The following is a 224661-nucleotide window of genomic DNA, read 5'->3' on the forward strand; positions in this document are numbered from 1 at the left end:
CGCTGCTCGGCCGCTTCGGGCTACGCCCTGCGCGTCCGAGCAGCGCGATCCATCGTGCCTGGGTGGGTCAGATTTACTTCGGCGACAACCCGGCAAAGTGGGTCAGATTTACTTCGGCGTTGACAACCATACGTCGAGGCGGCGGCGACCACCGACCGCAACCGCTGCGAAGAGGCCGTTGCGCCGCCGGAATTCGTCATGGGCACGGCAGATGTGTCCACGCTAAGCTTGAACTCAGGCAGTGCCCAAGCCGGCTATCGTTCGCGGGCGCGGTCAAGAGCAGCGGAGGAACTCTATGGCGTTCAGTGACTATCTAAATGGCCCGTCCTACAAACGTGACGCCGAAGATCTGAAGTGCCAACGAGAGGAACTGAAGCGTCAGCTGAACGAACTTCAGGACCGCTATGGGCAGATGCAGGCGCTGGCAAAGAAGTATGGAGCCATGGAGGTCCAGGATGTCAGGCGTCTGGTCGAGCAGGAACAGGCAGGCCTGGAGGCCGTACGCGAGCAGGTCAAAGCCACCACACAAGAGCTTGCTAGCCTGCGAAACCAGTTGGCCGAGCTGCGCAACCAGGTACTCGTGGTCGAGGAGACGTTGCTGCTGGAGAGCTTCGCCCTCTACGAGCCAAAGTTCAAGCTTACAGCGAGCCACGAGTACAAGACTCGCCTCGACACCTGCAGGGAGCGCCAGAAGGCCATGGTCAAAGGTGGCACGGCGGCGACCGGAAACCTGGCGTGGGAGGTCAATGGCAGCAAGGCGGAAGGCCGCAAGCTGGTCAACGACATGATGAAGCTTGTCCTGCGCTCGTTCAACAACGAGTGCGACGTCTGCGTGGACAACGTCAAGTTTGACAACATCGAGCTCGGGGAAAAGCGCATCCGTAAGTCGTTTGAGGCGTGCAACAAGCTCGGACGGGTCATGACTGTGCGCTTGGCCGACGAATACCTTGACCTCAAACTCGATGAGCTCCGTCTGGCGCACGAGTACCAAGTAAAGAAGCAAGAGGAGAAGGAAGAGGCCAAGCGTGTTCGGGAGGAACTCCGGGAACAGGCGAAGTTGGAACAAGAAATTCGGGCGGCGCGAGAGAAGATTGCCAAGGAGCGGAAGCACTTCACTACGGCCTTGCGCGACCTGAACGTCCGGCTCGAGAGGGCAACAAGCGAGGAGGAGCGTGCAGCCCTGCTGCTCAAGATCGCCGAGGTCGAGACTGGCAAGGCCGAACTCGACAACGAGGAGAAGCTCATTGACTACCGTGAGCAGAATGCCAAGGCCGGGTACGTCTACGTCATCTCCAACATCGGGGCGTTCGGCGAGGGTGTCTACAAGATTGGTATGACCCGGCGCTTGGACCCCATGGAACGCATTGACGAGCTGGGCGATGCTTCGGTGCCGTTCTGGTTCGACGTGCACGCGCTGGTCTTCTCGGAGAATGCACCTGCACTCGAGGCCAAGCTGCACGAGCGCTTTGCGTCCGGGCGACTGAACAAGGTCAACGGCCGCAAGGAGTTTTTCCGGGCCGACATCGCGGAGATTGAAGAGGTCATCCGCGCGAACTACGACGCGGTCGTTGAGGTGACCCACGAGGCCGCAGCGGAGCAGTACCGCGAGAGCCTCCGCATGGCCATGCCCAAGCCCGAGATTCAGCAGGCTGAGCGCTCAGCCGCGCACACTTAGCGTCCCTTACCGCTCGAGGCCGTCACTCGTCACGGCTGCTGCAATGTGCCTTGTAGCTTTGCCTCTCCTGGTGGTGCTGGGGCCAGCCGGGCGCGGTGAGCATGGGGCGTTGCGCGAGGGAGGCACGGTACGGGCGTTGCCGCAGCCCGCCAGACCCACTCGATTTGCTTGCCACCCCCCCGACCGTCGGCAGTCTCGACCTGGACATCGGACCGATCGCGGGCGATGTGCAATGTCGGCGCATTGACACCGCAGTCGGTGAGTGTCGCCGAGGCAGTGAAGAGCTCGTGGCCGAGACCATAGGGAAGAACCTTGATGAAACTTCGACCCTGCTCAACAAGGTGCGCGACCAGCTGACCATCGAAGCTGTCCGCCACGGGCAACCACTGCCAGGTCACCGGCATCAGGCACAGCTCACTGATGGCAGGTGCACCTGCGGCGTTGAGCCCAAACGTCGCAGCCATCATCATGTGGACTTCGTCATCAGTCGCCCACAGCTCGAGCTGGGCGCTGAAGCGACGCCCCAGTTGCCGGTACAGCGCGTCGTCGAGCATGAACGCCTGGTCGGGCAGGTGCTTGACGATGGCCTTGTAGCCGTACCGTGCGCGCGAGATCTCCTTCACCTCGCCAATCAGCAGCATCAGCCTCTGCGGTCGGCCCGGCATGGGCAGCGCACGCTGCCACTGCGCCAGGCGACGCGCGTTGATGGCGTCGCGGCCTTCGACGTTGAACGGCTCGGGCACGTAGACCTGCGGCGCCAGCGCATGCCCGCTCACGACCATCTGTTGTGCGGCCTGCAGAAGGTGCCGCCGCACGATGGCCCAGTTGCGCTTGCCGGCGAAGCCCGGGTGCCAGCGCGTCAGTTCCGCCTGGTCCCACAGATAGTGCAGCAGCCCGCGCAGCGACAGCCTGGGGCCGCGCGTGCGAGCGCTGTCACCGCCTTCGCCGGTGGCCGGGGCAGCTGACCGACCGGCCAATTGCGTCAGCGCGAAGTCCAGCTTCAGGGTGGTGCAGCCGGTGGCGGGATCCTCGCTGATGGCACTGCCCAGCAATGGGGCCAGTCCAGAGCCGTCGTCCGGCGGCGCGTAGTGGGGGCAGGCGGGCGCATGTTGGTGGCCGGTGCCGGGCATGCGCTTGACGATGTGGCCGGTTCCCAGGCGAGCCACGTACGTGGGGGCGCCGTGGGCCTGGCACAGGCAGCGAGGGCGATGGCCGTTCGCCTGGCATTCGGCGATCGCCTGGCCGAATCCCGGCGCATCCGCGTGAAGTTGTCGCCCGTCGACCTCGTAGGCCAGTGGCACGAGCGCCTGGTCCGACATCCTGTCGTCCGGGTCCGCCCGCTATCGTGCGAGCGCTGGTGCCGGACGCTCGCGCGAACGCAACGGTTCCAGGCTGGGCGTGACGGCGGGTCGCCGTGACGGCGCTGCCGGGTCGTAGACCTTGACCTTGGGCACCTGGCCAGTACGGATGCGCTGCGCGAGCTGTTCCGTGGCAGCGGCCAGGACCGCCTGCCGCTGCTTTTCGGGCACGCGGCGCGCCAACAGCACCGCCTCGATGGCGGCCAGCACGGCCTTGCGCCCGCCGCTGCCGCGGCCGGTGGGCTTGTCTGTGGTGGCGGTGGCCGCCGCAGCGGCCTCGCGCGCCGGTTCGATGCGGTTGACCTGGCGTGCGTCGCGCTCCCGCTGCAGCAGCGCCTGGTCGGCAACCGTGGGTTCGTAGCCAAGGAGGCGCACGCCGCGCACCGAGGCTTCCAGCCACACCAGGCGGCGAAAGTCCTCGTGGCCGGACACGCGCAGCGCGGTCCATCGCCGGGCTTCGGCCACGTCCACCATGGACCGGGCCACTGACGGGCTGTTGGTGTCGGTGGCCAGCCGGAACGACGACTCGGTGAACGCGATGCGCGTGCTGTCGCCGCGGAAGCGGTACTCGGTCTGGCCGACGGTGACGTCGGCCACGGTCACTGGCGCGTGCCGGATCAGGTAGCGGTCACGCAGTGCGTCCTCGAGCCGGGCCAGGTGCGTGGCCTGCTCGACGCTGATTGCGCTGGTCTTGCGGGGCCTGGTGGCTGCCGACTTGACGAGTGTCGATGCCGCAGTTGCTTCCGGCGCCCCGGTGCTTGCCGGGCCAGGCAGCTCCATGCCAACTGCGTCTCGGGCGGCTCGTCGAGCAGGCGCGGTGCCTGGTGGCTTGGTGGGCTCGACAGTGCCGCCCTGCGTGCGGACGGCTTCCCCTGCGCTACGTCTGCTGCTGCTGCGATCGTCGTCCATGGTGTCCTCCGGGTTCGTTCAGTCCGCCAGCTGCCGGGTAGGCTGGGCGGATACTGGCGCTGCCCGATAGATCTCTACCTCCACCCGCCGGTTGAGTGCGCGGCCACCCGCCGTGGTGTTGTCGGCCGTGTGGTCGCCGCTCGGCTGGTGCGTGGTGCGGATGCGCCGTGGGTCCACGCCGGCGCCCACCAGCAGGTCGCGCACGGCGGCGGCGCGCTCGCGGGCGATGCGGCTCTCGCCAGGCGTGTCGGCCGTGCCATCGGTGCGGCCGCGCAGCACGACCAGCGGTGCCTGCCGTGCGTCAGGCAGCAAGGCCGAGGCTTGTTCGCGCGTCAGCGAGACCTGAGTGCTGCCGTAGGCGAACTGCAGCGTGTGCATTGTGTTGGCAGCGGCTTGCGGGCGGTCGGCCTCGGCGGCCAGTGCCGCGGCCTGCCGTGCCAGGTCTGCCTGCTGCAGGGCCAGGATCTGCTGTCCGCGCCGTTCGGCGGTCTGGCGCCACTCGGCGGTTTCGTCACGCTGGCTTTGCAGCTGCGCCTGGCATTGATGCAGTGCCAGGGTGTCGGCGTGGTTGGCCGGGCGCCGCAGGCTCTCGTCCACCTGGGGCGGCCTGGGCGGCGGGCTGCTGCAGGAGGCCAGCCACAGCAGCCAGGGCAACGTGGCCGCGGCGGTGTGGGGCAGGTAGGGGCGCGTGCGCATAGCATGTCCTCCAGGGTCGTCAGGCCATGGCCGGCTCTGCGCTGAGCACGCCGTCGCCGTCCGGCACGGGTTCCAGGGCGCCGCCGGGCGCGGGGCCGTCGTCGAAGAAGCGCAGCAGTGCGTCGGCCAGGGCGGCGGGGCTGCCGGTCAGGTCGGCCGGCAAGGCGGAGAGGTCGTGCGCCAAGGCATCCATCCCCAGCGCGCGGTCATCCGGCAGGTCTTCCACCGAGCGCCAGCGCTGGTCGACGCGGGCGCGGTGCAACGCCAGGTCCATGGCCGGCACGGCCGGCGCGGGCAGCAGACGGGGCTGGAACGCGGGGTCGTCGTGGTAGCGGATCTTTTCGCCCAGGATGGGCTTGCAGTTCTCGGCGATCACCACCAGCCGGTCGCGCCCCAGTTCCTTGAACTCCTGTGGCAGCAGCAGGGCGCGGCGCTGGTCGCTTTCGTTGTGGCTGACAGTGCTTTGGCCGTGCACGCTGAACGACCGGCTGCGCCCACGCGACGCGGCGCGTTGCGTGAAGTGCCCCAGCATCGCGCTGTATTCGTCGGCGTCGCGCTGCTCGCGCGGCGCAAAGAGGATCTGCAGGCCGTGGTTGGTGGCAAAGCTGCGCGCTTCCTTCTCGCCGTACACGGCGTCCAGCTGCGACATGGCCTGCACCACCGTCAGCAGCCGCAGGTTGTAGCCGGCCAGGAAGGCGGCGGCGTGGGTGATGGCGCTCACGCGGCCCAGGGCCGCGAACTCGTCCTGCACCAGCAGGCACTGGTGCTTCAGGCCGGCGTCCTGCTGCGGCAGGTGCCGCGTGTTCAGGTTCACCAGCTGTGAGAAGAACAGCGCCAGCAGCGGCCGCGCGCTGGCCAGCCGGTGCGGTGGCACGCGTACGTAGACCGACATGCGGCGGCGGCGCACGTCGTCCAGGCGGAAGTCGTCGGCGCTGGTGGCGGCGTCCACCACCGTGTCGGCAAAGATCGTCAACGGCGCGTGGAAGGTGGCCACCACGCTGGCCAGGGTGTTCTCGGAGTTGGACAGCAGGCGCTGCAGGGCGTCGGTGCACTCGTTGGACAGGGGCTGGCCCGCATCGCGCCGCTGCTGAAGCGTGCCGGCCAGGTGGTCCTTCAACGCCTGGCCCTGGCCGGACGACTGGCGCAGCATCTCGCCGATGGTGCGTGGCAGGGCCGGCGTCTCCAGCAGCAGCAGGCCCAGGCCCAGGAACAGGTTGCGTGCCTGGTCGTTGAAGAAGGCCTCCGACGCGGTGCCGCCGCCGTCGTTGGGGAACAGCACCTGGCCGATGGCCAGCAGGTCGCCCACGCGGTGCAGGGTGTCTGGGCGCACCGACGACAGCGGGTTCCAGCGGTGGCTGCGGCCCTCGTCGTCGAACGGCGAGAAGGCATACACCGCCTGGCCGTGCGCGGCCCGGTAGCCGGCGGTGATGGCGTGGTTCTCACCCTTGATGTCGAGCACCACCACCGAGTCCGGCCAGTTGAGCAGGTTGGGGATGACCACGCCCACGCCCTTGCCGCTGCGCGTGGGTGCCGACAGCAGCACCGACAGCTGCCCTGGTTGGGCCAACCAGCGGCCTTGGAAGCGGCCCACCAAAATGGCCGGCCCTGGTGCGCCGCCCAGCAGACCGGCACGTTGCACCTCGGCGGTGTTGGCAAACCGGGCATCGCCATGCAGTGGCCGGCGCGGCCGGGCGGCGATGACCAGCGCCGCGGGCAGCACCACCAGCAAGCCACCGCCGGCCAGCCCCGAGGCCGCGAGCAGCCGTTTGCGCTGCAGCGGGTGCGTGCCGTAGCGCTGCCAGTAGTGCAGCACGCTGGTCAGTTCCACATGGCGCGGGCTGGCCTTGTTGATCACCAGGAACAGCACGCCGGCCAGGTACAGGGCCGCGGCGCCCAGTGCGGTGGCGCAGAAGACCAGGAACGCGAAGGCGGCCGCGCGCCGGCCCAGTGGCCAGGCGCGCCAGGAGGTGCCGCCAACGGCCATGCTCACGCGGCCTCCGCGGTCTGCTCGTCCCAGCGGCCCAGGCGCAGCTGCCGGGGTTCGTACTGCAGTTCGCTGACGAAGCGGCCACGCTCGTCGCGGTCGAACTGCACCACCACGTCGACCACCACCCCCAGCAGCCACTTGATCTCGCCCAGCCGCAGGCCACCGCCGGCGCCGCTCTCGCGGATCATCAACGCCATCTGCTCGAAGGCGAGCGCACAGGTGCCTGCGTGCACGCTGGTGATGCTGCCCGGGTGGCCCGACGCGGCCAGGCGCACGAAGGAGAAGCACTCCTCGCCGCGCACCTCGGCCAGGAAGATGCGGTCGGGCTTCATGCGCAGGCAGGCTTCCAGCAGCGTGCGCGCGCTCACGGCGGCCTTGCCCTGGCCGTCCTTGCTGTAGAACAGGTGCACCACGTTCGGGTGGTTGGGCAGCGTGAGCTCGGCCGTGTCCTGAATCGTGATCAGCCGCTCGTGGCGCGGCACCTCCTCGATCAGGCCCTTCATGAAGGTGGTCTTGCCGGAGCCGGTCTTGCCGCTGACGACGATGGTCTGCTGGTGACGCACGGCCAGGCGCAGGAACTCGGCGTAGCGGTGCGCGTCCTTCAGGGCCACCAGCTGGTGCTCGAACGGGAGCAGCGGCGCGGTGGCGGTGTGGCCGACGGTGGCCGTGCGCGCGAACAGGCCATCGCGCTCGAAGTCCGCCAGCCGCTTGATGGCGTGCGACGGCTTGCGCACGGTGATGGAGACCGTTCCGCGCTGTGCCGCGGGCGGCACGACCACCTGCACGCGCTCGCCACCCGGCAGCGTGGCCGAAAGCAGTGGCTGTTCGGCGGAGATGGCCTGGTCGGTGTAGGTGGCCAGGGCCGTGGCCAGCGACAGGCAGCGTGGCAGGGTCAAGGCGGGTGCGGCGTGGGCCTGCCAGCCGGCCAGGGTCTCGGTCAGGATCTCGCCGGGCCGGTTCACGCAGACCTCGATGACAGCCGGGTCGGCGAGTGCCGCCTGCAGCGGCTGCAGCAGCGCGAGCACCGAGGTGGCCTCGCCGCGCCAGGTGCAGACCGGCTCGCTCATGGTGCCGTGGCCTCCAGCGCGTACACGGGTGAGAAGTCCAGGTCGCGGGCGACCAGCACGCCGACGATGGCGCCCTGGTTCTGGTAGATCAGCGGCGGGATGTTGATCGTGCTCTCCAGCACCTTCTCGGCCAGGCGGCTGGTGTTGGCGGTGGTGGACGGCAGGATCACGGTGTCGCCGTCGCTCGAGGCCGATTGCTGCTGGATCACCAGCTTCACCGAGTCGTCGATCACCGACAGCAGCATCGCGGCGCCGATGCGTTCGCCCCAGCGCCGGTCCACATGGCCGTCGATGCCGGCTTCGCCCAGCGGGCCGGTGCCGGGCGAGTCGAGCGCCACGGTCACGCCCTCGGGCGTCCGTAGCCGTGTCCACAGCACGGGGATGCGCACCATGCCGGGCCGCACACTGCCGATACGGTACTCACCGTCCAGATGGCTGCCGCGCTCGGCCAGCAGCACGCGGCCGTCGTCGCCGTAGAGGTTGCGCTGCGTCTGGCAGCTCACCAGGCCCGACGCGGCGCTGATGATCCGGGTCTTGAGCACGCAGGTGAAGGCCGTGCCCTTGGGCAGCAGCAGGCTGCGGCGGTGCAGCTGGGCGGCCTGGGCGCGCGGTGTGCTGCTGGCCGAAAGTTGGCCACCGAACAGTACGGTTGGCAGCGCGGGGCCGGCGTGAGGGTCTGCGGGGTTGGGCTCCGGATCGGGTGATGCCGCACGCGGGGCAAGCAGCTTGTCGAGCGTGCCTTGCAGCTGCTGCTGATAGCGCTGCAGGTTCTGGCGCGTGCCTTCCAGCATGTCCGGGCTGGTTGGCGCACTGGTGCGGTCCGCTGGCACCGTGCCCCCGGCCAGCGGCACTATCGGCGGCGCGTCGACGGGGGACACGGCCTTGGATCGGCGCTTGGCAGCATTGCCGCGCTCGCCATCCATGTGAACGTCGATGGGCGCAGGCAGCGCCGCGTCGTCCGGCAACGGTTCGATGGCCGGCACGCGATAGGCGGGCGCCGAAGCGGTGGTGGCGTGCGCAGCGCTCAGGTCGAGCCGGCGCGGTTCCGTCCCGGACGATGTGGGCCGCTGGGCCTGGCGCGGCGTGTTCTCTTCGCTCGCGTCGGGGCGCAGGGACTTTTGCAGCGACAGCACGGCCACTGTCGCCAGCGAGCCGGCGGCCATCACGACGGCCAGGATGCCTTTCCAAGCGATGCCGTGACGGCGCGGCTGCGTCAGATCCGGCAGGCCGGTCTCGCCGTCCAGGGCCAGGGGCGCTTCGCCAAGGGTGTGCGGTTCGTTCATGGCGTGTCCTCCTCGCGGCGCTGCCGGAGCACGCGCGCCAGGCCGGCGGCCGTGGTGCCGGCCTCCGGCGGCCTGCCGTCGGCGTCGAAGGCGTCGTTCCAAACCGCCACGGCCGCCGGACCGGCGCGCAGCATCAGGCGGCGGCTGACCCGGTCCACCACCAGCAGGTCACCCTGCATGCGGCTGTTCACCAGCGTCTCGCTGCCATCGTCGAGCACGTGGAAGACCGCGGGCACCTCGCGGTTGGCCGCGAAGCGCAGGTAGGTGAATCGACCGTCGTCGAACACCAGGGACGGCACGATGTCGGTGCCGTGTTCGCCTTCGGCCAGGCTGTAGGCGCTGTTCACCACGTCCGGTGCCGTCGGCATGTACGCTCGCATGGCACGCACCGGGTCCGGCTGGATGGTGGCCGCGGGCAATGGCGTCGCATTGGGACGGTCCGCGGGCGGGGCTTCCGACTCGACCCACAGGCTCAGGCGGTAGACCGGAACGGCGCGCTCACCAGCCGGCAACGGCAGCAGCCGGAAAGTATGCACGCGCCGGTCGGTCACCACCGTGAGGTTGGTGGGCTCCCGCGTCGTCGACAGCGGTTTCACGAAGAGCCGGCGGTCGTCGCGCTGAACGGTCACGCACCAGGCGGCGGTGCCACGCTCACAACCCGCGCCCTGGCCCGTGGCCACCTGCTGCACACGCTCGTCGGCCGGCAGTTCGATCAGGGTGACGACGCCAGCTCGTACGCGCACGTCGATGACGGCGGCGTCGCGGAACGGAAGGAAGACGATCCGGTCATCGGCAGGGACGCCGGCTGTGCCTACCATGGCGTGGACCCCGACCAGGGCTGCGAGCAGACACGGGATGCCGCGCATGTCATGGCCTCCCCGCGGTGGCGACCGCGTCGCCGCCGATCTCTGGGTCGCTGCGGTAGGCCACCACGACGAAGCCGAAGGGGTTCTCGAGCCGGTCCTTCTCGCGTGTGAGCACGCGGGGCTGGTAGTCGTAGACCACGCTGGCCACGTGCCGGCTGCTCTGGTCCGGCAGGCTGCGATCGGGCCGGGAGATGCGCTTGTCGTAGGTGACGATCGCCTCGCCGCGGTTGCCCTGCCGGCCGCCCGGCGCCAGGCGTACGCTCACGATCTCGATGCGCCACTCCTCGTGGCTGGCTAGGCGCTTGTGCAGGCCCGCATCGCCATCGAACAGGCGCTGGTAAGGCGCAAAGACGGCCGGCACGGCCATGCGCGCCACCTGGTCGTAGTCGCGCTGCAGCCACCACCAGCTGTAGCCCTCGCGTGCGCGCACGAACTGCGCCAGGTGGTGCTTGTCCAGCGCATCGTGCATCGGCACCGTCTCTTCCGACAAGCGCTGCTGGATGGTGGTCTCGCCGGTCTGGCGGTCCACCACGATAGGAATGCCCACCACCTGCCGCAGCGGGCCCTGCACGGCCACGGCTGCCAACCCCAACAGGGCCAGCACGACGGCGCCAGCGGCCACGTGCCAGGCCCGCCGCTCGGAGCGCGCGAGCATTTCGGCGCGGTCGAGTTCCCAGTCGGTGTTGCGTTGGAAGAGGTTGGCGGTATCCATGGCGGCCTCCACCTCAGTCCAGATGATCGGAGATGCGGCCGGTGCGGCGCAGCATCTCCTGCTGGCGTTCGCGATCCCTTGCCCGGGCGATGCGCTCCTCGGCGTCGGCCATCGCCTGCAGCATCTGGATCTGCGAGGCCTCGTGCATCAGCAGTGCACGCTCGGCGCCGATGCGGGCCTGGATCTCGAGGATGGCCTTCTGGTCCGTGGTGGTGTCGATGCGCTCCATCAGCCCGTCGATCTGCGCCAGGCGCCCGGCCGCGGCGGCCATGGCGTCCTGCAGCAGGCCTTTGTGCTGGTAGGGCTGGGCCAGCTCGGCCTGACAGCGCGCGCGTGCGGCGCCGGCGGGCCGGTCGGCGCAGTTGTAGACCATGGCTACATCGCGCAAGGCCTTGGCCGTGGCCGACAGGCTGCCGTAGCCGGCGGCATCCACGGCGTTGAGTACGGTGAACGCTTCGGCTGGCACGTAGTTGCGCAGCAGCGGGCTGTTCAGGATCCGCCCCAGGCTTCGCGTGCCGCTGAGGCCGTCGATCTGCTGCTGCAGCTGGGAGATCTGGCGCACCTGGTTGTCGATATGACTGATGGCGTGCACCACCTGCTGGATCGTCTGCGCCAGATTGGCCGCGTCGATGACCGGGATGCCCTGGGCCTGGGTGCCCAGGCTGACGAGCAGACAGGGCAGGGCGAGCCAGCGTGACAACATGGTGGATCCTCCTGATCAGCGCCGCCCGCGCAGGGCAGCAAGCCGGTAGGCCGCCGGGCGTGCGGCCGCCGCGCCGACGGCCGCGACCGCGGCAGGTACGGTCGGGCGAACCACACCGCCGCCGCCCGGACCAGCCAGTGCGCCGGATGCCGCACGTTGCGTGCTGACCGCGCGCAGCCCGGCCAGCATCAGCACGTTGTGGATCATCTGCATGCCCTGTTGCACGGCCGCACCGCCGGTGAGCGCCGAGGCCAGCGTGGGCGCCTGGAAGCAGATGATGGCCATCACCAGCATCAGCACGCAGTAGCGCAGGGACTCCGACAGTGCGTTCAGCGCACCACCCAGGAAGCCGCCCGCGGCCTGGATGGCCAGGAACATCTCGCGGCCGACGTAGGTGCTCAGGCCCAGCGCGAAGAAGGCAAACCAGGTCAGCACCACGGCGTTCAGCAGCATCGACAGCCAGCTGTCGAAGAAGCGCTGCGTGGGCCGCCAGGCCAGGCAGAGCAGGAAGATCGGGCCGACGCCGATGACGAAGCTCAGGAACACCGTGGCCAGCACCACCACGAAGACGGCGATGCACAGGAAGGCGACGGAGCCGATCGAAAACGCGGTGGCCGCCAGCATCAGGTCCAGCCGCGTGATGCCGGCCTCGGCCATCAGGTCGGCCACCTGCTGGCCCGCGTTGTCGTTGAACTCGTCGAGCAGGGCGAAGGGGCTGTCGATGGTGTCGTCTGGCACACCGTCAGGCAGGAAGGTGGCGGCCACGCCGCTGGCCAGGGCATTGGCGCTGTCGGCCACGGTGGCGACATACAGGCCCGACTGCAGGGCCACGGCCAGCACGAGGCCGATCTTGGTGGTGTTCCACAGGAAGTTGGGCACTGTGTCGCGTACCTCGCCGCGCAGCACTGCCCAGCCGTAGAGCAGGACCCACAGGCTCATCGCAGCCAATGCCACCGGCGCGAGCGCCTCGGCCAGCGCCGTGACGACGCCCAGCACGTAGTCGTCGAGCACGCTGTGCAGCTGGGTGCCAAGCCAGGTGAACATGGCTACTGCACCGCGTCGGTCGGCAGGTTGGCGGGCGGCCGTGCAGCCATGTCGACACAGCGGCTGCCCAGAACCGGGAACTGGCACTGCAGCCACCTGCCCTGGTGTTGCGCCACCCAGACGCGCCGCAGGCGCTCGGTGCCGTAGGTGGAGGCGCGGCAGGTGCCGGGGCGCGCCCAGGGCTCGGTGCATTCACGCAGGCCGTCGGCACCCTCGACCATGCGCCAGGCGCCGGCATGGCATCGCGCGTCGGCGCGGCACAGCGGTGGGCTGCGTTTCGGGAGGGGCGGTGTGGATACCTTCCGCACGCCATCGACGAAGCGAACCGCCTCGTTGCCCTGGACCACCTGGGCCGGGCCCGTGACCGGGAGCGTATAGAGGGCCAGGGCGACGTACAGCAACTTCATGGACGGACTCCGGATGGGCGGCGGGCACGGGCGGCGCGCTGCAGGCGGGGCAGCCAGGCGGCCGGGTCGTCCCCGACCTCGGTGCGAATGGCATCGAGCAGCGCCACGTTGTCTGTGGTGCCCGACAGCACGGGCAGGTACTCGTCCAGACCGTGCAGGTCGAGTTCGCAGATGGCGCTCGTGGCACCCTGCTTGACGAGCATGGGGTGGCCGCCGCGGGCGCCGAGCGTGCGGACGATCTCGAACTCGGCGGAGCTGAGCCCGAAGCCTTCGACGTACTCGTCGCGCAGGGCGGCTGCGTTGGGCAGGAAGACCTGCGTCACGCTCTGCTCGACCATCGTGCGGCCGATGGCGTGGCGCAGCACGTCCGACGGGCTCTGGGTGTCGAATATGCCCAGGCCGTCGTGCTTGCGGATGGTCTTCTGCCGGACCTTGGCGAACTCGGCAAAGGCTGGGTGGTCCAGCACCTTCCAGAACTCCGAGATCGTGTAGATCAGCCGCCGGCCGTCGATCAGCTCGCCCATGCGCTGCAGCAGGAACAGCATCACCGGTGTGCGCACCTCGGGCAGGTCCAGGAAGGCGGTGGTGTCGAAGCCGATCACGGGGCAGGCGTCGAGGGCGCCGAGCCAGTCGTCGCACTCGTCGAACACCCAGCCCAGCGCACCGCCGGCGCACCAGCGCCCCAGCCGGTCGTGCAGGCTGTTGCTGCCGGTGACGGGCAGGTTCTGCCGGATCGCCGACATCCGGCGCAGGGCCGTCGGCAGGGCGGCGACGGTCTGTACTGCCGCCGCGATGGCGCGTTCGTCGGCGGGCAGCAGCGGCAGCGCCGGCGTATCGAGGCAGGTGCGCACCAGCGTGATCCAGAACTGGATGCGCGCGGGGGTGGCGTCCTGCTGCAGTGGGTTGCAGCCCGTGGGCACGCCGGCCTCGAGTGCGAAGTAGCGGCCACCGAGTGCGCGCACCAGGATCTCGCTGCCACGGTCCAGGTCGAACAGCACCAGCCGTGGCGCCGGTGTCCACTTGCGCGTCATCGCCAGCAGGAAACTCACCAGCGTGGTCTTGCCGCTGCCCGTGGAGCCGACGATGAGCGTGTTGCCGGGCAGCTTCTGGCCAAGGCTGTCCTCGTCCGGCGGGCTGGCGTGCAGGTTCAAGTAGAAGGGCTGACCGCCGGGCGTGCGCAGCAGTGCCAGGGCCTGGCCCCAGGGGTTGCCGTCGCGCTTGCCCTGCGCAAAGCCATGCGGTGCCGCCAGGGCCGCAAAGGCGCGGGACGTGAGGCGGGCGCGGCGTGGCCGCCAAGCCCAGTTGCCCGGCATCTGCGCGAACCACGCAGCATCGGCCACCAGGTCCACCGGGCGCAGCTGCAAGCCGCTGGACTCGCCGACCGCGCCCGCCGCCTGCGCGGCGCGGCGACCAGCGTCAGGAGCGCTGCTGCCGAAGACCATCAGGCTGTGGTGGTATTCGCCCATGCAGAACTGGCCATCGCCCAGGTCGTTGAGCGCCTGGTCCATGGCGTCGATCTGGCCCACCACCACGTCATCACTGGCGATCAGCTGGTTGCGCTGCAGGGTCAGCGCATTCATGGCCTCGCGGCGCGGCAGGATGGAGAAGCTCTGAGTCTCGATGAACTCGCTGTCCTCATAGAGGAGCGCGTCCAGCACGCCGGGCTCGACGGCGTCGGTGTACTCCTGCAGGTCGACGAAGGCCGCGAAGCGGCGCTCGTCGCCATGCCGGATCTCGAGCTTGTCGGCACCGAAGTTGAGGCGAACAGCGGGCAACTGGCGGAAGAGCGCGCCCGATCGGGCGGGCATGGGTTGCCACACGCCGTTGACCAGGAATCCCAGAAACTCCGCCACTTCGCTGCAGGGCAGGCCATTGCGCTGCACCAGTCCCAGAGCCTTCGGTCCCAACGGCTGAAGCTGCCGCTCGAGCATCGCGGCCTGTTCGGCCATGATCCGCCGGGCTTCGTCGACCGATGCGCCGATCTCGTCGCGCGTACGTTGTCGCTGGCGCAGCGCCGTGCCGCCGCTGGCGGTGGAGTGGCGATACAGCAGCGTGAGGTAGAGCGCGGTGCTCATCTGGCCGGCACGGTGATGCTTCTCGCCGTGGGCCTGCGACAGGTCGCGGGCGAAGCCAGGGGCCGGTGGGTCGTCGAGCCGATCCTGCACCCGCCGGCGGATGCGGTGCGTCCAGATGGCAAACACGCCGCCGGCCAGGTTGCGCAGCAGGTTGCACAGGGCTTCGTGCCGGTCCGCCACCAACGCCTCGTCGGCGCATTCGAACGGCAGGCCCTGCAGCCGCCAGCAGCGAAGCAGATCTCCGCCTCGCGTCATCACCTCGTGTTCTCCCAGCAGAGACGAATACGGCACGAAGCGCTCCAGCGGGTTCTCATGCAGTGCCCGCTGCCAATGACGTGGGCGCGGTGCCAGCCGTGTGGGGCTCAGGATCGCGTTCATGGTGCCCGCCGATATGGGTAGGCGGCATAGCTGCGTGCGCGCCAGAAGCCGTGGTTCCGGTCGCGCAGGCGAAGGCGCAACGTCAGTACCCACTGATGAAGCCGCTGGTCATCCCGGCGCGTGATGTGGCGCAGGGCCAGCAGCACGGGCAGGACACCGGCCATGACCCCGGGCAGCACCCACCAGGAGACCAGCGTGCCGACCCACAGCACCACCAAGGCAGTACCGCCGAGCAGCGCTACCAGTGCTGTCAATGGCACCCCGGCTTTCATCGCCGGCCGCGTGGCACCTTTGTAGATGACTTCGGCTTGCATCCGGCCACCTCAGGTGGGCGTGACGATGTAGCTGGCGAACGCCGCGGCGCCACCGATGAGCGTGCCGCCGATCAGGACGTTGGCCACGTCCACCAGGCGGGCACCCTGGAAGATCATCTTGAAGCCGGCCCAGATGATCGCGATCGTGACCACGGCGATGGACACCGTGATCAGGATCTCCTGGATGTTCAGCACGGTGGTCTCGATCTGGTCGAAACCCTGTGCCAGGGCCAGGCGGCTGCCGGCCGATGCCACGAGGAGGATCAGAGGGTTGATGAGTCGCTTCATGGTTGCTGCTCCGAGGGGGTGGACAAGGTCGCGGGACGCTTCGCGGTGGCCAGCACGCGGACCACGTAGCCGTGCACGAAACCGGTTCGGAAGTTGCCGCTGTAGTAGCAGGACAGCCCTTGCCGCAGACCCCGCTGCGTTGTGGAACCGTCAGGTGCACGCGACAGGCACTCCAGCAACACCGTCTGCATGGCACCGAGGTTGCGGCAAGGCTCGAACGCGGACGCGACGTCGAGCGACAGGCGTTCGAAGTTGTCGCGACTGATCTGCGCCAGTCCGGCGCTGAAGTGGATCCCCGCGTCGGTCAGGTGTCTCGCCGTGGTCACCGCCTCGGCCAGGCTGGCCGGCTGGCGGTCGAGCCGGCCGCCGACGACGCCGACAGCCCAGGGGTTCGCGCTGCTCTCCGCCCGGACCAGTGCGAGGGCCGTTGCTGGGTGCACCAGCGGTGCGCACACCGAGATCAGGTTCAAAAGGGTGATCGTGTCCATGGCGCTACGCCCCACAGCCTTGGCAATCGTCGGGCGGCGGCGGTGGCGCCGGCGGCTGCGCGGCCAGCCACGCGGCGTAGTCATCATCGAAGCGCGTGTCCCAGCTGCCTAGCGTGGCCTTGGCGGCTGCGGTGAACTCGGTCACCGTGCCGCCGCGCAGGCTCCACCAGGTGCGGGCCCAAAGCTGGCCGTCGATCTGGACCGACACGGCGCCGTCATAGGCGCAGAGGTAGGTTGGGGCGCTCTCGCCCTCGATCACCGTGACGTACTGGGGCGGACAGAAGCCCGGCGCAGACGCCCAGTGGTTGCCAGCGCCGTTGGCGCCACCGGCCATCGCGCAACTTGGGAACGGGCGTCCACGCGCGAGGTCACGGAAGAGCTGCTTGACCGGTGATACGCACTGCGGGATCGCAGACCAGCTTGGGGCGGCCAGGCAGAGCAGAACCAGGCACCCGTCAAGCGCATGGGCCGGAGACACGACCAGCAGCGCAAGGAGAGTGATTGCCGCCGCGACAGTTCGGCGTGGCTTCCTCGATGCAGTGTTTGCATCGACTCGGCGGTTTCCGGTTGGGATCATCGAACCTCCCTTCGGTGCCCTGCGCGCCGGCGCCGCTTGGCCTACGCGTTGAACACCCTGGGCCTGAATCTAGGCGTGCCGCCTGCTGCGAACCGCGCTGATTTACTGCGGTGATTCAGCAGCAGTCGGTTGGCGCAGTTCCGTCGTGGCCCCCTGGCCTTCGTGTGAGGCCGGAGACGCGCCAGTGCCAGCCTGATGCACCACGAAGTCCGCGACGGCCTGCCAGCCCGCCCGAAGCTGATCGTCGCTGCGACCGATGTAGTGGTTCAGCGTGACGTCGCCCGCGACGGAGTGATTGAGCATCCGCTTGAGCACACTGGCCGGAACCAGTGGTTCGGCAATGGAGGCAAAGGTAGACCGCAAGCCATGCGGCAGCACATGCACCTTCGCCTGGGTATTGATCGATTGCAGGGTCTTGCGCAGGTCGCAGACTGGAAACAGCGGGTCGTCTGCCTTCAGGCCCACCATGCGGCGCTTGACGATGGCGAACGCTTGGCGTGACAGCAGCAGGCGGTGGTCGGTCCGGTTCTTCGTGTCCAGCAGCGTGATCGATGCGCTGCCCATGTCGACATCGGCGACGCGGATGGGTGGATAGCCGTGCTTCTTGCTGCCATGGATCTCCACGCCACGACAGCCGGTGAGCAACTGGAACATCAGCGCATCGGCTGCGACCTTCGAATGTGCGTTCGAGGCGGCACGCCACCAGGCCGCCAAGCGGTCCGGAGGGATCGGTGCCGGCCTACCTCGGGCAGGCGGCAGGACGATGCGGTCTCTGCCCGGCGTGTCCACGCCCAGCGGGTTGCCCGGCACCTGCGCGCCGTGCCACCTGAGGACGGCGCGCAGGACCTGCATCGCGTAGGCCGCCTGGCGTGGCGACGTGGCCGATGCCTGGTCGTAGAGGCTTCGGATCTCCTGGGCCGTGATCGAAGCGAGTGGCTTGTCCGCCAGGCCGTGGAGCAGCCCAGGCGCGATCTTCCGGTTCTTGGCGGAGACGGATGGCCCGGCGACCATGGCCAGGTACTCGGCACGGGTGCGCGCCTTGAGGGCAAGACCGTCCTTGGCGCGGCGCTTGCGGGAAACGTATTCACGTAGTGCCTCGGCAAGCGTGGTGCACGCCAATTCTGGTGTCGGGCTGGACACGCTTCCTGCCTTGGCAACGGCCGCGGCAGCTTCCTGTTCTGCCCGCCAGTCGATGCCTTCGTAGGCCAGGGCGCGGATGCGCGCCGCCTCGGCACGTGCCTCGGCCAGGCGCATCTGGTGCGGCGCGTCACCGTACGTCCTCGGGAGCCTCACCTGCCGCTCGACGCCACTGCCCTTGACGGAATAGCGCACGAGCAGGGTCCGCTGGCCGTCGGGCGCGATGCGCATCTGCAGACCACGCTCAATGGTGACCTTGTACGGCTTGTCCCTGGGTTTGCAGGCGTCCAGCGCCTTGACCGTCAGCACAGGCATGCGACCTCCGTGTCCGATCCGTGTCCGAATCGGCGTGAGATCGCAGGGTGCGGCGGTGGACAACCTGGGACAATCCGGCCAGTCCAGCCATTGCTGGCCCCGGCGGGGATGGCGTCCTGGGACGTCCCAGTCATGCCCGCGTAGTCCCGCTGGGCCCGACTCTTAATCCGTTGGTCGTAGGTTCGAATCCTACAGGGCCCACCAAATTCGACAGGGACCTGGCGCGCAAGTGCTAGGTCCCTGTTCGATGGGCGTCGCATTCTGGTGCCAACACTCAGGCGGCGCTGACGTGCGGTTCGCTCAGGCCATGCCGAAGGAAATCCGCCGTGGCGCGCCCGAGCGGGCGGTCCCGTCGCATCACCACGGACAGTGGCCTGCGCGCACGCGACAGCGTGGTGCGCAGGGCCACCAGCGTGCCTGCCCCCAGTTCGGCGGCGACCGCGTGGCGCGACATGCAGGCCAGCCCGGTGCCGGTGGCCGCCAGCCGCTTGATGGCCTCCGTGCTGCCCAGTTCGAACGCCACGCGCAGCGTGCCCAGGCGAGGCAGCAACCAGGCGTCGGCTGCCTGCCGCGTGCCGGAGTCTGGCTCGCGCAGGATCCAGTCCGCCGCCGCCAGCTGGCGCAGTGTGGCCGTACGAGCCGCCAGGGCGTGCGTCGGTGCGGCCACGATCACGAGCTCGTCCTCCAGCCATCGGCGCAGCAGCAGGTCGGGATGGGTCTGCGGGCCTTCGACGAAACCCAGGTCCACATCACGGTCCACCACGGCGCGGATCACCTTGGCCGTGTTGCCCACCGTCATCTGTACCGGGCTGTCGGGGTGGGCGGCCCGCCACCGCGCGATGTGGGCCGGCAGGAGGTACTCGCCGATCGTCAGGCTCGCGGCCAGGCGCAGCGGCGGCGCCAGGCCGCCGTCGAGCAGGCCTTGCAGGTCGGCCGCGTGCTCCAGCAACGAGAGCGCTCCAGGCAGGAGCGCACGGCCGGCGTCGTTGAGCGCCAGGCGGCGCCCGATGCGGTCGAACAGCGGTGCGCCCAGCACCGCTTCGAGTTCTGCCAGTGCCGCGCTTGCGGCTGACTGCGAGCGCGCCACGCGCTGCGCCCCGCCCCGCGTGCTGCCGGCACGCGCGGTGGCCACGAAGACCTCCAACTGGCGCAACGTCAACCGCAGACGTTGCGCGCCGTCGTCTCGCTCTTGACCTGATTTTTCGTTCACGGTGAACGAGATTATCCGCTTCTGTGGATCACTGACCGGGCGTAGGATGGGGCGAGCCCGGCGCTCGACCGCGGCCGACCCAGGAGACCAGGCCGTGACCACGACCGCCCGCCCGCTGCACGACCCCTTGGCTCCGCCGCTGCCCGGCGCCACCACCGAGGTCAAGACCACCACCTGCTACATGTGTGCCTGCCGCTGCGGCATCCGCGTGCACCTGCGCGACGCCGGTGATGGCAACGGCCCGCAGGTGCGCTACATCGAGGGCAACCCGGAGCACCCGCTGAACAAGGGCATCCTGTGTGCCAAGGGCTCGTCGGGCATCATGAAGCAGTACTCGCCGGCGCGGCTGACGCATCCGCTGCGCCGCAAGCCGGGCACCGAACGCGGCGCCGGCCAGTACGAGCCCATCAGCTGGGACGAGACCTTCGAGCTGCTCGCCCAGCGCCTGGGCCACCTGCGCGCCACCGACCCCAAGAAGTTCGCGCTGTTCACCGGGCGCGACCAGATGCAGGCGCTCACTGGCCTCTTCGCGCGCCAGTTCGGCACGCCCAACTACGCGGCGCACGGCGGCTTCTGCTCGGTGAACATGGCCGCGGGCATGATCTACACCATCGGCGGCAGCTTCTGGGAGTTCGGCGGGCCGGACCTGGACCGCGCCAAGCTGTTCGTGATGATCGGCACCGCCGAGGACCACCACAGCAACCCGATGAAGGCGTCGCTGTCGAAGTTCAAGCGCGACGGCGGGCGCTTCATCGCCATCAACCCCATCCGCACCGGCTACGCCGCCATCGCCGACGAGTGGATCCCCATCCGCCCGGGCACCGACGGCGCGCTGTTCATGGCCATCATCCACGAACTGATCGCGCAGGGCCTGTACGACCGGCCCTTCGTCAGCCGCTACACCAACGGTGGGCAACTGGTGAACCAGGACGAGGCCAGCGACGAGTTCGGCCTGATGCTGCGCAACCCCGACGGCGAGATCCACAACCCGCTGCGGCCCCACAACTTCTTCTGGTGGGACCGTCACACCGATGCGCCCGTGGCCGACCACGCCGACGGCACCGACCCGCGGCTGTTCGGCAGCTTCACGATGCCCGACGGCCCGCTGAAGGGCACGCCCGTGAAACCCGCCTTCCAGTTGCTGGAAGAGCGCGTGCGCGACTGCACGCCGGAATGGGCCGAAGGCATCACCGGCATCCCGGCCGCGCGCATCCGCGCGCTGGCGCACGAGATGGGCATCACGGCGCGCGACCAGAAGGTCGAACTGCCCATCCCCTGGACCGACTGGTGGGGCCAGGAACACAAGAGCGTCACCGGCAACCCGGTGGCCTTCCACGCCATGCGCGGGCTGGCGGCGCACAGCAACGGCTTCCAGACCATCCGCGCGCTGGCCATCGTGATGAGCCTGCTGGGCACCATCGACCGCCCCGGCGGCTTCCGCCACAAGGCGCCGTACCCGCGTGCGGTGCCACCCAACGCCCGGCCGCCCAAGGGCCCGCAGTCGGTCAAGCCGAACACGCCGCTGGATGCGCCGCCGCTGGGCTGGCCGGAGACCCCGGAGGACCTGTTCGTCGACGACGCCGGCGAGGCGGTGCGCATCGACAAGGGCTTCTCGTGGGAGTACCCGCTGTCGGCCCACGGGCTGATGCACAACGTGATCACCAACGCCTGGCGCGGGGATCCGTACCCCATCGACACGCTGATGCTGTTCATGGCCAACATGGCCTGGAACTCCAGCATGAACACGTCGGAAGTGCGCAAGATGCTGGCCGACAAGGGGCCGGACGGCGGGTACAAGATCCCCTTCGTGGTCGTCTGCGATACCTTCCAGTCGGAGACCACGGGCTTCGCCGACCTGATCCTGCCGGACACCACCTACCTCGAGCGGCACGACGTGATGTCGATGCTCGACCGGCCGATCAGCGAGTTCGACGGCCCCTGTGATTCGGTGCGCGTGCCGGTGCTGCCGCCGCTGGGCCAGTGCAAGCCCTTCCAGGAGGTGCTGGTGGAGCTGGCCTCGCGGCTGAAGCTGCCGGCCTTCACCACCGCCGAGGGCGGCCGCAAGTACGCCGACTACCCGGACTTCATCGTGCGCTACGAGACGGCGCCGGGGTCGGGCATCGGCTTCCTGACCGGCTGGCGCGGCGAGGACGGTTCGAAGTCGCTGCGCGGCGAACCCAACCCGAAGCAGTGGGAGATGTACGCGGCCAACAACTGCGTGCACCACCACACGATGCCGCCGGAGATCCGCTACATGCGGAACTGGAACAAGGGCTACATGCAGTGGGCGCAGGCCAACGGCCTGCGGCGCGACAACGATCCCATCACCATCCACCTGTACTCCGAGTTCGTGCAGCGCTTCCGGCTGGCGGCGCAGGGCAAGGGCGAAGGACGCAAGCCGCCCGAGCGCCTACGGGAGCGCATCGCGCAGTACTTCGACCCGCTGCCCTTCTGGTACCCGGCGCTGGAGGTGCAGTCCAGCGACCGCGCCGCCTTCCCGCTGGCCGCCGTCACGCAGCGGCCGATGGCGATGTACCACGCCTGGGACTCGCAGAATGCCTGGCTGCGCCAGATCCACGCGCACAACTTCCTCGTCGTCAACACGAAGACGGCGTTGGCCGCCGGCATCGCCGACGGCGCGTGGATGTGGGTGGAGTCGCAGTGGGGCAAGGTGCGCTGCCTGTGCCGCCACAGCGAGGCCGTCGAGCCGGGCACGGTGTGGACCTGGAACGCCATCGGCAAGGCCAAGGGCGCCTGGGCGCTCAGCGGCGACGCCAACGAATCGGAAAAGGGCTTCCTGCTCAACCACCTGATCAGCGAGGAACTGCCGCCGGGTGCCGATGGCCGGCGCATGTCGAACTCCGATCCCATCACCGGCCAGGCCGGCTGGTACGACGTCCGCGTGCGCATCCGCCCGGCCGCGGCCGACGAGCCGGCGCACAGCTTCCCGCAGTTCGACGCCATGCCGGCGCTGCCCGGCACATCACCACCACCGCGCTGGCGGGCCTGGTTTGCCGGTGCGCCGAAGCAGGGGGATGCGTCATGACGCAACTCGCCCTGGTCATCGACCTCAACGTCTGTGTCGGCTGCCACGCCTGCGTCACCAGCTGCAAGCAGTGGAACACCTCCGGCAGCGCCGGCCCGCTGGTCGACGAGAACCCCTACGGCGCCGACCCCACCGGCACCTTCTTCAACCGGGTGATGAGCTTCGAGGTGGGCGAGTACCCGGCCACGCAGACGGTGCACTTCCCCAAGAGCTGCCTGCATTGCGAAGAGCCGCCCTGCGTGCCCGTGTGCCCCACTGGCGCCAGCTACAAGCGGCCCGAGGACGGCATCGTGCTGGTGGACCACGACAAGTGCATCGGCTGCAACTACTGCAGCTGGGCGTGCCCGTACGGCGTGCGCGAGCTCGACGAGCAGCGCAAGGTGATGACCAAGTGCACGCTGTGCGTGGACCGCATCCACGACGCCGCGCTACCGCCCGCCGAGCGTCGGCCGGCCTGCGTGATTTCGTGCCCCACCAGTGCGCGCCTGTTCGGTGACGTGCACGATCCCGACAGCGAGGTCTCGGTGGCCATCCGCGAGCGCGGCGGCTACCCGCTGATGCCGGAGGCCGGCACCAAGCCGGCCAACCACTACCTGCCGCGCCGCCTGCACGGCGACACCACGCGGCCCGAGCAGCTGCGCCGCGAACAGAACCCGCTGCACGTGGACGGGCGGCAGCCGGCCTACGACGGCGCGCCGCTGGACGCCGACTGGGAGCATTGAGATGAAACGACCCCCACGCTCACTTCGTTCGCTGCCCCCCAAGGGGGCTGTCAACACCTTCGGACCGGCCGGGCGGTGCTGACATGAGACCCGCCTGGTCCATGATCTTCTTCACCACCCTGGCCGGCGCGGCGCAGGGCCTGATGCTGGGGCTGGTGGCGCTCGACGCTGCGGTGGCCTTGGGCCTGCTGCCGGCACCCAAGGGGCCGTTGTTCGTCACCGGCGCAGTCGTGGTGCTCGTGCTGGGCGCTGCCGGGCTCGTCGCGGCCACGTTCCACCTCGGCCGCCCCAAGCGTGCGTGGCGTGCGGCGTCGCAGTGGCGCACGTCCTGGCTGTCGCGCGAGGTCATCGTGCTGCCGGCCTTCCTGGCCACGACGCTGGCCTGGGGCGTGGCGCAGTGGCAGGGCGGGACCACTTTCTGGCTCGGCCTGCTGGCCGCACTGCTGGCGCTGGCGCTGTACCTGTGCACCGGCATGATCTACGCGGCCGTCGGCGTCATCCGCGAATGGGCCAGCCCGCTGACGCCGTTGAACTTCACCTTGCTCGGCCTGGCCTCGGGGCTGACGCTGGGCGCTGCGTTGGTCGCTTTCCACGCGCCGGCGCTGCTGCCTTGGGCCGCTGGAGCCGCCGCCGTGGCCACGGTGCTCGGCGCCATCACGCGCGGCGCCAGCACTTGGCGCAACGCGACGCTGGCACCGCGCAGCACGGTGCAGTCGGCCTTGGGCATCCGCCACCCGCGCATCGTGCAAAGCTCGCAGGGCACGCTGGGCGGTTCCTTCGGCACGCGCGAGTTCTCCCATGGCGCGGCACCGGATCTGCTGCCCCGGCTCCGCTGGGGTGTGGCGGTGGCCGCCTTCGTGCTGCCGGTCATCGTGCTGGCCACCCAGGGCGGCCGCCTGCCCGGCGTCCTGCTGGCCGCGCTGGCGTTGCTGCAGTGGGCCGGGCTGCTGGGTGAGCGCTGGCTGTTCTTTGCCGAAGGCCGCCACCCGCAAAACCTCTACTACCAGCGCATGGGCTGAGGCTGGACACGAAACAGTCCCTGCGGACTGTTTCGTGCCTGCCGAAGCGGTCGAGCTCTGCGAGACGGTGGGAGGCCCGGACGTGGAACAGTCCCTGCGGACTGTTCCACGCCTGACGAAGCGGTCGAGCTCTGCGAGACCGTGGGAGATCTGGACACGAAACAGTCCCTGCGGACTGTTTCGTGCCTGCCGAAGCGGTCGAGCGCTGCGAGACCGTGGCCGGATCCGTGCCCACACCGGACTGCATCGCACCAGCTGTCAACGCCGATTGACGCCGTACCTGTCGCGGTGCGCATAATGGCCCGGACGGGTTCGCCCGCACGGAGCATGGGCATGGCGATCAGTTTTCCCTTCTCGGCCATCGTCGGGCAGGACGAGATGACGAGGGCGATCCTCGTCGCGGCGGTGGACCCGGGGCTGGGCGGTGTGCTCGTCTTCGGCGACCGCGGCACCGGCAAGTCCACCGCCGTGCGCGCGCTGGCCGCGCTGCTGCCGCCAATGACCGCCGTGCAGGGCTGCCGCTACGCCTGCGCACCCGAATCGAGCGGTGGCGCCTGTCCCGACTGCGCCACGCTGAAGGCCCCGGGCGCCCGCGTGCGCACGCACCGCGTGCCGGTGCCGGTGGTCGACCTGCCGCTGGGCGCCACCGAGGACCGCGTCGTCGGCGCACTCGACCTGGAACGCGCGCTGGCGCAGGGCGAGCGGGCCTTCGAGCCCGGCCTGCTGGCGCGCGCCAACCGCGGCTTCCTCTACATCGACGAGGTCAACCTGCTCGAGGACCACCTGGTGGACCTGCTGATCGACGTCGCCGCCTCCGGCGAGAACGTCGTCGAGCGCGAGGGTCTGTCGGTGCGCCACCCGGCGCGCTTCGTGCTGGTGGGCAGCGGCAACCCGGAGGAGGGTGAACTGCGGCCGCAGCTGCTGGACCGCTTCGGCCTGTCGGTGGAGGTCAAGACGCCCACCGACCTGGCGCTGCGGGTGGAAGTGGTCAAGCGTCGCGACGCCTTCGAGCGCGACCCGGCCGGCTTCGTCGAGCGCTGGCGCAAGGACGACGAGCGCCTGCGCCGGCGCATCGTGGCCGCACGCCGTCGCGTGGCCGACGTGCAGGTGCCCGACGGGGTGCTCGAGCGCTCGGCCCGCCTGTGCATGGCCCTGGGCACCGACGGCCTGCGCGGTGAACTCACGCTGATGCGCGCGGCGCGCGCGCTGGCGGCGCTGGACGGTGACGACACCGTGGACGACCGGCACCTGCGGCAGGTGGCGGCGCCGGCGCTGCGCCACCGCCTGCGCCGCAACCCGCTGGACGATGCCGGCTCCAGCGTGCGCGTGCAGCGTGCGGTGGACGAACTCTTCGCTGCGCCCGCATGAATCCTGAGCAGGCCGCGCTGCTGCTGGCGGTGGACCCGCTGGGGCTGGGTGGCGCCCGTCTGCGCGGGGCGCCCGGGCCGGCACGCGAGGCCTGGCTCTCCACCCTGCGCGCCCTGTTGCCCGATCACGCCCCCTGGCGGCGGCTGCCGCTGCATGCCGACGATCACCGCCTCTACGGCGGCCTGGACCTTGCCGCCACGCTGCAGCACGGGCGGCCCGTGCTGCAGCCCGGCCTGCTGGCACAGGCCGATGGCGGCTGTCTGCTGGTGCCCTCGGCCGAACGGCTGGCGCCGGGTCGCGTGGCCGCGCTGGCCTCGGTGCTGGACCGCCACATCGTGCCGCTGGCGCGCGATGGCCTGGTGGCGGACCTGCCGGCGCGGCTGGCCCTGATCGCCTTCGACGAGGCGGCGGCCGACGACCCGCCGCTGGCCGACGCCCTGGTCGATCGCCTGGCCTTCAGCCTCACGCTGGACGATGCTGAGCAGGGTGCCGGCGACGACCTGCCCACCCTGGCTGCGAGGGTGGTCGCGGCGCGCCGGCGTCTGCCGGCCGTGGGGCACGACGAGGCCCTGCCCGAAGCGCTGGTGGCGGCCGCCGACGCCCTGGGCATCGTGTCGCTGCGGGCCGCCAGCCTGGCCCTGCGCGCCGCGCGGGCGCTGGCCGCCCTGGCCGGGCGCGACCGTGTGACGGCCGACGATGCGGCGGCCGCGGCGGCGCTGGTGCTGGCGCCACGCGCGACGCGGCTGCCGGCTGCCGCCGATGAGGACGGTGTGGTGGACGACGCCGGTGACGACGTCGATCAGACGCCGCCACCGGCGGTGTCGCCGCCCGCCGAAGCCGAGGTCGCATCGGACCCGAGCCCGGCGCCGCCCCTGGACGACGGCAGCCCGCCGGTCGAGCGCCTGCTCGAAGCGGCCCTGGCCGCGCTGCCGCCGGGCCTGCTGGCGCTGCTGGCGGCCGGCGACACCACGCGCCGGGCTGGTGGTGCCGGCCGCGCCGGTGCGCAGCACGACGGCGCCGGCCGTGGCCGGCCCTGCGGCGCCCGCCGCGGCGACCCGCGCGGCGGCGCCCGCCTGCACCTGGTGGCCACGCTGCGGGCCGCGGCGCCGTGGCAGCCGCTGCGCCGGCGCGAGGCCGAGGCCCGCAGCGTACCGGCTGGGTCGGCGGCCTTGCCGCGCGTGCACATCCGCCGCGACGACTTCCACACCGTGCGCCGCCGCCCGCGCCGGCAGACGACCACGGTCTTCGTCGTCGACGCCTCGGGCTCGGCGGCGCTGCACCGGCTGGCCGAGGCCAAGGGTGCGGTGGAACTGCTGCTGGCCGAGTGCTACGTGCGCCGCGACCGCGTGGCCCTGGTCAGCTTCCGCGGCCGACCCGAAGGCCCGGGTGCGGAGGTGCTGCTGCCACCCACCCGATCGCTCGCGCGGGCGCGCCGCTGCCTGGCCGGGCTGGCTGGCGGGGGCGGCACGCCGCTGGCCGCGGGGCTGGACCTGGCGCGCCAGGTGGTGGACGAGGAGATGCGCCGCGGCGCCACGCCGGTGGTCGTGGTGCTGTCCGACGGCCGCGCCAACCTGTCGCGCGACGGCTCACCGGGCCGCGAGGCCGCGGGCGCCGACGCGCTGGCCGCAGCCCGCCCCTGGCGCGAGGCCGGTGCCGGCGTGCTGTGGCTGGACACCGCACCGCAGCCGCAGCCGGCGGCCCAGCGCGTGGCCCAGGCCATGGGGGCGCGCTACCTGCCGCTGCCGCACGCGGATGCGCGGCAGGTGTCCCAGGTGGTGCAGGCCACGGCAGCGCGATGAGGGCGCGGCGCCTTCAACCGTCGCCGGCGAGCAGGGGCCCTGCGATGGCCAGCACCCGGTCGGGGTCCTCCTCGTGGGCCAGGTGGCCGAGGTCGCCGACTTCGTGCAGGTGCACGTGGGCGTGGCGGCGGGCCAGGCGCTGGGCCTGGGTCGGCGGCACGGCCGCGTCACGCTGGCCCACCAGCAGGTGCAGCGGCCGGTCCAGTCCCGCCAGGTCCCGCGCCAGGCCGGCCAGGTCCCAGTCGGCCATCATCGCCAGCACGCCGGCCATGTGGGTCGGGCGGCGTAGCAGTTGCGCATACAGCGCGATGCCGTCGTCGTCGAGCACCGAACCGCACGAGGCCACCAGCCGGCGCACGCCCTCGATGTCGCGCGCGCGCCAGGCACCAAGCTGCGCGATGCCCGGGCTGGCGGCCAGCAGCCGTGCCGCGGCGGGGTACACGCGGCCGGCCAGCCCGTCGAAGGGCAGCAGGGCGGCATTCAGCCCCACCAGGCGCGCACGCGGCAGGCTGCCGTCCAGCGCCATGCGCAGCATCAGCGCCGCGCCGGCGGAGTGGCCGAGCACGGCGTCGGGCTGCAGCGCCAGCGCATTCAGCCACGCGGCGGTGGCGGCCGCCATGCCGGGCAGCGTGCGCTGCCTGCGCGGCAGCATGCCGCTGAAGGCGTGGCCGGGCAGGTCGGGCGCCACCACCTGCCAGCCGAGGGCAGCGAGCATCGGCGCCAGGGCGCGCCAGCTGTGCGTGCTGGCGGCCGTGCCGTGCAGCAGCAACAGCGTGCGCCGCGCGCCGGGGCCGGCGTTGTCGTCACCCCAGGCCTGCCAGTGCCAGCGCAGGCCACCGGCGTCGGTGGCTCGGCTGTGCTCGGCATGGGGCCAGTCGGGCGCGGGCAGGGCCGGCAGGGTCATGGGGCATTGTCGTGCAGCGGTCCGGGGCCGGCTGTGCGACCCGTGAGGGCGTGACCACGATGGGTTCGGAACGTGCCCCCAGCCTGTCGCTGCGCCTGCGCGAGGCCACGCGCCAACTGCATGGCGAGGTCGAGCGCAGTGCACTGATGCAGCAGTTGCTGCGTGGTCGACTGGCGCGCGCGGACTACTGCCGCCTGTTGAGCAGCCTGCACACGATCTATGCGGCGCTGGAATCCGGGTTGGCCGAACGTGCCCTGCACCCGGGCCTGGCTGACCTGCCGCTGGCTGGCCTGGCGCGCTGCGCGGCCCTGTCGATCGACCTCGAGCATCTGCATGGCGGCCGTTGGGCGCAGGACCTGCCGGCGGCACCGGCGGCGCGTGCCTATGCCCTGCGGCTGCAGACGCTGGCCGCGACCGACCCCAGCCTGCTGGCGGCACACGCCTATGTGCGCTACCTGGGCGATCTCAATGGCGGCCAGGCGCTGGCGCGCATCGTGGCGCGGGCCTACCAGCTCGCCCCGGGCCAGGCCGTGGCCTTCTACGACTTTGGCCCGCCCGCCACGGTGGCCAGCGCCATCACGGGCTTGCGCGCCGGGCTCGACCGCTGCGCGCCCGACGAGGCTGCCGCGCAGTCACTGGTGGCCGAGGCCGTGAGCGGCTTCGAGCGCCACGGCCAGCTGTTTGCGGAGCTGCTGCAGGCGCCGGCATGAGGCCTGCATCCGGCGGCGCAGCGACGTTCAGACGTCGTCGTCGTCGCGCGGTGTCGTGAAGCCGCGGATGCGGCCGTAGAGCAGCGTGGCCCGCTGCGTGGAGCGTTCCAGCTGCTCCAGCATCGGGGCCACGGGCCCGGCGGTGCTGTGGTCGGCGAAGTCCATCGCCGCCAGGCTGGCGTGGGTGAGGATGGAGGTCAGCAGCGGATCGGTGCTGCGTGCCATGCCGGCCAGGCCGGTGGCAGGATCCGCCTGCATGGCATGCAGGTTGGCTGCCGCGCTCATCGCGTTCTGCAGCGACGCCTCCAGGTGCCGGCGGGCCTCCGCCGCGCGCTTGGTGTCGCGCAGGTCGACGAGCGTGAACACCAGGCCCAGCGGCTGGCCATGTCGACCCGGCACGCCTTCGGCCCGCACCGCCACCGGCAGCGCGCCGCCGTCCGATCGTGCCAGGGCCAGTTCGCCGCGCCAATGCGGCTGGCCGCGGCCCAGCAGGGCGAGCACCTCGCGCATCGGGGCCGGCGGGTCGAACAGGCTGTCGACACCACCGCCTGGCGGCAACTCGGTCTCCGCGCGGCCGACCAGGGCCAGCAGCGCTGCGTTGGCGAAGATCAGGCCGCCGTCGGCACGGGTGATCAGCACCGGCTCGCCGGCGTTGCGCACCGCGTTGCGGATGCCCGCGAGCTGGTGCTCGGCCACCAGCAGGCGCACCGCGTGCACCTGCACGATGATGTCCACCAGCGCCTGGCCGAAGGCGCGGCCGAGCGCGAGATCGGCCGGCGTCCAGGGTACCGCGGTGCCGCGCACGAGTTCCGACCAGGCGGCGAACGAGCGCCGCGGCGACAGGTGCATCGGGTCGTCGCCGACCATGGGCTTGTTCGGGTCGCCAGCCCAGGTGACGGTGTGCAGCTGTTCCTTGCGGAACCACATCAGCCACTCCGACGCCGTGGCCGACAGGCGCACCGCGAGCACGCCGCTGGCCATGGGCGTCAGGCTGGCCAGCGCCGGGTTGGCCTTGCCGACGGCGGCATGGGCGAACACGCGGTCCTGCGCCTGCGTGTCCACCCAGGCCTGCAGCGCGCGCAACTCCGGCGTGGACGGCACCTCGCCGGCCGTCAGCACCTCGCCTTCGGCGAACAGCGCGCCACCGGTGGCCTCCAGCGGCTGCAGCAGGTGACGGGGGTGGCGGAACAGCGCGAGCCGCCAGTCGCCTTCGGTGGACGTGGCTTCCACGAGACGCTGTTCGAGCCGGCGCACGAGCACGGCCACCTGGGCGTGCGCGTAGTTCTCGATGGCGGCGATGCGCGTGGACACGACCTCGCCGATGAGGTCGCAGGCCGCACGCAGTGCGTGGCGCACGTTGCGCGGCGCGTAGTGGTGGGCGGCGATCAGACCCCAGAGCTGGCCGTCGCGCACCAGCGAGACCACCAGCGTGGCGGTGACGCCCATGTTCTGCAGGTACTGCAGGTGCAGCGGCGACATGCTGCGCAGGTAGCTCATCGACAGGTCCAGCGCGTCGCCCACGAGCCGGCCGGCGGCATCGCGCAGCAGCGACGGCGTGTAGTGCACGTCCACCAGCACGCGCACGCGGTTGCGCATGTACAGCGCGCGGGCGCGCTGCGGGATGTCGGAGGCCGGGTAGTGGTGCCCGAGCAGAGACTCCAGCCGCGGGTCGCGCGCCTCGGCGATGATCTCGCCGTGCCCGTCGGCGTCGAACTTGTAGACCATCACGCGGTCGTGGCCAATGAGGTCGCGCACCGCCCTCACCGTGGCGTCGGCGAGCACGCCCAGGCTGGCGGCCTGCCCCAGCCGTTCGACGGCGCCGCCGACCATCTGCATCAGGGCGTCGCGGTCATGCTCGACCGTCAACGCGCCGCGCGCCGGCACCGGCTCGAGTTCGAGCACCAGCCGCCCATCGTCCACCGCATGGAGGGCGCCTTCCCAGTGCTGCCGCGCGTCGGTGGCGCCCTGCAGCGGGACCGGTTCACCGGCTTCCAGGTCGGCACGTGCCTGCACCACGGCCTCGGCCAGCTGCGGGGCCCACGTCGGCAGGGCGCGGCCGAACAGGTGCTCCGGGTGCAGGCCCAGCAGCGCAGCGGCGTTGTCGGAGGCCGCGGTGACCCGCAGGTCGTCGGGTGACAGCACCAGCAGCAGGCCGTGCGGCTGCACCGAGCCCGCCAGATGGATGAGCTCCTGCTCGCAGTTGGTCAGGTCTGCCTGACCGAAGGCGGGGCTGTCGGGCGTCACGGCCGGTCGTGGCTGGGCATGGTGCGGGCGTGCGGCAGTTCGCGCGCGACGCGCCGCTTCAGTTCAATGCACCCGGCGGCAAACTGCCGCCATGGCCGGCGATCGACAGGCGGTGGTGGCGCATGCGCAGCCACAGGCTCTCGGCGCTGATGCCCAGCAGCTGTGCCGCCTGCATCGCGTTGCCCTGGGCACGGTTCATGGCCGCTTCCAGCAGGTGGCGCTCGGCCAGGTCGGTAGCTTCCTGCAGCAGTTCCGGCAGCGGCACGATGCCCACCTGCACCGCGAGCCGGTCCAGCGCGCCGGCGAGTTCGCCGATCTGCGGCGGCAGCGCGGCCAGCCGGCCGTCGATGCGGCGCAGGGTCAGCCCGATGCACTCCTGATCGCCCTCGGCCAGCAGGGCCGCCGACAGTTCCACATCCAGTTGGCGTCCGACGTGCACGCCGGCCACGGCCGGGCGCAGTTCGGCGATGCCACGGCTGCGCGCCTCGGCCAGCGCCGCCGCCACGCGGCCATCGGTGTCGCCCAGCAACGTCACCAGCGTCTGACCGACCGGGGTGGCGATGTCCGACGGCAGGCCGCCACTGTCGCGGCACAGCTGGGCGAACGCCGGGTTGTTCATCAGTACGCGGCCGGCCGAATCGGCGATGACGATGGCGTCGGGCGAACGCTCGACGAACTCGGTGAGCCGGTGGTCGGCCCCGCCGTCACCGAACGGGGACTCGGCGCTGCGCAGGCGCACCAGCAGCAGCATGGCGTCGTCGGCCCGGAACGGCGTGGCCGAGAGGTCGATCGCCACCGGTGCCGAGGCCGCGCCTCCGGTCGGTGAGACGAGGGCGCGAAGTTCGCCGGGCCGGCCGGTGGTGCGCGCGGCCACCAGGAGTTCGTCCACCGTCGCGCGCAGCGGCGCGGCGATGCCGTCGCTCACCAGGCGGCCGGTCATGTCGGCCGGCTGCGCGTCGAAGAGGGCGGCGGCGGCTCGGTTGGCCTCGACAATGCGCAGGTTGGCGGCATCCACCACCATCACGCCGTCGTGCGCCACCTGGAACAGCATGCGGTAGCGGCTCTCGGCCTGGCGCTGGCGCCAGTAATCCCGCTCCATCGACTGCTGGGCGTCGATGAACTGCTGCTGGATGGCCGACACCGCGCGCAGGTCGCGGCCGACGGCCAGCACCGGGCCGTTGCGCCCCAATCGCACGGCGGCGTAGGCCACCGGCACGTCCGCACCCCCGGACACGGGGTGGTTGACCTCGCGCCGTCGGCTGACACCGGCGGCCTGCACTTCCTGCAGCAGGGCCTCGATCTTCTGGCGCGTCTCGCCGGTGACGGTGTCGACCCAGGGCCGGCCCACCCAGTCTCCGGGCTGCGAGGTGATGGGCTCGGCGCCCAGGGCCACGTTGGTGATCACGCCGCCCGGGTCGATGACCAGGGCCACGTCGCTGGCCACCGAGACGAAGGTGGCCGCCAGTTGGGGCGCCAGCGCCGACAGGGCGCCGAGATCCACTGGATCCGGGGCCTGTTCAGTCATGGGGTGCACTCCACCCGCGCGCCAGGAACACGTCGTCACTCCGTCGGGTCGAGTCGGCGACCCTGGGCCGAGGTGTCGCGGCGTGTCGACACCTACCGGTGACGGTACCACGGAACCCAGAGGGTCCCGGGTGCGGCTGCCGCAGCCGCGGGTTCATTCTGCGCCCGTTCGCCGCGTGTCAACAAGACTTTCTTCGAGCGGTGTCAATCCGGACGAGCAGGTCGTCCGATCAACGCGCTGGTGCACATGTCAATTGACGATGTCGATGACAGTGTCTATTCTGCCTGACACAACGACCGTACAAGACGTCTGACAACCGTGCCCGCGAACCGGCCCCGACCGTCGAGCGCCGCGGCAACCGAGGAATTGCATGGACCCGACGGACCCGATCGAACGCATCCACGCAGCGCTGGAGGCCGCCGTGGCCGGGGTGGAGGGGGGCGGGTGCCCACCGCGCCTGGTCGCGGCCGTGCGCCACGCGGTGTTTCCCGGCGGCGCCCGGATCCGGCCCCAGTTGTGCCTGGCGGTGGCCGCCGCCCATGGTGACGACGACCCGGCCCTGACCGACGCGGCGGCGGTGGCGCTCGAGCTGCTGCACTGCGCGTCCCTGGTGCACGACGATCTGCCGTGTTTCGACGCGGCGGCCACGCGGCGCGGTCGGCCGTCGGTCCACCGCGCGCACGGCGAACGGCTGGCCGTGCTGGCCGGGGATGCGCTGATCGTGCTGGCCTTCCAGGCCCTGGCGCAGGCCCCTGCGCGCCATCCGGCGAGGCTGGCGCCGTTGCTGAGCACGATCGCCGGCGGCGTGGGCATGCCGCGCGGCATCGCCGCCGGCCAGGCCTGGGAGTGCGAGAGCCAGGTGCCGCTGCGCGAGTACCAGGCGGCCAAGACCGGCTCGCTGTTTGCTGCCGCCACGATGGCCGGCGCGATGGCCGCCGGCGGTGACGCCGGCGCCTGGCGTGAGCTCGGCGAGCGTCTGGGCGAGGCCTACCAGGTGGCCGACGACATCCGCGACGTGGCCGCCGACCCGGAGTGGCTGGGCAAGCCCATCGGGCGCGACCTGGCGCTGGGCCGCCCGAGCGTGGCGCGCGAGCGCGGGTTGGTGGGCGCATTGGGGCACTTCCAGCAGCTCGTCGAAACGGCCGCGGACGCCGTGCCGCCCTGCCGCGGTGCCTCGCGCCTGCGCGCGCTGGTGCACAGCGAAGCGGCCCGGCTGGTGCCGCCGGCGTGGAGCGCACGCGTGTGCCAGGGCCTGCCGGCGGCGGCATGAGCTTGAAGACGCCGCCGTGATGGCCAGCCCCCGAGCCAGGTTCGATCGTCGGGTGATGTCGCGCGCTGTGGGCATCGGGACTCCCCATGGCGCTTGAGGGCGGCCCGGCGATCGTCGACACGCTGTCCGCGTCGCCCACGCGCCGGCCGGACCGCGGCGCCAGTGCGTCCGGCTGGCTCCAGGTCTGGCGCGAGCGTTGGCGAGACTGGCGCAACCGGATGGTGGCCGATCCCGCGTTCCAGCGCCGGGCGGCCGCCTTCGGCCCGACCCGGCGTTTCGTGCGCCGGGACGCGGCAGCGCTGTTCGACCTGATGGCGGGCTTCGTCTATTCGCAGGTGCTGCTGTCCTGCGTGCGGTTGCGCCTGTTCGAACGCCTGGCAGACGGGCCATGCCCGGTGCCGCGGCTGGTGCAGGCAACAGGGCTGGACGAGGATGCACTTCGCCGCCTGCTGGCCGCGGCCGTGGCGGTGCAGTTGCTGGACTGGCGCCAGGGCGACCGCGTCGCCCTGGGGCGGCTGGGGGCGCCGTTGCCGGCGCAGCCGGGGCTGCTGGCGATGGTTGAGCACCATGCCACGCTCTACGCCGACCTCGCCGACCCATTGGCCCTGCTGCGCCGCGACCGACCAGCAGCGATGGCGGCCTACTGGCCCTACGCCGACCATGGCGCCGCCACCGCGCAGTTGGCCGCGACCGACGTGGCGGCCTATTCCGAACTGATGACGGCATCCCAGGCCCTGGTCACGCAGGAGGTGCTGGCCGCCTACGACCTTCGGGCCCATCGGGTGCTGCTGGACGTCGGAGGGGGCGAAGGCGCTTTCCTGGTGGCCGCGGCGCAGACGGCGCCGCAGCTGTCGGTGCGGCTCTTCGACCTGCCAGCCGTGGCGCAGCGAGCCCAGGCGCGTTTCGACGCCGCCGGACTCCAGGGCCGCAGCCGCACCCACGGTGGCGACTTCTTCAACGACCCGTTGCCCACCGGGGCCGACGTGGTGTCGCTGGTCCGCGTGGCCTTCGACCACCCGGACCACCGGGTGCTGCAGCTGCTGCGCAACGTGCGCCGGGCACTGCCGCCGGGCGGGTGCCTGCTGCTGGCCGAGCCGATGGCCGGCGAGCGCGGCGCCGAAGCGATGGGGGACGCCTACTTCGGCCTCTACCTGCTGGCCATGGGGCGAGGGCGCCCGCGCACGGCCGATGAACTGTCGGCCTTGATGCGCGAGGCCGGGTTCACCGATGTGCGACGCGTGCGCACCCGGATGCCGCTGCAGACCGGCCTGCTCGTGGCGCGATGACGCGCCCGGCGCGGCGCGCCGAGCCGGACGGGCACGATGTAAGCATCACTTGACAGTCAGATACGTCAGCGTATCCTGACAAACAGATGCCCCAAACCGATGCAGCCATGACCACCTCTCCCGGCAGCGTTCGCACCGCCCGTGCGGTCGTCCTCGAGCGGCCGGAGTCGCTCAGCGTCCGGGAGTTGGCGCTCGATCCGGTCGGCGAGCACGACCTGGTGATCGACATCGACTACAGCGGCATCAGCACCGGCACCGAGAAGCTGCTGTGGAACGGCCGCATGCCGGTGTTCCCGGGCATGGGCTACCCGCTGGTGCCGGGCTACGAATCGGTCGGGCGCGTGGTGGACGCCGGCGGTGGGGCGCAGCACCTGATCGGGCAGCGCGTCTTCGTGCCCGGTGCACGCTGCTATGGCGACGTGCGCGGTCTGTTCGGCGGTGCGTCGTCGCGCCTGGTGTCGGCCGAGTCACGCGTGGTCACGGTGGACGACGCCCTGGGCGAACGCGCCGTGCTGCTGGCCCTGGCCGCCACCGCCTACCACGCGGTGGCCGGCGGCGGTGAGCGCGCCGACATCGTGCCGCCGGACCTCATCGTCGGCCACGGCGTGCTGGGCCGCTTGCTGGCACGCATGACCGTGGTGGCGGGCTTCGCGCCGCCCACCGTGTGGGAGACCAACCCCGCGCGCCAGGGTGGCGCCACCGGCTACGCGGTGACCACGCCCGACGACGACCCGCGCCGCGACTACCGCGCCATCTTCGACTGCAGCGGCGACAGCGCCATCCTCGACACGCTGGTGGCGCGCCTGGCGCCCGGTGGCGAGGTCGTGCTGGCCGGCTTCTACACCGAGCCGCTGCACTTCAATTTCGCGCCCGCCTTCATGCGCGAGGCGCGCATCCGCTGCGCCGCGGAATGGAAGCGCCCGGACCTGCTGGCCGTGCGCGAACTGGCCGAGAACGGCCGCCTGTCGCTCGATGGCCTGGTGACCCACCACGCCTCACCCGGCGACGCCGACGCCGCCTACCGCACCGCGTTCGGCGATGCCGACTGCCTGAAGATGGTGCTCGACTGGAGAACGCTGCAGTGACACAAGCCACACCGGTCATCTTCATGCACCAGCGGCTGCGCGCCGAGGCCGCGGTCGAACCCGAGCCGCCGGTCACGTCGCCCGCGGCCAAGACCACGCAGATCATCGCCATCTACGGCAAGGGCGGCATCGGCAAGAGCTTCACGCTGGCCAACCTGAGCTACATGATGGCGCAGCAGGGCAAGAAGGTGCTGCTCATCGGCTGCGACCCGAAGAGCGACACCACCAGCCTGCTCTTCGGCGGCAAGGCCACGCCCACCATCATCGAGACCAGCAGCCGCAAGAAGCTGGCTGGCGAGCCGGTGGCCATCGGCGACGTGTGCTTCAAGCGCGACGGCGTCTACGCGATGGAACTCGGTGGCCCCGAGGTCGGCCGCGGCTGCGGCGGCCGCGGGATCATCCACGGCTTCGAGACGCTGGAGAAGCTGGGCTTCCACGACTGGGGCTTCGACTACGTGCTGCTCGACTTCCTGGGCGACGTGGTCTGCGGCGGCTTCGGCCTGCCGATCGCCCGCGACATGTGCCAGAAGGTCATCGTCGTCGCCAGCAACGACCTGCAGAGCCTCTACGTGGCCAACAACGTCTGCAGTGCGGTGGAGTACTTCCGCAAGCTCGGCGGCAACGTCGGCGTGGCCGGCATGGTCATCAACAAGGACGACGGCACCGGTGAGGCGCAGGCCTTCGCGGGCAGGGCGGGCATCCCGGTGCTGGCTGCCATCCCGGCGCACGAGGACATCCGCCGCAAGAGCGCCAGCTACGAGATCATCGGCAAGCCCGATGGTGAATGGGGCCCGCTGTTCGCCGAACTGGCGCAGAACGTCGCCGAGGCGCCGCCGGTGCGGCCCAAGCCGCAGACGCAGGACGAACTGCTCGGCCTGTTCAGCGCCGAGGTCACCGGCCGCGACTTCAAGATGGAGCCGGCCACGGTGTTCGACATGGTGGGCCGGCACGAGGCCATCCGCCCGTCGCTCGAAGTCGTCTACGACGACGCCTGAGGCACGGCCATCGCATGAGTTGCCACGCCGCATCCGAACAGGCCACCGCCCGCGCACAGGGCGGCGACGAGACGCTTCAGGCCACGCTGCAGCGCTACGGCACCGACTACCCCACCGGCCCGCACGACCAGCCGCAGAGCATGTGCCCGGCCTTCGGTTCGCTGCGCGTGGGCCTGCGCATGCGGCGAACGGCCACCATCCTCAGCGGCTCGGCCTGCTGCGTCTACGGCCTGACCTTCACCAGCCACTTCTACGGGGCCCGCCGCAGCGTGGGTTACGTGCCCTTCAACAGCGAGACGCTGGTCACCGGCAAGCTGTTCGAGGACATCCGCGACGCCGTGCACGCCCAGGCCGACCCGGCCGCGCTGGACGCCATCGTCGTCATCAACCTGTGCGTGCCCACCGCCAGCGGCGTGCCGCTGCGCCTGCTGCCGAAGTCCATCGACGGCGTGCGCATCATCGGCATCGACGTGCCCGGCTTCGGTGTGCCCACGCATGCCGAGGCCAAGGACGTGCTGACCGGGGCCATGCTGGCCTATGCGCGTGCCGAGGCCGAGGCCGGCCCGGTGACCGCACCGCGCGACGGCCGCAGCGAGCGGCCCACGGTGGCGCTGCTGGGCGAGATGTTCCCCGCCGACCCGGTGGGCATCGGCATGATGCTCGAGTCCATGGGCCTGGCTGCCGGGCCGGTGGTGCCCACGCGCGAGTGGCGCGAGTTGTATGCGGCGCTGGACAGCGTGGCCGCCGCCGCCATCCACCCCTTCTACACCGCCAGCGTGCGCGAGTTCCAGGCTGCCGGCCGGCCGGTGCTGGCCTCGGCCCCCGTGGGGCTGGAAGGCACCGAGGCCTGGCTGCAGGCCGTGGGCGAGGCCTGCGGCGTGCCGGCGGCACGCATCGGCGCGGCCAAGGACCAGTGGCTGCCGGCCATCCGCGGTGCGCTGGCGCGCATGCCGGTCAAGGGCCGCATCACCGTCAGCGGCTACGAGGGCTCCGAACTGCTGGTGGCGCGGCTGCTGATCGAAAGCGGGGCCGACGTGCCCTACGTGGGCACCGCCTGCCCGCGCACCCCCTGGTCGGCGCCCGACCTCGAATGGCTGCAGGCGCGCGGTGTGCAGGTGCAGTTCCGCGCCTCGCTGGAACAGGACCTGGCCGCGGTGAAGGCGCTGCAGCCGGATCTGGCCATCGGCACCACGCCGGTGGTGCAGGCCGCCAAGCAGATGCGCATCTCGGCGCTGTACTTCACCAACCTGATCTCCGCGCGGCCGCTGATGGGGCCGGCGGGTGCCGGGTCGCTGGCGCAGGTGGTCAATGCCGCCATGGCCAACAAGGCCCGCTTCGACGCCATGGCCGACTTCTTCGGCGACACCGGCCAGGGCGACCGTGCCGGTGTCTGGGCCGAGATGCCGATGGAGCGCCCCGAGTTCCGCGCCGAGACGCGGCGGCAGGTGATCAAGCTGCACAAGCGGCTTCAGGCGGAGCGCATGGTATGAGCGCCGCACGCCCGTTCCGAAGGCGCTCGAGCCCCCTTGGGGGGCCGGCCCGCAGGGCCTGGGGGGTTGCATGAGCTTCGTCCTCGACCACGACCGTGCCGGCGGCTACTGGGGCGCCGTCTACGTGTTCACCGCCATCAAGGGCCTGCAGGTCGTGATCGATGGCCCGGTGGGCTGCGAGAACCTGCCGGTGACCAGCGTGCTGCACTACACCGACGCGCTGCCGCCGCACGAGCTGCCCATCGTCGTCACCGGCCTGGCCGAGGAGCAGCTGGGCCGCGACGGCACCGAGGGCGCGATGAAGCGCGCACACGCGGCCCTGGACCCGGACCTGCCCAGCGTCGTCGTCACCGGCTCCATCGCCGAGATGATCGGCGGTGGCGTCACGCCCGAGGGCACGACGATCCAGCGCTTCCTGCCGCGCACCATCGACGAGGACCAGTGGCAGTGCGCCAACCGCGCCATGCTGTGGCTGTGGCAGGAACACGGCCTGCGCCACGTGCCGCCGCGCCCGACGCCGGCCGAGCGTGCGCCGGGCGTCAAGCCGCGCGTGAACCTCATCGGCCCGAGCTACGGCGTGTTCAACAGCCCGAGTGACGTGGCCGAGATCCGGCGCCTGGTCGAAGGCCTCGGCGCCGAGGTGAACATGGTGTTCCCGCTCGGCAGCCACCTGGCCGACGTGCAGAAACTGGCCGACGCGGACGCCAACATCTGCCTGTACCGCGAGTTCGGCAGCGCGCTGTGCGAGGCGCTGGAGCGGCCCTGGCTGCAGGCCCCCATCGGCCTGCACAGCACCACCAAGTTCCTGCGCAGCCTGGGCGAACTGCTGGGGCTCGACGCGGAGCCCTTCATCGAGCGCGAGAAGCACACCACCATCAAGCCGCTGTGGGACCTCTGGCGCTCGGTGACGCAGGACTTCTTCGCCACCGCCAGCTTTGCCGTCGTCGCCGGCGAGACCTACGCGCGCGGCCTGCGCCACTTCCTGGAAGACGAACTCGGCCTGCCCTGCCAGTTCGCCGTGTCGCGCCAGCCCGGCGCCAAGACCGACAACGCCGCGGTGCGCCGCATGGTGCGCGAGAAGCCGCCGCTGGTGATGTTCGGCAGCATCAACGAGCGCATGTACCTGGCCGAGGCGGGCAGCCGTGGGCCGATGCGCCCGGCCTTCATCCCGGCCAGTTTTCCCGGCGCCATCATCCGCCGCCACACCGGCACGCCCTTCATGGGCTACGCCGGCGCCACCTACGTGGTGCAGGAGCTGTGCAACGGCCTGTTCGACGCGCTGTTCCACATCCTGCCGCTGGGCACCGAGATGGATGCCGTGGCGCCGACGCCGGCCCGCCGCATCGCGGAACTGCCCTGGGACGCCGACGCGCGCGCCCGGCTCGACGCCGTCGTCGAGTCGCAGCCGGTGCTGGTGCGCATTTCGGCGGCCAAGCGGCTGCGCGACCAGGCCGAGGCGCAGGCGCGCACGGCCGGTGAGTCGCGCGTGACCGCTGCCCGTGTCGACGCCGCCTGCGACCTGACGGTCGCGGAGGTGCCGGCGTGAGCGGGCCGCACATGACGTCGTGGCGTGCCGCCACGGCTGCCCCCGCCGCGCGGGCTTCGCGCGCGGCTGGCCGCAAGGCCAAGCTGAAGGAGTTGTCCTATGGCTGAAAGAAAGGGCTCGATCTCGGGCCTCTCGGATGACGAGGCCCAGGAGTTCCACAAGTTCTACATCCAGGGCTTCGTGGGCTTCACGGCCATCGCCGTCGTGGCCCACATCCTGGTCTGGGCCTGGCGCCCATGGCTGTGAGCACCTGACCTGCTGAATCGACCACACCGAGGAGGGCTGACCATGGCCTCGACCCGAGCCGCACCGGTGCACGCGCCCAAGGGCGTGCGTGCCGACCTGCCGATCTACCTGCTGAGCTTCGTCGTGTTCCTGCTGATCGCCTTCGCCGGCGCGTTGCTGGGGCAACCGTGGCGCAGCTGGCTGCCCGGCGCCGAAGGCGTGAAGTCCCTGTTCGGCGGCGTCAATGCAGCGGTCTACACGTTCATGTCCAACATTCAATAGGAGCTGGGAACCATGTGGAGAATCTGGCGTTTGTTCGATCCCCTGCGCACGATGGTGGCGCAGGCGGTGTTCCTGTTCGGCATTGCGGTGATGATCCATCTCATCCTGCTGAGCACGAACAAGTTCAACTGGCTCGATGGCCCGAAGAAGGCCACCGTGGCATCGGCCCAGTCGCCGACGCCCACGGCGGTCGCTTCGCTGACCACGGGCAAGTAGCGCCTCACCGCGCCCTGGGCGGCAGTGGGTGTTCCGGGCTTCGGCCTGGCACCCCTGCAGCCGCCCCGGCCAGCGCCTGGAGGCCCTGCCTCCGCGCGCCGGCCCCCGACAAGAAATGGCCTGAGGCCGCAGGAGCATTGCCATGGCGATGTTGAGTTTCGAACGCAAGTACCGCGTGCGCGGCGGGACCCTGATCGGCGGGGACCTGTTCGACTTCTGGATGGGGCCGTTCTACGTCGGCTTCTTCGGCATCACGACGGCGTTCTTCGCCTTCGTCGGCATCGCACTGATCCTGTGGGGCGCGGCCAACGGGCCGACCTGGAACCTCTGGCAGATCAGCATCGCGCCGCCCGACCTGTCGTACGGCCTGGGCCTGGCACCGCTGCTCGAAGGCGGGCTGTGGCAGCTGATCACGGTCTGCGCCCTCGGGGCCTTCGTGTCCTGGGCGCTGCGCGAGGTGGAGATCTGCCGCAAGCTGGGCATGGGCTATCACGTGCCGGTGGCCTTCGGCTTCGCGATCTTCGCCTACTTCACGCTGGTGGTGATCCGCCCGGTGCTGATGGGCGCCTGGGGCCACGGCTTCCCGTACGGCATCTACAGCCACCTGGACTGGGTCAGCAACGTCGGCTACCAGTACCTGCACTTCCACTACAACCCGGCGCACATGCTGGCGATCAGCTTCTTCTTCACGACGGCGCTGGCGCTGTCGATGCACGGGGGCCTGATCCTGTCGATGACCAACCCGGCCAAGGGCGAGACGGTCAAGACGCCGGACCACGAGAACACCTTCTTCCGTGACGCCGTCGGCTACTCGATCGGCTCGCTGGGCATCCACCGCCTGGGCCTGTACCTGGCGCTGGCGGCCGTCTTCTTCAGCGCCGTGTGCATCGTCATCAGCGGCCCGTTCTGGACCCGCGGCTGGCCCGAGTGGTGGAGCTGGTGGCTGAACATGCCCATCTGGTCGCAGTGGCCCCTGGGTCGCTGACCGTCGGTGCAGCAGGAGACCGAGATGTTCAAAGACTTCGACTACCAGAACCTCTTCACCGCGGTGCAGCCGCACGGCCCTTCGCACATGGGCGTGCCGCTGCCGCCGAAGAACTCGCCGCGCAGCGGCAAGCCCGTGCACTGGCACCTGGCCGGGTGGCTGGGGGATGCGCAGATCGGGCCCATCTACCTCGGGCCGCTGGGCATCGCGTCGCTGTTCTTCGGCATCCTGTCGTTCAACATCATCGGCTTCAACATGCTGGCGCAGGTGAACTGGAACCCGGTGGAGTTCATCCGCCAGCTGTTCTGGCTGTCGCTGGACCCGCCGGGGCCGCAGTATGGGCTGTCGCTGCCACCGCTGAACGATGGTGGCTGGTGGCTGATGGCCGGCGGCTTCCTGACCACGTCCATCCTTCTGTGGTGGGCCCGCATGTACACCCGGGCCCGCGCCCTGGGGCTGGGCACGCACGTGGCCTGGGCCTTCGCGGCGGCGATCTGGCTGTTCCTGGTGCTGGGCTTCATCCGCCCGGTGCTGATGGGCAGCTGGGCCGAGGCCGTGCCCTTCGGCATCTTCCCCCACCTGGACTGGACGGCGGCCTTCTCGCTGCGCTACGGCAACCTCTTCTACAACCCGTTCCACGCGCTGTCGATCGCCTTCCTGTATGGCTCGGCCCTGCTGTTCGCGATGCACGGCGCCACCATCCTGGCCACCACCCGCTACGGCGCCGAGCGCGAGATCGAGCAGACGGTGGACCGCGGCACCGGCATGGAACGCGGCGCGCTGTTCTGGCGCTGGACGATGGGCTTCAACGCCACCGCCGAATCGATCCATCGCTGGGCCTGGTGGTTCGCGGTGCTGTGCCCGCTGACCGGCGGCATCGGCATCCTGCTGTCGGGCACGGTGGTCGACAACTGGTACCTGTGGTCGGTGCAGCACGGTGTGGTGCCGCCGCAGCCGCAGGTCTTCCCGGGGGTGATGGACCCGGCGCTGACGCAAGGGGTCAAGCCATGAGACGCGTGTTCACCGCCTTCGCAGCGCTGCTCGGTGCTGCCGTGCTGGCCGGTTGCGAGCGCCCACCGCCGGTGAGCGTGCAGCATGGCTACCGCGGCACCGGCATGGTCCAGGTCTACAACCCGCGCGCGCTGGAACAGCAGGTGCCGCTGAACCAGCCGCCGGCGGCCACACCTGCGCTGCCGGCGGCCGGGCCGGCCGCGAAGACGATCTACCAGAACGTCCAGGTGCTGGGCGACGTGGACATCGGCAACTTCACGCGGCTGATGACGTCGATGACGCAGTGGATCGCGCCCAACGAGGGCTGCGCCTACTGCCACAACCTGGAGAACCTGGCCGACGACGGCAAGTACACCAAGGTGGTGGCGCGCGCCATGCTGCGCATGACGCAGCAGATCAACGCCGACTGGAAGCCGCACGTCGCCGAGACCGGCGTGACCTGCTGGACGTGCCACCGCGGCCAGCACGTCCCGCAGCAGGTGTGGTTCACCACGCCGCCGCAGGACAAGCGTGCCGACTTCATCGGCAACCGCAACGGGCAGAACCTGGCCGATGCCGACGTGGGGCTGTCGTCGCTGCCGGGCGACCCGTTCGCGATGTACCTCTCGGCCCAGCCGAAGAAGATCGCCGTCGGTGCGCCGACGGCTCTGCCCACCGGCCACGTGGCGTCGATCCAGGCGACCGAGGACACCTATGCACTGATGATGCATATGTCCGGCGCCCTGGGTGTCAACTGCACCTACTGCCACAGCACGCGCAACTTCGCGGTCTGGAGCGAAAGCACCACGCAGCGCGTCACTGCGTGGCACGGCCTGCGCATGGTGGCCGACCTCAACGTGAACCACCTGGTGCCGCTGACCGACGTGTTCCCGGCCGAGCGCAAGGGCCCGCTGGGCGACGTGGCCAAGCTGTCGTGCGCCACCTGCCACCAGGGCGCCTACAAGCCGGTCTATGGCGCGCCGATGGCCAAGGACTTCCCCGAGCTCCAGCGCGTGGCGCCGCCAGCCGAGGCGGCGTCTGCGGCGATGAACACCGCCGAGCCGCTGCGGTTGTCGCAACGCTGAACTGGCGCGGCGCCACCACGAGGACCAGGGCGAACGGGGATGGGCAGCGTGCACGATCCCCGCGGACACCCGGGCGCCACCGCCGATGACGCTGCGGCGCCACAGGTGCTGCTGGCCCAGCCGCGCGGCTTCTGCGCCGGCGTGGTGCGGGCGGTCGAGATCGTCGAGCGTGCGCTCGAACTGCACGGCGCGCCGGTCTACGTGTTCCACGAGATCGTGCACAACGGCCACGTGGTGGCCGACCTCCGCGCGCGCGGTGCCGTCTTCGTCGACACGCTGGGCGAGGTGCCTTCAGGGGCGGTGACCGTGTTCAGCGCCCACGGCGTGGCGCTGGCCGTGGAGCGCGACGCCATGGCGCGCGGCCTGCGCGTAATCGACGCCACCTGCCCACTCGTGGGCAAGGTGCACCTGCAGGCGCAGCGCTACGTGCGGCAGGGGCACGCGCTGGTGGTCATCGGCCACGCCGGGCACGAGGAGGTGGTCGGCACGATGGGGCGGGTGGACGCGGAGGTCCACCTCGTCAGCCGCCCCGAGGACGTGGCGGCGCTGCGCTTCGTGTCCGGCCCCCCGGTGGCCTACGTGACCCAGACCACGCTGAGCGTGGACGACACGCGGGACATCATCCAGGCGCTGAAGGCGCGCTTCCCGCAGATCGTTGGGCCGGACCTGGACGACATCTGTTACGCCACCCAGAACCGCCAGAACGCCGTGCGCGCGCTGGCACGCCAGGTGGACCTGCTGCTGATCGTCGGGTCGGCCAACAGTTCGAACGCGCAGCGCCTGCGCGAAGTGGCCGAGCAGCAGGGGGTGGCGGCGTATCTCGTGCCCGACGAAACCGGTGTCGACCCGTCCTGGCTGGACGGCGTGCAGCAGGTCGGCGTGAGCGCCGGAGCGTCCACGCCGGAGGTGCTGGTGCAACGCGTGGCCCGGCGTTTGAGCGCCCTGGGCGCCGGCGATGTGCGCCAGCTGCCCGGCGTCGAGGAATCGGTGGCCTTTCGCCTGCCGCTGGCCGTGCTGCGGCCGGCGGCCTGAACGCCGTGGTGCCGAACTTGACCGCCCCGCTGCACGCACCGACCCCTGGGGCATCGGATCGACTGCACGCGCGGCACTGCCTGTCCGAGGGCGACCGCGAGATGGCGTCAGGCCGCAGTGTGCAGGCGGTGGGCACGGACAGCCGGCCGGCGAAGGCCGTGGGCGACGTCGCCGTGCTGGTGCTCGTGCGCTGGCGCGCCGATGCCGGCGCCTGGGGGCTGGCGCGGCTGCCGCTGCAGGGCTGGCCGTTGCGTGCCGTGCCCGGCCTGGTCATGGCCAAGGTGCTGGGCAGCGGGCGCGATGGCGGCTTCGGGCTCATGCCGGGCCTGCTGCACCAGGGCCTGTTCCTGGTCTTCGACGGCGAGGCTGCGGCCATGGACTTCGTGGACGGTTCGCCGCTGATGACGGCGTACCGTGCGCACGCTGCCGAGTGTGCCACCGCGGTGCTGCGCGCGGCCTCCAGCCGCGGCAGCTGGTCCGGTGCGGCCATGACGGTCAGCACCGATCTCCCGGTTCACGGCCCGGTGGCCGCGCTCACGCGGGCGTCCATCCGCCCCGCGCGTGCGGGGGCCTTCTGGCGCCACACGCCGGCGGCACAGTCGGCGCTGGCCGGGGCCGAAGGCTGTCACCTCGCGGCCGGCCTGGGTGAGGCGCCGGTGCTGCGCCAGGCCACGTTCAGCCTCTGGTCGAGCGTGGCGGCGATGAACGCCTATGCCCGACAGGGTGCCCACGGGCAGGCGGCACGCGCCTCGATGGGCGGGGGATGGTTCAGCGAATCGATGTTCGTGCGCTTCGCGCCGCTGGCCCTGGCCGGGCATTGGAAGGGGTGTGACCTTGGCGCGCTCTGAACCCCGCGTGGTGGTCGTGGGCGCCGGCATCGGCGGTCTGGTCAGTGCGCTGCTGCTGGCGCACCAGGGCGTGGCGGTGACGCTGGTCGAGTCGGCCTCTGGCCCCGGGGGCAAGATGCACCGGCTGCGCGTCGATGGTGCCGACGTCGACGCCGGGCCCACGGTGCTGACGATGCGCTGGGTCTTCGAGGAGATCCTCGCCGCGGTCGGGGCCACCCTGGCCGACCTGCCCGCGCTGACCCGCCTGGACGTGCTGGCGCGCCATGCGTGGCGCGGGCATGCGCAGACGCTGGACCTGTACGCCGACGCGGCACGCTCGGTGGAGGCGGTGGGCGACTTCGCCGGCGCGGCCGAGGCGCGCCGCTTCGAGGCCTTCTGCCGCGAGGTGCGGACGGTCTACCGCACGCTGGAGACGCCGTACCTGCGTTCGGCGCGGCCCGACTTCTTCGGCATGGTGCGCAGCCTCGGGCCGTCGGGCCTGGGCACCTTGTCCGGCCTGGGCCCGTTCGCCACGCTGTGGCAGACGCTGGGCCGGCACTTCCGCGACCCCCGTCTGCGCCAGCTGTTCGCCCGCTACGCCACCTACTGCGGTGCCTCGCCCTGGCAGGCGCCGGCCACGCTGGAACTGGTGGCACAGGTCGAGATGGATGGCGTGTGGACGGTGGACGGCGGCATGCATGCGCTGGCGCGTCGCATGGCCGACCTGGCGGCCGCCCGTGGCGCGGTGCTGCGCTGGCACAGCCCCGTGCAGCGCATCCTGCTCGACGGTGGCCGCGCCTGCGGCGTGCAACTGGCCAGCGGCGAGACCCTGGCCGCCGATGCCGTGCTGTTCAACGGCGACCCGCAGGCCCTGGTGCAGGGGCTGCTGGGCGATGCCGTGCGCCGCGCCGTGCCGGCGGTGCCGGCCGCACAGCGTTCACTGTCGGCCGTGACCTGGGCGGTGCATGCGCCGACCAGCGGCTTCGAGCTCGCACACCACAACGTCTTCTTCGACGACGACTACGCCAGCGAGTTCGACGACATCTTCCGCCATCGGCGCCTGCCTCGGCAGGGCACCGTCTATGTCTGCGCCCAGGACCGCGGCCAAGGCGCCGGGCCGGACCGTGGCGCCGCCGAGCGGCTGCTGTGCCTGGTCAATGCCCCGGCCGATGGCGACCACCGATCCTTCGACGACGTGGAGGTCGATCCATGCGAATTCCGCAGCCTCGGGCTGATGCGGGCCTGTGGCCTGCGCATCGGCGCGACCCATCGCCAGGTGCGGCGCACGACGCCGCAGGACTTCGCGCGCCGCTTTCCGGCCACGGGCGGGGCGCTGTATGGCCAGGCCACGCACGGGTGGATGACGCTGTTCCGTCGCCCGGGCGCAGCCTCCGCGGTGCCGGGGCTGTTCCTGGCGGGCGGTGGGGTGCACCCGGGGCCGGGGGTGCCGATGGCCGCCTTGTCGGGGCAACGGGCGGCGTCGGCGCTGATGGCGCACCTCGCTTCGACGCGCCGGTGGCACCCGGTGGCTACCTCTGGTGGTACGTCGACGCCGTCAGCGACGACGGTCGCCACGCCCTGACCGTGATCGCCTTCGTCGGCAGTGTCTTCTCACCCTACTACCGCCGTGCCTTCCACCGCGACCCGATGACCGACCCGCTGCAGCACTGCGCCATCAACGTCGCCCTCTACGGCGATGCGCGGCGCTGGACGATGACCGAGCGTGCCGCCCGCCACGTGCAGCGCAGCGCGACGGCGTTCGTCGTCGGGCCCAGCCGTGTGCGCTGGGACGGTGGCGCGCTGTGCCTGGACATTGACGAGGTCGGCATGCCCTGGCCGCGCCGGGTGCGCGGCCGCGTGCGCATCTGGCCGCATGGCCTGGCGCGCTGGCGCACGACGCTGGACACCGGCGGTGCGCACCGCTGGGGCCCGATCGCCCCCTGCGCCCGCGCCGAGGTCGAACTCGACGCGCCGGCCCTGCGCTGGCAGGGCGAGGCCTACGTGGACAGCAACGACGGCGACGAGCCCATCGAACGCCCCTTTGCCGACTGGGACTGGTCGCGCGCCACGCTGGCCGACGGCAGCACAGCCGTGATCTACGACGTGCGCGAACGCGGCGGCGCCGGGCGCGTGATCGCGCAGCGCTTCGCCACCCACGGCCAGACCGAGGCCTTCGCGGCGCCGCCCCGCCAGCGCCTGCCGCGCACCGGCTGGCGTGTGGCACGCCAGATCCGCAGCGACGCACCGGCTCGCGTGCACCGCACGCTGGAGGACACGCCGTTCTATGCCCGCTCGCTGCTGGACTGCGGCGTGCTGGGCCAGCGCGTGCAGGCCGTGCACGAATCGCTCAGCCTGCCGCGGCTGCAGTCGCCGATGGTGCAGTGGATGTTGCCCTGGCGCATGCCCCGGCGGCGCTGAGGACCTCACATGTCGTTCTGGGTGTCAATAACAATAGACACATCAAGGTGTATCACTAGAATGACATTGCCCCCGTGCGGGCTTTCGCACGACAACCCAGAGCCCAAGAAAAGGAGCTTGCAACCATGTCCGATTCCGACAAGGTTTGGCCAACCGGTTTGACCGAGGCCGAGTCCGAGGAGGTCCATCGCCACATCATCCAGGGGACTCAGATCTTCGGGATGATCGCGGCGCTGGCGCACCTGCTCGCCTACATCTATTCGCCCTGGCTGAAGTGAAGGAGGGCACACCATGATCTACGGAAAAATCTGGTGCGTCGTGAAGCCGTCGGTGGGCATCCCTCTGATGCTCGGCGCCGTGGCGGTGAGTTCGTTCGCGGTGCACTACGCGCTGCTGACCCACACCACCTGGCTGCCCAAGTACTACGAAGGTGGTGCCAAGCAGACGGCGCAGGCCGAGTCGACGACGAAGCTGGCGCTCGCGCCAGCCGAAGCGCCGAAGTAGCCCACAGCGCTGGCCGCCGTCCCCAGGACGGCGGGCCATGCCGGTGCCGCGCGCTGCGCGGTGGCCGGCATGGCCCGCTGCCGCTCGACGCATGACATCCCTCAGTCGCCACCTGCTGACCAACTGGGTCCGTCTCGGCCCCCGGTTCCTGCCGTTCGCCGACGCGGCCTCGCCGGGCCTGCCGTTGTCGCGCCTGCTGCGTTTGTCGCTGTTCCAGGTCTCGGTGGGCATGGCCCTGGTGCTGATGCTGGGCACGCTCAACCGGGTGATGATCGTCGAGCTCGGCGTGCCGGCGTCGCTGGTGGCGGTGGTCATCGCGCTGCCGGTGATCTACGCGCCGATGCGTGCGCTGATCGGCTTCAAGTCCGACCATCACCGCTCCGCGCTGGGTTGGCGTCGTGTGCCCTACATGTGGATGGGCACGATGATCCAGTTCGGCGGCCTGGCGATCATGCCGTTTGCGTTGCTGGTGCTCTCCGGCGGTGGCGATGCCGGCCGCTGGCCGGCGTGGATCGGCCAGGCCTCGGCGGCGCTGGCCTTCCTGCTCGTGGGCGCAGGCCTGCACACCACGCAGACCGCCGGCCTGGCCCTGGCCAACGACCAGGCCGCGCCGGACAAGCAACCGCGCGTGGTCGGTCTGATGTACGTGATGCTGCTGCTGGGCACCATGGGCAGCGCGCTGCTGTTCGGCTGGCTGCTGAGGGATTTCAGCCCCGGCCGCCTGGTGCAGGTGATCCAGGGCGCCGCGGTGGCCACGCTGGTGCTCAACGCCGTGGCCCTGTGGCAGCAGGAGACGCGCGACCCGCAGCGCGTGGCACGCTGGCGCGAGCGCCCGGCCCGTGAGCCCGACTTCCGCGAGGCCTGGCGTGCCTTCGTGGCCCACGACGGCTCGGCGCGGCGGCTGGCCGCCATCGGTCTGGGCACGCTGGCCTTCGGCATGCAGGACGTCCTGATCGAGCCCTACGGCGGTCAGGTCCTGCAGATGGGCGTGGGCCAGACCACCTGGCTCACCGCCACGCTGGCCGCCGGCGGCCTGTGCGGCTTCGGCCTCGCGTCGCGGGTGCTGGGCCGGGGCGGCGAGCCCGTTCGCCTGGCCCTGCAGGCGGCGCTGCTGGGCGTGCCGGCGTTTGCCGCCATCACCGTGGCCGCACCTGCGCAGTGGCTGGCGCTGTTCGTCGCCGGTGTGGCCGCCATCGGCTTCGCGGCCGGGCTGTTCGGCCATGCGACGCTGACGCTCACCATGAACCGCGCCCCGAAGGACCAAGTCGGCCTGGCGCTGGGCGCCTGGGGGGCGGTGCAAGCCACCGCCGCCGGCGTGGGCGTGGCCCTGGGCGGTATATTGCGCGACGCCTTTGGCGCGCTGGCCGCGCAGGGCAGCCTGGGCCCCGCCCTGGCCGTGCCGGCCACGGGCTTTGCCGCCGTGTACCTGATGGAGATCGTGCTGCTGGGGGCCACCGCAGTGGTGCTGTGGCCCTTGCTGACATCACCGCCGGCGCCGCCGGCCCCCTGAACGCACCGCCTGGAGACGTCGATGAAGCTCTATCACCTGCTGCTGTTGGTCTGGATCCTGTGGGTCACGCTGTGGACGCTCAAGGAAGTCCAGGCCGCCGACCGGCGGCGCAAGGCCAAGAAGAAGTGAGTCTCGCTGGCGCGGCACCATGCCGCGCCGGTGGACGAGTCAACGCCGGCGCCAGCGGGCCAGCCAGCCGCCCAGGCTGGCGACCGCCACGGCCGCCATCACGCCCATGTTGAGCGCCGCCAGCGTGCCCAGCCAGGGGCCGGCCACCGGGCCGGCGATGCGGGCGCCGAAGCCATAACCCTGCCACGCGCCCGCGGCGAACACCGCGGCCAGCGCCAGCCACCGCAAGGTGGGGGCGAGCTTCGGCAGCGCCACAGGCGAACTGGGTTCAGCGCGCACGGTCATCGTTCACGTCCTCGGTCGTTGGGGGTGTCTGCGCGGGGGAGCCGCCTTGCCCGCTCGTGCGGGCTGCGGCGGCCGCGTCGGCCTCGCGCTGGCGCTGGGTCTCCCGCCGGTCGCGTTCCACCGAGCGCAGCTGCCACCAGGCGAACACCAGCACACTGCCGAACACGAGCACCAGCTCGATCAGGATCAACGGGGCATGCTCGCTGCCCATGGTCGTCCTGTGGCGCGCGGCGGCTCAGTACGGCCCGTGCGGCGGCACGAGCTGGCGCTGTGCGAGGGCCGGCCGGGCCAGGGGGCGTTGCAGGGCCTGGCGCTGTGCCAGCTGGCGCTCGAACAGCTGCAGCACCCAGCCCACCCGCTGCGGGAAGTTTCGGGCAGGGATGAACGCCGGGTGCGGGCCGGCGGCGACGGCGTCGACCAGGTAGCGCGTGGCCGGCAGCGGCGGCAGGCTGGCCGCGTCGTGGGCCGGTGCGCGCACCGCCGCGCTGCTGGCCTGCGCCACCAGGGCCAGCTTGCGCCGGCCTGGCACCACGGTGCGCCGGCTCACGGCGTCCAGCCCCTCGCGCGCCAGCTGGTGGCCGATCTCGGCATAGGCCAGGCGTGCGGCCAGGATGGCGGCGCGGCAGTCGCGCGGCAGCGCGGCGATGCCGTGTTCCGCCCGCGCGTAGAGCGCCTCGGCGGCCTGCAGCAGCCGCTGCACGACCGTGGCCAGCGCCGCGTCGTGGCGTGGCTGGGCCAGCCAGGCGTCGGGGTCGATGCCGGCCTCGCGCAGCCAGGCCAGCGGCAGGTAGATGCGGCCGCGGCGGGCATCCTCGCCCACGTCGCGCGCGATGTTGGTCAGCTGCATGGCCACGCCCAGGTCGCAGGCCCGGGCCACGGCGTGGGCATCGCGGGTGTCCATCACCAGGGCCATCATCGCGCCCACGGTGCCGGCCACCCGGGCGGCGTAGGCCTGCAGGTCGTCCAGCGTCTCGTAGCGGCGGCCTTCGAGGTCCCACACGAAACCCTCGAGCAGCGCGTCCAGCAGCGTACGCGGGATGGCGAACCGGTGCACCACGCCGGCCAGGGCCAGGTCGGCCTCGATGGCGCGCGGGCGGCCGGCGTAGAGCGCGTCCAGCCGTTCGTTGAGCTGCGCCAGCGCCTGCAGGGGATTGGCGCCGTCGTCCACGGCGTCGTCGGCCAGCCGGCAGTAGGCGTACAGCGCACAGGCGGGGGCGCGCACGCGCGCCGGCAGCAGCAGCGAGGCGGCGAAGAAGGTGCGCGAGCCACCGCGCATCAGCGCACGGCAGGCGGCGGGGTCGTAGACCGGGGGCGCATGGCGGGTGTCGGGGTCAGGATGCACGGCGGGTCTCCTTCACGGACGGCAGCACGCTCTCCAGCGCCTTGGCCGACATCAGCACACCCGGCACGCCGGCACCCGGGTGCGTGCCCGCGCCCACGAGGTACAGGCCGGGCAGGTCCTCGCTGCGGTTGTGCGGGCGGAACCAGGCGCTCTGCAGCAGCAGCGGCTCCATGCCGAAGGCCGCACCCTTGAACGACAGCAGGCGGTCGTGGAAGTCCTGCGGCGTGGTGATGCGGGAGCTGACGATCTCGGCGCCCAGGCCCGGCAGCACGGTCTCCTCCAGCCGGCGCTGGATGGCCTGCCGGTAGGGCTCGGCCTGGGTGGCCCAGTCGGTGCCGCTGTCCAGGTGGGGCACCGGCGAGAGCACGTAGAAGGCGTCGTGCCCGGGTGGCGCCACCGAGGGATCGGTGGCGCTGGGGCGGTGCAGGTAGAGGCTGAAGTCCTCGGCCAGGTGGTGGCGGCGGAAGATGTCGTCCAGCAGGCCCTTGTAGCGCGGGCCGAGCAGCATCATGTGGTGCGGCACGTCGTCGAAGCGGCGCCGGGTGCCGAAGTACCAGACGAACAGGCTCATCGAGTAGCGGGCCTTGTCCACGCGCTGGTCGGTCCAGTGGCGGCGATGGGTCGGGGCGACCAGGTGCCGGTAGGTCCAGGCGGTGTCGGCATTGCTGACCACGATCTCGGCGTGCCGCCGTTCGCCGCTGGCCAGGCGCACGCCGCTGGCGCGGCCCCCATCGACCGTGATCTCCTGCACCTCGGCGTTGCAGCGCACTGGCACGCCCCGCGAGGCCAGCAGGTTGACCAGGCCGCGCACCAGCGCGCCGGTGCCGCCCATGGCCCAGTGCACGCCGTAGCGGCGCTCCAGCGTGTTGATCAGGCTGTAGATGCAGGTCACGGCAAAGGGGTTGCCGCCGATGAGCAGCGGGTGGAAGCTCAGCGCGATGCGCAGCCGCGGGTCGCGCAGGTGGCCGGCCACCATCTGGTGGATGCTGCGCCAGCCGCGCATGCGGAACAGCTGCGGCGAGGCGCGCAGCAGGTCGCCCAGCGTGTCGTAGGCAATGCTGCCCAGCTTCTCGAAGCCCAGCCGATAGCAGAGGTCCGACTCCTTCACGAAGGCGTCGTAGCCTGGCAGGTCGCCGGGGCTCAGGCGGGCGATCTCGGCGCGCATGCGCGCGGGGTCGCCGCTGTAGTCGAGGTGGCTGCCGTCGTCGAAGCGGATGCGGTAGAACGGCTCCATCGGCCGCAGCTCGACGTCGTCGGCCAGGCGGCGGCCGGCCATCGCCCACAGCTCCTCGAGCATGAAGGGCGCGGTGATGATGGTGGGGCCGGCATCGAACGTGAAGCCGTCCTGCCGCCAGACGCCGGCGCGGCCGCCGGGCTGGTCGAGTTTCTCCAGCACCTCCACGCGCCAGCCCAGGCAGCTCAGGCGCAGGGCGGCGGCCAGGCCGCCGAAACCGCTGCCGATGACGATGGCGCGTGGCGCGTCGTCGGGCACCGGCTGCGGGGGCAGGGCGGTGCCGGTGCTCAGGTCGATCGGCATGGGGTCGCGGCGCATGGTGGCCTTTCAGGTGGCCGGCAGGTCCGTGGCGCTGGCGCGCCGACCGCGCATGGCCCAGGCCCACAGTGCCTGGGCCTGGATGGGCAGCACCATCAACCCGTGCTCCAGGATCGCCAGGGCCAGCAGTGTCGCCACCAGCAGGCCGCCGGTGGCCTGGGCACTGCCGGGGCCGCCTTCCAGCGCGTTCAGCACCACCAGCACCGCCACCACGGTGGCGACCGTCACCGACCAGGGGAACAGCACGTTCATCGGCCGTGCGCGGAAGTAGCTGGCCAGGTAGGCCAGGTGCGCCGGCAGGAATTCGACGCTGAGGTTGCGCACGCCCAGGAAGACGTTGAGCTTGGCGCTCAGCCGCATCACCCACAGCACGCCGAAGGTGGCGATGCCGACCTGGTTGGGCGCGCCCCAGGTCAGCGCCGCGATCACGACGCCCGACGCCAGGATGGCGAGTTCGTGCCACAGCACGGCCAGCGTGGCCTGGCGGAAGCGGGGCCAGCCCTGAAGGCCGGCGTCGGCCGCACGCTGGCGCGGGCCGGTGACCCAGCCGGTGAGGAAGCTCAGCTCGTGCCAGCCCCAGACCAGCAGCGCACTGGTGAAGGCACAGAAGGCGCCGGTGGCCGTGGCCTGGCCGGCGGTGTGCGACAGGCCGGCGAAGGCTGCCAGCGCGAGGCCTGTGGACAGCGCGTGGCTCCAGCGGAAGCTGGTGCGCGGCAGGCCATCCAGCAGCAGCACCAGCCCGGTGGAGAACCACCACACGAACACCGCGAACAGCACCGGTGCCGTGTAGCCGAACAGCGGATCGGTCATCGGCCGGTGCCTGGTTGGCGGTTCATGCGGTGGTGGCTCACCAGGCTGGTGCCACACGCACCTGCGTCGGCAGCGCATGGCGCTTCACCGGCATCAGGTACAGCCGCGCGAAGGTGGCCGCACCGGCCACCGCCAGCCCGGCCTGCTGCAGGCGGCCGACGAGGCCGCCGCGGGCCTTGGCCGCCTCCATGCGCTCGGACAGGCGGAACAGGCGGTCCAGGCCGGCGCGGAAGGCGGGGTGGTCGGTGTCCAGCGAGATCGGAAAGACCTGCCTGGAGATCTCGGTGGTGATGTCGAAGACCTGGTAGTCGTAGCTCGTCGGGTCCAGGCCCATGGCCTGCTTGAGCATCGGCCGCGTGTGGTCGCGCACGTACATCGTGGCGTAGACCGCCAGCAGGAAGAAGCGGATCCACAGCAGGTTGCCGCCGCGCAGCAGGTGCGGGTGCGCACGCATGATCAGCGCGAACGACTCCCCATGGCGGAATTCGTCGTTGCACCAGCGCTCGAACCAGCGAAAGATCGGGTGGAAGCGCAGTTCCGGGTGACGCTCGAGCTGGCGGAAGATGGTGATGTAGCGCGCGTAGCCGATCTTCTCGCTCAGGTAGGTGGCGTAGAAGATGTATTTGGGCTTGAAGTAGGTGTACTTCTTGGTGCGCTTGAGGTCGCCCAGGTCCAGGCCGAGCCCGAAGTCCCTGAGCGACTGGTTGATGAAGCCGGCATGGCGCGACTCGTCGCGCGCCATGAAGCGCATCAGCGCCTTCACGTCGGGGTTCTGCACGTGCTTGGCGATCTCGTTGTAGAGCACGCAGCCGGAGAACTCCGAGGTCACCGAGCTGACCAGGAAGTCCAGGAACTCCTGCTTGAGTTCCGGCGTCCAGCGCGCCATCTGGGTGCGAGCCTCCTCGCCGAAGGCGGCGTCGCGCTGGAAGTGGTCGTGGTTGTTGTCGCCCTCGTACTCCGACATCATCGCGTCCCACTCGGCGCGGATGGCGCTCACGTCGATGCGGTCCATCGCGGCGAAGTCGGTGGTGTAGAAGCGCGGCGTCAGCAGCGTTTCCTGCTTGGCCTTGGCCGCGGCGGCGGCACTGCTGTCGATGGCGTGGGTGGCTTGGACGGCGGACATGGGGGTCTCCTTGAGGTCGCGCCCGGCGTCAGAGGCCGAGCAGGCGCGCAAAGGCGCCGGCGTTCGTCGGCCCGAAGGCCAGCAGGTCGAGGGTCAGGCCGGTGGCCGGGTCGCGCAGCGTCAGCCGGCCGTCGGCGCCGACGGCGAGCTCGAAGGCCGCGCTGCTGGTGGCGACACCGCGGATGCGCCGCTCGCGCGTCATCGCGCGCAGCACGCCACGCACGAAGCCCTGTTCGCCGTGCAGCGTGTCGAGCAGCGTGCCGGTGGCGGCGTCGTGGATGGCGATGCCGTGGTCGGCGGTGTCGCTGAAGTGCAGGGTGCGCCATTGCAGGGCTGCGGCCTCGCGCTGGGTGGCGGCCGGCTCGGCGGCTGGGGCCGGCGATGTCCAGCGCACGACGGCCGTCCCGGCCACCGACAGCACGGCCACTGCCGCCAGCGCGAGCAGTGGCGTACGGGACATCGGGGTGGTCAGCGTGGCCATCGTCGGCTCCGGTTCAACGAGATGCCAGCGCCGGCTGCGCGCCCTGCGGCACGGTCGTGGCGGGCGCGGCGGCGGCCACACCGAGGCCGCCGTGGTGCTGTGCCCAGGCGCGCGTCAGGCGTGCAGCCACCTGCTCGCCCTGCGGCAGGCAGCGCAGCATGGGTTCGGCGCGGCCCAGGCGCCAGGGCCGTGCGTGCGGCCACAGCGTCAGCCAGGCGATGCCGGGGCCGGTGGACTCCAGGCGCAGCGCGACGTCGGCCGTGCCGCGCGGGCCGGGCCGCAGGTCGGCCGCCACGATGCGCTTCAGCGGCAGGTTGAAGGTGATGGTCAGCACGATGCCGATGCGCATCACCACCCGGCGGTCGGTCAGCGTGTATAGCGTCGCCCGGGCCGACAGCCAGGCCAGGCCGCTGACCAGGCCCAGGCCCAGCGCCGACAGGGCGATGGCAGGCGCCATCGCGCGCAGCGTGTCCGCCGCGCTGTGGCCGCCTTCGGTCCAGACCACGGCCTGCATGGCCAGCAGGGCGGTGAAGTACAGCGTCAGCTTGCGCACGTGGAAGGCGCGCACGGCCAGGGCACGCCAGTCGGGTGCGCCCTGCCAGAGCAGGGTCTCGTCGCGCGGGAGCGGCTCCGGCAGCCCGGGCTGGGGCTCGAAGTCGTGCTCGGGCACGTGGGCGGATCCGTGGGACATGGCGGGGCTCTCGCGTGCGAATCAGGGGTCAGAAGAACGGCTCGGCGCGGTCCGGGTCGGCATACAGCGTGCCGGCGCCGTAGTAGGCGGCGATGCGGTCCTCCTCTCGCAGCGTCACCTGGTCGGGGTGCCGTGTGGCAGGCACGCCGGCGAACTGCGCGCCCATCAGCGCCTTGACGTGCACGCCAGTGCGCACGACGCGGGCGAAGTTCATCGGCAGCAGCACGCGCCGCGTGCCGTCGGCGGTGGCGACCTCCACCTCCAGGAAGCGGAAGATCATCTCCATGCGGTCCAGCCAGGCGTCGGTGCAGGTGCCGGCCACGACCCCGTCGGCGCCGATCACCGGCAGACCGCGCGGGTCCACGCTGCCGTGGGCGACGCCGAAGTCCTCGCCCCAGTCGCGCAGCGGGCGGATCTTGGGCTGACCCTCGAGGTCGGGGTCGGGCACGTCGGCGCGCAGCGCCCAGGCGCCCGGGCCCACGCCGGCCGTCAGCGGGTCGCCCACCGGCACCAGCGGCGCGGCGGCGTAGCCATGGGCGGCCTCGGCCGAAATCTCGGGTTGCGGGTCCATCGCGCGCGGTACGGTCACCGTGCTGCCGTCGGGCAGCGTGTAGGTCTTGGGCCGCGGCACCGGCCAGCCGGTGATGGTGGTGTCGCGTTCATGGTCCACCTGCATCGGGTAGCCCTCGCGGTGGTTTTCGCGCACGAGGTAGTAGATGAGGCCCGCAAAGAAGATCCAGAACAGGTACAGCACGAGCTGCGCGACGTCCACGGACTGGGTGATGGCTCCGGTTCCCATAGGTCTCTCTCCAGGCGAATCCGATCAGCCCGGCAGGTCGGCCAGGCCGATCTGCGGGGTGGCGGGGGGGCGGCGGCGGCCGAAGGGCCGCACCAGCGGTCCGATGGCCACCAGCGCGGCGAACAACAGCAGGATCTCGAGGTGGTAGACGACGCCGTAGCCGGTGATCGGGCTGGCCAGGACCGGGCCGAAGGCGCCGTCCAGGGCAACGGACGAGACCACGTCTCGCAGGGCGCCGCCGACCGCGACGGCTAGGCCGGCTGCGGTGGCCTGCACCGCGCCCCAGGCGCCGAGCGCCAAGCCGGCCTGGCCCGGGCGTTCCAGCGCCATGGCCGCGGTGAGCGTGCCGACGGCGAACAGCCCGCTGCCGAAGCCGACCAGCACGGTGCCGGCGCGGAACAATGCGGGCAGGCCCATTGGCGCGGACAGGATCACCAGCGCGAAGGCCGGCAGCCCGATCAGCGCGCCGGTGGCGGCCACGCGGCCGGCGTCGCTGCCGCGGCCCAGCCAGCGCGCGGCCAGCGCGAAGGCGACGAGCGCACCGCCGGCCATCATCGCGGTGAGCGAACTGGTGGCGCCCACGCCCATGTGCAGGATCTCGCCGCCATAGGGCTCCAGCACCACGTCCTGCATGCTGAAGGCCGCGGTGCCCAGGCCCACGGCCCACAGGAAGCGGCGGGCGCCCGGCTGGGCGATGAAGGCCCGCCAGCGCGGCGCGAAGGCCGGGGCGGGTTCGCTGGCCCGGCGCCGACGTGTCGGGTCGCGTGCCTCCTGCCGCCAGACGGCCACCACGTTCAGGGCCAGCGTGCACACGGCCGCACCCTGCACGACCTGGATCAGCCGCGTCGGCGAGAAGTCGGCCAGCAGCAGCCCTGCCAGCGTGCCGCCTCCGGCCAGGCCGACGAGCAGCATCACGTACATCAGCGCCACCACGCGCGCCCGGGTGGACTCGGGGGCCAGATCGGTGGCCAGGGCCAGGCCGGCGGTCTGCGTGATCTGCGCGCCGGCGCCCACCAGCAGAAAGGCCAGCGCCGCGGCGACGGGGCCGAGACCCGGGATCCCCGCCTCGCCGCGGCCGGTGAGCAGCAGCAGCGCAAAGGGCATGATGGCCAGGCCGCCGAACTGCAGCCCGGTGCCGATGAACAGGTAGGGCACGCGCCGCCAGCCGATGGCCGAGGCGTGGGTGTCGGAGCGGTGGCCGATCAGCGCCCGCAGCGGCGCGGCGACGATGGGCAAGGCCACCATCAGTGCCACCAGGCTGGCGGCCAGGCCCAGCTCGACGATCATCACCCGGTTGAGCGTGCCCACCAGCAGCGCCAGCGCCATGCCCACCGAGACCTGGAACAGCGACAGCCGCAGCAGCCGCGGCAGCGGCAGCTCGGCGCTGGCCGCGTCGGCGAACGGCAGCCATTGCGCCGGCAGCTTCTTGGCCAGGCGGGCGGCGAAGGGCAGGCGGCGCGGGGTGTTCATGGCGGTCAGGCGGCCGTGCCCGCCGGGCGCAGTTCCAGCGCCTGCGACGTGTAGAAGCCGCTGGCCACGCGCTGCGTGCGCACCGGGTGCCACAGCGGCGTGTGCGTGGCCAGCATGGTGCGCAGCCGGGTCTCGGCCATGGGCTGCAGTGCCGGCGAACGGTCGCCGCGCGGGAACATGCGGCCCACCGCGTGCATGGCCGCCAGCGCCGGCGTGCGCGGTGCGAAGGTGAACAGCAGGCTGCCGCGCGTGCGTGCCGTCAGCGCCTGCAGCACGCGCACGGCGTCGGGCAGTTCGTAGTGGATCAGCGAGTCCATCGCCACCACGTGGTCGAAGTGGCCCAGGCCCGGGTCCAGCAGGTCGCCGGCGCGGAACTCGATGCGGCCTTCGCCCAGGTCGTGCGGCAGGCGCTCGCGGGCCAGGTCCACCAGCGTGGGCGACAGGTCCACCGCCAGCACGTCGGCGCCACGCCGCGCGGCCTCCACGGCCAATGCGCCGGTGCCGCAACCGGCGTCCAGCAGGCGCAGACCGCGCAGGTCGGCCGGCAGCCAGGACAGCAGCGTGGTGCGCATGCGGTCGCGCCCGGCGCGCACGGTGGCGCGGATGCGGCCCACCGGGGCGTCGGACGTCAGCCGCGCCCAGGCCTGCGCCGCGGTGCGGTCAAAGTAGTGCGCGATCTCGCCGCGGCGCTGGTCGTAGCCGCCGACGGGGCTGCGGGTGCGCATGTCCATCAGTCGAATCCCAGCAGGTCGAAGAGGTCGCGGTCCTTCATCGGCACCGCGGCATAGGGGTCGCCGCCGGCCCACAGCGAGGCGGCCAGGCGCAGGTACTCCTCCTGCACGGCACGCACCTCGGGCGAGTCGTCCATCTCGAACAGCGTGGCCTTCTTCAGGCGGCTGCGGCGGATGGCGTCCAGGTCCGGGAAGCGCGCCATGGTCTTCAGCCCGACCATGTGGTTGAACTTGTCGATCTGGTCGGTGCCGGCCGAGCGGTTGGCGATGACGCCGCCCAGGCGGACCTTGTAGTTCTTCGCCTTGGCGCCGATGGCCTGCACGATGCGGTTCATCGCGAAGATGGAGTCGAAGTCGTTGGCGGTGACGATCAGCGCGCGGTCGGCGTGCTGCAGCGGCGCGGCGAAACCGCCGCAGACCACGTCGCCCAGCACGTCGAAGATCACCACGTCGGTGTCGTCGAGCAGGTGATGTTCCTTCAGCAGCTTGACGGTCTGGCCGACCACGTAGCCGCCGCAGCCGGTGCCCGCCGGCGGGCCGCCGGCTTCGACGCACATCACGCCGTTGTAGCCTTCCCAGACGAAGTCCTCGGGTCGCAGCTCTTCGGCGTGGAAGTCCACGCCCTCGAGCACGTCGATGACCGTGGGCATCAGCTTCTTGGTCAGCGTGAAGGTGGAGTCGTGCTTGGGGTCGCAGCCGATCTGCAGCACGCGCTTGCCCAGCTTGCTGAAGGCCACGCTGAGGTTGGAGCTGGTGGTGCTCTTGCCGATGCCGCCCTTGCCGTAGACGGCGAAGACCTTGGCGGTGCCGATGCGCAGGTTGGGGTCGAGCTGCACCTGCACGCTGCCCTCGCCGTCGCCGCAGCCGGTGCCGGCGCGCTTGAGGGCCAGGCCATCGGCCCGCCTGAGTTCGGTGAGCGGGACTGAAGCGACGTTCATGCGGCCATCCTTGGGGTGTAGACGCCTTCGAGGCGGTCCTCAAGCTCGTCGCCGGCGCGTTGCAGCGCGTCCAGCATGTCGGCATCGGGGGTCCAGTACTGCCGGGCGCTGGCCTCGAGCAGACGCTGCGCGACCTTGGCCGACGCGTGCGGGTTGAGCTGGGCGAGGCGATCGCGCATCGCCGGGTCCAGCATGAAGGTCTGGGTGAGCTGCTGGTAGACCCAGGGCGCGACCTGGCCCGTGGTGGCCGACCAGCCCATGGTGTTGGTGATCGCGCTCTCGATCTGGCGCACGCCCTCGTAGCCGTGGGCCAGCATGCCTTCGTACCACTTGGGGTTGAGCATGCGCGTGCGCGTTTCCAGCGCCACCTGCTCGTCGAGCGTGCGCACCGTGCCTTCGCCGTGGGTCTGGTCGCCGATGTAGACCGGTGCCACGGCGTCGCCGGAGCCGGCCGCGCCCGCGGTGCCTGCCGTACGCTTGGCACGCGCGATGGCGCGGCTGATGCCGCCCAGCGTGTCGAAGTAGGTGTCGATGGTGGTCACGCCCAGCTCCACCGACTCCAGGTTCTGGTAGGCCAGCGCCACGCCGGCGAGCACGCTGTCCAGCAGCGCCGGCTGCTTGCTGGGCCGGCCGTCGCGGCCATAGGCGAAGCCCTTGCGCCGGGTGTAGGTCTCGGCGAGCTCGTCCTCGCCGTCCCAGCGGCTGTTGTCGATGAGCATGTTGACGTTGGCGCCGTAGGCGCCCTCGGCATTGCCGAACACGCGCAGCGCCGCGGTTTCCAGTGCGCCGCCGTGCGCCGCCTGGTGGGCCAGCGCGTGCTTGCGCACGAAGTTCATCTCCGGTGGCTCGTCGGCCGACGCGGCCAGCCAGGCGGCTTCGGCCAGCAGCTTGATCTGCAGCGGCAGCAGGTCGCGGAAGATGCCCGAGAGCGTGATCACCACGTCCACGCGCGGCCGGCCCAGGCTGGCCAGCGGCAGCAGTTCTGCACCGGCCAGGCGGCCGTAGCCGTCGAAGCGGGGCTTTGCCCCCAGCAGGGCCAGCGCCTGGCCGATGGGCGCGCCCTCGGTCTTGAGCGTGTCGGTGCCCCAGAGCACCAGGGCCACGGTCTCCGGGAAGGCGTGGCCGTCGGCCCGGTGGCGCGCCAGCAGGCGCTCGGCCTGGCGGGCGCCGTCCTGCACCGCGAAGGCGCTGGGCAGGCGGAAGGGGTCGAAGCCGTGCAGGTTGCGCCCGGTGGGCAGCACGTCGGGGTTGTGCAGCAGGTCGCCGCCCGGGGCCGGGCGCAGCCAGCGGCCGTCCAGCGCATGCAGGATGGCGGCGATCTCGTGGTCGTCGGCCAGCTGTGCGCCGGCGGTGCCCAGTTCCGCGAGCCGGGCCAGCAGTGCGTCGTCGGCCGGCAGGCCGGCGGCCGCCATCGCCTGCTTCGGGCTGCGGCCCTCCACCAGCGCCTGCAACGCGGCATCGGGAAGCGCCTTGCCGCCGTCGGCCGAGGCCGCGTTCATGGCGCGAAGGAAGTCCAGCCGCTCGGTCGGCGTCAGTGGCCGGCCCACCACGTGCAGGCCATGCGGGATCAGCGTGGTCTCGGTCTCCAGCACGGCGCGCCAGAGGCAGTCCACCTGGTTGGCCAGGCCGCCGGCCGGCAGTTCGGTCCAGGCCGGCTCGGCCGCGGTGAATTCCAGCTGCGCGGCCTGCGCTTGCAGCAGTGGTGTCAGCGCCTCGCGTTCGGCGTGGGCCTCGGGCGGCAGCGCGCGCCAGCGCTCGATGCTGGCCTTCAGGTCCACCAGGCCCTTGTACAGGCCGGCCCGGCCCACCGGCGGCGTCAGGTAGCTGATCAGCGTGGCCGCGGCGCGGCGCTTGGCGATCGTGCCTTCCGACGGGTTGTTCGACGCGTAGAGATAGAAGTTGGGCAGGTCGCCGATCAGGCGGTCGGGCCAGCAGGTGCCCGACAGCCCGGCCTGCTTGCCGGGCATGAACTCCAGCGCACCGTGGGTGCCGAAGTGCAGCACGGCGTCGGCGGCGAAGTCCTCGCGCAGCCAGCGGTAGAAGGCCGTGAAGGCATGCGTGGGCGAGAAGCCGCGCTCGAAGAGCAGCCGCATCGGGTCGCCTTCGTAGCCCATCCCCGGCTGGATGCCGACGAAGACGTTGCCGAAGCGTTCGCCCAGCACGTGGATCGAACTGCCGTCGCTCTGGATGCGGCCCGGCGCCGGCCCCCACTGGGCCTCGATCTCGGCCAGGTGCGGTTCGCGCCGCACGTGGTCGTCGGTGGCGATGCGGGCGTGCACGTTGGCCGCTGCACCCAGGCGCTCGGCATTGCCCTGCACGATGCGTTCGCGCAACGCGTCGGGCGTGGCGGGCACGTCCACCGTGTAGCCCTCGTGGCGCAGCGCCAGCAGCAGGTTGTGCAGGCTCTCGAACACCGACAGGAAGGCGGCGGTGCCGGTGTTGCCGGCATTGGGCGGGAAGTTGAAGAGCACGCAGGCCACGCGCCGCTGTGCGCGCTCGCTGCGGCGCAGCGCCACCAGCCGCGCCACCCGGGCGGCCAGCACTTCGGCGCGCTCGGGGCAGCTGTGCATGTCGTGGGCATCGGCCGCGGCCTCGAAGTGGCAGTGGCGGGCGCAGCCGTGGCAGGCGGCGCCGGCGGCGTCGCTGCGGCCACCGTAGACCATCGGCCCGGTGGAGCCGTCGAGTTCCGGGATGGCGACCATCATCGTCGCCTCCACCGGCATCAGGCCGCGCTCGGAGCCGCCCCACTGCTCCAGGGTCTGGAACTCCACCGGCATCACCGACAGGTAGGGCACGTCCAGCGCCGCCAGCGTGGCCTCGGCGGCGCGGGCGTCGTTGTAGGCGGGGCCGCCGACCAGCGAGAAGCCGGTCAGCGACACCACGGCGTCCACCGTCGGCCGGCCCTGGCGTAGGAAGAAGGCCTCCACCGCGGGTCGGGCGTCGAGCCCGGTGGCGAAGGCGGGCAGCACGCGCAGGCCGCTCGCCTCGAGCGCCGCGATGACGCCGTCGTAGTGCGCGGTGTTGCCGGCCAGCAGGTAGCTGCGCATCAGCAGCAGGCCCACGGTGCCGGCGGGCTGCTTCGGGCCCGGCAGTGCGGCGGCGTCCTCGGTCAGCCGGTTGGGCAGGCGTGGGTGGTAGACGCCGACCTCGGGGTAGGCGCGCGGCGCGTCGGGCCGAGCCCGTGCACGCAGCGGCTCACGCGGCCCGGCGGCGTAGCGCTGCACCAGCAGGTGCACGAGGCTGGCCACGTTGTCCTGCGAGCCGGCCAGCCAGTACTGCAGCACGAGAAAGTAGATGCGCAGGTCCTGCGCCGTGCCGGGGATGAAGCGCAGGATCTGCGGCAGCCGGCGCAGCAGCGCCATCTGCTGCGCGCCAGCACTGGGCTTGGCCGCGCCTTCGGTCTCGCCCTTGCCGGACATGCGCTGGCGCAACTTCTTCAGCAGCGCCGTCATGCCGGTGGCCTGGCCGTCCATGCTGAAGCGGCCCATGCGGGTGAGCTTCATGACCTCGCCGGCCGACATGGCGCAGACCATCGCGTCGCAGTGGTCGCGGCGCGCCCGCAGCGCGTCGATCACCGGCAGGAAGTGGTCCTCCATGAACAGCATCGTCGCGATGACGATGTCTGCAGCGGCGATGTCGGCGTGGCAGCGGGCCAGCGCCGCAGGCTTGTCGTTCCACTCCGCCGCGGCGTGCACGGTGAAAACGAGGCCGGGCAGGTCGGCGGCCAGCGTGCGCGCAGCGCGTTCGGCGGCGCTGGCGAGGTGGCTGTCCATCGTCACCAGCGTCACCCGCATCGGGATGCCGGCGGCGCGGGTGGACTCACGCGCTGAAATGAGCCTTGGCATCGTAGAGGGTCTCGACGGTGATCAGCGCCACGCCGCGGTCGCGGGCGAAGCGTTCGGTGTTGCGCCGGGCCTTGCCGCGCACGAAGAAGGGAATGCGGTGCAGCTCGCGTTCCGCGTCGGCGGCCCACTGAGGGTCGACGGCGGCTGCGCCCGCGGTGGCGGGCACGACGATGGGGGCGGCGGCCGGGGCATTCACCTCGGGCGCGGCAGCAGGTACGGGCTCAGCCGCGACCGGCGTGCCGCTGCGGCCCAGGTGCGACGGCGTGGCCTGGCTGTGGAACTCGAAGTCGTCGCGGAACATGTGGAGCAGGTGCTCCTCCAGGCCCATCATCAGCGGCTGCACCCAGGTGTCGAACATCACCGCGCTGCCTTCCACACCCATCTGCGGCGCGTAGCGGGCGGGGAAGTCCTGCACGTGCACCGGGGCGGAGATCACCGCGCAGGGCAGGCCCAGGCGCTTGGCCACGTGGCGTTCCATCTGTGTGCCCAGCACCAGTTCGGGCTGCAGTTCGGCGATGCGCGCTTCGACTTCGAGGTAGTCGTCGGTGATCAACGGCTCGAGGCCGAATTCGGCGGCCGCGGCACGCACGTCGCGTGCGAATTCGCGGCTGTAGCTGCCCAGGCCGACGACGGTGAAGCCCAGCTCGTGCGCCGCCACGCGGGCCGCGGCCACCGCATGCGTGGCGTCGCCGAAGACGAAGACGCGCTTGCCGGTGAGGTAGTTGGAGTCGACCGAGCGTGCGTACCAGTCGGCGCGCCAGTCCAGCGCCTCGCGCGCGGCAAAGGCGTCCAGGCCTGCCAGCGCCGCCACTTCGTCGACGAAGGCGAGCGTGGCGCGACGGCCAATGGGCACGGTGCGCGTGCGCGGCATGCGGTGCGTGCGCTCCAGCCAGGCGGCGGCGGTGTCGGCGATCTCGGGGTAGAGCACGACGTTGAAGTCGGCCTCGGTCAAGCGTTGCAGGTCGGCCGGGGTGGCGCCCATCGGCGCGGCCACGTGAACGTCCACGCCCAGCCTGTCGAGAAGGGCACGCACCTCGCGCAAGTCGTCGCGGTGGCGGAAGCCGAGTGCGGTGGCGCCCAGCAGGTTGCAGCGGGCACGGCGGCCGCCGCGCTCGGACCGCGGCGCCGGCGCCGGGGCCATGGCCCGCACCAGGCGATAGAAGGTCTCGGCGGCGCCCCAGTTCTCCTTGCGCTGGTAGCTCGGCAGCTCCAGCGGGATCACCGGAATGTCCAGTCCGAGGGCCTCGGCCAGACCGCCGGGATCGTCCTGGATCAGTTCTGCGGTGCAGGATGCGCCGACCAGCAGCGCCTGCGGCTGGAAGCGTGCCACGGCGTCGCGCGCGGCGGTCTGGAAGAGCGCGGCGGTGTCGCCGCCCAGGTCGCGCGCCTGGAAGGTGCTGTAGGTGACGGGCGGCCGCCGGTCGCGGCGCTCGATCATCGTGAACAGCAGGTCGGCGTAGGTGTCGCCCTGGGGCGCGTGCAGCACGTAGTGCACGCCCTGCATCGCGGTGACCACGCGCATTGCGCCGACGTGCGGCGGGCCTTCGTAGGTCCAGAGCGTGAGCTGCATGGTCTTGGCCTAGGCGGCCAGCCGCTGGCGGCGATCCAGCGGGCGGGCGAAGAGGGCGGCGAGGTCGGCCGCCTGCTCGTAGCCGTGCACCGGGGAGAAGACGAGTTCGATCGACCACTTGGTGGCCAGGCCCTCGGCCTCCAGCGGGTTGGCCAGGCCCAGGCCGCAGACCGTGAGGTCCGGCTGCGCGGCGAGGCAGCGGTCGAGCTGGCGGTCGACGTCCTGGCCTTCGCTGAGGGCGGTGCCACGCGGCAGCAGGGCCAGTTCCTCGGCCAGGTGCGTGCGGTGCAGGTAGGGGGTGCCGACTTCGACCAGCTGCATGCCCAGCTCGCGGCTGAGGAAGCGTGCGAGCGGGATCTCGAGCTGGGAATCGGGGAAGAAAAAGATGCGGCGCCCCTCGAGCAACCGACGCTGCCGTGCCAGCGCCGTGGTGGCACGTTCGCGCGCCGTGGCTGTGACGCGTTCGACCGTGTCGTGGCCGATGCCGAACGCGCCGGCCGCGGCGCGCAGCCAGGCCGTGGTGCCTTCGACGCCGAACGGGAAGGGCGCCGCGATCCGTTGCGCCCCGCGGGCCTCCAGGGCCCTGGCCGTGTCGCCCAGGAAGGGCTGGGCCAGCAGGTAGCGTGTGCCTGCACCAACGGCCGGCATGGCGCCGGAACGGCGGGCCGGCAGGAAGCGCGGCGCCTCGATGCCGATGGCTTGCAGCAGACGGGTGAACTGGTCCTCGACGATGTCCGGCAGGGCGCCGACGACGAGCAGCGAAGGCGCCTCGTCTGCCGGTGCGGCGGGCAACTGCGGGACCAGGGCGGCCAGGCAGGCGTCCTCGCCCTGGGTGAAGGTGGTCTCGATCCCGCTGCCGCTGTAATTCAGCACGCGCACGGCCGGGTGATGGCGGGCGTTGAGCCGCTCGGCGGCACGCGACAGGTCGAGCTTGATGACCTCCGACGGACAGGAGCCGACGAGGAACAGCATGCGGATCTCGGGCCGCCGCGCCAGCAGGCGTTCGACCACCGCGTCGAGTTCCGCGTTGGCGTCCGCCAGCCCGGCAAGGTCACGCTCGTCGATGATGGCCGTGCCGAAGCGCGGCTCGGCGAAGATCATCACGCCGGCGGCCGACTGCAGCAGGTGGGCGCAGGTGCGTGAGCCGACGACGAGGAAGAAGGCGTCCTGGATCTTGCGATGCAGCCAGACGATGCCGGTGAGGCCGCAGAAGACCTCGCGCTGGCCGCGTTCGCGCAGCACCCCGTCGGCCACGGCGATGGGGATGTCCTGGCGGGCGTTCATGCCATCACCTCTGCGCCCGGCGCCCGCGCGGGCGCCTGCAGCCGCGCCATTCGGAGTTTCAGCACGAACTGTGCGGCGTTGACCAGGTAGGCGGCATAGGCCGCCAAGGCCAGCCACAACAGGGCCACGGTGCCCAGGGTTCCGGTGGCCAGGGCCACCAGGTAGGCCGTGTGCAGGGCCAGCACGAGCATGCTGAAGACGTCTTCCCAGAAGAACGGGCGGGCGAACAGCCAGACGCCGAAGACACGCTTCTCCCAGGCGGCGCCGGTGACCATGATCGTGTAGAGCAGCGCCGTCTTCAGCACCACCGAGACCGTGGCGGCGGCCTCGCCGCGCCCGGTGGTGAGGCAGTGCAGCACGAGGCCGAGACTGACCAGGAACACCAGGAACTGGATCGGTGCCAGCACGCCCTGGACCAGCGTCCAGCGTGTGGCATCCCGGCGCGCACGTTCGGCCGGCGTGTACAGCTGAAGGGGCGGGCGGGGTGAAGGCTTCGTGGGCACTTGGCGGATCCAGGAGTGAGGCCAATCTATGCCGGGGCCGCCAGAGTGTCAATACAGGTTGACGTTATTTGAAGTTGACGCTTAGGTGTTTTCATACCTCCCGGCGTGTTCGGTCGCCGCGTGTCCAGAAACGCTTTGACAGTGCCCAGCGCCCAGCGTAAAAGGTTGACACGTCCAACGGACGACATGATTGACACGACGGCAATGGTGTGCACTGGGCCTGTCCGGATCCCCCGGGCGGCCAGCGGAAGTCCGATGCACTGTGGTCGCTGTGCCGCGCACAGAGGAGACGCGCATGAGGGCATGGACTCCGGGCCGGCGGGCAACCGCAGACCAATGGCGAAGTCGAGCCGAGGAGCCTTGCCAGCCCTTCGCCGCCCCCACATCCGAAGCAGCCCGTGCACAGGCGTTGCTGCGCACCGTGGAGGCCGAGATCATCCCGCGGCTGATGCTGCTGCATCGCGGGCAGCGGCAGGACGCGGAGCACGCGCTGCAGGCGGCGGCGTCTGCCGCACCGCTGGACGATGCCGATGTTGAGCGCCTCGCCGCGGCCCTGCTGGCCGGTTCTGAACAGGCCTGGAGCTGTCTGCAGGCCGTGCAGCAGCGCGGCGTGACGCCCGTGCCTCTGTGCCTGGACCTGCTCTCGCCGGCTGCCCGGCGGCTCGGGGAATGGTGGTCCGACGACCGCTGCGACTTCACCCAGGTCACGATCGGCCTGGGGCGGCTGCAGGCGCTGCTGCACCGGATCACCGCCGGGCTGCAGACCGTGCCCGCTTCCGTGGCGCGGCCGCTGAGCGCGGTCTTCGCGCCGGCCCCGGGTGAACAGCACACGCTGGGCCTGTCGATGGTGCGCGACTTCTTTCGCGCGGCCGGCTGGCAGGTGCACGGCGAGCCGATCGACCAGCCCCATGCGCTGCTGACGCTGTTGCGCCGCACGCGCTTCGACCTCGTCGGCTTCACGCTGGGGGCCGAACGGCATGTGGACGCCCTGGCCACCCTGATCGGTGACGCGCGGTCGGCCTCGATCAATCGCGACCTGCGCGTGATGGTCGGCGGCCCGCTGCTGCTGGCGCAGCCCGATCTGTGCGAACGGCTGGGCGCCGATGCGACGGCCACGGACGCGAGTCGGGCTATCCTTGCGGCCCACGATCTGGTGGTCAAACAGGGCTGAAGCAAGGTGGCAACCAAGCGATTGCAGGGAGGCGTGCGCAGGACCAACGGCGTCGCGGGGCAGTCGCTCCGCGCTTCGTTTCTGGCCGGTGCCGGGTCGATCGAGGCCCTGCAGAGCAAGGACGTGGCCCCCCTGATCGCGGCGGCGTCGGACATCGCCCTCGTGCTCGACGCGCACGGCGTGATCGAGGACCTGTCCACCAGTGTGAACGACCTGCCGGTGCACGACGTGGAAGGCTGGGTCGGCCGTGCCTGGGCCGACGTCGTGACACCCGAAAGCCGCCCAAAGGTGCAGTCGCTGTTGCTGGACGCCGGGCGTGCCGACGGCCACCGCTGGCGGCACGTCAACCATCCCGGCGAGGCCGGCCACGACTTCCCCGTGATGTACGCGGCGGTGCCGATGGGCCACGACGGCCGCGTGCTGGCCGTGGGCCGAGACGTCCGACATCTGGGTGAACTTCAGCAGAAGCTGGTCGATGCGCAGCAGGCCCTGGAGCGCGACTACTGGCGGCTGCGCCATGCCGAGACGCGGTACCAGCTGATGTTCGACACCGCCTCCGAGGCGGTCCTGATCGTCGACGGCGTCGGCGGCAGGGTGCTGGAAGCCAACGCCGCCGCGCGGCAGACCCTCGGTGTGCCGGTCAAGCGGCTGGTGGGCCAGCCGCTCGGTGCCGGCTTGCCGGACCGCACCCAGCGCGACCTGACGGCGCTTCTGGGTCGGGTGCGCGCCAGCGGTCGCAGCGAGGAGGTGGCCCTGCGGCTGGGCACCGCCGCGCGGCGGTCCGATCTGCTGGCCAGCGCCAGCCTCTTCATGGAGGACGACGCGCCGCTGTACCTGCTGCGCCTGCGCCAGGTCCAGGGCGACCGGTCCGACCTGGCCGCCTCGCACCGGGCCCTGGTGCAGGTCATCGACCGCGCGCCGGACGGCGTTGTCGTCACCGATGTCGACGGTCGTGTGCTGACCGCCAACGCGGCCTTCGTCGCCTTGACGCAGCTGACCGCCGAGGACCAGCTGGTCGGCGAATCGATCGACCGCTGGCTGGGCCGCCCGGGGGTCGACCTCCAGGTCATGCTGGCCACGTTGCGCCAGCAGGGCGTGCTGCGCTTGTTCGGCACCGTCGTGCATGGCGAGCATGGTGTCGACGCCGACGTCGAGGTCTCGGCAGCGGCCGTGCCCGATGGCGACCCTCCTTGCCTGGGCTTTGCCGTGCGGCACGTCGGTCGCCGGCTGGGGCCGGCGCTTCAGGCGGGCAAGGCGACGCCACGGTCGGTGGAGCAGCTGACACAGCTCGTCGGCCGCATGCCGCTGAAGGACCTGGTGCGCGAGTCCACCGACCTCATCGAGCAGCTCTGCATCGAGGCGGCGCTGCAGCTCACGCAGGGCAACCGTGCGTCGGCGGCGGAGATGCTCGGGCTGTCGCGCCAGAGCCTGTACGTCAAGCTGCACCGCTACGGCATGACCGAGCCGGCGGCGACCGACGGACGCTGAGCGCGTGGTCGCCGCCGATGTCATCGGCAGCTGACGATCCTGGTGTAAATACAGCTTGACACCTGCGGGTGTCAATCAAAGAATGCCTGCATGCAGGTGTCAGGCCGTTCCCCGCGTGTGGAACCCTTGCTGCGCGGTGTCGGCGGCAATGGCCGGCCGTCGTTGTCCGCCGTGGCGGAACTGCTCAAGCCGGTCACCTGGTTCCCGCCGATGTGGGCCTTCGCCTGCGGCGTGGTCGCCTCCGGCGTGCCGCTGTCGGGCCACTGGGGCCTGCTGCTGCTGGGCATCCTGCTGGCCGGGCCGATGGTGTGCGCCACCAGCCAGGCCATCAACGACTGGTTCGACCGCCACGTCGACGCCATCAACGAACCGCATCGCCCGATCCCGTCGGGGCGCATGCCGGGCCGCTGGGGGCTGGCCATCGCGTGGCTGTGGACCGGGCTCTCGCTGGCGGTGGCCACCGCGCTGGGGCCCTGGGGCTTCGGCGCGGCGGTGCTGGGCCTGCTGCTGGCCTGGGCCTACAGCGCGCCGCCGCTGCGCCTGAAGCGCAACGGCTGGTGGGGCAACGCGGCCTGCGGCCTGTCGTACGAAGGCCTGGCTTGGCTGACCGGCGCGGCGGTGATGGCCGGCGGCGTGATGCCCGACCTGCGGTCCATCGCGCTGGCACTGCTCTACAGCCTCGGTGCACACGGGATCATGACGCTCAACGACTTCAAGGCCATCGAGGGCGACCGCCGCATGGGCATCGGCTCGCTGCCGGTGCGGCTGGGGGTGCAGGGTGCGGCGCGCATGGCCGCGGCCACGATGCTGCTGCCGCAGGCGGTGGTCATAGGCCTGCTGCTGCGCTGGCAGACACCCTGGCACGCCGCCGGCGTGGGCGCCCTGCTGGTCGGGCAGATGCTGATGATGCGGCGCTTCCTGGCCGACCCGCGCGCCCAGGCGCTCTGGTACAGCGGCTTCGGCGTGCCGCTGTTTGTCAGCGGCATGATGGTCAGCGCCTTCGCGCTGCGTGGCCTGGCCGCCGGAGGTGCAGGATGAGCGTGCAGGGGTTCGGCTGGGCGCAGGTGGTGCGCCTGGGCTTGGTGCAGGCGGCGCTGGGCGCCATCGTGGTGTTGACCACCTCCACGCTCAACCGCGTGATGGTGGTGGAACTGGCGCTGCCTGCATTGCTGCCGGGCCTGCTGGTGGGGCTGCACTACGCGGTGCAGGTCACGCGGCCGCGCATGGGCCATGGCAGTGATGTCGGCGGGCGCCGCAGCCCGTGGATCCTCGGTGGCATGCTCGTGCTGGCCCTCGGAGCCGTGCTGGCGGCGGCGGCCACGGCCTGGATGGCCACGCAGGCCGCCGCCGGCATCGCGCTGGCGGTGGTGGGTTTCCTGCTCATCGGTCTGGGCGTCAGCGCGGCGGGCACCTCGCTGCTGGCGCTGCTGGCCAAGCGCGTGGCGCCGCAGCGCCGCGCTGGCGCGGCCACCGTGGTGTGGCTGATGATGATCGTCGGCTTTGCCGTCACCGCCGGCGTGGCCGGGCAACTGCTGGACCCGTATTCGCCGGCACGGCTGGTGGCCGTGACCAGCGGCGTGGCACTGGCGGCCTGCCTCGTGACGGCGCTGGCGCTGTGGCGGCTGGAGGACGGCACGCCGCTGCCGCCGCCGACGACCCAGGACACCGCCACGTTGCAGCCTGGCTTCCGCGCCGTGCTGGCCGAGGTCTGGGCCGATCCGGCGGCGCGCCGCTTCGCCGTCTTCGTGTTCCTGTCGATGCTGGCCTACAGCGCGCAGGACCTGATCCTCGAGCCCTTTGCCGGCGCGGTGCTGGGCTACACGCCGGGCGAGTCGACGTCTTTGTCGGGCCTGCAGCACGGCGGTGTACTGATGGGCATGCTGATGGCGGCGATGGCCGGCCGCGAGTGGCGCGGTCTGTCGCTCGGCAGCCTGCGCGCGTGGACGGTGGGCGGCTGCGTGGCCTCGGCGCTGGCGATGGGTGGCCTGGTGGCCGCGGGCCTCTTTGGCACCGCCTGGCCCTTCCGCGCCAACGTCTTCCTGCTTGGCGTGGCCAATGGCGCCTTCTCCATTGCCGCCATCGGCGCCATGATGCAACTGGCTGGCGCCGACGGGCGCGGCCGCGAGGGCGTGCGCATGGGCCTGTGGGGCGCGGCGCAGGGCGTGGCCTTCGGGCTGGGCGGCCTGCTGGGCACCGCGGCCAGCGATCTGGCGCAGTGGCTGCTGCACGACGCCGCCACCGCCTACGCCGGCGTCTTCGCCTTCGAGATGGCCATGTTCCTGTTTGCTGCCGGCATCGCCGCGCGCGGTCACCGTCCGCCGGTGGGCGGCCCATCCCCGCGCGGCCTGCCGTTAGGCACGCCGCAACAACCGGAGCCGATGCCATGAATCACGTACCCACTGCCGAATCGGTCTGGGACCTCGTCGTCGTCGGTGGCGGCCCGGCGGGCGCCACCGCAGCGCACGACGCGGCTCGCCAGGGCCTGAGCGTGCTGCTGCTGGACCGCGACGGCCGCATCAAGCCCTGTGGCGGCGCCATCCCACCGCGGCTGATCCGCGACTTCGACATCCCGGAATCGCTGCTGGTGGCGCATGCGCGCTGCGCCCGCATGATCTCCCCAGCGGACCAGAAGGTGGACATCCCGATCGAGAACGGCTTCGTCGGCCTGGTGGACCGCGAGGTCTTCGACGAGTGGCTGCGCGTGCGCGCGGCCGATGCGGGCGCGGTGCGCCGACGCGGCCTGTTCCGACAGATCGACAGCCCCGAGAACGGCCCCTGCACGCTGCAGGCCGAGGACCCGGAAAGCGGCGCGCCCTTCACGCTGCGCGCGCGCAGCGTCATTGGCGCCGATGGCGCCCGCTCGGCGGTGGCGCAGCAGACGGTGCGCGGGGCCGACCGCGGCAAGTTCGTCTTCGCCTACCACGAGATCATCCAGACCCCTGCGCCCGATAGCGCCGGCGCCGACGTCGATCCGTCGCGCTGCGACGTCTACTACCGTGGCAGCCTCTCGCCCGACTTCTACGGCTGGGTGTTCCCGCACGGGCCGACGATGAGCGTGGGCACTGGCAGCGCCGACAAGGGCTTTTCGCTGCGCTCGGCCGTCGGCCGCCTGCGCGATGCCGCCGGCCTGGCCGACGCGCGCACGATCCGGCGCGAAGGCGCGCCCATCCCGCTCAAGCCGCTGCCGCGATGGGACGATGGCCGGCACGTCGTGCTGGCCGGTGACGCCGCCGGCGTCGTGGCGCCGGCCTCCGGCGAAGGCATCTACTACGCCATGCTCGGCGGCCGGCTGGCGGCCGAGGCGGCGGTGGCCTACGTGCGCAGCGGCGATGCGCGCGCCCTCAAGCAGGCGCGCAAGCGCTTCATGCGCGAGCATGGCCGCGTGTTCTGGGTGCTGGGCGTGATGCAGTGGTTCTGGTACCGCAGCGACCGTCTGCGCGAACGCTTCGTCAGCATCTGCCGCGACAAGGATGTGCAGCAGCTCACCTTCGACGCCTACATGAACAAGCGCCTGGTGCGGCGCAAGCCGATGGCCCACCTGCGCATCTTCGCCAAGGACGTGGCGCACCTGCTGGGGCTGGCGCGCGTCTGATCGGCCGGGCCGGACGCGCGGCGCTCAGCTGCGCCGCGGGCGGATCATCGTCTGCGCGTAGCCGAAGCGTTCGCCGAGCGCCTGCAGCAGGTGCATCAGCCGCGCCTGCAGCTTGGCGAAGCCGTCGTGCTTCTCCAGCGTCTGCGTGTCCATGTACAGACGCTGGTTGATCTCCAGCTGCAGGCTGTGGCGGCCGGCCGGCGGGTCGCTGTAGGCGGCCACCAGTTCCACGCCCTTGAACGGGTGGTTCAGCGCCACCTCGTAACCCTCCCCTCGCAGGAACTCGGCGACGAAATTCGTGAACGCCGGTTCGCAGGTGCTGCCGTCGCGGTCGCCGAGCACGAAGTCCGGCCGCGGCTTGCCATCGACGCCATCGAACTCGACCGAGGTCATCGGTCCCATCGAATGGCAGTTCAGGTGGTAGACCACGCCGAAACGCGTGTGCGCGTTGGCCAGCAGTTCCCACAGCGTGTCGTGGTAGGGCCGGTGGTAACGCTCGATGCGCGCGAGCACTTCCTTGACGCTGAGTGCGCGGTCGTAGATCGGCCGGCCGTCCTTCAGCGTGCGCCAGACCAGGGCCTTGCCCAGCGCGGCCTTGCCGCTGTCCACCGTGGGGTGCGGCCAGGGCTCGGCCATCAGCCGCGGGTCGATGTCGGCCACGTGGCGGTTGACGTCGATGTAGGTGCGCGCGAACTGCGCCGCCAGCAGCGGGATGCCCATCTTCGACGCCGGCAGGAAGAGCTCGTCGACGAAGCAGTCCTCGCCGTCGCGCAGCGCGCGCGGCTCGACGGCCGGGCGGAAGTCGGCGGGCACCCGGAAACCGCTGTGCGGTGAATCGAGCACGATCGGGAAGGCCGGCGCCTCGGGCGGGCGCGGGCCGTGCAGGGCAAGCACGTGGGGGTCCAAGGCGGTGCTCCGGTGGTCGGCAGTCTCCAGTGCATTATCGTGGCCGCACCTCCGCCTCGGACCCCCCGATGACCCTGCCGGCCCACGCCCCCTCGTACTACGCGCACAGTGCCAACCCAGCGCCGGCGCGCCTGCCGTTGCAGGGCAGCACGCAGGCCGATGTCTGCATCGTCGGTGCCGGCTACACGGGCCTGTCCACCGGCCTGGCACTGGCCGAGGCGGGGTTGAGCGTGGTGGTGCTGGAGGCCGCGCAGGTGGGCTGGGGGGCGTCCGGCCGCAACGGCGGGCAGATCGTGCACAGCTTTTCGCGTGACCTCGACGTCATCGAGGCGGCCTACGGCCGGGAGACCGCCGAACCGCTGGGGCGCATGATGTTCGAGGGCGCGGCCATCATCCGCGAGCGGGTGGCGAAGTACGGCATCGCCTGCGACCTGAAGGACGGCGGCGCCTACACGGCGATCGGCGGCCACAAGATCCGGCAACTCGCCGAGCACCAGGCACTGTGGCAACGCTGGGGCCATCCGGGCCTGCAGCTCTACGACACCCAGGCCGACGTGCGCCGCTTCGTCGCCACCGACCGCTACAGCGCGCTGCTGTTCGACCCCACCGGCGGCCACATCCACCCGCTGAACCTGGCGCTGGGCGAAGCGGCTGCGCTGGAGTCGCTGGGCGGGCGCATCCACGAAGGCTCGGCCGTCGTGCGCATCGAGCGCGGCGACCCGGCCGTGGTGCACACGGCACAGGGCCAGGTGAAGGCGCGCTGGGTGGTGCTGGCAGGCAACGCCTACCTGGGCGGGCTGGAGCCGGCGCTGGCCGCCAAGAGCATGCCCTGCGGCACGCAGGTGGTCGCCACCGAACCGCTCGGCGCGCGGGCGGCCGAGCTGATCCCGTCGGACTGCTGCGTGGAGGACAACAACTTCCTGCTCGACTACTTCCGCCTGTCGGCCGACGGCCGGCTGCTCTACGGCGGGGGCGTGATCTACGGCGCGCGCGATCCGGCGCGCGTGGAGGCCCTGGTGCGGCCCAAGCTGCTGAAGACCTTTCCGCAGCTGGCCGACGTGAGCATCGACTTCGGCTGGACGGGCAACTTCCTGCTCACGCTCTCGCGCCTGCCGCAGGTGGGGCGGCTGGCCGACAACCTCTACTACGCCCAGGGCTGTTCGGGTCACGGCGTGACCTACACGCACCTGATCGGGCGCGTGCTGGGCGAGGCCATCCGCGGCCAGGCGGAGCGTTTCGACGCCTTCGCGCGGCTGCCGCACCACCCGTTTCCGGGCGGCCGGCTGCTGCGCGTGCCGCTGACGGCACTGGGCGCGCTCTGGTACGACCTGCGCGACCGGCTCGGCGTCTGACGACGCGTTCGACGGCGTGACGCGTCGGCTTGCCCCTGCCGGGAATGGGCGGCTGGCCGCGCGCGTATGCTGAAAACCATGACGCGCTCACTCTCGATGTTGCCGGTGCTGCTGACCGCCCTGCTGTCGGCCTGCGCCGGCCCCGGGCTGACGCCGCTGCAAGGCGGGATCAGCGAAGCCGACCTCACCCAACGCTGGGGCGCGCCCACCGGGCGCTACGCGCTGGACGCGGGCACGCGGCTGGAGTACGCCCTCGGCCCGGCCGGCCGCGAGACCTGGATGGTGGACCTCGACGCCCAGGGCCGGGTGGCCGTGTGGCGCCAGGTGCTGGACTGGCGGAATCTGGAGCGCGTGCAGGGCAGCCTGCCGGGCATGACCACCGACGAACTGCTGCGCACCCTGGGCCGCGCCAGCCACGTACGAAGTGGCGGACGGCAGGGCGGGCAAGTGTGGTCCTGGCGCCATGACTCGCCGTTCTGCCTGTGGTTCCAGGCCTCGATCGGCGACGATGGGCGGGTGAATGATGCGTCCTTCGCACCCGACCCGGAGTGCGACGCGAAGGACGACTACGATCAGTGAATGACCCGCGTCACCCTCTACGGCATCCCCAACTGCGACACCGTCAAGCGTGCCCGCGCCTGGCTGGCGGACCACGGCATCGACGCCGCCTTCCATGACTTCAAGAAGGCCGGCGTGCCGGCCGATCCGCTCGACGCCTGGCTCGACACCCTGGGCTGGGAGGCGCTGCTCAACCGCAAGGGCACCACGTGGCGCAGGCTCGACGACGCCACGCGGGACGCGGTGGTGGACCGTGCCTCGGCGCGCGCGCTGATGCTGGCCCAGCCCAGCGTGATCAAGCGGCCGGTCGTGGCCTGGGGGTCGGTGACGACGGTGGGCTTCGATCCGGCGTCGTGGCCGCCGGCGGCGACGCTTCGGCGCTGAGTTCCTCGTCCGCCCTGACCACCTCCACCCGGTTGCGGCCACGCGCCTTGGCCAGGTAGAGCGCGCGGTCGGCACGGCGCAGCAGGGCGCTGATGTCGTCACCCGCTTGGCCCAGCGTCAGGCCCACGCTGGTGGTGACGTGGCCTTCAGGCACCACGGCGCCCAGGTCCAGCGCGGCCACCGCAGCGCGGATGCGCTCGGCCACGGCGCAGGCGCCGGCTTCGTCCACGCCGGGCAGCACGAGCACGAACTCCTCGCCGCCCAGGCGGCCGGCGGCGGCCGGGGGCGCACCTTCGGCGCGCAGCACCTCGGCGGCGGCCCGCAGCACCGCGTCGCCCGCCGGGTGGCCGTGGCTGTCGTTGATGCGCTTGAAGTGGTCGAGGTCGATGATCAGCAGCGCGCTGCGGGTGCCGCGGGCGAGCATCGCGTCCAGCCGCGCCAGCACGTCGCGCCGGTTCGGCAGGCCGGTCAGCTCGTCGGTGTGGGCCAGCCGCTGCATGGCCCGGCCCACGCGCCGCAGCCGCCAGGCCAGCCCGGCCAGCAGCGCGGCCGCGATGACGCCGACGACGATGGCGCCGTTGCGCAGCTGCCCGGCCAGGCGCTCCTGCGCCAGCGCATGCGCCGTGGCGTCCTGTTCGCGCTGCAGCAGGCGCAGGTGCTGTGCCTCGCTGCTGCGGTCCACCTGCAGCTTCAGCGCGGCGAACCGCTCGTCCACCTGGCGCTGCAGCAGGCCGTCCGACAGGCGCTTGAAGGCCTCCAGCTGCGCATAGGCCTCGCGCCACTGGCCCTGTGCCGCGTGCAGCGCCGCCAGCGCATCGTGCGCCTGGGCCCGCTCGCGCGCCGACTCGGCCTGTTCGAAGATGCGCAGGGCCTCCAGCAGAGCCTGCCTGGCGTCGGCCGTCCGTCCCAGGCTGCGCAGCGCCACGCCGCGCTGCAGCAGGATCTGACCGCGCAGCCTTTCGTCGGCCACGCCGCGCTGCAGGGTTTCGGCCGCGTCCAGGTGTTGCAAGGCCGACGCGGGGTTGCCGCGCGCGTTGGCCAGCGCCGCCAGGCCGCGCAGGCCATAGGCCTCACCACGCGCGTAGCGCAGTTCGCGCGCCAGCGCCAGGGTCTGGTGGAAGGCCTCGTCGGCCGCCGGCCAGTCGGCCAGCTGCTCGTTCACGCGCCCCAGGTTGTGCCAGGTCACCACCAGCTCGCGCTTGAGGCCGGTGCGCTGCTGTTCCTGCAGCGTCATGCGGTAGTAGCGGCGCGCCTGCTCGGCGTCGCCCATGCGGTTGTAGACGGTGGCGATGCTGTTCTGCGTGGTCGTGCGCATCTCCACCTTCCCAAGGCGGTCGAACAGCGTGGCGGCGCGGTCGAGGTCGGTCAGTCCGCCGGAGAACTCCCCGCGCACCCCTCGCAGGTAGCCCCGCTGGTACAGCGCCTCGGCCAGTGCGGCGTCGTCCTGCGCCCGCTCGGCGGCGGCCACCGCCAGTTCGAACAGCCTCAGCGCGGCAGCACCCTGGCCGGCCAGGTTTTCCAGTTCACCTTCGCAGTTGTAGGCCCGAGCGGAGAGGGCTCGCTGGCGCACCTGCGGCAGCAGCGCCCGCGCCTGGGCCAGCCGGTCCCGCGCTGCGGCGCTGTCGCGTTCCGACAGGTGTTCGCACAGCAGCAGCAGGGCGCGAACGCGCAGGTCCGCATCGCCCTGGTCGCCCAGGCTCGCCAGCGCCTGCTGCGCCAGCCGGGCCGACAGCGCCGGGTCCATCCGCACCTGCGTCTCGGCGCGATCGAGCGTGGCCGCCGCGTCGTTGGCCGATGCGGGCAGCCATGGCCACGCCACGCCCAGGCCGAGCCCGGCCAGGCGCAGCACGACGATGCTCAGGGCCGCGAACCGGCGCGCCCCGCGGGTGATGGAGGATCGATGCATTCGATCTCGAGTTCGAACTCGGCATGCGCCACCACCTGGCCGTTGAGGCGCAGATCCAGGGCGTGCCGGCCCCGATGGTAGCGCCGTGTCGTCACCACCTTCAGCGGGTGCCGGCGCTCGAGCACGCGGGTCTCTCCCGGAGCCAGGGTCAGCGTCCAGCCCTTGAAGACCTTGGGCCGACGTGACCCGTCGGCCTTCACGTGGTGCACGGCGTAGTCCACCACCAGGGCCTGTGGCCGCTTTGCGGTGGACGCCAAGGTCAGGCTGAACGGCAGGTGTTCACCCAGCCGGCAGTGCGTGGCGCCCAGGCGCAGCGCGGCCCGGCCCTTGAACGCATGGCCTAGGCCCCAGGCGGCCAGCATGCCGGGGTGTCCTGCCTTGACCAGGCTGCGGCTGGCGTGGCGCAGCAGCGCCAGCCGCGCCGCCGATGCGCCTGGCCGGTGCCGCGTCACCCAGTCGACCACCACGTCCGGGTGGTCCTTGGCAATGTCGTTGAGGTGGTTGGCCACGCTGCGGCGCACGTACTCGCTGGGGTCGTCCTGCAGCGCGGCCAGCAGCGGCAGCGTCGGCGCGGGGTCCTCCACCAGCGCCTGCAGACGAATGCCCCAGGGCAGGCGCGGGCGGCTGCCTTCGCTGACCAGGCGGCGCACGTGGGCGCTGGGGTCGCTGGTCCAGCGCTGCAGGGTGGCGAACACGGTGTCGGGCGCCTGCACGATGAAGGGCCGGATCGCGAACTCGGCGCTGAAGCGCTGCGTGACGGCGTGCAGCGCCTGCAGCGCCCTGGGCACGTCGTGCCCGCCGCGGCGGGCCACGAACTCGCCCACCGGCCACAGCGCCCAGCCTTCCAGGCCGTCGCGGCAGGGGTCGTCGCTGCCCAGGCGGTCGCCCGGCCAGGGCGGAGCCAAGGCGGCCTCCAGCACGCCGCAGGCGCGGTCGAAGTCGGCCGGCAGCGTGGTTTCCAGCGCGCTGGCGATCTGCATCGCACGCGCCTTCATCTCCAGGTCTTCCAGACCGGCGATGGCGAGGGCCGTGAAACCCGGCGCGTCGAAACGACGGTGCGCCCGCTGCAGGTGCTGCGCCATGCGCATCACCAGGGCCGGGTTGAGCAGGTTCTTGAACGGTTCCACGGCGCTCACCCCAGGCGGACCGGGAGCCGCGAGAAGCCGCGGAAGCGCAGCCGCCGGTCGCGCACCGGCTCGCCATCCGGCGCCAGCCGCGGGAAGCGCTGGAACAGCCGGCCGAGTGCGATGCGTGCCTCCATGCGCGCCACGTTCATGCCCGAGCAGGCGTGCGCACCCTGGCCGAAGGCGAGGTGGTGGTTGGGGCTGCGGGTGATGTCCAGCCGGTCCGGGTCGGCGAACACGGCCGGGTCGCGGTTGGCCGCGCCGATGGCCAGGTGCACGAAGGTACCCGCTGGCAGCGTGGTGCCCGACGGCAGCGGCACGGCCTCCGTGGTCAGCCGGTTGTTGATCTGGATCGGGCTTTCCAGCCGCAACAGTTCCTCCACCGCCGGGTTGATCAGCGCCGGCTCGGCCAGCAGACGTGCGAGCTGGTCGCGGTGCGTCATCAGCAGCAAGGCGCCGTTGCCGATCAGGTTGGTCGTCGTCTCGTGGCCGGCGTTGAGCAGGAAGATGCAGTTGTGCATCAGCTCGGCTTCGTCGAGTGCACCCTCGGCGTCGCCGAGCATCAGCCGGGTGAGCACGTCCACCTCCGGGTCCCCGGGTTGGGCGCGGCGTTCGGCCACCAGCATGCGCAGGTAGTCCAGGAACTCGGTGACCGCCGCATTGCCCGCGGCCTGCACGGCGGCCGACGGCGCCGGCTCCAGCGCCGACAGGATGGCCAGTGACCAGCCACGCAGCGGGCCGCGGTCGCCGCGCGGAATGGCCAGCAGGTTGCCGATCACCTCCACCGGGATCTGCGCGGCGAAGTGCGCGATCAGGTCGGGCGCGGGCTCGCCGGCCAGCACGTCGAGCAGGTCGTCCACCAGCGCCTTCACGCCGGCCTCCATGCGCGCTATGGCGCGCTGGTTCAGCGCCCCCATCAGGATGCGCCGCACCCGCGTGTGGCGCGGCGGATCGTTGAACACCAGGCTGGTGGTGTGGTGCGCGTACAGCGGCGCGCCGGTGCCGAACACCGGTGCGAAGGCCTGCTGCTTGTCGCTGCTGACGGCGGCGCTGCGATAGACCGCCAGCACGTCGTCGTAGGCCGTCAGGTAGACGCTGCGCTCGTCCAGCCGGTGCACCGGGGCGTGGCGTCGCAGGGCGGCCCAGAACGGCGCCGGGTGGTCGATGAACCCAGGCGGCGGGTTGGCCAGGCTGAAGTCGCGGGCCAGTGCCGCGCCCCTGTCGTCGGTGTCGTGCATGCGGCAGTCTAGGCGCGGCCGGGCGCCTATCATCTCCGCATGTTCACCGGCATCGTCCAGGGCGTGGCCAACGCCGCCCGCATCACCGCGCAGCCGGGTCTGCGCCAGATCGTGCTGCAGTGCCCGGCGGGCTTCACCGCTGGCCTGCAGGTGGGCGCCAGCGTGGCGGTGGACGGCTGCTGCCTGACCGTGACCCAGGTGGCGGGCGATGCGGCGCACTTCGACGTCATGCAGCAGACGCTGTCGCTGACCACGCTGGGCGCGCTGCAGGAAGGCGGCCGCGTCAACGTCGAGCGCAGCTTCGTCACCGGCGCCGAGGTGGGCGGCCACATCTTGTCGGGCCACGTGGACACCACGGCCACGCTGGCGGCGCTGCGCACGCCGGAGAACAACCGCGTGCTGCGCTTCGCGGTGCCGGCGCCGTGGATGCGCTACGTCTTCCCCAAGGGATTCATCGCCGTCAACGGTGCCAGCCTGACGGTGGCCGAGTGCGCCCGCGAGGCCGACGGCAGCGGCTGGTTCGAGGTCTGGCTGATCCCCGAGACGCTGCGCATGACGACCTTCGGCGACAAGGCCGTCGGCGATGCCGTGCACCTGGAGATCGACCGCCAGACGCAGGTGATCGTGGACACGGTGGAGCGGGTGCTGGCGGAGCGGTTGGGGCACGGCCAGGCAGCCTGAACGGTCTTGCCCGGGCCGTTGCGGCGCGACGACGGGCACGCACAGGCCCGCAACACCGCGCCGGTGCTGCTTGGTGGCGTGAACAGGACGCTCGAACCCGGCCCGCTCCAGGCTGCCCGGCCCGCCGCCGGCACGATGCTTCAAACCAGGTGGGCCGCCGCGATCAGTTCACGCGTGTAGCTCGCCTGTGGCGTCTCGAACAGGGCCAGCGTCTCGCCGGACTCCACCACCGCGCCGTCCTTCATGACCATCACCCGGTGTGCCATCGCGCGGATGACGGCCAGGTCGTGGCTGATGAAGAGATAGCTCAGCCCATGGCGTTGCTGGAGGTCGGACAACAGGGCCAGGACCTGCTGCTGCACCGACACGTCCAGTGCCGACGTGGGTTCGTCCAGCACCAGGAGTTCCGGCTGCAGGACGACGGCACGCGCGATCGCGATGCGCTGTCGCTGACCGCCGGAGAACTCGTGCGGGTAGCGGTTCAGCACGCCGGTGACGCCATGGCGTTCGCCGAGGCCGACTTCGTCGAGCATCGCCAGCACACGTTCGCGCCGCTCGTCGGCGGACCAGTCGGGACGGTGCAGGGCCAGACCTTCGCCGACGATCTGACCGACGGTCATGCGCGGCGACAGCGACGCGAAGGGGTCCTGCAGCACGACCTGCATGCGCCGGCGCATGCGGCGCAGCGTGGCCCGGTCGGCGGTATCGATGCGTTGGCCGCCGAGCTCGATCTGGCCGGAGGCAATGGGCTGCAGCGCCAGCAGGGCCATGCCCAGGGTGGTCTTGCCGGAGCCGGACTCGCCGACAATGCCCAATGTCTCGCCACGCCGCAGCTGCAGCGTCGTGTCGCGCACCGCATGGAAGTCCCGGTGCCGGAACCAGCCGATGGGGATCCTGAAACGGACCGCGGTGCGATCCATGCGCAGCAGCACCGGCGCGTCGGCCGGCAGCGGCAGCACGTTTCGCTGCGGCTTCGCGGCCAGCAGCCGGCGCGTGTACGCATGCCGTGGTTGGGCGAAGACCTCTGCCGTGAGTCCGGTTTCCACCAGGACGCCGCGCTCCATCACGCCCACCCGGTGCGTGAAACGGCGCACCAGGTTCAGGTCGTGGGTGATGAACAGCAGCGCCATGCCCATGTCGCGTTGCAGTTCGTCCAGCAGGTCCAGGATCTGTGCCTGAATGGTCACGTCCAGAGCCGTGGTCGGCTCGTCGCAGATCAGCAGGCGCGGCTTGCAGGCCAGCGCCATCGCGATCATGGCGCGCTGGCGCTGCCCGCCTGAGAGCTCGTGCGGGTAGGCGTTCACCCGGCGCTCGGGCTCCGGGATGCCGGTGCGCCGCAGCAGCTCGACGGCGCGTTCGTGGGCTGCCGCCGGCGACAGCCCCTCGTGCAGGCGCACGACCTCGCTGATCTGGTTGCCGACCCGGTACAGCGGGTTCAGCGCGGTCATCGGCTCCTGGAAGATCATGCCGATGTCGCTGCCGCGCAGGGCCTGCATCTTCGGCTCGGGCCGCAGCATCAGGTCCTCGCCGTCGAAGACGATGCGGCCCGTGGTGGTGGCGGCGTCCACGAGACGCAGGACGGACAGGGCGGTTACCGACTTGCCTGAGCCGGACTCGCCCACCAGCGCGAACTTCTCGCCCGGCGCGATCTGGAAAGACACGTCGCGCACCACCTCGCTGTCGCCGAAGCGCACGCACAGGTGTTCGATCGACAGCAGGGGGCGGTCGGGCACGTCGCTCATGACTTGCGGGTGTCGAATGCGTCACGCAGCGCGTCGCCGACGAAGGTCAGCAGCAGCATCGTCACGGTCAGCAGCAGGAAGGTCGGCACGATGATCCACCAGGCGTCCAGCGCCGACTTGCCTTGCTGCAGCAGTTCGCCCAGCGACGGCACTTCCGCCGGCACGCCCAGGCCGAGGAAGTCCAGCGAGGTCAGCGCCAGGATGGCCGCGCTCATGCGGAACGGGATGAAGGTGATCACCGGCGTCATCGAATTGGGCAGCACGTGGCGCCAGATGATCTGCCACGGGCCCAGGCCCAGCGCGCGTGCGGCCTTCACGTACTCGAGGCCACGGTTGCGCAGGAACTCGGCGCGCACGTAGTCAGACAGCCCCATCCAGCCCCACAGGCTCAGCAGGATCAGCAGCAGCGCGATCGATGGCTGGAAGATCGATGCGAAGATGATCAGCAGCAGCAGTTCGGGAATCGCCCCCCAGACCTCGATCAGCCGCTGCAGCGTCAGGTCGATGCGGCCGCCGAAGTAGCCCATGATCGAACCCATCACGATGCCCAGCAGGGTGCCGGCCAGCGTCAGTGCGATCGCGAACCAGATGCTCACACGAAAGCCGTAGATCAGCCGGGCCAGCATGTCGCGGCCCTGGTTGTCCGTGCCCAGCCAGTTCTTTGCGTTCGGTGCGGCCGGTGGCGGGTCCTTCGCGAAGTAGTCGATGCTGTCGGCCGAATGCGGGATCGGCGCGGCGATGGAGAAGTTGCCCGGCCTGGCCAACAGGTCGACCACGAACGGGTCCTTCCAGTCGGTGGGGGTCTGGAAGTCGCCGCCGATGGCCGTCTCGGGCGGGTTGTCGAACACCGGGAACCAGGTCTGGCCGTCGATGCGGGCGACGAAGGGCTTGTCGTTGGCAAACAGCTCCGCGGCGGTGGCCAGCACCAGCAGCAGCCCGAACAGCCACAGCGAGATGTAGCCCAGCCGGTGGCGCCTGAAGCGCGCCCAGGCCCGCCGGCCCGGCGATTGCGGCGTGAAGCCGCGCACGGCCGGCGAAGGCGCGGCGGGTGCCATGGTCGGGCCGCCAGCGTCAACGGCGGCGGTGGACGACTCCGCGCTCATCGCCCCGCGCTCCCGAACTGCACCCGCGGGTCGACCACCACGTACAGCAGGTCGGCCACCAGCTTGACGACCAGGCCCATCAGCGTGAACAGGTAGAGCGAGCCCAGCACCACCGGGTAGTCCCGCCGCAGCACCGATTCGTAGGCCAACAGGCCCAGGCCATCGAGAGAGAACAGCGTCTCGATCAGCACCGAGCCGGCGAAGAACGCGCCGATGAAGGCTGCCGGGAAGCCGGTGACCAGCGGGATCAGCGCGTTGCGGAAGATGTGCTTGTAGAGCACCTTTCGTGCGCTCAGGCCCTTGGCGCGCGCCACCAGCACGTACTGCTTGCGCATCTCCTCGACGAAGGTGTTCTTGGTCAACATCGTCAGCACCGCGAAGCTGCCGATGACCAGGCACGTCAGCGGCAGCGTCAGGTGCCAGAAGTAGTCGGCAATGCGCGCCGGCCAGCTCAGCTCCGACCAGTTGTCCGACACCAGGCCGCGCAGCGGGAACCAGTCGAGAAACGTGCCGCCGGCGAACACGACGATCAGGAGCACGCCCAGCACGAAACCCGGCACCGCGTAGCCCACCAGCACCAGCAGCGTGGTCACGGTATCGAAGCGCGTGCCTTCGCGAACCGCCTTCGAAATGCCCAGCGGGATCGAGATCAGGTAGGAGATGAAGAAGGTCCACAACCCCAGGCTGATCGACACCGGCAGCTTCTCCCTGAGCAGCGTCCACACGTCCTTGTTCTGCAGGAAGCTGCGGCCGAAGTCGAAGCGCAGGAAGTTGCCGACCATCTCGACGTAACGCACGTGCGCGGGCTTGTCGAAGCCATAGAGCCGCTTCAGTTCTGCAATCTGTTCGGCCTCCACCTCGCGGCTGGCGCGGTAGCCGCCGCCCCCACCATCGGCATTGGCACCCGCCGAGGCCTCGGCCATCAGCGTCTCGACGGGGCCGCCGGGCACGAACTGGATGACGACGAAGGTCATCGTCAGCGCGCCCAACAAGGTGGGCACCATCAACAGGATGCGTTTGACGATGTAGGCGAACATGAGTGTTCAGACCTTGGCGGCTGGTGCTGAGCCTCGCAGGTGCCGGGCGTCGGAGGCCAGGTCCCACCAGCACCACAGCGGCCAGGGGTTGCTGTGCGAATCCGGGATGCTGTCGATCTGGAAGTAGCGCGCCTGCGTGGCCGGGATGCCGAACCGGTTCCAGTACGAGGTTCGCTCGGTCGGGCTGTAAAGCTGAGGGATCTGCCAGTGGTTCCACATGATCACGCGGTCCAGCGCGCGCGAGGCCGCGGTCAGCTCGTCCATCGTCCTGGCACGCGCGATGCGGTCGATCAGGTCGTCGACCGCGCGGCTCCTGACGCCGCGGAAGTTGTAGCTGCCGGACGCGTCGGCACCGCTGGAGTGGTGGATCTGGTGCAGGTCGGCTGCGTTGGGCAGCGTGAAGTTGCCCTCGACGATGACGATCAGGTCGTAGTCGCGCGTCTCCAGCAGGCGCCGACGGTAGATCGCGAAGTCGACCTGGCGCTCCGTGTACTTCACGCCCAGCTTGCGCAGGTTCACGCTGAACGGCGATGAGCCCGATGGCTTGGACGGCAGCAGGTACTCCAGCGTCAGTTCCTCGCCCTGGGCATTGCGCCGGAATCCGTCGGCCCCCACCACCCAGCCGGCGTCGGTGAGCAGTTGCGCGGCGATCTTCAGGTTCTCGCGCAGCTTCGGCGGCGGGTCGTTCACCGGCGCGCGGAAGGCGGGGCCGAAGACGGCGGCCGGCAGTTCGCTGCGGAAGGGCTCGAGCAGGGCCAGTTCGGCTGGTGAGGGCAGGCCCTCCGCGGCGAACGGCGAGTTGTTGAACTGGTTGTTGCAGCGCACGAAGGCGCGCCGCTTGTCCATGGCCTCATAGTCCCAGGCGCGCATCAGCGCCTCGCGCACGCGGATGTCCTGGAGCTTGCGGCGCCGCAGGTTGAAGTTCATCGACTGCTGCATGCTGCCGTGGTCGGTGGGCCAGACGCGCTTGACGATGCGGCCGTCGCGCCACTTGGCACCCGCATGCAGTCGCTCGAAGGCCGATGACGACATCTCGCGCAGGATGTGGAAGTCGCCGGCCTTGAAAGCCTCGCGCCGCACCGCGGTGTCGTTGTACAGGTTGTAGGCGATGCGGTCGAAGTTGAAGAAGCCGCGCCGCACCGGCAGGTCGCGTGCCCAGTAGTCCGGGTTGCGGCGGAACTCGATGCGGCTGGGCATCTCGACCTTGTCGACCAGGTAGGGGCCGCTGACGATCGGGGCCTCGTCGACGATGTCCTTCAGCGGCTTGCCCTCGCCCCACTTGCGCGAGAACACCCAGGTCATGCCGACGTTGAACACGGCGTCCAGGGTGCGCTCCTTCAGGTGGAAGCGCACCGTGCGGGCATCCAGTGCCTCGACCCCACTCAGCACGGCCAACGGCGAGGCATACGTGGGCTGGACCTGCGGGCCCTGCTGGCGCTTCACGCTGTCGACCACGTCGGCAGCGAGCACCGGGTCACCGTTGGAGAAACGGGCCTCGGGCCGCAGCCGCAGCGTGAAGGTCGACAGGTCGGGTGAGACCATCATCGACTCGGCCAGCAGCCCGTACAGGCAGGCCGGCTCGTCCATCGAGAACTCGCACAGGGTCTCGACCATGAACATGGCCACGCCGATGGGCGCATTGCCCTTGAGCGTGAACATGTTCAGCTTGTCGAAGCTGGAGCGGCGGTCGCCGTTGGACAGCCGCAGCGTGCCGCCCTTGGGCGCAGCCGGGTCGACGTAGCCGCGGTGCGGATAGTCGGCAGGGTAGCGGGGCTCACCGAAGGCGCACAGTGCATGCACCCAGCGCCCGGTGACGATGGGCGCCTGCGTCACCCCATCGTCAGAACTGGTGTCCCCGGCGGACCACGCGTGGCCAAACGGCCAGATCGCCAGCGCTGGCAACGACGCGGCCCGCAGCGCGTCGCGGCGCCTCAGGCCATTCGGCAGAGTCTGGGGGCGGGGCACGTCGGGCAAGTCCGGTTCCAGGTGGTTGGGCAGCGAGCGCGGAGTGTCGCCCGGAATCGGCCACGAAAACGCGCGCCTCAGTGAAACCTCTGGTGCCAGCACCGCAGCCGGCCGCGGGCGCCCGGACTCAGCTTCACACCGTGGTCCCGTCGGCAGCCAGGTCACGAGCGTTGCCGCTGCCGGGCATCGACCGCACCCGCACCCGGTGGTTCGCCACGTTGTCCCCGTCGATCCGCGTGCGTTTGGTGCCGCGCACCTCGTCGACCTTGCGGTCGAGTTCGCTGCCGCCGAGCGTCAGCACTTCGACTGCCGTCTCGCGCTCGAAGGCGTGTGACTTGTCGGTGTTGCGGTAGTGCCGGTAGATGGCCCAGTAGAAGCCTGCGGCGCTGGCCGGCCCCAGGGCCAGCAGGAAGAGGATGCCGTCGTTGTTGTCCATGCCTGGCCTCCCGCCGATCAGCCCGCGTTCGCGATGAACCACAGCGCCAGCGCTTCCACCACCGTGCCGATGCTCAGCGCCGCCAGCAGCAGCTTCCACTGCTGCACCGGCACGCTGCCCATGGTCTCGCCAGTGCGGCCGTTGACGGCGATGTAGTGCAGCAGGCCGCCGCCCTTTCCGGGTTCCTGGTAGGCGTACAGCCACACCGGCAGGTACATCGCCACCCAGCGTGTGCCCTGCAGGTTCAGCCGCTCCTGCTCCCAGCGCACGCCGCGGTTGTAGCGCGCCACCGACGGCTCCATCTGCGCGCGCGCGATGGACAGCATCTGGTCCTGCAGCCGCGGCATCAGGTGCGCCACGTCGCGGTCGCGCTTCTCCGACGTGTAGCCCACCAGGTACGAGGCATTCCACTTCACCGCGTTCTTCGTGTCGAAGGGCAGGATGGTGTTGATGACGTTGTGCGTGTTGCGGCGCGTGTCCAGGTTGCCGCGCTCGGCGCTGGATTCCAGCGTCAGGTCGTCCACCGTGAAATCCACGTGGCGCTGCACGCGCCAGACGTCGGCGTCGTAGAAGGTCTGGTTGCTCTTGCCCACCTTGCGCGTGTAGCGCCGGGTCTGGATCTCGCCGGCACCGGCGGCGTCGGCGCTGCCGCGCGCATCCACCACCATGTAGGGCAGGTAGACGCCCACCACGTTCTCCGGCGTGAACTCGTCCTTGAAGGCCTTCAGCGCGAACAGGCGCCGCTTGTTGACGAACTGGCGGATGCGCGCCACCGCGTCGTCCTTCGTGATGTGGAACGGCAGCACTGCGTCGGGCACGGCGCCGTTGTCGATCTGCTCGTTGACGCCCAGCACGTGGCGGCACCAGTGGCAGCGTGCGGTCATGGCGGTGGCGGTGTTGATCACCACCTCGGCGCCGCAGCCGGCACACTTGTAGCTGCGCAGGGCCTCGGCGTCGGCGTCGATGTCGCGCGCGCCCGAGGCCATCTGCGTGCCGCGCAGTTCGGCAATGCCCTCGCCCAGCCCGAAGGCCTCCTCCACCCGCGTGGCGGCCCACTCGTGGCGACAGTAAAGGCACACCAGCCGGTCGCTGCCGGTGCGGTGGCGTACTTCGGTCGAGCCGCACTTGGGGCAGCGGTTGACGCCGTCGCGCAGTTCTTTCGACGCGGTGTCGATCACGGCCGGGTCGGGCGCGAGCAGTTCGTCGCGCACCGGCTCGGGCAGGCGCCCCAGGTCCTCCGCGCTCAGCGGCGGCTGGCCCGGGGCCGGCGGCATGTCCTGCGGCGAGCCCGGCCCGGTCGGGCGGGGCGGCGAGTCGTGCGCCATGCTGCGGGTGGGCGCTACAGCCCCAGCGCCTTGGCCTTGACCGCGTCGTAGTCGGCCTGGGTGATCAGGCCGGCGTCCAGCATCTGCTTGGCGCGTGTCAGGCGGGCGATGGGGTCGTCGGCCGCGGGCGTGGCGGCGGCCGCGGGTGCCACCGCGGGTGCCGGCGCCACTGGCTGCTGCAGCCCGGCCAGGCCACCCATGCTGCCCGCCGCGATGCCCATGCCCATGATGCCGCCCGGGCCGGCGTTCTCGCCGGCAGCCTGCATGCCCGCGGCCACCGAGGCCTGCAGGTTCGAATTGCCGCGCGCGCCGGCCAGCGCGTCGGCGCGCTGCACGGTCTTGAGCAGTTCGCGCGTGTTGGCGTCGTACTCGATGGAGACGATGGCGGTCTTGACGATGACCAGGCCGCGGTCGCTCTGCCAGCGGTAGGCGCGCTCCACGGCGTCCGACAGGCTCTGGGCGAAGCCGATCGAATCCTGTTGGATGCGTGTGATGCGGTTGCCCTTGCCCGGGTCGTTGGTGTAGAGGCTGAAGGCCGGGGCCAGCGAACTCACGACCTCGTTGAACAGCTGGCTGGCCGCGGCGTTGTCCATGTCCGTGAAGTCGAACACCTGGCCGGGCTGCAGGTAGCTGGCGGGCACGAAGCTCTTGACGAAGCGGATCGGGTCGACGATCTGCAGCGTGTAGCTGCCGCGGGTCAGGGCGCCCACCTGCGCGTTGAGGTAGCCGTCGTCCCAGTAGATCTCCGACTGCGTGCCGAAACGGTTGTCCGGCAGTTCCTTCATCGACACGAAGAACGCGGCCTGCTGCGCGCCGGGCTGGCCGCCGAACTTGAAGCGCTCCCAGCTCTGGCGGATCAGCGCGTCGAACAGCCCGCCGCCGCTGAAGATGGACTGCGACTGCAGGTCGTCCGACCGCCATTCGTAGGCGCCGGCCTCGGCCACGAAGGCGGTGATGGCGCCGTCCTGCATCAGCAGCAGGCCATAACCTTCGGGCACGACGATGCGCGAGCCGTTGGTGATGATGTTCGACGACCCCTTGGTGTTGGACCCGCGCCCGGCATTCGTGCCCTGCGGCACCGCGGCGAACAGCGCGGCCGTGGGCGGCAGGCCGCCGGGCACGGTGAAGAAGTCCAGCCACTGGTCGGCCAGCATGCCGCCGATGGCGCCTTTGGCTGCCTGGATGAGGCCCATGGTGCGTGTCCTTTCGCTGCGGTGGCGCGGGTGCGCGCCGGGTCACATGAGGTGGGCGGAGGATAGCCCAGCGGGTGAGGCGGTCGGGTGCGGGCTGCGGGGGGGCTATGCGGCGCCGCCGTGCCGCCCGGCGCCGGCGGCAAACCGCGCCGCGCCGCCCAGGCCTTCGGCGAACACCACCGCCTGCCCGCCGCGGCCCTCTCGGCGCAGTGCCTCGTCCAGCGGCCAGTCCCACTGCGCCAGCGCCGACGCGCGGTCGGCGTTCATGCAGCGCTGCGGAAAGGCCGCGATCTGCGCCGCCAGGTCCAGCGCCGCGGCCAGCGCCTGGCCGTCGGGCACCACGCGGTTGGCCAGGCCCATGGCCAGTGCCTCGTCGGCCGGCACCGCGCGACCGGTGAGGATCAGGTCCAGCGCCCGGCCCTGGCCGACGATGCGCGGCAGGCGCACCGTGCCGCCGTCGATCAGCGGCACGCCCCAGCGGCGGCAGAAGACGCCGAACACCGCGCCCTGCGCCGCCACGCGCAGGTCGGCCATCAGCGCCAGCTCCAGCCCGCCGGCCACGGCGTAGCCCTCCACGGCGGCGATCACCGGTTTGCTGAAGACCATGCGCGTCGGCCCCATCGGACCATGGCCGTCCGGGTCCAGCGCGTTGCGCGTGGCCGGGTCGCCCAGGGCCTTCAGGTCGGCGCCGCCGCAGAAGTGCCCGCCGGCGCCAGTGAGCACGGCCACGCGGGCGTCGCCGTCGGCCTCGAAGGCCTCGAACGCGGCGCGCAGCGCGGCGGCGGTGGGGCCGTCCACCGCGTTGCGCCGCTCCGGGCGGTCGAGCGTGATCACACGGACGTGATCCTTCGTCAGGGTCTGGACAGTCATGCGCGTATCATGCCCCTCGCTCCAGGTGCCTGCGGCCATGGCTGGCCAAAGGTTGAACGGGAAGCAGGTGACGGCCCGCGGTTCGAACCCGTGGGAGCACTCCTGCGCTGCCCCCGCACCGGTGAGCAGGCGCAAGGCCGCCAGCACGCCACTGGGTTGTTCGCAACCTGGGAAGGCGGCGGCCCCCGGGGGGGATGCCTCCCCGGCCTGCGAGCCCGGATACCGGCCTGCGGAGCGCAGGGCTTCGTCGCACCCCGGTGCGGCGGTGCTGTTCGCCACCCATGCCGCTGCGGGGACGCTGTCGGCCGGAGTCATCGTGAAGCTTCCTGTTCGCCTTTCGCTGGCGGCCGCGGCCTGCGGCAGCCTGATCTCGTCGTTCCCCCTGCATGCCCAGACGACCCCGCCGGTGGTGGTGGTCACGGCCGCGCGCGTGCCGCAGGCCGAGGACCAGTCGCCGCTGGAGCTGCGCGTGATCCCGCGCGAGCGCATCGCCGCCGCCGGTGCCGACGGCCTGGCACAGCTGCTGCAGCGCGAAGCCGGCCTGGAACTGGCCGCCAACGGTGGCCCCGGCCAGCCGGTGGGCTTGTTCCTGCGCGGCAGCAACGCCAACCACGTGGTGCTGCTGATCGACGGTGTGCGCGTCCATTCCGCCACCACCGGCACCAACGCCTTCGAGCACCTGGCGCCGGACCAGATCGAGCGCATCGAGGTGCTGCTCGGCCCGGCCAGCGGGCTCTACGGGGCCGACGCCATCGGCGGCGTGGTGCAGGTCTTCACGCGCCAGGCCGACGGGCTGGCGGTGGATCTGGGCGTGGGCAGCGAGGCCACGCGCCGCGCCGCCGTGCGCTGGGGCCGGGCCAGCGGCGCCACACGGATGTCGCTGGGCGCCTCGTGGCACGCCACCGATGCCGGCTCTGCCACCAACCCCGACAACCCCTTCTCCTACAACGCCGACCGCGACCCCTACCGCAATACCAGCGGCTTCGCGGTGCTGGAGCACGACCGCGCGCCCGGCCACACCCTGGCCGCGCGACTGACGCTGGCCGACACCCGTGCGCACTTCGACGCCGGCCCGGGCGTGGACGACCTCAACCGCCAGCGCCTGGCCACCCTCGCGCTGGAAAGCCGCGACCAGCTGGCCCCTGGCTGGACGAGCACGCTGCGGCTGGCGCGCGGGCAGGACAGCCTGCGCACCGACGGCAGCTTCCCCGGCAGTTTCCGCACCGAACAGGACCAGGCCAGCTGGCAGCACGCCGTCGCGCTGGCCGGCGGCGACGCCGTGGCCGGCGTGGAATGGCGGCGCGAGCAGGTGGACAGCGACACCGCCTTCACGCAGACCACGCGCCGCGTGGCCAGCCTGTTCGCCGGCTGGAGCGGGGACCTGGCCACCGGCCACCGCCTGCAGCTGGCGCTGCGCCATGACGACGATTCGCAGTTCGGCGGCCACGGTACCGGCAACCTGGGCTGGGCCTGGACGCTGGCGCCCGGTTGGCGCCTCACCGCCGCGGCCGGCACGGCCTTCAAGGCGCCGAGCTTCAACGACCTGTACTACCCGCTGCAGTTCGGCTACCAGGGCAACCCGGGCCTGGCGCCGGAGCGCTCGCGCAGCGGCGAGCTCGGCCTGCACCACCAGGCCGGCGCGTGGCGGCTGGACGCCACCGCCTTCGACAGCCGCATCCGCGACCTCATCGCCATCAACGACAGCTTCACCTCGGTGGACAACGTGGGCCGCGCGCGCATCCGCGGGCTGACGCTGCGCACGCGCTGGGCTGCCGGGCCCTGGGCCGCGCGTGCGGAGGCCACCTGGCAGACGCCGGAGAACGCCGACACCGGCGGCCGCCTGGTGCGCCGGGCCGGGCGCTTCGGCAGCGCCGGGCTGGAGTGGCGGGGTGGGGCCTGGCAGGCGGGCATCGAGGCGGTCGCCGTGGGCGCCCGCTTCAACGACGCGGCCAACACCGACACCCTGGCCGGCTACGGTCTGCTGAACCTGCAGGCACGCTGGGCGGTGGCGCCGCAATGGGCGCTCACGGCGCGCATCGACAACCTGGCCGACCGCGCCTATACCCTGGTGCGCGGCTACGACGCGCCAGGACGCAAGGCCGTGCTGGCGCTGCACTGGCAGATGGACTGACCGAGGGTCGGGCATGGGCCGCGCACTGCGCATCTGGACCGGACTGCTCGCCTTCGCGGCGGCGGCCTGGGCCGTGGCGCTGGCCAGCGGCTCGGTGGTCATCGACCCGCTGGCCCTGCCGGGCCTGCTGTTCACCCCCGACGCCTCGCCCGAGGCGGAAGTACTGCATGCGCTGCGCCTGCCGCGTACCGGCGCAGCCTTTGCCACCGGCGGCCTTCTAGCGCTGGCCGGTGCGCTGATGCAGGTGCTGCTGCGCAACCCGCTGGCCGACCCCTACGTGCTGGGCATCTCCGGCGGCGCCGCGGCGGGTGCACTGGCGGTGATGTGGCTCGGCCTGGGCCTGGGTGTGGGCGCCTGGGCGGTGCAGGCAGGCGCCTTTGGTGGTGCGCTGCTGACCATCGTGCTCGTGTTCGCGATCGCCCACCGCGACTTGGCGCGGCTGGCCGCGCCAGGCGCGCACGACACCGCGCCGCGCCTGCTGCTCACCGGCGTGATGCTGGCCGCCGGCTGGACGGCGGTGGTGACGCTGATGCTGTCGCTGGCGCCGGAGGCGCAGTTGCGCGGCATGCTGTTCTGGCTGGCGGGCGACCTGTCCGGTGCCGGGTCGCCGGGGTGGCCGCTGGCGGCGCTGGCGGTGCTGCTGGCGCTGGCCTGGCCGTTGGCCCGCCAGCTCAACGTGCTGTTGCGCGGGCCGCTGGCGGCGGCGTCGCTGGGGGTGAGGGTGATCGGGCTGCGGCGGTGGCTGTACCTGCTGGCCTCGGCCGCCGCGGCGGTGGCCGTCACCACCGCCGGCAGCGTGGGCTTCATCGGCCTGGTGGTGCCGCATGCGCTGCGCCTGCTGTTCGGCAACGACCAGCGTGTGCTGCTGCCGGGCTGTGTGCTCGCCGGTGGCAGCCTGCTGCTGCTGGCCGACACGCTGGCGCGCACGGTGGTGGCGCCCACGCAGCTGCCGGTGGGTGTGATCACCGCGCTGCTGGGCGTGCCCAGCTTCCTGGTGCTGCTGCTGCGGCACGGAGGGCGGCCATGATCGAGGTCGAACGGCTCGGTCTGATCGCTGGCGCGCGCACGCTGGTCGACACGCTGGACCTCACGTTGCTTCGCGGCCAGCTCTGGGCCGTCGTCGGCCCCAACGGCAGCGGCAAGACCACGCTGCTGCACACGCTGGCCGGGCTGCGCGCGCCCGACGCCGGCGCGCTGCGCCTGGGCGGGCGGCCCTACGCTGGCTGGCCACCCGGCGAGGCCGCCTGCCTGCGCGGCCTGCTGCCGCAGGCCCAGGTCGACAGCTTCGCCGCCAGCGTGCTGGACCTTGTGCTCATCGGCCGACACCCGCACCTGGCACGCTGGGCCTGGGAGGGCGAGGACGACCGCCGCATCGCCCGTGCCGCACTGGCGGCGGCGGACCTCGCCGGCTTCGACGACCGGGACGTGCTGACACTCTCCGGCGGCGAACGCCAGCGCGTGGCCATCGCCGCCCTGCTGGCGCAGGACCCGCTGGCGTTGCTGATGGACGAACCGCTGGCCCACCTGGACCTGCACCACCAGCTGCTGCTGCTGCGCCACCTGCAGGCGCTGGTCCAGGCGCAGGGGCGGCTGGTGGTGCTGTCGGTGCACGACCTGAACCTGGCGGCGCGTTTCGCGACCCATGCGCTGGTGCTCGGCCCGCGCGGCCACCACGCGGGGGCGGTGGCCGAGGTGATGACCGAACCCGTGCTGTCGGCCGCCTTCGGCCATGCGCTGCAGCGGGTGAACCTGGGGGGGCAATGGCTGTTCGTGCCGGCCTGACGCTGTGCGTCGCCGTCCTGCTGGCGCTGGCCACGGCGGCGCGCGCAGAGATCCGCCTTGTCGACGACGAAGGTGCCGCGCTGGTGCTGCCGGCGCCGGCGCAGCGCATCGTCAGCATCGCACCGCACCTGACCGAGCTGCTGTTCGCCGCCGGCGCCGGCAGCCGCGTGGTGGCGGTGTCGGACTGGAGCGACTACCCCGAGGCGGCACAACGCCTGCCGCGCATCGGCGACGCGGTGCGGCTGGATCTGGAGCGCATCGTCGCGCTGAAGCCCGACCTCGTGGTGGTCTGGGCCAACGGCAGCGCGCCGCAGCAGCTGGCGCGTCTGCGTGCCGCCGGTCTGCCGGTGTTCAGCAGCGCCGGGCGCGACCTAGCGCACATCGCGACGACGCTGCGCGCCTTTGGCCGCCTGGCCGGTACCGAGGCGGCGGCCGAGGCGCGCGCGGCCGCTTTCGAAGGTGAACTTGCGGCGCTGCGCACCACCTACGCCCAGCGCCCGCCGCTGCGTGTGGTCTACCAGATCTGGGCCGAGCCGCTGATGACCGTCAACGGCGCCCACCCCATCAGCGAGGCACTGGCCCTGTGCGGCGCGCGCAACGTCTTCGCCGACCTGCCGCAGCTGGTGCCGCAGGTGGCGGCCGAGGCGGTGCTGGCCGCACAGCCCGACGCCATCATCACCGGCCGCCTGGCCGCCGGCAAGCCCGATGGCCTGGACCGCTGGCGCCGCCTGCGCAGCCTGCAGGACACGGCGCTGCTGACGGTGAACCCCGACACCCTGCACCGCGCCACCGACCGCATGGCCGACGGCGTGCGCGAGCTCTGCGTCAGCCTGGAGGCGGTGCGAACGCGGCGTGCCGCTGGCGCACCGCGCTGAGGTCCAGGTCGGGCCAGCGCGCGGCCACCAGTGCCGTCACCTCCGCCTCCAGTGTGTGCAGGGCGGCAAATCCGATGTCCGGCGGCGTCATCAACGCGGCTTCGAGCCGGGCCGTGAAGGCCGGTGGCTTGCAGGCCATGCCGTCGACGAAGCGGCCCATGCGCTTGAACTGGAAGGTCGTGAAGTAGCAGCCGTTCAGGCCCGCCAGCGCCCCGAGCAGGCGGTGGGCGACCTGCACCTGCAGTTCGCGGCTCCAGACCAGGGCGTCGCGGTGCACGATCTGCGCGATGGCCCGCCAAGGGGTGAGCTGGCCCAGCCAGTGGGCGGCCATCGCGCGGCCCAGGGCCTCGGGAAAGTCGCGCACGCGCACTTGTGCCGCCGCAAGTGCGGCATGGCCCGCCAGCGGCTCGGCCTTGGCCACGCCTTCGCAGAGTTTGTGCAGCGGCGTGTCGGGGTCGTGCCGGAGCAGCACCTGGTCCAGTTCGGCCTCGAAGTTGGCGCGGCTGCCGTAGGCGATCTGCGTCTCGATGCCTTCGAGCCGGAAGGCCACCACGGCGCCGCTGCCGTCGAAGGCGCCGACCTGCCAGTGCCAGGGTTCGCCGCCGGCGCCGGCGCACGCGCGGCGCAGCGCTTCTTCCGGCGGCAGGGTCTCGAAGAGCAGGCTCATGTCGACGTCTGAGCGCGCGTCGGCCGCGTCCTCCACCGTGGAGCCCGAGACCAGGCCCAGCCAGGGCGACAGCGGCGCGTGGGCCTCGGCCACGCGGCGGGCCAGGCGGCGGCGGAGGTCGGAAGGGTCGTTCATCCCGCCAGTCTGAAGGCCGGACCCGCAGCCCGTGGGCCACATACGATGAAGCGCACTCTACGACGACGAACGACGGTGGCGGGCCGCCCAGCGCCAATGCGCGGGCGTGCACACGGACCTGTGCGGAGGGCGTGCCGGTGCCGTCAGTCCTCGTCCGCCCACCGGCGCAGCGGCCGCTGGAAGAACAGGTTGTTCGGCAGTTGCAGGCGGGTCAACGTCCCGTCCGGCCCGGTCTCCACCAGGGTGGTGTAGACGAGGTTGATGTCGTGCACTCGGCCCTTGAAGCCCGGCTTGTCGCCGGTCTCCAGCAGTTCCACCACATCGCCGGGGCGGAAGGCCCGGGTGATGAAGATCAGCAGCGTGCAGAACAGGTTGGACAGCACGCTCCAGGCGGCGAAGAAGGCCACTGCACCCACGGTGGCAAAGCCGGTGAAGGCCGTCCACAGCACGTGGCTGGACACCCCCATGCGTTCCAGCGACCACAGCAGCGCACCGAGATAGACCACCAGCGCGATCACGCGCCGTGCCACCACCACCAGCATGGCCGGCAGGGCGTACGCGCGGGCCAGCCTGGCCAGCAGGCCACGCACCAGGCGCATCAGCAGCCAGGCGGCCAGGAGGATGGCGATCACCTGCGTGCCGACCACCAGGGTCTCGACGCCGTCGCCAGCCCAGGCGGGCAGGCGGGCCACGATCAGGTCCAGGTACTTGTCCATGGGGCCGGATGATGCCGCGGCCGGCGCGTCGGCGCAGGCCGTCACGGTGATGCAGGGCGGCGAGAAGGTCTTGCTCAGTCCGCCAGCAGCTGCCGCAGCACGAACGGCAGGATGCCGCCGTGGCGCAGGTAGTCGGCCTCCACCGGCGTGTCCACGCGCAGCGTCACGGTCCGCTCGCGCCGGCTGCCGTCGGCGGTGGTGACCACCAGCGTGGCGTCGGACTGCGGCGTCAGCGCCGGGTCGACCAGGATGGCGATGGTCTCCTCGCCGGTCAGGCCCAGCGCCTGCCAGCTGTCGCCGGCCTTGAACTGCAGCGGCAGCACGCCCATGCCCACCAGGTTGCTGCGGTGGATGCGCTCGAAGCTTCGGGCCACCACGGCCTTGATGCCCAGCAGCATCGTGCCCTTGGCCGCCCAGTCGCGGCTGGAGCCGGTGCCGTACTCCTCGCCGGCGAAGACCACGGTGGGTACACCGGCGGCCTGGTAGCGCATCGCGGCGTCGAAGATCGTGGTCGTGCTGCCCTGGTCCGGCCCGTCGAGCATCCAGCGGGTGAAGCCGCCTTCCACCGGCTGGCCGTCCGGCCCGGGCGGCAGCATCAGGTTCTTCACGCGCACGTTGGCGAAGGTGCCGCGCATCATCACGTCGTGGTTGCCGCGGCGCGCGCCATAGCTGTTGAAGTCCGGCGGCTGCACGCCCCTGGACACCAGGTACTGCCCGGCCGGCGTGGCCGACTTGAAGCTGCCCGCGGGGCTGATGTGGTCGGTGGTGATGCTGTCGCCGAACAGCGCCATGATGCGCGCGCCGTGCACGCTGGGCACCACCGGCGGCGGCGTCAGCGCAAAGCCGTCGAAGAACGGTGGCTCGGCGATGTAGGTGCTGTCGGGCCAGGTGTAGACCTCGCCGGTGACGCCCTTGATCTTCTGCCACAGCGCGCCCGGCTCGGTGGCCACGCGGGCGTAGTTGCTGCGGAAGGCCTTGGGGTCCATGGCCTGCTTCATCAGCGCGTGGACCTCGTCGCTCGTCGGCCAGATGTCGCCCAGGTACACCGGCTTGCCGCGCTTGCCCGTGCCCACCGGCTCGGTCATCAGGTCCGTCGTCATGCGCCCTGCGATGGCGTAGGCCACCACCAGCGGCGGGCTGGCGAGGAAGTTGGCGCGCAGGTTGGGGTGGATGCGCGCCTCGAAGTTGCGGTTGCCCGACAGCACCGCCGCACCCACCACGTCGTGCGCGGTGATCGCGGCGTTGTACTCGGGCGCGATGTCGCCGGCATTGCCGATGCAGGTGGTGCAGCCGTAGGCCGCGACGTTGAAGCCCAGCTTTTCCAGGTAGGGCAGCAGGCCGCTGCGCTGCAGGTACTCGGTGACGATGCGCGAGCCCGGCGCCAGCGAGGTCTTCACCTGCGGCGCCACCTTCAGCCCGGCTTCCACGGCCTTCTTCGCCAGCAGGCCGGCGGCCAGCATCACGCCCGGGTTGCTGGTGTTGGTGCAGCTGGTGATGGCGGCGATCATCACGTCGCCATGCTGCACCGGGGACGCCGGCACCTGCGCGCGTTCGCCGAAGTTCGTGGCGAAGGCGGACTTGACGTCCCCGATCTCGATGCGGTCCTGCGGCCGCTTCGGCCCGGCCAGGCTGGGCGCCACGCTGCCCAGGTCCAGGCGGATCACGCGCGTGTAGTCCACGTCGGCCGCGTCCGGCACGCCGAACAGGCCCTGGGCGCGGAAGTAGGCCTCGAAGGCTTCCACCTCCGGGGTGCTGCGGCCGGTGCCGCGGAAGTAGTCCACCGTTTTGTCGTCGACGGGGAAGAAGCCCATCGTGGCGCCGTACTCAGGCGCCATGTTGGCGATGGTGGCGCGGTCGGGCACGGCCAGCGAGCGCGTGCCCTCGCCGCAGAACTCCACGAAGGCGCCCACCACCTTCTCGCGGCGCAGGATCTCGGTGACGGTGAGCACCAGGTCGGTGGCGGTGACGCCTTCACGCAGGCGGCCTGTGAGTTCGAACCCCACCACGTCGGGCGTCAGGAAGTACACCGGCTGGCCCAGCATCGCGGCCTCGGCCTCGATGCCGCCCACGCCCCAGCCCACCACGCCGATGCCGTTGATCATCGTCGTGTGGCTGTCGGTGCCCACCAGGGTGTCCGGGTAGGCCACGCCGTCCTTCGTGCGGTGCACGCCGCGCGCCAGGTACTCCAGGTTCACCTGGTGCACGATGCCGAAGCCCGGCGGCACGACCTTGAAGGTGTCGAAGGCCTGCATGCCCCACTTCATGAACTGGTAGCGCTCGCGGTTGCGCTGGAACTCCAGCTTCATGTTCAGGTCCAGCGCGCGCTTGCTGGCGAAGTGGTCGATCATCACGCTGTGGTCCACCACCAGGTCCACAGGCACCAGCGGTTCGATGCGCCGGGGCGCCTTGCCCAGCCGCTGCGCCGCGCTGCGCATGGCGGCCAGGTCGGCCAACAGCGGCACGCCGGTGAAGTCCTGCAGCACCACGCGAGAGACCACGAACGGGATCTCCTCGGTGCGCGGCGCGTTGGCTTGCCAGTTGGCCACCTGCTCGACGTGGGCGGCGGTGATGCGCTGCCCGTCGCAGTGGCGCAGCACGCTCTCCAGCACGATGCGCATCGCGTGCGGCAGCCGCCTGATGTTGGGGTGCCGGCGCGCCAGCGCGGGCAGCGACCAGGCCTTCAGCGTGCGGCCGGAGGCGGTGGAGAACGGCTTCAGGGTCTTGAGGTAGGGGTGCATGGCGGGTTCCTTTGGCGGTGAGAATGACACATGCCCGAGACCCTGCTCAAGACCCTGCACCTGTTGTCGTTGTTCGTCTGGATCGGCGGCATGGTGTTTGCCCACTTCTTCCTGCGCCCGTCGCTGGCGGTGCTGGAGCCGCCGCAGCGGCTGGCGCTGATGACGGCGGTGCTGGGCCGCTTCTTCCGTGCCGTGACCGTGGCCGCGCCGCTGGCCTGGCTCAGCGGCGCGCTGCTGATCGGCCGGGCGGCGCAGGCGGTGGCCGCCAGCGGGGGCAGCCTGCAGCTGCCGCTGTACTGGCACCTGATGGCCGGCGGCGGCACACTGATGCTGGCGGTGTACGCATGGATCCGGCTGGTGCCGTACCGGGCGCTGGTGGCCGCGGTGGGTCAGGGCAACGGGCCTGCCGGCGCCGCTGCGCTGGCCCGTGTGCGCACAGCGGTGGCGTTCAACCTGGGGCTGGGCACGGCGATCCTGCTGACCGCGCTGATGCGCTGGCCCGCGTAGCTCCACTGCGATGGACCAGCGCCTGGCGATCCTGGTGAATCCTGCCCGGCGTGCCGCACAGCGAAGCCGAGGACGTGAGAGGGTGAGAGGCCATCCCGCATGCCCCCTCATCCCCGCCAAGCGGACCGACTCGTCGTTGAAAATGCTCACCATAGCGCGAGCCATGGCTGTGCTTTGCGCCTGGATTCGGACCACCTGGCGCGTCTGCTCGGGCACGCCGGATGGCCTTTCACCCTCTGAGTCGTATACCCCATACGGTCCTTCGGGACGTCGCTGGTGGCAGAGGGTAGGCTGGTGCGCGGTGAGTCACTGGCTGATCGCCGGAGGATTCCGATGACCTACAGCCCGGACGGGCGCCGTGGCGCGTCCTCGCCATGCAACGGGCCAGGGTCGTGGCCGCACTTCGCCGGCCGGTGCGCGCGAGCCTGCGCCAGGCTTCACAGGCGCTCAGTGCGTGCTCTGGCCCTGGACGGCGAACAACCAGCCCTCGGCCATGGCCGCGGCCACCACTGCCATGCCGCCGAAGCGCTCGACCAGGTCCGCCGCACTGGCCAGGTCGCCGGTGTCCAGGTGCTCGGCCAGGCTTAGCCAGTCGGCCCACGGACCACCACGAGACTCGAGTGCGAGGCGGGCCTGCGGGTGCAGCGGCATCGCTGTGAGCACGTCGGCCATCGGGGCGCGGAGCAGCGCTGGCAACATGGATGCCAGCCCCAGTGTGAACAGGGCCCCAGGGACGGGTTCGCCCCGCTGCTGGGCCAGGCGCTCGAAGAGCCTGGCACGTGCGAGGGTCATCGACTGCAGTGCCTGCATGGCGAGTGACGGCGGCGCCGTCAGCACCAGCAACTGACTGACCGACCCGTAGAGGGCGTTGCGCCCGAGCAGCGCCACGGCCTGTTCGATGGACCCCAAGGTCTGCGTCGACGCCATCGCTGCCGCGTTGATGCGTGCCAGCAGTCGTGTGCTGAGTGCGACATCCGACTTGACGGTGGCCACGACCTCCGCCGTGTCTGCATCGGCGGCCAGCCTTGCCAGCAGCTGCAGCAAGGGCCGGGCCTGTGGCGGCAGCGCGCCGCCGGGTTGCGGTGTCCTGTCACCTTCGAGCCGGCCGGCCGCGTAGGCGATGCCGGCCGCGAGCACGGCTTCCATGGCCCCCAGGTCCGGCACGTCGAGCGCGACCAGTGGCACCTTCGGATGGCGCGTGCGCGCCAGGCGCAGTGCCTTCAGGAGTTCGACCGGGTCGTGGGCCTCAGGCAGCACCAGGAAGTCCGGGCGGGTGCCGGCCAGGGCGGGGGGCGGGCTGTCGTCACGCCATCCAATGGCTACACCCCGGGCCTTCCAGGCAGCCCGCAGCGCAGCGGGGTCGGCGTCTGCCGGCAGGTCGCCGACCAGCGCGAACAGCATGCGTGGAGCCAGTGCGTCCAGCGGCGCCGTGGCCAACCTCGCCGCAGGCAGCTCGCACAGTGCGACGCGGCCGTCCTGGGTGCTCAGGCGCATGGCGGCCAGCAGGCCGGAAATGGGTGCAAGGCGGGCACGGGCGCTGGCCTGGGTGCGTGCAGGCCGGGTGGGCAGGCGGAACTCGAACCCGGCGATGCGGCCGTTCGCCGACACCAGCGGTCGCTGCGCACCCGTGAGCCCGGTCGCGTCGCCAGCCGGCGCCGCCGCAGCCCTTGTGGACGGGGGTGCCGTCGCAGGCACCCGGCGCGTGGCCGGAGCATCACCGGGCGCCGCCGACCCCCGGCCGAACAGTCGCGACCACAGGCCCGTCATGTTGCGTCGACCCTCATCGCTGCCGCTTCCAGGCCTCGTAGCGCGTGCGGTGGGCCTCGTTGGGCGGGTACAGGCCCGGCAGCTCGGCGCCGGCCTGCACCTCCTGCATGATCCAGGCCTCCAGTCGCTCCTGCTCCACGGCCTCGTCCACCACGGTCTCCAGCAACGCCGCCGGGATCAGCACGGCGCCGTCGTCGTCGGCCACCACCACGTCGTTGGGGAAGACGGCCACGCCACCGCAGCCCACCGGCTCCTGCCAGCCGACGAAGGTCAGACCGGCCACCGACGGTGGCGCGGCCGTGCCCTGGCACCACACCGGCAGGCGCGAGGCCAGCACGCCGGGGATGTCGCGCACCACGCCGTCGGTGACGAGGCCGGCGACCTCGCGCCGCGCCATGCGTGCGCACAGGATGTCGCCGAAGATGCCGGCATCGGTGACGCCCATGGCGCCGACCACGGCGATCACGCCCGGTGGCATGGCCTCGATGGCCGCGCGGGTGGAGATGGGGCTGCCCCAGGACGCCGGCGTGGCCAGGTCCTCGCGCGCCGGCACGAAGCGCAGCGTGAACGCGCGCCCGATCCGCCGGCCCTGGCCGGGCGCCAGCGGCCGCGTGCCGCGCATCCACACGTTGCGCAGGCCCTTCTTCAGCAGCACGGTGGTGAGCGTGGCGGTGCAGACGTGCTGCAGCGCGCCGACGATGGTGGGCGACAGGGGTTGCACGTCGACAGTGTTCATGCGCAGACCTTTCATCCGAACCAGAGTCGCCACAGGGCCACCAGCACGTGGCCCCAGATCAGGATGTTCGTGCCCAGCATGGCGAACACGCCGGTGAGGTTCCACAGCAGTTTCGCCCGCCGCGCGCAGGCTTCCTCGCCGGTGGCGGCGTAGAGCACGATGTAGAGCACCGACGGCGCGAAGCTGCCGACCACCAGCACGCCCATGACCCAGTAGAAGACGACCATGGGGCCTGATTCTGGCAGGGCCGCAAACCGCTGCGCCGGCGCGGCTGTCCCACGGCCTCGCAGAGCTCGGCCGCTTCGCCAGGCGCAGACCAGTCCGCAGGGACTGTTCTGCGTCCGGGCTCAGCCGAAGCTGTCGGACATCAGGGCGCGGAACCAGGTGTCCATGTCCTCGAAGTTCCCGCGCGACCAGCCGTTCGACGCGGCCGACGACGCCGGCACCGCCGCCATCGCCCGGGTGGCGGCGTCGTACTGGAACACCGCGGTCAGCCACGAGGCCTGGGTCATCGTGATGGTGGAGAAGCAGGCCGAGTTGGTCACCGGCGCCGGGTCGGGCGCCGTGCCGCCGAAGGCACGCAGCAAGGCATCGGCGCAGACCTTGGCCTCCTGGTTGCCGATGTGGCCGGCCTTGGGCTGCGTGGTGGCGCTGCTGTCGCCGATCACGTGCACGGCCGGTGCCGCGGTGCTGGCGTAGCTGAGCACGTCCACCGGCGCGAAACGCCCGCCATTCGCGGTGGCCAGGCCGGCGTCGGTGACGATGCGGCCGGCGCGCTGGCGCGGAATCAGGTTGACCACATCGGCCGTCACCTGCCCCTGGTTCGTGTGCAGCGTCATGCCGGCCGCATCCACGCTGTCGATGCTGACGCCGGGCCGGTACTCCAGCACGTCCGCGTGCAGGCCGTAGAAGGCGGCGGAGAAGTTGTCCTGCTCGACGATGATGTCCGGGTTGGCGTCCAGCACCAGCAGCCGCGCGCCGGGCTTGTTGGCGCGCAGCCAGTCGGCCAGCAAGCAGGCGCGTTCGTAGGGGCCGGGCGGGCAGCGGTACGGCGTGGGTGGAATCGTCAGCACCACCGTGCCGCTGGCCGGAAGCGCGGCCAGATGCTGCGCCAGCAGCGTGGTCTGCGGCCCGGCCTGCCAGGCGTGCGGCATGCGGTTGTCGTCGTAGCCCGGGGGCGGCTCGAAGGCGATGCCCGGGGCCAGCACCACGCGGTCGGCCTGCAGCGTGCCGCCGCCGGCCAGCGTGACGCTGGGCGCGGCCGCGTCCACCGCCACCACCTCGTCGACCACCAGGTTCACGCCCAGCGCGGCCAGCGCACTGCGCGAGTAGGTCAGGCTCGACAGGCTGCGCTGGCCGGTGAGCACCAGGCTGCTCATGATGTTGGAGACGTAGGTCGGCGCACGGTCCACCAGGGTCACGTCGACGCGGCGGCGGCCCCACAGCTTGAGGTAGCGGGCCAGCGTGTTGCCGGCCATGCCGCCGCCGACGACGACCACGCGGCCGTTGGCGGTGGCGGTGGCGGCGCGGCCCACGCCCAGGCTGGCGGCCAGCAGCGCGCCACCGGTGGCGCGCAGGAGTTGTCTGCGATGCATGGTCGTCCTCCTTCAGCGCTGGCGCGCCAGGTAGCGCGCAATGGCCATCAGCTGCGCGTCGGTGTAGCCGCGCGCGTGCGCAGCCATCAGGCCGTCGCCTTCCTCGCCCGACTGGAACTCCTTCAGGTCCTTGTAGAGCTCGCGCGCGGACTTGCCGGCGATGTCGTCGAAGCCCGGGCCGCGGCCGTTGGTGCCGTGGCACTGGTAGCAGTTGGACGCCAGCAGCCGGCCGGCGGGGGGCTTGGCCGCCAGAGCCGTGGCCGGCAGCATGGCCGCGGCCACGCACAGCGCGGCCAGGGCAGTGGGTGGGGAGGTTCTGCAGATCGACATGGCGTTCTCCTGGCGGGACGACCCGGCGGGTCGGCGACAGCGCCACACTTGGGCGGAGATCTGAAGCTCGGCTGAAGACGGCGCGTGCGACGGTGGCCAGCCTTGCGTTGGCGCAAGGTCTGGTGGTGCCGGCGTACCATCGACCCGCCACCGATCGACTACCCATGGCCACCCCCTTCCTCAACATCAACGACGTGCCCCAGGCCATCCAGCTGGCACTGGGCCCGGCCTTCCTGCTCACCGGCATTGCCGGCATGCTCAACGTGATGGCCGGGCGGCTGGCCCGCATCATCGACCGCGGCCGCCGACTCACCGAATCCGGCGCCGTGAGCCCCGAGCTGCTGGCAGCGCTGCAGGTGGAGATCCAGGGGCTGGACCGCCGGCGCTACCTGGCCAGCGCCGCCATCACCGGCTGCACGCTGGCGGCGCTGCTGGTGTGCATGGTGATCGCGGCGCTGTTCCTCGAGACCTTCCTCGACGCACCGCTGCACGGGCTGGTGGGTCTGTTGTTCACCAGCGCCACGGTGGCGCTGGTGGTGGGCCTGGCCTACTTCCTGCGCGAGGTGCACCTGGCGACGACGATCCGCATCGTCGGCGCGCGCCCGGAAGGCTGACGGTCAGGGTCCGTCGTCGCCCAACGCTTCCATCGCCCGCGTCTCCCAGTTCAGCACCGCGCGCCGCAGCGTCATGCGCGGGGCCAGATCGGGGTCGTGTCGGCGGATGGCGTCGGCCGCGAAGCGGGCCAGGAAGCGGCACTTCAGCACCGCACGGGCGCGGTCGACGCCGATCTGCTCGTACGGCACCGAGGTGAGCAGCAGGAAGCCGTCGTCGGGGATGCGGCCGGCCTCCATGTTGGCGCGCACGATGCCCGCGGCCTGCAGGATGGGGCCTTCGAGGTTGGGGCTGTACGGGCCGACGATGAGCGCCAGGTTGGGCGTGTGCAGCCAGTCGAAGCCGCGGCCCACGCAGAGCATCCATTCGCGGTGCTCGATGTCCAGCGCGCGGGCGCCGGCGGCGCGCTGCTGCCGCGTCTCGGCGATGTGCGCCAGGTTGCCGCGCAGCAGCGGCAGCAGGTCGCCGCGCATGGCCGCGGGCATGCCGGGCAGCAGGGCGGCCAGGCGCTGCGGCAGGCCGGCAGCGTCGTCTGGCGTCAGTTCGGCCAGCGCCAGCGAGGCGCCGTCCTCGCCGTGCAGCACCAGCGCGTCCTCGTCGGTCTCGAAGCCGCAGACCAGCGGGAAGATGGTCGGCACGTTGCCGCCGCCGAACAGTGCACGCACCTGCTCGCGGATCTGGAAGGTGTGGGCGCGCGCGTCGTCGGTGCGGTAGTGGAAGCCGGCGCAGCCGCGTGCCGGGTCACCCTTCGAGAAGTGGTAGGTGATCATCACCAGCCCGGCGCGGCCGGCGGCGACCACCTTGTCCACGTGCGCCACGAGCGTCTCGCCCAGGTGCGGCCAGCCGAGGTCGAAGATGCCGCCCAGGTTGCGGAAGGGCTGGATGATGCCCGGCGGCGTCTGCGTGGCCACGGGGATGTTGATGCGCCCGTCCATGCACTTGAGCACCATGATCGCCGTGGGGTGCTGCGCCAGGTGGCGCTGGCGGGCCAGCCAGGCGCCTGGGCTGGCGAAGGTTTCGGCGTGGCGGCGGGCGAGGTCGAAGACCCAGTCGATGCGCTCGCCGATCGGCGCCAGCGCGATGTGGTCGGGGATCGTGCGTTGCGGCATGCGGCGCGAGCATGCCGGCCCGCGCCGCTGCCTTCAAGCGGGGATCAGCCGATGTCCACCGGCACGAAGATCTGCTGCCCGTCGCGCGAGACCAGCAACGCCACGTGCTTCGGATGCTTCGCGAGCACCTCGCGCACCTGTTCCACGCCCTTGACCGGTTGGCCGTTGATGGCCAGCAGCACGTCGCCCGGCTGGATGCCGGCGAGTTGCGCCGGGCCGCCCACGCCCTCGACCACCAGGCCGTGGTCCACACCGGCCTCGCGCCGTTCCTGGCGGTCCAGCGGGCGCACCTGCAGGCCCAGGCGTTCGCCGTCGGCGGCGGCGGTCTGCGTCGCCCGGTCGACGTCGGCACGGCCCAGGCGCACCGTGACGTCGTGGGCGGCCTTGTCGCGCCACACGGTCAGCGCGACCTGGTCGCCCGGCTTGGCCAGGCCGATGCGCGAGGACAGGTCACCGGCCACGCGCACCGGCTGGCCGTCGATGGCGGTGATCACGTCGCCCGCCTTCAGCTCGGCCTTCGCCGCCGCCGTGTCGGGGGCCACGCGGGAGACCAGCGCGCCGTCGGGCGCCTTCAGGCCGAAGGACTCGGCCAGCGGGGCCGACAGGTCCTGAAGCATCACGCCCAGGCGGGCGTGCTCGACCTTGCCGGTGGACACGATCTGGTCGCGCACCTTCAGCGCCACGTCGATCGGGATCGCGAAGGCGAGGCCGGCGAAGCCGCCGCTCGGCGAGTAGATCTGCGCGTTGATGCCCACGACGCGGCCGGCGGCGTCGAACAGCGGGCCGCCGGAGTTGCCCGGGTTCACCGCCGCGTCGGTCTGAAGGAAGGGCACGAAGCTGTCGCCAGGCAGCGAACGGCCCTTGGCGCTGACGATGCCCTGGGTGGCCGTCTGCTCGAAGCCGTAGGGCGCGCCGATGGCGAGCACGCGGTCGCCCACCTGCACGTCCTGCGCCTCGCCCAGGGCCACCACCGGCAGGCCGGCGGCGTCGATCTTCAGCACCGCGATGTCGGTGGCCGGGTCGCTGCCCAGCACCTTGGCGTCGAACTCGCGCCGGTCCTGCAGCTTGACGGTGACGCGCTGCGCGTCGCGCACCACGTGGGCGTTGGTCAGCACCAGGCCGTCGGCGCTGACGATGAAGCCCGAGCCCTGGCCGCGGAACGGCTGTTCGGACCGGGGCCCCATGTCGGGCATGCGCCAGCCGGGGATGCCCTGGAAGAAGCGGAAGAACGGGTCGTCGGGGCGCATGGCCGGGCCGTCGCGCATCGACGCGTCGCGCAGGCCGCTCACCGTGATGCCCACCACCGCCGGCCCGGCGCGCTGCACGATGGCGCGCCAGTCGGGCGCGGCGGTGCCGGCGACGGCGGGCAGGGCGGACGCGGTGTGGGACGGGGTGGCCGTGGCCACCGCCACCGTGGACGTGGTGGCCGAGCCTCGGCCCATCCAGCTGGGCAGGGACCAGGCCTGCGCCGCGCTGGCGCCCAGGCCGGCGATGACGAGGGCGGCCGCGGCAGCGATACCGTTGCGTTGGAGGGTGTTCATGCGGGACTCCTTGCGTGTGACGTGGCCGGATCGGCCATGGCGCCACTCTGGGCCGCGCACATGAGCGCTGCGTGAGGCGAAGATGAAGCGGAAATTAGGCGGCCGAGGCGGCGACTGGCGGGCGCGGCGGCGTCAGCGGCAGCCGCAGTTCGGCGCGCAGCCCGCTGCCTGGTGCGTCGTCCAGCCGCACCTGCCCGCCATGGTGCAGCGCCACCGCGCGCACGATGGCCAGGCCCAGCCCGCTGCCGTCGGCGCCGCCGGGCTGCAGGCGGTGGAAGCGCTCGAACACGGCGTTACGCTGGTCGGCCGGCAGGCCCGGGCCGTGGTCGTCCACGCGCAGCACGGCCACGTCGCCGTCGACCGTGGCGCCGAGCGTCACCTGCGGGGCAGTGCCGGGCGTGGCGCCGTACTTCAGCGCGTTCTCCAGCAGGTTGCGCACGGCGCTGCGCAGGCCCTCGGCATCGCCGGTCATCGGCAGCGTGGGCGGCAGGTGCAGCGTCAGCATGGCCCCGGTGGCGCGCACGCGGGGGGCGGCATCGTCGGCGGCGCCGCGGGCCACCGCGGCCAGGTCCAGCGGCGCCATCGCGCCGGCCGCGCCGGGTTCGCTGCGCGCCAGCGCCAGCAGCTGCTGCACCAGGCGCGTGGCACGGTCCACGCCGGCGCCCAGGCGCTGCAGCGCCTGTTCGCGCTCGGCCGGGTCGTCCACCGCGGCGCGCAGCACGTCCACCTGCAGCTTCAGCGCCGTCAGCGGCGTGCGCAGTTCATGGGCGGCGTCGGCCACGAAGGCCTGCTGGGCGGCAAAGGCCTCGCCCAGCCGCGCCAGCAGGGCGTTGAAGGCCTGCACCATCGGCCGCAGTTCGGCCGGCAGGCCGGCTTCGGGCAGCGGCGCCAGCGCGTCGGCCCGGCGCGCCCCGGCGGCTTGCACCACCGCGTTCAGCGGCGCCAGCGACACGCCCAGCAGCCACCACAGCGCCGCCGCCACCAGCGGCGTGGCCGCGGCCACCGGCCACACGCTGCGCCAGGCGGCGGCCTCGGCCAGGCGGCGGCGCACCGCCAGCGGCTGCGCCACCTGGATCACGCGCAGCGGCGTGGCCGCGCCGTAGGCTCGCCAGGGTGCGCCGGCCACCTGCACGTCGGCATGGCCCAGCACGGTGCGCGGCGGCAGGGTCACGCGCGGCCCGCTGCTGTAGACGGCCACCCCATCGAGCGACCAGATCTGCACCACCACCTCCAGCGCCGGGTCGGCCAGCGCCGCCTGCGCGTCCGGGTCGATGCGGCCCTGGTCGCGCAGGCTCAGCGCCATCTGGCGCAGCTGGTAGTCGAACAGCGCGTCGGCCTCCGCACGCACGTTGCGGTAGGTGGCGCCGGCCAGCGCCAGTGCCGCGGCCAGCAGCAGCAGGGCCACGAAGGCGAACAGGCGGGTGCGCAGCGAGGCCAGGGGCAGCGTCAAGGTTCCGTCCTCGGCCCGCGCAGCCCGGTCAGCTCTGCTTGGCCGGCCCGGCGTAGTAACCCAGGCCGCGCACGGTGTGTAGCAGGTCGTCGCCGATCTTGCGCCGCAGCTGGTGCACGTAGACGCTCACCGCGTTGCTCTCCACCTCCTCGCCCCAGCCGTAGAGCCGGTCCTCGAGCTGGGCGCGCGAGAGGATGGCGCCCGGCCGCTCCAGCAGCGCCTGCAGCAGCGCGAACTCGCGCGCCGACAGCAGGATGGGGCGGCCGTCGCGGCTGACCTCGCGCGTGGCTGGGTCCAGGCGCAGGCCGGCCACGACCAGCACCGGCGTGGCGCGGCCGCCGGCGCGGCGCTGCGCGGCGCGCAGGCGGGCGAGCAGCTCGTCGAGCTCGAAGGGCTTGACCAGGTAGTCGTCGGCGCCGGCGTCGAGGCCGGCCACCTTGTCGGCCAGCGCGTCGCGGGCGGTGAGCACGATCACCGGCGTGGCGTCGCCGCGGCCGCGCAGCGTGCGCAGCACCGTCAGGCCGTCGCGCTGCGGCAGGCCCAGGTCCAGCAGCACGGCGTCGAAGCGCTCGCTGGCCAGGGCGGCGTCGGCGGCGCGGCCGTCGCGCACCCAGTCGGCGGCAAAGCCCTGCTGGCGCAGCGCGGCCCGCAGGCTCTCGCCGACCATGGCGTCGTCTTCCACCAGCAGGATGCGCATGGCGGCATCGTAGCCGCCGGCGAAGGCGCGGCGGTCAGCGCGGTGCCGGGGATTCGTCCACGCGCCGGGCCGTGAAGGTCACCGGCCGCGGGCTGCCGAAGCCGCCATCGATCTCCAGCCGGAAGTCCAGCGTGCGGCCGTCGGCGCCGAGTTCGGCGGCGTAACGCTGCGTGGGCCGCCGCGTCTCGCTGCCCATCGACGACTCGCTGCGCGTCTCGAAGTGCAGGTTGCTGCCGTCGAAGCGCAGCTGCTCGATCGCACGCGGGTGGCGCAGGAAGCTGGCGGTGCCGGCCCACTGGCCGGCATGGCGGCGGAACTCGAAGCGTTCCGGGTGGCGATCGCCCCAGTCGTAGGTGACCTCGGCCTGCCAGACGCCGGCCAGGCGCGCCGCCAGGGCTGCGTCGTCGGGGGCGCCCGAGCCCGTGCCCCAGCGGCACCAGAGCCCCACCGCCAGGGCCGCCGCCACGGCCCCACCCAGCGCCCACGGCCAGACGGCCCGCCGTGCCGGGGCCAGGCCCAGCGCGGCGACGAGGCGGTCGACGTCGGCGTCCCAGTGCACGTCGCCCAGCGTCATCGCGTTGCGGCGCGCCAGCGCAGCCAGTGGTGCGGGCAGCGCGTCGGCCGTCGGCATCGTGGCGCTGGGCAGCAGCACGGGCACCACCGGCACGCCGCTGGCCAGGGCCTCGAGTACCTCGATGTGCACGAAGTCGGCCGGGTCGTCGATGCGCCGCGCCCCATGGGCGCCCGCGCCGTCGCCGGCCCAGCGCGGGCCGATCAGCACCACCACCGCGCGCGCTTGCGCCAGCTGGGCGCGGATCTCGCTCACGAAGTCGGCCCCGGGGGCGATGTCGTCGAGGTCGCGGAAGGCTGTGCCGCGGCCCAGGCGCTGTTCCAGTGCGTCTTCCAGGCGGCCTGCGTAGCCGGCCACGTCATCGCGACGGTAGGACAGGAAGACGCGCGCAGGTCGGCTCATCGGGGGTTCCCTAGGGCAACGGGCAGTGCATCCACCACTGGTGCAGCGGCTGGCGCATGAAGCCGGCACGCTGCAACGCCTGGCCGCCCAGAGCGTCGGGCAGCAGTGGCGGTATGGAAACGGCCTGTGCCGGATGCGCGGCACGCAGCATGCGGGCCAGAGCCTCGGCGTCGGTCTGCTCCGGGGAGTTGTCGACCAGGCAGCGGATGAGGCGCCGGCCGTCCGGCCCGTCGCCGTGCACCAGCAACGCGTGGCCCCGCTGCCATGCCGACCAGCCGGCGGCGGCGGCCAGCATCCTGGCGCTGAGCTGCAGCGGAAGGTCGAGCCCCTTGCCCTCGGCCGCGTCGAGCCAGGCCAGCGCCTCGGCGCGGCCCATGGCCGGCGGCGCTGCTGCCGGCGGGCCATCCAGGGGTGGCGCGTCGTGGCCATGCAGGTCGGTCACATGCACGAAGCCCAGCCGTTCGTACAGGCGCACCGCGCGCGGGTTCTGCGCGAAGACCTCCAGTTCCAGGCCACGCTGCCCGGCAGCGCTGGCTCGGGCGGCGAGGTCGTGCAACAGCGCCGGCGCGTCGCCCTGGCCGCGTGCCGCGGGTACGGCGCCCATGGTGGCCAGGCGCCAGCGGCGGCGCCGCGGACGCTCGGCCACGAGGGCAAAGGCCCTCGGCTGGCCGTCTGCGCCGAGGGTGACACGGCTCAGGGACAGCGCCACCCCCTGGCGGGCCAGGAAGGAAGGCCAATGCGACGCGGCGAGCTTGAACGGGCCGGCCACGTAGTCGGCGAAGGCCGCGGTGAAGGCCGCGTGCAGGGCCGCGGGCTGGACGGTGTCGGCGGGGACCAGGTAGGGCCCGGGGTGGCGTGACGGCATCAGTCGTCGGTGTCGCCCGGGCGGGGCCGGTACCTGGCCAGCCACGCGGGCGTGAAGTCGAAGCGGTCGGCGGCGAAGGTGGCCGCCAGGCACAGGCCGTTGGCGCCGTCGGCCCACAGCGTGAGGTACTGCCACTGGCCACCGCGGTGCAGCAGCACCACCTGGGCCGGCACGCCACCGCCTCGCCGGTACAGCGGGTAGCGCGACTGGGCCGCGGTGTCGAAGAGGCGGCTGTCGGCGGCATCCAGCACGGCGCGGGCGGTGGTGGCCGGCACCCGCAGCGGCGGGCTGCCCGCCACGCAACTGGGCAGTTCGAGGTCCGGCGGCGCGGCTCCCGACGGCAACGAGGCCAGGCCCGTGGCCACGCCGAACACCAGGCCGGCCAGGGGCAGGCGCATGGCGGTCTCCTTCAGCGGTTCTTGTGGGTCCATCGTAGGCCGACACCGCGCGGCCGGCATGGCGGATTGCCCGGTGTCGGGCGGGGTCAGGTGGTTCCTCCTCCTCCGGCTCCGCCGCTCTCGAGGACCCGTGCCATGGACGACGCACCGGCCTCCGCAGCGGCCCAACAGGGCGTGCACCGCGTGGCCTGCGCGCCGCACGGGTCGGCCCCCGCTGCAGCCGGTCGGCCCCTGGACACGGTTCGTCGTGCGTCGTCGTCGCCGGCCGGTGTGCCCGCCTAGCATGCGGGGATGCGTGGTCCCATCGCGGCGTCACTCGGCACGGTGCTGGCCTTGGCGGTCTGGCCGCTGTCGGCCGCACGCGGCCCCGCCGAGCCCCCCGTGGTGTCCCTGCCGGCCCTGGAGCAGGCCGTGACCGAGGGCCTGCGCCGCACCGGTGTGCCCGGGGCGAGCGTGGTCGTCATCGAAGGCGGGCAGGTGGTGCTGGCCCTGGACCTGGGGCAGGCGGACATCGCCAGCGGCCGCGCCGTGACGGCGGAGACGGTGTTCCGCGCCGGCTCGATCAGCAAGACCTTCACCGCGGTGGCCGTCATGCAGCTGGTGGAGGGTGGCCAGCTGGCCCTGGACAGCCCGATGTCCGGGCTGCTGCCGGAGTGGGCGGTCGAGCGCATCGCCGATCCGGCCCGCCCCATCCGGCTGGCGCACCTGCTGGAGCACACGGCGGGCCTGGACGACATCCGTTTCCACCACTACCTGATCGAAGGGGCCGACATCCCGCTGGCGCGCGCGGTCGACCTGTTCGGTCCCTACCGCGCGCGCTGGCGCCCGGGCGACGGCACGGCCTACAGCAACGCCGGCCCCATCGTCGCCGGTCGGGTGATCGAGCGGCGAGGCGGCCAGCCGTTCGAGGCCTACATGGCACAGCGCGTCACCGGCCCGCTGCGCATGGACTCGGCGCGCTGGGTGCGCGACCCGGCGCAGGCACGCCGTCTGGCCACCAGCTACCAGGCCGACGGGCGCACGCCGGAGCCCTATGTCGAGACGCCGGGGCGGCCCAGCGGCTCGATCAGCCTCACGGCGCGCGACCTGGCGCGGCTGCCGCTGATGTTCCTCGGCCGCGGTGAGTTGAACGGGCAGCGGCTGCTGTCGCCGGCCTCGGTCGAACGCATGGAGCGCCCAGACACCTCGGCCGCGGCGCGCCGGGGCGTGCCCATTGGCTGGGGCCTGGCGCTGCGCGCCGATCCGAACGGCCGCGCCGTCTTCCTCGGCCACGACGGCAGCATTGACGGCTTCGTGGCCCGCTTCGCCTACGCCCCGGCGCTGGGTGCGGGCTACGTGATCATGGCCAACCAGGTGTCCGAGGCGGTGCTGGACCTCGGCCGGCTGGTCCGCGGCTACCTCGAGCGCGACCTGCCGCCGCCCGCACCGCAGGCCGTGCCGTTGGACCCGTCCCAGCGCGAGCGCTGGGCCGGCCAGTACCAGAGCGCCACGCCGCGCCAGGAACTGCTGCGTGCCGTGATCGGCCTGACCCAGTGGGACGGGGCGCGTTTCGACGGCGACGAGCTGATGTACCAGGGCGAGCGCTGGCTTCACGTCGGGCAAGGGCGCTTCCAGCGACCGGGCGCGGCGGCGCCGGCGCTGCTGTTCATCGAGAGCCCGAACGGCGTGGAACTGCACGGCCACGACGGCGCGAAGCGGCGCGTCGGCGATGCTGAGCGGTGGACCAAGGTCGCCGGCATCGTCCTGACGCTGGCGGTGCTGCTGGCTGGCCTGCTGGCGCTGCCCTTCTGGGCGTGGGCGGCCTGGCGGGGCCACCTGTCGCGGGTTGGCGGCGCCGCTCCACGCCTGTGGCCGATGGCGGCCCTGGCGGGGGCCGTGGCGGTGCCGCTCGGGGTGCTGACCCTGCTGTCCACCGGTGACTTCATGCTCCTGGGGCGGCCCAACCCCTGGAGTCGGGCGATCCAGGCGGCCTCCTGTGCCGCGCCGGTGGTGCTGGGCGTGGCCGCCAGCGCGCTGTGGCGCCACCGCGCCGCGCCCCTGGGCCGTGCGGCACGCACACTGGCCCTGTTGCACCTGGCGATGGCCGGCGTGGTGCTGGCCTGGCTGGCGGTGCATGGCTGGATCGGCATCCGCCTGTGGGATGCGTGAGCGGACCCCGCGAACAGAACGCAAATCGGCCCGCCGAAGCGGGCCGTCTCGTTCAGGGCTCCAGGATCAGACCGTCACGCCCTTGGCCACCTCCGCGTACTCCTCGATCTGATCGAAGTTCATGTAGCGGTAGGTGTCGGCGGCATCCTTGTTGATGATGCCCATGGCTTCCTGGTACTCGGCCACGGTGGGCAGCTTGCCCAGCTTGCTCGCGATGGCCGCCAGTTCCGCGGAGGCCAGGAACACGTTGGTGTTCTTGCCCAGGCGGTTGGGGAAGTTGCGCGTGCTGGTCGACACGACGGTAGCGCCTTCGCGCACCTGGGCCTGGTTGCCCATGCACAGGCTGCAGCCGGGCATCTCGGTGCGCGCACCGGCGGTGCCGAAGGCCGCGTAGTGGCCTTCCTTGATCAGCTCGCTCTGGTCCATCTTGGTCGGCGGGGCCACCCACAGCTTGACCGGGATGTCGCGCTGGCCGCCCAGCAGCTTGGCCGCGGCGCGGAAGTGGCCGATGTTGGTCATGCAGCTGCCGATGAAGGCCTCGTCGATCTTGGTGCCGGCCACGTCACTCAGCAGCTTGGCGTCGTCCGGGTCGTTGGGGCAGCAGAGCACCGGCTCCTTGAGCTCGTTCAGGTCGATCTCGATGACAGCGGCGTACTCGGCGTCCTTGTCGGCCTCCAGCAGCTCGGGCTTGGCCAGCCAGGCCTCGACCTTCTCGATGCGGCGGGCCAGCGTCTTCGCGTCCTCGTAGCCGTCGGCGATCATGTTCTTCATCAGCACGACGTTGCTCTTCAGGTACTCGATGATCGGTTCCTGGTTGAGCTTGATCGTGCAGCCGGCGGCGCTGCGCTCGGCACTCGCGTCACTGAGCTCGAAGGCCTGTTCCACCTTCAGGTCCGGCAGGCCCTCGATCTCGAGGATGCGGCCACTGAAGATGTTCTTCTTGCCGGCCTTGGCCACCGTGAGAAGCCCCGCCTTGATGGCGGCGTACGGGATGGCGTGCACCAGGTCGCGCAGCGTCACGCCCGGCTGCATCGTGCCCTTGAAGCGCACGAGCACGCTCTCGGGCATGTCCAGCGGCATCACGCCGGTGGCCGCACCGAAGGCCACCAGGCCGGAACCGGCCGGGAAGCTGATGCCGATGGGGAAGCGCGTGTGGCTGTCGCCTCCAGTTCCGACGGTGTCGGGCAGCAGCAGGCGGTTCAGCCAGCTGTGGATGACGCCGTCACCCGGGCGCAGCGCCACGCCGCCGCGGTTGCTGATGAAGGCCGGCAGCTCGCGGTGCGTCTTCACGTCCACCGGCTTCGGGTAGGCCGCGGTGTGGCAGAAGCTCTGCATCACCAGGTCGGCGCTGAAGCCCAGGCAGGCCAGGTCCTTCAGCTCGTCGCGCGTCATCGGGCCGGTGGTGTCCTGGCTGCCCACGGTGGTCATGCGCGGCTCGCAGTAGGTGCCCGGGCGCACGCCCTGGCCCTCGGGCAGGCCGCAGGCGCGGCCCACCATCTTCTGCGCCAGCGTGAAGCCGGCGGTCGTGGCCGCGGGGGGCTGCGGCAGACGGAACAGCGTGCTCGCCGGCAGGCCCAGGGCCTCGCGCGCCTTGGCCGTCAGGCTGCGGCCGATGATCAGGTTGATGCGGCCGCCGGCGCGCACCTCGTCGAGGATCACGTCGCTCTTCAGGCTGAACTCGGCGACGGTGGCGCCATTCTTCGTGATCTTGCCGTCGTACGGCAGCACCTCGATCACGTCACCCATCTCGAGCTTGGAGACGTCCACCTCGATGGGCAGCGCGCCGGAGTCTTCCTGCGTGTTGAAGAAGATCGGCGCGATCTTGCCGCCCAGCGTGACGCCGCCGAAGCGCTTGTTGGGCACGAAGGGGATGTCCTGGCCGGTGGCCCAGATGACGCTGTTGGTGGCGCTCTTGCGGCTGGAGCCGGTGCCCACCACGTCGCCCACGTAGGCCACCAGGTGGCCCTTCTGCTTCAGGTCCTCGATGAACTGCATCGGGCCGCGCTTGCCGTCCTCCTCGGGCTTGAACGCCGCGTCGGGCCGCGTGTTCTTCAGCATCGCCAGGTAGTGCAGCGGGATGTCCGGGCGGCTCCAGGCGTCGGGCGCGGGGCTGAGGTCGTCGGTGTTGGTCTCGCCGGGCACCTTGAAGACGGTGACGGTGATCGACTTCGGCACCTCCGGGCGGCTGGTGAACCACTCGGCGTCGGCCCAGCTCTGCATCACTTCCTTGGCCTTGGCGTTGCCGGCCTTGGCCTTGGCGGCGACGTCGTTGAAGAAGTCGAACATCAGCAGGGTCTTCTTCAGGCCCTCGGCGGCGAGGGGTGCGACGTCCGCATCGTCGAGCAGTTCGATCAGCGGGTGCACGTTGTAGCCGCCCACCATGGTGCCCAGCAGTTCGGTGGCCTTGGCCTTGCTGACCAGGCCGACGCTCAGGTCGCCATGCGCCACGGCGGCCAGGAAGCTGGCCTTGACCTTGGCCGCGTCGTCCACGCCCGGCGGCACGCGGTGGGTCAGCAGGTCCATCAGGAAGGCCTCTTCACCGGCCGGCGGGGCCTTGATGAGCTCAATCAGTTCGGCGACCTGCTTGGCGTCGAGCGGCAGCGGCGGGATGCCGAGCGCGGCGCGTTCGGCGGCATGTTGGCGGTAGGCTTGCAGCATGGTGGGCTCCAGGGAAATCTTCGGCAGATGCGGGGGAGAGGGGGTTGGACAGTGTGCAGGCTCAGGCTTTCATCACGCTTGGGGCACGATGACCTTCAGGCCCTTGAAATAGTCGCGGTAGAAGCCGGCGTCGCGCGTGATCAGCGCGTGGCATTGCATCATGGCGTGGGCGCCGATCAGGAAGTCGGCCACGGTGCGGCTGCGGTTGCCACCGCGCTGCCGGTAGCGGCGCTGCATCTCGCCGGCCCGCAGCGCCGCCTTGGGTTCCATGGCGCTGTAGACGATGCCCACGTCCTCCAAGTGTTCGAGCACCTGGGAGCCGCCCTGCAGCGACGTGCAGAGCTCGGCCAATGCCACCTCGCACAGCACCACCGGCCCGGCGCGCAGCGCAGCCCGGATCGCGTCGGTGGCGGCGTCGCTGTGCGGGCCGCCGGCGATCAGGTCGACCAGCACGGAGGAGTCGGTGGCGATCATTCCTCGGGCGGCAGGTAGGGGTCGCCCGGCGCATGGCCACGGATCTCGCGCATCAACTCGTCGGTGCTGCTGAAGCCTTCGGCCAGCTTGAAGCGGCCGCGCAGCCGCGACAGCGCATCGTCCACGTCCTTGCGCAGCACGATGCGCCCGCCTTCGAGCTCGACCTTGAGCTTGGTGCCCTTGGTGAGGCCCAGGGCGTCCCGCACGGCCTTGGGCAGCGTGATCTGCCCACGTTCGGCGACAGTGGCTTCCATCGGCGGCTCCTGTGGCGACAGCCGTCCGGCAGGGTGTCGGTACGGCTTGGTATGCATGAATTCTACATACCGAAGTCGTCTGATTCAAGGGTTGACCCTAGGGTTGGGTCGGTCAGCGGGTGCGACGGACGGCAGCGATGCCGCGAAAGTCACGCTACCGTCGCGGCTGTGACGACACCCGCAGACACCCCCTCCGCCCTGCAGGACTGGGCCCATTGGCTGGGCCGCCGCGAGACCCGGCACGACACGGTCACCGCCGCGCCGCTGGCCGGCCTGGCCGCGACGCTGGACCGCGACGACCCGCCGCCCGGCCCGGGCACCGAGGTGCCGCCGCTGGGCCACTGGCTGTACACGCTGCCGGTGGCGCCTCAGCACGACCTCGGCGACGACGGCCACCCGCGCCGCGGTGGCTTCCTGCCGCCGGTGCCGTTGCCGCGCCGCATGTGGGCCGGCGGGCGGCTGCGCCTCGAGCGGCCGCTGCGCGTGGGCGATGCGATCACACGGCACTCGTGCATCACGCGGGTGGACGCCAAGACCGGCCGCAGCGGCCCGCTGGTGTTCGTGACCGTGCGCCACGAGTTCAGCACCGCCGCCGGGCTGGCACTGACCGAGGAGCACGACATCGTCTACCGCGAGGCGCCGCGCGCCGACGCGCCCGCGCCGGCGCCGCAGCCGGCGCCGGCCGGCGCCGGCTTCTCGCGCCGCATCGTGCCCGACCCGGTGCTGCTGTTCCGCTACAGCGCGCTCACCTTCAACGGTCACCGCATCCACTACGACCGCCCCTACTGCCAGCAGCAGGAGGGCTACCCGGGGCTGGTGGTCCACGGCCCGCTGATCGCCACGCTGCTGGTGGACCTGCTGCGGCGCGAACGGCCGGGCCTGCAGCTGCGGCGATTCGACTTCACCGCCGTGCGCCCCACCTTCGACATCCACCCGTTCTCCGTCCACGGCCGTGACGACGGCGACGGGCGTTTCGAGCTCTGGGCGCAGGACCACGAGGGCTGGCTGACGATGCGCGCCGAGGCGGAGACGGCATGAACATCCCGCGCGCCGGTGACGAACGCCACCCCGAGATCCGCGAGGCGGTGCGTGCGTTGTGCGCCCGCTTCCCGCCCGACTACCACCGTGACGTGGACGCCCGGCGCGTCTATCCCGAGGCCTTCGTCGACGCGCTCACGCGTGCCGGCTGGCTGGCGGCGCTGATCCCGCAAGAGTACGGCGGCAGCGGCCTGGGCCTGGGCGAGGCCAGCGTGATCCTGGAGGAGATCAACCGCAGCGGCGGCAATGCCGGTGCCTGCCACGGCCAGATGTACAACATGGGCACGCTGCTGCGCCATGGCAGCGCCGCACAGAAACAGCGCTGGCTGCCGGCCATCGCACGCGGCGAGTTACGCCTGCAGAGCATGGCGGTGACCGAGCCGACGACCGGCACCGACACCACGAAGATCCGGACCACCGCCGTCCGGCAGGGCGACCGCTGGATGGTCAACGGGCAGAAGGTCTGGACCAGCCGCGTGCAGCACTCCGACCTGATGATCCTGCTGGCGCGCACCACGCCGCTGGCCGAGGTGAAGCGCAAGAGCGAAGGCCTGTCGATCTTCGTCGTCGACCTGCGCGAGGCCATCGGGCGCGGGCTGACGGTGCGGCCGATCCCGAACATGGTCAACCACGAGACGAACGAGCTGTTCTTCGAGGATCTGGAGATCCCGCACGAGCACCTGATCGGCGAGGAGGGGCAGGGCTTCCGCTACATCCTCGATGGCCTGAACGCCGAGCGCACGCTGATCGCGGCCGAGTGCATCGGCGACGGCTTCTGGTTCGTCGACAAGGTCACCGCGTATGCGAAGGAGCGCGTGGTCTTCGGCCGCCCCATCGGCCAGAACCAGGGCGTGCAGTTCCCGATCGCCGAGGCGCACATCGAGCTCGAGGCGGCCAACGGGATGCGCTGGGAAGCCTGCCGCCTGTTCGACGCCCACGCCCCCTGCGGCGCGCAGGCCAACATGGCCAAGTACCTGGCGGCCAAGGCCAGCTGGGAGGCGGCCAATGCCGCGATCCAGTTCCACGGCGGCTTCGGCTTCGCCAGCGAATACGACGTGGAGCGCAAGTTCCGCGAGACGCGGCTCTACCAGGTGGCGCCGATCTCCACCAACCTGATCCTCAGCCACGTGGCCGAGCACCTGCTGGGCCTGCCGCGCAGCTTCTGACGGCGCGGCGCGGCCGGCGGGTGAGTGCAGGCTACGGCAGCGGGCCCACGGTTTTGTCCAGGAACATCACCAGCGCGGCCAGCGCGTAGTCGGCGTTGGCGCGTTTGGTGAAGCCGTGCCCTTCGTCGTCGGCCAGCAGGTACCACACCGGCGCGCCTCGGGCCTGCAGGCGGCGCACCACCTGCTCGCTCTCGGTCCAGGGCACGCGCGGGTCGTTGCGGCCCTGGGCCACGAGCAGCGGTTTCTTCACCGCGTCGGTGTGGCTCAGCGGCGAGATGTCGATCAGGAACTGCCGCATCGCCGGGTCGCGCTCGTCGCCGTATTCGCTGCGCCGCAGGTCGCGCCGGTAGCTCTCGGTGTTCTCCAGGAAGGTCACGAAGTTGCTGATGCCCACCATCGAGTACGCACCGGCGATGCGGTCGGCCAACCGCGTGGCCGCGGCCAGGGCCATGTAGCCGCCGTAGCTGCCGCCCATCACCACCACCTTGGCCGGGTCCAGCCGCGGGTGCGTGGCCGTCCAGTCGATGGCGCTGGCCATGTCCTTGACCGAATCCTCGCGCAGGCGGCCGTTGTCCAGGTCCAGGAAGGTCTTGCCGTAGCCGCTGGAGCCGCGCACGTTGGGCTCGAGGATGGCGACGCCGCGTTCGAGCAGGAAGTAGTTCAGCCGCCCGTTCCAGCCCTGCTTGCTCTGCGCGGCCGGGCCGCCGTGCATGACCATCAGCACCGGCCGGCGGCCCGTGAAGCGCGACGGTGGCAGGCTGAGCACGCCGCTGATCGTGCGGCCGTCGAAACCGGTCCAGCGCACGATCTGCTGGTCGGGCACCTGGGCCAGGTCCAGGCCGGCGGGCACGGCCGGGGTCGTCCACGGCACGTGACGGCCGCTGGTCGGGTCGAGCACGTGCACCTGGCCCGGCCCCTGCGGGCTGTTGACCACGACGGCCAGCTGCCCGGTGCCGCGGTGGAAGCGCAGCGCCGTCACGCTGCCCCCGGGTACGGCCGGCTGCGGCCGTTCGGCCCCGGTGGTGCGGTCGAACAGGCGCAGCTCCTGGCGGCCGTCCACGTTCATCGCCAGGGCGATCGGCGAGCCGGCGGCATCGGTGTCGCTGGCCGCCACGTCCCAGGGGATGTGGCCGGTCAGCCGCGACAGGCGACCACTGGCGAGGTCGAAGGCCATCAGCTCGCGGAACTCGCTGGCGCGGTCGCTGACGAGGTAGAGGCTGCGGCCATCGGGGGCCCACGCGTTGACGAAGTGCGCGGCCCGTGTCGTGTCGCTGTCGGCCGGCAGCAGGCGCCGGCGTTCACCCGCCCGGGGCCCGGCCAGGTCGATCAGCCAGACCTCGCTGTCCGTGGGCGAGCGGTAGCGCGTGACGGCCGCCTGGGTCTCGTCGGGCGACGGTGTGAAGCCGAACCAGCCCGGCCCCGGCAGTTCGGCCAGCACGCGCTGGGCGTCGGCGTGGCCGGCCGGTGCCAGCGGGTCGATGGCGGTGAAGCGTGTGCTCACCGTGTCGCGGCGCCCCGATGCCGCCGTGCGGTCCAGGGGCACGGACGACACGATCAGCCGCCCGCTGCGCTCGAGCCAGCCGGCGATGGCATGGCGTTCGCCGGGCGCGGTGAGCCGGGTTTCGGCCAGGGTGTCGGGGTCCAGGCGGTAGACCTGTGCCGCCTCGTCGCCGCCGGTGTCGCGCTCGAACACGATGTAGCGGCCGTGCACCGGTTCCCAGGCGGCGTCGACCACCCGCTCGCGGCTTCGGGTCAGCGGCTCCAGCGGCGCGCCAGGGCCGCGCAGGCGGAAGATCTGCGTCGTGCTGGCACCCGGCGGCCGGTGGCTGACGATCATCTCCGGCCGCACCGGGTGCCAGGCCACGAAGGCGTGGCCGGCGACGTCGGCATAACGCTGGAACGACGCCACGATGCGGGCCGGCACCGGCGGCACGCCTTCGACCCGAAGCGCTGCCGGTGGCTGCAGGATCTCGGCGGGCGGCGGTGGCGACTGGCAGGCGGCCAGCAGGGCCAGCCCCGTCATGGCCAGGGTGGCGCGCATCGCGCGGGTCACGTCATGTGCGTTCATGCCGGCATGCTACGGGCGACACATCGCCGTCCCGAGGCGCCGGGCCTTTCGGTCGCTCAGGGTGCCAGCTGCCGCCAGGCGAGCTCCTTCATGATCTCGGTGGCCCCGCCGCCGATCTGCATCACCTTGACCTCGCGGTAGATGCGTTCGCTCTTCGCGCCCCGCATGTAGCCCATGCCGCCGAGCACGTGCACCGCGTGGTCGGCGCAGGCCTGCATCGTGGCCGTGGCGTGGTTCTTCAGCAGGCACAGGTCGGCGATCACGGCCGGGTCCGTGGGCGCGGCCTCGAAGCGCGCCGTCACGTCGTGCAGCAGCGCGCGCGACGCGATGAGCTGCGTGCGCATGTCCATCAGACGGTGGCGGATGGCCTGGTGGGCCGCCAGCGGCTGGCCGAAGGTCTGCCGCTGCAGGGCCCAGTCGGTGGCCTCGTCCAGGCAGACCTGCGCAAAGGCCACCGCACCGGCGGCCAGCAGCAGGCGCTCGCCGTTGAAGTTGGCCATGATCATGCGAAAGCCCGCGTTCTCGTCGCCCACCAGGTGGTCTGCCGGCACGCGCACACCCTGGAAGTGCAGCGTGGCCGTGTCGCTGCACCACCAGCCCATCTTGGCCAGTGGCGCGCGCGTGAGGCCGGGCGCATCACCCGGCACCACGATCAGCGAGATCCCGGCGGCCCCGGGCCCGCCGGTGCGCACGGCGGTGGTGATCCAGTCGGCGCGCAGGCCGCTGGTGATGAAGGTCTTTTCGCCGTCGATCACCCAGTGCGCACCGTCGCGCCGGGCCGTGGTGCGCAGCCGCGCCACGTCGCTGCCGCCGCCGGGTTCGGTGATGGCCAGCGCGGCGATGGCCTCGCCGGCCAGCACCGGCGGCACCACGCGCTGCTGCAACGCCGGGTGGCCGTGCGCCACCACCGGCGGCAGGCCGATGTTGTGCGAGAACAGGCTGGCCAGCAGGCCGCCGGCGCCGCTGCGCGCCAGTTCCTCGGCCGCGATCAGCCGCCACGACAGTGCACAGGGCGTGCCGCCCAGGGGCTCGGGGTAGCCCAGCTGCAGCAGGCCGAGTTCGGCCGCGCGCCGGTACAGCGCGCGGGGGAAGGTGCCGGCCTCGTCCCAGGCGGCCACGTTGGGCGCAATCTCGGTGTCGACCCAGCGGCGGACGCTGGTGCGGAAGTCGGCCTGGTCAGGGGTGTCCATGGCGCGAGCGTAGGCGGGCCGCTCAGCGACTCGGATCGGTAGTGTCCCGGTGCCCTCGGGTCAGGGCGTGGGCCAGCCCGGCCCCTGGGTGCCGTCGGCACGTGCCGACAGGTAGGCGTACAGGTCCAGGATGTGCGCTTCCACGCGCGGTTCGCCCTGCCACGCCGGCATCTCCACCGCGCCAGCACGGCGCTGCACGATGTCGTCGACCAGGGCCTCGAACGCGGCCTCGTCGCGCACCCCCGCGGTGCCGGGCAACACCCAGTCGTAGCGCCGCAGCACGAGGTTGACGAAGCGGCGCTGGCCAACCTCCCCGACGCGCAGCACCAGGTCCGGCCCCTCGCCGCCGGTGGCGTCGCGGCCGTGGCAGCCGGCGCACTTCTCCTGTAACACCCGCCAGCCGGTGTACACCGAGCCCGGGGGCTGCAGGCTGGCCTCGTAGGCCCGGCGCGGCTGCGGATTCTGCAGTTCGACAGCGCAGCCCGCCAGTGTCAGCACCAGCAGGACGAGCGGCAAGGCGCCGAGGCGCCGTGGGCGGATCTGCATGTGGGTCTCCGTGGTCGTCATGGCTTCAGTCTGACGCCGACGCGCGCAGGACGCCCTGCGCAGGCGCAAGGTCGGCTCACACGCCCAGCGACAGCACCAGTTCCCGCACCCCGTCCCAGACGATCTGCACGCCCAGGCACAGCAGGATGAAGGCGCTCAGGCGCAGGAAGACCAGGGTGCCGGTCTCGCCCAGCGGGCGCAGCAGCAGCGTGGCGTAGCGGAACACCAGGGCCATGATCACGCCCACGGCGGCCAGCCCCAGCCAGCCGCCGCCGAAACGCGCCAGCGCGACGGCCGGCGACGGGTCCACCAGCGTCACGCCCAGCGTGATGGCCGCGGCGATCGAGCCCGGGCCGCAGCTGATCGGGAAGGTCAGCGGGTAGAAGGCCTGGCGCCGTGCGTGCTCGGGCGTGAAGCCTTCGGCCAGGGCCTGTCGGCTGTCGCTGGTGGCGTGCTCGGCGTTGAGCAGCCGCCAGGCGTTGGCCGCCACGATCAGCCCGCCACCCACGCGCACGATGGGCAGCGAGATGCCGAACACGTCCAGCACGTACGACCCCACGAGCATGGCGCCCGTCATCAGGAGCACCATGTTGCGCGCGATGCGCAGTGCCAGCGTCGCGCGGGTCTGCGCGCTGGCGCCTTCGGTCAGACCCAGGAAGATGGGCGCCGTGGCGGCCGGGTTCAGGATCGGCAGCAGCACAGCGAAGACGACGCCGAAGCTCTTGCCGAAGGCCAGCGCCAGTGCGCTGGCCGCTGGGAGGTCCAGAGGCATCAGGACACGCAGCGCCTGGTCACTCAGAGCAACGGCCGCAGCGCACGCAGCCAGTCGAGCACGCGCGCCTGCTGCGCCGGGCCCAGGCGCAGCAGCAGGCGCTGGCCCGCGGAGAGCTGCTGCAGCGCCGGGTCCACGTATTCGTAGCGCACCCAGGGGCGCTGCGACGGCACGTCGCCCTTGACCTCCACCAGCTGCACCTGCGGCGGCCGCGACACCGCGGGCGTTTCGAGCAGGTGGTCGATCACCGCGCGCAGCCGGTCGTGGAACGACTGGCCCGGGTAGCCCAGCGCGCCGTAGGCCGCCTGCAGCTGCGGGTAGAGCCGGCGATAGAACGCAGCCGCCTCGGCCGGCGGCAGGGCGTCGAGCAGGCGCAGCGCCGCGGCGTAGCGCTGGCCATTGGCCGCGGCGATGCGGCCATCGTCGTCGACGCTGAAGCGGCCGGCCGTGGGATTGATCGGCCACAGCCGCGGTGCCACGTGGCCCCGCGGCAGGTTGTCCACCGTGGCGACCACACGGGCGGCGAAGCCGTCGGTCTGCATCAGCTGCAGCACCACGGCACGGCCGAACTGTGCGATCAGCGCTGCGGTGACGGCCTCGTCACCGTCGGCGATGGGTGCTGCGTCGGCGGCGGGTGCCGACGGCGCGGCGTCGGCCACCGGCGCGCTGGCCGGCGGTTCGGGCACGGCCACCGGCACCGGGGCCGGCGCGATGGCCGGCAGCGGGGCGGGAGACTCGGGTTGCGACCACCACCAGACGGCGGCGGCCAGCAGCGCCAGGACGGCGACAGCGGCCCACAGGGCAAGGGTTCGGCGTGACATCGACAAAGCGCAGGCCCAGGTGGGCATGCATTTGTACAAAGACTCAGTTTAGCCCGCGCCGTTGGTTGCCGGACCGGGCGACCGGCCGGGGCTTGCGCTGGACCGCCACGGGCCGCGCCGGTCCTGGCGGGCGATCAGTGCCCGTGCGCGTCGTGCGTCAGGTCCTTCTTCGTGAAGAGGTAGTCCTTCAGTTCCTTGGAGAAGCGCTTGTCCTTGCGCCGGATCCATTCCAGCACCATCGCGGCGTGTTCCTTCTCCTCGTCGCGGTTGTGCTCGAGGATCTTCTTGAGCACCGGGTCCTTGCAGGCGGCGGCGCGCTGGTTGTACCAGTCCACCGCCTCCAGTTCCTCCATCAGCGACACGATGGCGCGGTGCATGTCGCGCACCTCGTCGTTCAGTTCCTCGATCGGCTCGTGGTAACCCTCGTTGGACATCGGTTCTCCTTGGCGTGGGGTTGAAAAGGTCAGCGCCCGCTGAAGCGCGGCGCCCGGCGTTCGGCAAAGGCACGCAGGCCCTCGCGCAGGTCGTCGCTGGCGGCGCATTGCGCCTCGCGTGCGCGCAGCGTGGCCAGGTCGTCGCGGCTGCCGGCGATCTCGTCCAATGATGCCTTCATGCCACGCACCGCCAGCGGCGCGCCGGCCGCCAGCGCGTCGGCCACGTGGCGCACGGCGTCGTCCAGCGTGGCGGCGTCGACGCAACGGTCCAGGTAGCCGATGGCCAGCAGGTCTTCGGCCGGCACCGTCTCGGCCAGCAGGAACAGCCGCTTGGCCGCGCCCAGGCCCAGGCGCGTGACATAGCGGCGCAGGCCGCTGGGGTAGTAGTGCAGGCCCAGGTGGGCGGCGGGCATGCGCAGTTCCATGCCGTCGATGCCGATGCGGAAGTCGCAGGCCAGCGCCAGGTCGGTGGCGCCGCCGTAGACGCTGCCGTTCAGCCGCGCCACGGTGGGCAGGGGCAGGGCCTCGAGTGCGTCCACCGTGCGTTCGAACAGCTGCGGGTCGCTGCCGGCGGCGTCACCCGGTTCACCGAGCTGGCCCAGATGGAAGCCGGCGCAGAACACGCGCCCTTCGCCGGTGAGCACCAGCACGCGGGCGTTGACGTCGGCATGCAGGCGGGCGAAGTGGTCCTGCAGCGTCAGCAGGTCCTCGCGGTGCAGCCGGTTCAGGTGCGCCGGGCGGGCGAGCGTGATCGTCGCCACGCCGTCGGCGTCGATCGCCAGGCGCGGCAGCGCACCGCTCATCGGTGTTCCCGCTCGAACGCCTGCATCCAGTCCACCAGCGCGTGCACGCCTTCGATGGGCATGGCGTTGTAGATCGACGCGCGCATGCCGCCAACGACGCGGTGGCCCTTCAACTGCACCAGGCCTCGGGCCTCGGCGCCCTTCAGGAAGGCGGCGTCGAGCGCCTTGTCCTTCAGGTGGAAGGGCACGTTCATCAGCGAGCGGCAGTCGCGCTGCACCGGGCTGCGGTAAAAGTCGGTGGCGTCCAGGTAGTCGTACAGCACCGCCGCCTTGGCGCGGTTGTGCGCCTCCATGGCCTGCAGGCCGCCGCGGTCCTTGATCCAGCGGAACACCAGCCCGGCCACGTAGATGGCCCAGGTGGGCGGCGTGTTGTACATGCTCTCGGCGTCGGCCACGGTCTTGTAGTCGAAGGCCGACGGCGTGCACGGCAGGGCCTGGCCGATGAGGTCGTCGCGCACGATCACGATGGTCAGGCCCGACGGGCCGATGTTCTTCTGCGCACCGCCGTAGATCAGGCCGTACTTCGACACGTCCACCGGCCGCGACAGCAGGTTGCTGGACATGTCGGCCACCAGCGGCACGGCGCCGACGTCGGGGTCGAAGAAGTACTCCACGCCGCCAATGGTCTCGTTGGCGCAGATGTGCACGTAGGCGGCGTCGGGGTCGAGCTGCCAGTCGGCGCGCGGCGGCACGCGGTCGTACCCGGTGGCGGCGCTGCTGGCCGCCACGTGCGCCTCGCCGTACTTGCCGGCTTCCTGGAGGCTCTTCTGCGACCAGGCCCCGGTGTCGACGAAGTCGATGCGCGTCTTCCCGCGCAGCAGGTTCATCGGCACGATGGCGTTCTCGCCGATCGCGCCGCCCTGCATGAACAGCACCTTGTAGTTCGCCGGCACCGCCAGCAGTTCGCGCAGCAGCGCCTCGGCCTCCTGCGCGATGGCGATGAACTGCGGCCCGCGGTGGCTCATCTCCATCACCGACATGCCGCTGCCGTGCCAGTCCAGCATCTCGGCGGCGCACTGGCGCAGCACCGGTTCGGGCAAGGCGGCGGGGCCGGCGCTGAAATTGAAGACGCGGGACATCGACAGGGCTCCGTAAGTACTGCGCGGGATTATGCGGGGGCACGTCCCAGCACCTTCCAGCCCGTTCAGGCTTGGTCGGCTGGATTTCCGGCGCCGACCCTCCTAGCATCGGCGCGACCCTTCCACCGGAGCCCCGCCATGGCCACCAAGCCCGCCTTCGACGCCGACGCCCTGATCACCCAGTTCGAGACCGCTTCGGCCGCCGGCAGCGCCAAGCTGCGCCAGGCCGTCACCGACGCCACCTTGCAGGCGCTGCAGGGCCGCGAACTGAGCCTGAAGAACATCCGCGCCGTGCTCGGCACCGTCACCCAGGCGGCCAACACCGGGTTGGCGAAGAACCCGGCGATGTCCGAGGCGATGATCGACCAGGCCGTCGCCGGCATGGACGAGGCCTTGCTGAAGGCCGTGGACGCGCACCGCGTGGCGCTCGAGAAGCTGGCCGCGCAAGGCGCGGACCTGCGCGAGAAGCACCTGAAGAAGGCGCTTTCCGACCTCGAGAAGATGGAGGACACGCTGCTCGAGACGGTCAAGAAGGGGGCCAGCGGCGCCATGGCCGCGGGCAACCCGATGGCCGACGCCTGGAACCAGGTGCTGGAGAAGATGAACGCCGGCGGCACCCTGTCGGGCGCCAAGGCGGCCAGCACCGTGGAGGACATGATGGCGCAGATGCAGACCGCGATGCGCGACAGCCGCGCTGCCAGCCTGCGGGCCGCCACCGCGCTGGCCGAGAGCTACACGGCCATGGTCAGCGGCGTGCTGATCGGCATGGCTGATGCCATGCGCGCGCCGGCGGCGAAGAAGGCGGCGAAGAAGTAGGGTCCGGCGCCTGGCGCGGCTGTCCTGCGCATGCGCGTCTTCGTCTCGTATCAGCGCCGCGATGCCCTGTGGCCGGCGCACCTGCTGGGCTACGCGCTGCGCGCCGCCGGCCACGAGGCCTTCGTGGACACCGGCGACATCGACGGTGGCGCGCCGTTCCGCGAGGTGATCGCGCAGTCCATCGCGCAGGCCAATGTCGTCGTGGCGCTGGTGGGCGAGGGCTTTGACGCGGCGCGCTTGCATGAACCGGCCAACGTCATCGCCTTCGAGTGGCTGCGCGCGCGATTCCACGGGCTGCCGGTGGTGCCGGCGCTGGTGGACCGGCCGGGCATGCCCGCCGATGCCGATCTCCCGGCGCCGCTGCGCTGGTTCACGCGCGCCAATGCCTGGCCGCTGCGCAGCGCCACGTTGGGGCCGGACGTGGATGCATTGGTGGCCGGCCTGCCGCGGCTGGCCGTGTCGCCGCGGCAGGCGGCACGCGTGCTGTGGGTGGACGACAAGCCGGCCAACAACGAGCACGAGCGCGCCGCACTGCGGCCGCACGGCCTGGTGTTCGACAACGTCGTCTCGACCCAGGAGGCGCTGGCGCAGATGGCCTTTGCCCCGTACGACCTGGTGATCACCGACCTCGGGCGCAGCGGCTCGTCGGACCGGTCGTCGCAGGCCGGCCATCACTTCCTGGCGCATCCGGCGCTGCGCGACGGCGGGCCGCCGGTGGTCGTCTACGGCAACCTGGCCGCGCGCATCCGCGCCAGGGCGCTGCGCGAGCAAGGCGCTGCCGCCGTGTGCACCACGCCCGACGAACTGATCCGTGAGGTGCTGGCGTTGCTGGGGCGTGACGCCGACGACGGTGAGACGACGCTCAGGGCACCACCGGCGTCGCCGCCGGCAGCGCCAGCCCGCGCCCCGCCATCTCGGCGCGCACGAGGTCCGGCCGGTCGCTGATGATCCCGTCCACGCCCAGGTCCATGATGCGCGCGATGTCGGCCGGAGCGTTGACCGTCCAGGCCAGCACGGTCAGGCCCAGGGCCTTGGCCGCCTGCACCTGGGCCGCGTCCAGGTCGCCGAAGTAGCTGCTCCAGATGCGCCCGCCGGCCGCGTGCACCATCTTCGGCACGCTGCCATGCTCGGCCAGCCGAAAGCCCGCTGTCCACGGCGACGGGTCGCCGGCCACGTTGTCCAGCCAGCGCTGACGGGCCGTGAGGTAGACGGTGCCGATCTCCGGCGCCTCGCGCTGCACCACCTGCAGCGTGCGCCAGTCGAAGCTCTGGATGGTGCTGCGGCCGGCCATGCCGGCGGCACGGATCTCGGCGATCAAGCGCCGCGCGAAATCCTCGGGCGGCAGCGTGCGCTCCGGGTCGCGCGGGTCGACCTTGGTCTCGATGGACAGGCGTACCGTGGTGTTGCCGGACTTTCTCACCAGGGCAAACACGTCGGCCAGCCTGGGGATGCGGGCGCCGTCCATGGCCTGCTGGTCGGGGTAGGTGTTGGCGTAGCGTGTGTCGGGCTGCAGGCGGCCGACGTCGTAGCGCTGCAGTTCGTCGAAGCTCAGGTCACGCAGGCGGGGGCCGCGCTCGCGCAGGAACTGGCCGTCCGGGCCGCGCGTGATCATCGGGTTGAGCGCCGGGTCGTGCGACACCACCACGACGCCGTCGCGGGTGATGCCGGTGTCCAGTTCCAGCGTCGTCACGCCGAGGCCCAGCGTGGTGGCGAAGCCGACCAGGGTGTTCTCCGGTGCCAGGCCGCGCGCGCCGCGGTGGCCTTGCAGGTCGAAGGCCATCCCGGGCAGCGTCAGCAGGCCCAGGACGACGAACCACGCTGGAACCGTGTGCAGTCTCATGGTGGCGATTGTGGCGCTGGCAAGGCACGCGCTCACATTGCCGGCCCTTCGCGCCTCGGCGGGCAGCAGTGGAAGATGCGCCGCGTGCAGCCGGCGCAGATGGTTGGGTCCAGCCGCGGCACGATGGCGCCGAGCGGGTCGCTGCCCATCGGGAAGAAGTGGTCGACGCCCAGTTCCGCCTCCACGCCCGACTGTCGCAATTCCTCGCGCCCCTGGGCCTTGAGGTTGAAGACGTACAGGTCGCCGTCCATCGTGCGCCGTCGTCGGGCTTCCTGCGCCAGCATGCGGCCGCCGCTGAGGTCCACGAAGTTGACGCCGGGGCACACCAGCAGCAGGTGCTTCTGCAGCGGTTCGCGCTCGTCCACCTCGTGCAGCGTCTGCTGCACGTGGTCCACCGCGCCGAAGAACAGCGAGCCGTTGACGCGCAGGATCTTGAGCTGCGGGCAGTCCGGCAGATCGGTGTCGTTGGTGAAGTGGTAGTGCCCCGGTTCCGTCGACCGCTTGACGTCCTCGATCTGCGGCCGCGAGGTGCGGTTCAGGTACAGCAGCAGCGACAGCAGCACACCGACGTAGATCGCGAATTCCAGCGGCATCAGCAGCGTGGCGGCGAAGGTCGTCACCAGCACCGTGGCCTCGGCACGCTGGCTGCGCAGGATCTCGCGGATCTCGTGCACGTCGATCAGGCCCCAGGCCACCAGGAACAGCACGCCGGCCATCGCCGGCAGCGGCAGGAAGGCCACCAGTGGCGCTACGAACTGCAGGATCAGCAGCAGGCCGATGGCCGAGAACACCGCCGCCATCGGCGTGCGCCCACCCGAGGCCAGGTTCAGCCCGCTGCGGTTGAACGAGCCGCTGGACGGGTAGCCGCTGAAGAAGGCGCCGGCGATGTTGGACAGGCCCTGGCCGATGAATTCCTGGTTGGCGTCCAGCCGCTGTTCGGTACGCGCGGCCAGCGCGCGGGCGATCGACATCGCCTCGGTCAGCGACAGCACGGCCACCGCGATCGCGATCGGCAGCACCTCGCGCACAGTCTGGATCGACAGGTCGGGCGCCGACAGCGGCGGCAGCCCGCGGGGCAGCGCGCCGATGCTGTCGATGCCGGTGCGCTCGACGCCGAAGATCCAGTTCAGCAGCGCCGCCAGCAGGCTGCCGGCCACCATCGCCGTGATCATGTGCGGCACCCGCGGCAGGCGTTTGCGGGCGACGACGCTGATGACCAGCGTGAACACCGCCACCGCCGTCACCCACGGGTTGATCGACGCGGCCTGCGCGACCAGGATCTCCAGCGCCTCGAAGAGATTGGCGCCGCGCGGGATCGGCAGGCCGAAGAAGTTTTTCAACTGACTGGCGGCGATCAGCACCGCCGCCCCGGTGGTGAAGCCGACGATCACCGTGTGCGAGACGAAGTTCATCAGCGCGCCCAGCCGCATCAGGCCGAGCGCGAGGTTGATCAGCCCCATCAGGAAGGCCAGCGTCAGTGCCAGTTGCACGAAGCGTTCGCTGCCGGGCTCGGCCAGCGGGCTCAGCGTGGCAAAGACGACGATGGAGATGGCCGTGGTCGGCCCCGAGACCAGGTGCCAGGAAGACCCCCACAGCGCGGCGATGATCACCGGCACCATCGCCGCGTACATGCCGTACTGCGGCGGCATCCCGGCAATGGTGGCGAAGGCCACGCCCTGCGGCACCAGGATCAGCGCGCCGGTCAGGCCGGCGCCGAGGTCGGCCTTCAGGTTCTCGCGCGTGAGCCTCTGGCGCCAGGCCAGGAAGGGCAGCAACCGGCGCGCCAACGGGTGATTCAACGGCTGGAACAAGGGGCGCATTGTGGCACCCGCGTGGCTGGGCTCAGCGCTGCGGCATGTCCTTCGGGCCGTAGCCAAGGCTGACGCTGGCGTCGTCCGGGATCGTCGGCATGGTCTCATCCCAGGCCAGCCAGGCCTCGCGCATCACGGCCAGCCGATCGGGGTCGCGCGGCGCCAGGTTGGCGCGCTCGCGCGCATCGCTGCGGATGTCGAACAGGTACTCGTGGTCGTCGACCTTCAGGTACTTCCAGTCACCGTCACGGTAGGCCCGCTGCTGGCGGTGGTTCATGCGCCAGTGCATCGGCCGTGCGAAGGTGTCGGCCGGGTCGGCCAGCACGCGCGCGAGCGACACGCCGTCCAGCGGGTAGTCCGGGTGCGGTGAGCCGCCGCCGAGTTCGAGCATGGTGGCCGACCAGTCCATGGTCAGGCAGTGCTGCGCGGTCACGCCGCCGGCCGGGATGCCCTTGGGCCAATGCGCGATCCACGGCACGCGGATGCCGCCTTCGGTGAGGTCCATCTTGCCGCCCACCAGCGGCCAGTTGTCGCTGAAGCGCTCGCCGCCGTTGTCGCTGGTGAAGACGATGAGGGTGTTCTCCAGCTGGCCGGTCTGGCGCAGCGCGTCCACCAGCCAGCCGATGCCCTCGTCCATGTGGTGGATCATGCGGCGGTAGCTGTGCACGTTGCCACCGTGCAGGTGGAACAGGTTGGCCGCCACCTCCGGCGCGACATGCGCGTCGTCGCGCGTCTCCCAGGGCCAGTGTGGCGCGGTGTAGTGCAGGCTCAGGAAGAAGGGCGTGCCGGCCCTGGCCCTTTCGGCATGCCGTTGCACGAAGTCCACTGCGCGGCGGCTGAACACGTCGGTCAGGTAGCCGACCTCGCGGTGTTCCTGCTCGCCGATGAACAGGTCGTGGTCGCCCTTGCTGGAGCAGTGGGTGAAGTAGTCGACGCCACCGGCCATGATGCCGAAGAACTCGTCGTAGCCCGAGCGCAGCGGGCCGAAGTGCGGCGGGTAGCCCAGGTGCCACTTGCCGACCAGGCCGGTGGCGTAGCCGGCCTCGCGCAGGCGCGATGGCAGGGTGGGGATCTCCGGCGGTAGGCCCAGCCGCGGGTCGCCCTTGCTTCGGCTGTTGATCGGCTCCTCCAGCGCGCCGCGCAGGCGGTACTGGTAGCGCATCGTGATCATCGCGAAGCGCGTGGGCGAGCACACCGGGGAGTTGGCGTAGCCCTCCTCGAAGCGCAGCCCGCCGGCGGCCAGTGCGTCGATGTGCGGCGAGACGGCGCCGAAGGGCGCCTGCCGGCCGCCGTAGCAGCCCAGGTCGGCATAACCGAGGTCGTCGGAGACGATGAAGATGATGTTGGGCTTCATGAGGCGCGCTCGGAGTCTCGGTGGCTTCAGTGATCCCGGGCAGGCGTGGCCGCCGACACGGATTGCCCGGCACCCCGACCGAGGTGGTGCGTACCCAGCAGCAGCGCGGCCAGCACGCCACCGGCCAGGTCGGAGTAGTGGCCGGGCGCGAACAGCAGCACCGCGGCCGCTGTTCGCCCCAGCGTCGCCGGCCAGCCCAGCGCTCGCCGGTCGAAGCGCACCAGCGCGCTGCCCAGCAGGGTGATGCCCAGCAGCAGCTTGGCCACCAGCCACAGGTAAGGCCCCCACGCGAAGACGGCGCCGGCGGCCGGCACGGTCAGGATCAGCGGGTTGTAGGCGAAGGCGAACGGGATCACGAAGATCATGATGCCGATGCGCGATGCCTCTACCGCGGTGCCGATCGGCCGGCCGCCCGAGATGGCCGCGGCCGCATAGGCGGCAATGGCCACCGGCGGTGTGATGGCCGAGGCCACGGCGATGAAGAACACGAACATGTGGGCCGTCAGCGGCTCCAGCCCGAAGGCCTTCATCGACGGCAGCGCGATGGCCGCCACCGTCACGTAGGCCGGCAGCGTGGGCATGCCCATGCCCAGCACGATGCAGCCGCCGGCCACCACCAGCAGTGCGATGAGCATCGAGTGGTCCAGCGCCTGGCTCAGCAGCACGCCGAACTTCACCGGCACGCCGGTGGCGGCCAGCGTCGAGATCACGATGCCCACCGCGGCAATGGCCATCAGCAGCCCGGCAAAGGTGGCACCGCCGTTGGCCAGGCTCTTGACCAGCAGCAGCGGGCGGCGCCGCACCGTCGGGTTGATGAAGCTCAGCGGCAGCAGCAGGCCGATGGCCGCCATCGACGCGCCCGCGGCCGACAGGCCGATGACCAGCAGCACCACGATGAGCGCCAGCGGGCCGAAGACGAGCAGCAGGTTCAGGTAGTCCTGCGGGGTCGGCGGCGGCACGGTCGCGGTGGAGGCGTCGGGCCGGATGCCGAGCCGGCGCGATTCGAACACGATCACCGCGAACAGGCTGACGTAGTAGGCCAGCACCGGCAGCAGCACCGCGACGACGACGGTGAGGTAGCTCACACCCACGTAGTCGGCCATCACCAGGGCCGCGGCGCCCATGATGGGCGGCATGATCTGCCCGCCGGACGAGGCCGCGGCCTCCACGCCACCGGCGAAGTTGGCCGAGAAGCCGCGCTTGCGGATCATCGGGATCGTGACCACCCCCGTGCCGACCACGTTGGCCACCGCGCTGCCCGAGACCGAGCCGAACAGCGCCGACGACAGCACTGCGGCGTGCGCCGGGCCGCCGGCGGTGCGGCGCATCATCGAGAACGCGATGCGGATCATCGACTCGCCCGCCCCCGCGCCTTCGAGCAGGGCGCCCAGGATGATGAACGGGAACACCGTGGTGATGACGATGGCGAAGGTGCCGCCCAGGATGCCGGTGTCCAGGCTGAACCACAGGTTCTGCGCCAGCAGTTCGTTCAGGTCGCCACCGGCGGTCTGCAGGAAGCCGGGCCACCACGGGCCGGTGACCAGGTAGCCGATGCCCAGCGCACCCAGCAGCGCCACCGGCGCGCCCCAGATGCGCCAGCAGAAGAAAAGGGAGGCCGCGGCCGCGGCCACCGCGATGGCGGCTTCCCTGGGGCCGAACAGGATCATCGCGTCGTCCATCGCGATGGCCACGCCGTAGTACGACCAGGCCGCCGCGCTGAGCACGGCGGCGCCGACGAGGCCGGCGACCCACAGCCATCCGCGTGCCGGCCGCTGCGCAGGGTCCTTGAGCGAGATCGCCACCACCCACGCGCACAGCGTGATGAAGCTGGCTCGGAACATCTCCATCGGGAACGGCCCGAGACGGAAGCTGCCGATGGCCGGCATCACGTTGGCCATGCCGTAGACGGTGACGGCCAGCGCCAGCGCGGTCGACAGGCGGTCACGCCACGAGGCGGGCGTCGCGGGGGCACTCATCCATTGGTCTCCTCAAGGGGCCAGGACGCAGGACGCGCCCGGCTGCACGCGCAGCCCGGCGCATGGCCGCCAGGGGTGCGGTGTGGCCTAGCGGGCGACCAGAGCGGCGGGCACCGCGCGGCCCACCTCCTGGTAGTACTTCAGTGCGCCCGGGTGCAACGGCGCCACCAGGCCGCTGAGCGCGTCGTCGGCGCTCAGCACCGCCAGCGACGCGTTGCCGGCCTTGAGTGCGGTCAGGCTCTCGAAGTAGGTCTTGGTCAGCTTGTACGCCAGGTCGTCCGACAGGTCCTTGCGCACCGCCATCATCATCAGCGTCTGCCAGGTGGTGACGGGCTCGGTGTTGACCATGCCGGGGTAGGTGCCGGGCGGAATGGTGTTGACCTGCATGCCCAGCGCCGCCGGCGGCGCCTCCTTGTTCGCCAGGCCCAGCAGGCGGATCTTGCGCGACAGCGACAGTTCCACCAGCGCCTGCGAACCGAGCGAGAACGCGCCCACGTAGACGTCGTACTGGCCGTCCTGGAAGCCGGCCGTGGCCACGCCCCAGGGCGCCTTGATGCCCTCGTAGTCCTTGCCTTCCTCGAGGCCCGACGCGGCCTTGATCAGGCCGCGGATCTGCGCGTTGGCCGCCCCCGCCGGCGGGCCGATGTAGACGCGCTTGCCCTTCAGGTCCGACCAGTTCTGCACCTTGCCGTCGGCCCAGGTGATGACGTGCCAGGTGCTGGCCGAGAAGGCCCACAGCGAACGCACGTTGTCGGCCAGCGCCTTGGCCTTGTCACCCATCTGCGCGTACGGGCCGGTGCCGGCCACAAGGCTGACGTAGGCCGGCAGCGGGATCACCGACGCGTCGAGCGTGCCCTGGCCGATCTTGAGCTGCGACTTGGTCAGCGTCTGCCCCATGGCGAGTTCGACGTCGACGCCGGCCTTGGCCCACAGCGGGGCCATGCTCTGCGGCATCAGGCCGACGACGCTGTTGGCCGCGGTGGTCTCCATCGACACCTTCTGCGCCTGCGCGCCCAGGGCGCTGCAGGCCACGAGCGCCAGTGCCAGGTGGCGCCATGCGCGGCGCGGTGAACGGGGGGAATCGGTCATCGGTTGTCTCCTGTCGGTGGGCAGTCCGCCGGATCGAGCCGACGGTGACCCGAGCGTAGGGCCCCGAGTGCCATCCGTAAAATTGATTCGATCGGTCGACGACAAAGGTTTTTCGATGGATCCTCGCCACCTGGTGCAGCTCGCCACCATCCTCGAGCGGGGCTCGATCACGCGCGCCAGCCAGGTGCTGCACCTGACGCAGCCCACGCTCACGCACAACATGCGCACGCTGGAGATGCAGGCCGGCGGCCGCCTGTTCGAGCGCAGCCGGCTCGGGGTGCGCAGCACGCCGCTAGGTGAACTGCTGGCGCGCGAGGGTCGCGACATCCAGCGCCGCATCGCCGACGCGCGTGCCGCCAGCGCGCGACACCGGCTGGGCATGCGCAACCACGTTCGCATCGGCTCGGGGCCGATCATCGGCGCGGCGCTGCTGGACGGCCTGGCCGAACGCCTGCTGCAGCAGCAGCCGGACCTGGGGCTGACCCTGCAGTGTGACCGGACACACCTGCTGGTGGAACAGCTGGTGGACGGCCTGCACGACCTGGCGATCGCCCCGACCTGGCTGGACCGTCCACCGCAGGGCATCGCGCGCGAACGGCTGGTCGCCGACCGCCTGGGGGTCTTCTGCGGGCCAGGTCATCCGCTGGCCCAGCGAGGCCGGCTCACGGCAGCGGACGACGATGGGCTGCGCTGGCTGACCCTGGGCGAGGCTTCGCCTTTCGACAAGGGCGTGTTCTCCATGTTGAACGAGGTCGGCCTGAGCGCGGCCCGTGCCGAGATCAGCGCGCGGGGCGATGCGATGGTGCTGTTGCGGCTGCTGATGCAGGGCCGCCACCTGGCGGTGCTGCCACGCGCCCCGGTGCTGCTGATGCGCGGCTTCTTCCCCGTGGTCGAACTGCAGACCGATGCCGCACCGCGCTCACGCGACATCTACCTCTGGACACGCGAGGCGCAGCACGACGACCCGGTGCTCGCCGCCGTGCGCCGCACCGTGCTGGACCTTGCGGCCGAACGCGTCGCCGAGTTGCAGGGCATCGGCTATCGTGGCGAGGATGAGCGCTGACTTCAGCTTCTACTGGCACGACTACGAGACCTTCGGCCGCGACCCGCGGCGCGACCGGCCGGCGCAGTTCGCCGGCGTGCGTACCGACGCCGACCTGAACGAGGTCGGCGAGCCGCTGCTGCAGTACTGCGCCCCGGCCCCGGACTTCCTGCCCGACCCGGAGGCCTGCCTGCTCACCGGCATCACGCCGCAGACCTGCCTGGAGCGTGGCGTGCCGGAACAGGCCTTCGCCGCCGCCATAGAGGCCGAACTGGCCCGCCCTGGCACCTGCGGCGTGGGCTACAACAGCATCCGCTTCGACGACGAGGTCACGCGCTTCATGCTGTGGCGCAACCTGGCCGACCCGTATGCACGCGAGTGGCAGAACGGCTGCAGCCGCTGGGATCTGCTGGACGTGGTGCGCGCGGCCTGGTCGCTGCGGCCCGACGGCCTGCGGTGGCCGACCCACGACGACGGCCGGGCGTCCTTCAAGCTGGAGCACCTGACCGCCGCCAACGGCCTGGCGCACGAGGCGGCGCACGATGCGTTGTCCGACGTGCGCGCCACCATCGCCGTGGCACGCGCCGTCAAGACCGCGCAGCCGCGGCTGTGGGACTTCTGCCTGAAGCTGCGCGACAAGCACGCCGTGTGGGCCGAGATCGGCCAGGCGCGGCCCTTCGTGCACCTGTCGGGCATGTACCCGGTGGAGCGCGGCTGCCTGGCCGTGGTGTGGCCGTTGGCCCCGCACCCGACGAACAAGAACGAGCTCATCGTGTGGGACCTGGCCGAGGACCCGCAGGCCCTGGCGTCGCTGACGCTGGAGGAAGCGCGACTGCGGATGTTCACGCGCAGCGCTGACCTGCCCGAGGGTGTGACGCGGCTGTCCATCAAAACCATCCACGTCAACAAGAGCCCGGTTGTCTTCGGCAACCTGAAGGCATTGGGCACGGCGGTGCAGCGCTGGCAGATCGACGTCGACCAGGCGCTGCGCCACGCCGAGCGTGCCGCCGCGCTGGGCGGCCTGATGGACGGCATGTGGGCCGAACTGTTCCAGCGGCCCGACGACGGGGCCGTGCGCGACGTCGACGAGGACCTCTACGGCGGCTTCGTCGGCAACGCCGACCGCGCGCTGCTGCAGCGCCTGCGTCGGCTGTCGCCCCGCGAACTGGCCGAACGCCAGCCGGCCTTCGACGACCCGCGGCTGGACGAGTTGTTCTTCCGCTATCGCGCACGCAACTTCCCCGACACGCTGGGCGACGCGGGCCGTGAACGCTGGGCGGCCCACTGCGCTGACCGCTTCGGCGAGGTGATCGGCCCCTGGCAGGAGAAGCTCGATACCCTGGCCGAGACGGCCGACGACGACGGCCAGGCGCTGCTGGGCGAACTGATGGACTACGCGGAGTCGATCGCGCCCTGATCGGCCTCAGGCGCTGGCAGTCAGAAACGGCAGCGCGGCGTCGAGCAGTGGCTGCGGGGCTTCTTCCGGGATGTAGTGGCCGCAGGGCAGGGTGCCGCCGCGCACGTCGTCGGCCACACGCCGCCACTCGGCCAGCGCGTCGAAGCAGCGCGCGATGATGCCGCGCTCGCCCCACAGCACCTGCAGCGGCATGGGCAGCCGCCGGCCGGCGTCGCGGTCGGCGCGGTCGTGTTCCAGGTCGATCGTGGCGGCGGCGCGGTAGTCCTCGCAGATGGCGTGGGCCGCGCCGGGCTGGGACAGGCAGCGCTCGTACTCGGCCAATGCACGTGGGTCGAAGGCGGCGAGGTCGCCGCGCACGCCCATCGTGGCCTGCATCCAGCCGCGCGGACTGGCCTCGATCAGCCGCTCCGGCGTCGGTGCACGCTGGATCAGGAAGAACCAGTGCCAGTAGGCGCGGGCGAAGGTCTCGTCGGTCTGCTCGTACATCGCCAGCGTGGGCGCGATGTCCAGCAGCGTCATGCGGTTGACGGCCTGCGGGTGGTCCATGGCCAGCCGATGCGCCACCCGCGCGCCGCGGTCGTGCGCCAGCACGGCGAAGCGCGTGTGGCCGAGCGACTGCATCAGCGCCAGCAGGTCGGCGGCCATCGCTCGCTTGCCGTAGTTGGCGTGATCCGGTTCGCCGGGCGGCTTGCTGCTGTCGCCGTAGCCGCGCAGGTCGGGCAGCACGAGGGTGAAGTGCTTCGCCAGGGCGGGCGCCACGCGGTGCCAGATCGCGTGTGTCTGCGGGTGGCCGTGCAGCACCAGCAGCGGCGGGCCATCGCCGCCGCTGCGGGCGGACAGCTGGACGCCCGGAGCGGTGTCGATGCGATGGCTGTCGAAGGCGGGGAAGAGGGCGTTCATCTCAGGGCGTGCTGCTGCAGTCGTTCGTAGGCAGGGCGGCAGGCGTCGGCCACGCGCTGGCCGGCAGCGTCCAGCGCTGCTGTGCGGGGGCGCCACGGTTCGAACCCGGTGCTGCGCCACACGGCGGCGTACCAGTGCGGGGCCCAGACCCCGTCGCTGTCCCGAGGGCCGGCCGGCCACTGGAGCATGCGGTCGGTGTACGGCACCCGGGCATCGGCGCAGAGGGCCTGCAGGTGGCGCGCCGGGTCCTGCAGGAACCGTTCGCCGTCGATCACCAGCGGGGCGCGGCCCAGCCGGTCGGCCACGCGGTCGAACAGTTCGGCCTGCTGCAGCAGCCCGATGTCGGCCGGCTCGCAATGTGCGCGGCTCTTCACGTAGCTGGCCACCACCAGGGCCGGGTCACGGATCAGGAAGACGTTGTGCAGCGCGTGCACCCAGGCCGTGTCCATGCCGGGCAGCAGGTGGTGGCTCATGTGCTTCTGGTACCAGACCTGCTGGCTGCCGGGCACCGGGCCGGCCGTCAGGGCCCGGGTGACGCGGGCGATGTCGGTATCGCCGGCGGCGATGACCTCGGCCGCGGCCGGGTGGTCCAGGCCCGTGACCTGCAGGTAGTGGGCGTACAGCGGCTCGTCGCTGACCGCGCAGTCACCGCGGTTCTCCCAGGCACGCATCAGCGCGGTGGAGATGTTGCGCGGGCCGCTCCACATCGCGATGCGGACCGGCGGCGGGGTGTCTTGGGCCATGGCGGGCTCGCGTTGCACAATCGGCGTCGATCGTAATCAACCCCGGCACCGCAGCGCATGGACGACGTTCCCACCCTCGAGAACACCACCAGCTCGCAGATCCACCTCATCGGTGGCGAGAAGGGTGGTGTCGGCAAGTCGATGGTCTCGCGCCTGCTGGCGCAGTACTTCATCGACCACGAGATCCCGTTCGTCGGGTTCGACACCGATCGCTCGCACGGGTCGCTGCTGCGCTTCTACGGCGAGTACTCGTCGCCAGCGCTGACCGACAGCTACGAGGCGCTCGACCGCATCGTCGAGACGGCCATCGAGCAGCCGGGCCGCCGCGTGCTGGTGGACCTGGCGGCGCAGACGCAGGAGCCGCTGGTGAAGTGGATGGACGAGTCGGGCGTGCTGGACATGGCCGATCTGTCGGGCATCGGCATGCACTACTGGCACGTGATGGATGCCGGGCGCGACTCGGTGGACCTGCTCAAGCGCCTGCTCGACCGCTTCGGCCAGCGGGTGCGTTACGTGCTGGTGAAGAACCACCTGCGCGGCGACGACTTCGGCATCCTGGAGCGCAGCGGGGAGCTGGAGCGTGCGCTGGGTCTGGGCGCCCGCGTGGTGGAGCTGAAGAAGCTGCACGATGCCGTGGTGCAGAAGATCGACGCCCGCAACAGCAGCTTCTGGGCGGCCCGCAACGGGGGCGCCATCGACGGCCCGAGCCTGGGGCTGATGGAGCGCCAGCGTCTCAAGCTCTGGATGAACAACGTCTACGACGCGTTCGCCAAGATCGCGCCGTGAGGACGGGTCGATGAGGACGGTGATCGTCGGCGCCGGGGCCATCGGCGGCTGCATCGGCACCCGGCTGGCGCTGGATGGCGGTGTGCCGGTGGCCGCCTACGCGAGAGGCGACACGCTGCAGGCGCTGCGCGAACACGGCTGGCGCATGGACAGCGGCGGCCGGCACTGGCACGCGAAGGTCCAGATGGCGAGCGACGATGCGGCCGCGCTCGGCCCGGCCGACCTGCTGGTGGTGGCCGTCAAGGGCCAGGCGCTGGCGCCGCTGGCCCCGAAGCTGGCGCCGTTGGTGGGGCCCGACACCGTGATCCTGCCGGCGATGAACGGCGTGCCCTGGTGGTTTGGCCGCGGCCTGCCGGGCGATGCTGCCGGCATGGCGCTGGAGACCGTGGACCCGGGCGGCGTGATCGCGCCCGTGCTGCCCCCGGCGCAGGTGCTGGGCTGCGTGGTGCACATCGCCGCCGGCACCACGGCGCCGGGCCATGTGCAGCACCGCATGGGCTGGGGCCTGATCGTCGGCGAACCCGATGGTTCGAAGAGCGCGCGCCTGGGCCGTGTGGTCGAACTGCTGGCCCGTGCCGGCTTCGAGGTCACGGCCGAGCCGGCCATCCACCGTGCGCTCTGGTACAAGCTCTGGGGCAACGTCACGTTCAATCCGATCTCGGCGCTCACCGGCGCCACGGCTGACCGCATCCTCGACGACCCGCTGGTGCGTGCCTTCTGTTCCGCCGTGATGGTGGAGGTGGCGGCGGTCGGCGCACGCATCGGCTGCGCCATCGACCAGAGCCCGGAGGACCGCCACGCGGTGACGCGCAAGCTCGGTGCCTTCAAGACCTCGATGCTGCAGGACGTGGAGGCCGGGCGCAGCCTGGAGCTCGACGGCATCGTGGCCGCCGTGCGCGAGATCGCCGCGCGCGTGGGCGTGTCCACACCGAACCTGGATGCCCTGTTCGGGCTGGTGCGGCTGATGGCGCAGGGGCGCGGGCTCTACCCGGGCTGAACAGCACGAGGGCGGCAGAGGGTAGCTCTCGTCCGTCCTCAGTCCGGCGTGCCCGCGAAGCCCCGGTGTCGTGTCTGCCAGCCGACCACGGCCAGTCCCGCCAGCAACAGGGCCAACTGCCCCGGTTCCGGCACCGGTGGCACCTCGATGGCCACCAGCACCAGCCCACCATCGCCGCCGAGGTCGAAGTCGTAGCCTGGCGCCAGGCCCAGCACCTCCAGCTGGCTGAAGCTGGCCGTGACGGCGCCCGAGATCAGCTCGAAGGTGTCGCCCTGCGACGGCGCGAAACCGTCGACGAAGCGGATGCGCAGCGTGCCTTCGAACAGCGCAGTGCCGCCGTCGACGACGATCTGGTCCTGCCCGTCGGCGCCGATCTCGAAGTCCAGCACGCCGTCGGCCGCCTGGTGGTAGTTGCCAAGGATGTCGATCCGGCCGAAGGAGTTCCCGGGCGCCAGCGTGCCGTGGTCGACGAAGCTTGGCAGGCCGCGCAGGTCGAGCGTGCCATGGCCGTCGATGCGGCCGGTGGCCGTGTTGGTGAAGCTGGTGCCGCTGACGCCACTGATCGTCGCCGTCGCGCCGTTGGCCAGGTGGATCCGCCCGCTGTTCACGTGGGCCGCCTGGTAACCGTTGAGCAGCAGGTCGGCTGCCACCTCCATCACACCGGCGTTCTCCAGCGTGGTGTTGATGGTGCGCACGCCGCCGTTGCCCGCCTGCAGGTCGATCAGGCCATCGGCCGCATTGACCAGCCGCGATGTGCCAGAAACCACGGTGACTGTGGCACGGTCATCCGCCAGCTCGACCACGCCATGGTTCACCAGGCCGGACTGGGTCATCCTCAACCTGGTCGTGCCCTGGAGGCGCACCGTGCCGCCGTGCAGGTTGGTGAAGGCGCCGATCGCCACCTGGCCGTAGTTGCCCACCGGCGCCGTCACTTCGAAGGTGCCGCCGTTGAGCGTGGTGTGGCCGATGGCGGTGTAGATGCTGGCGCCCAAGGCGCCCAGCGTGACCAGGCCCTGGTTCTCCAGCGTGCCGGTGCCGTCCAGGTAGCCGCCGCCGTTCATGTCCAGCATGCCCGAGTTGGCGATGCTGCCGCCCAGCCGCGCGTTGCCCTGCGTCCTCACCAGGGCATCGACACCGAAGGTCATGCCGTTGTCGGCGTGCACGTAGGCCATCTTGTCGCCGGCGCCGCCCAGCCGCAGCGTGCCCGCGGTGACGGCCAGGGTGTCCGCGACCGCCAGTTCCGCGCCCGACACGCCGGACGTGTACTGCACGCTCAGCGTCGCATTGGGCTGCGTGATCTTCACGCTGCCGGCCGAGAACTGCACCTGGTTGTTGTAGCGGTTGACCAGCACGGTGTAGGGCGAGGCGGACGCCATGCTGATGAAGACGTCGTCGGCTGGGCCGGGCACGCCCACAGGCGACCAATTGGTGGCCAAGGCCCAGTGGCCGCCGCCGGCCTGGTCCCAGGCGACGGTGATCGCGCCGGCCGGCATGGCCCCCAGCGTGGCCAGCGCTGCGCAGACGGCCACCCTGGCCCGCCGGCAGGGATGCCTGCGGGCGGCACGCTGCGGGGATGTGGTCGAGGGCAACGGCATGCTGGATTCTCCTTGCGTGGACAGGACGGCCCGGCACCGTGGCCAACCGCAGACGCCACACCGGGTATGAATTTGTCCAAAGCTACATGTCGGATACCCCGGGGGGATTGATCCAAGGCAATCCTGATGGCGCTGCAGCACCACCCTGCCCCCGGAATGGGGGTAGTCCGCGCACCGGCGCGCTGCGTCCGTGCATGGCCAGGATCCCTCGGCCGGTCGGTGCCGCGCTGCCGCCACTGCGACGTCGCGGGGGCGCAGGATCCCGGCTTCCGGCATCGCCAGCGCCGTTGGCCTGACCGTTTCTAGCGCTGCCGACAGCGTCGCCCGGCCGACGCGGCCGTAGCCGGCCAGACTTTTGACGCCATCATCCGCGTATGACATTCACCGCGCACGCCTGGCGCTGGCACCGCTGGCTCGGGTGGCTCGTCGGCCTGCAGGTGCTGGCCTGGGTGACGGGCGGGCTGCTGTTCGCCTGGCTGCCGTTCGAGCCCTGGGTCAAGGGTGGGGACGTGCTGCAGCGCCCAGCCTTGACGCTGACCACGCTGCCGCCTGGCCTGGACGACCTGGACCCGGCCCGCGTGAGTGCCATCGCCGCGGTGGCCACGCCGCGCGGCACCGCCTGGCGGGTGCGCGTGGCCGGGCAGGCGCAGCCGGTGTACCGGCTGGTGTCCGGTGCCGCGTGGGTGGCGCCCGACGTCGGCGAGCTGCGCGCGTTCGCCCGCGCCCTGGCCCCGTCGCTCGGCGAGCCGGTGGCCGTCGAACGGGTCGAGCGTGTGCCCCGGCGCCTGGGCATCGTCGACGAACTCGGCGGCCGTGGCGACGTCTGGCGCGTGCGCTGGGGCGACGAGTTGCGCACGCGGATCTACCTGGACGGGCAGGGCGGCGAGTTCGTCGCCATCCGCAACGAAGCCTGGGTCTGGTACGACTTCTTCTGGCGCCTGCACATCATGGACTATGGCGGCGGCGAGGACTTCAACAACACGCTGCTGCGCGTGGCTTCGGTTGCGGCGTGGGCGCTGGTGGCGGCCGGCGCCTGGCTGTCGGTGATGGCCGTGCGCCGCCGGCTTCGCCGCCGCGCTTGACGTCGCTCAACTGGCGCGGGTGAGGTGCTGGCCAGAATCGCGCCCATGCCCACGACCCTGTACGACGAAGACGGCCACCGGGTGCTGATGTTCAGCGACCTGACGGACGAAGCCGGCGACGCCGTGCAGTCCAACCAGTTCCTGATCGTCGACGGCGACACCGGCGCCGTCATCGACCCCGGTGGCAACCTGGCCTACGGCGAGCTCTACCTGGGCATGACGCGGCATTTCCCGCCGAACAAGCTGACGGCCATCATCGCCTCGCACGCCGACCCCGACATCGTGGCCTCGCTCGACCGTTGGACGACCGCGACGCAGGCGAAGATCTACATCTCCCGGGTGTGGGAACGCTTCATCCCCCACTTCTGCAAGCCGGGCAAGACCAGCGGCCGCATCGTGCCCATTCCCGACCAGGGCCAGCGCATCCGCGTCGGCCGGCACGACCTGCTGGCCCTGCCGGCGCACTTCCTGCACGCCGAGGGCAACTTCCAGTTCTGGGATCCGGTGAGCCGGATCCTGTTCTCCGGCGACCTGGGCGTGTCGCTGGTGTCGGGCCAGTTGGCCCAGCAGCCGGTGACGGACCTCGCCACGCTCAAGCCGTCGATGGAAGCCTTCCACCGCCGCTACATGGTGTCGGGCAAGGTTCTGCGCTGGTGGGCCGACATGGTCGAGCCGCTGCCCATCCGCATGATCGTGCCGCAGCACGGTGCGCCGCTGGCGGGTCAGGCGATCCCGGACTTCATCGCCTGGGCGCGCCAGCTGGCGTGCGGCATCGACCTGATGGGTCCGGACAACTACCGCCTGCCGGCCTGAGTCGGCCCGCCACAATCGGCGGGTGACGTCCGCCCGCGCCTCGCTCCACGCTCCCGACAGCCGCTACGCCTGGTGGCGCCTGGCGGCCACGCTGCTGGCGATGACGCTGGGCAGCAGTGCGATGTACGTGGTCTCGGTGGTGCTGCCGGCGGCGCAGGCCGAGTTCGGTGTCGCACGTGCCGACGCGTCGCTGCCCTACACGCTGCTGATGGTGGGCTTCGGCGTCGGCGGCCTGCTGATGGGCCGGCTGGCCGACCGCTTCGGCGTGGCCACCGTGCTGGCCATCGGTGCGGCTGGCCTGGGGCTGGGTTACGCCGCCGCCGCACACACCGGCGGCATCACCACCTTCGCCCTCGTGCACGGCGTGCTGCTCGGCGCCTTCGGCAGCGCCTGCACCTTCGCGCCGCTGGTGGCCGACACGGCGCTGTGGTTCGTCAAGCGGCGCGGCATCGCGGTGGCCATCTGCGCCAGCGGCAACTACCTGGCCGGCGCCATCTGGCCGCCGCTGGTGCAATGGGGCATCGAGCACCACGGCTGGCGCGACACCTACACCGCGCTCGGCCTGGTGTGTGGCGTGGGCCTGGCGCTGCTGGTGCCGCTGATGCGCGAGCGCCCGCCGGCCCTGGCCGCGGCCGGCATCGCGTTGCCAATGGCACGGGATGGCGCGCGCCCCTTCGGCCTGGCGCCGAATGCCGCGCTCACGCTGCTGTGCATCGCCGGCGTGGCCTGCTGCGTGGCCATGGCCATGCCGCAGGTGCACATCGTGGCCTACTGTGGCGACCTGGGCTTCGGCGCCGCGCGCGGCGCCGAGATGCTGTCGCTGATGCTGGCCTGCGGCATCGCCAGCCGGCTGCTCAGCGGCGCCATCTGCGACCGTATCGGCGGCGTGCGCACGCTGCTGCTGGGCTCGGCGCTGCAGGGCCTGGCGCTGCTGATGTTCCTGCCGGCCGATTCGCTGGTGTCGCTCTACGTGGTCTCGGCGCTCTTCGGGCTGTTCCAGGGCGGCATCGTGCCCAGCTACGCGATCATCGTGCGCGAGCACTTCCCGGCCGCCGTGGCCGGCGCCAAGACCGGCGCGGTGCTGATGGCCACGCTGCTGGGCATGGCGCTGGGCGGCTGGATGTCGGGCAAGGTGTTCGACCTCACCGGCTCGTACCACGCCGCCTTCGTCAACGGCATCGTGTGGAATGCGCTGAACCTGTCCATCGCCGGCTTCCTGTGGTGGCGCGTGGCCGGGGCGCGACGCAGGGCGGTGCCGGCATGAGGCTGCTGGTCATCGGCGGCACACGCTTCGTCGGCCGCCACCTGGTGGACGCCGCGCTGGCGCGGGGCGATGCGGTCACGCTGTTCAACCGTGGGCAGTCGGGGCCGGCGCCGGCCGGTGTCGAGTCGCTGGTCGGCGACCGCCGCGTGGACCTGTCCGCCCTGGCGCACGGCCGCTGGGATGCGGTGGTCGACACCTGCGGCTACCTGCCGCGTGAAGTGGCGGCAATGGCGGCCGCGCTGCGCGACCGGGTGGGGCGCTATGTGTTCGTCTCGTCGGTGTCGGTCTATGCCTCGACCGCCACCGCCAACACCGAAGGCGACCCGCTGGCCACGATCGACGACCCGGACGCCGACGTCGTCGACGGCCGTACCTATGGCGCGCTCAAGGCCCTGTGCGAGGCGGCACTGATCGATGCCTTCGATGCCCGTGTCACCGTCGTGCGACCCGGCCTCATCGTCGGCCCGCACGACCCCACGCAGCGCTTCACCTACTGGCCGGCGCGTCTGGCGCGGGCGATCGATGGCGCGCCGGTGCTCGCGCCCGGGCACCCCGACGCGCCGGTGCAGGTGATCGACGCGCGCGACCTGGCGGCCTTCATGCTGCAGCTGATCGACGGCGACCGGCACGGCATCTACAACGCCGTCGGCCCGACGCTGACGATGGGCCAGGTGCTGCAGGCCTGCGCCGACGCCGCCGGCGTGCTGCCCGACCTGCGCTGGACCGACATGGCCACCCTGCAGGCCCGCGGCCTGCAGCCCTGGAGCGACCTGCCGCTGGCCCTGCCCGACGATGCCGACCATGCGGGGTTCATGCGCGCCGATGCCCGCCGTGCCTTGGCCGCCGGCCTGCACACGCGGCCACTGGCGCAGACGGTGGCCGACACGCTGGCCTGGTGGCGCAGCCTGCCGCCGGCCGCGCAGGCCTTCGACAAGGCCGGCCTGAGCAGCGAACGGGAGCGCGCGGCGCTGGCGGGCTGACCCACGGGCGGCCCGCCCCCGGGGTCGAGGGGGTGTCGCGTGGGTCCGGGCGGCGCCATTGAAACGGTGCGGAGACGGCCGCTGACCAGCATGCCGGTCAGGACGTTTCACCGGAACCCTGCCATGCGCCACCTCAAGCCGACCGCCGCTGCTGCCGTTCTCGCGCTTACGCTGGCCGCCGCGCCCGCCGCCGCGGACGAGGTCAGCTTCGTCTTCACGGACACGCCCTACCTGTCGGAGGCGGACATCCCGGCCGGCTTCTACGCCGGCGGTTCACCCACGGTGCTGGAGAACTTCGAGGACGGTGTGCTCGATGCCTCGCTGCGCGCCAACCCCGGCCTGAGCATCATCGCCCCGGGCGGCGTCACCGATTCCGTGGATGGCGACGATGGTGTCATCGACGGTTCCGGCGCCGGCGGTCGTTCGATCTTCGGCGGCGCGATGCGCTTCGACTTCGTCGGCACCGGCCCGCTGCCCACCGCCTTCGGCCTCGTCTGGACCGACCACGGCGGGCCGGTGAACGCGACCTTCAGTGCCTTCGACGCCGGCGGCAACAGCCTGGGGTCCATCGTGCGCCGTGTCGGCGACAACACCTTCTCTTCGACCACGGCCGAGGACCGCTTCTTCGGCGTGCAGTTCGCCGGTGGCATCTCGGCCATCGCCATCACCAGCGCCGGTGGCGCGCAGGAGGTGGACCACGTGCAATGGGGTTTCGCCACCGCGCCGGTGCCGGAGCCCCACACCTGGGCGCTGATGCTGGCGGGGCTCCCCGGGCTGGCCGCCGTGGCGCGTCGGCGCCAACGCCGTGCCTGAACCGTCGGTGCCACCGCACAGCATCCCCATGCCAACCCTTGGACCCAGGAGCGCCAGCATGCGCAAGACCCTCACCCGATCGATGACCATGGGCGCGCTCGCCCTGTTCTGCACCGCGTCCGCCTGGGCGACGACGCTGACGGTCGACGTGGTCGACCCCGACGCCGCCAGCTGGGACAGCCTGCTGCTGCTGGACGGCGGCCCGCCGAGCGCGGTGTCAGCCGCGGTGGCCGGCAGCGGCGACACCGAATGGCAGGTCCGGTGGTCGCTGGGCCGCACCACGGCGCCGGGCAGCTTCACCAACGTGCTGGCGCTGGTCTACACCGGGGCCGCCTGGGACCCTGCCGTGCAGGGTGCGGTGGACCGGATCGACGTGGCCGTCGATCTGCTCGGCCTGTCCAGCAGCTTCTCGAATGGCCTCACCGGCTTCGTGCGGCCCGCCCTGCGCCAGGACGGCGTGATCTTCACGGTGGCCGGCAGCGATGTGCCGGTGGGGCCGGTGATGGCCACGCCGACCCGCTGGTCGTTCACCGCCACGGACAACTGGGTGTCGCTGACCCCGGGGGCTGCGCTGGACCTGAGCGCCGGCGGGGCGCCCATCGAGTTCGGCGTCCGTTGGGGCCTTGCCGCGAGCTGCAGCGGCTCCAGCGGCTGCAATCCCGGCAGTTCCGTCACGGCGCTGGACAACTTCCAGTGGACGGTCACGGCTGCCGTGCCCGAGCCGGGCAGCTGGGCCTTGATGCTGGCGGGTCTGGCCGCCGTCGGTGCACTCAAGCGGCGCCGCTGACGCCGCCAGCGCCGGTCCCCGGCGCGGCTGCCGCTACAGTGCGGCGCCGTGCCCGTCCACCTTCACTGCTTCGGAACGCTGCGCCTGTCTGTCGATGGCGACGAGCGGCCACTGCCGGCCACCGCGCCGGCGGTGCTGCTGGCGGTGCTGGCGCTGGCCGATGGCTGGCTTGCCCGGGATCGGCTGGCGCTCCTGTTCTGGCCCGATGTCGGCACGGCCGACGCACAGCGCCAGCTGCGCGTGACGCTGCACCGCAGCCGGCAGCTGCTGGCTGCGGCCGGCGTGGGCGATGCCCTGGTGGCCGAACGCACCCGCGTGCGCCTGTTGCTGGACAGCGATGTGGCGCAGTTCATGGCGGCTGCCCATGCCGGCGACTGGCCAGCGGCGGTGGCACTGCAGCCTGCAGCGCTGATGGCCGGCCAGGCCCTGCGAGGCTTTTCGACACTCGAGGACTGGCTGGACACCGAACGGGACCGTCTGCGTGGCGCCTGGCGCCGCGCGGCCCGTGCGCACGCCGATGCGCTCGAGGCGGCGGGGCAACCAGTGGCTGCGTGGGCGTTGCTGCGCCGCCTGCTGGACGATGACCTGCTGGCCGAGGACACCGTGCAGGCCTTGTTGCGGGTGGCGCCGGCGGCCGGCGAGCGGGCCGAGGCGCGCGCGCTGTACCGGCGCTACGCCGAGCGCGCACAGGGCGAACTCGGCCTGCCGCCGCTGCCGCAGACCGTGGCCCTGGCCGATGCGCTGGGCGGCGCCGATGCCCCGCCGGCGCCGGCGATGCCGCGTCCGGCGCCGGCACCCGACGTGGACTGGCCCGATGCCCTGCGGACGCCGCCGATGCTCGCGCGCGACGAGGCCCTGCTGGCCCTGACGGCTGGCACTCACGGATTCTGGGTGGTGGAAGGCGAGCCGGGTCTCGGCAAGACGACCCTGGTCCACGCCGCGCTGCGCAGCGGACCGCGCGGCGTGCAGGTGCTGTGGATCGCGGGCCGCGACGTGCTGCAGCCCGCACCGCTGCAGGCCCTGGCGGCGGCGCTCGCTCCCCACGCCGCCACGGTGGCGGTCTTGGGCCTGCCCGCCGACGTGCGGCACGCGCTGGGGCAGTGGCTGCCGGCCCTGGCCCCAGGCCCACGGACGCAGGCCACCGACGGGCGGGCCCCCGGGCCGCAGGCCGCGCTGGTGGGCCTGCTGCAGCGCTGGCCCGGGCCGGTGGTCATCGACGACCTGCAGTGGCTGGATGCCGACAGCGTGGCCGTGCTGGCCCAGGCGTTCGCGGCCGGTGCCGGGCGGGCCTGGTGGGCCACGCTGCGGCCGGCGGACGCCAGCCTGGCGGTGCAGGACTGGCTGTCGGCGGTCGATGCCGAAGGCCGGCTGCACCGTCTGCCCTTGTCGCCCTTGCCCGTCACCGCACTGGCCACGCTGGCGGAGGCGGTCACGGGCCGGCCCCTGCCGAGGTTTGCCACGTGGCTGGCGGCACGCAGCGGCGGCAACCCCTTCTTTGCGCTGGAGACCCTGCGCAGCCTGCACGAGGACGGCCGGCTCGACACGGCGGCCGACGGTGGCCGCGCCCTGGAGGCGCTGGCCGATGCCCCCGCCCCCAGCGTGCCCCCGCGCGCGGCCAGCCTGGTGCGCCGCCGCCTGCAGCGCGTGGACGACGCCACCCGGCGCGTGCTGCGCGTGGCGGCGGTGGCCGGGGATGCGGAGTCGCTGGTGTCGCTGGCCGAACTGGCCGGCCTGTCGGAATGGGCGGCCGCCGAAGGCCTGGCACAGGCCCAGGCCGCAGGCCTGCTGGCCGGCCGGCGTTTTGCGCACGACCTGCTGCGCCAGGTGCTGCTGGAGGACTGCCCGGAGCCCGTGCGCGCGCTGCTGCACGCCGGCATCGCCACGCGCCTGGCTGCGGTGCTGCCACCCCACGTGCTGGCCATGCACTGGTGGGCGGCGGGCGACCTGGCGCAGGGGCTCGACGCCACCCTGGCCGCGGCCCGGCGCGATGGGGAACGTGGCCTGCTCGACAGCGGCGAACGCCTGCTGGCCGACGCGGCACGACGCCTGGGCGAGTGCCCGGCGCCGGCCCTGGACGTGGCGCGCATCGATGTCGCCCGGGCCTTCCTGGCCCGCCAGCGCCTGGACCTGGACGCCGCGCAGCGTGCGGCCGAGGCCGCATTGCAGGCCCTGCCCATGCCGGCCACGCGCCAGGCGGCGCTGGTGGAACTGTTCGAGATCGCGCTGTGGCGGGGTCGGCTGGACGAAGCTTCGGCCCATCTCACCCAGGCCCGCGACATCGACTCCGATCTGCCCACGCTGTGGCTGGATGCCGCCAAGCTGGCCCACGCCCAGGGCGATGCCGAGGCCTGTGCCGAGGCCACCGCACGCTACGTGCAGTGGCTGCGCCGCCAGCCGCCCGGGGCCGATCTGGCCGGCGCGCTGACCAGCCAGGGTGTGGCGCTTGACCTGGCCGGGCGGCATCCCGACGCGCGGCCGCTACACGAAGAGGCGCTGGCCATCGCGCGCCGCATCGGCGCCCGTTACACCGAACTGGAGGCCGCCGGCAACCTGGTCTTCTGCCTGGGGGAGATGGGGCGCGACGACGAGGCAGCACGGGTGGGCCTGCGCGCGCTGGGTGGCAGCGGCGAGGTGTTCAACGCGCCGCTGGCGTCCAACACCGCCTACAGCCTGCTGGCCGTGGGCCGGATCGACGAGGCCGAGCGCCTGTACCGGCGCGTGCTGGCCGGCGACAACGCTTCGGCTGCGTGCGCCGCCAGCGGCAAGCTGCTGGAGATCGCGGCGCGGCGGTGCGGCGACGACGCCGCGCTGGGGGCGGCGGTGGACGCGGTGTTCGCGGCGGTGGGGCGCACCGAGATGTATGCCGTCCAGGCCGGCGCACTGGTGGCGGTGCTCAACCACGGGCGGGCCGAGGACGCGGCCCGCGTGCAGCCCTGGTTGCGCGACGAACCGCTGTACCCGGGGCTGAAGCAGCGGCTCGACGAGGCGCTGGCACGGCGGGCCACGTCCGACACGTCATGAGACCTGGCGGGCTGCGGCCAACCGCACGCTGCCGCCAAGATCAACGTTGGCGCTCCAGCCGCCAGCGCAGGCGAGTCGACTGCGGGCACGCTTGGTCCTCCACCGACACCTCGTTGTCGCCGGGATTGAACACCTCGCCCACCAGGGAGCTGTCTGTGCCAGCGGCCGCCCCGCAGCTGGTGGCGTTGCCGCCGAGTACGACCTCACCCTCCCAGACCGCATCGGCTGCCGCGGCTGCGCTGCGCGTGGCGGCGATGGCGGGCGTGGCCAGATTCCCGATCACGGTGACGTTGGTGCTCACTGGCGGGTCGTTGGTGATGGATGTTCGGCAGGTCACTGCGCCTTGGAGGCGTGACGACTGCGGACCGCTGAAACGCATGCTGCCGTCGCCGGCGACCGCTAGGCGGAGGCTGTCGTCCGTGCCGCGCTGCAGGGTCAGCGTCGGCAACACGGCGTCGAGTGGGCTGGCCCCGTAGCCTTCCTCCAGGCTGCGGGATCGGGTGCAACCGTCGGCCTGCTCGAACAGCTGGGTGGCCAGAGTCTGCCCAGACCAACTGCCGCTGAGCGTGGGCTGTCCGCTGGGCACGAGAGACCTCGTGGTGCCCGCGGCCAGGTCAGCCACCATCTCGACCGGAATGACCCAGGCCGCGCTCACCGAGTGGCTTGAGACGATGCTGCCGCATGAGGTGCCGCAGACGCTTTCCTCCTCGGTCAGGAATGTCAGGCCATAGCTCGATCGCAGCTGTTCTGAGAACTGCGTCTCCAGCGTGACCGTGCCACGCCAGGACTCGGCGAGACCGAACACCAAATCCAGTTGGAACAGGCGTACGGGCGACGTCAACACCACCTTGTCCTCGTCCAGCAACGAGGTGCACGCGCCGCCTTCCTGGGTCAGGGTCAGCGACACGCCCGTGGTGCTGGCCGGGTCCTGGCCCGCGGTGGCCAGGATCTGCGGCAGGGACAGGTCGATGGGCGCGCTGTCGAGCGTGAATCGCGTGCCATCGTGCGGACGGCGCGCCAGCACGGCGCCGGTACCGTCATTCGTCGCGAGGCGCACCACCAGGTCCGCCCCGAGCGCGTTGCCATCCGGGCAGCGCGACACCTTGATCGGGCCGGACAGCACGATCCGGCCAGCCCGTGGCGGTCGCACCTCGCCGCGCTGCGTGTATTGCCCCAGCGCGCCCAGGGCCACGATGCGCGTGTCGAGGTCGGGACGGTCGTCCAGGGCGTCGTCGCTGCCGAACACGCGCACCTGGAGTTCGGGCGCCGTACACATGGCCGCGTCTAGTTCCAGATCGGCCGTCGTGTAGCGCGCGAAGTCGAGGAACTTGCCCTCGCGGCCGGTGAACACCCCCAGGTCGATCAGCTGCGACACCGGCAGCGAACTGCCGCGCTCGCGGCACTCGGCAAAGGCGTCGACGCGCATGCCGTTGAGCACCTCGGGAAAGACCTCGGTCCTGAGCACCGTGCAGGCGTCGTCCAGGCCCAGCAGCTGGCAGTCGGCGTCCACGGCGAACAGGCGGCTTAGCTCTCGTGCCCCGGCTGCTCCTTCGAGCCGGCCGGCGTCCAGGTCGGCCTTCAGCACGCGGGTGTACTGCTCGATGCTCGCGCGCAGCAGGGTGTCGACCTCGGGCACGACCGGGCACGAGGCCAGCACCTTGCGCACCGCGTCGGTGGTGCCCAGCAGGTCGCGCACGCGCTTGTCCAGTTCGGCCAGCGTGGGCGGGGCGGACTGCTGGATGGCCGCCACGGCAGCCGCCTGCTGCGTGCAGGCCTCGGCCTGGGCCTGCTGAACTTCCAGCGCCTGGCATTGCTGCACCAGATCCACCAGAGCATCCGAAAGCAGCTGCGCCTCGTCGATGGCGTCGCGCTGCAGCATGTCGGCCAGCCGGCGGGTGAGCGCGCGTGCCTTGGCCTGGCAGTCCTGCACCTGCAGCTTCAGATCGCCACCGGCCGGGCTGGCGGCGGCAAGCGCGTGGCGACGCCCCGATGGTTTGGCGGCCGCAGGGTCGAGCCGGCGTCCGTCCCCATCGACACCCAGGCTGTCCAGGCGCAGCGTGAAGCGGTCGCCGCTGCGGGTGGATGGGGCCAGGACCAGGTCGCCGCCCACGTCCCAGAAGGCCTGGGTGTCGGCAGGGGCGGCGGGCAGGTCCACCGCCAGTTCGGCGGTGGCCGCCAGACGCCGGCCGGCGGGGCTCAGGCGCAGGTGCAGCAGTTCGCCGGCGGCAGGGTCGGCCGGCAGCTGTTCCAGGGTCAGCTCGGTGTCGGCCTGCAGCGCATCGGCCGGCAGCGTCAGCGACGCGCCGTCGACCACCAACGTGCCTCCGGCGGCAGACAACACCCGGGTGTCACGCAGGACTGGCTGGGTGGGGTTGTCGTCTGCACCGCCGCCGCCACAGGCGGTCAGGGCAAGGGCGAGTGCCGCGGTGGCAAGGGTTCGACGTGGGCGCAGGAACATGGGTGCAGACGTGCGGGCCGATGACGGTCGCCATCGTGGCCCGTCCGCGTCTCTGCACCGTCTCAGCCGCGCGCCGGCGCGCACAGCGCGGCCCCGCGGTTGCGGGTCAGCGCTGCGCGATGCCGATCGACGCGGCCGGCGTGCCCGCTTCGGCGCGCTGCTCGGCGTGCAGGCAGTTGTCCACCTCGCGCCGGCCCATCTTGGCGTTGAGCAGCATCGACTTGGCCGGGATCTGCAGCCAGACGATGCCGGCCTTGCGGTCTTCCAGGCGGATGGCGCCGGTGCTGGTGGGCTCCGGCGTCAGCGTGTAGCGGGCCTTCTTGTGCTGCAGCTCGAAGTGACCGGGCCGGCCATCCAGCGCGCGCAGGTGCACGCTCTGCTTCATCTCGCATTCGGCCGTGCCGACGTAGACCTGTTGCGCGGCGGCCAGCTGTTCGGCGCTCAGACCTTCGGCGCCGGCGCCGGCGGGGGCGAGGCTGGTCAGCGACAGCGCGGCCAGGGGGATCAGGAAGCGGTGCATGCAGGTCTCCGAGGTTGATGCGGAGCCGATACTCGCGGCGGCCCGGGTGTCCGGGCGTTCGCGACTGCAACCGGTGGCAAGCTGCAACGCCGGCTAGGCGTGCGGTGCGTCGGCGAAGAAGGTCTCGCGCACGGCCGCCGGCAGCTGCGGCCCGTCGGCCGTGGAGGTGCGGTGCGCGCGTTCCAGCAGGTGCCAGAAGTAGCGGTAGCTGGCCCGGTCGTGAAGCACGTCACGGTGGCGGATGGGGGCCCACTGCGCACTCTGCGCCGCGAGCAGGATCTCCACCGCCAGGTCCACCTCCGCCGTGGTCGGCGAGAAGGCCTCGACGATGGTTTCGACCTGTGACGGGTGAATGCTCCACATGCGGGTGTAACCGAATTCGCGCGCGGCCCGCGTGGCGGCGGCCTGCAGCGCGGCGGCGTGCTTGAACTCGGTGACCACGCAGTGCGATGGCACCTTGCCGTGCGCATGGCAGGCGGCGGCGATCTCCAGCTTGGCGCGCACGACCAGCGGGTGTTCGAATTGCCCGGGCACGCCCATCGCGGACAGCGGCACCGCGCCACGGTGTGCCGAGACGAAGTCCATCAGGCCGAAGGACAGCGACTCGATGCGCGGCACGGCGGCGATGGCCATCACCTCGCGCAGCGCGCCATGCGTCTCCACCAACGCATGCAGCGGGATGCCGTGGCCGCCGGCGGCGTCGATGGCATGGATGGCGCGCTCCACGTCCTCCACGCCTCCGGGCTTGGGCAGCATCAGGTAGGCCGGTGGCTTGCCGGCGCGCAGCACGGTGCGCAGCACCTCCGCGAAGCGCGGGTGGCCCAGCGGCAGCACGCGCACGCCGACACGGCCGAAGCGGTTGTCGGCGCTCTCCAGCAGCGTGGCGATCAGGCGCGCATGCTCCACCTCGGCACCCACTGGCGCACCGTCCTCGTTGTCCAGCGTGACGTCGAACACCGGGCCGAGCCGGGCCTGCAACTGCAGGCTCTTGCGCATGCGTTCCTCGACGCCGGCGTAGTGGTCGCAGACGGGCAGGGCGGGCGCGGACGGCTCGCCAGGATCGAACAGGGCCTGACGCGGGTGCAGGGCGGGCGTGGTCATGACTCGGGGCCTCCAGAGCCCCGAGGGTAGCGCCAAAGCGCCGCCGTCCGGCGTGTCAGCGCAACGTCGTGTCGGCGCCCCGCACGGCCACCGTGACGCGGCGGTTCTCGATCACGCGCAGACTGTCCAGGCCCGGGTCGAAAGCGACCTCCAGACGGCCGTCCGGGCTGGCGAAGCGGTGCTCGCCCACCGGCTCCACGGTGCGCGCCCAGCCACCGTCGAAGGCCACCATCAGGTGCAGGCCGGGGCGCATCACGCGCAGCGTGCGGCCATCGCCGAGGGCGAAGTCGCCAGTCATCGCGCTGAACGTGGCCGAGTCCGGCAAGGCGACGCGGGGGGTGGTGATCTCCACCTGCATCGGTTCGGCGGCCTGCGCGGCCAGGGGCAGGACGGCCAGGGGCGAAACAGCCAGGGCCACCACGGTGGCGGTGAGGATGCGGAGAGCAGGGCGTGACATGGTGACCTCGTCGGCGGGTGGATGACGAGGCCAGTGGGCCGTAGCGACGGTGTTTTCGTCTGCAGGCAGGCGACGGGCCCGCGGCTGGCGTCGCTGGGCCGCCGTGCCTGCCGATGAATGGCAATGGCCTGTGCCAGCCCGCCGCAATGGCACTTCCGATGCCACAAGCGACAACGCCGGCACGAGTCCGGCGTCTCCAGCAAAACGCCGGCACGAGTCCGGCGTGGGCATCGGATGCGCAGCGCGTTACAGCAGGTGCTTCACGCCGTCCTGCTCGCCCGTCAGCTCGGCCAGGGTCTTGTCGATGCAGGCCTGGCTGAACTCGTCGATCGGCAGGCCCTCGACGATCTTGTACTGGCCGCCTTCGGTGGTGACCGGGAAGCCGAACATCACGTCCTTGGGGATGCCGTATTCGCCGTTGCTGGGCACGCCCATGGTGACCCATTCGCCGTTGGTGCCCAGGGCCCAGTCGCGCATGTGGTCGATGGCGGCATTGGCGGCGCTGGCCGCCGAGCTCAGGCCGCGGGCCTCGATGATGGCCGCGCCGCGCTTGCCCACGGTGGGCAGGAACACGTCCTTGTTCCAGACCTGGTCGTTGATCATGTCCTTGACCGACGCGCCGTCGATGGTAGCGAAGCGGTAGTCGGCGTACATGGTCGGGCTGTGGTTGCCCCACACGGCCAGCTTGCGGATGCTGGCCACCGGCTTGCCGGTCTTGGCAGCGATCTGGCTTGCGGCGCGGTTGTGGTCCAGGCGCAGCATGGCGGTGAAGTTCTCGCGCTTGAGGTCCGGCGCGCTCTTCATCGCGATGTAGGCGTTGGTGTTGGCCGGGTTGCCCACGACCAGCACCTTCACGTCACGGCTGGCCACGGCGTTGAGCGCCTTGCCCTGGGCGGTGAAGATCTGCGCGTTGGCGGCCAGCAGGTCGGCACGCTCCATGCCGGGGCCGCGCGGGCGGGCGCCGACGAGCAGGGCGTAGTCGGTGTCCTTGAAGCCGGTCATCGGGTCGCCATGGGCTTCCATGCCGGCCAGCAGCGGGAAGGCGCAGTCCTCCAGTTCCATCATCACGCCCTTGAGCGCCTTCTGGGCCTTCTCGTCCGGGATCTCCAGCAGCTGCAGGATCACCGGCTGGTCCTTGCCGAGCATTTCGCCGGAGGCGATGCGGAACAGCAGGGCGTAACCGATCTGGCCGGCGGCACCGGTGACGGCCACGCGGACGGGCTTCTTGCTCATGGAGAACTCCTGGATCAAAGGTCCGGCCAGCGACCGGGGTGGAGGATGGGGCAAACCCGCAATTCTACGCCGGCGGCTGACGCCACTCTTATGTCTTATGCAAGACATGCAGGCACAATAACGGCATGTCCCGTGTCCCGGCGCCCCGCCCATGACCGACCTCGCCACGCGCGTCGTCGGTGCCGAGCCGACGCCGTCGTTCAGCCCGCTGTACCAGCAGATCAAGGGCCTGCTGCTGCGCAGCCTGCAGGGCGGCGAGTGGCGGCCGGGCGAGGCCATCCCCAGCGAGATGGAGCTCGCGGCGCGCTTCAAGGTCAGCCAGGGCACGGTGCGCAAGGCCATCGACGAACTCGCGGCCGACAACCTCGTCGTGCGCCGCCAGGGCAAGGGCACCTTCGTGGCCACGCACGCCGAGGAGCGCACGCAGTACCGCTTCCTTCGCCTGCAGCCCGACGATGCCGACGCCACCGCGCTGCGTCGTCGCCTGCTGGAGTGCCGTCGCCTGCGCGCGCCGGCCGACGTGGCGCGGGCGCTGGATCTGAAGGCTGGCGAGAGCGTGGTGCTCATCCGCCGTCTGCTGCTGCAGGGCGAGCAGCCTGTGGTGCTGGACGAGATCTGGCTGCCGGCGGCCCCGTTCAAGGGCCTGAGCGCCGAACGCCTCGCCGCCAACCGCGGGCCGATGTACGCCTACTTCGAAGCCGAGTACGGCGTGCACATGTCGCGCGCCGACGAGAAGATCCGCGCCGTGCCGGCCACCGGCGACGGTGCGCAGGCACTGGCGGTGCCCGAAGGCACGCCGCTGCTGTCCGTCGAGCGCCTGTCCTACACCTATGGCGACAAGCCGGTGGAACTGCGCCGCGGGCTCTATCGCACCGAGGCCCATCACTACCGCAACGTGCTCACCTGATCGCCCGCGCCGAAGGCTCGCACGGCCTGCCAAGCACCGCGTAAGCCTGCGGCGTTGCAATAAACTCAGTTGGTTTCACATCCGGACAACCCCCAAAACAACATGGCCGAGTCCTCAACGAGAGTCGCCCCCGCCAATCGCCCGGGCCCCATGCGTCTGACCGACGCGCTGCAGTACCGCCTGCCGCTGGCGGGCGTGGTGTCCATCCTGCACCGTGCCAGCGGTGCGCTGATGCTGGTGCTGCTGCCGTTCGTGATCTGGATGTTCGACACCAGCGTCAGTTCCGAAGTGAGTTATGACGTCTTCGCCAGCGCCTTTTCGTCCGGGCTCGGCGTGTTCCCCGGCTGGTTCGTCAAGATCGTGGCCCTGGCGCTGATCTGGGCCTACCTGCACCACTTCATCGCCGGCGTGCGCCACCTGTACATGGACGCCACGCACAGCGTCACCAAGGCGTTCGGCCACCAGTCGGCGGTGACGACCCTCGCGCTGTCGATCGTGCTGACCGTGGTGCTGGGCGCCAAGCTGTTCGGCCTGTTCTGAGGATCACCACGATGGCTGTCAACTACGGATCCAAGCGCATCGTCAGCGGTGCGCACTATGGCCTGCGCGACTGGCTGGTGCAGCGCGCCACGGCGGGCCTGATGGCGCTGTTCACGCTGGTCGTGATCGTGCAGGTGCTGATGCCCGGCCCGATGGGTTACGACAAGTGGGCCGGCATCTTCTCGGCCCAGTGGATGAAGGTGCTGACCTTCACCGTGATCATTGCGCTGGCCTGGCATGCCTGGGTCGGCACGCGCGACATCTGGATGGACTACGTCAAGTCGGCTGGCCTGCGCCTGGTGATGCAGGTGGCCACCATCGTCTGGCTCGTGGGCTGCGCCGGCTGGGCGGTCCAGGTGCTCTGGAGGCTGTAAACATCATGGCACTGGCCAATCTCCCCCGTCGCAAGTTCGACGTCGTCATCGTCGGTGCCGGCGGCTCCGGCATGCGCGCGTCGCTGCAGCTGTCGCTCGCCGGCCTCAACGTGGCCGTGCTGTCCAAGGTCTTCCCGACCCGTTCGCACACCGTGGCCGCGCAGGGCGGCATCGGTGCCAGCCTGGGCAACATGTCCGAGGACAACTGGCACTACCACTTCTACGACACCATCAAGGGCTCCGACTGGCTCGGTGACCAGGACGCCATCGAGTTCATGTGCCGCGAGGCGACCAAGGTCGTCTACGAGCTCGAGCACTTCGGCATGCCGTTCGACCGCAACCCGGACGGCACCATCTACCAGCGCCCGTTCGGTGGCCACACCGCCAACTACGGCGAAAAGCCGGTGCAGCGCGCCTGCGCCGCGGCCGACCGCACCGGCCACGCGATGCTGCACACGCTGTACCAGCGCAACGTGGCCGCGCGCACCAACTTCTTCGTCGAGTGGATGGCGCTGGACCTGATCCGCGACGCCGACGGCGACGTGCTGGGCGTCACCGCGCTCGAGATGGAGACCGGCGACGTCTACATCCTCGAGGCCAAGACCACGCTGCTGGCCACCGGCGGCGCCGGCCGCATCTATGCGGCCAGCACCAACGCCTTCATCAACACCGGCGACGGCCTGGGCATGGCGGCACGTGCCGGCATCCCGCTGGAGGACATGGAGTTCTGGCAGTTCCACCCCACCGGCGTGGCCGGCGCGGGCGTGCTGCTGACCGAGGGCTGCCGCGGCGAGGGCGCGATCCTGCGCAACGTCAACGGCGAGCGCTTCATGGAGCGCTACGCGCCCACGCTGAAGGACCTGGCGCCGCGCGACTTCGTCAGCCGCTGCATGGACCAGGAGATCAAGGAAGGGCGCGGCTGCGGTCCGAACAAGGACTACATCCACCTCGACATGACCCACCTGGGCGGCGACACCATCCTCAAGCGCCTGCCCAGCGTGTTCGAGATCGGCCACAACTTCGCCAACGTCGACATCACCAAGGAGCCGATCCCGGTGGTGCCGACCATCCACTACCAGATGGGTGGCATCCCCACCAACATCAATGGCCAGGCCGTGGTGCCGAAGGACGGCGACCACAACAGCGTGGTGAACGGCCTGTACGCGGTGGGCGAATGCTCTTGCGTCAGCGTGCACGGTGCCAACCGCCTGGGCACGAACTCGCTGCTGGACCTGCTGGTCTTCGGCCGTGCCGCCGGCAACCACATCGTCGACAGCTTCAAGCGCGCCGACAAGTCGCACAAGCCGCTGCCCAAGGATGCGGCCGACCGCACGCTGGAGCGCCTGGCGCGGCTGGACAGCAGCACCAGCGGCGAGTACGCGCAGAACGTGGCCAACGACATCCGCGCCACGATGCAGCAGCACGCCGGCGTGTTCCGCACCCAGGCCAGCATGGACGAGGGCGTGGTCAAGGTGGCGGCGCTGCGCGAGCGCGTGGCCGGCATCACGCTGAAGGACAAGAGCAAGGTCTTCAACACCGCGCGCATCGAGGCGCTGGAGGTCGACAACCTGATCGAGGCCGCCCAGGCCACGATGGTGTCCGCCGCCGCGCGCCAGGAATGCCGTGGCGCCCACACCGTCAAGGACTACGAGCGCGGCGCCGACGACCCGGAGTTCCCGCTCGGCCGCAACGATGCCGTGTGGATGAAGCACACGCTGTGGGATTCGGCCAGCAACAGCCTGTCGTACAAGCCGGTGAAGATGACGCCGCTGACGGTGGAATCCGTTCCGCCCAAGGTCCGCACGTTCTGAGGTGTCCCGTCACATGACCAAGAAGACCTTCCAGATCTACCGCTTCGATCCCGACCAGGACCAGAAGCCCCGCATGCAGACCCTCGAGGTCGAACTCGATGGCACCGAACGCATGCTGCTCGACGCGCTGATGAAGCTCAAGGAGGTCGACCCGACCCTGAGCTTCCGCCGCAGCTGCCGCGAAGGCGTCTGCGGGTCGGACGCGATGAACATCAACGGCAAGAACGGCCTGGCCTGCCTGACCAACCTGCGCACCCTTCCGGGCACCATCGTGCTCAAGCCGCTGCCGGGGCTGCCGGTGATCCGCGACCTGATCGTGGACATGACGCAGTTCTTCAAGCAGTACCACTCGATCAAGCCGTACCTGGTCAACGACACGCCGCCGCCGGAGACCGAGCGCCTGCAGTCGCCCGAGGAGCGCGACGAGCTCAACGGCCTGTACGAGTGCATCCTGTGCGCCAGCTGCTCCACCAGCTGCCCGAGCTTCTGGTGGAACCCGGACAAGTTCGTCGGCCCGGCCGGCCTGCTGCAGGCCTACCGCTTCATCGCCGACAGCCGCGACCAGGCCACCGCGGAGCGCCTCGACAACCTCGAGGACCCGTACCGCCTGTTCCGCTGCCACACGATCATGAACTGCGTCGACGTCTGCCCCAAGGGCCTGAACCCCACCAAGGCGATCGGCAAGATCAAGGAGCTGATGGTCCGCCGGGCCGTCTGATCCACGCCCCCCGATGGACACGCCACTCGACGAAAGATCGCTGAGCAAGCTCAGGTGGCGTTGCCGCAGGGGGCTGCTCGAGAACGACCTGTTCGTCGAGCGCTTCTTCCGCCGAGTGGAAAGCGGGGGGGAGACGATAACCACACGACAGGCCGACGGGCTGATGGCCCTGATGGACCTGTCGGACAACGACCTGCTCGACCTGCTGCTCGCGCGCCGCGAGCCGCAGGACGAACTCGACCGGCCCGACGTGCGCGAGGTGCTGGCGCTGATGCGCCAGCCCGAGCCCCAACATCAAAGGTGAAGCCCGTATGACCCCCTCCGACGTGAAAGCCACGCTCTCGTTCTCCGACGGCAGCCCGAGCATGGACCTGCCGATCTACAAGGGCACGATCGGCCCGGACGTCATCGACATCCGCAAGCTCTACGCGCAGACCGGCAAGTTCACCTACGACCCGGGCTTCCTGAGCACCGCCGCCTGCCAGTCGACCATCACCTACATCGACGGCGACAAGGGCGAACTGCTGTACCGCGGCTACCCGATCGAGCAGCTGGCCGAGCACTGCGACTTCATGGACGTGTGCTACCTGCTGCTCAACGGTGAACTGCCCAACGCGCAGCAGCAGAAGGACTTTGACCGCATGGTGACCGTGCACACCATGGTCAACGAGCAGATGCAGTTCTTCCTGCGCGGTTTCCGGCGCGACGCGCACCCGATGGCCATCATGACCGGCCTCGTGGGCGGCATGTCGGCCTTCTATCACGACAGCACCGACGTCCATAACCCGAAGCACCGCGAGATCGCCGCGATCCGCCTGATCGCGAAGATGCCGACGCTGGTGTCGATGGCCTACAAGTACACCATCGGCCAGCCCTACATCTACCCGAAGAACGACCTCACCTACACGGCGAACTTCATGCGCATGATGTTCGGCACGCCGTGCGAGGAGTACGAGCCCAACGACGTGCTGGTGCGCGCGATGGACCGCATCTTCATCCTGCACGCCGACCACGAGCAGAACGCCAGCACGTCCACCGTGCGCCTGTGCGGCAGCTCCGGCACCAACCCGTTCGCCGCCATCGCCGCCGGCGTGGCCTGCCTGTGGGGCCCGGCGCACGGCGGCGCCAACGAGGCGGCGCTGAACATGCTCGAGGACATCCAGCGCAACGGCGGCGTCGAGAAGATCGGCGAGTTCATCAAGCAGGTCAAGGACAAGAGCAGCAACGTCAAGCTGATGGGCTTCGGCCACCGGGTCTACAAGAACTACGACCCGCGTGCCAAGCTGATGCGCGAGACCTGCCACGAGGTGCTCAGCGAACTGGGCCTGCAGAACGACCCGCTGTTCAAGCTGGCGATGGCGCTGGAGAAGATCGCGCTGGAGGACGAGTACTTCGTCGCCCGCAAGCTGTACCCGAACGTCGACTTCTACAGCGGCATCGTGCAGCGCGCCATCGGCATCCCGGTGCCGCTGTTCACCGCCATCTTCGCGCTCGCGCGCACGGTGGGCTGGATCGCCCAGCTCAACGAGATGATCGGCGACCCGGAGTACAAGATCGGCCGCCCGCGCCAGCTGTTCCACGGCTCCGAGCGTCGCGACGTCAAGCCGCTGGCCGAGCGCTGAACACGGGCGAAGCGACCCGGCAGGCGCCGGGCCCGACATGCACAGGCCGCCTTCGGGCGGCCTGTGCCGTTTCCGGCGGTCACCGGTGTAAGGCCGGGCCCCGCGCCGCGACCGAATGTGTCGGCACGGGAATCCGCCGGGGCGGGCCGTGCGTATACGGTGCTGTCCTGAGCCACAATCCATCTCACTGATGCGAAATCACGCGCCCGCCCGCCGTGCCGGCCTGCTGTTCGACTACGAGTGGGACGCGCAGGCCCATGCCGCGATGGGCAGCGCCTGGCAGTTCGACCGTGCCGGTTTCGACCTCTTCAGCTTCCCCAGCAACGCGCGGTTGATCGGCTTCGACCTCGAGCGCTTCGCCGCGCGTCAGGCGTCCCGGGCGCGGCAGCGCGGCTGGGCAGGGGTGTTGTCCCACCACGAACAGTTCGGTGCGCTGGCCGCCGCGCTGGTGGCCGAGGCTGCCGGTCTGCCGGGGCCTCGGCCCGAGGCCATCATCGCCTGCCAGCACAAGCTGCACGCCCGCCGGGTGCTCGACGCCGTGGCGCCCGAGGCCAATCTGGCTTATGCACCGTTGGACGCGGCCTATGGCGACGACATCCCGGACGGCGTGGCCTACCCGGCCTACGTGAAGCCGGTGAAGGCCGCCTTCTCGGTGCTGGCGGCGCGGGTGGACCAGCGAGCGCAACTGCAGGCGCACACGCGGTTCGGCTGGCGTGAGCTCTGGGTCATCCGCCGCCTGGTCGAGCCCTTCGAGCGCGTGGCGGGCCGGCGCCTGCCGGAAGCCGGTACGGCGCACCGCCTGATGCTCGAGGCCCCGGTGCAGGCACCGCAGTACAACCTGGACGGCTACGTGTACCGCGGGCAGTTGCACGTGATCGGGGTCGTGGATGCGGTCATGTACCCCGGCACCCAGGCCTTCATGCGCTGGGAACTGCCCAGCCGGCTGGACCCGGCCGTGCAGGCCCGAGCGGCCGACGTGGCGCGTCGTTTCCTGGCCGCCGTCGGCTTCGATGACGGCGTGTTCAACATGGAGTTCTTCCACGACCCGGTCACGGACAAGCTCACGGTGATCGAGTTCAACCCGCGGCTGGCCTCGCAGTTCGGCGACCTCTACCGCCGCGTTCTGGGCATCGACCCTCACGCCATCGCGCTGGCGCTGGCCACCGGCGGCGACCCTGCCAAGCTGCCACGCGTGGCACCGCAGGCCGGCGCGGCGGCCAGCTTCGTCTACCGCAGCTTCGACCCCGCCGTGGTGCCGACCATGCCCACCTGGAGCCAGCGCAGGCGGCTGGCGGCCGAGTTCCCCGACAGCCTGCTGCTGCAGTTTCCCAAGCGCGGCCATGCGCTGGCGCGTGACTTCAAGTGGCTGGGCAACCACCGCTACGGCATCGTGCACCTGGGCGGCCGCGACTGGGGCCATCTGCAGCGCCGTTGCCTGGAGGCGTCGGCCGTGCTGGGCTGGCCGGCGCCACTGCACCACGACCCCGAGCGGCCGCGGCGCAGCGAATCGCTGCCGCTGCGGCCGCAGCCGGCCTTCGCCGGTGCAGCCGGCACCTGAACCGCCGGCCGTCGACCGGCCCGACGCCGGGCGGCGCCTGGTGGGCTTGGCGCTGGGCAGCGCCCTGGTCGGTGCGCCGGGCCTGTTCGGTGGCTGCAGCTTCGTCGCCGGCGAGGACCACCGCGGCCCCGACGCACCCCGCGCCCTGCCGCTGGCCCGCCCGGTGCGCATGGCCTGGGTCTTGAGTTCCGGCGGGCCGCGCGGCTTCGTGCACGTGGGCGTGCTCAAGGCGCTGGGCGAGCTGGGTCTGCAGCCCGACCTGATCGTCGGGGCCTCGGTGGGCGCGCTGGTCGGCACGCTGCACGCGGCCGGCATGGCGCCGGACGTGATCGAGCAACTGGCGCTGGACCTGAACCCGGTGGCCATGGCGCGCCTGGCCATCGGTGCCGACGAGCGCTTCAGCGGCGCGCCGCTGGCCGATCTGGTGCGGGCACGGTTGCCATCGCCACCTCACCTGGACCGCCTGCCGCTGGCCATGGCCGTGGCTGCGGCGCGCCGTGATGATGGCCAGGTGGTGGCGTTCACGGCGGGTGACGCCGGCGTGGCGGTGCAGGCCTCCGCCGCGGTGGAAGGCCAGTTCGCGCCCGTGCGCATCGACGGCCAGGCCTACGTAGACGCCGACCGCCACGCGCCGCTGCCGGTGCGCCTGGCACGCGCGCTGGGCGCGCAGCGCGTGCTGGCGGTGGATGCGTCGGCGCACGAGGACCGCGCGCCGCCCGGCGCCGAACGCTACCGGGCCGGGGACCTGCGCAAGCGTGCTTTGACCGCGGTGGACGCCCGCGAGGCCGACCTGGTGCTGCACCCGGACTTCGGCTACTGGGTCAGCCTGTCGCGCGACTTCCGCGAGCGCGCCATCGCCGCCGGCCACCGCGACACGCTGGCCCAGGCCGACGCACTGCGCCGGCTCCACGCCTGACGGCGCTCACACTCCCGCCAGCCGCGCGCTGGCCAGGTAGCCCATGCCGCCCAGCACCGTCTGCTGGCGCCACTGCACGCAGCGTGGCTGCAGCAGGCTCCAGGGCCGCCACAGGTCGGCCGCCTTGGCGTTGTAGGGGCGGTTCTTCAGCCACGGCAGCAGGTTCAGCGGCCCCGTCCACCACGGGAAGAACTTCATGCCGCACACAGCGATGCGGGCACCCGGCTTCACTTGCCGCAGCAGGTTCTCCAGCGCCGCCGGCGCGCGCAGGATGTCGTGCGTGAAGTTGAAAAGCGCGGCATCGGCCGGTTCTGGCAGCCGCACCGATTCGGCCGGCGCCAGCGCATGCCACACATTGCCCCAGCCTTCGCGCTGCACGCGCTGCTGCGCCTGCTCGAACATCTCCGGGCTCTGCTCCACGCCCAGCACACGCCCGGTGGGCCCCACGCCGTCACGCAGCAGCGCGTAGCTCAGCCCGGTGCCGGCACCCGCGTCCAGCACCACGTCACCCGGCTGCAACGCCAGCAGCGCGATGGTGCGCCTGCGCAGCGCCATCGTGCGCTCGGCGCTGGCGTCGTAGTCGGCGGCGCGCTTTCGGTAGCGCAGGATCGACAGTTCGTTGTCCGGGCTCATCCCGCCGCCGCCACGCGCGTGGACGCATGCAACCCCATCACGCCGATCACGATCAAACCGATGCTGGCCAGCTTCAGCGCCGTGGCCGGCTCGCGGAACCAGAATAAGCCGATCAGCGCCGTGAGCACCGTGCCCACGCCCGACCACACGGCGTACACCACCGACAGCCCCAACGTGCGGATCACCAGCGTGTTGAGCGCGAACGACGCGGCGTAGAAGACGAAGATCAGCACCGACGGCGTCAGCCGGGTGAAGCCTTCGGACAGGCGCATGCAGGTGGTGCCGGCCACCTCGAGCACGATGGCGACCGACAGCACGGCCCAGGCCTGGGATACGGTTGGAATCCACATGGCCGCGATGATGCCCGTTTAGGATCACGACCGGATCACGCCACACCAGGAGACGCGCCATGCTCGCCATCATCGGTGGCACCGGGCTCTACCAGCTGCCGGGCCTGCAGACCGAGACCCACCACCCGGCCGCCACGCCCTTCGGCGACGCGTCGGCACCGGTGCAGCAGGGCCGGCTTGGCGGGCAGCCCGTGCTGTTCCTGCCGCGCCATGGCGCCGGCCATCGTCTGCTGCCACACGAGGTGAACTACCGCGCCAACGTGTTCGCGCTCAAGCGCGCCGGCGCGACCATGGTGCTCAGCGTTTCGGCCTGCGGCAGCCTCACCGAGGAACTGGCGCCCGGCCACTTCGCGCTGCCTCACCAGTACATCGACTGGACCCGCGGCCGCCGCGAGACCAGCTTCTTCGGCCGCGGCGTGGCCGCGCACGTGTCCACGGCCGAGCCGGTCAGCCGCGCGCTGTGCGCTGCGGTGGCCAGCGCCGCGGCGCGAGTGCCCGGCCTGATGCTGCACCAGGGCCTGACCTACGCCTGCGTGGAGGGCCCGCGCTTCGGGACCCGGGCCGAGAGCTTCCTGCTGCGTCAGTTCGGCGCCCACCTGGTGGGCATGACCAACGTGCCCGAGGTCTTCCTGGCGCGCGAGGCGCAGCTGGCCTATGCCACGTTGGCCATCGCCACCGACTACGACTGCTGGCGCGACGACCCGGAGGAGCACGCGCAGATGGACGCCATCATGGCCCGCTACGCCGCCTGCGTGGACATGGCCAAGGCGCTGGTCGGCCACCTGCTGGCGGCGCCAGTGGTCGAGCCGGAGCCCGCCGTTCGCGGGGCGCTGAACGGCGCCGTGATGACGCCGGAGCACCTGCTGGACGAGGCGCAGCGCAACTGGCTGGCGGTGCTGCGCCGCTGATCGCTTGCCGCGTGCGCGCGGGCAACGGCGGGTGGAGAATGCCGGCATCGTCGCTTCCCTGCCGCCCATGACCGACACCACCGCCGCCATCCAACGCTGGCTGGACGAACACCGCATCAGCGAGATCGAGTGCCTGACCTCCGACATGTCGGGTCAGTCGCGCGGCAAGATCGTCCCGCGCCACAAGTACGACCCGGCATTCGGCCTGCGCCTGCCGGAGGCGGTGTTCGCAATGACGGTGACCGGCGAGTACCCGGAGAAGGACTTCACCGCGGTGGCCGACCCCGACATGCGGCTGCTGCCCGACGCGAGCACGATCTGCCTGGTGCCCTGGGCCAAGGAGCCCACCGCGCAGATCATCCACGACTGCGTCACCTTCGACGGCCAGCCGGTGGACCTGTCGCCGCGCAACGTGCTCAAGCGCATCCTGGCGCTGTACGCTGCCGAGGGCTGGCAGCCGGTGATCGCGCCGGAGATGGAGTTCTACCTGGTGCAGGTGGAGGCCGACGAGGACATCCCGCTGAAGCCGCCCACCGGCCGCACCAAGCGCAGCGAGCCGGGCATGCAGAGCTTCTCCATCGAGTCGGTGGACGAGTACGGCGACGTGTTCGACGTGATGTACGACTGGTGCGAGGCCCAGGGCATCCAGCTCGACACCCTGGTGCACGAGATGGGCACCGCGCAGATGGAGATCAACCTCGACCACGGCGAGGCACTGTCGCGCGCCGACCAGGTGGTGCGTTTCAAGCGCACGGTGCGCGAGGTGGCCATCCGCAACCACATGTACGCGACCTTCATGGCCAAGCCCATGCAGGGCCAGCCGGGCAGTGCCATGCACCTGCACCAGAGCGTGATCGACCTGGCCACCGGCGGCAACCTGTTCAGTCGGCCCGACGGTGAGGCGTCCGACCACTTCCTGCACTTCATCGGCGGCCTGCAGGCCTTCCTGCCTGCGGCCACCGCCTTCTTCGCACCTTACGTCAACAGCTACCGGCGGCTGAGCCGGTTCACGTCGGCGCCCATCAACCTGAGCTGGGGCCACGACAACCGCACCTGCGGGCTGCGCGTGCCGCGCTCGGGGCCTGAAGCCCGGCGCATCGAGAACCGCCTGGCCGGCGTGGACGCCAACCCTTACCTGGTCTTCGCCGCCAGCCTGGCCTGCGGCTATCTGGGCATGAAACAGCGCATCCGGCCTGATGATCCGCTGACCGGCAGCGCCTACGAGAAGCCGCATCAGCTGCCGCGCCACCTGGACGAGGCGGTGGAGAAGCTCGAGGCCTGCGAGCCGCTGGCGGAGCTGTTCGGCAGCCACTTCATCCAGACTTACCGGGCGATCAAGGACGTGGAGTACCGGGAGTACTTCGACGTGATCAGTCCCTGGGAGCGCAGGCACCTGTTGCTGCACGTCTGAGCGCGTACCCCGGGCGGGCTCGCCTGAGCTGCACGCCGGCCACGACAAGCGCGGCCGCGGGACGACCGTTTGTGCCCCAGGAACCCCCGCGCGTCCACGCCGGTGTGTCCGGTTCAGGTCGAACTGGATTGCCAGGGCGATACCGGCCGCAGTTCAAGCGACGTGTGTTCACCCATTGGTCAATGGGATGCGCATCCGCTTCTTTGGCTGCACCAAGGGTCGCTTTCGGCCAGGAGCGGTCGTCGACATCTCGGCCGCAAAGCGTCACTAAACGGAAGACCGCTTCTGCGGGTGTCAGCTCCCTTGCTGCAGCAGCCATGCTCGAAAGCGCTGCGTCCTCGGCAATCCTGCACAGTCGGCACGATAGACAACGTAGTAGGACAGCGGCGAGACCATGCGGATCGCCGGAAACAAGCGAACCAGTCGGCCACTGGCGACATCGTCTTGCGCCATCACGCTGCGTGCAAGCGCCACGCCCTGGCCGTCGATCGCCGCTTGCAGCACCGCCGCCGAGTTGTTGATCTTCAGGCCGCGCGCCGTGGGAGACGTGCGCGCGACGCCGGCCCTCCGCAGCCAGGCGTCCCAGGTTGGAAAGCCTTCGTCAACACCCATCGAGAGATCGTGAATGAGGGTCTCGCGCAGCAGGTCCGCTGGCTTCTGTATCCGGCGCGGGGCCTGAGCCAGCAGCGGCGAGCAGACCGGAAACACCTCCTCGTCAAACAGCTTGTCGGCCTGGAGGCCAGGCCAATGGCCCGCTCCGTAGCGCACGCCGATGTCGATGCGCTGCGCAACAAAGTCCACCGGCTTCAGACTGGTGTCGAGGCGGATGTCGGTCTCGGGGCATTCAGACTGAAAGCTCTCCAGGCGCGGCAGTAGCCACTTGGCGGCAAACGCCGGGCTCACCGTCACGGTGAGCACGCCGCGGGTCGAGCCCTGCCGCAGACGTTCGAGCGCCTGGGTCAGCCGGTCGAAGCCGGCGCGCAGGTCCGGCAGCGCGCGCTCTGCGGCTTCGGTCGGCACGAGGCGCACCCGGCCACTGCTCGCCCTGTGGAACAGCGGGGTTCCCAGCCAGTCCTCCAGCGTGCGGACCAACTGCCCCACCGCCGCAGGCGTGACGTTCAGCTCCGCCGCTGCGGCAGCGAAGCTCTGGTGACGCGCGCTGGCTTCGAAGGCGCGCAGCGCATTCAGGTGACCGGGTGCCTTCATGGGTTCAAAAGATTTTCTTTGTTGCCGAGACACTTTATCCCGTTTGCGACGACGCTGCTGGCCGCCGACACTGTCCCTACGGCGATCGGCATCGCTGCCCGCGGTGACCGGTCAAGTTTTTGTGGGGGCCAGCAAGACGGCCCCGGTCCAGGAGACTGCAATGGGCAATCAGTTCAAGGGTCGCAAGCTGTTGGTCGTCGGCGGCACGAGCGGCATGGGCTTCGAGGTCGCGCGCATGGTGCTGGCCGACGGTGGCGAGGTTGTGATCGTCGGCCATCGGGCCGACAAGACGGACACAGCGCGGCAGCAGCTGTCCGCAGCCGGCCCGGTGTCCGCGCTGACGGCGGACCTCACCAGCGACGATGGCCTCCAGGCCGTCGTGCAAGCCATCGACGCGCAGCATCCCGACATCGACCTGCTGGTCAACGCTGCCGGTGTGTTCTTTCCGAAGGCTTTCCTGGAGCACGGCGTCGAGGACTACGAGCAGTACATGCGGCTGAACAAGGCGTTCTTCTTCATCACGCAGAAGGTGGCGGCCAACCTGGTGGCCCGCGGCCGCCCGGGCGCGTTCGTCAACATCGGCTCGATGTGGGCAAAGCAGGCGATCGCCGCCACTCCGTCGTCGGCTTACTCGATGGCCAAGGCCGGCCTGCATGCGCTGACGCAGCACCTGGCGATGGAGCTGGCGTCAAGGCGCATCCGCGTCAATGCGGTCTCGCCAGCGGTGGTGCAGACGCCGATCTACGAGGGCTTCATTCCGAAAGCGGAGGTTGCGAGCGCGTTGCAGGGCTTCAATGCCTTCCACCCGATCGGGCGCGTCGGCACGCCGCAGGACGTGGCGGAGGTCATCGTGTTCCTGCTGTCCGACAAGGCGGGCTGGGTGACCGGCGCCACCTGGGATGTCGACGGCGGCGTGATGGCAGGCCGCAACTGAGCGACTGAGAATGCGCCCGGGCGCCCTGTGGACGCCATCGCCATGGTTCTCTTGAGATGGACCTGCAAATGCTCGTGAACTCCGACTTCTCCCGCCGCGCCGCCGTGTGTGCGTTCGAGCACCGCTGGGTGCCCTCGCCGCAGCCCGGCGTGGAGCGGGTGATGCTGGACCGCCTGGGCGGCGAGCGGGCGCGGGCGACCAGCCTGGTGCGGTATGCCCCGCGCTCGATTTTCCCTGCACACACTCACCCGGGCGGTGAAGAGATCCTCGTGCTGTCGGGGACCTTCTCGGACGACAGCGGGCACCACAGGCCGGGGTCGTACCTGCGAAACCCGCCGGGCTCTAGGCACCAGCCGTCGAGCGCCGACGGCGCATTGATCTTCGTGAAGTTGTGGCAGATGCCGGCCGACGACACGGACACCGTGCGCATCGACACGGCCGATTCAACGGCCTGGCGCCTTGACGGTGCACACCAAGTCTGCGTGCTGCATCAAACCGACCATGAGCAGGTCCATCTGCTTCGGCTACCGTCGGGCGGTGTCCTGCGACTGGACACGCGTGGTGGCGCCGAACTGCTGGTGATCGAAGGCCAACCGATCTGCGGCGACATCGCGCTCGATCCGCTCGGCTGGTTGCGGCTTCCGCCAGGCGATGCATGCGATCTCCGCGCCGGTGACGCCGGGTTCATGCTCTACCTGAAGACAGGTCACCTGGACGAACCTACGCCATGACGATGCAACACATCCGCATCGCCATCATCGGCGGTGGCCTCGCCGGCCTGGTGGCCGCGTGGAGGCTTCAGCAGCAAGGCATGCGCGACGTCGTGCTGTTCGAGGCACGAGCCACCGTGGGTGGCCGCATCCTCTCGGTCGACGCCCACGGCTCCGCCGTCGACACGGCGCTGCCGGCGCTGGACCGCTTCGACCTCGGTCCCAGCTGGTTCTGGCCAGCCATGCAACCGCGACTGGACCAGCTGGTGACTGAGCTGGGTCTCGAGCGTCTTGCACAGTTTGAAGATGGTGACCTGATGGTCGAGCGTGCCGCCCGTCAGCCGCCGCAGCGCATGCGGGGCTATGCGAGCGACCCGCCGTCGATGCGCCTGGCGGGGGGCACGGGTGCGCTGGTGGCTGCGTTGCGCACCCGGCTTGATGACGCGGTCGTTCAGGTGGGGCAGACCGTACGCCAGCTGCGCCGTGAGGCCGACCACGTCGAGTTGACGGTCGACGATACGGCCGGCATCGCTACGGTCTGGCGAGCCGAGCAGGTGTTGCTGGCCCTGCCGCCCAGGCTGGTCGCGACCCGGGTGCAGTTCGACCCGCCGCTGCCACCCGAGCTGGCGCGCCGCTGGCAGGGCACGCCGACCTGGATGGCGCCGCACGCCAAGTACGTGGCGATCTACGACACGCCGTTCTGGCGCGAGCGAGGCCTGTCCGGCGGCGCACGCAGTGGCGCCGGCCCCATGGGCGAGATCCATGACATCTCGATGCCAGGCGGCCACGCCGCGCTGTTCGGCTTCCTGGGCGTGCCGGCGCAGGTGCGCCACCAGGTCAGCAACGAGGCGCTGCGCATGCACTGCCGGGCGCAGTTGGTCAGGCTCTTCGGTGAGCGTGCCGGTGCCCCGGTGGGCGACGCCTTGAAGGACTGGGCGAACGACCCCCTGACCGCCACCGACGAGGACCAGGACGCCGCGGGACACCACGCCGCGGCTCCACCGAGCAGCGCCGACAACGGCGCCTGGCAAGCCCGGCTGATCGGCATCGGCAGCGAATGGTCGCCCCAGTTCCCCGGCTATCTGGCCGGGGCCGTCGACGCCGCCGAGCGGGGCTTGCGCCAGATCCGCAGAGACAACGACCGGTCAGGGAAGGACGTTGCCTCATGAACCCGACCTACCGTGCGTTGCAGGTGACCCGCCCGGGCGTGCTGGAACTGGTGGAGCGGCTCACGCCAACGCCCGCGGTGGGCGAGGTGCTGATCCGTGTAGAGGCCTGCGGGCTGTGCGGCGCCGACATCGGGGACATCGAGGGCGCGAACGCCGTCCAGCAACCGCCCCGCGTGCCGGGCCACGAGGTGGTCGGCCGCTTAGTCGCTCTTGGCGAGCAGGTCCCGCCGATGTGGCGGCTCGGCCAGCGCGTGGGAGTCGGTCGGCTGGGCGGTCACTGCCAGGCCTGTCCCATGTGCCGTCGTGGGCTCTTCAATCTCTGCCAGGACCAAGCCTTCGTCGGCGCCACGCGCGACGGCGGCTATGCAGAGATGATGCTGGCACGGGCCACGGGGCTGGTGTCCATCCCCGATGAACTGGACGCGCACGAAGCCGCGCCGCTCCTGTGCGCGGGGCTGGCCACCTTCAACGCGCTCAAGAAGTGCGGCGCCGAGGCCGGCGACACGGTGGCCATCCTGGGCATCGGCGGGCTGGGCCACCTAGCGCTGCAGTACGCACGGCGGATGGGGTTCCGCGTGCTCGCGATCGGTCGCGGGGCCGACATCGCGCAGGAGGCCCTCGCATTGGGAGCACACCGGTATGTCGATGCGCTGGTCGAGGATGCCGTGGCTGCGCTCAAGCAGCTCGGAGGCGCGCAGGCGATCGTCGCGACGATCGGCCATGCGGCCACCGTGTCTGCCCTGCTCGGAGCGTTGGCACCGACCGGCCGCCTCGTCCTGCTGGGCGGCGGCAAGGAACCGCTGGCTGTCCCGATCGGGCCGTTGGTGGTGGGGGAGCGAAGCATCGCGGGGTCCATCACCGGGACACCGCACGAGAGCGAGCGGACCTTGGACTTCAGCGTGCTCGCTGGTGTGCAGCCACGGGTAGAGGTCGTGCCGTTTGAGCGGGCCCCTGACGCCTACCAGCGGCTGAAGTCGGGTCAAGCCAAGTTCCGTGTGGTCTTGTCCATGCCAGCGCTGCCCGGCTAGTTGCGGCGGGCCGAGGTGTCGCTCACCGGGCAGCAGCGGGGTATGCGATCAGACCAGGGCCCGGACAGCAACCTGAACGCACGCAGGAGTGACTGCTCTAGTGCCTTGCCAATGACAGGAACGGGTCGATAGGAGCCGCTCCGGACACAGGTCAAAACCGGTCTCCCGCGCCGCCGACACGACGCATCTCCGAGCGACCGTGCGCCCGCTCGGACCGTTGTGCGGGTCACTCACCCCGTGCAGCGTCAGTCCCTGACCCCCAGCCGACACGCCCGCTCGATCAACCGCAAAGCCGCGCGCCAGGTCGGCACCTCCACCCACAGCCCCTCGTGCAGCGCCCTGTCCTCGCCGCGCGCGCGTGCCGCCTCGAAGGCTGCCACCATCGCGCGGGCCTGACGCAGTTCGCCGGCCGATGGCGTCAGCGCGCCGTGCACGCCCGCCACGTGCTCCGCCCGCACGAGCGCCTTGCAGCGGTAGCCCAGACGCCGCGCGTGCCGGGCTTCCGCCACGGCCAGCGCAGGGTCGGCAAAGGTGCAGGGCGCGTCGATGGGCTCGATGCCGGCCGCGCGCGCGTCGAGCAGGAAGCGCTGGCGCGCGTGGGCCAGTTCGATGCCTTCGGCCGTGCGTTCGGCGCACAGGTCCGCTGCCAGGTCCTCGGCGCCCAGCAGCGCGGCGCGCACGCGTGCGCTGGCGGCGGCGAGTGACCGCACGTCGGCCACGCCGCGTGCGGTCTCGCACACGGGCAGCAACTCGGTGCTGCCCACGGCGCGGCCGCGCTGCGATTCGTGGGCGGCGATCGCGGCGCACAGTGTCTGCACGGTCTCGGCACGGTCGGCCATCGGCAGCGCGACGATGTCGGTGCCGGCGGCCATCGCGGCCGCGAGATCGGCCTCGGCATCATCGTGGCCCGGGGCATTGACGCGCACCGAGGTGATCGCGCCCCCGGCGCGCAGCCGGCCTAGCAGCGCGGCCAGGCTGGCGCGGGCTTCCGGCCGGCTCGGCGGGGGCGTGAAGTCCTCCAGGTCCACGATGACCACATCGGCCCTGCAGGCCAGCGTGGCTTCCAGGGCCGCAGCGCCAGGCACGCCGCCGATGAAGAGCCAGCTGCGGCGCAGATCCGGGTCAGCGAGGGGAGGACGCTCTGAGCGCGTGTTCACAGTCGGGATCGTCGCAGAACTCGCACGACCAGGCACGCGCCTCCGGCGCCGCATTGCGGTCCAGCAGGCGGCTGAACAGGCCGCGGCGTGGCGTCTCGCGCGTGCGCAGCAGCGGCGCCACGGCGTCCAGCGCGCTCTGCAGCCGGGCCGTCCCGGCGCCTGCCACCAGGGCCCAGGGCAGGCCGTGCTCGATCAGCAGGGCGCGCACGCGGTCGTCCACCGGGCCCCGCACATGCGGGCCGTCACGCTGGTGGCCGTCGGCCACCCAGGGCAGGTCCAGCGCGGTCAGCAGGGTGATGGCCATCGTGCGCTGCTGCGCCACGGCCAGCGTATCCAGGCTGCGGTCGGCGAACAGCAGGTCGCTGTAGACGGTGGTCATCAGCGCCGTGGTGTCGCAGACGACGATGTCGTGCGCCGCGGCGGCTGCGTCGATGCGCGCGTGGGTCTCTTCGGCGATGGCGGCCTGTTCGTCCGGCCGCGGCGTGCGGCCTTCGCGCTCGCACCACAGGCGCAGCCACTCCGGCACCGCGGCCACGCGCAGGCCGGTGGCCTCGGCCAGCGCGTCGGCCAGGGCCACGGTCAGCACCGACTTGCCGGTGCTCTCTGCGCCGACGATGGCGATCTTCATCGGGCCGCCATCCGGTGCCAGGCACGCCAGCCGATCACCGCCATCGCCGTGAACAGCGCGTACAGCAGCACCGTCAGCCACAGGCCCTTGACGGCAAAGAGGCCGACGCTGACCACGTTCACCGCCACCCAGGCTGGCCAGTTCTCCACCAGCTTGCGGCCCAGCAGCACCTGGGCCACCAGGCTGCCGGCGGTGGGCAGGGCGTCGAGCCAGGCGATGTCGCTGTCGGTGAAGCGCTGCAGCGCCAGCGCGATCAACGGCCACAGCATGGCCACCGCTGCCAGCGCGGCCCAGCGACCGCGCACCGAGAGCCGGTGCACGCGCAGTGCGGCGCCATCGTCGCCGTGCCCGCGCAGCCACTGCCACCAGCCCCAGATGGCCACGGCGATGAATACGAACTGCAGCGTGGCCTCGCCGTAGAGCCTGTACTGGGCGAACAGCAGTGCGTAACCCAGCGAGGACAGCATGGCCAGCGGCCAGGCCAGCGGGTTCACGCGCCAGTTGCACACCACCATCCACACGGCGAGCACGAAGGCCACGATCTCGACCACCGTGACCGGGCTGCCCCACAGCGTGAACACCTCGGCCAGCAGCGGGGCTGCGGCCGCGAGCATCGCGTCGCCCATCACGCGCGCGCCGGGCTCACCGCTTGGGCGGCGCGATCTGCACCAGGATCTCGTCGGGTTCCACCATGCCAAGGTCCATGCGCGCACGTTCCTCGACGATCTCCAGCCCCTCGACCAGGTCGCCCACCTCGGCCTCGATGCGCGCGTTGGTGGCGCGCAGCGCGTCGTTGGTGGCCTGCTGCGCCGTCAGGTCCTGCTCCAGCTGCCACACATGGCGCAGGTTGCCCTTGCCCAGCCAGAGGTCGGCCTGCACCGCCGCCAGCAGCAGCGCCAGCGAAAGCGTGGACAAGGGCCAGCGGCGCATGGCCAGGGCAGCGGTGTCGGTTACCGCAGGTTGTAGAACGCCTTGCGGCCGGGGTAGCTGGCCACGTCGCCCAGGTCTTCCTCGATGCGCAGCAACTGGTTGTACTTGGCGATGCGGTCGCTGCGGCTCATCGAGCCGGTCTTGATCTGGCCGGCGTTGGTGCCCACGGCGATGTCGGCGATGGTGCTGTCCTCGGTCTCGCCGCTGCGGTGGCTGATGACGGCGGTGTAGCCGGCGCGCTTGGCCATCTCGATGGCGGCGAAGGTTTCGGTCAGCGTGCCGATCTGGTTGATCTTGATGAGGATCGAGTTCGCGATGCGCTTGTCGATGCCTTCCTGCAGGATCTTGGTGTTGGTGACGAACAGGTCGTCGCCCACCAGCTGCACCTTCTGGCCGAGCTTCTCGGTCAGGTGCTTCCAGCCGTCCCAGTCGCCCTCGTGCATGCCGTCCTCGATGGAGACGATGGGGTACTTGTCGCACCAGGTGGCCAGCACGTCGGTCCACTCGGCGGCGGTGAGCTGCAGGCCTTCGCCTTCGAGGTGGTACTTGCCGTCCTTGTAGAACTCGCTGGCGGCGCAGTCCAGGCCGATGGCGATCTGGCTGCCGGCCTCGTAGCCAGCCTTGTCGATGGCTTCCAGGATGAGCTGGATGGCCGCCTCGTGGCTGGCCACGCTGGGCGCGAAGCCGCCTTCGTCGCCCACCGCGGTGCTCATGCCCTTGGCGTCGATGATCTTCTTCAGCGCGTGGAAGACCTCGGCGCCGTAGCGCACGGCCTCGCGGAAACTGGGGGCGCCCACCGGCAGGATCATGAACTCCTGCAGGTCGAGGTTGTTGTTGGCGTGCGCACCGCCGTTGATGACGTTCATCATCGGCACCGGCATCTGCATGCCGCCCATGCCGCCGAAGTAGCGGTACAGCGGCAGGCCGGACTCTTCCGCCGCCGCGCGCGCCACGGCCATGCTCACGGCCAGCATCGCGTTGGCACCCAGGCGGCTCTTGTTGTCGGTGCCGTCCAGATCGATCAGCGTCTTGTCCAGGAAGGCCTGCTCGCTGGCGTCCAGGCCCAGCACGGCCTCGGAGATCTCGGTGTTGACGTGCTCCACCGCGCGCAGCACGCCCTTGCCCAGGTAGCGGGCCTTGTCGCCGTCGCGGAGTTCGATGGCCTCGCGGCTGCCGGTGGAGGCACCGCTGGGCACGGCGGCGCGGCCCATCGTGCCGCTTTCCAGCAGCACGTCGCACTCGACGGTGGGGTTGCCGCGGCTGTCGAGGATCTCGCGGCCGACGATGTCGACGATGGCACTCATGGTTCTTCTCGGGTCAGGTGATGTGGATTCGGATCAGACGGGCTGGTCGACGCCCTCGACCAGCACCATGTCGAAGAACGACGTGGCGCCGTCGCGCAGCGGCTTCACGCGGGTGGCGTAGTCGCTGGTCTCGTAGAAGGCCTTGGCCTGCGCGAAGCTCGGGAACCTCAGCAGGGCGATGCGGTGCGGCTGCCAGTCGCCTTCCAGCGTCTCGTGGCGGCCGCCGCGCACCAGGTACTCGCCGCCGAAGGCCTTCACCACCGCCGGCGCCTCGGCCATGTACTGGCGGTAGCGCTCGGGGTCGCTGATGTCCATCTCGACGATCAGGTAGGCGGGGGCGGTCATGGGCGTGTTCCGGTGAGGCTTCAGCAGCTGAAGTCGTTCTCCAGCAGCGGCTGGGTCTTGACCACGCGGTCCAGCGCCACCAGCTGCGCCAGCAGCGCGCGCATGTGCTTCAGCGGCACGGCATTGGGGCCGTCGCTCTTGGCGTTCAGCGGGTCGGGGTGGGTTTCCATGAACAGGCCGGCCACGCCCACGGCCACAGCGGCGCGGCTGAGCACCGGCACGAACTCGCGCTGACCACCGGAACTCGTGCCCTGGCCGCCGGGCAGCTGCACGCTGTGCGTGGCATCGAAGACCACCGGCGCGCCGGTCTCGCGCATGATGGCCAGGCTGCGCATGTCGGAGACCAGGTTGTTGTAGCCGAAGCTCGCGCCGCGCTCGCAGGCCAGGAAGCGGTCGTCCGACAGGCCCGCCTCGCGCGCGGCGGCGCGGGCCTTGTCGATGACGTGCTTCATGTCGTGCGGCGCCAGGAACTGGCCCTTCTTGATGTTCACCGGCTTGCCGCTCTGCGCCACCGCGCGGATGAAGTCGGTCTGCCGGCACAGGAAGGCCGGGGTCTGCAGCACGTCCACCACCGCGGCCACGGCCGGGATCTCGGCTTCCGAATGCACGTCGGTGAGCACCGGCACGCCGAGCTCGCGCTTGACCTTGGCCAGGATCTCCAGCCCGCGTTCCATGCCGGGGCCGCGGAAGCTGGCGCCGCTGCTGCGGTTGGCCTTGTCGTAGCTGCTCTTGAAGATGAAGGGGATGCCGAACTCGGCGGTCATCTCCTTCAGCGCGCCGGCCACATCCATCTGCAGCTGTTCGCTCTCGACGACGCAGGGGCCGCTGATAAGGAAAAAGGGGCGGTCCAGGCCGACGGGGAAGCCGCAGAGTTCCATCGTGAACCTCAGGCGGCCTTGGCCTGGCTGGCCTCATGGCGCGCCAGTGCCGCCTTCACGTAGCTGGTGAACAGCGGGTGGCCGGCCCAGGGCGTGCTCTTGAACTCCGGGTGGAACTGCACGCCGACGAACCAGGGGTGCGTGTCCTGCGGCAGTTCGACGATCTCGGTGAGCTTCTCACGCTGCGTGATGGCGCTGATCACCAGGCCGGCCTGCTGCAGCCGCTCCAGGTAGTGCTCGTTGGCCTCGTAGCGGTGGCGGTGGCGCTCCGTAACCACCGGGCCGTAGATCTGGTGCGCCAGCGTGCCGGGCTTGACGTCGGCGCTCTGCGCGCCCAGGCGCATCGTGCCGCCGAGGTCGGAGCTGGCGCTGCGCTTCTGGATGCTGCCGTCGCTGTCCTGCCACTCGTCGATCAAGGCGATGATGGGGTGCGGCGTCTCGGGGTCGAACTCGGTGCTGTTGGCGCCGTCCAGGCCTGCCATGTGGCGCGCGTACTCGATGGTGGCCACCTGCATGCCCAGGCAGATGCCCAGGTAGGGGATGCGGTGCTCGCGGGCGTAGCGCGCGGCCAGGATCTTGCCCTCCACGCCGCGCTTGCCGAAGCCGCCGGGCACCAGGATGGCGTCGAACGCGGCCAGCCTGTCCACCGACGCCGGGGTCAGCGTCTCGGAGTCGACATAGTCGATCTCCACCCGCGCGTGGTTGTGGATGCCGGCGTGGCGCAGCGCCTCGTTGAGCGACTTGTAGCTGTCCGACAGGTCGGTGTACTTGCCGCACATCGCGATCTTCACGGTGGCGCGCGGGTGCGTGACCTCGTGCACCAGGGTGTCCCAGCGCTTCAGGTCGGCCGGCTTGGTCAGCAGCTGCAGCTTCATGCAGATCAGCTCGTCCAGGCCCTGCTCGTGCAGCATGCGCGGCACCTTGTAGATGGTGTCGACGTCCCACATGCTGATCACGCCGTGTCGCGGCACGTTGGTGAACAGGCTGATCTTGTCGCGCTCGTCCTCCGGCACCTCGCGGTCGGCGCGGCACAGCAGCGCGTCGGGCTGGATGCCGATCTCGCGCATCTTCTGCACCGTGTGCTGCGTGGGCTTGGTCTTGAGTTCGCCGGCCGCGGCGATCCACGGCACGTAGGTCAGGTGCACGAAGGCGGCGCTGTTGGGGCCGCCGCGCAGCGCCATCTGGCGCACCGCTTCCAGGAAGGGCAGGCTCTCGATGTCGCCCACCGTGCCGCCCACCTCGACGATGGCCACGTCCACGCCGGCCGCGCCGCGGGCCACGAACTCCTGGATCTCGTTGGTGACGTGCGGGATCACCTGCACCGTCTTGCCCAGGTAATCGCCGCGGCGCTCCTTCTCGAGCACGCTCTTGTAGATCTGGCCGGTGGTGAAGTTGTTGGCCCGCTTCATCCGGGTGCTGATGAAGCGCTCGTAGTGGCCCAGGTCGAGGTCGGTCTCGGCACCGTCGTCGGTGACGAAGACCTCGCCGTGCTGGAAGGGGCTCATCGTCCCTGGATCCACGTTCAGGTAGGGATCCAGCTTCATCAGAGTGACCTTGAGCCCGCGCGACTCGAGGATGGCCGCCAGCGACGCCGACGCGATGCCCTTGCCCAGGGAAGACACCACGCCGCCGGTGACGAAGACGTATTTGGTCATGCAAACCGGCGCCCGCCTGCCAGCCGGCCGTGCCAGCCGGTGCGAACGCCCCGTTGGTAAAGCACGAGTATACGGGCCGGACCGGGCCGGGCCGCCCCCGTGGGTGCTCAGGCGCCGGTCGTGGCCGGTCGTTTCGCCAGCCGCGCGCGGCCGGCGCGCGAGCCATTTGCGCGGCCGAGCTGGGTGCTGATCCAGGCGCCGGTATCGGCCAGCGCGTCCTCGTCCACACCGGTGGCGGCGCCCAGGCCGTGCAGCAGGTAGACCAGGTCCTCGGTGGCCACGTTGCCGGTGGCGCCCTTGGCGTAGGGGCAGCCGCCCAGGCCGGCCACCGAGCTGTCGAACACCCGCAGCCCGAAACCGTAGGACGCCGCCACGTTGGCCACCGCCATGCCGTAGGTGTCGTGGTAGTGGCCGGCCAGTGCCGCCACCGGCACCCGCGCTGCGGTGGCCTCCAGCAGGGCCAGCACGCTGGCCGGCGTGCCGGCGCCGATGGTGTCGCCCAGCGAGACCTCGTAGCAGCCCATGGCGTGCAGTTCCGCCGCCACCGCCGCGGCCTGCGCCGGTGCCACCGCGCCCTCGTAGGGGCAGGCGACGACGCAGGACACGTAGCCGCGCACGCGCACGCCGTCGCGCGCGGCCGCGGCCATCACCGGTGCGAAGCGGGTCATCGATTCGGCAATGCTGCAGTTGATGTTGCGCTGCGAGAAGCTCTCGCTGGCGGCGCCGAAGATCGCCACCTCCTTCGCGCCGGCGGCCACCGCGGCCTCGTAGCCCTTCATGTTCGGGGCCAGCACCGGGAAGGCCACGTCGGGCCGTGCGGGCAGGCCGGCCATGACCTCCGCCTGGTCGGCCATCTGCGGCACCCACTTCGGGCTCACGAAGGCGGTGGCCTCGATGCAGCGCAGCCCGGCGTCGGCCAGCCGACGGATGAGTTCCAGCTTCACCGCCGTGGGCACAGGGTCCGGTTCGTTCTGCAGCCCGTCGCGCGGGCCGACCTCCACGAGGCGCACGGTCTCGGTCATGGGGTGTTCTCCTCCAGCATCGTCTGCAGTTCGGCCTGCACCGCGTCGGCGGTGGCCTGCGGCTGCTCCATCGGGAACAGGTGCGAGCCCTCGATCCAGCGCAACTGGCCGCGGGTGACGGCGCGCGTCAGCGCCAGGCCCACCTGCCGCACCTCGGTGGACTGCGTGCCACCGATGAAGGCCACCGGGCATTGCGGCGGGTGGCGGTGCAGCACGCGGTCGAAGACATGCGGCAGCGTGTTGTAGATGTGGGTCTCCACCGCGCGGCGGAAGGCCAGCTGCACGCCGCCTTCGGGTGCGGCCTCCATGCCCGCATCGATGTAGTCGGCCAGCACGCCGGGAGCCCAGCGCGCGAACGCGGGCTTGGCGGCGAAATGCGCCAGGGCGGCGTCGCGCGACGGCCAACGCTCGCGCCGCGTCTGCGACACCTTGCCCGGCGACACGCGGCCGATCAGCCGCGTGGCCTTGACGACCTGGATGCTGTGCGCCCGCCAGCCACCGACCACGGGTGAATCCACCAGCACGACGCCGCGGGCCAGGTCCGGCCGGTGGCAGGCCGCCAGCAGCGCCAGGTAGCCGCCCAGTGAATGGCCGACCAGCCATACCGGCCGGCCGGCGGTGTGCACGCGGATGAAGTCGATCAGTTCGTCGCGCAGGTGCGGCCAGTTGCTGCTGACCGGGTAGCGCGGGTCGTGACCGAACTTCTTCGGCGCCAGCACGTGCCAGCCGGCGGCGCGCCAGTGTTCGAACAGTTGGCGGTAGGTGCTGGCCGGAAAGCCGTTGGCGTGGCAGAAGACGAGGGTGCGGGGCATCGGTGCGTGATTGTCGCCGCCCGGCCCGGCGCATGCCGACCGCCGGCAGCGCTCAGGGTCGCTGATGCAGCACCAGGGGCAGCACCTCGGCGGCGCCGGCATCGCGCAGCAGCGCCGCGGCCACTGTGATCGACCAGCCGCTGCGCAGGGTGGCGTCCACCAGCAGCAGGGGGCCATCCGCGGGCACGCGCGCCTCGTCAGCCAGCCGCAGCGATTGCCCCAGCGCGATCACGCGTGCCGCCGAAGCCAGTTCATCACTCGGCTCGGTGCCTTGGTGGGCGAGAAGCGGCAGTAGCGGCAGCCGGCCGGCGTCGGCCAGGTGTCGTGCCATCGACGCGACCAGCCGGGGGTGGCGCCGTGATGGCATGGGCACCACCGCCACCGGGCGCGCGTTCCAGTGCGTCCGCCAGCGGGCCAGCACGTCCACCAGACCCTGCAGCACCGGCGCCGGCGCTTCGGTGTCGGGGCCGTCGAGCAGTGGCTGCAGCAGGGCCGACCAGCCCGGGTCATCGGCGAAGGCCAGGGCCCGCCCGGGGCTGGCGCCCTGGATCCGGCCCTTGCGGCCTGCCACGCCGGTGGGCCAGAGCTTGCGCGGTTCCAGCACCACGTCCTGGCCGCGTGCGTGCACCAGTGCCTGTTGCACACGGGCTGGCGAAGGCCGCGCACCGGGGGGCGGCAGCGTCCCGGTGCAGACGCTGCATCGCCCGCAGTCCTGCGGGTCGGGGTCGTCCAGCGCCTGCTGCAGGAAGCGCATCAGGCACCCACGGCCAGCGGCGAAGCTGCGCATCAGGTCGGCTTCCTGCGCACGCACGCGCGCCAGCGCCTGCCAGCGTGGGGCGTCGAAGGTCCAGGGGCGGCCGGTCAGCGCCCAGGCCCGGCCCTGGCGCTGCACCACGTCCTCCACGGCCAGGATCTTCAGCAGCGCCTCGATGCGCCCGCGGCGCAACGTGGTCGCCTGCTCCAGCTCGATCACCGACAGCGGCCCATCGGCCAGTGCCGCCAGCAGGCGCTCCACCCGCGCCGGTTCCGGCACGCCGGCGGTGGCGAAGTAGGTCCAGACCGCCTCGTCGCTGTCGGCTGGCAGCAGGACCGCGACCGCATCGGGCAGTGCGCGGCCGGCGCGGCCCACCTGCTGGTAGTAGGCCACCGGCGACGCCGGCGAGCCGACGTGGAGGCAGAACGCGAGGTCGGGCTTGTCGTAGCCCATGCCCAGCGCCGACGTGGCCACCACGGCCTTGAGCGCGTTGTCGCGCAGCCGGTCCTCGATGCGCTGGCGCTGCGCCGTCTCCAGGCCGCCGTGGTAGGCCGCCACCGCGAAACCGCAGTGGGCCAGGAAACCGGCCAGCCGCTCGGCCTCGGCCACGGTGAGCGTGTAGACGATGCCCGAGCCGGGCAGCACGGCCAGGGCGTCGGCCAACCACGCCGCGCGCTCCAGCGCGCCAAGCCCCGGCACCACGGCCAGCCGCAGCGACGCGCGCGCCAGCGAACCGCGGAAGGTGCGGGTCTGGGCGCCGAGTTGGCGGGCGATGTCGGCGGTCACACGCTGGTTGGCGGTGGCCGTGGTGGCCAGCACCGGGGTGTCCGCGCCCACGCCCAGCAGCGTGCGCGACAGGCGCTGGTAGTCGGGCCGGAAGTCGAAGCCCCAGTCGGAGATGCAGTGCGCCTCGTCGATCACCACCATCCCGGCCGCCGCCAGCAAGCCGGGCAGGCGCGCTGCGAAACCGGGGTTGGCCAGGCGTTCCGGCGAGACCAGCAGCACGTCCAGCATGCCGGCGGCGATGGCATCCAGGATGTCGGGCCAGTCGTCCACGTTGGTGGAGTTGAGGGTGGCCGCCCGCAGCCCGGCGCGGGCCGCGGCCTGCACCTGGTCGCGCATCAGCGCCAGCAGCGGGCTGACCACCAGGGTGGGCCCGCGGCCCTCGGCGCGCAGCGCCGCGGTGGCGGCCCAGTACACGGCCGACTTGCCCCAGCCCGTGGCCTGCACCACCAGCACGCGGGCGCGGTCGGCCACCAGCGCGCGCACGGCGGCGAGCTGGTCGTCGCGCGGGCGGGCGTCGGGGCCGGCCATCGCGGCCAGCACGGCTTGCAGGTGGTGCAGCGCAGGGTCGGTCATCGGCCCGAGTGTCGCCGCAAGCCGGCGCCGCCGGCTGGCGGGTGCGGCGTTCGATGCAGCGACAATCGCCGCATGGACGCCCTGTACCAATCCAACCTGCATTCCCTGCCGCTGGTCGGCCGCGGCAAGGTCCGTGAGAACTACGCCGTCGGTGCCGACCGCCTGCTGATGGTGGCCAGCGACCGCATCTCCGCCTTCGACGTCGTGATGGGCGAACCGATCCCCGGCAAGGGCGCGCTGCTCACCCGCATGGCGCTGTTCTGGTTCGACAAGCTGGGTCACGTGGTGCCCAACCACCTGACGGGCGACGCGCCGGAAAGCGTGGTCGCGCCCGACGAGGTGGCCCAGGTGCGTGGCCGCGCGATGCTGGTCAAGCGCCTGCGGCCGCTGCCCATCGAGGCCGTGGTGCGTGGCTATCTGGCCGGCAGCGGCTGGAAGGAGTACCAGGACAGCGGCACCGTCTGCGGCGTGCCGCTGCCGCCGGGGCTGCAACTGGCGTCGAAGCTGCCGCAGCCCATCTTCACGCCGGCCACCAAGGCCGAGATGGGCGAGCACGACGAGAACATCAGCTTCGAACGCGCTGCCGAGATCATCGGCGCCGAGCGTGCGGCCGAGGTGCGCGACGTGGCGCTGCGCCTGTACACCGAGGCCGCCGCCTACGCGCTGACCAAGGGCATCGTCATCGCCGACACCAAGTTCGAGTTCGGCCTCGACGAGCACGGCACGCTGACGCTGATGGACGAGGTGCTGACACCGGATTCGTCGCGCTTCTGGCCGGCCGACAGCGTGCGCGAGGGCGAGAACCCGCCCAGCTTCGACAAGCAGTATCTGCGCGACTGGCTGGAGCAGGCGCAGGTGGATGGCCGGCCCTGGCCCAAGCGTGCGCCGGCGCCGCCGCTGCCCGATGCCGTGGCCGCCGCTACGGGCGAGCGCTACGCGACGGCCGCCAAGCTGCTCACCGGCACCTGAGCCGCCGTCGGATCGCCAGCCCATGGTGTCACCGGACGACGAGCCGCTGACCTTGCTGCTGGCGCAGGCCCGGCAGGGCGACGACACCGCACTGGCGCAGGCCTGGCAGCGCCTGTATCCCGAGCTGCGCCGCATCGCGCGGGCGCGGCTGCGCGCCCACCAGGCGCCCACGCTGCTCGACACCGAGTCGCTCGTGCACGAAAGCTACCTGCGGCTGGCGCGCGCCGGGCCGGAGATGCACAGCCGCAAGCACTTCTACGCCTACGCCTCGCAGGCCATGCGGCACATCCTGGTGGACTTCGTGCGCCGGCGCGAGGCCGAGCGCCGCGGCGGCGCGCTGCAGCGCGTGACGCTCGACACCGCGGCGCTGCACGCCGTGCCTAGTCTGCAGCCCGAGGTGCCGGTGCTCGACATCGAGCGTGCGCTGGCCAGGCTGGAGGTGCTGGAACCGGCGCTGGCCCAGCTCGTCGAGCTGCGCTACTACGGCGGCTACAGCGACGCCGAAGCGGCCGAGGCACTGGGCATCAGCGAACGCAGCGTGCGCCGGCAGTGGGAGAAGGCGCGCGCCTTCCTGCTCGTGCAGCTGGCCGATTGACCGGATCCGGCACGCGGCTGCGTACGTCCCCCCATGGACATCCCCGCCGCCCTGTGGCCCGAGGTCTCGGCCGCCTTCGACGCGGCGCTGGACTGGCCCACCGACGAGCGTGAGGCCCGATTGGCGGCCCTCGAATCCTCGCGGCGCGATCTTGCGGATGCGCTGCGCCGGCTGCTCGCGGCGCACGCCAGCACCGCCACGCTGGCGTCGGCCGACGGGGCCTTGATGCAGCATGCGCTTGACGATGCCGTCCAGCCGCTGGAGCCCGGGCGCGTCGTGGGCATCTACAGGCTGCAGGCGCCGCTGGGCCGCGGCGGCATGTCCAGCGTCTGGGCGGCGGACCAGCTGGAGGGCGTGCACCGTCGCGTGGCGTTGAAACTGCCGCACCCTGGCCTGGAACCGGCCGAGGCGCTTGCCGCCCGCTTCGCACGCGAACGCGACCTGCTGGCCGCGCTGGAACACCCGCACATCGCGCGCCTGTACGACGCGGGTGTGGACGGCATCCAGCCATGGCTGGCGATGGCCCTGGTCGATGGTACGAGCCTGACCGACCACGCCGCCAGGCTGCCGCTCCGCCAGCGGGTCGAACTCTTCCTGCAGGTGCTCGATGCCGTGCAGTTCGCCCACGCACGGCTCATCGTCCACCGCGACCTGAAACCGGCCAACATCCTCGTCGATCGCGCGGGTCAGGTGCAGTTGCTGGACTTCGGGGTCGCCCAGTTGCTGGGCGACCACGGCCCCGGTGCCGGCGTGCTGGCACTGACGCCCGACTGCGCCTCGCCCGAACTCCTGGCCGGCGAGCCTGCCGGGGTCGCCTGCGACGTCTATGCGCTGGGTGTGGTGCTCTACGAACTGCTCTCGGGCCAACGGCCCTATCGGCTGGACCCGCGCTCGCCGCAGCCGCTGCGGGAACAGCTGGCGCTTCAGCTGACCCCGCCGGGTCTGTCCCGGCCAAGCGCGCACGGCGCGGCGGTCCTGGCCGGCGATCTGGACGCGATCGTTCTCAAGGCCATGGCCAGCCAGACGGGGGCCCGGTTCGCCAGCGTCGAGGCCCTGGCCGCCGACCTCCAGGCCTGGCTCGACCGCCGCCCCGTGCAGGCGCGTGGCGGTGGCCGCTGGTACCGCACGGGCCTGGCGATGCGCCGGCACGCGGGCGCCGTCACGGGCGGTCTGGCCACCGTCCTGGCACTGGCGATCGGCCTCGGCTCGGCGCTGTGGCAGGCGCGCGAGGCGCAGGCCCACGCCCAGCGCGTGGAGGCCACGCAGCGCTGGCTGATCGAGCTGTTCGAGGCCGCCTCGCCTGAACGCAGCGGCGAGCACCCACCCGATGCGCGGCAGTTGATCCTCCAGGGCAGCGCGCGCCTGGAGGCCGGCCTGAGCGATCAGCCGGCACTGCGCGCCGACCTGCAGCGGCTGGCCGGCGAACTGCTGCTGAAGCTGCAGGACTGGCACCCCGCTGCCGCGCAGTTGCAGGCGGCCGCGGATGGCGACGAGCGTGCGGGTCGCCAGCATCGCCCCGAGGCGTTGCAGACGCTGGAGAGCCTGGCCGAGGCGCTGGACGGCGATGCGCGCCACGACGAGGCGCTGCAGGTGTACGACCGTCTGCAGGCCGTGGCCGAGCGGCACCTCGGCGTGCGCAACGCCTGGCGACGCCCGGCCGGCGTCGGCCGCGCGATGGTGCTGCTGAACCAGGGTGATGCGGCCGCCGCCGGCTCGGCGCTGGAAGCGACGCTGGCGCTGCCGCCGGGCACCGGCGAGGACGCCGCGCACACGAACCTGCTCGGCCTGTACGGCCAGGCGTTGGTCGCCTGGCACCAGGGCCGCATCGGCGAGTCGGCGCGGCAGTTCGCCCAGGTGGTCGAGGCGTCGCTGGATGTGCCCGCCTTTGCGCGCAGCAACGTGCTGATGGCGCGCTACCGGCTGCTCACCGCCTGGGGGCGCGAAGGCGACTTCGCGCGGGTGCTGGCCGGCACCGAGGGCCTGCTCGCCGACTGTGAGGCCCTGCTGGGCCCGCGTGCCACGCTGACGATCCACGTGCTCGAGGCGCGCGTGCAGGCCCTGGCCCGGCAGGGCCGCTACGCCGAAGCGGTGGCGCTGCAGCGTGAGACGGTGAGTCGGGTCGAACAGCGTTCGTCCCACGACGACGAACAGCGCGTGCTCAGCGGCGGCATGCTGGGCCAGATGCTGGTGCTGGCCGGCGCGCACGACGAGGGCGTGTCGCGGGTGCGTGCGACGGTGGCCTTCCTGGATCGCAAGTACCCTCAGGCGTCGGTCTTCACCGAGGTATGGCGCCTGATGCAAGGCATGGCACTCGTGCGCGCGCAGCGCTGGGACGAGGCCGTCGCGGTGCTGAACACCGTGCTGTCGCGTTCCGAAGGCGTGCCGGCGATGGATCCCACGGTGCCGGCGGAGGCGCGGCAGTTGCTGGCGCTGGCCGCGGTGGCGCAGGGGCGGCCCGGTGATGCAGGCACGCTGTTCGCGCAGGCCTGCCCCGCCCTGGCCGCGGTGTACGGTGCCGACGGCCCGCGCGTGTGGCGCTGCCAGGCCCACCAGGCGTGGGCCACGAGCCGACGCGCCCCGACCACGACCGCCGACGCCGAGTCTGCGCTGGCCGCCTTCGACGCCGTGGCGACGCGCTACCGCCAGTCGCTCCCGCCCGAGCACGTGGTCGGTGCCGAACTCGACCTGATGCGCGCCGACCTGCTGGCGCGTGTGGACCCTGCGGCGGCGGCACCCTTGCGCGCCCTTGGGCAGGCGGCCTGGCAGCGGGTGATGGGGGCCGCAGTGCCGGCGCACTTCAGCGGCCTGCACTGATCCCCTGTTCGAGGGGGGGCGGCGTTGGGCCCGCACCGCGTACGTCCCGGCATCCCCCACCCACTGGAGCCGACGATGCCCTTCCGCACCCTGTCCACCCTGTTTGCGGGCCTGAGCCTGGCCGCCACGGCCCAGGCCGTGCAGGTCATGCCCACGTTCTACGAGATGCTCAACGGCTATGGCCAGGCCAGCGGCGGCAGCTACAACTACTGGGACGGGTCCTACAACGGCGTGGGCAACCCGCGCCAGGACGGCGCCTTGCTGCTGGGCGGCACGGGTGACCTCACCGACGGTGTCGTGGCCACACAGGGCTGGTGGCTGGTGGAGAACGTCGAAGGCACCGGCCCCTACGTCGGCTGGCGCGACATGGACCCGCAGATCAGTTTCTACTTTTCGGACGACCTGAGCTTCGAGTCCGTGACGGTCTTCCACGACGATGCCGATGGCTTCGGCAACGTCTCGACCCCGACGGGCTTCGTCGTCACCGTCGCGACGCGCGACGAGTCCCGTCCTTCGCGACGCGAGACCTTCTTCATCGACGATCCCGTTGGCGATGCGCCGTTCGCCAGCACCCTGGCGCTGGGGCCGGGTTGGGTGGGTGACACGGTGTTTGTCCAGGTGCTGCGCCGCGACGGCGCGGTCATGCTCAGCGAGGTCGCCTTCCAGGCGATGCCGGTGCCCGAGCCGGCGACCTGGGCGTTGTGGCTGGCCGGCGTGGCGGCCACTGGCGGATGGGCCCGCCGGCGCGCGGCTGAGGAGCGTGCGCAATGAGCCGGCGTCCGTCCCGCACGGCCGTGCATGTGGGTGCTGTCACCGTGCTCACGGCGCTTGGCGGTCTGTTGGCAGCCGTGCCCGCGGCGGCATCGGTCACCTACTCGGCCACGACCAGCGTGCGTACGCTGGTGTATGACGGCATCGACAGCTTCGAGACCATTGACGTCTCGCCGCTGCAGTCGGGCCCGGCCGGTGTGCAGGCCAGCTCGGTCGTGACGCTGGCCGTGAACGACAGCCAAGGCCGCCCGTTGACGGGCTTTGGCCGGGTCGACGCCAGCGCCGGGCCGGCTGGCCTGGTGCTGTCCGACAGCACGAGCCAGGACACGGCCGGCACACCGGCCACCACCTATGCCTTCACCGAGACCACGGCGTCGGTCGGCCTGAGCTGGGCGTCCTTCGTGCTGGGCACGCCGGGCGCGCTGGGCTCGGTCACGGTGGAGGGCTGGTGGTCGTCGTCGATCTCGCCCGCGCCCACGGGCCCGGGCACGCTGCCGAGCACCGCCACGCAGACGCTGGGCGCGCTGGTCGAGTCGCGTCCCGCAGGCAGCTTCTGCGGCACGGCGGCCTGTCAGGAACGGACGGGCGTGAGTGCCACGCTGGTGGACGGCGGAAGCTACCGGCCGTCCGCTGCTCCGTTCACCTTGCCCGTCACCATCCAGGCCGGCGAGTGGCTGACCGTGGATGCCTGGATGTCCATCACCTCGCGCAGCGGCTATGCCGGCGAACAGTCGATGACGGCGCCACCCGGCAGTGCGCATCCCGACAGTTTTCTCGTGATGCGTTTCAGCGAAGGCTTTGCGCCAGCCGACCTGACCGGCCTCGTCGACCTGGGCGGCGGTGCCTACGCGCTGGCCCCCGCCGTGCCCGAGCCGGCGACCTGGGCGTTGTGGGCCTGCGGCCTGGCTGGCATGGGTCTCCACCGACGCCGGCGCGCCACGCGGGCGCGACCTTCGGCGTCCACCGGGGAGGCGGCATGCTGAGCCGCCGGACCCTGGTGCTGGCCGCGATCCTGCTGCCCGGCATGGCGGCAAACGCGGCGCTCGAAGCGCGGGACCTGGACGGCGAGGCGTCCACCGCCGAAGCCTGGTACGACACGCTGCTGGACATCACCTGGCTGGCCGATGCCAACCACGCCCACACCAGCGGCGCGCACCTGGCCGACGGCGGCCGCATGACCTGGGCGCAGGCCAGCGGCTGGGTCGCCGGCCTGAGCTTCACTCACCCCGACACAGGCCAGGCGATCGACGGCTGGCGGCTGCCGCAGAGCCAGCCGTTGGACGGCGTTGCCTTCAACCTGGCGTACCGGCCCGATGGCAGCAGCGATTTCGGCTGGAACATCGCCAACGCCGGCACCGTGAACGCGGGCAGCACGGCGCACGAGCTGGCGCATCTGTACTACGTGACCCTGGGCCACACGCAGGCCTACCTGTCGCCGGACGGTGCGCCCAGCGGATGCACCCACCGGCTCGGCCGGCCCGACAGCTGTCTGCAGCACACCGGTCCTTTCGTGAACGTGGGCGCCGACGGCCTGGGCGTGTACTGGCAGGCCCACGACTTCGGGCCCCTGCTCGGGGCGGCGGTCTTCGCGATGGCCGACGGCGGCGAAGGCCGTGACGTCCCGGCCAGCCTCTATGCCGCCTGGGCCGTGCACCCTGGCGACGTGGCGGCGCCGGTGCCGGAGCCCGGCACCTGGGCGCTGTGGGGCGCGGGCTTGGTCGCGCTGGCGCGGGTCAGACGACCTTCTCGCTGGCGTTCGTGATCTTGCGCAGCGGCGCGTAGCGTTCGCTGTCCACCAGCAGCGGGTGCGTGGGCTCGGTGTCGCCCAGCGGGTCGTCGATGCTCAGGAACACCTCGCGCAGCCGCTGGCCCCAGGTGCTGTGGATCATCTGGTAGTACGGGTTGTGCTCGTCGATGCACACGTGTTCCTGGCTGGCGAAGCTGCCCTCGCGATAGACCAGCAGGTCCAGCGGCAGGCCCACGGAGAGGTTGGACTTCAGCGTGCTGTCCATCGACACCAGCGCGCACTTGGCCGCCGTGTTCAGCCGTGACTTGGGCGTGATCATGCGGTCGAGCACCGGCTTGCCGTACTTGCTCTCGCCGACCTGGAAATAGCAGGTCTCCTGCGTGGCCTCGATGAAGTTGCCGGCCGAGTACACCTGGAACAGGCGCATCGCCTCGCCCTTGACCTGGCCGCCGAAGATGGCCGACATGTTGAAGTCCACGCCGGCGGCCTTCAGCGACGGCCCGTCCTGCTCGTAGACGCGGCGGATGGCGCTGCCCAGCACGCGCGTGGCGTCGAACATCGACGGCGCGTTCCAGATCGTCAGCGGCTCCTCGTGCGGGCCGCGGTCTACCTTCTCCACCTGCAGGATCTCGCGCACGCTCTGGCTGATGCTCAGGTTGCCGGCCGACAGCAGCACCATGAAGCGCTCGCCCGGCACCTCGTAGATCATCATCTTGCGGAAGGTGCTGATCTGGTCGATACCGGCGTTGGTGCGCGAGTCCGACAGGAAGACGAGCCCGGCTTCGAGCTTGATGCCGACACAGTAGGTCATTTCAGCACCGCCCGGCCGTTCCGAAGGTGCTGAGCGCCCCTTCGGGGGGCCGCGAACGAAGTGAGCTGGGGGGCAACATCACGATTCCTTCTTGAGTTTCTTGAGGCGGTACAGCGCGTCCAGCGCGTCGCGCGGGCTGAGCGTATCAGGGTCGAGCGCCTCGATGGCCTGGTCGAGCGCGGAAGGTTCCCCCGCCGGCGCCGCCGGCGGCGCCGCGAACAGATCCACCTGCGCCTGCTGCGCGCTGCTGCTGGCCTCCAGCGCCTCCAACGCCGCCCGCGCCTGCCGTATCAGCGGCGCCGGCATGCCGGCCAGCCGCGCCACCTGCACGCCGTAGCTGCGGCTGGCGGGGCCGGGTTCGATCTGGTGCAGGAAGACGATGCCGTCGCCGCCGGCCCCGGCGGCTTCGGCGGCGCTGACGTGCACGTTCATCGCTCCGGCGTGCTTCTCGGGGAAGGCCGTCAGCTCGAAGTAGTGGGTGGCGAACAGCGTGAAGGCCTTGTTGCGGTCGTGCAGGTGGCTGGCGATGGCGCCGGCCAGCGCCAGCCCGTCGAAGGTGCTGGTGCCGCGGCCGATCTCGTCCATCAGCACCAGGCTGTGCTCGGTGGCGGCGTGCACGATGGCCGCCGCCTCGGTCATCTCCAGCATGAAGGTGGACTGCGCGTTGGCCAGGTCGTCGGCGGCGCCGATGCGCGTGTGGATGGCGTCGATCGGCCCCAGCCGGCAGGCGCTGGCCGGCACGCAGCTGCCCACCGCCGCCAGCAGCACGATCAGCGCCACCTGGCGCATGTAGGTGCTCTTGCCGCCCATGTTCGGGCCGGTGATGACGAGCATGCGCGTCTTCGCGTCCAGCCGGCAGTGGTTGGCGATGAAGGCGCCACCACCGGTCTCCGCGAGGCGCGCTTCCACCACCGGGTGGCGGCCGTCCTCGATCTGCAGGCAGGGGTAGGGCACGAACTCCGGGCGACACCAGCGCAGCGTGGCAGCACGTTCGGCCAGGCAGCCCAGCGCGTCCAGGCTGGCCAGGGCACGGGCCAGCGCACCGAGTTCGGCGAGAAACGCCTGCAGTGCGTCGACCAGGTTCTCGTACAGCCACTTCTCGCGCGCGAGCGACCGTTCCTGCGCCGACAGCGCCTTGTCCTCGAAGGCCTTCAGCTCGGGCGTGATGTAGCGCTCGGCGTTCTTCATCGTCTGCCGGCGCTGGTAGTCGGCCGGCACCTTGCCGACGTTCGACGCCGTGACCTCGATGTAGAAGCCGTGCACCTTGTTGAACATCACGCGCAGGTTGGCGATGCCGGTGCGGGCCCTTTCGCGCGCTTCCAGTTCCAGCAGGAAGGCGTCGCAGTTGGCGCCGATGGCGCGCAGCTCGTCGAGTTCCGCGTCCACGCCCTCGGCGATCACGCCGCCGTCGCGCAGCAGCACCGCCGGCTCTGCGGCCAGGGCCTGCAGCAGTTCGGCGATGCCGGCGTCGGGCGTCAGCGCGCCGTGCAGCGCGTCCAGCAGCGGGGTGCCCTGGGGCGCGGCGGCGCGCAGGGCGGGCAGGGCAGCCAGCGTGTCGCGCAGGCCGGTGAGCTCACGCGGGCGCACCGAGCGCAGCGCGATGCGCGCGGTGATGCGCTCGACGTCGCTGACGCCGGCCAGCGCCTCGCGCAGTGGCGCGAAGCCGGCCGCATGCAGCGCGCCGATGGCGTCCAGCCGCTCGGTGGCGGTGCGTCGCTCGCGCAGCGGCTGGGTCAGCCACTGGCGCAGCGTGCGGCTGCCCATGCCGGTGCGGCAGGTGTCCAGCAGCGACAGCAGCGTGGGCGCGTCCTCGCCGCGCAGGGTCTGCACGATCTCGAGGTTGCGCAGCGTGGCCGGTGGCAGGTCCACCAGGTCGGTGGCGCGCTGCACCTGCAGCGTGCGCACGTGATCCAGGGCGCGGCCCTGCGTGTGTTCGGCAAAGCTCAGCAGCGCGGCGGCTGCGGCGTGCGCCGCCGGCAGGTCCTGCGCGTTGAAGCCGGCCAGGCTCTGCACCTGCAGCTGCGCACACAGCTTCTTCAGGCCCAGGGCGGACTCGAACTGCCAGGCGGGCCGGGAGGTGCGCGCCGCGGCCACACCGGGCCAGGCCGGGGCCGTGCCGTCGTGCAGGATCTCCGCCGGGGCCAGCCGCGCCAGCCAGCCGGGCAGCTCGTCGTCGCTGCACTCGCTCAGTCCCAGGCGGCCGCTGGACAGGCCCAGCCAGGCCAGGCCCCAGGTGGCCCTGACGCGGTGCACGGCCAGCAGCAGCGTGTCGGCCCGGTCGGCCAGCAGTTCGGTGTCGGTGACGGTGCCGGGCGTGACCACGCGCACCACCTTGCGCTCCACCGGCCCCTTGGCGGTGGCCACGTCGCCCACCTGTTCGGCGATGGCCACCGCCTCGCCCAGCTTGATCAGCCTGGCCAGGTAGCTCTCCAGCGCATGCACCGGCACGCCGGCCATCACCACCGGTTCCCCGGCGCTCTGGCCGCGCGTGGTCAGCGTGATGTCCAGCAGCCGGTGGGCGCGGCGGGCGTCGTCGTAGAACAGCTCGTAGAAGTCGCCCATGCGGTAGAGCACCAGGGCATCGGCGTGCTGCGCCTTGATGCGCAGGTACTGCTGCATCATGGGCGTGTGGGCCGAGAAGTCGCCCTGGAGCAGGTCGGCGGTGGAGATCGGGGCGGTCATGAAGGGCGAGATGGTAGGCGAGGACGGCCTGCAGCCGGCCGCGCGGGGCGCGTGCGGCCGTCAGCCGATCGCCGGGCCTGAGATGATGCGGACCGCCTTGCCTGCGGGTGCCGGTCAGCTGAACGGCCGCCCATGGGCCGGCGATTCGCCGCCCTGTCATGACCATCGAAGACGACCTGCCGCCTTTCCCTGACGCCTCGCCGTCGCCGCCCCGGGCCCGCATCGCCATCGTCGGTGCGGGGCTCGGCGGCCTGTACGCCGCCTGGCGGCTGCAGCAGTCGGGCGTGCACGGCGTCGTGCTGCTGGAAGCGCGCGACGCGCCGGGCGGGCGCATCCTCTGCGTCGACCCCGCGGGCCGGCCGGTGGCCCTGGGCGCGCCCGGATCCGCCGCGGCCGACCGCTTCGACCTCGGCCCGACCTGGTACTGGCCCGGCATGCAGCCCCAGCTGGACGCGCTCGTCGACACCCTCGGCCTGCAGCGCTTCCCGCAGCACGAGGACGGCGAAATGGTGGTGGAGCGGACGCCGCAGGCGCCGCCGGCGCGCGTCCGCGGTTACCGGAGTGAACCGCCATCCGTGCGGCTGGTCGGCGGCATGGGGGCGCTGGTCGAGGCGCTGCACCACCGGCTGGCCCCCGGCCGTGTCCTCACCGGGCAGGCCGTGCGCCGCCTGGGCATTGCCAGCGACGCGGTCGAGGTTCATGCCATGGACGGCAGGGGCCAGGGCACGGTCTGGCGCGTCGACCACGTGCTCTGCGCAGTGCCGCCGCGCTTGATGGTCGACAGGATCGACTTCGCTCCTGCGCTGCCGGCGGCGCTGGCCCGGCGCTGGCGGGCCACCGACACCTGGATGGCGCCGCACGCCAAGTACGTTGCCGTCTACCCGGCGCCGTTCTGGCGCGCGCAGGGGCTGTCCGGCGAAGCGCGCAGCGCCCGGGGCCCGATGGCCGAGGTGCACGACGCGTCGATGCCCGGCGGCCATGCTGCGCTGTTCGGCTTCCTCGGCGTGCCGGCCCGCGTGCGCCAGGGGGTGGCCGAGGACGTGCTGCGCGCGCACTGCCGTGTCCAGCTCGGCCGCCTGTTCGGCCCCGAGGCGCTGACGCCCGCAGCCGAAGTCATCAAGGACTGGGCAGCCGATCCGTACACAGCAACGGACGCCGACTTGCATGGCAGTGGCCAGCACCCCGAGCCGCCGGCCAGCGGGGCCGACGACGGGCCCTGGCACGGCCGCCTGACCGGCATCGCCAGCGAGTGGTCGCCCCAGTTTCCCGGCTACCTGGCCGGCGCCGTGGACGCGGCCGAGCGTGGCGTGCAGGCCTGGCTGAGGTCGGCCGGCACCAGACGCGACCCGCTGCCCCGGTCATGACCATGCCTTGGCGCACGAAACTGCCGGACGCGCCGCACGGCACGGGTCCGGCGCGCGCGCTGCCGCGGGCGATCTGGGTGCTGGGTTTCGTCAGCCTGCTGATGGACGTGTCCTCGGAGATGATCCACAGCCTGCTGCCGCTGTTCCTGGTGGGCTCGCTGGGCGTCAGCGTGGTCGTCGTCGGGCTGATCGAGGGCATCGCCGAGGCCACCGCGCTCATCGTCAAGGTGTTCTCCGGCGTGCTCAGCGACCACGTCCGCCGGCGCAAGCACCTGGCCGTCGTCGGCTACGCGCTCGGCGCGCTGTCCAAGCCCGCCTTCGCGCTGGCGCAGGGGGCGGGCGTGGTGGTGGCGGCGCGCTTCGTCGACCGCATCGGCAAGGGCATCCGCGGCGCGCCACGCGACGCACTGGTGGCCGACCTGGTGCCACCGGCGCAGCGCGGCGCGGCCTACGGTCTGCGGCAGTCGCTGGACACCGTGGGCGCCTTCGTCGGCCCGGTGCTGGCAACGGGGCTGATGCTGCTGTGGGCCAACGACTTCCGCGCGGTGTTCTGGGTGGCGGCTTTGCCGCGCTGGCGCTGGTCGTGGGGTGTGCGCTGCGGCCACGCGCGCGCCTGCTGACGCCCTGATCCGCCCTGCCCAGGGTGTGGCGGCCGCCGACGGCCAGGCGATCTTGCGCGAGCCGCAGGGCGGCGCCATGCCGCGCACAGACCTTCGGCGAAGGGGCGCGGCGGGTGCCTCCGGGTCGGCCCGTGCGTCAGCCCGCACCGGTGCCGAACACGTCCGTCGGGCGGTGCGGTTCGGAAAACTCGGCACGGATCGCGTCGCCCTGGGCGTCGAGCGCCGGGGCCTCGGGGTAGCTGTCGGTGTCCCAGTCCTGGCCCCAGGGCGCCGCGGGCACCGCCACCATGTGCCCGTGCACCGGCATCCGGCGCGTGCGCAGCTGCGGGTGCGCGATCAGGTCGTCCACCGAGTTCACGTTGCCGAAGGCCGTCTGCATAGCGGTCAGGCGGTCGACCACCTCGCCGCTGGGCAGCGCGTCGAAGACCTCGGCCACCGTGCCGTCGACGAAGTCGCGGTGGGCCACGCGGGCGGCGTTGTCGGCGCAGCGCGGGTCCTGCAGCAGGTCCGGTCGCTGCAGCACGCCGCGGCAGAAGTCGGCCCACTCGCGCTCGTTCTGGATGGAGATGACGATGTCGCGGCCATCGGCGCAGGTGAAGGCGCCGTAGGGCGCGATCGTCGGGTGCTTCAGGCCCACGCGCCGCGGGGCCTGGCCGCCGTAACGCGCTTGCAGGTAGGGCACGCTCATCAGCTCGGCCGCGGAGCCGAAGAGCGAGACCTTTACCGCCGATCCCTGGCCGGTGCGTGCGCGCTGCAGCAGCGCCTGCTGGATGCCGATCAGCGCGTTCATGCCGGCGTTGATGTCGCACAGCGAAACGCCGATGCGGCCCAGCGATTCGACGCCTTCACCCGCCGCCCCACTGACGGCGACCAGCCCGCTCTCGGCCTGCACCAGCAGGTCGTAGGCCTTCATGCCCATCAGCGGGCCGTCGTCGCCGTAGCCGCTGATGTCGCAGGTGATCAGGCGCGGGTGTTGCTGGCGCAGCGCGGCCGAGCCGAGGCCCAGCCGTTCGGTCGCCCCCGGCGCCAGGTTCTGGATGAAGACGTCGGCCCGGGCGATCAGGCGCTGGAGCAATGCCAGATCCTGCGCGTCCTTGACGTCGAGCGCGATCGATTCCTTGCCGCGGTTGATCCACACCCAGTACGACGACTCGCCGTGCACGGCACGGTCGTAGCCGCGGGCGAAGTCGCCCTCCCGGCGCTCGATCTTGATCACGCGGGCGCCGGCGTCGGCGAGGCGGCTGCTGCAGTAGGGCGCGGCCACGGCCTGCTCCAGCGCGACGACGAGGAGGCCGTGGAGCGGGCGCGCTGTCGAGAAGGTCGGTGGTTCGGTGCGTGACATGTCGGATCCACGGGAGGCGTCGTACGGCTGCGGCGGATCGGGATCCTGGGGCGGGGCGTCGACGGAGGAAGGCCGGCCCATTGTCCCGCCTGCCGCCTGGACATGGGATACGCTCGCGCCGCCGCGCCATCGCGGCTTCGGATGCCCATGCCCAGCCCACCGCCCCGCCACCGCGGCCTGCCAACGCCGCGGATCACGCCGTGATCGACGTCGTCGTCTTCTTCTTCCTGCTCGGGGTGCTGGCCCGCCTCGTCAAGAGCGACCTGCGCCTGCCCGAGGCCTTGTACGAGACGCTGTCGATCTATCTGCTGCTCGCCATCGGGCTGAAGGGGGGCATCGAACTGTCCAAGCAGCCCATCGCCACACTGGCACCGCAGGTGCTGGCCTGCCTGGCGCTGGGATTCACGATCCCGTTCGCGCTCTACCCACTGTTACGCGCACTGCGCTTCTCCGGGGTGGATGCGGCGTCGCTGGGGGCTCACTTCGGGTCGGTGAGCGTGGTCACCTTTGCGGTGGCGACCACGGCTCTGGCGCGGGAAGGTATCGCCTTCGAGAGCCACGCGGCGATGTGGGTGGCGGTGATGGAGGCCCCGGGCCTGATCGCCGGCATCGTGCTGGCCAGCCGGGCGCGCGCCGCCCAGGGCACCCGGGTGCGCTGGGGCCCGCTGATGCACGACGTGCTGTTCGGCAAGAGCGTGCTGCTGCTGCTGGGTGGCCTGGTCATCGGCGCCGTGGCGGGCGAGGCGGGCACTGAGCCGATCAAGGCGGTGTTCGTCGACCCCTTCAAGGGCGTGCTGGCGCTGTTCCTGCTCGAACTGGGCCTGGTGGCGGGCGGGCGCCTGGCCGACCTGCGCCGGTTCGGCCCCGCGGTGGCCGTGCTGGGCCTGGGGGTGCCGCCCGTGCTGGCCATGGCCGGCGCCCTCGTCGGGCTGGCGCTGGGCCTGTCCACCGGCGGGGTGGCGCTGATGGCCACGCTGGCGGCCAGCGCGAGCTACATCGCCGCCCCGACCGCGATGCGCATCGCGGTGCCGGAAGCGAACGCGGCGCTGTCGATCACGGTGGCGCTGGGGGTGGTGTTCCCGTTCAACATCGTGGCGGGGATCCCGCTCTACATCGAACTCGCGCGGAGGCTGACGTGACCCTCACCAAGCACCCCAAGACGCTGCTGACCATCGTCACCGAAGCGGTGCTGGAAGGCGCGCTGCTGCGCGACCTGCGGGAACGCGGCGCGCACAGCTGGGTGGTCGGCGAGGTCCACGGCGCCAACCTCGAGGGTGTGCGGGACGGCGACTGGGAAGCCGACCGCACGATCGAGATCAAGGTGCTGTGCGAGTCCGAGGTGGCCGACCGCATCGCCGACCACGTGCTGCACGCGTACGCGCGGCACTACAGCATGGCAATCTGGTTCAGCGCCGTGACCGTGCTGCGTCCCGAACGCTACTGAACACGGCCCGGGCTGACCCCGGCCGGACGACGACGGCAGGGCGTGCGCTCAGCCAGGCAGCGACTCGCCCGCGAAGACCGCCGCCGCCAGGTCCACGAAGGCCCGCACCTTGGGCGCCAGGAAGCGTGCACTGGGGAACACCGCATGCACCGGCACTGGCGGCGGTGCCCAGCGGCCGAGCACCGGCTTGAGCCGGCCGGCCTGCACCGCGTCGGCGGCCACCAGGCAGGGCAGCAGGGCCACGCCCAGGCCGGCCTCGGCCGCATCGCGCACGGCGAAGGTGTTGCCCGCGTGCAGCCGCGGCTGCAGGTCCACCCGGTGCGTCTGCGCGCCGTCGGACAGCGTCCACTGCGCGCGCCGGCTGGTGCCGGCGAAGGCCAGCGTGTCGTGCGCGGCCAGGTCGTCGGGCCGGCGTGGCGTGCCTCGGCGCCTGAGGTAGGCCGGTGCCGCGTAAAGCGCATAGTGCAGCGTGCCCAGCCGCCGCGCGGCCAGCGACGAGTCGGCCAGCGGACCCAGGCGCACCGCGAGGTCGAATCCTTCGTGCACCAGGTCCACCACGCGGGCGGTGAAGTCGGCGTCCACCTGCACCTGCGGGTGGCGCTGCAGGTAGGCACGGATCCAGCCGCTGACGGCGATGAGGCCGAACTCCACGCCGCAGGTCAGGCGCAAGGTGCCTCGCGGTTCGCCCTGCACCTGCTGCATGGCGCCGCGCGCCTCGTCCACCGCGGCCAGGATGCCCACGCTGCGCTCGAAGAACTCGCGGCCGGCCTCGGTGAGCGACAGCGCGCGCGTGCTGCGCGCCAGCAGGCGCACGCCGAGTTCGCGCTCCAGCGCGCTGACGCTGCGTGACACGCGCGCCTTGTGCGTCTGCAGCGCGTCGGCCGCCCGCGTGAAGCTGCCGGTCTGCACGACCTTGACGAAGGTGGCCAGGGTGCTCAGGTCCATCGTTGTCGATTCTGACAACAAAGTGTTCCTGGTCGATGGATTTATTCATCGGCCTTGCGTGCGCAGACTCCGGCCATCGACCTGCCCACCCTGGAGACCACCGTGAGCCTGAAGGATCCCAACGTCCGTCACCCCGATGCCCGCAAGCGCATCGCCCTCGTCATCGCCAACCCGGCGGTGTCCACCACCACCGGCTGGCCGGTGGGCTTCTGGTGGAGCGAACTGACCCACCCGTACCACGTGTTCACCGAACACGGCTACGAGGTCAGCGTGTTCAGCCCGCAGGGCGGCCGCTGCGAGGCCGACGCGATGAGCGACCCCAACGACGCCAGCGGCTACAGCCGCAGCGACCTGGTGAGCCAGGGCTTCATCCACACACCGGAACTCAAGGCCCTGGTGGACGCCACCGCGCCGGTGTCGGCCATCGATGTCGCGGCCTTCGACGCCATCGTCGTCGCCGGCGGCCAGGCGCCGATGTTCAACTTCGAGGCGGCCACCGACCTGCACGCCACCTTCGCCGCCTTCTTCGAGGCCGGCAAGGTGGCCGCCGCGCTGTGCCACGGCTGCGCCATCCTGGCCTACGCCAAGGACAGCCGTGGCGAGTACCTCGCCAAGGGGCGCACCGTCACCGGCTTCGCCAACGTGGAGGAGGACTTCGCCGACAACGCCGTGTGGTCCTACGGCCTGCTGCCGCGCGACCGGCACGTGATGCCCTGGCGCATCGAGGACCGGCTCAAGGCGCTGGGCGCCAACTACGTGCAGGCCGGCCTGTGGCGCGGTTTCGCGGTGCGCGACGGCAACCTGATCACCGGCCAGCAGAACTTCTCCGGCGAGGAGACGGCGCGGCTGGTGGTCGAGGCGCTGGGGCGCTGAAGGGCGCACGTTCTCCATCTCACCTGGAAGGAGGCCACCCGCCATGTCCGTTCTCGAAGGCCGATGCCACTGCGGCGGCGTCACCGTGCGCCTGCCGGCCGAGGCCTTTGGCCTCGTCGCCTGCCATTGCGGCGACTGCCAGCGCCTGCACGGCAACTTCTTCGCCATGCTGGCCGTGCCCACCGACCAGGTCGAGTGGGGCGGCGAACTGGCACCGCAGTGGTATGCATCGTCGGCGCAGGCGCGGCGTTCGCATTGCCCACGCTGCGGGTCGCGCCTGGCCAAGCAGCCGGCCGACGGCCAGCGCACGCTGGTCTCGGTCGGGCTGTTCGAACGCGATCTGCCGCGGCGCATCCGCAAGCAGGTGTGGACCGAGTCCCACCCCGGCTGGTACGACCCGCCGGCCGACGATCCGGGCACGGCACCATGAACGACGCGCCCGAACCGGTGACGGTGCTGATCCGCCGCCGCGTCAAGCCCGGCCGCGAGGCCGACTACGAGGCCTGGCTGCACCGCCTGCAGGCGGCGGCGCGCGGCCTGCCGGGCTACCTGGGCGTGACCACGCAGCGCCCGGCGTCCGGTGCGCCGCGCGAGTACCTCAGCGCCGTGCGCTTTGCCACCCTGGCCGACCTGCGGGCCTTCGAGGCCAGCGACCTGCGGCGCCAGGCCCTGGCCGAGGTCGCGCCCCTGGTGGACGGCGATGCCGCATGGGAGGAACTGACGGGCCTGGAGTTCTGGTTCAGTGCCCCGGCCGGCACGGTGGTGCCGCAGCCGTCGCGGCCGCGCATGGCGCTGGTGATGATCGCCGTGGTCTTCGGGCTGGTGCTGTCCATCGGCAGCGTGGTCAACGCGGCCTTTGCGCTGCTGCCGGTGGCCACACCGTACCCGCTGCGGCTCCTGGTCACGATCAGCCTGGAGGTGGTGCTGATGACCTGGTGGCTGATGCCCTGGCTGAGCCGCCGCCTGGCGCCCTGGATCTACCCGCAGCGGCGGGTGGCCTGAACCCGGAAGGAGAACCCATGTCCTTGAGCATCCTCGGTGCCGGCCAGGTCGGCATGGCGCTCGGCCGCGCCTTCACGCAACGCGGCGAGCCGGTCACCTTCGGCGTGCCGGAGCCGGCGCGCCCCCAGGCGGCGGTGGCGGCGCTCGGCCCGCTGGCCCGGCTGACCACGGTGGACGAGGCCGTGGAGGGGGCCGACACCGTGATCCTGGCCGTGCCCTACGGCGCACTGCCGGCCATCGCCCAGGCCCGGGCCGACTGGGGCGGGCGCATCCTGGTGGACGCCACCAACCCGCTGGCCCCGGGCCTGGCCGCGCTGGCGCTGGGCACCACCACGTCCGGCGCGGAGACGCTGGCCGGTCTGGCCGCCGGCGCCCGCGTGGTCAAGGCCTTCAACACCACCGGCGCGGAGAACCTGGGCGATGCCCGCTACCCTGGTGGCACACCCTTCATGCCGGTCTGCGGCGACGATGCCGACGCACGCCGCCACGTGCTGGGGCTGGCCACGCGCATCGGCTTCGAGGCGGTGGACCTGGGGCCGCTGAAGGCGGCGCGCTGGCTGGAGCCGTTCGCGATGACCTGGATCCACATGGCGCTGCGCCAGGGCCTGGGCCGGCGCTTCGCGTTCGGGCTGTTGCGGCGGGATTGAGGGCGCCGGGTCCGCGGCCTTCAGCGCCCAGGCGGGCGCGGGCCGAACAGCCCGAACACGGTCTCCCGCAGCCAGCGGTTGTCGTCCGCCCGGTGGACGCGCGCATGCCAGAAGGCGTTGATCTCCACCTCCGGCAGCTTCACCGGCAGCGGCCGGGCTACCAGGCCGAACGGTGCCGCCAGCTCGGCGGCCAGCCGCTCCGGCACCGTGGCCACGAGTTCGCTGCGGGCCAGCAGATGGCCCACGCTGACGAAGTGCGGCACCGTCAGGCGCACCCGGCGGTGGATGCCGGCGCGCTGCAGCAGCGTGTCCACCTGGCCGTGGCCGGTGCCGGGCGACACCACCACCAGGTGCTCGGCGGCGCGGTAGGCGGCCAGGGCAGGGCGGGCCACGTCCAGCGCGTGGCCGCGGCGGCACAGCAGCACGTAGCGCTGGCGGAACAGCCGCCGCTGGTGGAAACCGGCCTGCAGCTGCGGCAACAGGCCGATGGCCAGGTCCACGCGGCCCTGGGCCAGTTCGTCGGCCAGGTCCACCGCGGTGTTGCGCACCGTGCTCAGCGACACGCCCGGCGCCACCTCCGCCAGCCGCTGCACCAGGCGCGGCAGGAAGACGATCTCGCCGATGTCCGTCATGCCCACGGTGAAGGCCCGTTGCGCGGTGGCCGGGTCGAAGGCCGGGGCGGGCGCCAGCGCGCCGCGGATCAGCGCCAGGCCGGCGCCCACCGGGCCGGCCAGGCGTTCGGCCAGCGGCGTGGGCACCATGCCGGCGGGCGTGGGCACGAAGAGCTCGTCGCCGAATCGCCGGCGCAGCCGCGCCAGCGCATTGCTCACCGCCGGCTGCGTGAGGCCGAGCTTGTCGGCCACGCGGGAGACCCGGCGCTCGAGCATCAGCTCGTGCAGCAGGGCCAGCTGGTTCAGGTCGGGGCTGAGCATCGGCATCACGTTCGATGATGCCCGACATTCCCGGCATTCGATGGACTGATCCCGCCGCCCGGCCGATGATCGGCGCTCCCGCACTGCCAACCCGGGCCCGATGAGCGCCATCCCTGCACCCGAAACGCTGGCCTGGGCCGGCGACGCCACCCACCGCATCCCCTTCACCGCCTACACCGACGAGGCGGTCTACCGCCGCGAGCTGGAACGCTTCTTCTACCGCGGCCACTGGTGCTACGTGGGCCTGGCCGCCGAGGTGCCGAACCCGGGCGACTTCAAGCGCACGGTGATCGGCGAACGCTCGGTGATCCTGGTGCGCGACGCGCAGGGCGGGTTGAACGTGCTGGAGAACGTCTGCGCCCACCGCGGCATGCGCTTCTGCCGCGAGCGCCACGGCCACCGCAAGAATTTCGTCTGCCCGTACCACCAGTGGGGCTACTCGCTGAAGGGCGAACTGCAGGGCGTGCCGTTCCGGCGCGGGCTGCGCCAGCCCGACGGCACGGTGCACGGCGGCATGCCGGCCGACTTCGACACTGCCGAACACGGGCTGAACCGGCTGCAGGTGGCGGTGCGCGGCGGCGTGGTGTTCGCGTCCTTCGACCCCGACGTGGAGCCCTTCGAGGACTACCTGGGCCCGGAGATCCTGGGCTGGTACGACCGCCTGTTCAACGGCCGCGAGCTGGTGCTGCTGGGCACCAACCGCCAGCGCATCCCGGGCAACTGGAAGCTGATGCAGGAGAACATCAAGGACCCCTACCACCCCGGGCTGCTGCACACCTGGTTCGTCACCTTCGGCCTGTGGCGGGCCGACAACCAGTCGCGCCTGCGCATGGATGCGCGGCACCGGCACGCGGCCATGATCTCCACGCGCGGCAATGCGGGCAAGGCGTCGGAGGTGTCCAGCGTCTCCAGCTTCAAGGCCGGCATGCAGCTGAATGACGCCAGCTTCCTGGACATCGTGCCCGAGCCCTGGTGGGCTGGCCCGAACCTGCCCGAAGGCGCGCCGGTGCCCACGGCCGTGATGACCACCCTCTTTCCCAGCGTGATCCTGCAGCAGCAGGTCAACAGCGTGTCCACGCGCCACATCCAGCCGCGCGGGCCGGGCGCGTTCGACTTCGTCTGGACGCACTTCGGCTTCGCCGACGACGACGAGGCGATGACGCAGCGCCGGCTGCGCCAGGCCAACCTGTTCGGCCCCGCGGGTTTCGTGTCGGCCGACGACGGTGAGGTCATCGAGTTCTCGCAGCAGGCCTTCGACGCCACGCCGGGCGGCCAGGCGCTGGCGGAGCTGGGTGGGCGCGACGTGGGCGACACCGAGCACATGCTCACCGAGACGCTCATCCGCGGCATGTACCGCTACTGGCGCGAGGTGATGGAGGCGCCCGAATGAGCACGCCAAACGTCGACTTCGCGACCTGGTGGGCGGTGCAGCAGCTCTATGCCGACTATGCCGCGGCGGTGGACAGTGGCCAGTGGGACCTGTGGCCTGGCTTCTTCACCGATGACGCCGTCTACCGCCTGCAGCCGCGCGAGAACCACGAGCGCGGCTGGCCGCTGGCCACGCTGGCCTTCACCGGCCAGGGCATGCTCAAGGACCGGGTCTACGCCATCCGCGAGACGCTGTTCCACGACCCCTACTACCAGCGCCACGTGGTCGGCGCACCGGTGCTGCGCGTGGTGCAGGGCGATGCGCTGCACTGCGAGGCCAACTACGCCGTCTTCCGCACCAAGCTGTCGGAACCGAGCACGGTGTTCAACGTCGGCCGCTACCTCGACGTGATCGTGCCCACGGCCGAAGGGCTGAAGTTCGCGCGCCGCGAGTGCATCTACGACACCGAGCTGATCCCGAACTCGATCATCTACCCGATCTGAGGCCGTCGCGCCCTGGAGTCAGGCCGTAGCGGCCCGCCCGTCACGCAGCCAGCCCAGCCACTCGTCCCACAGCGGCCGGGCCGCCGGCCGGAAGTAGCCCATGTGGCCGATGGACCGTCTGCCCAGGCTGGCCGGGTGCAGGTCCAGCGCGCGCACCGGGGCGTTGCGGTAGGCGGCCAGGAACGCGTCGCGCGAGGCCGGCGGCGCCCAGCGGTCGTCCAGCGCATTGAGCGCGACGATGGGCGTGCGCACGGCGGCGAAGCGCTCGGCCAGGCCTTCGGCCCGCATGGCCGGGTCGTCGAAGAAGTAGCGCGGAAAGCGGCACCAGTAGCGCCACTGGCGGTACACGCCCAGCGGCAGGTCCTCGCCCATGCCCAGCAGGCTCCAGGGCAGGTAGCCCTTCCAGCGCGTGAGCAGGGGGCCCAGCACGCGCCACATGAAGAGCACGCGCAGGCGCTCCAGCGGCGGCATCCAGCCGTGCCAGCCGGCGCCGGTGGCCAGCGTGACGAAGCGCGCCACGCGGTGGTGGTTGGGCAGCAGGCCGAAGGCGTGGCCCCCGTAGGAATGCCCCACCATCACCAGCGGCAGGCCGTCCTCGGGCACGGCGTCCACCGCCGCGGCCAGGTCCAGGCGCGCCCAGTCCAGGTAGTCCATGCGGAAGCCGCGCAGGCTGGCCGGGCGCGACAGGCCGATGCCGCGGTAGTCCAGCGTCGTCACGTGGAAGCCCTGGCCGGCCGCGTGCTGCGCGAAGCGGCGGTAGAAGCCCTGCGGCACGCCGGTGGCGCCGGCGATGACCAGGTGGCCGGCGGGCGTGCCGGCCGCCGGGTAGTGCAGGGCGCGCAGGCGGTAGCCGTCGGCGGCGACCAGTTCGCGGGGCGTCGCGGTGATCTCGGGCACGGTGGGGTCGGTGCTCATGGCGCGGCCTTTCGGGGCGGTTGTGCCGGTGTGGGCGGCAGTTCGTGGCGCAGCAGGGTCAGCAGGGCCTCGGCAGCGGCGGTCATGGGCGCACCGCTGCGCGCCACGCGGGCCTGGATCAGCGCGCCTTCGTACGACGACACCACCAGTGCCGCCAGCGCCGCGGCGCGGTCCTCGGGCACGCCGCTGCGCCCGAACAGCCGGGCCAGGCGCACGCGGATGCCCTCGAAGGCGCGGGCCAGCGCGTCGCGCAGGGCCACGTCGGCGGCCGTGCTCTCCAGCGCCACCGTGGCCAGCGGGCAGCCGCGCTCGTAGGTGCTGCGCTCGAGCTGCGCCTGGGCCATCTGCAGCCAGCCGGCCAGCACCGGCAACGGCGGGGCCTGCTCGGCGGCCAGCCGGTCCAGCGACGCATGGATGTGGGCCGCTGTCGCATCGATGGCCGCCACCGCCAGCGCCTGCTTGCCGCCCGGAAAGTGGTGGTAGAGCACGCCCTTGGGGGCACCGGCCTCGGCCAGCAGCTCGGCCAGGCCGATGCCGTGGTAGCCCCGCTGCTGCAGGGCGCGCGACATGGCCTGCACCAGGCGCTCGCGCGTGTTCGTGGCGGCCGTGGTGTCCGGGGGGGCGGGGCTCGGCATGGCTGAAGTCTCTAGACCGGTCGGTCTATTGTCAAGCGAACGGAGGCTGCATGGACGTCAGCCGCGGCAGGCGCTCTTCCGTTCGCGACCCGTCTTGCCGGCCCGGCAGAATCGCGCCATGACGCCGATGCCCTGGCGGGCCGCGCTGGCCCTCGCGCTGGCGGCAGCCGTCTCGTTGGGGCTGTCGCGTTTCTCCTACGCGCTGCTGTTGCCGCCGATGCGGGCCGACCTGGGCTGGAGCTACCTGCTCGCCGGCGCCATGAACACGCTCAATGCGGTCGGCTACCTGGCGGGTGCGCTGGCCATGCCGATGCTGCTGCGCCGGTTCGACGCGCGTGCGGCAATGCTGGCCGGCGGTGCCGGCGCGGCGCTGCTGCTGGCCGCGCACGGCCTGGTGCGCAGCGACGCCGCGCTGGCCGGGCTGCGCATGCTCACCGGCGCCGCCAGTGCGGCCAGCTTCGTCGGCGGCGGCGTGCTGGCCGCGCGGCTGGCCGGGCAGGCCGGTGCGCGCGCCGGCCTGGTGCTGGGGCTGTACTACGGCGGCGTCGGCCTGGGCATCGTGGCGTCGGCCCTGAGCCTGCCGCCGCTGGCCTGGCCGCAGGGCTGGTGGGCGCTGGGCGGTCTGGCGGCCTTGGCCACGGCGCTCACCGCGGCCGGCACGCGCAAGCTGGTGGCGCCACCGATGCCGGGCGCGGCACGGGCGCCGGTGCCGCTGCGCGCCTTCGCCTTCGGCCTGGCGGGCTACGCGATGTTCGGCCTGGGCTACATCGGCTACATGACCTTCGTGATCACGCTGCTGAGCGAGCAGGGCTGGAGCACCGTTGCCCTGTCCGGCTTCTACGTGCTGCTGGGCCTGGGGGTCATGGCCTCACCCTGGCTGTGGGCCGGCCTGCTGCAGCGCCACCGGGGCGGTGTGCCGTTGGCGGTGCTGAACGCGCTGCTGGCCGTGGCCACGGCGGTGCCGGTGCTGGCGTCCCACCCGCTGGCGGTGCTGGGCTCGGGCCTGCTGTTCGGCTGCGTATTTCTCTCGCTGGTGGCGTCGACGACGGCGCTGGTGCGCCACAACCTGCCGGCAGACGCCTGGCCGGCGGGCATCGCGGCCTTCACAACCGTGTTCGCCGCTGGCCAGATCGTCGGCCCCAGCCTGGTGGGCCACGTGGCCGACGGTGCGGGCGGGCTGGCGCGCGGCTTCGTGCTCAGTGCCGCGCTGCTGGCTGCCGGGGCGTTGCTGGCGCTGGGGCAGCGGCCGCTGCGCTGACACCGTCGACGTCCCGCAGCTCCTGCCGCGCCTGCCGTAGCACGGCACGTGAGGCCGACAGCGCCAGCGCCGCCATCACGCCGGCCACCAACAGGTCCGGCCACGCCGAACCGGTGCCGAAGACGCCCAGGGCCGCGGCCATCACCGCCAGGTTGCCCAGCGCGTCGTTGCGGCTGCACAGCCAGACCGAGCGCATGTTGGCGTCGCCCTCGCGCCAGCGGTAGAGCATGACGGCCACGGCCACGTTGACCGCCAGTGCCAGCGCGCCGACCAGACCCATCGTCACCGGTTCCGGCACCTCGCCGTGCCACAGGCTCCAGCCGGCGCGCGCGAGCACGAAGACGCCGAAGGCGCCCATGCTCAGGCCCTTGACCGCTGCGGCACGCGCACGCCAGGCCAGACCCATGCCCAGCACCGCCAGCGACAGCCCGTAGTTGGCGGCGTCGCCGAAGAAGTCCACCGCGTCGGCCAGCAGCGACACCGAGCCGGCCGCCAGGCCGGCGGCGACCTCGACGCCGAACATCGAGGCGTTGAGCACCAGGGCCACCCACAGCACGCGGCGGTAGGCGGGTGAGGCGGCCGCCGAAGGGGCGGCGTTGCAGGCGTGGTCGTGGCAGGCGTGGCTCATCGCGGGTCGTGTTCGATGCGTTGGAAGCATTGGAAACCCTGCAGTCGCTACAGGGTCAAGGGCGGCTGCGGCACACTGTGGCCATGAAAATCGGCGAACTTTCGCGGGCCACCGGCACCCGCGTGGAGACCATCCGCTACTACGAGCGCGAGGGCCTGATCGACCCGCCGGCCCGCAGCGACGGCAACTACCGCGTCTACCGCGCCGACGATGCCGAGCGCCTGGCCTTCATCCGCCACTGCCGCGCGCTGGACATGGCGCTGCCGGAGATCCGTGGCCTGCTGCAGGTGCGCGACCACCCGGCCGACGGCTGTGCCGAGGTCAATGCGCTGCTCGACGCCCACATCGGCCACGTGGCTGCGCGCATCCGCGAACTGCGGGCCCTGGAACGCCAGCTCAGGCGCCTGCGCGAGCGCTGCCCGGCACCGACCGCGGCAGCCGACTGCGGCATCCTGCAGGGGCTGGCCGACGCCTCGAACGCGCTGCCGCGCCCGCGCGGTGGGGCCACGCGGCACCTGGGCGGCACCCACGGCGGTTGAGCGTCAGCGTGGTGCCGGTGCCCAGCTGAGGATGCCGCCGTCGGCCATCAGGCTCAGGTGCAGCTGGCCGTCGCGCAGCAGGTAGCTGCGCACGAAGGGCAGGTCGCGCATCAGGCGCGGCGCCAGCGATTCCGGCGGGCACATCGCGCGCGTGCCGGCCAGCGGGCCGAACTGCAGCGCGCCGCTGCGGCCGTCGGCGGCGGGTGTGACCTGCCAGGTGCCCATCGCACGGTTGCAGTCCACGCGCAGGGCGGCGCGGCCCTCGGGGCCGAAGTGCAGCGTGTAGGCGCCAGGGTCGGCGGGGCGGGTGGTGCCCTGGGCATCGTCCATCGACTGCAGGGCCACCAGCTGCCACTGGGTGCCCTCCAGCGTGGCGGGGGCGGCGGTGCCCGGTCCCATCGCTGCGGCACAGCCCGCCATCACGGCCGCCGCCATGGCCGACACCACGGCCGTGCCGGCGAGCACCGCCGGGCGATTCAGCGTTGCACGGTGCATGTCATCTCCGGTGAGCCGTACCCCCAGACCACACGGGCCTCGCCATGGTGTTCCCAAAGCGACTCGTTGCGGCCAACGTAGCGCGCGCCGCTGGCGGCGGGCTGCAGGAACATCATCGAGACACCGTCACCGCGTTCGACGACGGCACTGGGCGGGTCCGTGGCAAAGAACATCGCGACCACCGCGTTGGCCGGCTGACCATCGCAGATGTAGGTCACCGGGCCGCGGCCCGGCAGCAGGCGGTAGCGCGCCTGCAGCTCGGCGATGCGCAGGCGGTAGGCGCCGCGCACGCAGGTGGCCTTGTCGTCGGCCTTCCAGCAGTCGTTGCGGCCCTTGATCCAGCCGCGCTGCTCGGCCGCCAGCGTGGGCGGATGCTCGTTCTTCGCCTTCGCGCGGGCAGCGGCATAGACGTCGGCCAACTGCCGGTCCAGCGCGGAAAGGTCCGGGCTGGCACAGACCTGGGCCTCGATGCTGCCGGCCGCGGCGCGGCTGCAGTCGAACGAAGGGCCGGCGGCGGCAGCCGGCAAGGCGGTGGTCAGGAGAGCCGCAAGCAGCACGGGCAGGCGCATGCCCGCATGGTAGCCCGGGCCTGGCTCAGCCATCATCGCGCCATGCGCCTGTTCTCCTACCGCGACCGGCCGGTCCACCTGGGCCCGTACCCGCTGGAACGCCTGACCCGCAGCGACGGCCCGCCGCGGCTCGACGTGCTGCCGCCGATGACGGCCCTGCGTTACGCGGCCGACGACCCGCTGTCGATCGTGCACGCGATGGCACGCTTTGCTGCGATGTTCGACCTCGTGCGCGACGGCCCGCGCAGCCCGCTGCCGGCGGAGATCGCCGACGACCCGGCCGAGCGCGCCCGCCACCTGAAGGCAGCCGGCACCTACTTCGACGCGTCGATGATGGGCGTCTGCGCGATCCCGGCCGCGGCCAGGCTGGCGGCCCCCATCCGAAACCCCGACGTCACCGCGCTCGGTGAGGAGCTCGCCAGCAGCCAGCCCAAGAGCTTCGCCGCCGGCATGGACATGATCCTGGCCGACGTGATCGATGCGGCGCGCACGGTGCACGGGCCGATCGACGGGCACACGCACGCGCTGGTGGTGCTGGTGGAGTACCCGCGCGACCCGCGGCCAGATGAACCCGGCTGCGACTGGCTGCACGGCGCGCAAGCGCACCGCGCGGCGCTGCTGGCGTCGCAGACGGCGGTGCTGCTGTCGACCTACCTGCGCCTGCTGGGCTTCGACGCGCGAGCGCACAGCGCCAGCTGCAGCGACGTGGACCTCGGCCGCCTGGCCGTGGCGGCCGGGCTGGCGTTGCCCGACGGCACGAACCCGTACGTCGGCACCCGCTACGGCCTGGCCGCGGTCACGACGACGATGACACTCGCACCCGACCGACCGCTGGCGCCCAGGCAGGACCGCTGGCGAAGCCATGGTCCGGCCTGGTGGCTGGGCAAGGGCACGCTCAAGGGAGCCTTCCACCGCGACGCCTACGCGAAGCGCGATTTCTCCGACGGCGCCTGGCCCTTCGAGACCCTGCCGCGCCGCGACGAGCCCACCACCTTCATCGACCACGACCGCGTGCCGCGCTTCCCCAAGCGCGCCGACTTCTTCGCCCGCGCGCTGTTCGGTGACCTGGGCAAGGCGGTGCAGGCGGATGCGAAGAACGCGCACTACGTGATGAAGAGCCCCATCGGTGCCTGCGCCCGCCGCGCACTGGGTTCCCTGCTGCTGCTGCAGTTCGGCGAGGCGCGCGGGCCGGTGCACGCCTCCACCGCCGACCCGGCGCGCAACGCCGCCAACCTGAAGGCGGCGTCGTACTGGCTGGGCGCCGACGCCGTGGGCCTGTGCGCCGTGCCCGAGTGGGCGTACTACTCGCACGACGCCGGCGGCAACCCGATGGCGGCCTACCACGCCAACGCCGTCAACCTGCTGCTCGACCAGGGCCACGAGACCATGGAAGGCGCCAGCGGCGACGACTGGATCAGTGTGGCGCAGAGCATGCGCGCCTACCTGCGCTTCTCGCTGATGGGCGGCGTGATCGCCGAGCAGGTGCGCCGCCTGGGCTACGGCGCGCGTGTGCACAGCGTGCTCGACGGCGACGTGCTGCAGCCACCGCTGCTGCTGCTGTCGGGCCTGGGCGAGGTCAGCCGCATCGGCGAGGTCATCCTCAACCCGTTCCTGGGTCCACGTCTGAAGAGTGGCACCGTGACCACCGACCTGCCGATGGCGCCCGATCGGCCCATCGACTTCGGCCTGCAGCGCTTCTGCGAGGGTTGCAACAAGTGCGCGCGCGAATGCCCCTCGGGTGCCATCACCGCCGGCCCGAAGCGCATGTACAACGGCTACGAGATCTGGAAGAGCGACGCTGAGAAGTGCGCGCGCTACCGCATCACCAATGCCGCCGGCGGCATGTGCGGGCGCTGCATGAAGACCTGCCCCTGGAACCTGGAAGGCCTTCTGGCCGACAGCCTGTGGCGCCAGCTGGCGATGCGCGCACCGGGCACGGCCCCCTGGCTGGCGAAGCTGGACGACGCGCTGGACCGCGGCAGCATCAACCCGGTCAAGGCCTGGTGGTGGGACATCGAGCTCGACCGCAGCACCGGCCGCTACGTGAAGGCCGCTCAGACGCACCGCCGCGGCCTGCAGAAGGACCTGGTGCTGCGGCCCGAGGACCAGACCCTGGCCGTCTACCCGGCCGACCGCATGCCGCCGCCGTTCCCGGTGCCGTTCCCGGTCAACCGGGAGGAGGGCATCGCGCGCTACCGGGCGCTGCTGTCGCCGGTGGACTACCGCGCGCGACTGGCGGCCGGCGATACCGCGGACCTAGCGCCTGGCCCGGCACCCTTGACCGGTGAGCCGCCGGTGTTCCCCGTTCAGCTGGTGCGGCGCGAGGACATGGCCGACGGCGTGGCGAAGTACGAGTTCGCGGCGCTGGACGGCGGCGAGCTGCCGCCGTTCGATGCGGGGGCGCACATCGATGTCGTCATCGCGCCGGAGTACCAGCGGGCCTACAGCCTGGCCGGCGACCCGGCCGACCGCCGGCGCTGGGTGTTGGGCGTGCAGCGCGAGGACCCGGCCGCCGGCGGGCGCGGCGGCTCGGCGCTGATGCACCGCGCCTTCCGCGAGGGCCGTCGCGTCTTCGTCTCCCGCCCGCGCAACCTGTTCCCGCTGCACGAGGACGCGCCGATGTCGCTGCTGATGGCTGGCGGCATCGGCGTCACACCGCTGATCGCCATGGCGCACCGGCTGCACGCGCTGGGCCGTGACTTTGCCCTGCACTACAGCGTGGCCAGCCGGCGCACGGCCGGCTTCGTGGCCGACCTGCAGGGCGCCCACTGGGCGCCGCAGGTGCACTGGCACGTGAAGGACGAGGGCGCGCGCGCCGACCTGGCGGCGCTGGTGCCGCCTTACCAGGCCGGCTGGCGGCTCTACACCTGCGGGTCCCCGCGCTACATGGACGGTGTGTTCGCCGCTGCCCAGGCCGCGGGCTGGCCCGAGGCCGCGCTGCACCGCGAGTACTTCAGCGTGCCCGAGGACCCGGACCGCGTGGACCGGCCCTTCGTCGTGCAGCTGGCCGACGGCCGGCGCTTCGACGTGCCGGCGGACCAGACGGCCACCGAGGTGCTGGCCGCCGCTGGCGTGGCGGTGGACGTGAAGTGCAGCGACGGCCTGTGCGGCGTCTGCGCCACGCCCTACGACGCGGATCGCTCCGGCCCGGTGGAACACCGCGACGTGGTGCTGGCCTCGGCCGAACGCACGCACAAGGTCATCCTGTGCTGCGTGCGCATGGCGCGCGACGGGGACGTGCTCGTGCTGCGGCGCTGACACGCTGAGGCGGGTTCGGGAGCCCGCCTCGGGCCGGCCTTCAGACGCTGGCGTGGTGGCCCTGCGACAGGCGGAAGACGCTCACAGCCTGCACCAGGGCTTCGGACTGCTGGCGCAGGCTCTGCGCCGCCGCCGCGCTCTCTTCCACCAGCGCCGCGTTCTGCTGCGTGCCCTGGTCGATGCGCGTGACAGCGTTGCCGACCTGGGCCACGCCGCTGCTCTGCTCGCGGGTGGCGGCGCTGATCTCGCCGACGATGTCGCTGACACGGCGCACGCTCTCCACGATGTCCTGCATCGTGCGGCCGGCGCGGTCCACCAGCGCCGTGCCTTCGTCCACGCGTTCGACGCTGTCGGTGATCAGCGCCTTGATCTCGCGTGCCGCCTGCGCGCTGCGCTGAGCGAGCGTGCGCACTTCGCCGGCCACCACCGCGAAGCCGCGGCCCTGCTCGCCAGCACGGGCGGCTTCCACCGCGGCGTTGAGCGCCAGGATGTTGGTCTGGAAGGCGATGCCGTCGATGGTGCCGATGATGTCGGCGATCTTCTGCGCGCTGGCCTGGATGCCCTGCATCGTGTGCACCACCTGGCCCACGACTTCGCCACCCTGCACGGCCACCGCCGAGGCACCTTGCGCCAGCTGCGCCGCCTGCTGCGCGCTGTCGGCGTTGTGGCGCACGGTGGAGGACAGCTCCTCCATCGTGGAGGCGGTCTGCTGCAGCGCGCCGGCCTGCTGCTCGGTGCGGCTGGACAGGTCCTGGTTGCCCTGGGCGATCTGCGCGCTGGCGCTGGCCACGCTCTCGGCGCCCTCGCGCACGTGCTGCACGGTGCGTGCCAGCGACTGCTGCATGTCGCGCAGCGCGATGGTCAGTTCGGTGATCTCGTCGCGCCCCTTCGGCACGATGGTGGCAGAGAGGTCGCCATCGGCCACGCGGCGTGCCAGGTCCCGAGCGTCCAGCAAGGGTTGCAGTTGGCGGCGGGTGTAGGCCATGGCGAAGCCGATCGCCGTCACCAGCGCAAGCGACTCCAGCACCAGCAGCACCATGCGCGCATGCTGTGCGCCGGCATCGGCGCGCGCGGCGGCCTCCGCCCCTGCGGCATCAATGGCGGCCAGCAGCTCGCCGAGCTTCGCCGTCGGCTCGCGGTCCATGCCCTTCACGGCGGCATCGCCGGCCGCCGCGTCGGCGCCAGCGGCCCGGAAAGCCTCCACGCCACGGCGGTACCCCTCGCCCATGGCCTGGTGGGCGCTGCCGAAGGCCTGCGCCTGCTCGCGCAGGGGGCCAGGCGGCAGGGCCTGCGCCAGCGCGGCGGCGCGTGCTGCGACGTCGGCTTCCTGCTTTTGGAAGCTGGTCCAGTACTTGTCCAGCTGCGCCGGGTCACGCCCGCGCAGCAGGGTGTTCTTCCACTCCTGCACCTGGGTCTGGAAGGCCGACCGCAGGCCAGCCACGGCCTGGGCATTTTCGCCCGCGGCACGCACTTCGGTGCGGTAGGTGTTCAGCGCGCCGCTGGCCATCACCTGCGCGATGGTGGTGGCGAGCACCAGGATGCCCATGGCGCCGGCGACCATGACGGTGAGCTTGTGTTGCAGTCTCATGAGAGGCTCTCTGTGGGTTTGGATCGCTTCTCGGCAGGTTGGGGCGGGACTTGATGGGACCACGGATAAACGGTGTTTCCGGTGCCAGGCGTGCGCCAATCTGGGGCGCACAAGTGACGGGGTGGCGGTCAAGACGGCGCATTTCGCAGTCCGACAGGAATTCAGGGACGGCCCGCCGACTGCCGCCACATGGCCACTGAAGCTGGCGCCTGGACGGCGATGCGCCACGCCAGCCGACGGCCGCGCATCGGTTCAGTTCAGCACCAGGGCCGCGACCTCGTCCCACAGGTACGGTGCGATCCTGCCGACCACCCGCAGCCGCACACGGCCCTGGCGGTCCAGCAGCACGGTCACCGGGGCCTGCGTGGGCAGCGGTCCGAGATCGTCACGGTGGCCAGGCGCGCCTCGCCACAGGTCGATCCACTGCGGGTTGGGCGGCAGGAACTGCTGTCGGAGTCGGGCGTGGCGGTCGTAGTCTGCGCGTTCGGCATCGTGGTTCACGGCCACGACCACGAAGGGCTGACCCGTCCAACCGGCCAGGTTGCGACGCAGTTCCGGCAGCTTGTCGAGACAGACGGGGCAGGCGGTCGACCAGAAGAACAGCATCACGACCTGGCCGCGCAACGATGGCAGGTCAACGGCGGCACCGTCGTCCGAGCGCCCCGTCAGCGCCGTGGCTGAGGCCTGATGACCGAGCCAAAGGCACAGGGCCAGGGCGATGGCGCCGGTCCGCCGACGCCGTCGCCAGGATCGCTGCAAGGTCATGGCCATGCGGCTGGGTCTCGTGGCGCGAGTGGTTCTGACAGCAGATGCTGTCGCGACCGAGATGTCGGAGAGACGGGGCCGGGAAGCGCGCTCAGGCGGTGCTCGCGCCGCGGAACGAGTTCACCGCGGCGAACAGCCAGTGCTGCAGCTGTGCGTCGTCCTGAGACTGCAGGCGCCCGAGGCTGCCCACCAGGGCCAGCGCGTGTGTGCCGTGGCCCTCGGCGTCGAGCACGGGCACGGCAATGGCGCCCACGTCAGCCTGCAGTTCGCCGTGCGATCGGTACCAGCCCTGGCGACGGATCTCGGTCAGCGCCTGTCGGAACGACGGCCAGCCGTCGCCCATTCCGCTGGCGGCGATCTCCGCCGCGTGGTCGGCGTGCATTCGGACCAGCATCGACCTGGGCTGGTGGGCCAGCAGCACCTTGGGCGCCGCGCCAATGAAGACCGGCCGTGGCCGACCGCGGCCATAGACAAGCTCCAGGCCGGGTTCGCCGCTGGCCCGGTGCACGTCGATCACGCGCGGGCCGGGGTAGAGCACGCTGAGCACGGCGTCGAAGCCGCTGTCCCGCGCCAGGCGCTGCATCACGGGGGCAGCCGCCAGCAGCACCGGGTCGCTCTGCCGGAGCTGATAGTCCAGTTCGATGATGCGGGCGCCCAGCGCGTAATGCCCGGCCGCGACCTTGCGCAGCAGGCCTGCGTCGACCAGGTCCTTGACGTAGCGGTAGCCGGTGGGGCGCGAGTAGCCCAGGGCGGTGTTGATCTCGTCGGGCGACCAGACCGGACGTTCGCGGCTGAACAGGTCGAGGATGGCGAAGGCGCGGGCGGGGCTGGACATGGCGGGGCAGACGGAGAGCGGCCCCGCCGGTGCGCACTGCCACCACGCGGGCGGTCAGTCCACGCCCATGCGGCGGGCCATCTCGGCGCGCCATTCTGCCCGTGGGCGGAATCCCGGCAAGGTGCGCGCATGGGCTTCCAGGCGCTCCATCAGCGTGGCCTCGTCGCCAGACAGGTCCACCGGCACGCGCATCGGCTGCGACACGTACCAGGGCAGGTCCACATACAGCTCCAGCCGGTTGCCTTCCGGGTCGGGCACATAGATCGACACCGCGTTGCCGTGGGTCACCGGCATGATGTTCGGCAGGCCTTCGGCGACCAGCGTCGCGTGCATGGCCATCAGGGTGGACAAGCGATCCGCCTTCAGCGAGATCTGGTTGATGGGGTTGAAGCCCATGTCGCGCGGCCGGCCGCTGATGAGCACGATCTGGTGGTGCTCGTCGGGGTCGCGGCTCAGGAACACCAGGTCCATCGGCCCGTTCGGCCCCGGCAGCTGGCCGCGGTCGGTGACCGTGAAGTCCAGCAGGCGCACATAGAAGTCCTCGAGCAGGGCCGTGTTGGTCACGAACATGCCGAAGTGGCTGAAGCGGAAGCCGGGTCGGCTCATGGTTTCCCCTTGCATGGGTTGGGTTGACGCAGGTCAGTCGAATGTCATTAAATCTCGTTATTCGAGATTACGCAACACCAAGGACCCCCATGAAACTGATCAGCTTCGTTCGTGATGGCCGCGTCGGCTTTGGCGCCGTGGTGGGGGGTGACGCGGCTCCCGGAGTGGTGGACCTGGGCGCCGCCCTGGGTGGGCGCCACGCCGACCTGAAGGCCCTGCTGGCCGCCGATGGCCTGGGTGCTGCCGCCGATGCACTTCGCGGGCGGGCTGCCGATTTCCCGCTGGCCAGCGTCCGCCTGCTGCCGGTCATTCCCGAGCCGGGCAAGATCTGGTGTTGCGGCCTGAACTACGGCGAGCACGTGCGCGAGACCAACCGCGAAGTGACCGAACAGCCGACGTTCTTCCTGCGCGTGGCCGACTCGCAGGTCGCGCACGGGGAGCCCATGCTGCGGCCGCCGGAATCGGTGCAGTTCGACTACGAAGCCGAGATCGCCGTCATCATCGGCAAGGCGGGCCGTCGGGTGTCGGAAGCCGACGCGGGTCAGTACGTGGCCGGCTACGCCTGCTACAACGACGGCAGCGTGCGCGACTGGCAGCGCCACACCTCGCAGTGGGTGCCGGGCAAGAACTTCTGGCGCACGGGCGGCTTCGGGCCGTGGATGGTGACGGCCGACGAGATCCCGTTCGGCACGGTCATGACGCTGAGCACGCGCCTGAACGGCGTGGAGATGCAGCGGGCCACCACCGAGATGATGATCCACTCGATCGCCAGGCAGATCGCGTATGTCTCCACCATCGCGCCGCTGGCGCCGGGCGACGTGATCGTCACCGGCACGCCAGGTGGCGTGGGCGCGCGGCGCACGCCGCCGGTGTGGATGAAGGCCGGCGACGTCTGCGAGATCGAGGTCGACCGGATCGGCGTGCTGCGCAACCCGATCGCCGACGACGCGTGACGGCGTGATGCGCGCAGCCAACGCCTCTGCCGAAACCGTGGACGCGGTGACCCACGCCGGGCCCGATCCGGCCTTTGGCGACGACGTGTTGCACGACGTGGCCATCGTCGGCTTCGGCCCCACGGGTGCGGTGCTGGCCAACCTGCTGGTGAAGCGCGGGTTGCGCGTGCTCGTGGTCGAGCGCGAAGCAGAGATCTACGCGCTGCCGCGGGCCATCCACTTCGACGCCGAGAACATGCGCATCTTCCAGACCCTGGGTCTGGCCGCGGCGCTGGAGCCGCAGGTGCTGGTCTCGCCGGGCATGAAGTTCGTCGACGCCGCGGGGCGCGTGCTGATCGACTACACGCGCTCGAAGGACCTCGGCCCGCAGGGGTGGCACGCGAGCTACCGCTTCCACCAGCCGGTGCTGGAGTCGCTGCTGCGTGCCCATCTGGCACAGCACGGCGGCGCCACCGTCCGCCTGCGCCATGACCTTTTCGCGCTGGAGCCGATGCAGGACCATGTGGTGCTGAGGGTCGAGGACACGCGCCGTGGCCGCCTGCTGCAGACCCGCGCCCGCTACGTGGTGGGCTGCGACGGCGCGCGCTCGCTGGTCCGTCGCCTGATGGGCACGGAACTCGACGATCTGCAGGCCCACGAGCGCTGGCTGGTGCTGGACCTGCGGCTCAAGCGGCCGCGTCCCGACCTGGGGGACCACAGCCTGCAGTTCTGCGATCCCCAACGTCCAGCCACGTACGTGCGTGGTGTCGGTGACCGCCGGCGCTGGGAGATCATGCTGATGCCGGGCGACGACCCGCAGCAGCTCACGCGGCCGGAAGGCATCTGGCCCCTGCTCTCGAAGTGGATCGGTCCGGAAGATGCCGACATCGAACGGCCGGCGCTCTACACCTTCCACTCCGTGGTGGCCCGCGGCTGGCGCCAAGGGCGGTTGATGATCGCCGGCGATGCGGCCCACCAGACGCCGCCGTTCATGGGCCAGGGCATGTGCGCCGGCGTGCGCGATGCCGTCAACCTGGCCTGGAAGCTGGCCGACGTGGTGCAGGGCCAGGCGGCGCCTGCCTTGCTGGACACCTACGAATCGGAGCGGGCGCCGCATGCGCGCGAGTTCATCGAGACCGCGGTGCGGCTGGGCGGCGTGATCCAGGACACCGACGTCGAGCGCGCCCGTGCTCGGGATGCCCGCATGGCCGCGCAGCCCGAGGTCTTCCGCACGCCGACGCCGCCCCTCGGCCCGGGCGCGCACGATGGCGTGGTTGACGGCAGCGTGGTCGGACGCCTGGCTCCGCAGCCCGTGATGCCTGACGGCCGGCGGCTGGATGATGCCCTGGGCTACCGCTTTGCCGCGATTGCGCCGCAGGCCTGGCTGGATGCCCTGCCGGCCGACGCCCTGGGCGACGACCGTTTGCGCCGTGTGGCGACCGAAACGGCAGATGGACAGGCCTGGTTGCAAGGCTGCGGCGTGCCGGCGCTGTTGCTGCGCCCCGACCGCCACGTGGCCGGCGTGGCCGTTGACGCAGCGGGCTTGCGCATGCTGGTGTCGCGCTACGTGGGTGGGCCGGCCTCCACCGCTTCCAACGCGGGACGAACCGCGCAGGCGACACCATGACGCCGCAGACTGCCGAGGCCGCCGCGGCAGCCGCGCGCGCCGCCGAGCGGGCCCGAGCCGCCGCGATGGTGGCGCGCGATACCGAGGCGCTGGCAGCCCTGCTGCATCCGGATCTGCGCTACGTGCATGCGCCGGGTCGCCGAGACGACCGCGACGGGCTGCTGCAGTTCGTCGCCGAAGGGCCGGCGTTCATGGCCGTCGAGTTGCAGATCGATGACGTGGCCTGCGACGCCCATACGGTCCTGCTCAGCGGTCTGCTGCACCTGACCCTGCGCCGCAGTCCCGACGCCGAGCCCGTGCAGGCGCGCTCCTGGGCCAGCGCACTGTGGTGTCTCGACGAAGCCCACGGCTGGCGGCTGCGCCATTTCCAATCCACGCGCACGGACGCCCCCCATGGCTGAGACCTCCGAGGCCTGGTTCTGGCGCATGCGCCGCGGCGAGGCGCCCGAGCCGCCCGTGGCGGGCCTGCTGGGCCAGCGGTTCGACGTGGTCGACGCCGCGGCAGGCACGCTGCGCATGCGTTTTGAAGCGGCGGCCACGTTCCTGAACCCGGCGGGCCAGGTGCAGGGCGGCATGCTTGGCGCGATGCTGGACGCCGCCACCGCCAGCATCGTCGACGCCACGCTGGCGCCGCAGGAGGCGGTGGCCACGCTGAACCTGCAGCTTTCGTTTCTGCGACCGGCCATGGCCGGCGAGCTCGTGGCCGAGGCGCGCATCGTGCGGCGTGGCCGGCAGGTCGCGTTCGTGGAGGCCACGCTGCAGCAGGACGGGCGCGC

The 224661-nt window shown here is 71.6% G+C and carries 210 protein-coding genes, 1 pseudogene and 1 riboswitch (1 of these 212 only partly in view); of the genes and pseudogenes, 95 read left to right on the top strand and 116 right to left on the bottom strand.

Translation table 11 applies throughout. The features are described from left to right. Nucleotides 1-295 precede the first annotated feature (295 nt). Complete coding sequence (locus ENE75_RS13105; protein ID WP_128198780.1) at nt 296-1675, top strand: SNIPE associated domain-containing protein; 1380 nt, start codon at nt 296-298, stop codon at nt 1673-1675. 29 nt (nt 1676-1704) lie between these two features. On the opposite strand, the gene ENE75_RS13110 is transcribed toward ENE75_RS13105, so the two are convergent. The 18 genes from ENE75_RS13110 to ENE75_RS13195 form a co-directional block, all read right to left on the bottom strand. Continuing rightward, nucleotides 1705-2994: a DUF1173 domain-containing protein gene (locus ENE75_RS13110; RefSeq protein WP_128198781.1), complete on the bottom strand. Its 1290-nt coding sequence runs from the start codon at nt 2992-2994 to the stop codon at nt 1705-1707. A 21-nt stretch (nt 2995-3015) separates the two neighbouring features. Continuing rightward, the gene (locus tag ENE75_RS13115; protein WP_233259062.1) at nt 3016-3813 is read right to left on the bottom strand and encodes an LPD7 domain-containing protein; all 798 of its coding nucleotides are present in this window, start codon (nt 3811-3813) and stop codon (nt 3016-3018) included. Nucleotides 3814-3960: 147 nt separating this feature from the next. Next, complete coding sequence (locus tag ENE75_RS13120; RefSeq protein WP_128198782.1) at nt 3961-4638, bottom strand: OmpA family protein; 678 nt, start codon at nt 4636-4638, stop codon at nt 3961-3963. Between the two features lie 19 nt (nt 4639-4657). Next, nucleotides 4658-6622: a type IV secretory system conjugative DNA transfer family protein gene (locus ENE75_RS13125; protein ID WP_128199131.1), complete on the bottom strand. Its 1965-nt coding sequence runs from the start codon at nt 6620-6622 to the stop codon at nt 4658-4660. Between the two features lie 2 nt (nt 6623-6624). Next, nucleotides 6625-7692, bottom strand: a complete 1068-nt coding sequence (gene virB11, locus ENE75_RS13130) for a P-type DNA transfer ATPase VirB11 (RefSeq protein WP_128198783.1) — start codon at nt 7690-7692, stop codon at nt 6625-6627. Continuing rightward, nucleotides 7689-8975, bottom strand: coding sequence for a TrbI/VirB10 family protein (locus ENE75_RS13135; RefSeq protein ID WP_128198784.1), 1287 nt, complete (start codon nt 8973-8975; stop codon nt 7689-7691). Before ENE75_RS13135 ends, virB11 begins: the two co-directional genes overlap by 4 nt. Further along, a complete protein-coding gene (locus tag ENE75_RS13140) occupies nt 8972-9841 on the bottom strand; it encodes a TrbG/VirB9 family P-type conjugative transfer protein (protein WP_199232296.1) in 870 nt (289 codons plus the stop codon). The genes ENE75_RS13135 and ENE75_RS13140 overlap by 4 nt, the downstream gene beginning before the upstream one ends. A gap of 1 nt (nt 9842) precedes the next feature. After that, nucleotides 9843-10553, bottom strand: coding sequence for a VirB8 family type IV secretion system protein (locus tag ENE75_RS13145; protein WP_128198785.1), 711 nt, complete (start codon nt 10551-10553; stop codon nt 9843-9845). A 13-nt stretch (nt 10554-10566) separates the two neighbouring features. Then, entirely contained in the window at nt 10567-11256 is a 690-nt protein-coding gene (locus tag ENE75_RS13150) for a TrbJ/VirB5 family protein (protein WP_128198786.1), read from the bottom strand. A gap of 15 nt (nt 11257-11271) precedes the next feature. Then, on the bottom strand, nt 11272-12300 hold the full coding sequence (locus ENE75_RS13155) for a TrbL/VirB6 family protein (RefSeq protein ID WP_128198787.1): 1029 nt from the start codon (nt 12298-12300) through the stop codon (nt 11272-11274). 2 nt (nt 12301-12302) lie between these two features. Further along, nucleotides 12303-12707, bottom strand: coding sequence for a hypothetical protein (locus ENE75_RS13160; RefSeq protein ID WP_128198788.1), 405 nt, complete (start codon nt 12705-12707; stop codon nt 12303-12305). After that, complete coding sequence (locus ENE75_RS13165; protein WP_128198789.1) at nt 12704-15160, bottom strand: VirB4 family type IV secretion/conjugal transfer ATPase; 2457 nt, start codon at nt 15158-15160, stop codon at nt 12704-12706. The genes ENE75_RS13160 and ENE75_RS13165 overlap by 4 nt, the downstream gene beginning before the upstream one ends. Further along, entirely contained in the window at nt 15157-15474 is a 318-nt protein-coding gene (locus tag ENE75_RS13170) for a VirB3 family type IV secretion system protein (protein WP_128198790.1), read from the bottom strand. Before ENE75_RS13170 ends, ENE75_RS13165 begins: the two co-directional genes overlap by 4 nt. Nucleotides 15475-15483: 9 nt before the next feature. Further along, the gene (locus ENE75_RS13175) at nt 15484-15762 is read right to left on the bottom strand and encodes a TrbC/VirB2 family protein (protein WP_128198791.1); all 279 of its coding nucleotides are present in this window, start codon (nt 15760-15762) and stop codon (nt 15484-15486) included. Continuing rightward, nucleotides 15759-16250, bottom strand: coding sequence for a lytic transglycosylase domain-containing protein (locus ENE75_RS13180; RefSeq protein WP_128198792.1), 492 nt, complete (start codon nt 16248-16250; stop codon nt 15759-15761). The genes ENE75_RS13175 and ENE75_RS13180 overlap by 4 nt, the downstream gene beginning before the upstream one ends. Before the next feature lie 4 nt (nt 16251-16254). Continuing rightward, nucleotides 16255-16584 (bottom strand): hypothetical protein, encoded by a 330-nt coding sequence (locus ENE75_RS13185; RefSeq protein WP_128198793.1) that lies wholly within the window; start codon nt 16582-16584, stop codon nt 16255-16257. Between the two features lie 345 nt (nt 16585-16929). Then, the gene (locus ENE75_RS13190; RefSeq protein WP_128198794.1) at nt 16930-18279 is read right to left on the bottom strand and encodes a tyrosine-type recombinase/integrase; all 1350 of its coding nucleotides are present in this window, start codon (nt 18277-18279) and stop codon (nt 16930-16932) included. A 274-nt stretch (nt 18280-18553) separates the two neighbouring features. Next, nucleotides 18554-19489, bottom strand: coding sequence for a LysR family transcriptional regulator (locus ENE75_RS13195; protein WP_128198795.1), 936 nt, complete (start codon nt 19487-19489; stop codon nt 18554-18556). 127 nt (nt 19490-19616) lie between these two features. On the opposite strand from ENE75_RS13195, the gene ENE75_RS13200 reads away from it, so the two are divergent. The 5 genes from ENE75_RS13200 (at nt 19617) to ENE75_RS13220 (ending at nt 27443) form a co-directional block, all read left to right on the top strand. Continuing rightward, on the top strand, nt 19617-22535 hold the full coding sequence (locus ENE75_RS13200) for a molybdopterin oxidoreductase family protein (RefSeq protein WP_259371712.1): 2919 nt from the start codon (nt 19617-19619) through the stop codon (nt 22533-22535). After that, complete coding sequence (locus ENE75_RS13205) at nt 22532-23257, top strand: 4Fe-4S dicluster domain-containing protein (protein ID WP_128198797.1); 726 nt, start codon at nt 22532-22534, stop codon at nt 23255-23257. The genes ENE75_RS13200 and ENE75_RS13205 overlap by 4 nt, the downstream gene beginning before the upstream one ends. 83 nt (nt 23258-23340) lie before the next feature. Next, on the top strand, nt 23341-24276 hold the full coding sequence (locus ENE75_RS13210) for a dimethyl sulfoxide reductase anchor subunit family protein (protein ID WP_128198798.1): 936 nt from the start codon (nt 23341-23343) through the stop codon (nt 24274-24276). 333 nt (nt 24277-24609) lie between these two features. Then, nucleotides 24610-25644, top strand: coding sequence for a magnesium chelatase ATPase subunit I (bchI, locus tag ENE75_RS13215; protein ID WP_128198799.1), 1035 nt, complete (start codon nt 24610-24612; stop codon nt 25642-25644). Beyond that, complete coding sequence (locus ENE75_RS13220) at nt 25641-27443, top strand: magnesium chelatase subunit D (RefSeq protein WP_128198800.1); 1803 nt, start codon at nt 25641-25643, stop codon at nt 27441-27443. The genes bchI and ENE75_RS13220 overlap by 4 nt, the downstream gene beginning before the upstream one ends. Before the next feature lie 13 nt (nt 27444-27456). On the opposite strand, the gene bchO is transcribed toward ENE75_RS13220, so the two are convergent. After that, nucleotides 27457-28347 carry an alpha/beta fold hydrolase BchO gene (bchO, locus tag ENE75_RS13225; protein ID WP_128198801.1) on the bottom strand — a complete coding sequence of 297 codons (891 nt, stop codon included), beginning with the start codon at nt 28345-28347 and terminating at the stop codon, nt 27457-27459. 59 nt (nt 28348-28406) lie between these two features. Between bchO and ENE75_RS13230 the strand changes: the two genes are divergently transcribed. Beyond that, complete coding sequence (locus ENE75_RS13230) at nt 28407-29057, top strand: biliverdin-producing heme oxygenase (RefSeq protein ID WP_128198802.1); 651 nt, start codon at nt 28407-28409, stop codon at nt 29055-29057. Between the two features lie 27 nt (nt 29058-29084). Here the strand turns inward: ENE75_RS13230 and ENE75_RS13235 are convergent, their stop codons facing one another. Together ENE75_RS13235 and ppsR (ENE75_RS13240) are read right to left on the bottom strand one after the other, a co-directional pair. Further along, entirely contained in the window at nt 29085-31301 is a 2217-nt protein-coding gene (locus ENE75_RS13235) for a GAF domain-containing protein (RefSeq protein WP_128198803.1), read from the bottom strand. A gap of 58 nt (nt 31302-31359) precedes the next feature. Then, on the bottom strand, nt 31360-32826 hold the full coding sequence (ppsR, locus tag ENE75_RS13240) for a transcriptional regulator PpsR (protein WP_128198804.1): 1467 nt from the start codon (nt 32824-32826) through the stop codon (nt 31360-31362). A gap of 370 nt (nt 32827-33196) precedes the next feature. Between ppsR (ENE75_RS13240) and ENE75_RS13245 the strand changes: the two genes are divergently transcribed. The 19 genes from ENE75_RS13245 to ENE75_RS13330 all read left to right on the top strand — a co-directional run bounded on the left by ENE75_RS13245 (nt 33197) and on the right by ENE75_RS13330 (nt 50572). Then, entirely contained in the window at nt 33197-34096 is a 900-nt protein-coding gene (locus ENE75_RS13245; RefSeq protein WP_128198805.1) for a polyprenyl synthetase family protein, read from the top strand. 86 nt (nt 34097-34182) lie between these two features. Further along, nucleotides 34183-35382 carry a methyltransferase gene (locus ENE75_RS13250; protein ID WP_128198806.1) on the top strand — a complete coding sequence of 400 codons (1200 nt, stop codon included), beginning with the start codon at nt 34183-34185 and terminating at the stop codon, nt 35380-35382. A gap of 107 nt (nt 35383-35489) precedes the next feature. After that, nucleotides 35490-36467: a chlorophyll synthesis pathway protein BchC gene (gene bchC, locus ENE75_RS13255; protein WP_128198807.1), complete on the top strand. Its 978-nt coding sequence runs from the start codon at nt 35490-35492 to the stop codon at nt 36465-36467. Continuing rightward, nucleotides 36464-37462, top strand: a complete 999-nt coding sequence (locus tag ENE75_RS13260) for a chlorophyllide a reductase iron protein subunit X (protein ID WP_199232297.1) — start codon at nt 36464-36466, stop codon at nt 37460-37462. Before bchC ends, ENE75_RS13260 begins: the two co-directional genes overlap by 4 nt. A gap of 14 nt (nt 37463-37476) precedes the next feature. After that, nucleotides 37477-38952 carry a chlorophyllide a reductase subunit Y gene (gene bchY, locus ENE75_RS13265; protein ID WP_128198808.1) on the top strand — a complete coding sequence of 492 codons (1476 nt, stop codon included), beginning with the start codon at nt 37477-37479 and terminating at the stop codon, nt 38950-38952. A gap of 70 nt (nt 38953-39022) precedes the next feature. Continuing rightward, entirely contained in the window at nt 39023-40498 is a 1476-nt protein-coding gene (bchZ, locus tag ENE75_RS13270; RefSeq protein ID WP_128198809.1) for a chlorophyllide a reductase subunit Z, read from the top strand. A 99-nt stretch (nt 40499-40597) separates the two neighbouring features. Then, a complete protein-coding gene (gene pufB / locus ENE75_RS13275) occupies nt 40598-40744 on the top strand; it encodes a light-harvesting antenna LH1, beta subunit (protein ID WP_128198810.1) in 147 nt (48 codons plus the stop codon). Nucleotides 40745-40786: 42 nt separating this feature from the next. Next, nucleotides 40787-41005: a hypothetical protein gene (locus ENE75_RS13280; RefSeq protein WP_128198811.1), complete on the top strand. Its 219-nt coding sequence runs from the start codon at nt 40787-40789 to the stop codon at nt 41003-41005. A gap of 12 nt (nt 41006-41017) precedes the next feature. Then, the gene (pufA, locus tag ENE75_RS13285; RefSeq protein ID WP_128198812.1) at nt 41018-41221 is read left to right on the top strand and encodes a light-harvesting antenna LH1, alpha subunit; all 204 of its coding nucleotides are present in this window, start codon (nt 41018-41020) and stop codon (nt 41219-41221) included. Between the two features lie 142 nt (nt 41222-41363). Next, complete coding sequence (gene pufL, locus ENE75_RS13290) at nt 41364-42206, top strand: photosynthetic reaction center subunit L (protein WP_128198813.1); 843 nt, start codon at nt 41364-41366, stop codon at nt 42204-42206. A 24-nt stretch (nt 42207-42230) separates the two neighbouring features. Continuing rightward, nucleotides 42231-43217, top strand: a complete 987-nt coding sequence (pufM, locus tag ENE75_RS13295; RefSeq protein ID WP_128198814.1) for a photosynthetic reaction center subunit M — start codon at nt 42231-42233, stop codon at nt 43215-43217. Continuing rightward, on the top strand, nt 43214-44281 hold the full coding sequence (gene pufC, locus ENE75_RS13300) for a photosynthetic reaction center cytochrome PufC (protein ID WP_128198815.1): 1068 nt from the start codon (nt 43214-43216) through the stop codon (nt 44279-44281). The genes pufM and pufC overlap by 4 nt, the downstream gene beginning before the upstream one ends. A gap of 48 nt (nt 44282-44329) precedes the next feature. Beyond that, complete coding sequence (gene ispH / locus ENE75_RS13305; protein WP_233259064.1) at nt 44330-45313, top strand: 4-hydroxy-3-methylbut-2-enyl diphosphate reductase; 984 nt, start codon at nt 44330-44332, stop codon at nt 45311-45313. 17 nt (nt 45314-45330) lie between these two features. Next, entirely contained in the window at nt 45331-46161 is an 831-nt protein-coding gene (locus ENE75_RS25345; protein WP_233259065.1) for a spheroidene monooxygenase, read from the top strand. Then, on the top strand, nt 46148-47722 hold the full coding sequence (gene crtD / locus ENE75_RS13310) for a 1-hydroxycarotenoid 3,4-desaturase CrtD (protein ID WP_233259066.1): 1575 nt from the start codon (nt 46148-46150) through the stop codon (nt 47720-47722). The genes ENE75_RS25345 and crtD overlap by 14 nt, the downstream gene beginning before the upstream one ends. Further along, entirely contained in the window at nt 47656-48558 is a 903-nt protein-coding gene (locus ENE75_RS13315; RefSeq protein WP_128198818.1) for a carotenoid 1,2-hydratase family protein, read from the top strand. Before crtD ends, ENE75_RS13315 begins: the two co-directional genes overlap by 67 nt. Before the next feature lie 125 nt (nt 48559-48683). Continuing rightward, nucleotides 48684-48836 carry a light-harvesting antenna LH1, beta subunit gene (gene pufB, locus ENE75_RS13320; protein WP_128198819.1) on the top strand — a complete coding sequence of 51 codons (153 nt, stop codon included), beginning with the start codon at nt 48684-48686 and terminating at the stop codon, nt 48834-48836. Nucleotides 48837-48849: 13 nt separating this feature from the next. Beyond that, nucleotides 48850-49062, top strand: coding sequence for a light-harvesting protein (locus ENE75_RS13325; protein WP_128198820.1), 213 nt, complete (start codon nt 48850-48852; stop codon nt 49060-49062). Nucleotides 49063-49153: 91 nt separating this feature from the next. Beyond that, on the top strand, nt 49154-50572 hold the full coding sequence (locus ENE75_RS13330) for a PucC family protein (RefSeq protein WP_128198821.1): 1419 nt from the start codon (nt 49154-49156) through the stop codon (nt 50570-50572). 168 nt (nt 50573-50740) lie between these two features. Here ENE75_RS13330 and ENE75_RS13335 read toward each other — a convergent pair whose 3' ends face one another. From ENE75_RS13335 to bchF, 16 genes are read right to left on the bottom strand one after another with little or no spacing between them, the layout of a single operon-like run. Continuing rightward, nucleotides 50741-50986 carry a hypothetical protein gene (locus ENE75_RS13335; protein ID WP_128198822.1) on the bottom strand — a complete coding sequence of 82 codons (246 nt, stop codon included), beginning with the start codon at nt 50984-50986 and terminating at the stop codon, nt 50741-50743. Next, on the bottom strand, nt 50970-51197 hold the full coding sequence (locus tag ENE75_RS13340; RefSeq protein WP_128198823.1) for a hypothetical protein: 228 nt from the start codon (nt 51195-51197) through the stop codon (nt 50970-50972). Before ENE75_RS13340 ends, ENE75_RS13335 begins: the two co-directional genes overlap by 17 nt. 24 nt (nt 51198-51221) lie before the next feature. Then, nucleotides 51222-52328, bottom strand: coding sequence for a phytoene/squalene synthase family protein (locus ENE75_RS13345; protein ID WP_233259067.1), 1107 nt, complete (start codon nt 52326-52328; stop codon nt 51222-51224). After that, on the bottom strand, nt 52318-53880 hold the full coding sequence (locus ENE75_RS13350) for a phytoene desaturase (protein WP_233259068.1): 1563 nt from the start codon (nt 53878-53880) through the stop codon (nt 52318-52320). Before ENE75_RS13350 ends, ENE75_RS13345 begins: the two co-directional genes overlap by 11 nt. Nucleotides 53881-53889: 9 nt before the next feature. Beyond that, nucleotides 53890-54690 carry a putative photosynthetic complex assembly protein PuhE gene (gene puhE, locus ENE75_RS13355; protein ID WP_128198825.1) on the bottom strand — a complete coding sequence of 267 codons (801 nt, stop codon included), beginning with the start codon at nt 54688-54690 and terminating at the stop codon, nt 53890-53892. Between the two features lie 37 nt (nt 54691-54727). Then, nucleotides 54728-55813 (bottom strand): magnesium-protoporphyrin IX monomethyl ester (oxidative) cyclase, encoded by a 1086-nt coding sequence (acsF, locus tag ENE75_RS13360; protein ID WP_128198826.1) that lies wholly within the window; start codon nt 55811-55813, stop codon nt 54728-54730. A 28-nt stretch (nt 55814-55841) separates the two neighbouring features. After that, entirely contained in the window at nt 55842-56294 is a 453-nt protein-coding gene (gene puhC, locus ENE75_RS13365; protein WP_128198827.1) for a photosynthetic complex assembly protein PuhC, read from the bottom strand. 13 nt (nt 56295-56307) lie between these two features. Then, nucleotides 56308-56985, bottom strand: a complete 678-nt coding sequence (puhB, locus tag ENE75_RS13370) for a photosynthetic complex putative assembly protein PuhB (protein WP_128198828.1) — start codon at nt 56983-56985, stop codon at nt 56308-56310. A gap of 28 nt (nt 56986-57013) precedes the next feature. Further along, on the bottom strand, nt 57014-57784 hold the full coding sequence (gene puhA / locus ENE75_RS13375) for a photosynthetic reaction center subunit H (protein WP_128198829.1): 771 nt from the start codon (nt 57782-57784) through the stop codon (nt 57014-57016). A gap of 24 nt (nt 57785-57808) precedes the next feature. Beyond that, nucleotides 57809-59254 carry a BCD family MFS transporter gene (locus tag ENE75_RS13380; RefSeq protein ID WP_128198830.1) on the bottom strand — a complete coding sequence of 482 codons (1446 nt, stop codon included), beginning with the start codon at nt 59252-59254 and terminating at the stop codon, nt 57809-57811. Nucleotides 59255-59259: 5 nt separating this feature from the next. Then, the gene (bchM, locus tag ENE75_RS13385) at nt 59260-59985 is read right to left on the bottom strand and encodes a magnesium protoporphyrin IX methyltransferase (RefSeq protein WP_233259069.1); all 726 of its coding nucleotides are present in this window, start codon (nt 59983-59985) and stop codon (nt 59260-59262) included. Continuing rightward, entirely contained in the window at nt 59985-60923 is a 939-nt protein-coding gene (gene bchL / locus ENE75_RS13390) for a ferredoxin:protochlorophyllide reductase (ATP-dependent) iron-sulfur ATP-binding protein (RefSeq protein ID WP_128198831.1), read from the bottom strand. The genes bchM and bchL overlap by 1 nt, the downstream gene beginning before the upstream one ends. Next, nucleotides 60920-64768, bottom strand: coding sequence for a magnesium chelatase subunit H (locus ENE75_RS13395; protein WP_128198832.1), 3849 nt, complete (start codon nt 64766-64768; stop codon nt 60920-60922). The genes bchL and ENE75_RS13395 overlap by 4 nt, the downstream gene beginning before the upstream one ends. Then, a complete protein-coding gene (bchB, locus tag ENE75_RS13400) occupies nt 64743-66338 on the bottom strand; it encodes a ferredoxin:protochlorophyllide reductase (ATP-dependent) subunit B (protein ID WP_128198833.1) in 1596 nt (531 codons plus the stop codon). The genes ENE75_RS13395 and bchB overlap by 26 nt, the downstream gene beginning before the upstream one ends. Nucleotides 66339-66347: 9 nt before the next feature. Next, nucleotides 66348-67622 (bottom strand): ferredoxin:protochlorophyllide reductase (ATP-dependent) subunit N, encoded by a 1275-nt coding sequence (locus ENE75_RS13405; RefSeq protein ID WP_128198834.1) that lies wholly within the window; start codon nt 67620-67622, stop codon nt 66348-66350. After that, nucleotides 67619-68125: a 2-vinyl bacteriochlorophyllide hydratase gene (gene bchF / locus ENE75_RS13410; protein WP_233259070.1), complete on the bottom strand. Its 507-nt coding sequence runs from the start codon at nt 68123-68125 to the stop codon at nt 67619-67621. Before bchF ends, ENE75_RS13405 begins: the two co-directional genes overlap by 4 nt. Before the next feature lie 409 nt (nt 68126-68534). On the opposite strand from bchF, the gene ENE75_RS13415 reads away from it, so the two are divergent. The 5 genes from ENE75_RS13415 to ENE75_RS13435 all read left to right on the top strand — a co-directional run bounded on the left by ENE75_RS13415 (nt 68535) and on the right by ENE75_RS13435 (nt 74376). Then, nucleotides 68535-69296, top strand: coding sequence for a cobalamin B12-binding domain-containing protein (locus ENE75_RS13415; RefSeq protein WP_158288941.1), 762 nt, complete (start codon nt 68535-68537; stop codon nt 69294-69296). A 33-nt stretch (nt 69297-69329) separates the two neighbouring features. Then, entirely contained in the window at nt 69330-70784 is a 1455-nt protein-coding gene (gene ppsR, locus ENE75_RS13420) for a transcriptional regulator PpsR (protein ID WP_233259071.1), read from the top strand. Nucleotides 70785-70874: 90 nt separating this feature from the next. Next, nucleotides 70875-71822, top strand: coding sequence for a chlorophyll synthase ChlG (chlG, locus tag ENE75_RS13425; RefSeq protein ID WP_128198837.1), 948 nt, complete (start codon nt 70875-70877; stop codon nt 71820-71822). Beyond that, nucleotides 71819-73171 carry a BCD family MFS transporter gene (locus ENE75_RS13430; protein ID WP_128198838.1) on the top strand — a complete coding sequence of 451 codons (1353 nt, stop codon included), beginning with the start codon at nt 71819-71821 and terminating at the stop codon, nt 73169-73171. The genes chlG and ENE75_RS13430 overlap by 4 nt, the downstream gene beginning before the upstream one ends. Continuing rightward, nucleotides 73168-74376, top strand: coding sequence for a geranylgeranyl diphosphate reductase (locus tag ENE75_RS13435; RefSeq protein WP_128198839.1), 1209 nt, complete (start codon nt 73168-73170; stop codon nt 74374-74376). The genes ENE75_RS13430 and ENE75_RS13435 overlap by 4 nt, the downstream gene beginning before the upstream one ends. Before the next feature lie 24 nt (nt 74377-74400). On the opposite strand, the gene ENE75_RS13440 is transcribed toward ENE75_RS13435, so the two are convergent. Continuing rightward, nucleotides 74401-75282: an N-formylglutamate amidohydrolase gene (locus ENE75_RS13440; RefSeq protein WP_233259072.1), complete on the bottom strand. Its 882-nt coding sequence runs from the start codon at nt 75280-75282 to the stop codon at nt 74401-74403. Nucleotides 75283-75350: 68 nt separating this feature from the next. On the opposite strand from ENE75_RS13440, the gene ENE75_RS13445 reads away from it, so the two are divergent. The 3 genes from ENE75_RS13445 (at nt 75351) to ENE75_RS13455 (ending at nt 77576) form a co-directional block, all read left to right on the top strand. Continuing rightward, nucleotides 75351-76634 carry an NAD(P)/FAD-dependent oxidoreductase gene (locus tag ENE75_RS13445; protein ID WP_128198840.1) on the top strand — a complete coding sequence of 428 codons (1284 nt, stop codon included), beginning with the start codon at nt 75351-75353 and terminating at the stop codon, nt 76632-76634. A 78-nt stretch (nt 76635-76712) separates the two neighbouring features. Then, complete coding sequence (locus ENE75_RS13450) at nt 76713-77213, top strand: hypothetical protein (RefSeq protein ID WP_128198841.1); 501 nt, start codon at nt 76713-76715, stop codon at nt 77211-77213. Next, nucleotides 77214-77576: an ArsC family reductase gene (locus ENE75_RS13455; RefSeq protein ID WP_128198842.1), complete on the top strand. Its 363-nt coding sequence runs from the start codon at nt 77214-77216 to the stop codon at nt 77574-77576. Here ENE75_RS13455 and ENE75_RS13460 read toward each other — a convergent pair. Genes ENE75_RS13460 through ENE75_RS13470 form a run of 3 tightly spaced genes read right to left on the bottom strand, consistent with a single transcriptional unit; the run spans nt 77488 to nt 81844 of the window. Next, a complete protein-coding gene (locus ENE75_RS13460) occupies nt 77488-79482 on the bottom strand; it encodes a diguanylate cyclase domain-containing protein (protein WP_128198843.1) in 1995 nt (664 codons plus the stop codon). The two genes, ENE75_RS13455 and ENE75_RS13460, sit on opposite strands and share 89 nt — an antisense overlap. Then, nucleotides 79434-80609 (bottom strand): DNA alkylation repair protein, encoded by a 1176-nt coding sequence (locus tag ENE75_RS13465; protein WP_233259073.1) that lies wholly within the window; start codon nt 80607-80609, stop codon nt 79434-79436. Before ENE75_RS13465 ends, ENE75_RS13460 begins: the two co-directional genes overlap by 49 nt. A 5-nt stretch (nt 80610-80614) precedes the next feature. Then, a complete protein-coding gene (locus tag ENE75_RS13470; protein ID WP_128198844.1) occupies nt 80615-81844 on the bottom strand; it encodes a cytochrome P450 in 1230 nt (409 codons plus the stop codon). Nucleotides 81845-81883: 39 nt separating this feature from the next. Between ENE75_RS13470 and ENE75_RS13475 the strand changes: the two genes are divergently transcribed. Continuing rightward, a complete protein-coding gene (locus ENE75_RS13475; protein WP_128198845.1) occupies nt 81884-82525 on the top strand; it encodes a riboflavin synthase subunit alpha in 642 nt (213 codons plus the stop codon). 140 nt (nt 82526-82665) lie between these two features. Here the strand turns inward: ENE75_RS13475 and ENE75_RS13480 are convergent, their stop codons facing one another. The 8 genes from ENE75_RS13480 to ENE75_RS13515 form a co-directional block, all read right to left on the bottom strand. Continuing rightward, the gene (locus tag ENE75_RS13480) at nt 82666-84267 is read right to left on the bottom strand and encodes an ABC transporter ATP-binding protein (RefSeq protein ID WP_128198846.1); all 1602 of its coding nucleotides are present in this window, start codon (nt 84265-84267) and stop codon (nt 82666-82668) included. Beyond that, complete coding sequence (locus ENE75_RS13485) at nt 84264-85322, bottom strand: ABC transporter permease (RefSeq protein ID WP_128199139.1); 1059 nt, start codon at nt 85320-85322, stop codon at nt 84264-84266. Before ENE75_RS13485 ends, ENE75_RS13480 begins: the two co-directional genes overlap by 4 nt. A gap of 44 nt (nt 85323-85366) precedes the next feature. Beyond that, nucleotides 85367-86407: a microcin C ABC transporter permease YejB gene (locus ENE75_RS13490; protein WP_128198847.1), complete on the bottom strand. Its 1041-nt coding sequence runs from the start codon at nt 86405-86407 to the stop codon at nt 85367-85369. Nucleotides 86408-86413: 6 nt separating this feature from the next. Continuing rightward, nucleotides 86414-88240: an extracellular solute-binding protein gene (locus ENE75_RS13495; protein WP_128198848.1), complete on the bottom strand. Its 1827-nt coding sequence runs from the start codon at nt 88238-88240 to the stop codon at nt 86414-86416. Between the two features lie 265 nt (nt 88241-88505). Continuing rightward, nucleotides 88506-88808, bottom strand: coding sequence for a hypothetical protein (locus ENE75_RS13500; protein ID WP_128198849.1), 303 nt, complete (start codon nt 88806-88808; stop codon nt 88506-88508). A 17-nt stretch (nt 88809-88825) separates the two neighbouring features. After that, on the bottom strand, nt 88826-90082 hold the full coding sequence (locus tag ENE75_RS13505) for a TFIIB-type zinc ribbon-containing protein (RefSeq protein ID WP_233259074.1): 1257 nt from the start codon (nt 90080-90082) through the stop codon (nt 88826-88828). 65 nt (nt 90083-90147) lie between these two features. Next, nucleotides 90148-91326, bottom strand: coding sequence for an SPFH domain-containing protein (locus ENE75_RS13510; RefSeq protein ID WP_128198851.1), 1179 nt, complete (start codon nt 91324-91326; stop codon nt 90148-90150). 105 nt (nt 91327-91431) lie between these two features. Further along, nucleotides 91432-92196, bottom strand: coding sequence for a crotonase/enoyl-CoA hydratase family protein (locus ENE75_RS13515; RefSeq protein ID WP_128198852.1), 765 nt, complete (start codon nt 92194-92196; stop codon nt 91432-91434). Between the two features lie 6 nt (nt 92197-92202). Then, nucleotides 92203-92441, top strand: a riboswitch (cobalamin riboswitch). 71 nt (nt 92442-92512) lie between these two features. On the opposite strand from ENE75_RS13515, the gene ENE75_RS13520 reads away from it, so the two are divergent. The 4 genes from ENE75_RS13520 to ENE75_RS13535 are packed head-to-tail and all read left to right on the top strand — an operon-like array spanning nt 92513 to nt 96984. Next, nucleotides 92513-94327, top strand: coding sequence for a TonB-dependent receptor domain-containing protein (locus ENE75_RS13520; protein WP_158288942.1), 1815 nt, complete (start codon nt 92513-92515; stop codon nt 94325-94327). Nucleotides 94328-94340: 13 nt separating this feature from the next. Beyond that, nucleotides 94341-95354: a FecCD family ABC transporter permease gene (locus ENE75_RS13525; RefSeq protein ID WP_128198854.1), complete on the top strand. Its 1014-nt coding sequence runs from the start codon at nt 94341-94343 to the stop codon at nt 95352-95354. Then, nucleotides 95351-96109, top strand: a complete 759-nt coding sequence (locus ENE75_RS13530) for an ABC transporter ATP-binding protein (protein ID WP_128198855.1) — start codon at nt 95351-95353, stop codon at nt 96107-96109. Before ENE75_RS13525 ends, ENE75_RS13530 begins: the two co-directional genes overlap by 4 nt. Then, entirely contained in the window at nt 96088-96984 is an 897-nt protein-coding gene (locus ENE75_RS13535) for a cobalamin-binding protein (RefSeq protein ID WP_128198856.1), read from the top strand. Before ENE75_RS13530 ends, ENE75_RS13535 begins: the two co-directional genes overlap by 22 nt. Here ENE75_RS13535 and ENE75_RS13540 read toward each other — a convergent pair. The 3 genes from ENE75_RS13540 to acnA form a co-directional block, all read right to left on the bottom strand. Beyond that, on the bottom strand, nt 96935-97786 hold the full coding sequence (locus ENE75_RS13540; RefSeq protein WP_128198857.1) for a hypothetical protein: 852 nt from the start codon (nt 97784-97786) through the stop codon (nt 96935-96937). The genes ENE75_RS13535 and ENE75_RS13540 overlap by 50 nt on opposite strands. A 143-nt stretch (nt 97787-97929) precedes the next feature. Continuing rightward, nucleotides 97930-98502, bottom strand: a complete 573-nt coding sequence (locus ENE75_RS13545) for a mechanosensitive ion channel family protein (protein ID WP_128198858.1) — start codon at nt 98500-98502, stop codon at nt 97930-97932. Between the two features lie 74 nt (nt 98503-98576). Continuing rightward, entirely contained in the window at nt 98577-101240 is a 2664-nt protein-coding gene (gene acnA / locus ENE75_RS13550) for an aconitate hydratase AcnA (RefSeq protein WP_128198859.1), read from the bottom strand. A 30-nt stretch (nt 101241-101270) separates the two neighbouring features. On the opposite strand from acnA, the gene ENE75_RS13555 reads away from it, so the two are divergent. Next, a complete protein-coding gene (locus tag ENE75_RS13555) occupies nt 101271-101747 on the top strand; it encodes a hypothetical protein (protein WP_128198860.1) in 477 nt (158 codons plus the stop codon). Nucleotides 101748-102194: 447 nt separating this feature from the next. Here the strand turns inward: ENE75_RS13555 and ENE75_RS13560 are convergent, their stop codons facing one another. The 5 genes from ENE75_RS13560 to ENE75_RS13580 all read right to left on the bottom strand — a co-directional run bounded on the left by ENE75_RS13560 (nt 102195) and on the right by ENE75_RS13580 (nt 106175). Then, nucleotides 102195-103355, bottom strand: coding sequence for an HDOD domain-containing protein (locus tag ENE75_RS13560; RefSeq protein ID WP_158288943.1), 1161 nt, complete (start codon nt 103353-103355; stop codon nt 102195-102197). 172 nt (nt 103356-103527) lie between these two features. Continuing rightward, on the bottom strand, nt 103528-104250 hold the full coding sequence (locus ENE75_RS13565; protein ID WP_128198862.1) for a ribonuclease activity regulator RraA: 723 nt from the start codon (nt 104248-104250) through the stop codon (nt 103528-103530). 11 nt (nt 104251-104261) lie between these two features. Continuing rightward, nucleotides 104262-104477: a hypothetical protein gene (locus tag ENE75_RS13570; protein ID WP_128198863.1), complete on the bottom strand. Its 216-nt coding sequence runs from the start codon at nt 104475-104477 to the stop codon at nt 104262-104264. Between the two features lie 120 nt (nt 104478-104597). Continuing rightward, a complete protein-coding gene (locus ENE75_RS13575; protein WP_128198864.1) occupies nt 104598-105845 on the bottom strand; it encodes an FAD-dependent oxidoreductase in 1248 nt (415 codons plus the stop codon). 12 nt (nt 105846-105857) lie between these two features. Continuing rightward, complete coding sequence (locus ENE75_RS13580) at nt 105858-106175, bottom strand: c-type cytochrome (RefSeq protein WP_128198865.1); 318 nt, start codon at nt 106173-106175, stop codon at nt 105858-105860. Nucleotides 106176-106339: 164 nt separating this feature from the next. Between ENE75_RS13580 and ENE75_RS13585 the strand changes: the two genes are divergently transcribed. Then, nucleotides 106340-106789 (top strand): DUF2721 domain-containing protein, encoded by a 450-nt coding sequence (locus ENE75_RS13585; RefSeq protein ID WP_128198866.1) that lies wholly within the window; start codon nt 106340-106342, stop codon nt 106787-106789. Nucleotides 106790-106792: 3 nt separating this feature from the next. Here the strand turns inward: ENE75_RS13585 and ENE75_RS13590 are convergent, their stop codons facing one another. The 7 genes from ENE75_RS13590 to ENE75_RS13620 all read right to left on the bottom strand — a co-directional run bounded on the left by ENE75_RS13590 (nt 106793) and on the right by ENE75_RS13620 (nt 113820). After that, the gene (locus ENE75_RS13590; protein ID WP_128198867.1) at nt 106793-107896 is read right to left on the bottom strand and encodes a hypothetical protein; all 1104 of its coding nucleotides are present in this window, start codon (nt 107894-107896) and stop codon (nt 106793-106795) included. Between the two features lie 44 nt (nt 107897-107940). Beyond that, nucleotides 107941-109437 carry a DegQ family serine endoprotease gene (locus ENE75_RS13595; protein ID WP_128198868.1) on the bottom strand — a complete coding sequence of 499 codons (1497 nt, stop codon included), beginning with the start codon at nt 109435-109437 and terminating at the stop codon, nt 107941-107943. 94 nt (nt 109438-109531) lie between these two features. Beyond that, a complete protein-coding gene (locus tag ENE75_RS25715; RefSeq protein WP_310733633.1) occupies nt 109532-110887 on the bottom strand; it encodes an ATP-binding protein in 1356 nt (451 codons plus the stop codon). 28 nt (nt 110888-110915) lie between these two features. Then, complete coding sequence (locus tag ENE75_RS13605) at nt 110916-111584, bottom strand: response regulator transcription factor (RefSeq protein WP_128198869.1); 669 nt, start codon at nt 111582-111584, stop codon at nt 110916-110918. Between the two features lie 34 nt (nt 111585-111618). Continuing rightward, entirely contained in the window at nt 111619-112557 is a 939-nt protein-coding gene (locus tag ENE75_RS13610; RefSeq protein WP_128198870.1) for a toll/interleukin-1 receptor domain-containing protein, read from the bottom strand. A gap of 10 nt (nt 112558-112567) precedes the next feature. After that, complete coding sequence (locus tag ENE75_RS13615; protein WP_128198871.1) at nt 112568-113422, bottom strand: GNAT family N-acetyltransferase; 855 nt, start codon at nt 113420-113422, stop codon at nt 112568-112570. Further along, complete coding sequence (locus ENE75_RS13620) at nt 113422-113820, bottom strand: hypothetical protein (RefSeq protein WP_128198872.1); 399 nt, start codon at nt 113818-113820, stop codon at nt 113422-113424. Before ENE75_RS13620 ends, ENE75_RS13615 begins: the two co-directional genes overlap by 1 nt. A gap of 291 nt (nt 113821-114111) precedes the next feature. On the opposite strand from ENE75_RS13620, the gene ENE75_RS13625 reads away from it, so the two are divergent. After that, nucleotides 114112-115968: a serine hydrolase domain-containing protein gene (locus tag ENE75_RS13625; RefSeq protein WP_128198873.1), complete on the top strand. Its 1857-nt coding sequence runs from the start codon at nt 114112-114114 to the stop codon at nt 115966-115968. A gap of 66 nt (nt 115969-116034) precedes the next feature. Here ENE75_RS13625 and acnB read toward each other — a convergent pair whose 3' ends face one another. From acnB to ENE75_RS13640, 3 genes are all read right to left on the bottom strand, one after another. Further along, on the bottom strand, nt 116035-118626 hold the full coding sequence (gene acnB, locus ENE75_RS13630; RefSeq protein ID WP_128198874.1) for a bifunctional aconitate hydratase 2/2-methylisocitrate dehydratase: 2592 nt from the start codon (nt 118624-118626) through the stop codon (nt 116035-116037). Nucleotides 118627-118698: 72 nt separating this feature from the next. After that, nucleotides 118699-119100: a type II toxin-antitoxin system VapC family toxin gene (locus tag ENE75_RS13635; protein ID WP_128198875.1), complete on the bottom strand. Its 402-nt coding sequence runs from the start codon at nt 119098-119100 to the stop codon at nt 118699-118701. Beyond that, complete coding sequence (locus tag ENE75_RS13640) at nt 119097-119354, bottom strand: AbrB/MazE/SpoVT family DNA-binding domain-containing protein (protein ID WP_128198876.1); 258 nt, start codon at nt 119352-119354, stop codon at nt 119097-119099. The genes ENE75_RS13635 and ENE75_RS13640 overlap by 4 nt, the downstream gene beginning before the upstream one ends. A 168-nt stretch (nt 119355-119522) precedes the next feature. On the opposite strand from ENE75_RS13640, the gene ENE75_RS13645 reads away from it, so the two are divergent. Together ENE75_RS13645 and ENE75_RS13650 are read left to right on the top strand one after the other, a co-directional pair. Continuing rightward, nucleotides 119523-120392: an HTD2 family dehydratase gene (locus ENE75_RS13645; RefSeq protein ID WP_233259075.1), complete on the top strand. Its 870-nt coding sequence runs from the start codon at nt 119523-119525 to the stop codon at nt 120390-120392. Beyond that, nucleotides 120389-121558 carry an acyl-CoA dehydrogenase family protein gene (locus tag ENE75_RS13650; RefSeq protein ID WP_199232298.1) on the top strand — a complete coding sequence of 390 codons (1170 nt, stop codon included), beginning with the start codon at nt 120389-120391 and terminating at the stop codon, nt 121556-121558. Before ENE75_RS13645 ends, ENE75_RS13650 begins: the two co-directional genes overlap by 4 nt. A 31-nt stretch (nt 121559-121589) precedes the next feature. Here the strand turns inward: ENE75_RS13650 and ENE75_RS13655 are convergent, their stop codons facing one another. The 8 genes from ENE75_RS13655 to serC all read right to left on the bottom strand — a co-directional run bounded on the left by ENE75_RS13655 (nt 121590) and on the right by serC (nt 129271). Continuing rightward, nucleotides 121590-123626: an alpha/beta fold hydrolase gene (locus tag ENE75_RS13655; protein ID WP_233259076.1), complete on the bottom strand. Its 2037-nt coding sequence runs from the start codon at nt 123624-123626 to the stop codon at nt 121590-121592. A gap of 56 nt (nt 123627-123682) precedes the next feature. Next, nucleotides 123683-124816: an acyl-CoA dehydrogenase family protein gene (locus ENE75_RS13660; RefSeq protein WP_128198878.1), complete on the bottom strand. Its 1134-nt coding sequence runs from the start codon at nt 124814-124816 to the stop codon at nt 123683-123685. 60 nt (nt 124817-124876) lie between these two features. Continuing rightward, nucleotides 124877-125362 carry a c-type cytochrome gene (locus ENE75_RS13665; RefSeq protein WP_158288944.1) on the bottom strand — a complete coding sequence of 162 codons (486 nt, stop codon included), beginning with the start codon at nt 125360-125362 and terminating at the stop codon, nt 124877-124879. 76 nt (nt 125363-125438) lie between these two features. Beyond that, nucleotides 125439-126134, bottom strand: coding sequence for a MarC family protein (locus ENE75_RS13670; RefSeq protein ID WP_128198880.1), 696 nt, complete (start codon nt 126132-126134; stop codon nt 125439-125441). 23 nt (nt 126135-126157) lie between these two features. After that, nucleotides 126158-126955: a DUF3014 domain-containing protein gene (locus ENE75_RS13675; protein ID WP_128198881.1), complete on the bottom strand. Its 798-nt coding sequence runs from the start codon at nt 126953-126955 to the stop codon at nt 126158-126160. Between the two features lie 134 nt (nt 126956-127089). After that, entirely contained in the window at nt 127090-127389 is a 300-nt protein-coding gene (locus tag ENE75_RS13680; RefSeq protein ID WP_128198882.1) for an encapsulin-associated ferritin-like protein, read from the bottom strand. A gap of 29 nt (nt 127390-127418) precedes the next feature. Then, nucleotides 127419-128192: an enoyl-CoA hydratase/isomerase family protein gene (locus ENE75_RS13685; protein ID WP_128198883.1), complete on the bottom strand. Its 774-nt coding sequence runs from the start codon at nt 128190-128192 to the stop codon at nt 127419-127421. Continuing rightward, entirely contained in the window at nt 128189-129271 is a 1083-nt protein-coding gene (gene serC / locus ENE75_RS13690; protein WP_128198884.1) for a 3-phosphoserine/phosphohydroxythreonine transaminase, read from the bottom strand. Before serC ends, ENE75_RS13685 begins: the two co-directional genes overlap by 4 nt. A 138-nt stretch (nt 129272-129409) precedes the next feature. On the opposite strand from serC, the gene ENE75_RS13695 reads away from it, so the two are divergent. Then, a complete protein-coding gene (locus tag ENE75_RS13695; RefSeq protein ID WP_128198885.1) occupies nt 129410-130087 on the top strand; it encodes a DUF6781 family protein in 678 nt (225 codons plus the stop codon). 30 nt (nt 130088-130117) lie between these two features. Next, nucleotides 130118-131032: a TIR domain-containing protein gene (locus ENE75_RS13700; protein WP_128198886.1), complete on the top strand. Its 915-nt coding sequence runs from the start codon at nt 130118-130120 to the stop codon at nt 131030-131032. On the opposite strand, the gene ENE75_RS13705 is transcribed toward ENE75_RS13700, so the two are convergent. The 5 genes from ENE75_RS13705 to ENE75_RS13730 all read right to left on the bottom strand — a co-directional run bounded on the left by ENE75_RS13705 (nt 130950) and on the right by ENE75_RS13730 (nt 138157). Next, a complete protein-coding gene (locus tag ENE75_RS13705) occupies nt 130950-131927 on the bottom strand; it encodes a glycerophosphodiester phosphodiesterase (protein ID WP_233259077.1) in 978 nt (325 codons plus the stop codon). The genes ENE75_RS13700 and ENE75_RS13705 overlap by 83 nt on opposite strands. Before the next feature lie 32 nt (nt 131928-131959). Then, nucleotides 131960-133738 (bottom strand): SulP family inorganic anion transporter, encoded by a 1779-nt coding sequence (locus ENE75_RS13710; protein WP_233259078.1) that lies wholly within the window; start codon nt 133736-133738, stop codon nt 131960-131962. Between the two features lie 31 nt (nt 133739-133769). Then, on the bottom strand, nt 133770-135092 hold the full coding sequence (locus tag ENE75_RS13715) for a sulfatase family protein (protein WP_128198888.1): 1323 nt from the start codon (nt 135090-135092) through the stop codon (nt 133770-133772). A gap of 26 nt (nt 135093-135118) precedes the next feature. After that, entirely contained in the window at nt 135119-137068 is a 1950-nt protein-coding gene (locus tag ENE75_RS13720; protein WP_128198889.1) for a TRAP transporter permease, read from the bottom strand. Nucleotides 137069-137155: 87 nt separating this feature from the next. Continuing rightward, nucleotides 137156-138157, bottom strand: a complete 1002-nt coding sequence (locus tag ENE75_RS13730; protein ID WP_199232299.1) for a TAXI family TRAP transporter solute-binding subunit — start codon at nt 138155-138157, stop codon at nt 137156-137158. A 115-nt stretch (nt 138158-138272) separates the two neighbouring features. Here ENE75_RS13730 and ENE75_RS13735 point away from each other — a divergent pair, with 115 nt between their 5' ends. After that, nucleotides 138273-139220: a LysR family transcriptional regulator gene (locus tag ENE75_RS13735; RefSeq protein WP_158288945.1), complete on the top strand. Its 948-nt coding sequence runs from the start codon at nt 138273-138275 to the stop codon at nt 139218-139220. Then, on the top strand, nt 139210-140616 hold the full coding sequence (gene sbcB / locus ENE75_RS13740) for an exodeoxyribonuclease I (RefSeq protein WP_128198892.1): 1407 nt from the start codon (nt 139210-139212) through the stop codon (nt 140614-140616). The genes ENE75_RS13735 and sbcB overlap by 11 nt, the downstream gene beginning before the upstream one ends. A gap of 6 nt (nt 140617-140622) precedes the next feature. Here sbcB and ENE75_RS13745 read toward each other — a convergent pair whose 3' ends face one another. Both ENE75_RS13745 and ENE75_RS13750 read right to left on the bottom strand, forming a co-directional pair. Beyond that, the gene (locus ENE75_RS13745) at nt 140623-141516 is read right to left on the bottom strand and encodes an alpha/beta fold hydrolase (RefSeq protein ID WP_128198893.1); all 894 of its coding nucleotides are present in this window, start codon (nt 141514-141516) and stop codon (nt 140623-140625) included. Further along, nucleotides 141513-142259, bottom strand: coding sequence for a sulfotransferase-like domain-containing protein (locus ENE75_RS13750; protein ID WP_128198894.1), 747 nt, complete (start codon nt 142257-142259; stop codon nt 141513-141515). Before ENE75_RS13750 ends, ENE75_RS13745 begins: the two co-directional genes overlap by 4 nt. A 57-nt stretch (nt 142260-142316) precedes the next feature. On the opposite strand from ENE75_RS13750, the gene ENE75_RS13755 reads away from it, so the two are divergent. Together ENE75_RS13755 and ENE75_RS13760 are read left to right on the top strand one after the other, a co-directional pair. After that, the gene (locus ENE75_RS13755) at nt 142317-143045 is read left to right on the top strand and encodes a P-loop NTPase family protein (protein WP_128198895.1); all 729 of its coding nucleotides are present in this window, start codon (nt 142317-142319) and stop codon (nt 143043-143045) included. Nucleotides 143046-143055: 10 nt separating this feature from the next. After that, nucleotides 143056-144042: a 2-dehydropantoate 2-reductase gene (locus ENE75_RS13760; protein WP_128198896.1), complete on the top strand. Its 987-nt coding sequence runs from the start codon at nt 143056-143058 to the stop codon at nt 144040-144042. Between the two features lie 38 nt (nt 144043-144080). Here ENE75_RS13760 and ENE75_RS13765 read toward each other — a convergent pair whose 3' ends face one another. Further along, the gene (locus tag ENE75_RS13765; protein ID WP_128198897.1) at nt 144081-145637 is read right to left on the bottom strand and encodes a PEP-CTERM sorting domain-containing protein; all 1557 of its coding nucleotides are present in this window, start codon (nt 145635-145637) and stop codon (nt 144081-144083) included. A gap of 374 nt (nt 145638-146011) precedes the next feature. On the opposite strand from ENE75_RS13765, the gene ENE75_RS13770 reads away from it, so the two are divergent. The 7 genes from ENE75_RS13770 (at nt 146012) to ENE75_RS13800 (ending at nt 154397) form a co-directional block, all read left to right on the top strand. Beyond that, a complete protein-coding gene (locus ENE75_RS13770) occupies nt 146012-146719 on the top strand; it encodes a PepSY-associated transmembrane domain-containing protein (RefSeq protein WP_128198898.1) in 708 nt (235 codons plus the stop codon). Nucleotides 146720-146764: 45 nt separating this feature from the next. Beyond that, the gene (locus ENE75_RS13775) at nt 146765-147532 is read left to right on the top strand and encodes an oxygen-binding di-iron domain-containing protein (protein WP_128198899.1); all 768 of its coding nucleotides are present in this window, start codon (nt 146765-146767) and stop codon (nt 147530-147532) included. A gap of 22 nt (nt 147533-147554) precedes the next feature. Continuing rightward, entirely contained in the window at nt 147555-148796 is a 1242-nt protein-coding gene (locus ENE75_RS13780) for an MFS transporter (protein ID WP_233259079.1), read from the top strand. Beyond that, complete coding sequence (locus ENE75_RS13785) at nt 148793-149776, top strand: SDR family oxidoreductase (RefSeq protein ID WP_128198900.1); 984 nt, start codon at nt 148793-148795, stop codon at nt 149774-149776. The genes ENE75_RS13780 and ENE75_RS13785 overlap by 4 nt, the downstream gene beginning before the upstream one ends. Nucleotides 149777-149899: 123 nt before the next feature. Further along, on the top strand, nt 149900-150589 hold the full coding sequence (locus ENE75_RS13790) for a PEP-CTERM sorting domain-containing protein (RefSeq protein ID WP_128198901.1): 690 nt from the start codon (nt 149900-149902) through the stop codon (nt 150587-150589). 58 nt (nt 150590-150647) lie between these two features. Then, the gene (locus ENE75_RS25360; RefSeq protein WP_233259080.1) at nt 150648-151376 is read left to right on the top strand and encodes a PEPxxWA-CTERM sorting domain-containing protein; all 729 of its coding nucleotides are present in this window, start codon (nt 150648-150650) and stop codon (nt 151374-151376) included. A 48-nt stretch (nt 151377-151424) separates the two neighbouring features. Next, nucleotides 151425-154397: an AAA family ATPase gene (locus ENE75_RS13800; protein ID WP_128198902.1), complete on the top strand. Its 2973-nt coding sequence runs from the start codon at nt 151425-151427 to the stop codon at nt 154395-154397. Between the two features lie 40 nt (nt 154398-154437). Here ENE75_RS13800 and ENE75_RS13805 read toward each other — a convergent pair whose 3' ends face one another. The 5 genes from ENE75_RS13805 to ENE75_RS13825 all read right to left on the bottom strand — a co-directional run bounded on the left by ENE75_RS13805 (nt 154438) and on the right by ENE75_RS13825 (nt 160166). Further along, nucleotides 154438-156855 carry a hypothetical protein gene (locus ENE75_RS13805; protein ID WP_158288946.1) on the bottom strand — a complete coding sequence of 806 codons (2418 nt, stop codon included), beginning with the start codon at nt 156853-156855 and terminating at the stop codon, nt 154438-154440. A gap of 106 nt (nt 156856-156961) precedes the next feature. After that, on the bottom strand, nt 156962-157375 hold the full coding sequence (locus ENE75_RS13810; protein WP_128198904.1) for a hypothetical protein: 414 nt from the start codon (nt 157373-157375) through the stop codon (nt 156962-156964). Between the two features lie 93 nt (nt 157376-157468). Then, nucleotides 157469-158476 carry an HpcH/HpaI aldolase/citrate lyase family protein gene (locus tag ENE75_RS13815; protein ID WP_128198905.1) on the bottom strand — a complete coding sequence of 336 codons (1008 nt, stop codon included), beginning with the start codon at nt 158474-158476 and terminating at the stop codon, nt 157469-157471. Between the two features lie 55 nt (nt 158477-158531). Next, nucleotides 158532-158933 (bottom strand): hypothetical protein, encoded by a 402-nt coding sequence (locus tag ENE75_RS13820; protein ID WP_128198906.1) that lies wholly within the window; start codon nt 158931-158933, stop codon nt 158532-158534. Nucleotides 158934-159179: 246 nt separating this feature from the next. After that, nucleotides 159180-160166 (bottom strand): malate dehydrogenase, encoded by a 987-nt coding sequence (locus ENE75_RS13825; RefSeq protein WP_128198907.1) that lies wholly within the window; start codon nt 160164-160166, stop codon nt 159180-159182. A gap of 151 nt (nt 160167-160317) precedes the next feature. Here ENE75_RS13825 and ENE75_RS13830 point away from each other — a divergent pair, with 151 nt between their 5' ends. The 9 genes from ENE75_RS13830 to ENE75_RS13870 all read left to right on the top strand — a co-directional run bounded on the left by ENE75_RS13830 (nt 160318) and on the right by ENE75_RS13870 (nt 168612). Next, nucleotides 160318-161073, top strand: coding sequence for a GntR family transcriptional regulator (locus ENE75_RS13830; RefSeq protein ID WP_128198908.1), 756 nt, complete (start codon nt 160318-160320; stop codon nt 161071-161073). A 150-nt stretch (nt 161074-161223) separates the two neighbouring features. Beyond that, nucleotides 161224-161613 (top strand): succinate dehydrogenase, cytochrome b556 subunit, encoded by a 390-nt coding sequence (gene sdhC / locus ENE75_RS13835; protein ID WP_233259081.1) that lies wholly within the window; start codon nt 161224-161226, stop codon nt 161611-161613. 11 nt (nt 161614-161624) lie between these two features. Further along, nucleotides 161625-161987: a succinate dehydrogenase, hydrophobic membrane anchor protein gene (gene sdhD, locus ENE75_RS13840; protein WP_128198910.1), complete on the top strand. Its 363-nt coding sequence runs from the start codon at nt 161625-161627 to the stop codon at nt 161985-161987. A 5-nt stretch (nt 161988-161992) separates the two neighbouring features. Next, the gene (sdhA, locus tag ENE75_RS13845) at nt 161993-163798 is read left to right on the top strand and encodes a succinate dehydrogenase flavoprotein subunit (protein WP_128198911.1); all 1806 of its coding nucleotides are present in this window, start codon (nt 161993-161995) and stop codon (nt 163796-163798) included. A gap of 13 nt (nt 163799-163811) precedes the next feature. Further along, the gene (locus ENE75_RS13850) at nt 163812-164516 is read left to right on the top strand and encodes a succinate dehydrogenase iron-sulfur subunit (protein WP_128198912.1); all 705 of its coding nucleotides are present in this window, start codon (nt 163812-163814) and stop codon (nt 164514-164516) included. Nucleotides 164517-164529: 13 nt separating this feature from the next. Then, the gene (locus ENE75_RS13855) at nt 164530-164820 is read left to right on the top strand and encodes a succinate dehydrogenase assembly factor 2 (protein ID WP_128198913.1); all 291 of its coding nucleotides are present in this window, start codon (nt 164530-164532) and stop codon (nt 164818-164820) included. A gap of 7 nt (nt 164821-164827) precedes the next feature. Continuing rightward, nucleotides 164828-166138 (top strand): citrate synthase, encoded by a 1311-nt coding sequence (gene gltA, locus ENE75_RS13860; protein WP_128198914.1) that lies wholly within the window; start codon nt 164828-164830, stop codon nt 166136-166138. A 190-nt stretch (nt 166139-166328) separates the two neighbouring features. Continuing rightward, the gene (locus ENE75_RS13865) at nt 166329-167696 is read left to right on the top strand and encodes an ATP-grasp domain-containing protein (protein WP_199232301.1); all 1368 of its coding nucleotides are present in this window, start codon (nt 166329-166331) and stop codon (nt 167694-167696) included. Next, entirely contained in the window at nt 167680-168612 is a 933-nt protein-coding gene (locus tag ENE75_RS13870; RefSeq protein WP_233259082.1) for a patatin-like phospholipase family protein, read from the top strand. The genes ENE75_RS13865 and ENE75_RS13870 overlap by 17 nt, the downstream gene beginning before the upstream one ends. Nucleotides 168613-168618: 6 nt before the next feature. Here the strand turns inward: ENE75_RS13870 and ENE75_RS13875 are convergent, their stop codons facing one another. After that, entirely contained in the window at nt 168619-169245 is a 627-nt protein-coding gene (locus ENE75_RS13875; RefSeq protein WP_128198915.1) for a class I SAM-dependent methyltransferase, read from the bottom strand. Next, a complete protein-coding gene (locus ENE75_RS13880) occupies nt 169242-169595 on the bottom strand; it encodes a DMT family transporter (protein WP_128198916.1) in 354 nt (117 codons plus the stop codon). The genes ENE75_RS13875 and ENE75_RS13880 overlap by 4 nt, the downstream gene beginning before the upstream one ends. 59 nt (nt 169596-169654) lie before the next feature. On the opposite strand from ENE75_RS13880, the gene ENE75_RS13885 reads away from it, so the two are divergent. Beyond that, nucleotides 169655-170503, top strand: coding sequence for an S-methyl-5'-thioinosine phosphorylase (locus ENE75_RS13885; RefSeq protein WP_128198917.1), 849 nt, complete (start codon nt 169655-169657; stop codon nt 170501-170503). A 67-nt stretch (nt 170504-170570) separates the two neighbouring features. Continuing rightward, complete coding sequence (locus tag ENE75_RS13890; protein WP_128198918.1) at nt 170571-171914, top strand: glutamine synthetase family protein; 1344 nt, start codon at nt 170571-170573, stop codon at nt 171912-171914. 294 nt (nt 171915-172208) lie between these two features. Here the strand turns inward: ENE75_RS13890 and gcvA are convergent, their stop codons facing one another. Continuing rightward, nucleotides 172209-173120, bottom strand: a complete 912-nt coding sequence (gcvA, locus tag ENE75_RS13895) for a transcriptional regulator GcvA (RefSeq protein ID WP_128198919.1) — start codon at nt 173118-173120, stop codon at nt 172209-172211. Nucleotides 173121-173280: 160 nt separating this feature from the next. On the opposite strand from gcvA, the gene ENE75_RS13900 reads away from it, so the two are divergent. The 4 genes from ENE75_RS13900 to ENE75_RS13915 all read left to right on the top strand — a co-directional run bounded on the left by ENE75_RS13900 (nt 173281) and on the right by ENE75_RS13915 (nt 176961). Then, complete coding sequence (locus tag ENE75_RS13900; protein WP_128199147.1) at nt 173281-174054, top strand: SDR family NAD(P)-dependent oxidoreductase; 774 nt, start codon at nt 173281-173283, stop codon at nt 174052-174054. 68 nt (nt 174055-174122) lie between these two features. Continuing rightward, the gene (locus tag ENE75_RS13905; RefSeq protein WP_128199148.1) at nt 174123-174785 is read left to right on the top strand and encodes a cupin domain-containing protein; all 663 of its coding nucleotides are present in this window, start codon (nt 174123-174125) and stop codon (nt 174783-174785) included. Further along, nucleotides 174782-175933 (top strand): flavin monoamine oxidase family protein, encoded by a 1152-nt coding sequence (locus ENE75_RS13910; RefSeq protein WP_128198920.1) that lies wholly within the window; start codon nt 174782-174784, stop codon nt 175931-175933. The genes ENE75_RS13905 and ENE75_RS13910 overlap by 4 nt, the downstream gene beginning before the upstream one ends. Further along, nucleotides 175930-176961: an alcohol dehydrogenase catalytic domain-containing protein gene (locus tag ENE75_RS13915; RefSeq protein WP_128198921.1), complete on the top strand. Its 1032-nt coding sequence runs from the start codon at nt 175930-175932 to the stop codon at nt 176959-176961. Before ENE75_RS13910 ends, ENE75_RS13915 begins: the two co-directional genes overlap by 4 nt. A gap of 245 nt (nt 176962-177206) precedes the next feature. Here ENE75_RS13915 and ENE75_RS13920 read toward each other — a convergent pair whose 3' ends face one another. The 11 genes from ENE75_RS13920 to ENE75_RS13970 all read right to left on the bottom strand — a co-directional run bounded on the left by ENE75_RS13920 (nt 177207) and on the right by ENE75_RS13970 (nt 187805). After that, nucleotides 177207-178118 carry an HpcH/HpaI aldolase/citrate lyase family protein gene (locus ENE75_RS13920; RefSeq protein WP_158288947.1) on the bottom strand — a complete coding sequence of 304 codons (912 nt, stop codon included), beginning with the start codon at nt 178116-178118 and terminating at the stop codon, nt 177207-177209. Then, complete coding sequence (locus ENE75_RS13925; RefSeq protein ID WP_128198923.1) at nt 178084-178746, bottom strand: AAA family ATPase; 663 nt, start codon at nt 178744-178746, stop codon at nt 178084-178086. The genes ENE75_RS13920 and ENE75_RS13925 overlap by 35 nt, the downstream gene beginning before the upstream one ends. Continuing rightward, nucleotides 178743-179372: a nicotinamide riboside transporter PnuC gene (gene pnuC / locus ENE75_RS13930; protein ID WP_128198924.1), complete on the bottom strand. Its 630-nt coding sequence runs from the start codon at nt 179370-179372 to the stop codon at nt 178743-178745. The genes ENE75_RS13925 and pnuC overlap by 4 nt, the downstream gene beginning before the upstream one ends. A gap of 16 nt (nt 179373-179388) precedes the next feature. Next, complete coding sequence (locus ENE75_RS13935; protein WP_128198925.1) at nt 179389-179676, bottom strand: septum formation initiator family protein; 288 nt, start codon at nt 179674-179676, stop codon at nt 179389-179391. A gap of 20 nt (nt 179677-179696) precedes the next feature. After that, entirely contained in the window at nt 179697-180980 is a 1284-nt protein-coding gene (gene eno / locus ENE75_RS13940) for a phosphopyruvate hydratase (protein WP_128198926.1), read from the bottom strand. Nucleotides 180981-181013: 33 nt separating this feature from the next. Continuing rightward, on the bottom strand, nt 181014-181325 hold the full coding sequence (locus ENE75_RS13945; RefSeq protein WP_128198927.1) for a DUF1330 domain-containing protein: 312 nt from the start codon (nt 181323-181325) through the stop codon (nt 181014-181016). A gap of 20 nt (nt 181326-181345) precedes the next feature. After that, a complete protein-coding gene (gene kdsA / locus ENE75_RS13950) occupies nt 181346-182203 on the bottom strand; it encodes a 3-deoxy-8-phosphooctulonate synthase (RefSeq protein WP_128198928.1) in 858 nt (285 codons plus the stop codon). An 8-nt stretch (nt 182204-182211) separates the two neighbouring features. Further along, entirely contained in the window at nt 182212-183858 is a 1647-nt protein-coding gene (pyrG, locus tag ENE75_RS13955; RefSeq protein ID WP_128198929.1) for a CTP synthase, read from the bottom strand. A gap of 107 nt (nt 183859-183965) precedes the next feature. After that, nucleotides 183966-184880 carry a hydroxymethylglutaryl-CoA lyase gene (locus tag ENE75_RS13960; protein ID WP_128198930.1) on the bottom strand — a complete coding sequence of 305 codons (915 nt, stop codon included), beginning with the start codon at nt 184878-184880 and terminating at the stop codon, nt 183966-183968. Beyond that, nucleotides 184877-185692, bottom strand: coding sequence for an alpha/beta fold hydrolase (locus ENE75_RS13965; RefSeq protein WP_128198931.1), 816 nt, complete (start codon nt 185690-185692; stop codon nt 184877-184879). The genes ENE75_RS13960 and ENE75_RS13965 overlap by 4 nt, the downstream gene beginning before the upstream one ends. Nucleotides 185693-185744: 52 nt before the next feature. After that, a complete protein-coding gene (locus ENE75_RS13970) occupies nt 185745-187805 on the bottom strand; it encodes a RecQ family ATP-dependent DNA helicase (protein WP_128198932.1) in 2061 nt (686 codons plus the stop codon). A 72-nt stretch (nt 187806-187877) separates the two neighbouring features. On the opposite strand from ENE75_RS13970, the gene ENE75_RS13975 reads away from it, so the two are divergent. The 6 genes from ENE75_RS13975 (at nt 187878) to ENE75_RS14000 (ending at nt 194716) form a co-directional block, all read left to right on the top strand. Further along, on the top strand, nt 187878-188774 hold the full coding sequence (locus tag ENE75_RS13975) for a phosphoribosylaminoimidazolesuccinocarboxamide synthase (RefSeq protein WP_128198933.1): 897 nt from the start codon (nt 187878-187880) through the stop codon (nt 188772-188774). Nucleotides 188775-188796: 22 nt separating this feature from the next. Further along, complete coding sequence (locus ENE75_RS13980) at nt 188797-189369, top strand: ECF-type sigma factor (RefSeq protein ID WP_158288948.1); 573 nt, start codon at nt 188797-188799, stop codon at nt 189367-189369. A 33-nt stretch (nt 189370-189402) separates the two neighbouring features. Further along, a complete protein-coding gene (locus tag ENE75_RS13985; protein ID WP_128198935.1) occupies nt 189403-192183 on the top strand; it encodes a serine/threonine-protein kinase in 2781 nt (926 codons plus the stop codon). A gap of 75 nt (nt 192184-192258) precedes the next feature. Continuing rightward, a complete protein-coding gene (locus ENE75_RS13990) occupies nt 192259-192954 on the top strand; it encodes a PEP-CTERM sorting domain-containing protein (RefSeq protein ID WP_128198936.1) in 696 nt (231 codons plus the stop codon). Beyond that, nucleotides 192951-193937: a PEP-CTERM sorting domain-containing protein gene (locus ENE75_RS13995; protein ID WP_128198937.1), complete on the top strand. Its 987-nt coding sequence runs from the start codon at nt 192951-192953 to the stop codon at nt 193935-193937. The genes ENE75_RS13990 and ENE75_RS13995 overlap by 4 nt, the downstream gene beginning before the upstream one ends. Next, on the top strand, nt 193931-194716 hold the full coding sequence (locus tag ENE75_RS14000) for a PEP-CTERM sorting domain-containing protein (protein ID WP_128198938.1): 786 nt from the start codon (nt 193931-193933) through the stop codon (nt 194714-194716). The genes ENE75_RS13995 and ENE75_RS14000 overlap by 7 nt, the downstream gene beginning before the upstream one ends. Here ENE75_RS14000 and ENE75_RS14005 read toward each other — a convergent pair. Then, complete coding sequence (locus ENE75_RS14005; RefSeq protein ID WP_128198939.1) at nt 194688-195512, bottom strand: proteasome-type protease; 825 nt, start codon at nt 195510-195512, stop codon at nt 194688-194690. The genes ENE75_RS14000 and ENE75_RS14005 overlap by 29 nt on opposite strands. A gap of 78 nt (nt 195513-195590) precedes the next feature. Next, nucleotides 195591-198194: a DNA mismatch repair protein MutS gene (gene mutS, locus ENE75_RS14010; protein ID WP_233259084.1), complete on the bottom strand. Its 2604-nt coding sequence runs from the start codon at nt 198192-198194 to the stop codon at nt 195591-195593. A gap of 158 nt (nt 198195-198352) precedes the next feature. Here mutS and ENE75_RS14015 point away from each other — a divergent pair, with 158 nt between their 5' ends. Both ENE75_RS14015 and ENE75_RS14020 read left to right on the top strand, forming a co-directional pair. Beyond that, nucleotides 198353-199558 (top strand): flavin monoamine oxidase family protein, encoded by a 1206-nt coding sequence (locus tag ENE75_RS14015; RefSeq protein ID WP_128198940.1) that lies wholly within the window; start codon nt 198353-198355, stop codon nt 199556-199558. Between the two features lie 2 nt (nt 199559-199560). Further along, nucleotides 199561-200127 (top strand): annotated as a pseudogene (locus ENE75_RS14020) (MFS transporter); the annotation flags it as partial. 187 nt (nt 200128-200314) lie between these two features. Here ENE75_RS14020 and ENE75_RS14025 read toward each other — a convergent pair. Further along, nucleotides 200315-201520, bottom strand: coding sequence for a CaiB/BaiF CoA transferase family protein (locus tag ENE75_RS14025; RefSeq protein WP_128198941.1), 1206 nt, complete (start codon nt 201518-201520; stop codon nt 200315-200317). A 200-nt stretch (nt 201521-201720) separates the two neighbouring features. On the opposite strand from ENE75_RS14025, the gene ENE75_RS14030 reads away from it, so the two are divergent. Next, nucleotides 201721-202659, top strand: coding sequence for a sodium-dependent bicarbonate transport family permease (locus tag ENE75_RS14030; protein WP_128198942.1), 939 nt, complete (start codon nt 201721-201723; stop codon nt 202657-202659). Beyond that, nucleotides 202656-202964, top strand: coding sequence for a P-II family nitrogen regulator (locus ENE75_RS14035; RefSeq protein ID WP_128198943.1), 309 nt, complete (start codon nt 202656-202658; stop codon nt 202962-202964). Before ENE75_RS14030 ends, ENE75_RS14035 begins: the two co-directional genes overlap by 4 nt. Nucleotides 202965-203012: 48 nt before the next feature. Here ENE75_RS14035 and ENE75_RS14040 read toward each other — a convergent pair whose 3' ends face one another. Next, nucleotides 203013-203909 (bottom strand): LysR family transcriptional regulator, encoded by an 897-nt coding sequence (locus ENE75_RS14040; RefSeq protein WP_128198944.1) that lies wholly within the window; start codon nt 203907-203909, stop codon nt 203013-203015. Between the two features lie 54 nt (nt 203910-203963). On the opposite strand from ENE75_RS14040, the gene ENE75_RS14045 reads away from it, so the two are divergent. Genes ENE75_RS14045 through ENE75_RS14060 form a run of 4 tightly spaced genes read left to right on the top strand, consistent with a single transcriptional unit; the run spans nt 203964 to nt 206431 of the window. After that, nucleotides 203964-204782 carry a type 1 glutamine amidotransferase domain-containing protein gene (locus ENE75_RS14045; protein ID WP_199232302.1) on the top strand — a complete coding sequence of 273 codons (819 nt, stop codon included), beginning with the start codon at nt 203964-203966 and terminating at the stop codon, nt 204780-204782. Between the two features lie 43 nt (nt 204783-204825). Then, nucleotides 204826-205212 (top strand): GFA family protein, encoded by a 387-nt coding sequence (locus ENE75_RS14050; protein ID WP_128198945.1) that lies wholly within the window; start codon nt 204826-204828, stop codon nt 205210-205212. Next, on the top strand, nt 205209-205784 hold the full coding sequence (locus ENE75_RS14055; protein WP_128198946.1) for an antibiotic biosynthesis monooxygenase: 576 nt from the start codon (nt 205209-205211) through the stop codon (nt 205782-205784). Before ENE75_RS14050 ends, ENE75_RS14055 begins: the two co-directional genes overlap by 4 nt. Nucleotides 205785-205801: 17 nt before the next feature. Then, nucleotides 205802-206431 carry an NADPH-dependent F420 reductase gene (locus tag ENE75_RS14060; RefSeq protein WP_158288949.1) on the top strand — a complete coding sequence of 210 codons (630 nt, stop codon included), beginning with the start codon at nt 205802-205804 and terminating at the stop codon, nt 206429-206431. 20 nt (nt 206432-206451) lie between these two features. Here the strand turns inward: ENE75_RS14060 and ENE75_RS14065 are convergent, their stop codons facing one another. Continuing rightward, nucleotides 206452-207369 carry a LysR family transcriptional regulator gene (locus ENE75_RS14065; RefSeq protein WP_128198948.1) on the bottom strand — a complete coding sequence of 306 codons (918 nt, stop codon included), beginning with the start codon at nt 207367-207369 and terminating at the stop codon, nt 206452-206454. 94 nt (nt 207370-207463) lie between these two features. Between ENE75_RS14065 and ENE75_RS14070 the strand changes: the two genes are divergently transcribed. Continuing rightward, nucleotides 207464-208753: an aromatic ring-hydroxylating dioxygenase subunit alpha gene (locus ENE75_RS14070; RefSeq protein WP_128198949.1), complete on the top strand. Its 1290-nt coding sequence runs from the start codon at nt 207464-207466 to the stop codon at nt 208751-208753. After that, the gene (locus ENE75_RS14075) at nt 208750-209235 is read left to right on the top strand and encodes an aromatic-ring-hydroxylating dioxygenase subunit beta (RefSeq protein ID WP_128198950.1); all 486 of its coding nucleotides are present in this window, start codon (nt 208750-208752) and stop codon (nt 209233-209235) included. Before ENE75_RS14070 ends, ENE75_RS14075 begins: the two co-directional genes overlap by 4 nt. Nucleotides 209236-209253: 18 nt before the next feature. On the opposite strand, the gene ENE75_RS14080 is transcribed toward ENE75_RS14075, so the two are convergent. Both ENE75_RS14080 and ENE75_RS14085 read right to left on the bottom strand, forming a co-directional pair. Further along, nucleotides 209254-210150, bottom strand: coding sequence for an alpha/beta hydrolase family protein (locus tag ENE75_RS14080; RefSeq protein WP_128198951.1), 897 nt, complete (start codon nt 210148-210150; stop codon nt 209254-209256). Beyond that, on the bottom strand, nt 210147-210785 hold the full coding sequence (locus ENE75_RS14085) for a TetR/AcrR family transcriptional regulator (protein ID WP_128198952.1): 639 nt from the start codon (nt 210783-210785) through the stop codon (nt 210147-210149). The genes ENE75_RS14080 and ENE75_RS14085 overlap by 4 nt, the downstream gene beginning before the upstream one ends. 118 nt (nt 210786-210903) lie before the next feature. On the opposite strand from ENE75_RS14085, the gene ENE75_RS14090 reads away from it, so the two are divergent. Next, on the top strand, nt 210904-212043 hold the full coding sequence (locus tag ENE75_RS14090) for a YbfB/YjiJ family MFS transporter (RefSeq protein ID WP_233259085.1): 1140 nt from the start codon (nt 210904-210906) through the stop codon (nt 212041-212043). On the opposite strand, the gene ENE75_RS14095 is transcribed toward ENE75_RS14090, so the two are convergent. Further along, nucleotides 211982-212671 (bottom strand): cation efflux transmembrane domain-containing protein, encoded by a 690-nt coding sequence (locus tag ENE75_RS14095; protein WP_128198953.1) that lies wholly within the window; start codon nt 212669-212671, stop codon nt 211982-211984. The genes ENE75_RS14090 and ENE75_RS14095 overlap by 62 nt on opposite strands. A gap of 83 nt (nt 212672-212754) precedes the next feature. Between ENE75_RS14095 and cadR the strand changes: the two genes are divergently transcribed. Further along, nucleotides 212755-213210 (top strand): Cd(II)/Pb(II)-responsive transcriptional regulator, encoded by a 456-nt coding sequence (cadR, locus tag ENE75_RS14100; protein ID WP_128198954.1) that lies wholly within the window; start codon nt 212755-212757, stop codon nt 213208-213210. A gap of 3 nt (nt 213211-213213) precedes the next feature. Here cadR and ENE75_RS14105 read toward each other — a convergent pair whose 3' ends face one another. Beyond that, nucleotides 213214-213705, bottom strand: a complete 492-nt coding sequence (locus ENE75_RS14105) for an META domain-containing protein (protein ID WP_128198955.1) — start codon at nt 213703-213705, stop codon at nt 213214-213216. Continuing rightward, a complete protein-coding gene (locus ENE75_RS14110; protein WP_128198956.1) occupies nt 213687-214274 on the bottom strand; it encodes an MliC family protein in 588 nt (195 codons plus the stop codon). Before ENE75_RS14110 ends, ENE75_RS14105 begins: the two co-directional genes overlap by 19 nt. A gap of 42 nt (nt 214275-214316) precedes the next feature. Here ENE75_RS14110 and ENE75_RS14115 point away from each other — a divergent pair, with 42 nt between their 5' ends. Further along, nucleotides 214317-217532, top strand: a complete 3216-nt coding sequence (locus ENE75_RS14115; protein ID WP_128198957.1) for a 4Fe-4S dicluster domain-containing protein — start codon at nt 214317-214319, stop codon at nt 217530-217532. A gap of 40 nt (nt 217533-217572) precedes the next feature. On the opposite strand, the gene ENE75_RS25720 is transcribed toward ENE75_RS14115, so the two are convergent. The 4 genes from ENE75_RS25720 to ENE75_RS14135 all read right to left on the bottom strand — a co-directional run bounded on the left by ENE75_RS25720 (nt 217573) and on the right by ENE75_RS14135 (nt 221326). Continuing rightward, nucleotides 217573-219120, bottom strand: coding sequence for a methyl-accepting chemotaxis protein (locus ENE75_RS25720; protein WP_128198958.1), 1548 nt, complete (start codon nt 219118-219120; stop codon nt 217573-217575). Nucleotides 219121-219372: 252 nt separating this feature from the next. Next, the gene (locus ENE75_RS14125; protein WP_128198959.1) at nt 219373-219891 is read right to left on the bottom strand and encodes a peroxiredoxin family protein; all 519 of its coding nucleotides are present in this window, start codon (nt 219889-219891) and stop codon (nt 219373-219375) included. 85 nt (nt 219892-219976) lie between these two features. Further along, nucleotides 219977-220720 (bottom strand): IclR family transcriptional regulator, encoded by a 744-nt coding sequence (locus ENE75_RS14130; protein ID WP_128198960.1) that lies wholly within the window; start codon nt 220718-220720, stop codon nt 219977-219979. Nucleotides 220721-220774: 54 nt separating this feature from the next. Continuing rightward, entirely contained in the window at nt 220775-221326 is a 552-nt protein-coding gene (locus ENE75_RS14135; protein WP_375138493.1) for a VOC family protein, read from the bottom strand. Between the two features lie 89 nt (nt 221327-221415). Between ENE75_RS14135 and ENE75_RS14140 the strand changes: the two genes are divergently transcribed. From ENE75_RS14140 to ENE75_RS14155, 4 genes are all read left to right on the top strand, one after another. Beyond that, nucleotides 221416-222279 carry a fumarylacetoacetate hydrolase family protein gene (locus ENE75_RS14140; RefSeq protein ID WP_128198962.1) on the top strand — a complete coding sequence of 288 codons (864 nt, stop codon included), beginning with the start codon at nt 221416-221418 and terminating at the stop codon, nt 222277-222279. 88 nt (nt 222280-222367) lie between these two features. After that, the gene (gene mhpA / locus ENE75_RS14145) at nt 222368-223885 is read left to right on the top strand and encodes a bifunctional 3-(3-hydroxy-phenyl)propionate/3-hydroxycinnamic acid hydroxylase MhpA (protein ID WP_128199153.1); all 1518 of its coding nucleotides are present in this window, start codon (nt 222368-222370) and stop codon (nt 223883-223885) included. After that, nucleotides 223882-224286, top strand: a complete 405-nt coding sequence (locus ENE75_RS14150) for a nuclear transport factor 2 family protein (RefSeq protein WP_128198963.1) — start codon at nt 223882-223884, stop codon at nt 224284-224286. Before mhpA ends, ENE75_RS14150 begins: the two co-directional genes overlap by 4 nt. Further along, nucleotides 224279-224661, top strand: partial view of a PaaI family thioesterase gene (locus tag ENE75_RS14155; RefSeq protein WP_128198964.1) — the 5' portion only. The gene runs 49 nt beyond the window's last position; the window shows 383 of its 432 coding nt (coding positions 1-383); it begins with the start codon at nt 224279-224281; its stop codon lies off the right edge, out of view. Before ENE75_RS14150 ends, ENE75_RS14155 begins: the two co-directional genes overlap by 8 nt.

The organism is Rubrivivax albus (assembly GCF_004016515.1).
GTDB lineage: Bacteria > Pseudomonadota > Gammaproteobacteria > Burkholderiales > Burkholderiaceae_C > Rubrivivax > Rubrivivax albus.

Coding starts and splice junctions, on each gene's coding strand:
- ENE75_RS13105 (WP_128198780.1), top strand. CDS start 296: ATGGCGTTCAGTGACTATCTAAATGGCCCGTCCTACAAACGTGACGCC.
- ENE75_RS13110 (WP_128198781.1), bottom strand. CDS start 2,994: ATGTCGGACCAGGCGCTCGTGCCACTGGCCTACGAGGTCGACGGGCGA.
- ENE75_RS13115 (WP_233259062.1), bottom strand. CDS start 3,813: ATGGAGCTGCCTGGCCCGGCAAGCACCGGGGCGCCGGAAGCAACTGCG.
- ENE75_RS13120 (WP_128198782.1), bottom strand. CDS start 4,638: ATGCGCACGCGCCCCTACCTGCCCCACACCGCCGCGGCCACGTTGCCC.
- ENE75_RS13125 (WP_128199131.1), bottom strand. CDS start 6,622: ATGGCCGTTGGCGGCACCTCCTGGCGCGCCTGGCCACTGGGCCGGCGC.
- virB11 (WP_128198783.1), bottom strand. CDS start 7,692: ATGAGCGAGCCGGTCTGCACCTGGCGCGGCGAGGCCACCTCGGTGCTC.
- ENE75_RS13135 (WP_128198784.1), bottom strand. CDS start 8,975: ATGAACGAACCGCACACCCTTGGCGAAGCGCCCCTGGCCCTGGACGGC.
- ENE75_RS13140 (WP_199232296.1), bottom strand. CDS start 9,841: ATGCGCGGCATCCCGTGTCTGCTCGCAGCCCTGGTCGGGGTCCACGCC.
- ENE75_RS13145 (WP_128198785.1), bottom strand. CDS start 10,553: ATGGATACCGCCAACCTCTTCCAACGCAACACCGACTGGGAACTCGAC.
- ENE75_RS13150 (WP_128198786.1), bottom strand. CDS start 11,256: ATGTTGTCACGCTGGCTCGCCCTGCCCTGTCTGCTCGTCAGCCTGGGC.
- ENE75_RS13155 (WP_128198787.1), bottom strand. CDS start 12,300: ATGTTCACCTGGCTTGGCACCCAGCTGCACAGCGTGCTCGACGACTAC.
- ENE75_RS13160 (WP_128198788.1), bottom strand. CDS start 12,707: ATGAAGTTGCTGTACGTCGCCCTGGCCCTCTATACGCTCCCGGTCACG.
- ENE75_RS13165 (WP_128198789.1), bottom strand. CDS start 15,160: ATGAACGCGATCCTGAGCCCCACACGGCTGGCACCGCGCCCACGTCAT.
- ENE75_RS13170 (WP_128198790.1), bottom strand. CDS start 15,474: ATGCAAGCCGAAGTCATCTACAAAGGTGCCACGCGGCCGGCGATGAAA.
- ENE75_RS13175 (WP_128198791.1), bottom strand. CDS start 15,762: ATGAAGCGACTCATCAACCCTCTGATCCTCCTCGTGGCATCGGCCGGC.
- ENE75_RS13180 (WP_128198792.1), bottom strand. CDS start 16,250: ATGGACACGATCACCCTTTTGAACCTGATCTCGGTGTGCGCACCGCTG.
- ENE75_RS13185 (WP_128198793.1), bottom strand. CDS start 16,584: ATGGCCGGTGGCGCCAACGGCGCTGGCAACCACTGGGCGTCTGCGCCG.
- ENE75_RS13190 (WP_128198794.1), bottom strand. CDS start 18,279: ATGCCTGTGCTGACGGTCAAGGCGCTGGACGCCTGCAAACCCAGGGAC.
- ENE75_RS13205 (WP_128198797.1), top strand. CDS start 22,532: ATGACGCAACTCGCCCTGGTCATCGACCTCAACGTCTGTGTCGGCTGC.
- ENE75_RS13210 (WP_128198798.1), top strand. CDS start 23,341: ATGAGACCCGCCTGGTCCATGATCTTCTTCACCACCCTGGCCGGCGCG.
- bchI (WP_128198799.1), top strand. CDS start 24,610: ATGGCGATCAGTTTTCCCTTCTCGGCCATCGTCGGGCAGGACGAGATG.
- ENE75_RS13220 (WP_128198800.1), top strand. CDS start 25,641: ATGAATCCTGAGCAGGCCGCGCTGCTGCTGGCGGTGGACCCGCTGGGG.
- bchO (WP_128198801.1), bottom strand. CDS start 28,347: ATGACCCTGCCGGCCCTGCCCGCGCCCGACTGGCCCCATGCCGAGCAC.
- ENE75_RS13230 (WP_128198802.1), top strand. CDS start 28,407: ATGGGTTCGGAACGTGCCCCCAGCCTGTCGCTGCGCCTGCGCGAGGCC.
- ppsR (WP_128198804.1), bottom strand. CDS start 32,826: ATGACTGAACAGGCCCCGGATCCAGTGGATCTCGGCGCCCTGTCGGCG.
- ENE75_RS13245 (WP_128198805.1), top strand. CDS start 33,197: ATGGACCCGACGGACCCGATCGAACGCATCCACGCAGCGCTGGAGGCC.
- ENE75_RS13250 (WP_128198806.1), top strand. CDS start 34,183: ATGGCGCTTGAGGGCGGCCCGGCGATCGTCGACACGCTGTCCGCGTCG.
- bchC (WP_128198807.1), top strand. CDS start 35,490: ATGACCACCTCTCCCGGCAGCGTTCGCACCGCCCGTGCGGTCGTCCTC.
- bchY (WP_128198808.1), top strand. CDS start 37,477: ATGAGTTGCCACGCCGCATCCGAACAGGCCACCGCCCGCGCACAGGGC.
- bchZ (WP_128198809.1), top strand. CDS start 39,023: ATGAGCTTCGTCCTCGACCACGACCGTGCCGGCGGCTACTGGGGCGCC.
- pufB (WP_128198810.1), top strand. CDS start 40,598: ATGGCTGAAAGAAAGGGCTCGATCTCGGGCCTCTCGGATGACGAGGCC.
- ENE75_RS13280 (WP_128198811.1), top strand. CDS start 40,787: ATGGCCTCGACCCGAGCCGCACCGGTGCACGCGCCCAAGGGCGTGCGT.
- pufA (WP_128198812.1), top strand. CDS start 41,018: ATGTGGAGAATCTGGCGTTTGTTCGATCCCCTGCGCACGATGGTGGCG.
- pufL (WP_128198813.1), top strand. CDS start 41,364: ATGGCGATGTTGAGTTTCGAACGCAAGTACCGCGTGCGCGGCGGGACC.
- pufM (WP_128198814.1), top strand. CDS start 42,231: ATGTTCAAAGACTTCGACTACCAGAACCTCTTCACCGCGGTGCAGCCG.
- pufC (WP_128198815.1), top strand. CDS start 43,214: ATGAGACGCGTGTTCACCGCCTTCGCAGCGCTGCTCGGTGCTGCCGTG.
- pufB (WP_128198819.1), top strand. CDS start 48,684: ATGTCCGATTCCGACAAGGTTTGGCCAACCGGTTTGACCGAGGCCGAG.
- ENE75_RS13325 (WP_128198820.1), top strand. CDS start 48,850: ATGATCTACGGAAAAATCTGGTGCGTCGTGAAGCCGTCGGTGGGCATC.
- ENE75_RS13330 (WP_128198821.1), top strand. CDS start 49,154: ATGACATCCCTCAGTCGCCACCTGCTGACCAACTGGGTCCGTCTCGGC.
- ENE75_RS13335 (WP_128198822.1), bottom strand. CDS start 50,986: ATGACCGTGCGCGCTGAACCCAGTTCGCCTGTGGCGCTGCCGAAGCTC.
- ENE75_RS13340 (WP_128198823.1), bottom strand. CDS start 51,197: ATGGGCAGCGAGCATGCCCCGTTGATCCTGATCGAGCTGGTGCTCGTG.
- ENE75_RS13350 (WP_233259068.1), bottom strand. CDS start 53,880: ATGCGCCGCGACCCCATGCCGATCGACCTGAGCACCGGCACCGCCCTG.
- puhE (WP_128198825.1), bottom strand. CDS start 54,690: ATGACCGATCCGCTGTTCGGCTACACGGCACCGGTGCTGTTCGCGGTG.
- acsF (WP_128198826.1), bottom strand. CDS start 55,813: ATGTCCGCCGTCCAAGCCACCCACGCCATCGACAGCAGTGCCGCCGCC.
- puhC (WP_128198827.1), bottom strand. CDS start 56,294: ATGGCCACGCTGACCACCCCGATGTCCCGTACGCCACTGCTCGCGCTG.
- puhB (WP_128198828.1), bottom strand. CDS start 56,985: ATGTCCCACGGATCCGCCCACGTGCCCGAGCACGACTTCGAGCCCCAG.
- puhA (WP_128198829.1), bottom strand. CDS start 57,784: ATGGGAACCGGAGCCATCACCCAGTCCGTGGACGTCGCGCAGCTCGTG.
- ENE75_RS13380 (WP_128198830.1), bottom strand. CDS start 59,254: ATGAACACCCCGCGCCGCCTGCCCTTCGCCGCCCGCCTGGCCAAGAAG.
- bchM (WP_233259069.1), bottom strand. CDS start 59,985: ATGGACATGCGCACCCGCAGCCCCGTCGGCGGCTACGACCAGCGCCGC.
- bchL (WP_128198831.1), bottom strand. CDS start 60,923: ATGAACGTCGCTTCAGTCCCGCTCACCGAACTCAGGCGGGCCGATGGC.
- ENE75_RS13395 (WP_128198832.1), bottom strand. CDS start 64,768: ATGCCAAGGCTCATTTCAGCGCGTGAGTCCACCCGCGCCGCCGGCATC.
- bchB (WP_128198833.1), bottom strand. CDS start 66,338: ATGCAGCTCACGCTCTGGACCTACGAAGGCCCGCCGCACGTCGGCGCA.
- ENE75_RS13405 (WP_128198834.1), bottom strand. CDS start 67,622: ATGAACGCCCGCCAGGACATCCCCATCGCCGTGGCCGACGGGGTGCTG.
- chlG (WP_128198837.1), top strand. CDS start 70,875: ATGCAGGTGTCAGGCCGTTCCCCGCGTGTGGAACCCTTGCTGCGCGGT.
- ENE75_RS13430 (WP_128198838.1), top strand. CDS start 71,819: ATGAGCGTGCAGGGGTTCGGCTGGGCGCAGGTGGTGCGCCTGGGCTTG.
- ENE75_RS13435 (WP_128198839.1), top strand. CDS start 73,168: ATGAATCACGTACCCACTGCCGAATCGGTCTGGGACCTCGTCGTCGTC.
- ENE75_RS13445 (WP_128198840.1), top strand. CDS start 75,351: ATGACCCTGCCGGCCCACGCCCCCTCGTACTACGCGCACAGTGCCAAC.
- ENE75_RS13450 (WP_128198841.1), top strand. CDS start 76,713: ATGACGCGCTCACTCTCGATGTTGCCGGTGCTGCTGACCGCCCTGCTG.
- ENE75_RS13455 (WP_128198842.1), top strand. CDS start 77,214: ATGACCCGCGTCACCCTCTACGGCATCCCCAACTGCGACACCGTCAAG.
- ENE75_RS13460 (WP_128198843.1), bottom strand. CDS start 79,482: ATGCATCGATCCTCCATCACCCGCGGGGCGCGCCGGTTCGCGGCCCTG.
- ENE75_RS13470 (WP_128198844.1), bottom strand. CDS start 81,844: ATGCACGACACCGACGACAGGGGCGCGGCACTGGCCCGCGACTTCAGC.
- ENE75_RS13475 (WP_128198845.1), top strand. CDS start 81,884: ATGTTCACCGGCATCGTCCAGGGCGTGGCCAACGCCGCCCGCATCACC.
- ENE75_RS13480 (WP_128198846.1), bottom strand. CDS start 84,267: ATGAGCGACGTGCCCGACCGCCCCCTGCTGTCGATCGAACACCTGTGC.
- ENE75_RS13485 (WP_128199139.1), bottom strand. CDS start 85,322: ATGGCACCCGCCGCGCCTTCGCCGGCCGTGCGCGGCTTCACGCCGCAA.
- ENE75_RS13490 (WP_128198847.1), bottom strand. CDS start 86,407: ATGTTCGCCTACATCGTCAAACGCATCCTGTTGATGGTGCCCACCTTG.
- ENE75_RS13500 (WP_128198849.1), bottom strand. CDS start 88,808: ATGGACAACAACGACGGCATCCTCTTCCTGCTGGCCCTGGGGCCGGCC.
- ENE75_RS13505 (WP_233259074.1), bottom strand. CDS start 90,082: ATGCCGCCGGCCCCGGGCCAGCCGCCGCTGAGCGCGGAGGACCTGGGG.
- ENE75_RS13510 (WP_128198851.1), bottom strand. CDS start 91,326: ATGGGCCTCATCCAGGCAGCCAAAGGCGCCATCGGCGGCATGCTGGCC.
- ENE75_RS13515 (WP_128198852.1), bottom strand. CDS start 92,196: ATGACTGTCCAGACCCTGACGAAGGATCACGTCCGTGTGATCACGCTC.
- ENE75_RS13525 (WP_128198854.1), top strand. CDS start 94,341: ATGGGCCGCGCACTGCGCATCTGGACCGGACTGCTCGCCTTCGCGGCG.
- ENE75_RS13530 (WP_128198855.1), top strand. CDS start 95,351: ATGATCGAGGTCGAACGGCTCGGTCTGATCGCTGGCGCGCGCACGCTG.
- ENE75_RS13535 (WP_128198856.1), top strand. CDS start 96,088: ATGGCTGTTCGTGCCGGCCTGACGCTGTGCGTCGCCGTCCTGCTGGCG.
- ENE75_RS13540 (WP_128198857.1), bottom strand. CDS start 97,786: ATGAACGACCCTTCCGACCTCCGCCGCCGCCTGGCCCGCCGCGTGGCC.
- ENE75_RS13545 (WP_128198858.1), bottom strand. CDS start 98,502: ATGGACAAGTACCTGGACCTGATCGTGGCCCGCCTGCCCGCCTGGGCT.
- acnA (WP_128198859.1), bottom strand. CDS start 101,240: ATGCACCCCTACCTCAAGACCCTGAAGCCGTTCTCCACCGCCTCCGGC.
- ENE75_RS13555 (WP_128198860.1), top strand. CDS start 101,271: ATGCCCGAGACCCTGCTCAAGACCCTGCACCTGTTGTCGTTGTTCGTC.
- ENE75_RS13565 (WP_128198862.1), bottom strand. CDS start 104,250: ATGAACACTGTCGACGTGCAACCCCTGTCGCCCACCATCGTCGGCGCG.
- ENE75_RS13570 (WP_128198863.1), bottom strand. CDS start 104,477: ATGGTCGTCTTCTACTGGGTCATGGGCGTGCTGGTGGTCGGCAGCTTC.
- ENE75_RS13575 (WP_128198864.1), bottom strand. CDS start 105,845: ATGCATCGCAGACAACTCCTGCGCGCCACCGGTGGCGCGCTGCTGGCC.
- ENE75_RS13580 (WP_128198865.1), bottom strand. CDS start 106,175: ATGTCGATCTGCAGAACCTCCCCACCCACTGCCCTGGCCGCGCTGTGC.
- ENE75_RS13585 (WP_128198866.1), top strand. CDS start 106,340: ATGGCCACCCCCTTCCTCAACATCAACGACGTGCCCCAGGCCATCCAG.
- ENE75_RS13590 (WP_128198867.1), bottom strand. CDS start 107,896: ATGCCGCAACGCACGATCCCCGACCACATCGCGCTGGCGCCGATCGGC.
- ENE75_RS13595 (WP_128198868.1), bottom strand. CDS start 109,437: ATGAACACCCTCCAACGCAACGGTATCGCTGCCGCGGCCGCCCTCGTC.
- ENE75_RS13605 (WP_128198869.1), bottom strand. CDS start 111,584: ATGCGCATCCTGCTGGTGGAAGACGACGCCATGGTCGGCGAGAGCCTG.
- ENE75_RS13610 (WP_128198870.1), bottom strand. CDS start 112,557: ATGAGCCGACCTGCGCGCGTCTTCCTGTCCTACCGTCGCGATGACGTG.
- ENE75_RS13615 (WP_128198871.1), bottom strand. CDS start 113,422: ATGCCGTCACGCCACCCCGGGCCCTACCTGGTCCCCGCCGACACCGTC.
- ENE75_RS13620 (WP_128198872.1), bottom strand. CDS start 113,820: ATGCGCCTGCCCCTGGCCGGCCTGGTGTTCGGCGTGGCCACGGGCCTG.
- ENE75_RS13625 (WP_128198873.1), top strand. CDS start 114,112: ATGCGTGGTCCCATCGCGGCGTCACTCGGCACGGTGCTGGCCTTGGCG.
- acnB (WP_128198874.1), bottom strand. CDS start 118,626: ATGCTGCAAGCCTACCGCCAACATGCCGCCGAACGCGCCGCGCTCGGC.
- ENE75_RS13635 (WP_128198875.1), bottom strand. CDS start 119,100: ATGATCGCCACCGACTCCTCCGTGCTGGTCGACCTGATCGCCGGCGGC.
- ENE75_RS13640 (WP_128198876.1), bottom strand. CDS start 119,354: ATGGAAGCCACTGTCGCCGAACGTGGGCAGATCACGCTGCCCAAGGCC.
- ENE75_RS13650 (WP_199232298.1), top strand. CDS start 120,389: ATGAACATCCCGCGCGCCGGTGACGAACGCCACCCCGAGATCCGCGAG.
- ENE75_RS13655 (WP_233259076.1), bottom strand. CDS start 123,626: ATGAACGCACATGACGTGACCCGCGCGATGCGCGCCACCCTGGCCATG.
- ENE75_RS13660 (WP_128198878.1), bottom strand. CDS start 124,816: ATGGACACCCCTGACCAGGCCGACTTCCGCACCAGCGTCCGCCGCTGG.
- ENE75_RS13665 (WP_158288944.1), bottom strand. CDS start 125,362: ATGCAGATCCGCCCACGGCGCCTCGGCGCCTTGCCGCTCGTCCTGCTG.
- ENE75_RS13670 (WP_128198880.1), bottom strand. CDS start 126,134: ATGCCTCTGGACCTCCCAGCGGCCAGCGCACTGGCGCTGGCCTTCGGC.
- ENE75_RS13675 (WP_128198881.1), bottom strand. CDS start 126,955: ATGTCACGCCGAACCCTTGCCCTGTGGGCCGCTGTCGCCGTCCTGGCG.
- ENE75_RS13680 (WP_128198882.1), bottom strand. CDS start 127,389: ATGTCCAACGAGGGTTACCACGAGCCGATCGAGGAACTGAACGACGAG.
- ENE75_RS13685 (WP_128198883.1), bottom strand. CDS start 128,192: ATGAGCGGTGCGCTGCCGCGCCTGGCGATCGACGCCGACGGCGTGGCG.
- serC (WP_128198884.1), bottom strand. CDS start 129,271: ATGTCCCGCGTCTTCAATTTCAGCGCCGGCCCCGCCGCCTTGCCCGAA.
- ENE75_RS13695 (WP_128198885.1), top strand. CDS start 129,410: ATGGCCACCAAGCCCGCCTTCGACGCCGACGCCCTGATCACCCAGTTC.
- ENE75_RS13700 (WP_128198886.1), top strand. CDS start 130,118: ATGCGCGTCTTCGTCTCGTATCAGCGCCGCGATGCCCTGTGGCCGGCG.
- ENE75_RS13705 (WP_233259077.1), bottom strand. CDS start 131,927: ATGAGACTGCACACGGTTCCAGCGTGGTTCGTCGTCCTGGGCCTGCTG.
- ENE75_RS13715 (WP_128198888.1), bottom strand. CDS start 135,092: ATGAAGCCCAACATCATCTTCATCGTCTCCGACGACCTCGGTTATGCC.
- ENE75_RS13720 (WP_128198889.1), bottom strand. CDS start 137,068: ATGAGTGCCCCCGCGACGCCCGCCTCGTGGCGTGACCGCCTGTCGACC.
- ENE75_RS13730 (WP_199232299.1), bottom strand. CDS start 138,157: ATGACCGATTCCCCCCGTTCACCGCGCCGCGCATGGCGCCACCTGGCA.
- ENE75_RS13735 (WP_158288945.1), top strand. CDS start 138,273: ATGGATCCTCGCCACCTGGTGCAGCTCGCCACCATCCTCGAGCGGGGC.
- sbcB (WP_128198892.1), top strand. CDS start 139,210: ATGAGCGCTGACTTCAGCTTCTACTGGCACGACTACGAGACCTTCGGC.
- ENE75_RS13745 (WP_128198893.1), bottom strand. CDS start 141,516: ATGAACGCCCTCTTCCCCGCCTTCGACAGCCATCGCATCGACACCGCT.
- ENE75_RS13750 (WP_128198894.1), bottom strand. CDS start 142,259: ATGGCCCAAGACACCCCGCCGCCGGTCCGCATCGCGATGTGGAGCGGC.
- ENE75_RS13755 (WP_128198895.1), top strand. CDS start 142,317: ATGGACGACGTTCCCACCCTCGAGAACACCACCAGCTCGCAGATCCAC.
- ENE75_RS13760 (WP_128198896.1), top strand. CDS start 143,056: ATGAGGACGGTGATCGTCGGCGCCGGGGCCATCGGCGGCTGCATCGGC.
- ENE75_RS13765 (WP_128198897.1), bottom strand. CDS start 145,637: ATGCCGTTGCCCTCGACCACATCCCCGCAGCGTGCCGCCCGCAGGCAT.
- ENE75_RS13770 (WP_128198898.1), top strand. CDS start 146,012: ATGACATTCACCGCGCACGCCTGGCGCTGGCACCGCTGGCTCGGGTGG.
- ENE75_RS13775 (WP_128198899.1), top strand. CDS start 146,765: ATGCCCACGACCCTGTACGACGAAGACGGCCACCGGGTGCTGATGTTC.
- ENE75_RS13785 (WP_128198900.1), top strand. CDS start 148,793: ATGAGGCTGCTGGTCATCGGCGGCACACGCTTCGTCGGCCGCCACCTG.
- ENE75_RS13790 (WP_128198901.1), top strand. CDS start 149,900: ATGCGCCACCTCAAGCCGACCGCCGCTGCTGCCGTTCTCGCGCTTACG.
- ENE75_RS25360 (WP_233259080.1), top strand. CDS start 150,648: ATGCGCAAGACCCTCACCCGATCGATGACCATGGGCGCGCTCGCCCTG.
- ENE75_RS13805 (WP_158288946.1), bottom strand. CDS start 156,855: ATGTTCCTGCGCCCACGTCGAACCCTTGCCACCGCGGCACTCGCCCTT.
- ENE75_RS13810 (WP_128198904.1), bottom strand. CDS start 157,375: ATGCACCGCTTCCTGATCCCCCTGGCCGCGCTGTCGCTGACCAGCCTC.
- ENE75_RS13815 (WP_128198905.1), bottom strand. CDS start 158,476: ATGACCACGCCCGCCCTGCACCCGCGTCAGGCCCTGTTCGATCCTGGC.
- ENE75_RS13820 (WP_128198906.1), bottom strand. CDS start 158,933: ATGTCACGCCCTGCTCTCCGCATCCTCACCGCCACCGTGGTGGCCCTG.
- ENE75_RS13825 (WP_128198907.1), bottom strand. CDS start 160,166: ATGAGCAAGAAGCCCGTCCGCGTGGCCGTCACCGGTGCCGCCGGCCAG.
- ENE75_RS13830 (WP_128198908.1), top strand. CDS start 160,318: ATGACCGACCTCGCCACGCGCGTCGTCGGTGCCGAGCCGACGCCGTCG.
- sdhC (WP_233259081.1), top strand. CDS start 161,224: ATGCGTCTGACCGACGCGCTGCAGTACCGCCTGCCGCTGGCGGGCGTG.
- sdhD (WP_128198910.1), top strand. CDS start 161,625: ATGGCTGTCAACTACGGATCCAAGCGCATCGTCAGCGGTGCGCACTAT.
- sdhA (WP_128198911.1), top strand. CDS start 161,993: ATGGCACTGGCCAATCTCCCCCGTCGCAAGTTCGACGTCGTCATCGTC.
- ENE75_RS13850 (WP_128198912.1), top strand. CDS start 163,812: ATGACCAAGAAGACCTTCCAGATCTACCGCTTCGATCCCGACCAGGAC.
- ENE75_RS13855 (WP_128198913.1), top strand. CDS start 164,530: ATGGACACGCCACTCGACGAAAGATCGCTGAGCAAGCTCAGGTGGCGT.
- gltA (WP_128198914.1), top strand. CDS start 164,828: ATGACCCCCTCCGACGTGAAAGCCACGCTCTCGTTCTCCGACGGCAGC.
- ENE75_RS13865 (WP_199232301.1), top strand. CDS start 166,329: ATGCGAAATCACGCGCCCGCCCGCCGTGCCGGCCTGCTGTTCGACTAC.
- ENE75_RS13875 (WP_128198915.1), bottom strand. CDS start 169,245: ATGAGCCCGGACAACGAACTGTCGATCCTGCGCTACCGAAAGCGCGCC.
- ENE75_RS13880 (WP_128198916.1), bottom strand. CDS start 169,595: ATGTGGATTCCAACCGTATCCCAGGCCTGGGCCGTGCTGTCGGTCGCC.
- ENE75_RS13885 (WP_128198917.1), top strand. CDS start 169,655: ATGCTCGCCATCATCGGTGGCACCGGGCTCTACCAGCTGCCGGGCCTG.
- ENE75_RS13890 (WP_128198918.1), top strand. CDS start 170,571: ATGACCGACACCACCGCCGCCATCCAACGCTGGCTGGACGAACACCGC.
- gcvA (WP_128198919.1), bottom strand. CDS start 173,120: ATGAAGGCACCCGGTCACCTGAATGCGCTGCGCGCCTTCGAAGCCAGC.
- ENE75_RS13900 (WP_128199147.1), top strand. CDS start 173,281: ATGGGCAATCAGTTCAAGGGTCGCAAGCTGTTGGTCGTCGGCGGCACG.
- ENE75_RS13905 (WP_128199148.1), top strand. CDS start 174,123: ATGCTCGTGAACTCCGACTTCTCCCGCCGCGCCGCCGTGTGTGCGTTC.
- ENE75_RS13910 (WP_128198920.1), top strand. CDS start 174,782: ATGACGATGCAACACATCCGCATCGCCATCATCGGCGGTGGCCTCGCC.
- ENE75_RS13915 (WP_128198921.1), top strand. CDS start 175,930: ATGAACCCGACCTACCGTGCGTTGCAGGTGACCCGCCCGGGCGTGCTG.
- ENE75_RS13925 (WP_128198923.1), bottom strand. CDS start 178,746: ATGAAGATCGCCATCGTCGGCGCAGAGAGCACCGGCAAGTCGGTGCTG.
- pnuC (WP_128198924.1), bottom strand. CDS start 179,372: ATGGGCGACGCGATGCTCGCGGCCGCAGCCCCGCTGCTGGCCGAGGTG.
- ENE75_RS13935 (WP_128198925.1), bottom strand. CDS start 179,676: ATGCGCCGCTGGCCCTTGTCCACGCTTTCGCTGGCGCTGCTGCTGGCG.
- eno (WP_128198926.1), bottom strand. CDS start 180,980: ATGAGTGCCATCGTCGACATCGTCGGCCGCGAGATCCTCGACAGCCGC.
- ENE75_RS13945 (WP_128198927.1), bottom strand. CDS start 181,325: ATGACCGCCCCCGCCTACCTGATCGTCGAGATGGACATCAGCGACCCC.
- kdsA (WP_128198928.1), bottom strand. CDS start 182,203: ATGGAACTCTGCGGCTTCCCCGTCGGCCTGGACCGCCCCTTTTTCCTT.
- pyrG (WP_128198929.1), bottom strand. CDS start 183,858: ATGACCAAATACGTCTTCGTCACCGGCGGCGTGGTGTCTTCCCTGGGC.
- ENE75_RS13960 (WP_128198930.1), bottom strand. CDS start 184,880: ATGACCGAGACCGTGCGCCTCGTGGAGGTCGGCCCGCGCGACGGGCTG.
- ENE75_RS13965 (WP_128198931.1), bottom strand. CDS start 185,692: ATGCCCCGCACCCTCGTCTTCTGCCACGCCAACGGCTTTCCGGCCAGC.
- ENE75_RS13970 (WP_128198932.1), bottom strand. CDS start 187,805: ATGACCGACCCTGCGCTGCACCACCTGCAAGCCGTGCTGGCCGCGATG.
- ENE75_RS13975 (WP_128198933.1), top strand. CDS start 187,878: ATGGACGCCCTGTACCAATCCAACCTGCATTCCCTGCCGCTGGTCGGC.
- ENE75_RS13980 (WP_158288948.1), top strand. CDS start 188,797: ATGGTGTCACCGGACGACGAGCCGCTGACCTTGCTGCTGGCGCAGGCC.
- ENE75_RS13985 (WP_128198935.1), top strand. CDS start 189,403: ATGGACATCCCCGCCGCCCTGTGGCCCGAGGTCTCGGCCGCCTTCGAC.
- ENE75_RS13990 (WP_128198936.1), top strand. CDS start 192,259: ATGCCCTTCCGCACCCTGTCCACCCTGTTTGCGGGCCTGAGCCTGGCC.
- ENE75_RS13995 (WP_128198937.1), top strand. CDS start 192,951: ATGAGCCGGCGTCCGTCCCGCACGGCCGTGCATGTGGGTGCTGTCACC.
- ENE75_RS14000 (WP_128198938.1), top strand. CDS start 193,931: ATGCTGAGCCGCCGGACCCTGGTGCTGGCCGCGATCCTGCTGCCCGGC.
- ENE75_RS14005 (WP_128198939.1), bottom strand. CDS start 195,512: ATGACCTACTGTGTCGGCATCAAGCTCGAAGCCGGGCTCGTCTTCCTG.
- mutS (WP_233259084.1), bottom strand. CDS start 198,194: ATGACCGCCCCGATCTCCACCGCCGACCTGCTCCAGGGCGACTTCTCG.
- ENE75_RS14015 (WP_128198940.1), top strand. CDS start 198,353: ATGACCATCGAAGACGACCTGCCGCCTTTCCCTGACGCCTCGCCGTCG.
- ENE75_RS14025 (WP_128198941.1), bottom strand. CDS start 201,520: ATGTCACGCACCGAACCACCGACCTTCTCGACAGCGCGCCCGCTCCAC.
- ENE75_RS14040 (WP_128198944.1), bottom strand. CDS start 203,909: ATGGACCTGAGCACCCTGGCCACCTTCGTCAAGGTCGTGCAGACCGGC.
- ENE75_RS14050 (WP_128198945.1), top strand. CDS start 204,826: ATGTCCGTTCTCGAAGGCCGATGCCACTGCGGCGGCGTCACCGTGCGC.
- ENE75_RS14055 (WP_128198946.1), top strand. CDS start 205,209: ATGAACGACGCGCCCGAACCGGTGACGGTGCTGATCCGCCGCCGCGTC.
- ENE75_RS14060 (WP_158288949.1), top strand. CDS start 205,802: ATGTCCTTGAGCATCCTCGGTGCCGGCCAGGTCGGCATGGCGCTCGGC.
- ENE75_RS14065 (WP_128198948.1), bottom strand. CDS start 207,369: ATGCCGATGCTCAGCCCCGACCTGAACCAGCTGGCCCTGCTGCACGAG.
- ENE75_RS14070 (WP_128198949.1), top strand. CDS start 207,464: ATGAGCGCCATCCCTGCACCCGAAACGCTGGCCTGGGCCGGCGACGCC.
- ENE75_RS14075 (WP_128198950.1), top strand. CDS start 208,750: ATGAGCACGCCAAACGTCGACTTCGCGACCTGGTGGGCGGTGCAGCAG.
- ENE75_RS14080 (WP_128198951.1), bottom strand. CDS start 210,150: ATGAGCACCGACCCCACCGTGCCCGAGATCACCGCGACGCCCCGCGAA.
- ENE75_RS14085 (WP_128198952.1), bottom strand. CDS start 210,785: ATGCCGAGCCCCGCCCCCCCGGACACCACGGCCGCCACGAACACGCGC.
- ENE75_RS14090 (WP_233259085.1), top strand. CDS start 210,904: ATGACGCCGATGCCCTGGCGGGCCGCGCTGGCCCTCGCGCTGGCGGCA.
- ENE75_RS14095 (WP_128198953.1), bottom strand. CDS start 212,671: ATGAGCCACGCCTGCCACGACCACGCCTGCAACGCCGCCCCTTCGGCG.
- cadR (WP_128198954.1), top strand. CDS start 212,755: ATGAAAATCGGCGAACTTTCGCGGGCCACCGGCACCCGCGTGGAGACC.
- ENE75_RS14105 (WP_128198955.1), bottom strand. CDS start 213,705: ATGCACCGTGCAACGCTGAATCGCCCGGCGGTGCTCGCCGGCACGGCC.
- ENE75_RS14110 (WP_128198956.1), bottom strand. CDS start 214,274: ATGCGCCTGCCCGTGCTGCTTGCGGCTCTCCTGACCACCGCCTTGCCG.
- ENE75_RS14115 (WP_128198957.1), top strand. CDS start 214,317: ATGCGCCTGTTCTCCTACCGCGACCGGCCGGTCCACCTGGGCCCGTAC.
- ENE75_RS25720 (WP_128198958.1), bottom strand. CDS start 219,120: ATGAGACTGCAACACAAGCTCACCGTCATGGTCGCCGGCGCCATGGGC.
- ENE75_RS14125 (WP_128198959.1), bottom strand. CDS start 219,891: ATGGCCATGACCTTGCAGCGATCCTGGCGACGGCGTCGGCGGACCGGC.
- ENE75_RS14130 (WP_128198960.1), bottom strand. CDS start 220,720: ATGTCCAGCCCCGCCCGCGCCTTCGCCATCCTCGACCTGTTCAGCCGC.
- ENE75_RS14135 (WP_375138493.1), bottom strand. CDS start 221,326: ATGAGCCGACCCGGCTTCCGCTTCAGCCACTTCGGCATGTTCGTGACC.
- ENE75_RS14140 (WP_128198962.1), top strand. CDS start 221,416: ATGAAACTGATCAGCTTCGTTCGTGATGGCCGCGTCGGCTTTGGCGCC.
- ENE75_RS14150 (WP_128198963.1), top strand. CDS start 223,882: ATGACGCCGCAGACTGCCGAGGCCGCCGCGGCAGCCGCGCGCGCCGCC.